Consider the following 230,686-nt stretch of genomic DNA (forward strand, 5'->3'; position numbering starts at 1 on the left):
TCCATATTCTGATGAAAGTCGTCGATAATCAAATTATGGTTCGCTTTATTGATCACGGATGTGGAATCTCGGAAGAGCGATTAACGATGTTAGGTGAGCCTTTCTACACGACCAAAGAGAAAGGGACTGGCCTCGGACTGATGGTATGCCACAAAATCATTGAAGCACATGGAGGGACACTCCATATCGAAAGTCAGGTTGATAGAGGCACAACGGTTGATTTGATCTTGCCCATCGAGGAGATAGGAATTTTGCAAGAGGCTTAGCATTTATGGGCATAGGGAAGATCCGCGATATTCGCGGGTCTTTTTTTTTGTTGTTAATAAGAGGGGAATTGAACAAGGCGGCGAAAATAGAGAACGATGAATTGCGGAGCGGAGGGTATGACTTGAGTAACAGTAAAATTTCTTCACGAGCAATAACCCGGTTTGTTGCGGAATTGGATGAATGGAATCTTCCTGTAAACACGTTTATGTTGCTGCAGCACGGGCAAGTTCTCGCTGAGTTTTATCGTGAGCCTTATCGAAGAGATGTTCCACAAGTATTATTTTCGCTTAGTAAGAGCTTCACCTCGATTGCCGCAGGAATTGCTTGGGATAACGGGTATTTTCAATTATCAGATCGAGTCATTTCCTTCTTCCCGGACAAACTGCCAAGCGTCATTTCATCACATTTAGCCAACATGACGATCCATCATCTTCTCTCGATGAACACGGGGCATCAACATAATATATATAACGCCGTCACCGGGGAGCAGGACTGGATCAGAGCGTTTCTGGCCTTGGATGTCGAATATGAACCAGGCAGCTTGCACAATTACAATACCCCTGCAACCTATATGGTCGCAGCTATTATCGAGAGAACGACGGGCGAGAGTCTGGTCGATTTTCTTATGCCAAGATTGTTTGAACCGCTCAGGCTGGAAAGACCGGATTGGGAGACTTGCCCACTCGGAATCGCTGCTGGAGGAATGGGGCTGAGTTTGCCAACCGAAGGGATTGCAAGGTTTGGTCAGATGCTTCTGAACCACGGTGTATATGGTGACAGGCGCATTGTATCTCAAGACTATTTGGAGATGGCGTTAAACGAACAAAGCGATAATCGATATGGTGAAGAGAAGGTCGACTGGTCGCAAGGGTACGGTTATCAGTTTTTTCTGTGCAGGGATGGCTGTCGAATGGGCAATGGCGCTTTTGGTCAATTATGCTTTATCTCTCCGAGCAAGGGAGCCGTGATCGCTGCAACTTGTAGTTTCGCGAATATGAAGCAGCTGCAGCAATTATTAGATCTGATCTACGTCCATTTGCTTGAAGACGACCCATGGGAACAAGTCACTCATTCGTATCAAGGAAATTACCTATTCGATGACAATGATCATCATATACGGAAGTTAGCCCTTGATTTCAGTAGGAACAAGCTTGATTTCAAGTTGCAGTATGTTGATCATCTAGATTCCTTTACCTTTGACTTCACAGAGGCGCAGCGTGGACGGGCTGACTTCACCAAAGACTTATCTCCTCATTCACAGGAGGTAACCGTTTATGCCAGCTGCCAAGACAATTCTACGTTCATCCTCACCGTTTATTACATCGAAACCCCATACATCGTCACATACCGGTTGGAGCTTATCGATGATCAGCTTGAACTGATTGTCCATCAGAATGTTTCTTTGGCTGGTCGAGCAGATCAAATCGTAAGAGGTAGAAAACTGTAAGCACAATAGGAGGGAACCGCAATGTTAACCATTGATCAGATAAGAAGTTATGCACGATCCTTGCCTGAAACCCATGAAGTCGACCATTGGGGCAAGCCGTCTTTTCGCGTGAATAATAAAATTTACGCCGTTATTCAACCAGATGGCGTATCGTTACTTGTGAAATTAACAGCCGATGATCGAATGGCCTATACGACAATGGATCCCGATGTTTATCGTGTTCCGCCGAAATACCCCACCATGAATTATGTAATCATTCAACTCGAGCTCGTGGATCCGAATGAACTGAAAAGTCTGATCTTCAAGGCGTGGAGTCTGGTTGCTCCGAAACGTGTCGTAAAGTCGTTTAATAGTTAGGCGATGAAATTGGGAGGGATTGGGGATGGCAAATGTTCATATTATGCTTTGGTTCGACACAGAAGACTATATTACGAAAGAATCCGAAGATGCCTTATTAGCTGTAGTACAAATGTTAAACAGCCGTAACACGAGAGGAATATTTAAGATTGTGGGTGAGAAAGCCCGTAAATTGGAGCGAAATAACCGACTGGATATTATAGAGCAGCTGGCACAACATGAAATTGGCTATCATACGGATTGGCATAGTGTTCATCCTACAGTAAGCGAATATATGGAAAGCTTCGGACTTGCTGATGGTGCTGCGGAATTTGACTTGCGAGAAAGAGCGGGACTCGAGGATGTAATGCGAATTACGGGGCAAACAAGCAAGTGTTATGGCCAAGCCGGTTATTCGTGGGCACCGCAAACGTTCCCCGTACTTAGAAAGTGGGGAATTCCGGTTTATTTGGATGTGCATGATCAAATTACACTTGATCATAAGCCGTTCTGGTACGGAGGATTGCTCAATCTTACCGATATGAAGGGCATTATGCGAATGGACTTAAAGGCGGATGGTCTGGAAGAGGGCATGGCGTTATTCGACAAGCTGTATGATGAACTCACTTTCGATGACCAAGAAGGATTCATCAGCATTTATTATCATCCTTGTGAATTTGCATGTACGGGCTTCTGGGACGGTGTGAACTTCAATAAAGGTCACAATACGCCGCGGGATCAATGGCAACCAGCTCCGCTTAGACAGGCAGGAGAAATGGAACGCTTGATCGAGATGCTGGGTGAATTTATTGATTATACCTGTACGAAAGCTAATGTGAACTATATCACTTCGTCGGAAGCTTATGAGATGGAGAAGTCCAATCGGAATCCAGTGCAAGCTTCGGATGTCTGCGCTATCGCAGCAGGACTCTCGAATGAGTTGAACTACACTGTGTATCGTGATTACTCGTTGTCCGCATCAGAATTGCACGCATTATTTTGCCGCTATCTGCTTGGACAAGAATTAGTCCCTGAGCTTATCTATGGCCCGGAAAATGAAGCTCAGAGTGATCCATCCGATGCCGTTCGGGTTGCGGACATCAAGAAAGCGATCGCCGAGGAGTATCCTAGACTATTGGATTACAACCAGCTTCCCGATTATTTCAATGTAGCCGGATACCGCATTAATCCCGTTGACCTTACTTGTACATTGGCTAGCATTATCGCTAATGGTTACCAGGATGAAGATCCGATTACGATCATTTCCGGAGTTTTGAAGTCGAAGGAGCATGCCAGGACAGATGAAAATTGGGGTCCCCAGTGGAGTCCGTTTCCTCCAGACCTACGAGTGCCGAATTTGATTCGCCAATCTCAGCTTCAGACATGGACATTGAAACCGGCATTATTCTCGCACAATTAGGCAATTGTATTAGAAAGGTAGAGATAGCGGCGATTACTGGTTTTACAAAACCTTAACAATTAACGGGGTTAACTTTCTGTAACCTTTTCCAATTCATGCTCGTCTACCTTAACTGAAAGCCAATCTACTTCATGAGGTGAACGAAATGAAAAAAACATTCAAGATGATTACATTAACAGCAGCGGCGACGATGGTATTTACTTTTGCCAGCCAAAGCTTCGCAGCTACTTCGAGTTTCACGGATTTGGGCAACAACGCAGCGAAGAATGAGATCATTTCCTTGCAGCAACGCGGCCTGATCAAAGGAATATCGTCCGATCAATTTGCACCGCACGCTACAATGACGGCAGCTCAAGGCGTTCAGCTCATCGTCAATGCACTGAATTTGAATCTGGATCTCGTTCGATTCTTTAAAGAACCGAAAGCGTCCGATTATTTTGAGAACGCAAACGATAAAGCTTGGTACGCGGTTGCGCTGATTATTGCTGCAGTCAACGGTCTTGACCTGCCGAAAGATCTAAATCCGAACAAACAATTAACCCGTGAAGAATTCACACATGAGCTCATCCACGCGATTGAAGTAACCGGTAAATTGCCAATGATCAAACCGGTTGTCGTAGAGATTGCGGACCAAGACCAAATCAATATCGACTACTCCGGATCAATTACACGTGCAATTCAGTACGGCGTCATTAAACTTGGCGAAGACGGCAAAGTGAATCCGAAGGTCATTCTTACACGTTCGGAAGCAGCTGTTGAAATCTTCAATGCGCTCGCTTATATGAAAGCTCATGCAGCACCAATCGATGCAAACAGCAAAGTATCCATCTCGCAAGGTGTCGAATTGATCGGGGACGCAATCGGCGTAACTCCAACCCTTAGCGAGGATACCGACCTTAGTGCCGCATTTACCCGTGAAGCGTTCATCACGCAGCTCGTCAAAGCGGTCGAAGAAGCAGGCAAGCTGCCAATGATCAATGTTGTGGTTACCGATATTAAGGATGCGGATCAAATCGATGTCGTCAATTCCGGTGCTATTCAGCGCTCACTCAGCTATGGCATCGTGAAACTAAGCAGCGACGGCAGCTTCAATCCGAAAAGCGAAATTACATATGGAGAAGCAACTGAAGCAATCACTAATGCTGTAGCTTACTTGAAAGCTCATTCGGATTCTTTTTCGAACTAACATCCGAATCACAGTGACTGCCGGACGATTGTCCGGTAGTCTTTTTTTGTATTGCTCGATCCATGCATAAGCCATTTGCAACTTTTTCCACTTCGATTCGTACTCAGATGGGCGATCGATCGAAGTCCGGACATGATTGATTCCTTCGCCGCATACGCGAGAAAAGTGGTAGCAATGAATCTGGATTCATGAGGCGTTAAGTCTGAAGTCACTCCTATGGGGGGTGGCTTTTTTTGTGTGGATTGAAGCAGCCGAATTTCCAACATATACATATTCTCGCCCCTCTAACGGCACAATATGTAGAAATTGGACTAGGAGGATCAGCGGTGTCCATCATCAGAAGGCTTCGTAAAATCATTCGCATACCAGCTGGGAAACCATTACAAACCATTCACCATGAAGATCGAGAAGATAAAACGGAAGTTGCTTCTGACATAGATGCTCGTGTCAAAGCCATACAAGAACGGTTCTCCTATAGTTCTGATCTCGTCAATCATATGTTCATAACGCCATCTGGACATAAATGTGCACTTTTATATTTTAAGGGCATGATTGACCTGAAAAATGTAGAAATGCACGTGCTCCAAGTGCTGGCTAACCTCGTTCCGAATACGGATGACCATGAGCTCTCCGCGCTTCTCTTTGATCGTCAGCAGCTGCCTATTGCGAAGCAGAGCGTCCATCACAGGTTGGAAGAAGTAGAGCGAAGCATTCTAGAGAACGAAGCGGTCCTATTAGTGGATGGAGACAGCCGCATGTTGTATCTCTCCGTTTGCTCGCTTAAGCAGCGCTCGATTGAAGAGGCGCCGAACGAATCAGTCATTCGAGGACCGCGCGAAGCATTTATCGAGGTCCTCGAAACGAATCTTAGCCTGCTTAGAAGACGATTAAGAACACCTAACTTTACAGTTGAACTGATGTATTTCGGAACAGAAACCAATACTTGTGTTGCAATTACCTATATGAAGGGCGTTTGCAAGCCAGAGCTATTGAAAGAAATGAAGAAGCGTTTGTCTTCAATTGAGATCAACGCAGTGCTTGGCTCTAGTTATCTGGAGGAATTTATCGAAGATAATCCATTTTCACCCTTCCCGCAAATGGAATATACCGAGCGGCCTGACGTCGTTTGCTCGGCACTTCTGGAGGGAAGAATCGCTCTGATCGTGGACGGTACGCCGATTTCCATCATTGCTCCGGTTACCCTGTTTATGCTCATGCAATCTGCCGAGGATTACTATCAGCGCTATATCTCAGCAACCTGGATTCGTCTCATTCGCTACGTCTTCCTGCTTATTTCGCTTCTGCTGCCGTCCTTCTATATCGCCGTAACGACATTCCATCCCGATATCATTCCGGAGAGGCTGCTAGTAACGGTTGCTGCAGCTCGGGAGAATGTACCTTTCCCTGCACTTCTCGAGTGCTTCATGATGGAACTCGCCTTCGAAGCGTTGAGGGAGGCCTCGCTGCGCATTCCGAAAGCGATCGGTCAAGCCGTCTCGATCATCGGAGCGCTAATAATCGGTACTGCCGCAGTACAGGCAGGGATCGTTTCAGCGGCTATGGTTATCATTGTCTCCATGACGGGCATCGCTTCTTTCATCATCCCGCACTATGATCTTGGTCTCGCTTTTCGTCTCATGCGTTTCCCAATCATGATCTTAGCCGGGTTATTCGGACTGTTCGGTATCGCATGCGGGATGATCTTGCTTTATTTCCATCTAATCGAGCTGCGCTCGTTCGGAGTACCGTATTTGGAACCGTTAACGCCTCGTCATGGAAAAGACTTAAAGGATATTCTCGTCCGTGCGCCTTGGTGGGCGATGAGAACGCAACCCACATTCTCAGGTGCGCACAATAAGCGAGCAAGTAATCGAAACTGGTCAACGATCGAAGATGAGGAGGAGTGAGAGAACGTGGGGACTCCTCGGATCACTCGATTATATGCGATAGGTCTCCTCTTTACATTACTGACCTGGGTTTTATGTGGCTGCTGGTCTAGTGTTGAACTCAACGAAAGAGCGTTTGCACGCGTGATGATGATTGACAAGTCTGAGAAAGGAATTGAGCTTACGCTCGGATTCCCACTTCCCAATCGAATGAGCGGAGGCGGAATTGGCAGTGCAACATCTTCTCCTAATGAACCGCCATTTACGATGGTTACGAAAGTCGGCCACGATCTCGGGGAAGCCTATCGGCTCATGCAAGCTGACTTGTCTCGCAAAATTACGTTCGGGCAGCTTCGAAACATACTGATTGGCAAATCGTTTGCCGAGCAAGGGGTACTTCCCGTTATTGACTTTCTTGCTCGCAATACAGGCATTCACATTAATGCAAATCTATTTGTAACAGAAGGCTCAGCAAAGGAAGTCGAAAGCATTCCATTGACCTTCGAACGGTTTCTTACGGATATCCTGACGGCTTATTCAAAGGAACAGACGACGCTCGGGGTAACTGCTAAGGATGTCATCATGGCCATGATGGTTGGGGGAGACTTTCTGCTGCCAATGCTGGTATTCGGGAAAACCGGGGCCAAAGTTGAAAAAGCTGGTGAAAAATGGATGGGGACCGATGGAGCTGCCTTATTTCGGCAAGGGAAGCTGGTCTCCCGGCTCAACACGAAGGAAACAAGGGCAGCCATGTGGATCACGAACGGATCTAACGATCGTATGATGCGTATTGCTTCCCCCTCAGACGGCAAGCCGATCAGCTTCATATTGATTGGAAAGAAAACAGGTATCAAGCCTGTTTTGCAGGGAGACCGGATTCGATTCGTAATCTCCTGCAAAGGTACGGCAAAGATACTTGCCAGTGAGTCTACACTTGATGTAACGGACATCAAGCAAATCGCCGTCCTTGAGAAGCTTCTAAACCAGTCATTGAAGGAACGGATTCACATGGCGGTAAAGCATACGCAAGCATCAAAAACAGATGTATTTGGATTTGGACAGCGGATCAAATGGCGAGCACCGAAGAAATGGAATCAGCTGAAAAACAATTGGAGAGACATCTACCAGAAACAAGTCGTCGTAGATTCCAAGGTTGATATTAAGATCAAATGGATCGGCGGTTCCCAGGAACCAATATGGAATATCAAATCCGAAACAGGCGGTGAGTGAATGATAACGGTAACGGTCACCTTCGGCTTAATCACCTACTTCGAATGGCGTTATCTGAAGAGTCATAATCGGAGCAAGCGGTCGTTTCGCATCGTCATTAGTTTTGTAACGATTCTGTGGGTCCTTATGGCTGCAGTCATCATGCTGCAGGATCGTTTCTCCGTTGGAGAAGCTATTGCCAACCTGTTTGAGCCGTTGCAAAAGCTGCTGTTTCTAGTTTGATGGAGGAGGAGTAGCGGAGATGCGAATTACACAGCTGCAGCTATATATGATGTTCACTCAGTTTCTATTCTCTACTGCAATCGGCTTCTTCATTGGCCCCATCGTTCAGCAGGCGGGGTTCATGTCTTGGGTCAGCGTCATTCTCGGTTTCGCTCTGGGACTGTTGATTACTTACTTCTCCTATCGACTTGTATTGCGAAGGCCGGATCAGCTTCTCGGTGTATATGGGAAGGACATTATGGGCAGGTGGCTGCACGTTGTAGTCTTCGCGACAGCCATAGTCATCCATTTGTATATTTCTGCCTTCATCCTTCGCGAGTTGACTGATTTCATCGTTCAAATCTATTTGCCGGGAACACCTGACTGGGCTGTTGCAACATTGTTTGGCATCTGCATCGCTCGCGCTGTCCGCTCGGGACCTGTACACTTCTTCCGAAGCGCGCAGGGTCTGTTTCTATTTAGCCTAATTGCAGTTATATTATTCCCGCTTTACTCTTCGAGTCAAATAGATACGGACAAGCTGTTTGCATTAATTACCGATTTCAAACCGGGCGGGATTTGGGAAGGGACGATATTCACAGCAGCACTTTTTGGTGAGATGTCATTTATCATTTATTTTAATCCTTACATAGAAAAGAAAGAGAAAACCTTTCGGACGTTAATGTGGGCAGGAATTACGGCAGTTATAGTGATTATTGTCAACATGGTCGCTATTCTGCTCCTCTTTGGATCTGAATTGACGGCAACGCTGACTTATCCGACGCTGGAAATGATCCGCTACATGAAACCAGGTTCTTTTCTGGAAAATCTAGATCCGATATTAATCGTATTTTGGCTGTTCAGCGTGCTGCTGAAGATCGGTTTATTCTTACTTGCCGGGACGCTTATGACCGCCAATCTGTTCGGGCTGAAGGACCATAAACCTTTCTCCTATGGGATGGCTGCGGCTATGATTACCTTGTCGATATACATTTTCCATTCCACCGCTGATATCCAAGACATTACGAAGCACAGTGAATCAACCATGTTATTGATGAAGGGAAGTTTGCCCGCGTTGTATCTGCTCGTAGATTGGCTGCGTAACAGAAAGGCAGGGCCGGTAACCTCTCTGCCGCCTTCATAGCGTCCATAGTGGAGAAGAAACAGAAAAAGCCTTCTGATTCGCATTACGATGCGGATCGGAGGGCTTGTTGTATGTTCACCCGGATTATGGAATGTAGGTGATGCTATTATTTCTGAACTTCAGACGGTTGATGTGCCATCTCCGAATAGGTTTTATGACAAACCATATTGGATATGCGCGGGATGACCATCGTTTCGCCTACTTTCAATTGGTTCGGATTCTTATGCTGCGGGTTTGCTTCCTCTAAGATCGGCATCGGGATGTTATATTTGTGACCGATAGAAGCGAACGTATCCCCTGCTTGAACTTGGTGCTGTGCGAAAACCATGTCATCCGATTGATCGTCTCTAAAGAAGGGGAAGAAAAATGGTGAAAAGGAGAAGAAAGGAAACAAGAAACGTCCTGGGAAGAACGGATGGGGAAAGGGACGGAAGAATGGGCGACGGCCGAAGCCTCCTCCGAATCCACCTCCAGGGAAAAATCCACGGTTCATTTCGGTAACCTCCATGATGTTGGAATAGTCATTTGACTATATAGAATATCCCTATAGGCTCGGAATCGTTACAGTAAATTTGGGAAAATATTCTTAACATAAGGGCAGGAAACGTTATCCAACTCTAGAATTGTTGACGTATAACGTGAAAATGAGGTGCAAGAATGAAGATTGAAATCGTTCAAACAAGTGCAATTACTTCTTATGTTGGAGTACGGGCGAGCAGTCTTATGACGAATTTAGGTGATGCTGTTAGCCAGGCGATACAAGAGGTAGTTGAGAGAAGCAAAGAAATTGGGAATATCAGAAATCGTGAAGTGACTTATGGAATTACACCTCCGAATTATAAAGGGAACGACGGTCTTCTTGATTTTTACTGCTGCTATGAAGTAGATCCTCTAGCAAATGTACCTCACGGCATGGTTCATCTTCACTTCTTGCCTAGAATGTATTCGGTTACCTACTACCGTGGGGCTGCTAGCAAGCTCGTCACTGCCTATGATTTTACATCCAAATGGCTTGCTGAAAATGGCTATCAGTATGACGATGTATCGTATTATTTTGAAAGATACGACGAGAAGACGATGCGAGAAACAGATGATGAAAGAAATGAAATCACGATTTATTGTCCAATCAAGGAGAAATAATGACATAAGTGTCAGCTTACTGCTATGCATAGAAATCCGCGGAAATCGCAGTTTTTTTTATTTAATTGCGCAATGCCCAGTAATTACAAAGAACGAAATATGGTTCCAACCTACTGAAAGTCGGTTCTCTCTGCGAACTACTATCTGAGGCAAGGCAGGATAGCAAGAGGTTGGGAGACTTATATGAAACCGATTAGTAAAGAGAAATCGACAGTACAAATGTCGTGGAAGAAGATAGGAATAGCAGTAATACTGACAGGTATCTTAGTTATTGCTTTAGGCTGGGCCTTCTTTGGCGCATTGGTTAACAAACAGGATATTACGTTGCTGGCAAAGCCGCTTCCGGCAGCAACGATTATTTATGATCAGGATGACAAAGAAGCAAGTCGAATATCGCTCAATATCATTGAACCTGTAAAATTTGAGCTTTTGCCGAAGCATCTCATTGATGCAGTTGTTGCGGTTGAAGATAAACGCTTCTTTGAGCATGACGGGGCTGACCTATGGGGGATTGGTCGTGCGCTTATGACCAACTTAACGAATGGAAAGACGGTACAAGGAGCGAGCACGATCACACAGCAGCTGGCTAAGAACGTCTTTCTGACTCATGATCGAACGTGGGGAAGGAAATGGAACGAAGTACTCTTATCCAAAAAAATTGAGGGGCAATATGATAAACAACAAATTATAGAGATGTACCTCAACCAAATCTATTTTGGCGAAGGGGCTTGGGGAATTAAACGCGCTGCAGAGACTTACTTTAGCAAGAAAGTTGAGAACCTTACACTTTCAGAGTCAGCGCTGCTGGCAGGCATCATCAGAGCGCCTTCGGCGCTTTCGCCATTTAAGCATCTCGATAAGGCATTAGAACGCCGCAACACTGTACTTCAGCTCATGAAGGATCAGGGGAAGCTAAGTCAAGCTGTGTTTGATAAGACGATCCGTGAATCGATAAAACTCGGGAGCTCCAAGCCTAACCGTGGAGACGCGATAAAGTATCCGTATTACGTGGATCAAATCATTCGAGAAGCGTCGGCCCTGTACGGATTGACCGAGAATGAAATCCTGCATGGAGGACTACGGATACACACAACTTTGGATACGAAAATGCAGCAGGCCGCAGAACATGTTTATTCGAAGGATTCGGTGTTTCCAAATAGCGATGCCGATCAGCTTATTCAAAGTGGTGCGATATTGGTCGATCCGCGTGACGGCGGGATTAAGGCGCTCGTTGGCGGAAGAGGGCAGCAGCCGTTTCGGGGATTTAACCGCGCCGTGCAGCTGAAGCGACAGCCCGGTTCTACGATGAAGCCGATATCTGTGTATACGCCGGCTTTTGAACAAGGCTATCGTCCTGAGGATACGCTGCTTGACGAGCCGGTCGCTTTCGGAGGGTATGAACCGAAGAATGCCGGAGGGGGCTACCACGGAGAAGTATCGATCTACGAAGCGATCGTAAATTCTTACAATATTCCGGCCGTTCGGTTATTGAATGAGATGGGAATTGATGCAGGGATGGAGGCAGCAGAGCGCTTCGGAATCGAGCTCAAGGAAGAGGACAGAACGCTCGGGCTCGCACTAGGCGGTTTACAAGAAGGCGTTTCGCCACTAACTATGGCCGAAGCTTTCGGAGTATTCGCCAATGACGGGACTCGCATGCATGCACACTCCATTATCAGCATCGAATCAGCAGAAGGTGAAGTGCTGGCGGAAGCTGCTGAGGATGCAGGTGTGAAAACAACCGAGTCTTTCGTTGCACGTACGATGACTGCAATGCTTGAAGGAGTCGTACAGGAAGGAACGGGGGAGGCAGCAGCACTGGCAGGTCGACCTGTCGCCGGTAAAACAGGCACAACCGAAATGCCGGGAACCGGGGGAGAAGGGATTAAAGACAACTGGTTTGTCGGCTATACTCCTCAGCTCGTTGGAGCCGTATGGCTTGGATATGATCATACTGATTCGCAACATTATCTGACGACTACATCAAAGGCTGCGGCAGCAGTTTTCCAGGAGCTGATGAGTGAGGCACTTAGTGGCGAACCAATACTCGCTTTTCCGAAAGCGCCTGGCAGCGCTGGGAAGAAACCCGGTAAACCACCGAAAGCTGATGATAGAGACAAGGACCATAAGCCAGGAGATAAGGGAAACAAGGGTCCGGGACATAAAGGAACTGATCATAAAGGACCGGATAAAGGTCCAAAGAAAGACCACGGTAAGAAAGACGAGGGGCCACACCAGAAGGAGCACAAAAAGCATGGTGAGCCGAAAGATTGATTGAGTAGGATCATCTTAATCCAAAGCTCTGGCTGCCGGAGAATAACTCCGGCAGCCTTTGTTACGCTCTTATCCATGCATATCTTGAGCTAATAATTGCTGCGCCACGATATAACCTGATCCGCCGTTAATGCCATGTCCCGGCCAAGTGGCCGCGCCTAACATGTACAGATTGGGAATTGCAGTTCTGTGGCTCGGTTGAGATGGCAGCGGACGGAACAAATAGCTTTGCGCGAAATCATGGGAACCGCCATAAGGGTCGCCAGGTCCGGAATTCGGATTAAAACGAGCGATTGTGTCTGGCGTTACGACGGATTTGCCAATAATGGCGCTTGGAATGTTCGGAATATGTTTGCCAACTACATTGATTACACGTTCCGTGAATCGTTCGGTAAGTTCATGCGTCCATGATCCATCACCAACGTCTATCACTCCGGCTGCATCGCCGCGGGGACGACATGGTACTTCTAGAACTTGGATCCGCATAATGGCTTTGCCAGCCGGCGCTCTGGTCGGATCAAGATTGGTCGAGCAATCGACTGTGAAAGTCGGTTTGGCCGGCAGCAGATCGGCCATCCCTTGTGCGATTGCTTGGGTGAAACCGTCAAGTCCATCGGTTAAGTGAGGCTGTCCAACGCGATCAAATCGCCCATCTGGCCACTTCGGTGCTTCACTGAGTGCTAGATGGATCTGAACGCAGCCTCTTCCATAACGGAATCGATTCGCTTCAGCGCGGATCTCAGGTTTCACTTCTGCATCCGACAAGAGCGATAGGAACAGCTGGTCCGGTCCAGTAGAGGCTACAACGGCGTGTTTCGCGTGGAACTCTTCGCCACCTTCCGTACGTATGCCGACAGCTTTTCCATTCTTAACCATAATCTTCTTGACCATCGCTCCTGTAATGATCGTGCCACCTTGATCCTGTACTAACCGAGTCAAAGCCAGTGCCAGCTTTTCGCTTCCACCCGCGGGTATAGGCATCCCGCCGCCCATTAGCGCCATCGAGGTGAGTGGCACCCAGATCCCGCTGCCGATTTCGTCAGGTGTTCGTCCTAAATGTGTGACCCAGGAAGCCAACATGGCGCGCATGACAGGAGAATGGAATTCGCTTACGACATTACGGGCGGTCGAGAAGAGGGAAGGAGCGAATGTAGTTAGGCTTTTACCTCCAACTCGTTTGTCATAGAGCAGCTTATGAATAATTTCGGTCGCTTGCTGACTGGATAGGTCTAAGTTAAATAACTCGAATACATCACCTGCATAAGGTGTAAATGCTTCGAACATACGGCTGAGCACGGCACCATCACCGGGAGCCAGACGATCGGCTTCGAGAGCAAGCTCTTCGGCAGACCGCGCGAAGACGGCCGTTTCCCCATTTTCCATGGAAACACCGGTGGGCAGATCCGTATTCACGTAATGCAAGCCTCGCGCTTCGAGCTCCTTCTTGAAATCCGCATAAGCAGGTCCGGTTAGGAAAAGAGGGTGCGCAGCGGAGTATACATCATGCTTAAACCCTGGCAATGTCAGTTCTTCCGTACGTAAAAAGCCGCCTGGGCGATCGTTCTTCTCCAGCATTAGGACGCTTCTTCCCGCGCGTGTCAAATAAGCGGCCGCAATCAGCGCGTTATGGCCACTGCCAATCATGATGACATCATACTTGTTCAATGACGATCCCCCCTCCAAGATTAAGTGCCAATTTCAGTTTAACGTAATGGTAGGAGCGAGAATTGACGCATACTGTCGTCTAGTCCAAATTTTTCCTAAAATATTTGTGTGCATATTATAAAGCTAATAATTACGCATCTATTGACCGTTATTTCTTGTCAATTAATTGACTCATCAATCGTTCCTTTATATATTAAATGAGGGGGTGCGTGAATGATGGTCATACGAAGTAGACTTAAAGAGGTTATGGAGAATCATGATCCTAAATTATCGATTCGTAAGCTTGCGAAGGAGGTCAATTATCATTTTGATTCTATTCGCCGCATGTATAAAGATGAGATGGTTCAGTATCCGAGAGATTTGCTGCTGAAACTCTGTTTATACTTTCATGTACAACCAGGTGAGTTGATTGGAATCGAAAAGGCTGCTGATACGGATCAAGTAACGGATCAATCGATTTCATCGCAGGATGATCGCATTGAAGAGCTCAATTGACTAGATTCTATGGTCATGATATAATGTTGATGACAAGAATTTATGGTCAAAGAGAGCGGGAAACAAACAAATGAGTATATTTATTCAATTAAACAAACGTACTGGAGAAACAAAGTCCCATAGGAATCAAGCAAGAAAGCAGGGGCGTATTCCGGCCGTGTTGTATGGTATTGGTAAAGATACTTTGTCTTTAGAAGTGAAAGAATCGGAAATGCTGGAAATTTTGAGAAGCAATCCGCGGGCAATTCTGCAAGCCACTACTGCTGATGAGAAAGTGATGCCGATCAAAGTGCAGAACATTCAACGTGAAGTAATGACAGGCAAACTGCTGCATATTGATTTTCATCATGTGAATATGACGGAAAATATGGATAGTAAAGTGACGATTCACTTTGCAGGCGAAGCGATTGGCGTGAAATCCGGTGGGACATTGACGGTACTTATACATGAAGTTGAAGTTCGTTGTATGCCTGGCGATTTGCCTACTACAATGGAAGTAGACATCAGTAACCTTGACGCCGGCGATCAACTGCTCGTATCCGATTTGATCTTCCAAGCGGGTATCGAAGTATTGACAGATCCGAAAACTGTCATGATTCAGATCAAAAAGGTACATGAGGAAATCGCATAATCGACTTCAATCGTTTACACATATAAAAACTCTCAGCGACTGCTGAGAGTTTTTTTCTGTTTCGCATTGCGATTCAGGAGGGCTTTATTGCTGCTACTAGTCTATTGTAGTTATTGACACAAAGAAAGTTATCGCACTATTCTGGTAGTAACATCACGATACACGAACCAATTTGGCAGGAGGGATCGAATTGATCAAATTAATCGTTAGCGATATCGATGGTACATTAATGGATCGCAGTAAAGTCATTCTGCAGAGTGACATCGACGCCGTTCAAGCTGCCAACAAGTTAGGGGTCCGTTTATGCCTCGCTTCGGGTAGATTGTATGGGGAAATCGAAGCAGTGAGAGAGCAATTGCAGCAATCCTGCTTTGCGATTTGTCAGAATGGGGCTTCCGTTGTATCGGAGAGTGGGCAGCTGTTAGCTGCCAACGTGTACGATACGAATCTTGCCGCGGCCGTACTGGCTAAAGTCGACACGCCCGATCTTGTAGTTGTGGTTTGTACAGCTGAGGGAAATTCGGTTCAGAGAAACGATGAGTTTGCTGCCCACATTTGTACGCGCTTTCTTTCCCCGCCTAATCGGGAGCCACACATACAGGTGGCAGTTCAGGCTGGAATGAGCGTGACCAAATTTTCCGTATATGGCGAAGTGGAGCGTCTTGAAAGTATGCTAATCGAGCTCAAAGCCGCTTTCGGAGCATCCATTACCGCTTCGTTCTCAGATCCGGACGGTATCGATGTCATGCCGGGAGGCGTGGATAAGGGAGCCGGCATTCGCTTACTGATGGAACAGCTTAACCTTGAACCGGATGAGGTAGCTTGCATCGGAGATTCGTTTAATGACCTCGCCATGTTCGATCTGTGCCGCAACAGCTTTGCGATGTCCCATGCCAATGATGCAGTACGCTCAAGGGCAACCTATGTGGTAGACAGCGTCAGTGAAGCAATTGGTCAGATTCTGCCGGAAATCATCAAACCTAGCTAAACGCATGCGTTGAACGCTCGATGAGGGACGTGGGAGAACTGAAAAATAAATGGAAGAATACCGTATTCCTAAGACTCATTCTCATGTTCCTGATTATTATTTCACTTTTATTCGGTATCGGCATTAACATTTATAATTGGGGCGCCCGTTCAATTAAAGAGGAAATCAATAATTCGATGATCGAACAGGTTAAATTCTATTTGAATGGGCTGGATACCGAAATCCAGCGCATGAAGCTGCTGCAATACGAGTTTGTAGCTGATGAAGATCTAAACGAGCTTGCTTATACCAGTAAGTCTATGAACAATTTCGAGAAATCGAAAGCCATGCTAAGAGTGCAGCGCCATTTGAATACAGTCAAGCGAAGCAGTCGCTACATTGACGATGTCAAGGTAAGTATTATCGGTCTGCAGACGACCATATCCGCTACAGAAGGCGTAATCAAAATGAACACGGATCCGACGGTGTTCCTAGATGATCCTTACTTGTCGGCCGATTCGCAGATGACGGTTCAGAATGGTGTTTTTCATCTCTATGTGGCTTACCCCATTTTCAATAAGAATGCCAAGAAAATCTCCTATGTGATTGAAATCAATCTTTTGGAAAGCGCTTTCCAGTTTGATATGAAGCAGTTCAACTCGTATAAAGACAGCTTGACCATGATCACCGACCGAAACGCGCACTATATGCTGGACAGCGGAAACGCCATCCATTCCAGGGAAAGCATGCTTGCTGCATTGGGAAAGGAAATGAAGAAAGCGCAGACCGGCACCTATTACGAACAAGTGAATGGGAAAAAGTACCTCGCCATCTATTCCACCTCCAAATATTTAGGACTCAGCCTCACAAGATACATACCGGAGAGAGCGGTCTTTAGCCAGCTGAACAGCTATCAGATCTGGCTGTGGGTTTTTGCCGTTGTATCCTTTGTCATCGTCGTCTTGTTTTCCATTTCAATCTACAGCTTCATCCACAAACCACTTCATAGATTAATGCGAGCCTTTAAGAAAGTCGAGAGCGGCGACTTGAAAGTCAACATTGAACATCAGCATGATGATGAATTCCGGTATCTGTACCGCAATTTCAACCGAATGGTAGGAAATATTGACACGCTGATCGACCAAGTCTATAAGCAGAAAATATTGATGCAAAACGCGGAGCTTAAGCAGCTGCAAGCCCAAATTAATCCCCATTTTCTGTATAATACGTTCTTTATCCTGTACAGCCTTGCACGGGCGGAAGATTATGAGAACGTCATGAGCTTTCTGAAGCAATTGGGAAGCTACTTCAAATTCATAACTCGTAATGGAGAAGCCGAAGTTCCACTGTTTAAGGAAGTCGAACATGCGCGCACCTATACCAATATCCAAGCGTTACGGTTCTCAAGGCGAATTTCGATCGACTTTGAAGAATTGCCCGCCTCGTACAGTGCTATCCCCGTGCCACGTTTAATTTTTCAACCCATCATAGAAAATTCCTTTAAGTATGGCTTAGAGGACAAGGAAACTGAAGGCGTTCTGCGCATCCAGTTCCGGGAAGTTCATAACTTCTTGCATATCATCATTGCGGATAACGGAAACGGGATGAACAGCACGGATATGATCAATCTGAAACATGCGTTGGCAAACAAAGAGTACGAAGGCGAGGTCACCGGGATCGTCAACATCCATAAACGACTCCAATTGATGTTCGGAGAAAACAGCGGGCTGCGCATAGAGGACAGTGACATCGGCGGATTAAAGGTCACGATCCTATTGGAATTGGGAGGAAATGTTCATGTATAAGCTGCTGGTAGTCGATGATGAACCCATTATCGTGGATGGATTGTATGAACACTTTAAAGAATTGAGGAGCTACCCACTGGACGTGTACAAGGCTTATTCCGGTACCGAAGCTTTGGACTGGCTCGCCAAGAAGAGGATCGATGTGGTTATCACCGACATTAGAATGCCGGGAATCGACGGGCTGCAGCTCATGGAAAGAATTCACCACAGCTGGCCTAGCTGTAAGGTGATCTTCCTGACCGGACATGACGAGTTTGAATATGTGTACAAGGCCATACGTCATGAAGGGGTAAAGTATCTGCTTAAGACTGAAGGTTATGAAAGCATCGTTGAAACCGTAGAGAAATTTCTGGAGCAAATCGGGCAAAACATGAAAAGCGAGGAGCTGCTGCGGCAAGCCCGAGATCAGTTGCTCAAGGCAGGACCTGTTCTGCAGAAGGAATTTCTGCTTGAGATTATGGAGGGGAATAACACGATCATCAGGCAGCAGCAGCTCGATGACCTGCAGATTCCGCTTCGGGCGGACAAGGGTCTTCTCCTGATAGCGGGTACCGTCTGCGAGGTAGAGGGTAAAGCAGATCCAGCCAGCAAAACGGATCTATTCGCCGTTCATTATTTCGTGGAGCAGCATATGTCGAAGGCTGCTGTCATTGCCAGTGTTACGAACAGGAATTACATGCTTTGGCTGCTGCAGGAGATCGACCATACAGAGGCTCATCCGACGTTATCCGGGGAGCACTTGATCTATCATAGTCGAGGGCAATTGGAAGCTGTTCAATCGATTTGCAGGGAGACGTTACAGCTTCCGGTTTCTTTTGCAATTTCCAAACCATCCGTGAAGTGGCACGAAATTTCCGAGGTTTTCATGAATCTGAAGACGATGCTGAATCATTGCAGTCTTGCAGGTATGGAAGCTGTTCTTGCAGCAGGAAGCCCCAGTGACGAAGAGTACGGATTACGCGTTAACATGAACCGGACTACCCACACGATCAAAAGCCAGCTCAAGAAACTGGAATCGATGGAAATCTATATGGAGCAAGGCAGGAAAGAAGAGTTCCTCCACATGTTCCGCGAAATTAGAAAGACGCACACGACGCAACTAAATCCAACCAGCATCGCCTACGAAATTTTCTATTCCTTGTCCTTACTGTATATCTCCTATATGAACCGGTACGGCCTCTATGAGACGGTTGCTGCCGGCGTGGATTGTGAGCGGCTTACCCAATACAACCGATTTCAATCGCTCGATGAAGCGCTTGAATATTTGGAAGCGGTGGCGATGCAACTATTCGAACTGCAAAACCTGGAACAAGAGAAGAGATCCGCCGCTGCCATACACCGAGTTCAGCACTACATTCAGGATCATCCGGATGGCGATTTGTCCTTAAGCACGCTCGCCGATATGGTCTATTTCAACCCCAAATACTTATCCCGGCTCTTCAAGCAAGAGACAGGGATGAACATGTCGGATTACATTTCAGAGGTCAAGTTGGGACTGGCCAAGGAACTCCTGAAGCAAAATGTGATGAAGATTCATGAAATCGCCGAGCGCGTAGGTTATTATTCGCCGCCGTATTTCACTCGTTTCTTTAAGAGAGCGACCCATATGTCGCCGCAGGAGTATCGGGAGGCTAATCAGCAAGTTGATGCCAAATAAACGCGCACGGTGTGACAATGAAGAATGTGATCTTACAGAATAAGGTAGGATCGCATTTTCACTTTGCAACACATGGATAAAAGACAACGAAGTAGAAAATGCATAGGTGCACAGGAGAAAAATAGGCACTTATAATTGGCATTAAGGGCCGGTCACTCTTAATTCGAAATGGTGGGGGAATGAAATGAGTATCGCCATGAAGAAAAAACGTATTTTTGTCGCCATTCTAGCTGCGGCGCTTGTGGTTACATCAGCAGCGTGCAGCAATGATTCGAACAACAATGAGAACAAGTCCTCCTCAGCAAACAACACCACGGATGAAACAACAACGAACGGAAATAAACCAGCTAACGAGACGAAAGCCGAACCTGCAGACCCATTTGGCAAATACGATCCTCCTATCACGATTAATGCCGGAAGAAAGTCGAGGCCGAACATTAAGTTCATCGAAGGCGAAGATTATACGAATAACGCGGTCAGCAGGGAGCTTCAAGATAAATTAGGGATCGACCTCAAGTACGATTGGATTGTCGATGAATCCCAGTATGAGACAAAGGTGAATTTGGCGATCGCCTCCGGTGATATTCCGGAAGCATTCCTCGTCACGGCAGCGCAGGAGCGACAGTTAATCGATGCCGATTTGATTCTGGATCTGACGGATCTGTTCGAGCAATACGCTTCACCGATGATGAGGAAAATCGTAAAAGGCAATCCCGATCTTTACAAAACCGTCCTCGTAGATGGCAAATTATTCGATATTCCAATGATGCCATCGATTGATTTCAATATGAACGTGCTTCATATCCGGAAGGATTGGATGGATAAGCTCGGCCTTACCCCGCCAAAGACAGCGGATGAGCTGTGGAACGTAATGGACGCCTTCGTAAACAAGGACCCTGACGGCAACGGTAAGAAGGATACCATCGGATTAAGCTTAAGCAAGGATTTGAGCAAGTCCAATGGTAAAGGCGATGTCTTCCCACTGTTCGCCATGTACAAAGCCTACCCAGGCATTTGGTCGAAGGATGCCTCTGGCAAGCTTACGTACGGAACCGTTCAGCCAGAAATGAAAGTTGCCTTGCAGAAGATGCAAGATATGTACAAAGCAGGATTAATCGATCCGGAATTTGCCGTTAAGGATCAAGGGAAAGTCGCGCAAGACATCGTAGCCGAGAAATCCGGCATCGAATTCGGTGTCTTCTGGACGCCGGCCTACCCTTGGCAGGATTTGAAGAAGAAGAACCCTAACATGGACATGTACAACTTGGATATTCCATCTGCGGATGGCCAGCCGGTCAATTCTGCAGTTGTCCTGAATCCACTGCAAAAGCTGGTCATCAGCAAAAAAGCCAAACATCCTGAAGCGATCATCAAAATGGTCAACCTGATGGAAGAGCTGTGGTGGGGATCCGGCGATCTGGCTGAATATTGGCAGGGCGTATTGAAGGATCCGAAATATAAAGATGTCGAAGGCGTAAATAACAACATTCCACTCCTCATGATGGAACCTCCGGCATTGAATTATGATCTTCAAGCAGATGTTACCGCTGCTGTCGATGCGAAGGATCCTAAAGTGGCGAAAATCAAGTATGCTCAGCTAGAAGCTTCGAACGCGCTCAAATACTTAAACGACAACGATTTGAATCAATGGGGAATCTGGAAGCTTCGCGTAGGACCGGATTCATCCACACACATCTCCAACATGAGACAGGATAATAAAAACTACATTGTAAGCGAGTTCTACGGATCTCCAGGCCCGGTACAAACCGAGAAATCATCGACCTTAGACAAAATGGAGAAGGAATTTATTACAAAGGTCATCATGGGCGCGGCTCCTGTCTCTGACTTCGACAAGTTTGTAGAGCAGTGGAAAGCTTCCGGTGGAGACGAACTCACGGCAGAAATCAATACCTGGTACGAAAACCAGCCGAAGTAATCGCATTGTCGTAAGCGCATTCAGAAACGTAGATGGGCCGGAGATGAGGCGTGGTTTCAAGCCAAAGCGCCTCATTCCCGTACCATGATGGAGGCTTAGTCATGAGGCATTCAAAATTGAGGCGAGAAATGCCTCTGCATTTGATGATATTACCGGCAATAGTGATCCTTCTCATATTCAGTTATGTGCCCATGATGGGGCTTGTCATCGCGTTCGAGAAATTTTCTCCGGCCAAAGGGATATTCGGCTCCAAATGGATCGGGCTTGATAACTTCACTTATTTAATTGAGCTGCCGGGGATCTTTAAGGTACTGTTTAATACCGTTTACATCGCAATCATGAAAATCATCGCAGAAATAACGGTGCCGCTAACGTTCGCACTTCTACTGAACGAAGTGGTTCTATCGAAATTCAAGAAATCCGTGCAAACGATCATTTATTTGCCTCATTTTCTATCGTGGATTATTCTCACCGGTATACTGATCGATTTCTTATCCCCATCTGATGGCGTCATTAACTCCATCATTAAGTCCTTCGGACTCGATCCCATCTTCTTCTTGGGCAACGAAAAGTGGTTCCCCTACATCATGGTTCTCACGCATACATGGAAAGAGTTCGGCTTTGGTACGATTATTTATCTTGCGGCGCTTACCAGCGTAGATCCGACGCATTATGAAGCTGCTGTTATCGATGGCGCAGGCAGATGGAAGCAGACGTGGTATGTGACGCTGCCGGCTATTATGCCTATCATCGTGCTAATGACAGTCTTGAGCCTCGGGAACGTGCTAAACGCAGGGTTTGACCAGATATTCAACATGTACAGTCCTGCGGTTTATAACACAGGTGACATTATTGATACGTTCATATACAGGCTCGGTATAGAGCAGGCGCAGTTCGGACCTTCCACCGCGGCTGGATTCTTCAAATCGATCGTTGCCCTGATTATGATTACGATATCCTATAGGCTTGCGGACAGGCTTGCAGGCTACAAGGTCTTTTAGGATGGAGGGGACACATCATGAAAAGGTACTATTCAACAAGCCGCAAAGTATTTGTCGTATGTAACTACACGCTTTTAACGATCGTCACATTTATTTGCCTGTTTCCCCTGATAAACGTGCTTGCGGTATCGTTCAGCAGCAGTTGGGCGGCAACGGGGGGATTGGTCAAGTTGTGGCCGGTCGGATTTACGCTTAGCTCGTATGAATATGTCATGCAGAAACCTGAATTTGTCACGTCATTTATCATTGCGACTAAGCGTTTGGGATTAGGTGTGCTGATCAATATGGTGTTGACCATATTAGCGGCTTATCCGTTATCCAAAGACAAGCAGACACTCCGAATTAGGGGGATCTACGCTTGGTTCTTTCTTATCACGATTCTATTCGCCGGCGGATTAATCCCGTGGTATCTGACGATTCGGGCAACGGGTTTGCTTGATACCATATGGGCTTTGGTTCTACCAGGGGCCGTTCCGGTATTCAATGTGATCCTGCTGCTTAACTTCTTCCGCCAGCTGCCCAAAGAAATCGAGGAATCGGCATTCATGGATGGTGCGGGGCACTGGACGAACCTGTGGAAAATATATATCCCTTTATCCATGCCAGCCATCGCTACACTGATCTTATTCTCGGCTGTAGGTCATTGGAACTCATGGTTCGACGGTCTCATTCTGATGAATACGCCTGAGCATTACCCGCTGCAGAGCTACCTTCAAACTGTCGTTAAAGGACTTGATGCGAAGTTCTGGAGCGGTCTCTCTGCTGAGGAAGTACAGAGGCTAAGCGAGATTAACGACAGAACCGCAAAGGCGGCACAGGTATTCCTAGCAGCGCTTCCGATCTTGTGCGTGTATCCTTTCCTGCAGCGATATTTTATGTCAGGTATTGTCCTAGGCAGCGTCAAAGGTTGAATGGATATGAACTTCTGATTAGTAGAGGAGCGGATGAAGAACGATGAAAACGAATCCCGAGCTGCAAACCATGAGAATTCCGATTTTTGCAGGGCAAGGAAAGATTGAATTCGGAGAGAGAGAACTTCCAACACCGGGGGCAGGCCAGCTGTTGCTCCAAGTGAAGGCGAACGCGCTGTGCGGCTCAGACCGAAGTCAATTTTATGACGGCAGCAAGGTAACCCCTGGTCATGAAGCTGCGGGGTTCATTGCCGCGGTTGGTCCGGGTACGAAGACAGCTGTGGGGACGACCGGCGTTGTATTTCTGATGGACTTCTGCGGCGATTGCCGGAGCTGCAAGCTGGGCTACACGAACCAATGTCTGAACAAGCGTGCTGATTACGGTTTTACCCATGATGGGGGTTATGGTCCTTACATGGTCGTGAACGAGAATGTTTTCTTCCCGGTCGATCCATCCATACCGCTTTCGGAAGCGACCATGCTTCTCGATATTATGGGAACAGGCGGGCACTCGATCAAGAGGGCGCTGCTGGTACGTAAGGATATCCAAACCGTGCTGATTGCCGGAGCAGGTCCCATTGGACTAGGCGTATTGGCAATGGCCAAATTACTGCTCGGTGAAGATGTGAAAGTATATATTATGGATTTTATACCCTACCGGTTAGAGCTTGCGAGGAAAATGGGGGCCATTCCGGTGAACCTCAGCAACAGCTCTTTAGACGAAGCTTTACGTGCTGAGGGCGAGGCTGGCGTTGATGCTGCCATTGATACGAGCGGTAAAACGGCAGGTCGTCAGACAGCACTTGATGCACTGAACCAACGCGGCGTGCTTGTATGTGTGGGCCATGGACAGGGATTGAATCTTAATGTTTCCAGCGATATGATCGCGCCTGAGCGTACCGTCATCGGCAGCGAGTATTTTCAATACGCCGAGTTAGAGGAGAATCATCAGCTCATTCTGAGCAACTTACCGTATCTCAGTCAAATCATTACGCATCGCTATGGATTAGATCAGATTCAGGAAGCTTACGAGCTGTTCTGGCAAGGCGACACCGGAAAGGTCATCATCGAACAATGACGCGGGCGGATAAACTTAAAGTAGCGTTGGTCGGAACAGGCGGCGTATCGCGAGTAGGTGAACTTTCCGCTGGATTTACGTCGCCGGGTAGTTGGGGGCTGCAGCATGCGCGCATTTTCTCGGCTCGTCCTGACGTTGATTTCTGCGCGATTGTAGGACGCGACATCGGGCGGACGAGGGAGAAAGCGGAGGAGTTTGGAACAAGAGCTTACGTGAGCGTGGCGGAGATGTTGGAGAAGGAGACGCCTGATCTTGTAAGCATGTGTCTGCCAAACCAAGGTCATTTCGAAGCGACGATGGAAGTCATTCAAGCTGGCTTCCCGCTGCTGGTAGAAAAGCCGCTCGTTTTCGATCTGAAGGAAGCCGACATGCTGCTTAATGAAGCGACAAAGCGCGGCGTATTCTTCGGTATTAATTTCAATCATCGATTCGCGAAGCCCGTCGCACTTGCGCGAGAGGCTATCGAAGCCGGTCGCCTTGGTGAACTGACGTTTGCTACTTGGCGTTTCGGCGGTGAAGGCGCGAGCGATCATCCACACGCGAATTTGATCGAAACCCAATGTCACGGCTTTGACATGCTGGAGTATCTCTGCGGCCCAATCGAATCGGTTATGGCGGAAATGACCGATAAAACGAATGGCGGCTATCGAACGATTGCGCTCGCTCTGCGTTTCACCAACGGGGCCGTTGGCACCTTGATCGGGACTTATGATTCTTCCTATGCTTATCCCGATACGCATCGAATTGAGCTTGACGGAACGCGAGGTAGGGCGGTCATTCACGATACGGTCAAGCGCTATACGTTCCATGCAGCTGGGAGTGAGATCGGAGAGACGTGGGAAGCCGGATACTTTAACGATGAGGGCAGAGATTTCCATCGCACCTTCGACCGTCATGTCGAAGCGCTGCTTCATGCGCTTCGTGCGGGAGAACGACCGCCGATTCCGGCTGAAGCCGGCTATCGTGCGTTGTTAATCGCTGACGCAGCGATTCGATCGTATCAAACCGGAAGTCGCATACGCGTTTAGCTCGATATCAGAAAGGGACGAATACGATGTTCGCTATCGCCGCAAATGCCGACGGCACCTTCGATCTGCTTCGTGGAGGTTGTCCCATTCTCACAGGTTGTCACCCGTTATTGACTATGCATGACGATACGGATTTGGAATTGTCCTTAATCGACGCTGAACGATCGAAGCAGATGATAGACGATGTTTATCAGCTCTCGTACCTCCACTCTGAGTTGTCAGTAAGTCTCACGCTGACCTTCCAATGCTCGAACGAAACCGTAGTCGTACGTGCGTTTGTGCATATTCCTACTTCGTTCAGCAGCAGAATGCTCTATCTACATCCAGAACGCGGCATACGATTTACGGCACAGGACGATCATTCGGCAGAAGGGATGCTGGCGAACTATAACACATATAGATGGTGGACCAGACCTGCGTTCGTCGATTGTTTCTCAGCGATTCCGGTCGGTAGCCAGTCGTTACTTTGGAAATCCAACAACGTGTATATGCAAGCCTTGGCAGGGCTGAGTGATAAGTTCGTTTCCTCCATGCAAGGCTCATCGGAGGCTGGACTTGTTATTCAGGCCTCATCCTTGCAGGGTGGCTGTCGTGAAGGAGAAGCACTGCTGTTTGTACTTGCCGCGCATGATGACCCCTACCAAGTGTTCGAAGTAGCAGCAAGAGAAGGTATCAAAGCAACAGGAGGCGTGCTCTCGACATTAGAGGAACGTACCTATCCGGATATGCTCGACTATCTCGGTTTCTGCAGTTGGGATGCTTTTCAGAAAGAAGTGAGCGCGGACGGGTTGCTGGCCAAGGCAGAAGAATTCCGGAGCAAAAATGTGCCGATCCGCTGGTTCCTGATTGACGAGGGATGGCTGGATACTGACGAGGAGAATCGATTGGTTTCCTTTCAAGCAGACCTTCATAAATTTCCCGATGGTCTTCGGAATGTCGTAAAAAAGCTCAAGTCGGAAAAGGGAGTTACTTGGGTGGGTATTTGGCATGCCATCACGGGTTATTGGAACGGAATAAGCCCCGATAGCCAGCTAGGTCGGGAAATGATGCCTTACTTGCTCCGTACCAGCGGAGAACGTCTTATTCCATATCCGGATGCTGTGCATGGCTTTCCCTATTGGCATGAATGGCATCATCGGTTAAGACAAGAGGGAATCGACTTCATCAAAGTAGACAGCCAAAGTTCGTTAAGCGAATTCGTCAGACATGACATTCCTGTCGGAGTAGCTTCACGAGGAGCCCATGCGGCACTTGAAGCTTCGGCCGGCATTCATTTTGGCATGCGTATGATCAACTGCATGGGGATGCGAACGGAAACGATCTGGAGCCGCCCGAGGTCAGCGGTGTCCCGCAGCAGTGACGACTTCGTTCCGAAGAAAGAGCATTCCTTCAGGGAGCATGCCATGCAGAACGCCTATAATTCGCTCTGCCACGGGCAGCTATACTGGGGAGACTGGGATATGTGGTGGACTGATCATCCTTATGCGCTGCAGAATGCACTTCTTCGGGCTGTGAGCGGCGGTCCCGTTTATGTCAGTGATCCTGTAGGCGCGACAATCGCCGAGGCGCTGCTTCCGCTAGTTCTCGATGACGGCCGCTTGCTGCGCTGCACGGGGCAGGGAATGCCGACCTCCGACATCCTGTTTCGAAGCCCGCTCGATCATCCCATTCCGCTTAAGGTGTGGAATCGATCCGCAGAGGCGGGCATTGTAGGCGTGTGGAACATTAACGATGCGGGAGAACGAGTGAGCGGAACACTTGGTGTATCCGATGTGCCCGGCCTCGAGGGCGAACGCTTTGCCGTCTTATCGCATCGGTCGGGAACGGTTACGTTTCTGGAGCATTCGGACAGCATGTCGATCGCCTTTGACAGCCAGGATTGCGAGCTATATGTCATCATGCCGGTCCGATATGGGATTGCTGTATTCGGTCTGACGAACAAATATATTTCACCCGCAACGATTCGGATACGTTTGGACGATACCAGCAAAACAACGGTTTTACTGCAGGAAGGCGGTATTCTCGGCTTCGCTTCAGCGTGTCCACCCACAAGTGTCCGAGTTGGAGGCGTGGAGAGGGAATGGGAAGAGTCAAACGGCCTTTATACCGTATTCGTTGAAGACGGCAGCAGCCAAGTTGAGATATGGAGGTAGTGCTTCCCGATGACACATCGAAAATGGAAAATAAGCGAGTTCGAAGCGACAACGGCCCGTCATTACGATAATCCTTTCTGGGATGTTCAGGTACGTGCAGAATTTAAGCACGAAGATGGGACGACTGTACAGAAGGTGAATGCCTACTACGACGGATTGAATGAAGACGGACGGCATCGTTGGAAGATCAGATGGACGCCAATAATAGAAGGAACGTGGGGATGCCGAATCATCGCGCTTCCCGCGAATGATGAATTGGAGGAGGAGTTCCGGCTAGTCGCGGAATCTCCGTCGCCTGGAAGCAGAGGGTTTCTCCGGGCAGCTCCGGAGGCCAAATTCGGTTTTGTCTTCGACAACGGCGACCCGATGTTTCTGTTCGGGGATACGCTCTACAATTTGTTCGGAGCTGCCTATTGCGGCGTTGATGTCGATAGCATTCTAAGGAAGCGGCAATCGCAAGGCATCAATTACATTCGGTCGCGGCTGCAGGTGAGTCCGTACCACCCTGAGCAGAGGAATCAGTGGCAGACGAAAGACTGCTGGCCTTGGGGAGGAAGCGCGCAATGGCCCGATTTCATGAGGGTTAATCTGGACTACTTCAAGGCCGTTGATCGGGTTGTTGCCTTGGCTTCGGAGCTGAAGATGGGCTTTGAGATGATCTTGCAAGGCTGGCTGATGGAATTTCCGTTTAACGACAGAAGTAAATTCATTGCAGAATATGAAGCATTCTGGCACGAGTACATCGTCGCGAGATATGCCGCTTTCGATTCGGTGTATATTTGGTGCCCTGCCAATGAGTACGAATATTATCCGCTTGGTCTGCCCGTCCGCTACAACAAAGAATCGAATCGTTGGCTCATGCGGTTGTCTGAACAAATACGCACTTTCGATCCACACGCACATCCGATAGGCGCGCATAATTGGGAACAAAAGCTTTCACTGGATGAGCGGGTGGGTCACTGCGAGACAATCGATGTTTATCTCGTACAGATCGACTGGGTTGCACAGATCTTCGGCGAGAAGAAGCCTGCGTCGCTGTGCATGGGGATCGAGCAGGATTTACGGCATCATGCGGGAAGCGGCTCGAAATCTGTCATTTGCGCAGAATTCGGATACGAGAAGGCAGATGGGCTGCTGACTGCATCGATCCATCTGCAATTGGATCATCACCATACCCGAAGAGGTCAATGGCGTGCAGGCTTCAGCGGTTATCCGATCGTGCATGGCTTCGACAATACGTGGGGACCGCATTTGCGGCTGGATAAGGAGCCGCAGGGTACGAATTATCTGCTTCCCTATTATCAATTCATGACGGAAACCGTCCGATTCGATAGACTGTCGCCTTCTCCTGAAAGTCTCGCTACTGCGACAGGGGCGGAACAAGACGGCACTTTGCCTTTGTGCCTGGCTGACCATGAGTCAGGGGTAACCGTTGTTTATTTTCCGACATTGGGTTCCGTTCAGCTCCGTGCCGAAGATTCGGATATCAAAGCTTCACACCGGTGGTTCAATCCGCGTACGGGACAAATCAGCGAGACGCTACTCTGCTCAGGCATTTCCTATACCACACCTGACGAAGTGGACGATCATGGGGATGAGGGTGATGACTGGGTGCTACTAGTGGAACGTACTGCTGAAAGATGAGTTGGAAGAAACCTTCCGTTTGATCCAGGCATTGGAGGAGAAGCGGAATCATTTGCCGGTGATTGAGGAAGCAAGAACAGGCTGAAAAGCTCGTGCAAGCCACAATCGATCGCTTCGGTACGCCGAAACGAGCAAGAGCATTAGCATTCGTCTTTTTAAATCCGCGTATATGGCGGATTTTTTTTATGGTTTAGCAGCATAACCCAAACAAAAATTGGGAACTGTACTCTAAAAGGGGTGTAGCCGATGAGTCTAGTGATACATGAAGGAAGTCGGCTAATAGCTTGGATTTTTGGAGTTGGAATGACGTCGTTAGGCGGATATCAGATTCGCGAATTTTATTTAGAATTAAGAGCAGCCAGAAGAGAAAAACATCTAAGGATATGGATTATTCTTGAAATATTTTTCGGAATAATAGCTTCAACTACAATTGTATGGATTATTCTATTTGTGATTGGCCTGCTTATTATAGTTGCTTTGACTGTTGATTGGTTACGAACCGTTTTAAACTAACGATAGGAGAACAGTATGTAATCAGATGTAGGGTTTTATAAAAATCCAAAAGACCTATATAAACAGGCCTTTTGGAGCGAAAATCGCAATCATTTAGGCATTAAGCGAGCTATATTAGCCGCGCCATACCCACCAGCCGTTGCTGTTATTCTGCCAACCGTTGCCGCCGCTAGAGCCATTGCTTCCACGTGAACCATTGCTGCCGCGAGAACCTTGAGAACCTTGAGTACCCTGGTTTGGACGTCTACAGTTGCAGTCACGCGAACTACGATCACCACGCGAACCTTGAGTACCTTGAGTACCTTGGTTTGGGCGATTACAGTTACAGTTACGCGAACCTTGGCTGCCTTGAGTGCCTTGCGTACCTTGGTTTGGACGATTACAACCACATGCCATATCTATCAACTCCTTTCTCATAGGATCTTAATAATATATGTGGTGAATCTATCAGATGTTATAGTTGTATGCCCATTTACTAGACAAAGGGTTATTCATTAAAAAAGTTGTTATCTCCATGCAGCGATTCTCCAACGAAGACCGTCTAATAGGGTGGAGGTGGTTATCCAGTGAAGCCGGCCGGCAATCAGAACAAAGAACAATTCTCGAAAGATCCTGGAGAAGCGCTCGAGCAGCTGATGGATCGTTACGGTGCAGTCGTCATGCGTACCGCTTATTTCTATACAGGTGATCGGCATCTTGCAGAGGATTTCAGTCAGGAAGTATTTCTACGCATCTATCGCAAATGGTCATCATTCCGTGGAGAGAGCAGCATCAAGACCTGGTTGACGACAATCACCATTAACGTCTGCAGAGACAAAATGGGGGTTCGAATGTTCACAGAGCAGCCTACCGATCCGAGCCAGATGGAGCGAGGTCGAACCATGAGTGTCGAGGAAGAGGCACTAGAACGACTGAAGAAAAGCGAATTGCTGCAATTTTTGCTTCGCTTACCTTTACCGTATCAAGAAGCGCTTTATTTGTATTATTATCTGGATCTAAGTACGAAGGAGATCGCAGAAGTGACCTCGTCACCGGAAGGTACCGTACGAAACAGACTTCACCGGGCACGTGAAGCGTTAGCTGCGCTGATCAATAAGGAGGAACTAACAAATGACAGACATCGATAATCAGTTACGTCAGCACCTTCGGGAAGAAGCGGATGACATCCTTTTCTCCGAAATGGAATTGAGTAATCGCATGAAACTGAAGATTCGGCAGCAAGCGGCTGCAGAGAAGATAAACCGTAGGTTCTTTTTCCCGAAAGTGTGGAAAATGGGGATTACCGCAGCAATTTTGGTCATTGCAGTATTCGTGATCGTTCAACAACAGAATACGGGTACGAATACGGCCGATCATGTACCGTCAACAAACCAAGGAACCAGTGGTTCGCAGCTGTCTCAATTGATCACAACACCTATAAGCTCTGTAGAAGAAGCAAAAACGTCCTTCGGTCCGAGCCTGCTTGTACCGGACGCCTTGCCGGAAGGTTATTCGATTTCGGAGATCGTAACGGTGGGTATGAAAGGAGAGCCCGTGAGGGATGTGATCTTCACTTATACGTCAGGCGAGAAGACGATGACGTTCACTGTGAGCCGCATGGCAGCTGTATTTCCTGTAGATTTGTTCAAACCGACTGAAGTGAGTGGAAGAGAGGGGTTTGTTTTTGAACAACCTGAACTCGTGGAGTTGTATTGGCTTGTAGACGATATTCAGTACGCCATTACCGGCCCGCTATCTGCGGATGAAGCGATGAAGATTGCTGAATCGATAAAATAACAATCCGGTTCAGGCCAACAGGCCTGAACCGTTTATCTATCCAACGGCTTGCTTAACTCACATTCATCCCTTTGCTTTGAATGTATTCCGTCATGCCGGCAAGAGAGATTTTCAATGTAAGTTTCTCAATATGTTTACGCGACCAACTGTCCATACGATTGTTCTCGCTGCGGGTTTGGTAATATTCGTTCATGTCGCGGTCGTAGGCTTCGATGCGCTCCTGCTGTTCAGTAGCAGCAGCGTAGCGGTTCTCGAAGTAAACGGCCTCAAGGGGCAGACGCGGCTTCAATTCCGGCTGCTGATCCGGAACGCCTACTGCAATTCCGAAGAGAGGGGTCACATATTCCGGAAGCCCAAGCATCTGATCAAGACGTACAATATCTTTCTTCACCGCTCCCATAATCACGGTGCCAAGCCCGAGTGATTCTGCCGCAAGAACGGCGTTCTGAGCAGCAAGCGTGGCGTCAACAATTGCGATTTGGTATGCCATGGAGCTTTCCAGCATGACCTTCATGTCTTGCTTTTCTTGTTCATCTGCCATTACAGTGAGTCGCTGAAGATCCGCGCAGAAAATAAACAGATGACCGTTCTCTTCGACATACGGCGTTCTCGTAATTTCCCGCAGCTCGCGTTTCAAAGCGGGATCCGTAAGTCCAATGATGGAATAAGCCTGCATAAAACTCGAAGATGCAGCCATCTGGGCAGCACGGACAATCGTTTCCACCTGCTCGCTCGTTAACAGTTCATCTTTGAATTTACGTATCGAACGGTGATTCATGATCGTGGATAATACCTCATTCGCCAATTGGTTGGATGCAATGTTATTCATGTTAGTTCCACTCCTCTGAAGTTTTTGTTTCCTGGAAACAATATAACTTACGGTAGGTCTGATGTCAATAATGTTTCCCGGAAACAATTTTACATAGCTCGCTGGGATTTGCTATAATGAGTTTAAACGAAGAAGAAGGCGGCGTTATGGATCATGAAACAGAAGCATGACGAACAGCTTTTACAAGAGGTTTTTGATGCATTCAGACAGTTTGCTATAAAGATACAGCAAGAAGACGACGAGGAGGGAGCATGGTTGCTCTCGCAGTGTCCCGATGTGCATGTACAGGACAAATTGAAAGAAATGACGCCTATGATGCTCCATGTATTGGATGGCATTGGTAAGCTTGGCCGGGCGAATGGCAGCGCTTTGTCCAGCCAATTCGGATTTCCGAAGGGGACTGTCTCGAAGGTCACTAAGCGCCTTGCGACACTTGGGTTGATTGTAATAGAATCGCTACCGGGCAATAAGAAGGAACTTTATTTCCGAATTACGCAGATGGGTGAAACAATTTATGAACTTCACGATCTGCTTGAAGAGCGTATTAAGCTGGGAGCGGCGCGGTTCTCGGCGGACTACACGCCGGAGCAGCTGATGTTTGTTCGAGATTTCATGCATAAATTAAACACAAGTTCATTTGTCCAACTTGAAGAGTAGGACGCGAAATGCATCATATGATCTCCTTTATTAGATGTTGTTATCGAAGATCCTTTAACAAACAGAGGAGGCGAGTACGGTGAATTTATATTTCAGGGATAATTTCTTCAATTCTGGTGTGACGGAAATTCTTAATGATCAGGAAGAGAATGTCGGTCATCTGGATTTGAAGAGCGCTTTCGGCTCTGCGATTGAAGTATTTGGACAGAATGATCAGCTGCTGTGTGCTGGAAGTTTTCCTTTCTTCTCCGGCAAATGGGAGGTTAGCGAAGCGAACGGGGAGCAGTTAGGCGTTCTGAGAAGCAGATTTACTTTCTTCACTAAGAAATTCACGTACGAAACGGAGGGACGAGGCAGCTACGAGATCATTTCTCCGGCATTCTCCAAGGAATATGATATTACCGACGAATCCGGGACGTTGGTTGCCCGTTTTGAGCAAGTAAACGGTTGGTTTTCATCCGGCGCTTTTCTACTTAGCAATCAAAGCGAATATTTGGACTCATACGAGCTTGTAGCGGTAATTATGGGCATGCATGCGATTCAGAAAAAGCAGCGCGCGGCAAGCAATGCTAACATATAAGATTCGAACATAAAATTGCGAACAGGCCGCATTGGATGCTTAATCTGATGCGGCTTTTTGTGTACGGTTTGATATCATGTGTGAGTTAGAAAAGGGCTTTTGGAAGGAATTTCCTATATTTGAATTTTCATAGTTATGCTTAAATAGAGAGATATTGGTCCAGAGGAAATTTCAGCGATGGACGAATGAAATTGCATCTAGAGAATGAGGGACGATCGTGATTCGACTTGCAAGGGGAATTTCTTACGTACTTGTACCTGTAGGAATAAGTTTATTGACGGGCTGCTCGTATTTGAAAAATGAGAATTCAGAGGAACAATTCAAAATAATGGAGGCTAATAATACTGCTGCCCATTTCTTGAATAATGGCAAATATTCGGAAGCGATGGAACCTCTTAATAGAGCTTTGCAGAACATTTATGAGTTACATCCAGACCTAGTTCAATTGGAGAAAGAAACTTTCGCACCATCCTATGCAGATGATACGTTTAACAATTTAAGTATTGCTTATTATGGCATGGGTGATTACGATACTAGCTTAGCTATGGTGAAGAAAGCGATTCTTGCATTGCCAAATACGGATTTGGAGTATGTAAGTCAGGGCAATACTTTAGATGGATTAAACCGTCTTGAAGAGGCGCTGGATAGTTACAATGAAGCGATTAAGCTTGATCGGGATAGTTATTATGCGTACTTTGGCAAAGGATCGATTGAATACCGCCAAGAGAAATACAAGGAAGCACTACAGGATATTGATACTTATTTAAGCTATATGAACAATGACATGGATGCGGCGGAACTCAAGCTGAATACTCTCTTCGCAATGGATGCTATGACGGAGGCAGCTGCATATGCGGAAGAGCTGCTGCAATCTAATCCGGATAATGAGAATGCTATCAGACTACACTCGAAAGTGTTAGAGAAAACCACAGAATAAGAAGTACAAAGACCGAGCTCGAATACGCTCGGTCTTCTTGGCACGACTATAAGTACCAAGCACGGTAGTCATCCAATAATCTTCTTTGGATCACGTGCTCAAGATGTGCAAACTCCTCATTCAACTGTGCGATAAAAGCATCGTCCGGAAGTAACAGTGGGTGTTCGATCAGGTGTCTCTTCAAGTTTTGAATGCGATACATGGTCGGTGGATGGGTGGAATCGAGCTTCACGGCACTAGACTCGCTAATCTTAATAATTCTTTGCTGTTCCTTCTCAGGTACATTGGCTACAAATTTGCGTAATTCTTCGAACAACTCCGTTGAATATCGATGTTGAGCGACCTTTTCCAGTGTCATCATGTAAGTTGGGGAAAAATGGAGTTTACCTAATGCCGATATGGCCGCATCTGTTCCGACAACACGGGCTGCCGAGAGATCAGCGAAATATTCAGCACGTTGGCCTTCTTTCCAAATAGAGAGACCCAGCAGAAAATAACAGTAATATACAATATCCGCTAATCGTCTGCGAACGAAGACAATGATAGAATGGAACGGTCCGAAAAGTTCAGTATAGTCCGAAACAGGGAATAATAAACGATAACAGGAGCCAAGCGTATTCATCGCTTTCCGAACAATGAGCTTCCTTGTCATATCGCGATTCGCGTGATGACCTAATTCATGTGCAAGGATAGATATCTTTTCTTGGATAGTCAATATCGAGAAGAGCGGAACACCAATACCAACTACGGTTGTAGATCGAAAGCGTGATCGGGCTGCATAGGCGTTATATTCGTAATTGGCGGAGACAGAGTTTACTTTGGGAGCATCTAGACAGTCCGAGATTTCATCCACAAGGCGATACAGCGCAGGATATTCGTGTCGCACTACTTTCATTTTTACCCGTTTTTCTCTAGAAGGCAAGAAGAGCAAAATACTGAAGAAGAGCAGGGGCACCCCAATTACCAAATCACCTAACATCTCAGACCAAAATATTTTATACAGCGAAAAAAAGAACATCCAGATTGTTGCAAGGTGCAGGAAAATGGAAAACACATACGCACTGATGGTACCTACCGTGATGGGATGCTTAAATGTTGTGACGTCATCCAAACCGTTGTACAGGTTGTCGGAAGATTGAACCCCGAGGCGAAACTGAAATCGGTCAAATAAAGAAAAGGATTCCGTTCTAACCCATAAGGGGTGGATGTTATAATCACATTGCTCGCACCATGTCACGTATCCGGCGATAACTGGCATTTGATGATTACATTCCGGGCAATGTTCATATGTAGCTTCAGGCATTCTTATTCTCCTAAGGATCTGTAGTGATTAACACAGATCTTATTCGACAAGATGCGACGAAGTCCTTTAAAGACATTCTGGCAAAAATTATTCTTTACTGATCGTTCTCAAAATGATAAGATCACATTGAGCTGTGGCGGCGAGATGATCAAATCTTTTTTACAATTCAAGAATGATCGTTCCCAAACGAATCGAATCAACAACCACACGGGAGGTTATATATATGAGTAAAACAATTACGAGCTATTCGCCGCTCGAACAGCTGTCTGCTGCAACCGAGAAGAAGTCGTTGACCAATGAGAATTTCGTTACGTTCATGCTTGGATTTACAGTCGTATTAGTTATTATGAACACCATGATGTTCAACCTGGCACTACCTAAGGTTGCTGAACAATTTACGCTCGCTACTTCAACTGCGTCATGGATCGTTACAGGATATTCGATCGTATTTGCTATTGCGTCGATAACCTACAGCAGGTTATCCGACATTCTACCGATCCGTGCTTTATTTATTGCGGCGCTGCTGTCCATAGGGGGAGGTTCATTACTTGGCTTGTTTAGCGATGGATTCGGCTTGCTGCTTGTGGCTAGACTCATTCAAGCATCTGGTGCAGGTGCAATTCCATCACTCGGTATCGTGCTTCTAACTCGCTATATTCCTTTGTCCCGACGCGGCAGAGCCATGTCGATTATGCTGGCTTCGACTTCTCTGGGTCTAGGACTTGGCCCTGTTATCGGCGGGTCTGTCGTGCAATATTTGGGCTGGCATTTCCTATTCGTCATTACCGGCATCACACTGCTGCTCATTCCGGTCTTCCTGCGTATGCTGCCTTCTGAGAAAGCTGTAGGTGGTTCCTTTGACGTGCTTGGCGCTTTACTGATCGGGATTGGAACGACATCATTGCTGCTATTCCTAACATCGAAGAGCTTGTTAGCACTCGGCATTGGCATAGTTGCAATCATATTGTTTGCGCTGCGTATCCGAACTGCCAAGAATCCATTCGTAATGCCCGTACTGTTTAGTAATAAATCTTACTTGGTATTAGGAGCAGTAGCCATTGGAGCCTATATGGCTAGCTTCAGCTTCTTGTTCCTGGCACCTCAAATGTTGTCACACATTTACGGATTGACGCCGGGAGCTTCAGGATTAGTATTGTTCCCTGCCGCAATATTGGCTATGCTTGTCTCGAATCGGGTAGGTCGTATTATTGACCGGTACGGCAATGGATCTTTGATTCGATATATGCCTTGGCTGCTTCTATTCTCAATCGTATTGCTGGCGCTGTTCGCAACACATTCTTATATCGCCCTTGGTGCTATCTTTATATTGACGAGCGTCAGTTTCACCGCCATCTCCAGTTCGGTGTCAAACGAGATGTCACGATTGCTTCCGAAAGAATTAATCGGTTCCGGAATGGGACTATTTCAATTAATGCAGTTTATTAGCGGGGGATTCAGTGTGGCACTCTCGGCCAGTGCACTTGCTTGGCAGTATGATTTGCCGCAAGTCCGTGCCTTCGATCATATAATCTGGGGAATGGTATTCGTTGCAGTGCTTTCTATCGTGAGTTCTTCTATATACCGTTGGCTAAAGAAGTATGATTCGACTGAGAAATAAGTTCATTCCCAAAGCAACTGACCTATACCCATAGGTTCAGTTGCTTTTTTGGTGCTGCTTATCTCCTTAACCTTCGGAAGCCTCAGCATATTATTGCCGAATAATGGGAAGATAGATATATCGAATTTTCATTAGGAGGCTCATTCCGTGAAGAGGTTTAGGAAGTGGATACAACGCGAACCCAGGTATCCAACTATACCGGAGGATCACTCCGAAACTGAAGAGTGCGCCAGGTTAACGATGGATTTAGAGCAAAATGAAATGACTTTCAAGCGCATCTTCGACAAAAGCAATGATATCATATTCCGTACTATTCGTTTGACTGATCAGAATCAATGGATTGTCATCTTCCTTGCAAGTCTAGTAGATGAGGAGCTAATCGACAAACATATCTTGCAGCCATTGATCGCCAGAAGGGATCATCAAGAAGGGGTCAAGGTACCTGCAGAGGCTTTGGATGATCTTATGATCACTGCTGCAAGAACGAGCTTATCCTGCATCGTATCGGATATTGTTCACCAGATCGTAGACGGTCATGCGATCGTGCTGACGAGAGGCGACAACAATGCGTTAATGATCAAAGTGAACGGCTGTAATCAGCGCAGCCTTGAAGAGCCTTCCTCCGAGCCTGTCATACGCGGTCCAAGGGATGGGTTCATCGAGAATATCGCAACGAATATTGGTTTAATTCGACTCAGACTGAAAACATCACGGCTCAAAATGGAATCCGTTACGATTGGGGAACTATCTCAAACCACTGTAGTCATTAGTTACATCGTTGGTATTGCTGCTGAATCTATTATTGAAGAGGTGAGGAAGAGGGTATCTCGGATTAAGATCGATGGCGTCCTCGATTCAGCATATATCGAAGAGTTCATCGAGGATTCTCCATATTCTCTATTTCCGCTGGTGCACAGTACAGAACGGCCTGATGTGGTTGCTGCTGAGCTGCTGGAAGGGAAAATTGCCATTCTTGTGGATACAAGCCCATTTGTATTGATCGTTCCCATGACATTCTGGACCGGACTGCAAGCTAGTGAGGATTATTATGTTCGCTGGCCAGTCGCGACCTTCGTGCGTTGGATCCGATTTATATTTATCTTCATCGCCATATTTGCGCCTCCCCTTTATGTTGCCGTAACGACGTTCCATCAGGAAATGATTCCGACGAATCTCGTGCTGAGCATTGCCGCCTCCAGGGAGTCTGTTCCGTTCCCGGCTCTGATTGAAGCCTTGTTGATGGAAGTCATCTTTGAGGCATTGCGAGAGGCGGGGATTCGCTTGCCGAAGCAAATCGGGCAAGCGGTAAGCATAGTAGGTGCATTGGTTATCGGTCAATCTGCCGTGCAGGCAGGGATTATTTCAGCTCCTGTCGTCATCATCGTGTCGATCACGGGTATCGCTGCTTTTACAATCCCGCGGTACAGCTTTGCAAATGGAATCCGGCTACTTCGATTTCCGATTTTGTTCCTGGCCGGTACGCTGGGCCTCTACGGCATTGTACTGGGATTTCTGGGCATTTTATTGCATGTTACAGCGCTTCGTTCGTTTGGCGTTCCCTATTTTGAACCAGTTGCGCCCCTTACCTTCAGCAGTCTGAAGGACGTCATTATCCGAACACCAATTTGGGCGAGAACCCCTCGTCCGCCGTCAACAGGAATGAGCAACCCGGTCCGTCAGGCTGATGATCAGAAACCAAGCCCCTCCCGAGGAGACCGGCCTTCCGAAAGTAACTAGCTGACTCGAAGTGACGGAGAAAGGGACATGAATTTGAAAAGGAAACCTATCCTATGCATCGGTCTGTTATTCACCGTATTGATCACAAGTGGTTGCTGGGACCGAACCGAAATCAATGACCTTGCATTCATATTGGGATCGGCATTTGACATCACGGAAGAAGGGGATGCATTACTTTCCTTGCAGATCGCTATTCCTTCTTCTGGTATGGGGGAAAGCGGCCAGCAAGAAAGGTTTTTTGTTCTATCCGCTACTGGGAGGAATGCAAATGAAGCGTTTCAGAAGCTTCAAAATCAGAGCTCACGAAGATTATTTACATCCCATCGCAGCGTTATCTTCATTAGCGAGGCATATGGCAGACATGGGATTAACGATATTCTGGATGTTTTCACGCACGATCCACGCCAACGTTTGAAAACCTACATGATGGTGGTACGAGGGGGAAAAGGACAGGAAGTACTGCGTACGAAATACCCCTTTGAACATGTGCCAACCGAAGCCGTCAAGGAAATGGAAGGTTTGGGAGGGAATTTATCGGCAACGCTTCGAGACTTCTTTATAGAAGCAACAAGCGAAGGTATCAACCCTGTTATGGGTGCAATAGAGGAGGATATACATTCGACCTCTCTCAAAGGAAGCAAAAACAAATTATTCAGCCTAATGGGTTCAGCCGTCTTTAAGGAATTAAAAGTAGTTGGTTTTCTAGATCAAGATGAAACAAATGGATTGTTGTGGGCTACCAATCGGATGAGAAATGGAAGAGTCACTGCTTATTTACCACAGTACGGTGAATCGGTCGGCGTTATAATTGACCATGCGAAGCGAACAATCACTTCACATGTAAGCGGAGATGAAATCAAAATCAACATTCAGGTGCAAGGACAAGCAAGTTTAGTCGAGAATAATACGCACTTGGATGTAAGCAGGCCGAACAACCTTAAGATTGTCCAGAAGGCGATGGAGAAAGTGATTGAATTGCAAATCCGTAAAGTACTGGCTAAAATCCAAAAGAATTACAAGGTTGACAGTATTGGTTTCGGACAAGAAATCTACCGTAACCATCCGAAAGAGTGGAAAGTGCTCAAAGACCAATGGGATCGCAGATATCCCGAAGTGGAAGTTTCGATTCGTGCTAATCTGAAGATTAACGGGGCTGGGATGGCTGGTGCTCCACTACAATTGAAAGAAAAGGATATCATTAGATGATGGTGCAAATAGCGGGGTATGTACTTCTATTGTCGGTATGGGCCATTGTTAAAATGAATGCCCTGCGAAGTCAGCAAAAAGTTAAAGAAGCAGTAGTTTACGGAAGTATACTGAGCATTTCCGCTATCGTAGGTTCTATCTTAATGGCAAGGATTAATATCCCTAGCTTCACGGAACCGGCTAGAATGATTTTCGAACCTATTGTGAAAATGCTGCTAAAGCAGTGATTGGCGTGCACTTCGTTTGATGGAGTCAATCAGTAGTAATAACAACGGCAAGAAACTTTGGTTGAAGAAGGCCAAGAGCGGGAAAGTGAAGGCGAGATAATTCGTAAGCTCTGACCCGTTCTTGAAGATCCATACAGAGCCCACGAGTGACATCAAGGATACTGGTAAAACGATATCACGATAATTTCGGATTCCGAAGAGATGACTTACGCACAGACATAAGATAAACAAGCAAATGGCGACCTTTACGAAACATCCCATCACCCAAATGGATACAGCGACTGCCTCCAATCGTTCAAATGATCCTGTTATGCCTATATATTGAATGACACTTAAGAAAGAATAGGTCAATTTGCCTGTGAGAGGACCAAGTACCGTAATGGTAAGCAATACAATGGCTACGATGATTACGAAAATGGTGGTAAGAGCGATTAACGATACTTTGCGTGCTTTCTCAGGTTGATTCAAATAAGGGTATAGCCAGCCCAAAATAAAGAATTGATTCATAAATCCGCCAGCCGGACTGACAGCTCCTTGTAGAACGGGGACTATGCCATCTCCCATAATGGGCTTTAATTGATTGAAATCGCCTATGCTGGCAGTCAAGACTAATAGAGGCAGTAAAGAAACCAAGATGATAATACTAATGAGTTCATTGCATCTTGCGATAACTTCAATACCGGTAATTACAGCTATCGCACATAGGACTAAGAATGTTAGACTTCCGACGATATGTGGGCTTTGCGGTAACAACAGCGTACTTACAAAACCTACATGCTGCATGGTTATCGTTGTTATGGATACATACCAATAGTAGATGTAATTGATTCCCAGCAAAGCGCCTAACCATTTGCCGACGATTTTGGAACTATACTGGGTAATCGTTAATCCCGGATAACGTTTCCCGAGTGTAATCATCACCCAAATACTAAGCAATCCAGTCAAGCAGGCTGGGAAGAAGGACATCCATGCATTTTGTTTTCCGAACATGACCATGATTCCGGGGACCGTCAAGATAATCGTAGAAATGACAAATGTAATCAGTAAAAAGCCGAGCTGGGTTCCAGTGACCTGTTCTCTTGTTTGTACTTTCATAAGCTCGAACTCTCCTTACTGACAATGGTTGTTCCAAGTATTTACAACGAAAGAACGAGATATACAAGTTATCGGCTGCATCGGTCGGAAGCATATTTAAATCCCGATTCGAGCACGATAGATAATACCGCCTGAAATTTCCGGGTTGATTTATGATCTACTAAAAGGTAGAATAACCTCATGAACAAAAACACAAACACAGCAGAAGCAATTCTGGATGCCGCTGAGTCCATGGTAATGGAATCCGGATTTAACGGATTTAGCTACGCACACATTGCCGAGAAAGTCGGAATTCGTACTGCAAGTATTCATTACCATTATCCGAGTAAGGAGGATTTGGGAGAAGCGTTAATTAAGCGATACCGTGATAATTTCATTGCCTTCATCACAAAGGTCGATGGAGAATCACAGAACAGTTTAGACAAGTTGGTCAAGTTTATTGAACTGTATCGCACTGGACCTGCAGACAATTATCGAACCTGTCTGGGAGTTATGTTATCGACTGATCTAACTTCGTTATCTGACAAAGCTCGAGAAGGGGTTGCGGGATTCTTTGAAATTAACCTAGAATGGTTAACACAGGTTTTGGAGAACGGTCGCCAAGAAGGAAGCCTTCGATTGGTTGGTCCCGCTGCTACTCAGGCTCATCAGCTATTCGCTGCTGTGCAAGGGGCTCAATTAATAGCAAGGAGCTTTAAGGATATGCAGCGATATGACACGATTGCTGAAGGAATATTATCCGCTTTAAAGTAAAAAATAAAGCGGATCTTTTTTAAACTATTAATCTACCTAGTAATAGGTCAAAGGGAGGAATCATTTCTATGTTATATGAATTGCGTGATTATCATATTATGCCGGGTAAAATGCAGGCTATCCAAGATCGATTCAGAGATCATGTTATTCAGTTATTCAGTAAACATGGCATGAAAATTACGCATTTCTGGGAAGACGCCGATTCAGAGAAAAATCAGCTTTATTATATTGTTGAGCATGAGAATATGGAGCTGCGAAACGTGAATTATGAACGGTTCCGTAATGACCCCGAATGGCTCGAATTGAGACGTGTTACAGAGGCAGACGGTGCATTGGTAGCGAAACAAGAAAGCATTTATATGAAGAGTGTCGGCTATTTCGAGAACAACTAATGCAGTCGAATAGTACCTGAATTTTCCGTTGATTTTCTATCTACTAAAAGGTAGAATAAGCTCATGAACAAAAACAACACGCATAGCTAAATATTAGTTTGGACGAAGAGAAAGAGATTTAATTAACCCAATAAACTACCTATCAATAGGTTGAAGGAGATAAAACAATGAACATGCAAGGTAAAGTAGTCATCATCACAGGTGGAAGCAGCGGAATTGGCAAAGCAACAGCAATGGAATATGTGAAGCGTGGGGCGAATGTCGTTATTAATGGACGCCGCGAAGACACACTTGCTGCGGCCGTGAAGGAAATTGATCCTACAGGTATGCAGATCGCTGCAGTTGCCGGCGATATTTCTGATCCTCAAGTAGCCGATCGTGTTATCTCTACTGCACTGGATAGATTCGGACGTATTGACACGCTGGTTAACAATGCAGGTATCTTCCTTGCAAAACCATTTACAGAATATACGGATGAAGATTTTGCAAATGTAGTTTCGATTAATATGGGTGGCTTCTTCCAAATTACACGACGTGCGGCAGCTGAAATGCTGAAGTCCGGAAGTGGCCATATCGTGAGCATTACTACAAGCCTTGTAGATCAACCGATTGCTGGAGTTCCTTCCATCTTAGCTTCGCTGACTAAAGGCGGCTTAAACTCCGCTACGAAGTCTCTCGCAATTGAATATGCAGATAAGGGAATTCGTGTGAACGCAGTAGCACCAGGCATCATTAAAACGCCAATGCATGCAGCAGAAACACATGATTTCTTGAATAAGCTGCATCCAATGGGCCACATGGGGGAATCGAGCGACATCGTGGATGCAATCCTTTACTTGGATTCGGCACATTTCGTAACAGGAGAAATCCTACACGTAGATGGCGGTCAGAACGCAGGCCGTTAATACAAGTTAAGCAAATAGACAATTATTGTATGTCCTAATCATCAAACAAAACCAATACGAATGGAGATCATAAATATGAAAACACTAGTCATTATTACACATCCAAATATGGAACAATCCCGAGTAAACCGTGCATGGCGTGAAGAATTGCAAAAGCATAGCGAAATCACGATTCACGAATTGTATAAGGTTTACCCAGACGAGAATATCGACGTTGCGAAGGAACAGGCACTAATTGAAGCTCATGACCGGATCATTTTCCAATACCCGCTATTCTGGTACAGCACGCCGACATTGCTGAAAAGATGGTTTGACACCGTCTTGCAATACGGCTGGGCATATGGACCGGATGGCAGTAAAACTGAAGGGAAAGAGATTGGCGTTGCCATCTCGACCTATGGTTCTGAAGCTTCGTACCAACCAGATGGAGCCAATCGCTACACACTGGAAGAAATTTTGCGACCGATCGACGCACTTGCTCATTTTATCAGCGCGACCTATTTACCTCACTTTGCACTAAGTGACGTGTCTAATCTCTCCGATGAACGCTTAGCACAAAGCAAGGTCGATTATATTCGTCATATCAAAACGGTTCAGCCCGTAAAGCAAGCAGTGACTGCCAAATGAATCATGTAATCATTGATGTCTATTTCGATACGATATGTCCATGGTGCCGAATGGGAACAACGAGTCTGCTATCAGCTGTAGAACAAATGCCGGAGGACACGAAGGCCACTGTTCGGTGGCACGCTTACCAACTTAACCCTGATATCCGTCCAGAAGGGGAAGACTATCGCAAAGTTATGATCGGCAGATTAGGCGGAACTGCTCAATTCGAAGCAAGAATGAAACAATATAACACGACTGGCGCTAACTTTGGCCTTCACTATAATATGGATCTCGTCAAATATACACCGAATACTACCAAGTCCCATCAGTTAGTTGCAATTACTCCAGCACATCTGCAGGTGCAATTGATTGAGGCGCTTTACAAGGCTTATTTTGAGGAAGGTATAGATATCGGCAATGTGGATGAGCTTGTTCGCATCGCAATGGCTTCGAAAGTAACAGATGATGCGGATGAATTGAAAAGACGCTTAATCAGTGGCGAGGGAATCGATAAAGTTGAAGCCGGACAACGTAATGCTCAGAGGTTAGGGGTCAGAGGAGTACCTTACTTCATTATTAATGAGAAGGTTAGTCTGTCCGGGCTGCAGTCACCAGATGAATTCATTAATGTGATTAAACAAACCAGCTAATAAGGGGAGAACAGACATGCCAATCGTAACGATCCAAGTGACGAAAGAAGGTACTGCGCCAGATCGTCAGTCTATTACAGCAGAAGAGAAGGCAGCACTCATTAAAGGTGCGAGCGAGCTTATGCTGAGCGTTCTTAACAAGCCTTTCGAAGCGACCTTCGTTGTCATTGAAGAGGTTGACACCGATAATTGGGGCTGGGGTGGACTACCAGCGTTAGAATACCGCCAGCAGCTTGCAGCTAAGAAGAAGTAATCAATACCAATCGTAATGCGAACGCAAACCCAGTGCCGACTAAGCACTGGGTTTGCTGCGTTTACATACTAATGATTCCTCAACCAACAAATGGGTTACCAGCAGAAAGCAAGAATGGAGCGACTCGATTAAGGAGAAAACAAACATGTAGCTTATTTTCATTATGTCATTAAACTTGTGGAGGTTGTGAATCCGTGAAAAAAGCAATCGCTAGTGCAGCTGTGTGTGTAACTTTGTCTGCCATGTTTGCATTTCCAGCCATGGCAAATACTTCGATGAGCAATGTTGATACGAACCGAAGCCATTCAAGTATGTATGGAAACGGTAATTTAAACGGGACACCTGGCGCTACCGGTACACCAGATGTTTATGGAATTCCCGGCACGCCTAGGACGTCTACTGACATGAATTTGAACAATACGAACAGGACAAGAAATTATTATAGCAACAATGCCAATATGAGTCCTTACAGAACAATGACCAACAAAACCATATCCGGTGGTGCGGGTTTGACGAATAACCTGCGTGCCACAGCAGTAGACACCAATGATAACGATTTCGATTGGGGATGGCTGGGCTTGCTTGGTTTGCTCGGTCTTGCCGGATTACGCAGTCGCTCAGGTGAACGCGATCGCGCTTAATAAGCACTAATTTGTAAAAAATGGCTACCGAAAGTCGGTAGCCTTTTTCGAGAAATGAAACTTCTTGTTACAAAGCAGGACTAAGTGCAGGAATAAAATTGAGTTCCGACTGGGTAAAAGCCTGATCTTCGACTAGATTACCGAATTCGTTTATTCCGACAACAGTTAACAAAGCATTAACCAAGGAAAGATTAAGTTGTACTTCATAAGCAACATTGCCTGCAATAAAAAACTCGCGAACATCAAACGAATTTGCAGGTAGAGTATACGAAGTAAGATACGCTGTATAGAATAGACTCGAATCAACGGAAGCGAATATTTCGACCATAACTGTAACCGGATTTACCAAATCCAAATTTCTTGTACTTACGACAATATTAGAAGAAGCTGTACCAAAATCTCTGGTATTTGTTACGATACCCGTAGAAAATGAAGACATGTTCTTTTCACTCCTTTCTTCATAAGACATGCTCTATTCTATGAAAATGAATAAAGCTTGTTACATATAATGGAAAATGAAAATACATATTCTTATTGAGCTTAAATTTGCTTCTCTTAGTTCTCAATTATCGACAAGAGGCATTATTATGAAGCGCGCAAGCAGCCTTAAAGAAATTTACGAGGAAAGACTTCCCTTATACATGAAGTATAGTGGTTTAACATTCGATTGCTCGAATAAAGATATCGAGCAGTGTATAGGTGAAATAATAGCGATTATACAAGATCGTTAATGCTATTAACTATAGCAGCTGCAGTTGGATGAATGACCGCGTAAATCGCGGTTTTTTTATTATTATTTTCTGCTGAAAGGAAATACTAACGCAGCTAGAACGTGTGATGGAGCGATGCGAATGACTCAAAAATATACATGTCCATGTTGTGGGTATCAGACCTTGGACGAACAACCAACAGGTACGTTTGAAATATGTCACATCTGTTTCTGGGAAGATGATGGGGTCCAGTTTCATGATCCCGATTATGAAGGCGGAGCGAACGAGGTTTCTTTAAAACAAGGACAACAAAATTACCTTGAATTTGGAGCATGTGAAGCACGGTATAAACAATTTGTCATTAAACCCACACCACATGATGTCTCTGATCCCAACTGGAAACCTTATTAACTGTGTCCCGGATTGACAAGGTTAAACACACTCATGTCATTGGTCTAACAATTTATGAAGCGACGCTGAATAAATTGTCTGGATAAGGTCTGAGTGGGGGGCTGCATAGGTGGCTGCTAATAAAAGAACAAAGAAGCGACGTAATCTGCGTATTGCAAAACCAGTTAATAAAAGAAAACGCAAGCATAAGCTTCAGAGGAAGAAGAAACGACCACATCGAAAACATAAAACGAGAAGACATCGGATAATCCTGGAGCAAAAGCCGCCAAAATATATTGGTTATGTCATTCCGAGCTGCGATATTTCAGGCGGTGTTGCCGTTATCTGTCAGCATGTGAACAGACTTCAAGCCAGAGGACTAAATATGGTACTGATTAGTATGGATCAAACGAGGAACACCATTGATTGGTTCCCTCAGCAGCAGGTGCCGGTTATTACACTTGAAGCCGCTTCTCAGCAGCATTTTGATGTCGTAGTTGCGACGCACTGGTCTACAGCGCACCAGGCACTGCAGCTATCTGCAGATCGCAAAGTGTATTTCGTCCAATCCATTGAAAGTCGATTTTATCCCGAAGGCAGTGCCGAGTACGAAGCCGCGAAGCAAACGTATATGCTACCCTTTATTTATATGACAGAAGCACGCTGGATTCAGAATTGGTTAATGCAAAACAACGGGCACACCTCGATATACGTCCCGAACGGCATAGATGAAACACTATTCCATCCTACGGAGCCTATTGAACCGAAGAGAGGTAAAGTCAGAGTACTTCTGGAAGGTCCCATACTTAATCCGCTTAAGGGAATGTCAGAAGCGTTTCGGGTAGTCCGGGAGTTAGATTGTGAAGTATGGTGTGTTTCAAGTAACGGAGAACTTGAACCCGATTATCGTTGTGACCGGTTTTTCTCCCATGTACCGATGGAACATATGAAACATATCTATTCAAGCTGCGATATTTTACTGAAATTAAGTCATATTGAAGGATTCTTCGGACCTCCGATGGAGATGATGGCCTGCGGAGGTACTGCGGTCGTAGGAAATTGTACGGGGCATGAGGAGTATATTATTGACGGTTACAATGCATTGGTTGTTCCGCTTGGGAATGAGGACGCCGCGAAAGCCAGTCTGAATCGATTAATTCATGACCCTGAATTACGCCGTCAGCTTACACAGAATGGCATGGCTACTGTACAGAATTGGCGTTGGGATCCTACGATTGACACCTTATATCGACTATTTAGCTAATTAAAGTCTCCGGAAACGGGGGCTTTTTCATTTCTCCGGCCGAACGATATCCAGTCAGTGACATGTTGACAGATTAATATCCTAATATTATAATAAATTGTGTTAGGATAAATAATTGTAGGGTAACTTGTTTATGATATCGAACAAGAGCGCACTATAAGAAAGGAGCAATTCATGTGAACATTCAAGTATTGGGCCCGGCATTTCAAGGGAAAGAAGAATTTGACGGCGGCAAGATATTTGCCCAGAAACCGCTAGGTTTTTCAGGCCAAGGTGCTGTTACCGTCAGACTTGGTCCGCTTTTCTATTGGGCATGGGGGCAGGCAGAGTCTGCCGGAGGCATCGGGTTCCATCCTCACCAGGGGTTTGAGATCCTTTCCTATGGCATTAGAGGCAGAGGTCTTCATAGAGACACACTCGGTACTGAAAGCTACTTGGAAGCCGGCGATATCCAGGTTATGCAAGCTGGTTCAGGTCTTCAGCATGCCGAAAGCGTCGATGCCGGCTTTGAGAGCTTTCAAATCTGGCTTGAACCATATCTGAATGATGCGGTAAGACGTGAGCCAACCTATTCGCTGTATAAACATGAACAGTTTCCGCAGTCGAATCAAGATGGAATAAATATAAAGACGATACTAGGTGAAGGTTCGCCGATCCACCAGTTGGTAGCAGATGCGAGGATGTTTGACGTCGAGGTAGAGCCGGGGGCATCCTATATCCACCATATCGTGCCGAACCGGACGCTTGCTGCATTGTCGATTAGAGGTGCCGGCGGATCCATTTTGTCATCTGGACAAGATCCCATATCATTCAACAATAAAGACTTTGTCATTGTACAAAGTGAACAAGAGGGAGAAGTCAGCATTCGACCTGAAGGAGAGAAACTTCGCATTTTTATGATTGAAGTTCCGACAGAAGTCGAATATCCTTTGTATAAGAAAGCAAGATAAGGTGGTTAAGACATGATTGAACCTGATGCTGAAGGTACGGCTCTAGATTTAAGGCTAATACGAGTCATGAGAAACATGGTGAATACGCTGTTTGGGAGTTTAGAGAACGACATCACCAGCTATGGTCTCAATAAAGAAACCTTCCAAATTCTCGAGTTTCTATACAATAAAGGACCACATCCCATCCAGAAAATAAGCGACACCTTCTCCATTCCAAGCGGGAGCATCACGTACGTTGTCGATAAATTGGAGAAGAAGGGGTATGTGGAGCGGCTTCCGATTCCAGGTGACCGACGTAAAACGAATGCAGCATTGACTGCGGAAGGAAGAAGCTATTTTGATACGATCTTCCCTAAGCACGTCCAGACGATTTCTGACAATTTGTCCTTTGTAACAGATGAGGAGAAGCAGCAGCTTATCGTACTGCTCAAGAAAATTGGGTATGGTATTCAAGATCGACAAGAGAACGATTCGAACAATAAAATATAACACTTTTGGAGGTAATTATGATGTTGAAAATCGCGATTATTCTTGGAAGCACACGTCCTGGCCGCAATGGTGAAGCTGTAGCACGCTGGGTAACTGAAATAGCCAACAAACGTACCGACGCTTCTTACGAGCTCGTTGATCTTGCGGATTTCAACTTGCCATTGCTCGACGAGCCGATTCCGGCGTCCATGGGACAATACAGCAAACCACATACAATCGCTTGGTCAGAGAAAATTTCTTCCTTTGACGGCTATGTATTCGTAACACCTGAGTATAACCACGCTACTTCCGGCGCACTCAAGAATGCCATTGATTTTCTCTTCCACGAGTGGAAGGATAAAGCAGCCGGCTTCGTAGGTTATGGCGGCAATGGCGGATCACGAGCTATCGAGAATCTCAGATTGATCGTCGGCGAGCTTCATATCGCTGATGTTCGCGCTCAGGTTGGTCTATCTCTCATTACTGACTTTGAGAACTATAGTGTTTTCAAACCGGGTGCTCATCAAGAGCCAGCGGTTAACACGATGCTTGACCAAGTTATCGCTTGGAGCGGCGCTTTGAAAACATTGCGTTAATACGAATCCTATTGAATCAAGCCGTGTCAGATATATCTGATACGGCTTTTTATTGTTTACCCGGCAGGATTACTTAGGAAGACAGAGAAATAGTAGCGAATGCTCAATCAAACTATTAGGTAAAGGATTGTGATCACTACATGCATCAGGTTGGCGCTATTATTAAACAAGGTCCCCAGCCTTGGGCGATTATTCAACAGGAGAATGGGGTAGGCAGCATATCGTTATCTGGGGTCTGGGCTGCACCGGAAGATGTTACATTCCGTACTGCACAAGTACTTGCCAGGGTTGTCAGCGAGGATGATGCTAGAGAGGTTGTGACTTGGCAGCCGGCTGTCATGTCAGCAGGTCAAGCATGGGAAATCACCATGAACGCCATCGCTCAGGGGGGACTTTATCGCATAGAAACCAGTTTGCAGCTTGACGATAATCCTGCCTTAGAATGGGCGACTCGTGGAGATATGATCCATCATATTGGTGTAGGTGATCTCTGGGTAATAGCGGGACAGAGCAACGCGGCGGGCTACGGGAAAGGTCCATTCCAAGACGCACCACAGCTTGGGATCCATTTGCTCCGCAATAATGGACAATGGGATTTGGCTTCGCATCCGTTTAATGAATCGACAGCATCCATCCATTTCGAGAATCGAGAAGGGGCTAATCCAGGTCATTCACCGTTTCTTGCGTTTGGCAAACTTCTGCAGAAAGAGCTTCGCATCCCCATTGGCTTGCTGCAAACCGCATTAGGCGGCTCACCGCTCAAAGCTTGGAATCCAGACGAGGATGGCGTTCTCCATCGCAATATGATGAATATTATTCAAGCCGCCGGCGGCAAGGTACGCGGTATTCTCTGGTATCAAGGCTGCTCCGATTGCTCACCTGCGGACTCGGTTACATACTTGGAACGTTTTGAAAATACGATATCACATTGGCGACGTGAATTAAATGATGCCAACCTACCGATTTTGACGGTTCAGCTTAATCGCTGCACGGATTCCGGATCGGAAGAAGGCGACCGTTCGTGGGGGCGTGTGCGTGAAGCTCAGCGTCAGGCAGCTTTGAATATTCCCCATGTTTATGTCATTCCGGCTTTGGATTGTCCCTTATCCGACGGCATTCATAACAGTCCTGCCGGGAATATGATCATTGGAGAGCGAATGGGCAAGCAGGCGTTGGCTCTTGTTTATGAGTGTGCTGCCTTACATGCGAAAGCGCCGTGCCTCGCTTCAGCAACCTTTATCGAGAAGCATGATGCACCTAGCATTCGCTTGCAATTTGCCAACGTAGCTGGTTACTTGCTTGCTATTGGACCTGTCTCGCAGGTATTTACTGTAGAGGATGCGAATGGCGAAATCAACGTCAGCAGCTGGCAAATAACCGCTCGCGATGAAATCACGTTGAATCTTGACAGAGCAGCAGAAGGTCAAACCGTCGTACATGCGTCGTATGAAATGAATCCATCGAGCTTCCTGCCGCTCGATTCCGGAACGTATATGCCGATTCTTGCTTGTTATGGCCAGAAGGTAACTGAATAGAATGAGTTCGACATTCGACGACAAGAGGCCGGTATCTTTGGGGATACCGGCCTTTTTATTGTTACCCTCACTCAAACATTTCTCTCATCCCGATGATCATGTGGATTTAATGCAGGACTCGCTCGATGATGAAGGCGATGGCATCATTCAAATCTAACGGATGATTCAGAACGATACTGAGCCATAAAACGGCTCCGATCGTAGTGATTGAGAGGAAAACTGCAGTCTCTTTGCCATTATACGTGCCGAATTTTCGCATTGCATAACCGATTCCGATGGTTAGGGCATAGACGGCGGCCAGAATACTCATGCCGAGCCGTCCTTCTTCATCAGTCGACCGTTATTTCTCCATTTGCCTGCTACGATGAAGAGTGCGGGAAACGCTACGGCGAATATGGAGTAGTATTCAAACATATAGTTTTTGATCCAATCGAGATTTTCAACGATATTCATAAAGAACATCGAATACGCAGAAATGACCCACACCATCGGATAAATGACGATATTTTGCCTCTCAATTTTGAACAGCTGGCAGATGCCTAATACAGCGCAATAGAATAGTACACACAGCTTAATACATACTACCAGCACGATATTGACTGCCAGAATCGCTTCCAAATGCTCGATGAAGCCGGTAAATCTCATTTCGCGGAATATCGAGAAGATGGGATAAACCAAATTCTGGCCGCGATACACGCCCAGGACCCCAATCGAAATAAAAACGCAAGCAGTCAACATTGCGCCGGAGAATGCGATTCCCGTAATAAACGCGATATTCACTTTCCTCTGCACGAACGGAATAAACATCAAGAACGCCACTGTCTCCATAAAAGGGAACGCCAACACATATCGGGTTTGAATAACGACTTCGCTCAGATGGAAAGGGTAGGTGACGTGAAAATAACGCCAATTCCACTCCCGCAGCATGATGACTGTCGGAACCCAGAACGCTAAATAGAGGTAAGGCACCAGAAGTTCGTTCACCAAGGCGATTGATTCGATACCCTTCGACACGGCGTAAGCACTGACGAGCAAGATCATGATATGGAATAAAGAAATAGGTGTGCGTGGCATGAGGTTAATATGCATGAAGTCGCCAAGGTTGCGGGTTACCCATGATGCAATTTGGATGAAAAAGACGATATACAGTAACGAAACGAAGCCGCCGGCCCACTTGCCAAATGCCTGCAAAGCGATCTCGACAAGAGACTTACCCGGATACAGCTTGGCAAGGTACAAGTAGCCGAAGGCAAGCAACAGCCCATACAAGGTCGCCCAAATGACGACAACCCAACCATATTGTTTCGCGCTCGAGATGATGGGGCCGGGGAGCAACATAAACGCGGTTCCGATGACGTAGACTTGCGTCAACAAGTGAAACTGCCACGCGCTTAGCCGGACGGATTCCATATGCTCTTCATCCTTCCTTGCCTTCAATGGTGTAGGGATCACTCTTGTTGCCGGTCGTCGTAACGTCAGAAGTGACCGAGAAATTCACCGACGTCTGCCGCCATGTATCCGCGGTAGCCCCATCATCCTGCAAGCCCAACAGATCCCAGTTATTTCGTTTTCCCAAAGCAACCATCTTCTCCGATTTGTCTGCTACGACACGATTAAACGCCTCTTCGATCAACTGAATGTTTTGCAACGTTAACTTGGTATTCTGCGTGTTGTTCAATATGCGGAGATCAGCATGAATGATGATGTTGAGACGGTTGGCGGATCGATTCCACTTCCGTTTCACTTGGACGTTATTCGTTTCGACGTCGACGTAACTTCCGCCTACTTTAACCGTTTCTGTGAATTTCCGATATCTGGTGTTAAGGATGTGATAATAGTATTTATTATCACTGTCCAAGTGTCCCACCATGCGTCCTTTGAAGAACACCGCGCTGTCCGCAAAAAAGGAGGGTGCCTGTTCGCTGACGTCAATCTGCTCCATTCTCTCCGTAGTATCCGCCGGTTTGCCGCGGTAGTGAATCATCGGTATGAGTGTCGGCAGTTGAAATTCCATTCCTGTCACGATGTCTTTGACACGGATCGGTTCTACGCCTCCCGTAAAGGACCCCCGCGATAAAATGCGAACAAGCGAGGTGGCATGGCGTCCGGGCACCTTTTCGAGTGTCGTAAAGCTGTTCATAACGTCCTTTAGAGGGGAATCCGTTACAAACAGATAAACATTCATGCGCCATTCGGGTGTCGTTTCCAAGTAGTTAAGGATATCAATGATTCCTTGACGGGCTACCTCTTCGGATAATATATAGCACTGCAAATGTGAAGTGAAAAGCAAACGCGGCATCATCGTGGACGTTTTCTGCATGAACCGGCCCAAGCTATATTCCTTGAAACGATAGGTGTAAACCGATGCCTTGGATCCGCCACCTTGCCTGGAGGAGAGAGCCGGCGGGTTGATTACTTGGTAATAAGCCGTATACATGCCAGTCGATGGTTCCCGGTCGATGCCGAATGTGGTGACGATTGCCAGTTCGTTGATTTCCTTCTTGTCCCAGCAGCCTGAACAGAGAAGTAAGGCGACTAGTAAGATCAAGAGCCATAATTTTCGCAATGTTCGGCCCCCTATTTTTTTCTAGAGAACATCTGAGGTGATCGTTTCATCCAGAACCGAGGAACGCGCAGGATCGTGTCTTTGAAGTCTGACAGAATCAAAGGCGCGATGGGAGACATGTACTTCACTCCGAAGGAACGCAAAGAGACTAGATGGATCAAGACAAACAACGTCCCGCACAGAATACCGTATAACCCCATAAAGCCGGCCAGGAGCATGAACACGAACTGGAGGATCCGCTGCGCAACGCCAAAGCCATAAATAGGCGACACGAAATTGGAGATGGCCGTGATCGATACGACAATAACCATGGCCGCGGAGACAAGTCCCGCTTCGACCGTCGTCATGCCGAGTACGAGCGCGCCTACGATGGAAATAGATTGACCGGCAATCCGAGGCATTCGCAAACCGGCTTCACGCAAAATCTCGAACGTGACCATCATGATCATGGCTTCCAGAAACGCCGGGAAAGGCACAGCTTCCCGCTGCGCGGCCAAGTTGATCAAGAGCGAAGTCGGTAGCAGCTCCTGGTGGAAGGTGACCACTGCAATGTATAAAGGAGGGATGAAGACCGAGAGCATGAAAGCGAACATTCGCAACCATCGCGAAAGTGTGGCGATATCCGGCCTCTGGTAATAATCTTCCGGTGAAGAGAAGAGTTGAAAAAAAGTCACTGGACCGATCAAGGCAATCGGAGTGCCGTCAGTGAGAAGCGCTACTTGCCCGTCCAACAGTTTGCCCGTAACCGCGTCCGGCCGTTCTGTCCCGATGAGTTGCGGGAACGGTGACCACGTCTTGTCTTGGATCCAATCTTCCAGATAAGAGCTTTCCAGAATGCTGTCAGTTTGGATAGCCTGCAGCCTGCGACGAAATTCTTCTACGACCCCAGTTGGTGCTACGTCAGGTAAATAGGTCAAATACACTTTGGTCATCGTCTTAGTCCCGATGGTCATCTGTTCAAAAACCAAATTTTCACTTTTGAGTCGTTTACGAATGAGAGCCACGTTCCGACCGATGTCTTCGACGAAACCTTCCCGTGGTCCGCGTACTGTGGCTTCCGTCTGAGGCTCGGTTACACTGCGATAGTCATTGCGTTTGACGTCAAAGCTTAGGAAACGGTTTAAGTGCGTTGGAATGAGGAGGCACTGGCCCTCCAGCAGCAGGCGGATGCCCTCATCGGCATCTGTCCATTCCTTGTTTTGGACGAAGGGGATGTGACGATGAAACCAGCCTAGGTCGTCCATATCTAATTCCGTTTCCTCTTCAAGAGGAACGACGGCAAGCATGGGTTTGATGACAAATTCATCTACGAGAGCCGATTCCACAATCGAGGAAAGATAGAGGCAGGTGAAAGCCGAAGATCCACGGAGAGCGAATGGCCGAATGACGAAGTCAGGGGCCGCCTTCATACGATTTCGGATTTGATCCTGCATCGGTTCGGTAACGGAAAGTTTAGGCACTGTTGAACCCTCCATCACTAGTTATTGTGTAATACCCTTCTAACCAGCAACGGCATGGTTAGGGAAATCTAGGCATAATTGACCCTTCAATCAATAGTTATTTTGTACAGCCATTAGATAAATATACCTCTGAAGCCAGCCCAGATCGTGTTCCTCAAGCTGCTCAATGATGAGATCGGGTGCCGCCGAGCGTCTTCATGTTCTTTCATAAAATGGAAGATCTTTGAGCAGACTATATCAAAATGTTGTCTAAGCTTACAGCGGAGGAATTTCCCCTATGTCGAAGATTTATCAGGAAAAAGAGAAGTTAACCGACTCGACAAGCAGCATGCTGACAGCCGCATTGGAAGCAAATGAAGCCCGGCTAAGGGACACATTTCAAGGCTGCTCGGACGTGGTTTTTCGCTCTTTTCGAATCCGCGGTCAGAAGGATGCACTGCTTACCTATATAGATGGATTAATTGAAGAAGGACAGTTAGACGAGTCGCTGCTTAAGCCGCTCATGCGTGTCAACCCATCCGAGACGCTAGATGAGAAGGAGGACATTTTATCTTTTCTCCAAAATCAATGTATTGCCATCAGCCAAGTGAAAAGAGAATCGAATATTGCAATCATTATTCAACAGATATTGAAAGGCTCTACAGTCATTATCATTGAAGGCGAAACGGAAGCGCTCGTACTCAATATTCCAGGCGGGAAAACAAGAGCTGTTGAACAGACGTCTTCGGAGAATACGATTCGAGGTCCACGCGATTCGTTCACTGAAGGCATTCGGACCAATGCAAGTCTAATTCGAAGAAGAATACGTTCCTCTAAGCTGAAATTCGAAATGCTAACCATTGGGGAGTATTCCCAAACGGATGTGGCAATCGCCTATCTGGAAGATATCGCTAATGATGCCGTCGTTCAAGAGGTCAAAACCAGAATTCAGAGCATACAAATCGATGGTGTACTGGAATCGGGGTATATCGAACAATTTATCGAAGAGCGCGCGTTTTCTCCATTTCCTCAATTTCTCGTAACGGAACGGCCGGATTATATTGTAGCCGCATTATTGGAAGGACGAGTTGCGATCTTGACTGACGGCTCCCCGTTCATCATTAGCGGTCCCATGTCATTTTGGGGATTTCTGCAGGCTGGGGAGGATTACTACGACCGAGTTCTGTTTGCCAATTTGGTACGTTTCATTCGACTCATCTTAGCCTTGGTAGCTCTTTTATTGCCATCTGTATATGTTGCTTTAACAACGTTCCATCAGCAAATGATTCCGACCAATTTATTATTGAGCATAGCGGCAGCCAGGGAAGGTGTGCCTTTTCCTGCAATAGTCGAGGCGCTAATAATGGAAAGCACATTCGAGGCTTTACGTGAAGCCGGTGTCCGCCTGCCTAAGCAAATCGGACAAGCAGTCAGTATCGTAGGCGGCCTAGTCGTCGGACAAGCAGCCGTGCAAGCAGGCATCGTTTCGACCCCGATGGTTATTGTAGTGTCATTAACGGGAATCGCATCATTTGCCATCCCACGATATAATTTTTCGTTCGCATTTCGAATTCTGAGGTTCCCGATGATCCTGCTTGCCGGCATGTTTGGACTTTACGGAGTAACGGTAGGACTCCTTTGCATCATCATCCATCTTGCCAGCCTTAGGTCGCTCGGTGTTCCGTATTTATTCCCGATGGCCCCGGTTAGTTTTCAAGGACTTAAGGATACGTTCTTCCGGGCACCGTTATGGACGATGTATTATCGCCCGCAGCTGGACGGGAAGGGCAGAGCTCAAACCCGAATACCGAGAGGACAGAAATCGTAATGTGCAGAGGAGGAATCGGGTTTTGATCAAGAAAGCGACGTTGGGGCTCCTATTGCTTCTATTTGTTCCGCTTTTGAGCGGTTGTTGGGACCGGGTGGAAATGAATGATGTAGCCTTCTTCATGGCATCTTCGCTGGATATGACCAAAGATGGCCGTTTACTTGTTTCGATTCAGATTCCTCTCCCCGCTGCAAAGGGGACTCCGTCAGGTAATCTTGGCAAAACGTTTTTCGTACTGTCTGCCGTGGGTACCAATATTTATGATGCGGAGCGAAAGTGCCAGCAGCTGCTCTCGCGAAAATTTTTTAAAGGACATCGCAGGGTTGTTTTCATCGGAGAGTCATTCGCCCAAAAAGGAATCAAAGATATTATGGATTACTACACTAGAGATCCCGGAACCCGGCTGCGTACTTACCTCGTTGTTGCCAAAGGTAAGCAGGCTATAGAACTGATCAAGATGGATCATCCTTTCGAACGTATACCGTCCGAGGAAGTTCGAGAATTGGAGTATAAACAAGTAGGTACGGCGGTTACGTTCCGGGACTTTCTGATCAACCAGGGTAGAGATGGTATTGTTCCAGTGCTGGGGGCTGTGGAAATACAGAAACTCCCACAGAATGTGGAGCAGCAACAAGGAGATAAGCCAAAGCAAAGCGTATTTCATCTTTCGTCGACAGCCGTAATGAAAGATTACAAATTGGTTGGCTATTTGGATGACATCGAAACGAGAAGCCTGAGGTGGATTAAAGGCGAATTAAAGCATGAATATTTGGCCGAGCAAATTCCGAAGGCCGGAGGGAGTGTCGGCGTTATTATGAATAATCCGAGGAAGAAGATAAAAGTGGTGGTCAAAGATGGCAAAGCAACGATTCATGTTGAGCTGAGCGGTGAAGGGCTGCTTCAAGAATCGACTGTCAAACTGGATCTCCATCGCCCGGAACATGTAGCCCAAATCGAACAAGGTCTTAATAAACTGATTTCGGAGCAAGCGCTTCGCACCATCGGGAAGGCGCAAACGAAGTGGAATTCGGACATTTTCGGATTTGGATTGCTGCTGCATCAATATCACTATGGGACATGGAAAAAGGTGAGATCGGATTGGGATATGATATTCGCAAAAGCCGACGTTACCGTAGATACCAAAATTCATCTGCGAAGAGCTGGAATGATTAGTTCTTCCATCCATATCGAATGAAAAATATAATCTTATACACGTTGTCCGTAACCATGCTCTACTGGGTACAATTCAAGCTAATGAAAAAGACGGCGCGTACTTGGGATTATGTTGCAGTGTGGATCATTTTAATCCTAACGACTGTTGTTGGCTTATGTTTGGCAATGGGAATTCAGATGATGAGCCCCACTATGGTTCTGGAGAAATGGATCTTAGCTGTATGGAAATGATGGAGCTGAGAAAGGGAATCACAAATGAAAAGTTATGGACTGAACAACATGATCTCAAATACAGAGCTGTGGGCTCTTATGTTCGTATTTATGGTTGCAAGCTCCATGTCACTGCCCATCGGTTACACCAGCGAACATGATTCATGGATTTCTGCCATCATTGGCAGTATAGCCGGGCTGTGTATGGCTTGGGTTTATGTGACACTTTGCGGAAAATTCCCACAAAAGTCCATTATCCATATCGCGCAAACCTTGTTTGGGACCTGGATGGGAACAGTGATCGGGATATTGTATTCAGGTTACGGTTTTCAGCTCGGGGCTTACGTTCTGCGGAACTTTGAAGATCTCACCGTAACGGTGTTACTGCCTCGAACCCCTAGCTTTGTCGTTGGATTAATTATGATCTCCATTTCGGCATGGGCCGCATATCAAGGGATCGAGGTAATTTGTAGATGCGCAATTATCTTAATGCTCGTCGTCGTTGTGCAAATCGTCTCATTCACCCTATTATTGATACCAGAAATGAATCCAACCTTACTATTACCTGTATTAGAATCGGATTGGGCTTCCTTGTTCGACGGTGCCGCGCAAATCTCAAGCACCCCTCTGGGAGAAACGATATTATTTGTGATGATTATCCCTTTCATTAACCGTCCCGAAAAAGTGAAAAAGACGGTCCTCACGGTTATCGGAATAGCCGGAATCGTCTTTATCTCAACTCATATATTCAATGTATTGGTCATGGGGGAGCTCTCAAGTACACAAATTTTCCCCTCTTATACAACCGCGATGTACATTTCGGTAGGGGACTTCTTCGAACGAATTGAGCCGCTCGCGTTTATCGTCTGGGTATTTGGTGAATTCACGAAGTTAAGCGTTTGTCTCTATGCTGCCGCCCTAGCTTTATCGCAGACGCTAAAGAGTCCAAATTATCGGATATTCATTGTACCTCTAGGGCTGGCGCTGTTAGAGCTGTCGTTGTTTCTTCACCCGAATCAACTGGACGTGATTGAGTTTCAGAAGCATATTTGGCCATGGGTATCTGTACCGTTTCAGTTTGCCATTCCTCTGTTGTTGCTGCTTTTCTCTCTCATCAAACAAAGAAGGTCCAATTAGTTTCAGACTCTGGGTTTGGTCGGATCGCAAGCTGGGCGAGGCACGCCTGCAGCGGCTTGAGATAGTTTGGTCAAATAATAGCACTCTTCCCGGTACATATGATCGGGAATCAGCGGCGATAACGTGCTCAGCAGCTCTTTGCCCTCCGTGAGTTCCTCAATCTCGGACAGAAATTTCATGAAGATGAGCATCACGCTATTCGCGTCCCGATTGAATGCCCGCAGGGCAGGGAAATCCGTCAAGGTAGTTCGCATATACCCCGCAAGCTCGATCGCTTTGAGATAGTAGGCTTCGAAGTCGCGTTCGAATGCATGACTCCTGTTCTTCCAAGCCTTCTCAACCAGATCTAATTGCCCTGATACGATGCTGGCATGACCGATTGCGTCTTGAAGCCATAATAAATGCTGATGAATCGCGGGTCCCGGAGGAGGCAATTGGCCGCGTGTTAAGAAGGCAAAAACGCGAATCGCTTCATCAAGCTCATTGACATTATGATTCAAGAACGTTGGAGCTAGTGAAATCACGATCGTTCCCATCAGAGACCGTTGAAGCAAATGCAGCTTATACGCACGTAATTGGGCGTTCAACGGATTCGCAGCCTGAAGCAATGCGGCGATGCCCGCGGCATCCAGGTTCTGCCGCGCCTTACTCAGCAAGTTATCGTAAGCTTGAATGAAGTGGCGCGCACGGGCTATTTCCTCAACCTCTCCAGGGGCCAACGCATCATGAATAAACCTCGCATGATCCCCTAATACTTGCAGCCAAAATCGGAGTTCAAAGAGCGCACCTTCCTCAAAGCTCATATTCACAACTCCTTATAAGATGACATTCCTTCTTTTATCACCCTATGTAAGCTTACCTAGTCCGATACCTATCAGTAAGAAGCATAACTAGAATGTTAGTTTTGATGATACAATGAGGAAGGTAATGTAATAGAAGTGGTGGGGGTTGAGAGATGAAGTCCGTTGATCGGAAGTCTTTTTCTTCGGAGTTAGAATCAGTATTGAAAGCGGTTGCGGACCGTATGGTTCCGGCAGATGCATGGCCATCTGCAACTCAGGCTGGTGTACTTACATACTTGGAGCGACACTTGAACGAGGACGCTGATACTTGGCTGAAACTCATAGAACCGGGACTACTGGCTTTAGATGATAAAGCCTTAACTTGTTATGGTCGGTCTTTTGCGGAACTGTCGGCGGAAGAGAGTGACCTTCTGTTGACAGACGTCCAGTTGGGAAACGTTCAGGGTTGGACTGTTTCATCGAAGAGATTCTGGGATACATTATTGACCTTAGTCATTGAAGGCTACTATGGAAGTCCCGAAGCAGGCGGGAATCGCGAGGGTAAGTCGTGGGACATGATTGGATTTCGTCCAGGTCCGGTCTCGGGAAACCAAACACCTGCCCAGGAAACTGATCTGCCACAGCGTTCCTTTGACCAACTGAGAGATCAGTATGATGTCGTCGTGGTTGGAGCCGGTGCCGGAGGATCGGTAGCAGCGGCAGTTCTCGCCGAATCTGGACTTCACGTGCTCGTCGTTGAGCGAGGCAGCTGGCTTCGTTATGATCAAGTTGGCCGCGACCATCTGCGAAATCATCGTATGAGCAAATACGGTCATAACACCGGTCCTGCTCCGGCGGGCAACCCGCGGACGATACTGCTGCCTAATGGACAAGAGAGAATAACCGTACCGTTTGAAGGCGAATATCACAATAATGCCATGACTGTTGGCGGTGGAACAAGAGTTTACGGGGCACAGGCTTGGCGGTTTCACCCGGAAGACTTCCGCATGGCGACGCGATATGGCATTCCAGACGGAAGCTCGCTTAGCGATTGGCCGATTAGCTATCAGGACTTAGAACCTTATTACGAGCGGGCCGAATGGGAAGTAGGCGTTTCCGGAGATGGAAATGCGCATCTTGGAAGAGGCAAACGGGCGCGATCATATCCAATGCCGGCTATACAAAGGACAATAGAAGGCGAACGTTTAGCTCAAGCGGCCGCGAAACTGGGTTGGGATGCGGGTCCGGTGCCGCTGCTCATCAACTCTGTCGAACGAGATGGCCGGCCGGCTTGCGGACAATGCGGTCAGTGTGTAGGTTTCGCATGCCCAACGAACAGCAAGAATGGCGGACATAATACGATGATGGTGAGGGCTCTCGCGGCGGGCGACAAATGTGACCTCATTTGCGATACAATCGTGGAACGCATTGAGACAGAAGGGGGAAAACGAGCCACTGGCGTTCATCTTATCCATGAAACTATAGATGGCTCATTCCAGCGCCGGCAAATTCGAGCAGGTCATGTTGTAGTCGCCGCCGGTGCTATCGAGAGCGCTAGACTTCTGCTTCAATCAGTAAGTGAGTCAGAGCCAAGCGGGATCGGCAATCGGTTCGGCCAAGTGGGCAGGCATCTTCAAGGCCATGTTTATGCCGGCGCTTATGGCGTCTTTGATGAACAAATACAGGACGGGCTTGGACCTGGGGTTAGCATAGCTAGCTTCCGATTCGAACATAGCAACGAAGCCGGTGTTATCGGGGGAGGATTGTTAGCCAACGAATTCATTCGGCTGCCGCTCATTCACTGGAATCGTGCACTTGCTCCGGATGCAGCCCGCTGGGGAAGTGCAGGCAAGGAAACGATGCGCGAGACGTTTCTGCGCACAAGCCAGATTCAAGGACCGATCCAAGAAATTCCGACTGCCGAATCTAGAGTTCGATTATCACCTACGGTCAAAGATCGCTTCGGATTTCCCGTTGTTCAGCTCTCCGGAGGTGTTCATCCGGAGTCGCTTCGAGCATCGGCTATGCTGGCGGAGCAAGCAGAGAAGTGGCTTTGGACTGCTGGTGCGCGCCAAGTATGGCGGACTCGGGCCGGCAACGGGCTAAGTGGCGGACAACATCAGTCGGGCACGCTGCGGATGGGGAATGACCCTTCGACATCCGTTACCGATCCAATGGGCAGAGTACACGGGTATGACAATCTCTGGGTGAGCGACGGATCCGTGCATGTCACCAACGGCGGCGTGAACCCCGTATTGACCATACTTGCTCTGGCATTCCGCACAGCGGAAAATGTGGTGAAGCAAGGGTAGTGATCAAGCCAGCCTAATAAATTAATTAGCAAAACAAACCCCGATGAATTCATTATTCATCGGGGTTTGTTTTCATTAGTCTCTGAAATGGAGCCCCCGCAATATACGGGTAACATCGACGCTTTAGTATGAAGATTGAATTTTTTGGAGTTGACAATCCAAAATCAGTTTGTTAGTATGAGCTTCGAGAAGGAAATTGGAGTGAAAACTCCATAAATTGAGAGGAGATTAGATAATATGAATACGAATCAAACTATAGCACTTATTACAGGTGGAACAAGCGGCATTGGTCGGGCCGTTGCGAATCAGCTCGCGGCACAAGGCATTCACGTCGTGGTTGCGGGGCGCAATGAGGACCGTGGCGAACAGACAGTTGCGGCAATCCGCGCAGCGGGAGGAAAGGCAGATTTCTTGCAGACTGATCTTCGCGACGTGTCGAGCGCAAGAAGCCTGGCGAAGCGCGCAGTCGAACTGGGTAACGGCCGAGTCGACATTCTAGTCAACAATGCGGGAATCTTCCCGTTCGGACCGACGCATGAAACGACGGAGGATGAATTTGAACGCGTGTATGCCCTGAACGTCAAAGTGCCTTATTTTCTAGTCGCCGAACTGGCACCACTGATGGCAGAGAACGGCAAGGGGGCAATCGTCAACATATCGACAATGCTCGCCGATTACGGAATGTCTGGTATGAGTCTTTACGGTTCGAGCAAAGCGGCCATCAACTTGCTTACCAAAGCGTGGGCGGCCGAATACGGTCCAAGCGGAGTCCGTGTCAACACCGTCAGCCCTGGACCTACGCGCACGGAAGGAACTGAGGCAATGGGCGAAGGTCTTGATCAACTTGCTGCCCAAGCACCTGCAGGCCGTCCTGCTTCAGCGAATGAGATTGCCGAGGCCGTCGTCTTCCTCGCGACGGATCGAGCCAGCTTCATTCACGGCACAAACCTTGCCGTCGACGGTGGACAAACCGCAGTTTAAAGTTTGGATTGTAAAGTCCATTTTTGTTATACTACATGCATGGAAAATATAATGGATAATAAAACACAAGAGCAGCGGCTGACGAAAAAGGGAAAAGAGACACGTGCACGTATCGTCGCAGCCGCTGCCAAATTGATGTTTGATCGCGGGGTTGCTGGTACAAGCGTGGAAGACGTGCAGCGGGAGGCCAAGGTCAGCTCCTCCCAGCTGTACCACTATTTCAAGGAGAAGCGCGATCTCGTATTGGCGGTAATTGTGTATCAGACCGAACAGGTGCTGGATGCCCAGGAGCCTCTATTGAGCCATTTGGACAGCATGGAGGCGCTTCGAGCGTGGCGCGATGCGATTGTGAAACTTCAGATTGAACGGCAATTCCAAGGAGGCTGTTCGATTGGCTCGCTTGCCAGTGCGCTGGCGGATACAGATCCGGCAGCTCGAAGCGAGCTCGTAGCCGGATTTATGCAGTGGGAGCTCGCTATTCGCAAAGGAATTCGCGCTATGTATGACCGGGGAGAGTTAAGAGCCGATGCGGACCCGAACAATCTCGCGCTTGCGCTACTGACTGCGCTTCAGGGAGGCTTTCTTCTTACTCAGGTTCGAAAAGAGACGAGTCCACTCGAAGCGGTATTGGACGCTATGCTTGCGCATATCCGTACGTTCATCGTCGAGTAAGATACGGTCAACTGAAAACAAGTCGCCACATCGTGGCGGCTTGTTTTGTTTATTGAGAAAAAGGGCATAACTATTTCGGTTTTGAAGGAACCTAATGATTAGGTTGACCCTAAACCTATCTGAAAGGAGCGTTACAGCATATGGATTTGAACAGAAGCAAGTTCTGGTTTCGTTTGACTATACTTGTGGCGTTATCCCTGGAATTAACGACGTTCTGCGCGATAACCAGAACGGTTAATGCGAGTTCGAATTCATATGGAACTAGGCAAGAACCCGAGTTAGATTCAACGGCCATTCGACCGTTTCAGGTGCATATTCCGGAGGCGGAGCTTACCGATTTGCGTAGGCGCATACTTGCGACAAGATGGCCGGACAAAGAAACGGTGTCGGATCAATCGCAAGGCACGCAGCTTGCAACGATGAAGAACCTGGCCCATTATTGGGCGAACGATTACGACTGGCGCAAATTCGAGGCTAAGTTGAACGCTCTGCCGATGTTCGTCACGAATATCGATGGGGAGGATATTCACTTCATTCACGTGCGATCGAAGCATGAAGACGCGATGCCAGTCCTCCTTATGCACGGATGGCCCGGCTCTATTGTCGAGAAGCTGAAGGTAATCGACCCACTGACCAATCCCACGGCCTATGGCGGGAAGGCATCGGACGCGTTCGATGTCGTCATTCCGTCGATGCCTGGTTATGGGTTTTCGGGCAAACCGACCACAACCGGTTGGGGTCCTGACCGCATTGCTCGTGCTTATGGAGAGCTGATGAATCGTCTTGGTTACAAGAAATATGTGGCGCAGGGCGGCGACTGGGGCTCCATTATAGCGGAAGTAATGGGTGTCCAACAGCCTAGTGGACTGATCGGTATTCATACCAACTTGCCCTTTGTCGTTCCGTCCGATCTCGAGATGGCGATTCAAGCTGGCAAGGGCTGCCCGCCTGAACTGACAGGCGAAGAAAAACGAGCATGCGAGCAGCTGGACTTCTTTTACAAGCATGCTGGATACGCCCTGATGATGGGGACGCGCCCGCAGACACTTATGGGACTCGCGGATTCGCCCGTAGGTATGGCTGCCTTTATGCTGGATCATGATGCGAAGAGCCTGGAATTAATTACGAAGGCTTTCAACGGACAACCAGAGGGCCTATCCCGAGACGATGTCCTAGACAACATCACGCTCTATTGGTTGACGAATACGCCGATTTCTGCCGCTCGCCTCTACTGGGAGAATAAATATCCGTTCTTTGGCACCTATGGTGTCAAACTTCCCGTTGCTGTGAGCGTTTTTCCTGACGAGGTCTATGAAGCGCCGAAGAGCTGGACACAAAAGGCGTATCCGAATCTCATCTATTACAATAAGGTTAATAAAGGCGGACACTTCGCGGCGTGGGAGCAGCCAGAACTCTTTGTAAATGAGCTGCGTAATGCTTTCAGATTGCTGCGATAGTTAATAAGAACCGCCTGAACTATCTTCCGACCTGTAACAGTTGTGACAGTGGTTATATAGCCTAAAAAGCCCATTTCTATTTGCTAACGGTTGCCACTGAGCTTATTGGGTCATCTTCCGAGAGATATCCACCATTATGCAGTGAATAACGATGCTGACAACCGTTAGAATTCTAATAGTAATGTATTTCATGGAATAGACACGCTGACAACCGTTAAAAATCAATAGGCAGACAAACCGACAACGAAGAACCCGACGCTATACAAACGTTAGGTTCCTCTACAATCTGTGTTGGCTGCCAGTCTGCCCGAGACTATCTCGGGCAGACTGAAGAACCGCCTAAGCAGCGGTTCTTTTGGTTTTTTCATTATCGGAATGACCTGAACCCCGCACGAACCTCTTCGGAAAACAGCAGCGGCACTTCCCAAGCGGCGAAATGTCCACCTCTGTCTACCTTATTGAAGTAAATAAGATTGGGGTAGGCCTGCTTGGTCCAGTTCAGCGGAGCTTCATAAAGTTCGTATGGAAAGACGGTCACGGCAGCAGGGATCTGGACTCCCTTCACGGCGAAGAATGAAAACATGTTTTCCCAATAGAGCCGAGCTGATGAAATGGCTGTTTTCGTAAGCCAGTAGAGCGTAGCATTATCGAGGATGTTATCTCGTGTCAGGCCTTCCGGATGTCCATCGAATGCCTTGATGATCAGTTCCAGACTGCAGGCATCATGGTCCATCAAAAAAGCGGCTAAACCTATAGGCGAATCGACTAGTCCGGTCAGCGTCTGTGGGCGTGTCCCCATCATCGTTGCATAGCCAAGATGTCTATAAACGAAAGCCAACTGTTCGCAAGCACGCATCTCCTCAGGCGTAAGATTGGAGGAGAGAGGATTCCCTTTCATGAGTGCTGTATCAATGTGAGGCGGAACTGTTCCTGGCATGTTGGAGTGAATGCCGAGCAGTCCCGGTGGTTTCATGACGCCCATGAAATCCGTTATAACCGCTCCCCAGTCGCCGCCCTGCGCCACATATTTCGAATAGCCAAGTCGCTTCATGAGTTCGATCCATGCACTTGCAATGCGAACGGGGCCCCAGCCGGTCGTAGTCGGTTTACCCGAGAATCCATAACCGGGCAGTGACGGAACGACCAGATGGAAAGCATCCGATGCCTTCGCGCCATATGCGGTGGGATTGGTTAGGGGGTCAATAATCTTCAGCAGCTCAATGATCGAGCCCGACCATCCATGCGTGATGATCATTGGCAAAGCATCTTCATGTTTGGAACGAATATGCATGAAGTGAATGTCCAGGCCATCAATCTCGGTTAAGAACTGCGGGATACTGTTCAGCGTCGCCTCGCATTTACGCCAATCATAATCGGTTGCCCAATAACGTGCGGTTTGCTGCATGGTTGCAAGCGGGACGCCTTGCGATTCATTAGGTACGGTTTCCTTCTCCGGCCATCTCGTTGCGATGATACGATTGTGCAACTCGTTAAGCTCCGCTTCCGGAAAATGGATAGAAAACGGACCCCTTATGGCTTTCTTGTCAGCAGGTTGCTCCATACTTTGTTGATTGAGGCGTTCTTGTGTCATTATATGATCTCCTTTAGATAAAGGCTGAATAGAACTCGTTAGGTGAAATGACATGATGAATGATCCGTATAACATATTCAGGCTGCAGCCCATCTGGACCAAACGCAAACAAAGAATATCGGACTGCGATCATGGAAAATATAACGAAATATGCATGGTATTAAATGTCCACATGTCCGAATGTTCATTGGGGGAAGCCAGTTTGGAAGTGTTTATTGTCGTACTCGTGTTACTTGTGCTAATTGGCGTGTCGAATGTCATCTATCGGTTCGTCCCATTCGTACCGGTACCGCTCATACAGATTGTGCTCGGCGGCTTCATTACCGTGCTCCCGATTGGTATTCATCTTGAATTGGAGCCGGAGTTGTTCTTTATCTTGTTCATCGCACCGCTGCTGTACAATGATGGAAGACATACGCCACGCGAAGAGCTATGGCGGCTGCGCGCTCCAATTCTGCTGCTATCCGTTGGACTCGTGTTCGTTACCGTATTCGTTGTCGGCTATACAATCCACTGGATGATTCCCACTATTCCGCTGGTTGCCGCTTTCGGGCTGGCAGCTATACTTTCGCCGACTGATGCGATCGCGGTGAGCTCGCTTGCCGGGCGAATCCACCTCCCCAAGAGCCTTATGCGACTCCTCGAGGGCGAAGCTTTAATGAACGACGCCTCCGGTTTAGTTGCGTTCAAATTTGCTATCGCGGCTGCAGTGACCGGTATTTTCTCGCTGCAGAAAGCAGCCTTCAGCTTTCTTCTTATTTCAATCGGCGGCCTTCTTGTGGGGGCTTTACTCGCAGTGATCATTGGCGGTATACGACAATTGCTGCGCCGTACAGGACTGGATGACGAAACGATGCACATGCTGCTGCAGCTGTTAACCCCGTTTCTCCTTTATTTATGTGCCGAAGAGGTCGGCGTATCCGGCATTCTGGCTGCGGTCGCAGGCGGGATTGTGCATGCCATTGAGAAAGATCGAGTGGAGTGCGATATAGGAAAGCTGAAATCCGTGTCCACCAGCACGTGGACCGTCTATTTGTTTATCTTGAACGGCCTTGTCTTTGTCATTCTGGGGACGCAAATTCCTGATGTGACCTCAGTCATCTTCAAAGATCCCGGCTTTAACAATGTTGTCGTCATCGGCTATGCTGTTGCAATCTTTACGCTATTACTCGTGTTGCGTTTTGTTTGGACGCTGCTCTTCACGCAGGGCTGGCGGATATTCGGCAACTACAGCAAAGAAGCTTCAAGCTTTAAAGCACTCATCTTGACGACGATCTCTGGCGTACGCGGTGCCGTTACGTTAGCAGGTGCTTTCTCCATTCCGCTATTTCTGCACAACGGGGAGCTGTTCCCTGAACGAAACCTCATCATTTTTCTAGCCGCTTGCGTCATTCTGCTGTCTCTGTTAACTGCCAGCATCTTGCTGCCGCTAATTGCGAAGAAGCGTGTCGTTTCGGACGAAACAGCACTGGCATTAGAAGAGAACGAGTGGCATATCCACATTATGCAAGCCGCTGTTCGTCAATTGCAGCAGGAGAGCAACGAAGGCAATGAAGAAGCGGTGGAAGCCGTAGTTGATGAGTACAACCAAATGATTCAGCAGCTTGGCCTGAAAGACAATTCATTCAAACGAGTATCTCGTTTGAATCAAGACGAAATCGCACTGCGAATCGAGGCTTTAGACATCGAGCGGAACTACATCCAAGAACGGCTCGAGAAGGGCACGATTACGAAGAATCATGCTGATTTCTATAACAAAATGCTCGATCAGGTCGAAATCATATTAGCCAATCGACTGCACTTATGGTTGTTGGTGTTCAAAAGGCTGTTTGGAAGACTAATTGAGCTGCTGACCGGCGAATCGCAATCAAGGCGAGGCGCAATTACAGAGAAGGATCTTGAAGCACTGAGGGGACTGCGCATCGAGTGCGGACAAGTGGTAATCAAACAAATGGGACCGCTTTGCGCGCCGGAGAGTGCCAATGATCCGACGGAATGCGTCGTTGCTTATTACAAGCAGCTCGTAAATCGGCTTAGATCGTTTGAGCTTCACAACAAACGCAAAAAGCAAGTATTCGATGAAACACGGAAGGAGCTTCACTGGATTGCGGTTCAGGCGGAGAGGTATGAGGTTCAAAATTTATACGAACAAGGGAAAATCGACCGTGGTTTGGTATCCGAACTGCGCCGCATCATACGCGATCGCGAGGCATCCATGTATGAACAGATCGAGCTTGGCTAACACCTTGATTTGGAGGGAATCTGCTAGAAATTTATGCTAAACTACTAGTAGAAACTTTTCTACATAATGAGGGATTAACATGTATAGCATAATGCTGGTTGAAGATGATGAGAAAATTAGGCGGATTGTCGCGGATACGTTGATCAAGTGGCAATATGAAGTGGTGGAAGTAACTCAATTTGAGCAGGTGTTATTGGAATTTAAGAGGACGGAACCGCACCTTGTATTGTTAGATATAAATTTGCCCGTATTGGATGGGTACCACTGGTGTCAGCAAATACGCTCGGTCTCCAAAGTGCCGATCATTTTTCTTTCTTCCCGAAATCAGAATATGGATATCTTGATGGCCATAAACATGGGCGGGGATGATTTTATCCAGAAGCCATTCGAGCTCGATATCCTTGTCGCTAAGATCGGTGCGCTTATCCGGAGAAAATATACCTATCAAGAAGATGAGAACCTCAGATTCATCCACCGGGGATTGAAATTAAATGTGACCAATTCAACGATTGAATATAAAGGCCAAAGCACCGAACTAAGCCGGAATGAATTTATCTTATTACAATTAATGATGCGAAATAGCGGGAAAATTGTTTCACGCGAAGACTTGATGCAAGCATTATGGAATGAAGAACAATTCGTCGATGATAATACATTGACTGTTAACGTGAACAGGCTGCGTAAGAAAATCGCGGAGCTGGATTTGGAGTCGTTCATCGTCACCCGCAAAGGAATGGGGTACGTAATCGAATGACCTTCCTGCGTTTTCTGACCTACGAGAAGCCGTATATTTATCTTTATTTCGTGGGTTTCATGATCTCGGCCGCGGTTTTTTTTACCGATAGCACGGAGAGTCCCGCATGGGGGACCTTCTTCTATGCGTTCACCTTAACTTCGCTTGTTTTACTCGGATTTTTAATCGTTCGGTACCAGCAGAATTTGCGAGTGATTCGTCAACTAGAAAGAGGCGATGTTGACAGTTTGTCACTGGAAGGTGAATTCACCCAGCAGTATTTGGAGGAACTGAAAGTACAACATATCCGTGACATGAATCGGGTTCGAGACAGTCAAAATGAGCATTATGATTTTATCGTCTCCTGGTTCCATGAGATTAAAACGCCGATAGCGGTTCTTCGCTTACTGCAGCAAACGGAGATGGATGCCAATAGCTTAAGAGAAGAAATTGCGAAGATTGAGAATTACATTGATCAAGCGCTCTATTACGCCAAGCTCGACAGCTTTAATCAAGATTACGATATCCAGAAATGTGACATGATACAGATTTCCAAAGAGACGGTGAAGGCGCATTCGAGAACCTTCTTTTCAAAAAAAATCCGTATCGACATACAGTCAGATTCACTGGAGGTACAAAGTGATTCCAAATGGCTGCAGTTTATCGTCAATCAGATCCTGACGAACAGTTTAAAGTACACGGAGCCTGGCGGGACGATTACGATTACTTCGGTCGAAACCTCGCAAGAAAAGCAGCTGATCATTCGAGATAGCGGGATTGGCATTCCTTCACAAGACCTGCCGCGAATTTTCAATCGTGGATTTACGGGAGAAACCGGGCGTAAATTCACCAAATCTACCGGGATGGGTTTATATTTAGCCCAGCAATTATCGAATAAGCTCGGTCATTATATTACCTGTACTTCAGAGGTCGGCGCATGGTCCCAATTTATCATTCATTTTCCGAAGAATGAGGATCCTTATTTATACATTCAGCAATAAACGCAATGAAACCCAGGCCGCCTGAGTCATCACGACTAAGCAGCCTGGGTTTGATTAATTCATTGCGTTTTTTGGGTTCACAATTTTATAGTAAACACTGGCAGAAGATAAGTAAAACAGCGTATAGATGGCAACATACAAGATCAGGACTCCGGCAATAATCGATGTGATTTGCGGGTAATTCTTTACTTCCTCCATCGTTGGATAAATGAGAAGGAACCAGCTGTGCAACAAACCAAGAAGAATTGGAGGCAGGAACACAAACAGCAGCTGTTTACGAATCACTATTTTCATTTCGCTGTCATCGACTCCGAGCTTTCGCAAGATTGAATATTGCCGTAATTCTTCCGTCGCTTCACGCAATTGCTTGAAGTAGATGATGCTTCCGAGCGCAAATAATGCGATTACCGCAAGGAATGCAGCTGAGAAGAGCAGCAACGATGAGGTTTCAATATCAATCGAATACAGATCGACAAAAGCAGCGTAATACGTTCCCGGTGTTTCGGTAACCAAATCATGAACGTGATGGGATAAAGCATTAGAATGCCTTGCATCTTCGATTTGATAGATGTCAAACGAGGAGAGTGCTTCCCCTTGCTGAAGTCCTTCAAATGCTTCATCGGAAATAATCAAGATGGAGGGCAGTGATCCTACGTCGCCGGTTGAGTCAGTAGCCTTGCTAAGTAACGTATAGTTCTTTTTCTGAGTAAGCTTGAAAGTCGTATCTTCCTTCAGCTTGACCGTAAATGAAGGCTGATTGCCTTCAGAAAACGTAATTGGAGTAGCTCCTATATGCAAGAGAACAACCGCTTCCTGACCCTTCAAATTCACTTGTTCACTATCCCCGCGCATGTTGACGATGTCATTATATTGCGATTCAGAGAACAGAAGGATTCCATCTTTGTTAGTTGCATCTGAGCCTCCAAAGGCGACTGCCCTGTCTGTAACCGGATCAGCAGCTAATCCTTCGATCCTTTCATGGTGTGTAATCGAATGACTTTGCTCAATCAGCTGTTCAATTTTCTTCTGCTTCTTCTCGTCTTGCGATGCAAATGAAATATGGTTCGGAAATTCTTTCCCGGCCGAGTAGAACTGAACCGAATAGTTAATCGAAACGAAGCCAACTAAAAAAATAATCAATGCGCTGAATAATGAAATGAAGGTGAGCATCATGGCATTTCCGCGAATCGAGAACCGCAGCGAAGAGATCCAAAGCATCTTGTTGCCTTGAAAATAGGTACTTCCCTGGCTAATCTTCCCCAATATCCAACCTAGCAATTGACGGAAAAATAAATACGTTCCACCAATGATTCCAACGGTTACGGCAATCATGCTGGGCATGATGTACGTTTGCCAAACAACCGAATCTCCATCTCGACTAATCAGAAAGAAGGCTGTTCCTAACAAAAGGATGGAGCCTATCGCAAGCCATGCTGAGAATCGAAGCGGCTTGTCCATTTTTGCTTTCGCGTGAAATAACTCCACCAATTGGACTCGGCGCACAGTCAGATAGCTCTGCACACAAATAATAATGATGATGACGGCGAATAGAAGAATCGTCGATCTTATCGCCTCTATCGGGAAAGCAAACGATATCACATCATCATATTGCATCAAATTCATCAGCAACATGCCAAAGAACTTGGACAGCAATCCACCGACCAATATCCCGCTGACGAGTGAAATCGCACTGAGAAATATAGTCTCGAGAAAAACCATCCAGACAATTTGCCGCTCACTCATGCCGTAAAGCAAATACATGCCAAATTCCTTCTTACGCTGCTTCATAAAAAACGAGTTCGCATAAAGAATGAAGAAAATAATAAATAGGAATACCACGATAGATGCGATGGATACGCCGAGTTGGAAGTTTCGTTTATTTGTAATGGCTGTCAGTATATCGTCATTGAACATGAGGGATGAGAACGTAAAATAAATGATGACCCCGATGAGCATGGAAATAAAGTAGATCGAATACAGCCGAAAACTTCGTTTCATATTGCGCCAAGACAAATCAAGCAAACTCATCGCCGATCGCCTCCAATGGCACTTTGAATCGTTAGAATGCGGTCGAAGAATTGTTTCTCGGATTGTTCGCCTTTAAAGAGTTCATTGACGATCTTCCCATCACGGATAAAGATGACTCGCTGGCAATAGCTGGCCGCATACGAATCGTGGGTTATCAATAGAACCGTTGTCTTAAAGGATTGATTGAGCAGTTGAATTTGTTCCAGCAATTGAGTTGCAGAACGGGAATCAAGTGAGCCTGTCGGCTCGTCCGCGAATACAATCGCCGGATTGGTAATGATCGCCCGCGCCGCTGCCGTGCGCTGCTTCTGGCCGCCGGACAGTTCAGAAGGGTATTGCTGTAAGATCGATTCTATATTTAACGCTGCCACCAATTTCGCTAATCGCTGCTCCATTTCCGCGACAGCTGTTTTTTGCAACGAGAGCGGAAGCAGAATATTTTCTTTCACCGTCAAGGTATCGAGCAGATTGTAATCTTGAAAGATAAAGCCCATTCGTTTCTGACGAAAATCTCGTAACGCTTTCCTCTTCATATCTAACAGCGAGCTTCCCTCAATCCAAACATCCCCGCCATTAAAGGTGTCAATCGTGGAGAGCGTATTCAACAGTGTCGTTTTCCCGGAGCCTGATGGGCCCATGATCGCAGTGAATTCCCCTTGTTCAATCGTCAAATCAATGTTTTTTAAAACTTGTAGATTCCCATAAGATTTCGATAGGTTCTTTGTTTGTATGATGTTTCCCATTGTTTCATCTCCTTCACCACTACACTATATCGACTAAGTTGCCCTTCAACCATCGATTTAACAACATCTAAAGTGACGTTTTTGTCATATAGAGTGGTGATAGTGGACATCCTGCATAGGCGGCCTTCCGTACATTCTGGCGTATTCCCGGCTGAACTGGGAGGGACTCTCGTAACCGACACGGAACGCGGCATCCGCAGCTTGCATAGATTCTGTTAGCATCAGCCGTCGTGCTTCTTGTAAACGCACCGTTTTCTGATATTGTAAAGGACTCATGGCCGTAATGCGCTTAAAATGTTTATGAAACGCCGACGTGCTCATGTTCACGGACTTCGCAAGCTGCTCGACTATAATGATGTGATCAAATTGCCTGTTTATGATCTGGATCGCCCGAGCGATATTGTTCGCATGACTGCCGATGATTGCGAATTGGTAGAGGAACGCGCCTTGCTCGCCTTGAAGCACGCGATACAAGATTTCACGGATGGCGAGTGGGGCCAGAATCGGTATATCCTCAGGCTCGCTAAGCAGCTCCATAAGGCGCACGATGGATTCGAGTAATGCAGGGGATGTTCGATTTACAGTTATTCCTCGACTGAGTTCCGCGGGAATTTCCATGGGCCGATTCATCTCTTTCACGATTTCCAGGATCATATCGGTGTCGAAGCTTAGTTTCAGGCTTAAGTAGGGGATATCGGGCGAAGCTTCGATAATTCTCCCAACGATCGGCAATTCAACAGAAGTAATCAGGTAATTCGAAGGATCGTACCGGTAGATCTCGTCGCCTAATGTGCTTGTTTTCGCCCCCTGCGCCACGACGCAAATGGATGGTTTATAGACAGATTCCAACGGTTCAGACAAGTTTACAGCATGCATGAGCTGCAAAGAAGGCACTGCTGTCTGATGCGTGCCGTTTAGCGGAGCATGTTGGTTAATCAAGTGTGCTAATCGCTGCAAGGCATGCACCATGCGCAGGGATTCAATCTTTGTGTCCATGCCTACGTTTCCTTTCCGATAACGATGTTATTTACTCCATATCATAGCGAACCCGAAGAGAAATAGGCAAGAATCGTACAGGTATGTTATAACGGCTTCCTAGAAACCATGACTATAATAAGCTTACAAGCCGAACAATGCAGTTAAACGATCGATTGGCCGATTCCAAGTTATAAGGGGAGAACAGATATGAATTTGAATGGCAAAGTAGCAATCGTCACTGGGGCGTCGCGGGGCATTGGACGTCAATTGGCTATCCAACTGGCACAGTCCGGTGCGAAGGTAATCGTCAATTATTCCTCGAATCAAGGGAAAGCGGACGAAGTTGTCACCACGATTGAACAATCCGGCGGTGAAGCTTCTGCAATCCGTGCCGATGTAAGCAAAGTAAGTGAAGTAGAAGCGTTATTCTCGGAGTCAATTGCACGTTTCGGGCGCTTGGATATTCTGGTCAATAATGCCGGGATCATGGAATGCACGGCTATCACAGAGGTGACGGAGGAGATGTTTGATCGTCAATTCGCAATTAATGTAAAAGGGACCTACTTCGCCTGTCAACAAGCCATGAAGCATATGGCCGAAGGCGGGACGATCATCAACTTCTCCACCTCCGTAATCGGCGCTATGCTTCCGACTTACAGCGTCTACGCTGCCACGAAAGGTGCGGTTGAACAAATCACGCGCCAATTGGCAAAGGAATTCGCACCTAAGGACATCGTTATTAATTGTATCGCGCCAGGTCAAATTTCGACCGAATTGTTCTTGAACGGCAAATCGCAGGAGCTGATTGATTCGTTCAGCCGCATGATCGCGTTTGGCCGGCTTGGCGAACCTGAAGACATCGCGAATGCAATCGATTTGCTCGTGAGCGACAAAGCTCGGTGGATTACGGGACAGACGATACGCGTGAACGGCGGGTTTAATTGAATATGAAACGAAGCACTTCTTAATCCGTTATATAGTATAAATGAAGATACGGAGGTGTTTCAGATGGATTTACTTAAAGGGTTCGGGAAACTGGCAGGCGATCTGACAGGCAGAGTGCTTGGAGGCACAGTCCGTGTTGCGGGGGAACTCGTTCACAGCGATTACATGAAAGAAATCGGCAATGATGTAGAAAGAGTAACGTCCAGAACGGGTGAAATTGCGGGTCAGGCAGCAAGCGGCGTATGGGATATAGGCGCAGGCTTGGTAACTGCCGATAAACAGAAAGCGACAACAGGACTTGGCGATCTTGGAGATGCGGCAACGACAACGGTGAGAGGTGCAGGACAAGGCATCCAATACGTAGTTGAAAGCGGGATTGAAGTGGTGGCCGGCATTAAAGAAAACGACAAGGAATTAATCAAAGAAGGCGTCAAGAAGTTGGGGAAAGCAGCAGCGATCACTGTGCTTGCCGTCGGTGTCGTAGATCTTGTCGATGGGCCGGATGGAACGGGTACGTCTGGTACAGTTTAAGGCAAGCGAAGTACGGTAACCATAATATTGATAAGCTCCGCGGCAATCGCGGGCTTTTTTTGTTATAATGGCAAATATCCTTGCATTCAAAATAATAAAAAAGTTGGTGCTAATTTTCAATGACTCAATCACAACAAGAGAAGATCTCTTTTTCCAGTTTCATGCTGGACCCAAAGTTCGCTGAATTTAACAATATCGAACATGAGAAGCAGCCTCAAATGAATGCGATTATCGCAGCTTGGGACAACAAAACATTAGTCACCAATATAACGAAACTAAATCGCGAATTACTTCGTCGCGATGCTCATGGCGTACAAGAGACCCCCTTTGCAGAGACGAATGAAGAACTGCATTTGATGCTGTATTCGTTAACCATGTATCTCAAAGATCGCATGGAATAGATCGGCCGATTCATGCATTTGGCCCTCACCATTAGAATGGTGGGGGCTTTTTGTCGTTGAACTTCGTGTGATTGTTCAAGATAGTACATGATTTCGAAAAATGTATAAGTGCTCATTTCGTCAAGAGGGGTCATTTTCAGCAATTGTACACTATCCACCTTTTTGATCCGTGATGTAGCATCTTAGATGGATATATTGGAATTCACTACCACATTTTCGGTCAAAGGAGGGTTACCTGTTCATCTATCCATCATGTTGAATCCCTGCAGCTGAAGTCACTGTAAATCCACCTTTGAAGGAGAGAAATGAAGAATGAAAGTGAAGCCATCCAAGAAAACTGCAATTCGCGTGTTCTTGTCTGCCATCATAGTAATGTCTGCAATCCCTTTGAACGAGGCCGCAGCAGCGCCTGTCGTATCAACGACTTTATCCGCCGTCGATTTCGGGGCAAACGGGGCAGATGACCTAGACGACAAAGCCGCGATTCAAGCGGCAATCGACGCAGCATCGCCGGGGGATACGGTACTCCTCCCGAATGGAACGTATTATTTGGCCGGCACTGTAAAAGGCAAATCAGGCGTCGCTATACGTGGGGAGAACCGCAGCAGTACGATCGTGAAATACAAGGACAACCCGGAGACGTACATGTTTTATTTTCTCAATGTATCCGGCGCATCGATCAGAAATATGACGCTCGACGGCAACAACAGCACAGTGGCGATGTCAGCTGCCGTATCCGAAGGGGGTGGCGGAAACGAGATGAGCGGGCTGATCGTCAAGGATTTCTCCGCCGTAGAAGGTTTCGGTCCCCATGCGCTTTACGTCATCGGCTCGCAGAATGTCCGGATCACAAACAATAACATCTCGAACATCGGAGTAGGCTCGATCTGGGGTGCCGCCGTTCGCGCAGGCTGGGATTCCAAGAATGTGTCCGTCGAGAATAACGTCATCGCGAATACCGGACGTGGAGGAATTCTCATTAATGACGGAAGCTCCGGCGCGATCGTAAGATCTAATAAAATTACGGGATCGGGCTTGAAGGAACACGGCCTGGCCATTGAGCTTCACACGAATTCGGACAACTCCATCATCGAAGATAACAATGTAGACTTCTGGATCAGCGCCGTGCGCTCTAAGAATATAGCCGTACGCCGGAATATCGTGCATCCGACTGATGGTAGAGTGGGTTCGATTGGGCTGGAAATCATGGCTGAAAACGCCGTCACGACAGATAATCTGGTCGATGGCGGCCAGCAAGTTGGCATTCAACAATCTCCTGGAACAGGACATCAATTGTGGAGCTACAATGTGGTGAAGAACATGGTCATGTGGGGCATGCAGCTCCAAGGCGCAGGTTCGAGCGAGACCGAACAGTTCCAATATTTCTATAAGAACAGCTTTATTAACACGCAGCTTGGGAATCCGAAAGCCGCCTATCCAGGTTATGAGGGAAATGGCATACGCATCCACGGAAACGCGCAGAACCTTTCGTTCGACAGCAACCTGATCGCAAACAACGGTCGTAAGGCGATTGAAATTACCGGAGCAGCGGGAGTCGACCGACTTAGCTTCACCAACAATCTCATCTCCGGCAACAAGGATGTAACGATGGATCCTTATCCTACAGCCGCGCAGCACCTGGAATGGTCAGGCAATCTTGTCTTTCATAACGGTACTAATGCTCAGCCAACTTCGCGCGGGTTTACCAATGCGAAGCCTGTGGCTAACTTTACGAATCCGATCCTGGTTCGTGCAGGAGCACCGGTTACTTTCGTCAGCACTTCGACGGATAATGGGTCGATTGCAAACTATCTATGGGATTTCGGTGCCGGACTGCCTAGTGCTTCTGCTAAGCCGACTTACGTCTATGATAAACCAGGCATTTACCGAGTAACACTTGTCGTATGGGACAATGAAGGACGTTCGAATGTGAAGGAAACGGTCATTCTGGTCAGTCCTGGCCTGCCTGATACGAAGAAGCCGAACGTTCCTACGAATCTAGTTTCTCCATCGCAGACGGATGAGACCATTGAATTGACGTGGAGCTCGGCATCCGACAATGTAGGCGTCGTCGGTTACGATGTTTATAGAGATGGGGCTCTCGCAGGCAGCACTGCACCCGGTGAATTAGCTATCACGCTTACGGGGCTATCGCCAATCACGACATACAGTATAACGTTGCGCGCGCGTGATGCTGCCGGCAATGTCTCAGATGCCAGCGCTGCGCTTAGTGTGACGACAGAACTTCCGGATTCGCAGCCGCCAACTGCGCCAGCAGGTTTAACCGCTGCATCCGTAACCGGCACCAGTGCAACGCTTACTTGGACAGCGTCAGCCGATAATAAGGCTGTTACTGGTTACGAGGTTTACAGGAACGGCAACCTGGTCGGTTCGACTTCAGGTGCATCCGCAACATCGTTCACGGCATCCGGCCTCATACCCGGCACCGCCAGTGCTTTTACCGTAAAAGCGAAAGACGCAGCGGGCAACAGTTCCGATGCTAGTAACGAAATTACAGCCGTACTGGCACCGCCTTCTTCGCCGACAGTGTATCTCAGCGACTATTCATGGGATTACGGTGTTGCAGGATGGGGTAACATCCAACGGGATAAATCGTCAGATGGCAGACCAATCACACTGAACAATGTCGTCTATGCAAAAGGCTTAGGTACCCACGCCGAATCAACGATCGTGTACACGCTAGGAGGCGAATATGCCAGATTCCAAGCGAGCGTTGGTGTCGACGACGAGACATATGGCAATGGTGGCGTTAACTTCCAGGTTTGGCTTGATGGTGTACTGACAATCGACAGTGGTTTCATGGACGCCGCAGCAGCGACGCAAGCTATTGATCTTGACATCGCCGGCGTCAACGAGCTGAAGCTCGTCGTTACCAATGGCAGCAACGGCGGCGATTGGGATCACGCGGACTGGGGAGACGCACGTATCCTCTATCCAACAGGAGAATAAGGTGTGCGAATTCGGAGGCCGATCTATGATCGGCCTCCGGCTGTTGACAACGCCTTCGTCCGTTCTTTATTACTCATTCCTTGCTAACAAGTCTAGTGCGCACGGACTGTTTGTTTCGACCCTGTGCGTTCCTGCAACATGATAGCGTCGATGCTCTAACGAACCGTACGGCGCTTATTGCCCGAAAATAGCGCCGAATAAATTCTAACGAACGGTGGAGGTCTTATTTGAATGTTTTTGCGCGTTTGGGAGCCGATTAACCCACGATAAGACCTGTACGGTTCGTTAGATTCTCAAAAGCCCGAAACTCGGCCAAATAACGCCCTCACGGTTCGTTAGAATTTCACCCAATGCAAGATGAGGAGTGCGAGATGAGATTGTACGATGAAACAGTCCAAATAACGTAGGAAAGTCCATTGGTTTGCATGCATCAGCTGTCTATACTTTTATTCAATTCCCTTAAGAAGGGGATAAGGATTTCTATTCATAGCAATAGGGGGAGTAGCTGCGATGTCAGATGTGAAAATAACGCATGTCGAAACGATTTTGTTATCCAGAATGCATGAACCTGACAGGCAATGGATGACGTCGACTTTCCGGACAATCAAAGCAGAAGCCGCGATCGTTGTCATTCGGACCGACGCTGGCATTACAGGAATCGGCGAAGCTTGCGCCTATGGTGTACCCGGTAAGATCAGCGATATGGTAAGGAGAGTCAGCCCATTGCTGGTCGGCCGCGACCCGAGGGATCCATCCATTGTGCTGCATCCGAATGGGCAATCGTGGGCCTATGATTGCGCGATATCAGGCATCGATTGTGCACTTTGGGATATTCGTGGAAAATTAGCCGGCAAACCTGTAGCCCAGCTGCTATCGCCCAATCCGATTAACAAAGTACAGCTTTATGCATCCGGTGGCTGCAGCTACGATTGGAGAGCGCGGCCGGAGCAGCTCATTGAAGAAGCCTTATCGTATGTTGCCGAAGGCTACAAGGTTTTCAAGTTCAGAGTAGGCACGCACTGGGCTTGGGATAGCGTAACCGTGGATCGTATGCTCGGTCTGATTCAGGAGTTGTCGCAGGCAGTGAAAGGCCGGATGGAGCTTGCCATTGACGGTAATCAGCGCCTGACAGAAGAGATTGCGCTCGCACTCGGCAAAGGTCTTGATCGCATTGGCGGATTCCGATGGTTCGAGGAACCGATCCCGCAGAAGGACGTTGACGGCTATGCGAGGCTGAACGCTGCCTTGAATGTTCCGGTTACCGGAGGAGAACAATACACGACGGTAGAACAGTTCATTCCTTATATGGAGCGACAAGCGTATTCGATTATTCAGCAGGATGCAGGGATTTGCGGGATTACCGCAGCTATGTCGATTGCACAGTTTGGCATGCAATACGGTGTTCCGACGATTCCCCATAACTGGCATAACGGTGTCATGACGATGGCAAACGCGCATTTCGTTGCTGCACTTCCAGATCCAATCCTAGTGGAATTGTGCCGCATTCAAGGACCGTTGCAATGGGGACTGGTGAAGGAAAGCCCCGTCATTCAAGGTGGATGGCTTGAGCTTCCGGACAAACCGGGACTCGGCGTGGAATTGGCTGAAGATGCGCTGGAACGGTTTCCATTTGTTGAAGGGAATTATTACGTATCCGTTGAGAGATGATTGAAGGACGAAATGTAATCCAAATCGATTCTAGCGGCTTGCCGGCGCCTTTCGTTCAAGAGAGGACGTCAGCAAGCTGTTTGTTATTAACATGGTTAAATATGTGGACTTCGCCGATTACGATAAGCTTAAGAGAGCGATTGCCAAGGCTGAATAGGCTTAACTTATCCTGCTATTTTCATTATAATAAGCTATGAAGATGTTTCAGCAGCCTGTTGAACGATTACACAAATAAGGACGTGCTATTCGATGAACTTGGAAACAGTCATGCAGGAGCTTGAAGGAATCGGCAAAGAACGCAGCAAGAAAATGTACATGTCCAATGGGGCGCAGGAACCGTTGTTTGGAGCGACCACAGGCGAGATGAAGCCGATCGCGAAGAAAATAAAAATCAATCAGCCTTTAGCCGAGGAGCTGTACGCCACGGGAAATTACGATGCGATGTACTTCGCCGGCGTAATTGCGGACCCCAAAGCAATGACTGCGGCAGATTTTGATCGGTGGATGGATTCGGCTTATTTCTTTATGCTGTCCGATTATGTCGTGTCCGTAACGTTGGCGGAGTCCGATATTGCGCAAGAGGTTGCCGATAAATGGATTGCAAGCGGGGAAGAGCTGCGAATGTCAGGCGGCTGGAGTTGTTACTGCTGGCTGCTCGGCAATCGAAAGGACAGCGAATTTTCCGAAACTAAACTTGCCAATATGCTTGATCAAGCAGCAGCCACGATCCACGATTCACCCGAACGAACGAAGTATGCGATGAATAATTTCATTTACACCGTAGCCGTATCTTATACGCCACTCCATGATAAAGCTGTCGAGATTGCAAAAGCAGTTGGCCCTGTAGAAGTCAAAAAGGAGAAGGCCAAAAGCAAGCTTATATCCGCTATCGATAATATCCAGAAGGCTATAGATAAAGGGCAGATTGGTTTCAAACGAAAACATGTAAGGTGTTAAGTTTGTGCAAATGACATAGCAAGCGGCAGCGATCATTTAGATTGGCTGCCGTTTGTTGTTGGTGTAAACGGAGGGAGTGAATAGTTTGGAAGTAAAATATCGTATCGAAGATCGTGTGCTGGCAACGATCCTTGATAAAGAATACGGGATACATATTGAAAGCATTCACTTCATTCCTGTTGGGGACTCAGCTTACTCGTACTGGGTGGAATGCATAAATGGAGAGCGGTATTATCTGAAATTATTTGATCATACCAATGACAGACAACGAATGAGTATGGATCGATTTCAATATTACTTGCCATTAACTTGGAACATGTCTCATCAAAAGCTTTTTCAGAAGATTACCTATCCAATTAGGAATCAGGATGGCGGTTTTTCAACAACATTCCAAGAGATTACGGTCGTATTATTTAACTATATTCATGGGGAATCGTTGGCTGATGCATACCCGTTCTCAGAAGAGATCCTTGAATCTATTGCTGAATCAATGGCTGCAATTCATTTGATTACCCCTTTCATAGAGAAGGATACAATCTTGACAGAAACATTTGATATTTCCTTTGAGCTTGAACTTGAGAAATGTATTTCGCTGCTTGAAAGCACCATGACATTTGACAATCCCACTAAACAAGCCTTACGAGAGCATGTTTTGCCAAAGAAAGAGCAAATCTTTGTCCTATTAAAACTCGTTCGTAAACTTTGCCTTGCAGCAATAACCGACACGAATGAGAACGTATTGTGCCACGGTGATATTTGGGGTGGGAATTTAATCCTTCACGACAACGAGTTATATGTTATTGATTGGGAATCAGCGGTAATTGCGCCTCCAGAATTTGATTTGATCGGCTATATAGGTGAGGAGTTCGATGTGTTCTTTTCCGCTTACGAGAAGCATTTAGGCAAAACTGTGGTGATTAATCTTGATTTATTACGGTTTTACGCCTACCGCCACCACCTTCGGAATCTGACCAATTGGCTAATGAATATTCTTTATCGCAACACCGAAGAAGCACAGAATGAAAACGATTTGGACATGATTCTTTATCACTGCATGAACCGTTGGGATCGTATTGAACCCATGGTTAAGTCAGTTGAAGCTGCCCTTCAGGCGAGGAGCGTTTAATCACTATGCAAAGTTAATAGGAGGAAAATGGAAGAGGTTAATGGAATATGTTCCAGTGAGTAGCCATTATCGTAACCATAGGAGGGATACCGTATGAATATTAGCATTTGTTCGTTCAGTTTTCACAGAATGCTGGCGGCGGGGAAACAGGATATTTTCCAATATATTCAGGATTGCAAGGAACTCGGATGTACACAGCTTGATCCTTGGAATGCACACCTGGCCGAGTTGAATCATGGTGAGGAGGCGCTGCATGCCGGTGCCAACCCAGACCAGTCTCAGCATCTGACGGCCATGGACGATGAATTTCTGGAACGCGTGAAGCTTGCGGCCGAAGAAGCCGGTTTGCCATTCGGCTGTATCGCCGTTGACGGGGCTCATATCTATGAAGAGTCCGAGGAAGCACGAATTAGCAATCGGCAGCGGGCTTATCGCTGGATCGAAATTGCCGAGAAACTCGGCGCATCCTCGATCCGTATCGACTCCGGCGGACCACAGCAATGGACGGAAGAAGTGTTTGACATTGTTGTTGAAGGATATCAGGATCTCATTGACCGTGCGCAGCGTGCCGGAATCCAGGTCATCGTGGAAAATCACTGGGGGCCAACCGTAGATCCGGACAATACGGTTAAACTTTTGGAAGCGGTTCCCGGGCTGGGATTGTTGCTGGATTCATGGAATTGGGCACACGGAAAGCAGGCTGAAGGCTGGTTGAAGTGCGCGAAGTACGCAACTGTCACTCATATCAAAACTTTCCATTTCACAGAGGATGGACAAGAACTGACCCAGAATGTTCCCGCCTTCTGTAAATTGCTGCAAGATAATGGATTCCAAGGAACCTGGGGTGTCGAAAGCGTGCCGGCCGACGGCAATGAGATCGAAGGCGCTCGCAAGACGATTCAATTGATCCAACGGTCTGTTCGATAACCATTTCTCGAAGGTTAATTATTGGTTGCCAATAGGAGATTGTGAGAGGAGAGGTCGTTATGCAGAATACGATAGCAGTTGAGTTAATTGAAGTAGCTCCATTCAAGGCTTTGGCTGTCCGGACGGGGATGACGGAAGACAAGAGTGGAACCCGGAAAGCATGGAGTACGCTAACTGAGCAGATCCCGCTGAATGATGCACGACTTTCTATAGAAACTAATGCGTATGTATTCATTCCGCAAGAGCAGTGGAACAAGCAAGTGGACACGCTCTGGGTGGGACTGGTAGTCAATGCGTTCGGTGATGTTCCTGATGGTATTGAGACTTTAGAAGTTCGTGGAGGCCTCTGCGCCAGTGCCCATGTATTCGGGGATGAGGCACATATGTGGCGCGTTTATGATGCGATATTTGCTTGGCTAGAACAGTCACCAGACTATGAACTCGATTCAAGTGAAGGAGTACTCGGAATGGAGACGGTTCCTTTTAAACCGTTGAATGCTCTTACTGTACCTTACACTGAAATTGAAACATTCAATTTTACAATGCTATATCCTGTGCGGAGAAAGACGAATACTTAATCACGTTAGTTATCAAAGACGGTTTCCCTTAACCAAGTGGAATCCGTCTTTTGGTTTGTATCAAAGCTAGATATGCAGATTCCATTTAGAATGGAGAATGAGATAGATGCCCAATAGTGAGCGAAGACCTAACATCATTATTTTCAATCCGGATCAGTGGCGGGGCAAGGACGTGGGTTGTTTAGGCAATCCGGTCGTTCGAACACCGCATACGGATGCGCTTGCACAAGAGGGGGTGGCATTCTCCAGATGTTTTGTCCAGAACACGGTTTGCACGCCGAGCCGTTGTTCATTCATGACCGGCTGGTATCCCCACGTAAGGGGGCACCGAACCATGCATCACATGCTGTCTCCGGAGGAGCCATTTTTGCTACAAGAGCTCAAAGATGCTGGGTATACCGTGTGGTGGGGCGGCAAAAATGATGTCGTTCGTGTGGAGCATCAATCGGAGGTTTGCGATATTCGTGTAACGCCAGAGGATGCGAATTATGAACGTTTTGCTCCGGCACCTATGGAACAAGATGATCCGTTGTTTTATACACATTATCGGGGCAAAGTTGCAGAACACGAGATTGTCAGCAATGATGATGCGCTCGTTCAGGCAGCGATCGAGTTTATGCAGAATGGCCCTCAGGAACCTTACTGCATATGTCTTACTTTGCATGATCCTCATGTCCCTTTTCAAGTGGAGGAACCTTATTATTCGATGTATGATCGCGAGCAGTTGCCGCCGCTGATTCCGATACCGGAAAGAGGAACGAAGACGAGACATCTCGATGAAATTCGAGCTCGCATGAAATTAGATGACTTGCATGAAGAAGACTTCAAGGAAATCCTTGCCGTATATTACGGCATGATAACGAAAACGGACGCTGCACTTGGCAGGCTGACACATGCTCTTAAGGAATCGGATAATTGGGAGGAGACGGCTGTCTTTGTCTTCAGCGATCATGGAGAATACGCAGGGGATTACCGAATGGTTGAAAAAACGCAAGTGACGTTCGAGGATGACTTGACCCGCGTTCCGCTCGTCATCAAGTTTCCTGCTTCGGTGCCAGTTCCGAGTAGAGCAGAGCCAGTGAATGCCCTCGTGGAACTAATCGACTTTTATGCAACTGTGTCGGAACTCGCCAAGATTCCCCAGAGGCATACTCATTTCGGAAAATCACTGATTCCAATTAGCACAGGCGCAACTGCTGAGCACCGGGAGCATGTCTTTTGTGAAGGAGGCGCATTGATCGAGGAGCCACACACCCATGAGCCTGGGCCTGCATCATCGCATGTTTATTGGCCAAGGGTGAGTGTGCAGTCCGAGTTTCTAGAGCAGCACGGTAAAGCAGTTATGATTCGCTCCAGCGATTGGAAGCTTGTCCGCCGGTTATATGAGAGAGATGAGCTCTACGATTTATCGGCTGATCCTGATGAGCTTAACAACATTATAGACGACGAAAGATTCATGAACGTTCGGCTGCAATTGACGGAACGAATCGCGGATTGGTACTTGGCGACAGGTGATGTGGTGCCCTATAAACTGAATCCACGTTCGAAAACGGAGATTGTGCCAGAATATTAATGACTTTAATTAATGACATGAATTAACGACTCCAAACCATTTGGAACCTGGGACAAGCAACCATTTCCACTTTGCCATCGTCTTAGTATGTAATCAAGGATCGATATTCTCAGCGATCTACTATGACGATAAGGAGTGTGTGACGAATGAGACATAAAATTGCAGCTGCGGTAGTCGCGACATCCGTTATGGCCGGTGCTTTCTTCGTATTACCTGGCTCAAGGCAGGCACATGCGAATGCCGCCTCTACAGCCATTCGAATTGAAGTGATGGGAAAGGCGACATCGTCGGATAACGCTCCAATCATTGATCACGGACGGGTGCTCGTGCCGCTGCGCGCAGTCAGTGAAGCTTTCGGCGCAAACGTAGATTGGAATGCCAAGACGAATACGGCAGTCGTTCGCAAGTGGGGCGTTACGGTTCGATTCACTGCCTTTAGCAGCGTTGCTGTGGCCCTGCGTGATCAGCCTGGCGGTACAAGCAAAGCAACTGAGCGGATTGACTCGCCTATGAAACTGCACGGGAATCGTGCCTATGTACCGCTTCGCTACCTGGCTGCTCAATTCGGCTATGCCGCCGATTGGCATGATCGGACTGTGTTCATCGCATCCTACCTCGGCAAGAAGAAGCAAGAGACGCTATATAATGGCGACCTCGCTGAGGCTCGCGAAATTGCGGTTGGTCTCAGCTATAATCCGCAGTATGCGATCAAGCCGTTAATCGCAGGTAATGTCGGGGAGGCAGACGGCACGACAATGTTGTTCCTCGAAGGTGAAGCTCTTCGTTATATCCGTATTGATGGGAATCTTGCGCAGCAGATTGCAATCATCGACGACCAGGCAGTTGTTACTTGGGCCGGGAGATTATCTGGGCCAATAGAGGATCAACTCCGTATTTTCATGAAGCGGAATTGGACGGACAGCGTAGGCGACGCACCAAAACCGAGTGGCGATTACATTTATTATAATAGCGGCATATTCGGTGAGACCGGATGGAGCGAATACGGCGTTGTAAATGCCGAAGGAGCGTTTACGCAGACGGGCTATCGGCACTATGGGTTCGGAGAGGTGGATACTGAGACCGGAACGATGGAAATCGCCAAGAAGGGCGAGAAGCGTACCGATGCTGCAGGTGCATCTACTAATTGAAGCCACGACATCACTAGGCAGCAGATCGCTTCGATCTGCTGCTTTTTTATATTCATGGCTGGTGATGTATGATAGAAAAGCGAGTTTGAGATGAAATAAGCGGTAGCTATAATTCGCAGGCATGTTGTTGACATGACACCAAATTGAGTCCTATAATAAATATGTCACCAAATGGTGTCCAATTCGAGAGTCAACAAAATTAGGAGAGGGTGTTGTGAGCGAGAACAACCAGTTGCGGGATACGTTTGATGCGATTGCTGATCCAACCAGACGCCAATTGATTCGTCTGCTAGCAGAGGCAGAGGAATTGCCGCTGCACGAGTTAACGGCACAGTTTCAAATGGGGCGCACAGCGGTATCTAAGCATTTGACAATCCTTAAAGAAGCCGGGCTCGTCCTTGACCGAAAGGTCGGCAGAGAAACGCGCTTTCGCTTAAACGCCGAACCACTTCGAGAAATTCAACATTGGGTTTCTTTCTACAGTAAATTTTGGAACACGAATCTGATTCGTTTGCAACACTTATTAGAGGAGGAAGAAGAATGAGTTTTACTTTAAATTTGGATTATCAATATACAGCAACAGTTGAGAAGGTATGGAGCGCAATAACCGATCCAACTAAGCTTGCTAAATGGGTCATGGAAAATGATTTTCAGCCCGTTGTTGGACACCGATTCCAGTTCCGCCAGAAACCAACTGAATATTGGGATGGTATCGTTGAAGGCGAAGTGCTTATAGTAGACGAGCCGAGCACGTTGTCCTACACTTGGGGGACCGGCGAGGAGAAGCATACGGTTACCTGGACTGTGCAGGATCTTGGGGACGGTAAGGTTAATCTCCATCTTGAACAAACCGGAATCTCCAACGAACAAGCACTCAATGGCGCTAAATATGGCTGGGGTGCAATGCTCGGTCAGCTGGTAAAGCTGTTTGAATAGTACAGAGTCACCTTGATTAACCCGAAACGAAATAAACCGGCTGCATGTTGAATGCAGCCGGTTTATGTCTGCTTCGGACAATGAACATGATCGGGAGGAGAATTAGCATGAGCGAATCCAATCAAGAATATATCGTCATCTCAGGTGCGAGAGAGAACAATCTTAAGAACGTATCCTTGCGCATTCCGAAGCGGAAGATCTCGATTTTCACGGGGGTATCCGGATCGGGTAAATCATCGATCGTCTTTGATACGATTGCCGCAGAATCGACGCGATTGCTTAACGAGAATTTCAGCATGTTCGTGCGTACATTCCTGCCCAAGGTTCCGCAACCTGAAGCGGATGCCATCGAGAACCTAAGCATGGCTGTTATCGTGGATCAGAAGCGCCTTGGCGGCGGTTCCCACTCTACGATGGGTACGATAACCGATATTTCTCCCATTCTCCGTCTTCTTTTATCGCGGGCTGGTCAGCCTTACGTTGGTCCTGCGAACATGTTCTCGTTTAACGATCCGCAAGGCATGTGTCCCGAGTGCAACGGCATCGGCCGCAGTATGATCGTGAACCTGGGCAAAGCAATAGACATGTCAAAGTCGCTCAATGAAGGGGCAATTATGCTTCCGGATTACAAAGTCGGCGGCTGGGAAATAAACATGATCCTGCAGTCGGGCTCCTTCGATGTCGACAAGAAGCTGAGCGAGTACTCGGAAGAGGAATTGGAGCAGCTCTTGTACGCGAAGGCGCGTAAAGTCGAGATGGATTTCGCCGGGAAAGCGATGAATATTACGGTGGAAGGCGTCATCGAGAAGTTTACCAACAAGTACATCAAGCGAGACGTAAAAACGATGTCCGATCGGACGCAGCAAACCGTTGCTCCGTTCATCATTGAGGGTTCCTGCTCCAGCTGCCACGGCGCAAGACTCAGTCAAGCGGCACTTCGCTGCAGAATCAACGGCTATAATATCGCGGATTTGTCCGCCATGGAAGTCGGTCAGCTTATCCGGGTCGTTCGGGAGATCGAGAATCCTGTCGCCGCTCCAGTTATTAAGTCGCTGACGGATCGGCTTCAACACCTTGTCGATATCGGCCTTGATTACTTGACGCTGGATCGCGAGACGGACACATTGTCCGGAGGTGAGTCGCAGCGCGTCAAAATGGTCAAACATCTGAGCGGCAGCCTTGTCGATGTCACCTATATCTTCGATGAGCCTAGCGTTGGGCTGCACCCACGCGACGTTCATCGGTTAAATGAATTGCTTCAGAAGCTGCGCGACAAAGGCAATACGGTCATTGTCGTCGAGCATGATCCTGATGTCATCAAGGTGGCGGATCATATTGTCGACGTCGGGCCTAACGCCGGCAGCCGCGGCGGCAACATCGTGTTTGAGGGAAGCTACGACGGCTTGCTGGAATCAGGTACGCTGACGGGCAACCATATGAAACGGCCGCTCCAACTGAAGCAGGAATGCAGAAACCCATCCGGCAAGCTGCCCGTCAAGAATGCCACACTGCATAACCTGCAGAACGTAAGCGTAGATATTCCAACCGGCATCCTAACGGTTGTTACAGGCGTCGCTGGCTCCGGCAAGAGTACGCTGATTAACGACGTCTTCCTAAGTCAGCATTCCGATGCGATCGTCATCGACCAATCGGCGATTGGCATCTCTTCACGTTCGAATCCAGCGACGTATACCGGCATCATGGATGATGTACGCAAGGCTTTTGCCTCGGCGAATAAGGTTAATCAGGGCTTGTTCAGCTTTAACTCCAAAGGCGCTTGTGAGAACTGCCAGGGGCAAGGCGTCGTGTCAATCGACCTTTCATTCCTAGACAGCGTGGATCTGCCATGCGAAGTATGCGGAGGCAGACGGTTCAAGGAGGAGGTGCTTGAATATAAGTTTAACGGCAAATCGATCGCAGATGTACTGGAGATGACCGTGGAACAGGCGTTGGAGTTCTTCGAGCTCAAGGAGGTCGTTCGCAAGCTTCAGGCGATGAGTGACGTCGGGCTGACTTATATTACACTAGGCCAACCGATGAGCACGCTCTCGGGCGGGGAATGCCAACGCATCAAGCTCGCAAGCGAACTGCATAAGAAGGGCAGCATCTACGTCATGGATGAGCCGACGACCGGTCTGCATATGTCGGATATCGGTCATCTTCTGGCGATCATGAACCGCCTCGTGGATGCCGGCAATACGGTGATCGTGATCGAGCACAATCTCGAAGTGATCAGCCAAGCGGATTGGATCATCGATATGGGACCGGATGGAGGCAGCAGGGGCGGTCAACTGGTATTCGAGGGAACACCTGCACAGATTATCCATGCGGAGCAGTCGATCACGGGCAAATACTTGCAGTAAACACGCCATCCACAAGAGATTGCAGCCCAATTCGCACGAAAAAACAACTATACCCGTTCTTTCACTTGTCTGCACGCATCTGAATATGCGTTAATATAGATGTCGGGCCCGACAAAATCTTCATGAAAGGAGCTGATTCAGTTGAACAAGCACACGGAGGTGGCTTTCGCCTAGAGCGAAGGTCACTATAAAGAGGGAGGCCTTCCGGCCTCTCTTTTCTTACAATAGGAAGACGGAATGAACCGTTTTCACTTATAATGAGTATTGAAGCACGATTTTAAAGAATGATCGTGTTTTTTCCATATTAATGAGAGGGGGAAGGAAACGTGAACAAATCGCATTCAGATGGCGTTGCAATGGCCGATACGATTAAGGAGGTTTACGTTGAACTACAAGAACGGAAGAGATGTGCTTCCCCCTAGACTATTGGAGGAGCTCCAGCGCTATATTCAGGGCGAGCTGATCTATGTCCCGAAGCAGCAGAGCGAACGCGCCGGTTGGGGCGAGAAGAGTGGATCACGCGTCATCATCGGACAGCGTAACGAAGAGATCTACCAGCGTTACGCAAACGGAAGTACCGTACAAGAACTTGAGCGACAGTATCATCTGTCCGGAGATAGCATTCGCAAAATCATCATCAAGCTGCGCAGCACTTCAGCGTTCCCTTTAACGGAGGGAGACGGCCTTGAAGTGCCAGCTGCGCATGAAGCGGTTCAGGCAGGCAAACATTGAAGGAACAAAACAAGCTGACGTCGGTTGAACACGACGTCAGCTTGTTTGCTTTACAAAGGGATAGGATTAGTAAACTTCCAACTCGAACAGTGAGTAACCGTATTGCGTATTGCGCTCAGTGCCATGAACTTTGACGAAACGAGCATCGACAGGAGTAATGAAGATGTTATCGATTCCGCCGTCTCCTTTACTCGTCGAATAAACGGTTGTCCAGCTCTCACCATCTTGTGACACTTCGATGGAGTAAGCCTTCGCGGAGGCATTCTCCCAATTCAAGAGCACGCGGCTGATGGTATTCGTTGTGCCAAGATCGACACTGATCCACTGCGGGTCGCTGAATGCCGATTCCCAGCGCGTGCTTTTGCTTCCATCGACAGCGAACTGACCGCCTTTAAGTGCACCTTCAGAGGTAGCGGTGTTCTTGTTGTGTGTAAGGTTGATCCCCGCTGTAATTGGCTGTACCACAGAATCCGATTCGTATCCCAGTGATTGAACCGTTACCACATAAGGAGTGGATTCTGTGAACAATTCCGCATGAAGCGTGATTTGACCAGCAGTTACGGTGTATTGATCCGCATGAAGAGCAACGCCGTTCAGCTCAATTGCACGGACTGCATTTCTCCATGCGATGTCATCCGTGAACGTGATGTCGATTGGTTTGCCAAGCATGTTATCTGTAGTGTCTGCCGTCAAAGCAGGTCCCGCAAGAGGAGCCTTATCACCGGCATAAACCTCGAATTCCCATAGCGAGAAGCCATATGGGGAACCACGCTTGATTCCGTTCATCTTCACGTATTGGGCTTGGACAGGAGCGAATGAGAGTTCATCGATGCCGCCGTTGCCATTGTCCGTGGCGTATACAGTCGACCATGTTTGCCCATCTAAGGAGACATCAATGGTGTACGCTTTGCCGAAAGCATTTTCCCAGTTCAGAACAACACGGTTTATCGTTTTCACTGATCCAAGGTTGATGCTCATCCATTGATTGTCTGCAAATGCAGACTCCCAGCGGCGATCCAACCGACCGTCAACTGCATCAGCGCTGGAGCGGTGATACTCCGGCGAAGAAGAAGTCTCTTTACCGAACGCGAGGTTCAGCGGGTTGGGATTCGAACCAGGATCCGGAGTTGGGTTGGGATCTGGATTACCAGGTTGATCTTTGACAGCGACAGTTTGTTGAACGGACGCTTCTGTGTACGCTTTCGCTTGAACCGAGATCACATACGACTTCGCTTGCTTAAACAAGTAAGCGTTAAATGTGATTTTTCCGGCAATCAATCGATAGTCAGAAGTGTTGATCGTTGTGCCGTCGATTTGGATCGTTTCGATCGCGTTTCTCCAGGCCGCATCGTCGTTAAAGGTCACTTCGATCGGCTGCCCTACAGTTGTGTTCGTCGTATCGGCTGATAATTCCGGAGCGTTCGGTAGGCCGGAACCGTTACCGTACACTTCAAGTTCCCACAGCGAGTAGCCGTAGTTAGTTGTCCGTTCTGTGCCGTTTACTTTGACGTAACGCGCAGAGATAGGGGAGAAGCCGATATCGTTGACACCGGGCTTACCTGTTGTTGTGTCATAGACTGTTTTCCAAGCTTTGTTATCTGTGGAAACTTCAACGGTGTAGCTCTTACCGGCTGCATTCTCCCAATTCAAAAGAACACGGCTGATGATTTCTTCTGCCCCGAGATCCACCGTAATGGTCTGCAGGTCGCTGAAGCCGGATTCCCATCTTGTCGCTTTGTTTCCGTCAACAGCAAAGCTGCTCGATTGATTAGGTGCGGATGATGTGAACGTCGGTTTACGCAGGGCAAGATTGACGTTCGAGTTCGTTACGATCGGCTGCTGGATGCTTGATGCAACGAATCCATTCGCTTCAATCGTAATGTCGTAGTTGCCGGCAGCAGGGAATAGGGAGCCGTCCAGCATGATTTTGCCTGGTGCAACTTCGTATTTCTCAGTGGATACAAGCGTACCGTTCACTTTCACCGTCTCGATCGCAGATCTCCAATCCGCGAAATCTTCGAAACCGACTTCTATCGGCTGTCCTGCACGATTCATCGTCGAATCTGCAATCAAATCCGGTGCGTCCAGGCTGCCTGCAGGGGTGCCGAACACTTCCAACTCCCATAATGAATAACCGTAGTTCGTCGTACGTTCTGTTGCTTCTACTTTGACATACCTCGCATTTACGGCCGGGAATGTGATGTCCTCGATGCCTTCATGACCACGGGTAGTCGAATATACGGCTGTCCACTTTTGACCATCTGTGGACACAAGTACCTTGTAGCTCTTACCGGCAGCATTTTCCCAGTTCAAACGAACATGGCTGATTCGGTATTCGGACTTCAGATTAACGGCAACAAACTGCGGGTCGCTGAAAGCAGATTCCCAGCGCGTATCCGGTTTACCGTCTACGGCATAAGAGCCCGGATTATTCGGTTTATCCGAAGTGATAGTGGGCTTGTTCAAAGCCAGGTTGACCGTCGAATTCGTGATGACTACTTGCTGTACGCCGGTGTTTGGATAATCGATAGACTTCACCGTGATCTTGTAGCTGCCTTCCACCGGGAACAAAGCGCCGTCCAGCGTGATTTTGCCTGCTTGTACGATATAGTCCGATGAGGCTAGCGCTGTTCCATTTACTTCGACTGTGTTGATGGACGCACGCCATTTCAGATGATCGGCAAAAGTCAGCTCGATCGGCTGCTTAATCACATTACTTGTCTTGTCTGTTGAAAGCACAGGAGCAACGTTCGCGTCCAAATCTGTCACTTTCGTCGGATCGACTTTAACAAGCGATTTGGGGCCAACTATCGCAGAACCCGTTACACCTGCAGCATTATGGAACGTTAGCGTAATGGCTTCGTTCGTAGGGTTCCATACCTCAGCAGAGTAAGCGGAACCTTTCTTGTACACGGATGCACCGGACCAACCGCTCGCCCAAATGTCCTCCGTGCGCGTGCCGAGCATTGCCATATTGTGTACGAACCAATACGTGTTGAAAATTTCGTTCTTCTGTGTGTTATCCACCGTGAATTTATCGAGTACGGCTTGCGGATTGCTCAGCGATTCGATCGGCCATACGATATGCTGCCATGCATCCTCAGGGCCTTCGTTATCCTTCACCATCCCGTTGTACAAATCTGCTGCTTTGGCTGGATCAAAGCCGTAGCTAGTTAAATATTCGCCTGTTGGCAGCCAGTGGATACCATAAATATTGACAGGATCTCCGCTGAAGAAAGTACCGAAGTTATACGCGCTTCCGTAAACTTGGCCAACTGATTTGTGAGCGAACTCCGGCAGCCAGTTGTCGTTATCATAGTTGAACCAGTATTGTTCGACAGCCTTCAGCTCTGTTGTGAAGCCGTAGATGGAAATATCGCGGGTAGCTTTGTCTCCCGACAACAAGCTCCACATATATTCGCCAACCCAGCCGAATAGAGATTCGCCGGCAGCTTCCTGATTGTTCCCGTTGTTGTTGTCACCATAACCGCCAGCCCATGAATGGCCTTCGTAAGGATCAAAGTTGCGGAGGAACGGATAGAGCGGATCTTGCTTGGACGGATTGGCGTAGTCACGAATAAGATGCTCGACCATGCCGCCATAATTGTCCTTAAAGTCTTGATCGTAGGTTGCGAGTACGGCAGAAGCGAAGACGAAGTAACCATAGGTGAAATGGTGGTCCGTCAGGCCAGTGTTTGCGCCGAACTCGCTATTTTTGTAATACATCGTGCCCCAAGTTGGATCATAGTACATAAAGTAATCCGGTTCGCCTTTGGAATATGTGTACCAGTCCGTTAAGATCGTTCTCAGTCGTGCAAGAAACACTTCTTTGTACGCTTGGTCTCCGATTTGATCGGCGATTAATACGCCCATTGCCAGCGGATGCAGCACTTTTCCTTGCCAATAGGCATCACCGGACATGATGTTCTTGGAAGTTGACTCATCTAAGTAGCTTAATTGCTCAAGCAGCGCTTCGCGGGAATAAGAGGAATCTCCCGGCTCCGTGAATTGAGGAACGATCCCGTTAAACTGATCCTTTGTTGTGAACGAATTGCCTTCATGCAGCTTCAGCGTTCCGCGAATGGAGGGATAAGTAAGAGGAGTCAGAGACGAAGCGGATTGCTTCCATTGGTGCGGGAGCAATGCCATCAAGGTCGTTGGTTCCATATCTAAACGCTTCTGATCGATTTCCACATTGAAGGTCGTTACCACTTCAGAGGTTGTCTCGTCGAAGCTCGGCGTTACGATCGTATTCGTAACGAATGCGTATCCGTGCTTGTAGAAGTAATTCAAGTCGCTTGCCGCAGGCATCGATGCGACGGATAAGTAGTTTTGTCCGCTGCCTAAGCGGATTTTTACTTTGTTGCCGACTTTCATGAAGACAGAACCTTCCGGCGCGAATACACCGTAATTGCGAGTCACTTTATTCGCTTGCGGGGAACCGTCTACGTTCGTCACGGCGAAACCGATATGATCTGCTGTCAAAGCAGCACCATCGGAAGCGAGAACCGGATTACCATTGTCATCATAGAAACGGGTGGACACCGGGAAGTACAGCTCCGATGTCGTCGGGTCGCTGAATTCCGAATACAAATACGGCGAGCCTTTGACGAATGTCGTTTTCATCTTCGCGCTGTCGTTGTCGCTCAGCGTTATGGTCGCAGACCAGTCACCATAACCTGTAATTTTGTTCTTCACATTGGTTGTGCTGAGATTGCCGGCATGCATGTAAAAATCCGGTCCGCCATCAGCCGCTTGCGAGTTGCCGGTATCATTTACCCAGCCTGCGCCTGGGTTCAGAATACCGAGACCGAGCGTGGAGTATTTGGATTTGAGCGGAAGCGTGATCAAGCTGTCACTGAAATTCTTGATCAAGACCGATTGCCACCAGTCATTCGATGGAATAGGTGCTTGCAGGTCATCCGATTTGTTCATCGGTGGCCGTGGCTGCGGCATATTGATATCGCTTGTTAAATAGCTGCCTTTTCCGACATCAACCGTCGAAGCGGTAGGGAGAGTGGGAATCGTGTATGCCGGCTTCGGATCACCATTCACATAATCATAGACACTGAAATTGAACAAGGAATAGCCATAGCTTGTTGTGCGGCTAATACCCTTCATTCTTACATAACGGCCGCTAGCAAAGACCGCTGTGTCGATCCAGCCATCTTGACCATTCAATTCACGGTAGATGGTTGTCCAATTGACTGCATCATCAGACACTTGCAGATCGTAGATGCGGCCAGCTGCATTTTCCCAGTTCAGGCGGATGCGGCCAATGTCATGCACGTTGCCAAGGTCGACATAAATCCACTCACTGCTTGTATGCGCAGAGGACCATCTTGTCGTCGCATCACCATCATTCGCGTTCTCTGGCGGCATAGCAGGTTTATCTTTGTCTGCTTTCTCATAAGTGGAAGCTACGATAGGCTTATTCTTGGCGACATCTTCACCGAGCACGATAGGAATCGGATTCGTTCCGCCTGTACCATAGACCTCGAATTCATAAACGGATACACCATATCCGCCGCTGCGCTCCAGAGACAACATTCGAACATAACGTCCTTGACCGGATAGGCTGATCGTATCCAAGCCGCCGTCGCCTTTGGTGTCCGTGTAGATGTCCTTCCAATTCGTTTCGTCATCGGACACTTGGATCTTATACGACTTGGAGTAGGCATTCTCCCAACGGATGACGGCTTTGTCAATCGTTGCATGAGCACCAAGGTCTACGTAGATCCATTGTTGATCCGCGCTGAACGCACTGCCCCAACGGGATTCCAGACTGCCATCAACTGCTTTCTCAGGCGTCAACCCGCCTTCCGTTGATGAAGCATATGCCGCTCCTCCATACGTAAGAAGATGTGAAACCTCAGCTCCCTTAGCACTGGCCGCCGAAACGACTGAACCGCTCCAGGAACCGAGAAGCAAGGAGAGGGTGAGCGCTGACTTGGTTGTCAGGGGCAGCTTTCTACGAACTTTTCTGGCAAAAGAACTCATTCCACCAATTCCTCCTCGTTTTTTGCGCCTCAAGGGCATTTTGAACGACATTTCTCGACTTGAAAGAAATATCAAATCCCAGAATTAGGATGGGATTTTTTTCAGCGCAATTATATCCCGTGTCGAAATTGGATAACAATGAGTGTTACTGCCTACTCCTTAAGCGCGAATAGGGCTATTTACTCATGCTCGTGAATCGTACTGCCTACCGTTGAAAAGGTGGTAAATGTAAATATATAGAAAACCAATATATGGTAATGTTAGCTTTATGAGTAGAAGATGTGCATCGTTTCAATTCGATATCGTTTTTGTTGTAGCCTTGAAATGCCATAGGTCTTCAGTACTTAATGCTTAATTACCTATGCAATAGGCCTTCGCAAACAAATTTAACAAAACTTAATATTAATTCCTGACCAGAATTAGGTAAAACATCCTGTATTGGTGAATTCAAGAGACATTTGTAATAGGGTGAATTTCATAGGGTCGGTTCATGTTCTGCTCATAATATCCTATTGCGTCCATATATTATTATTTGGCAATGAAAGCGTTGTCACAAATAACGATATGAGGTGAATTTACGAGGATGAACAAGGGAGATCGTGTCAGATTGATTTGGCTAATCATTGTCGCAATGGTGGTTACGTTAACCGTGACTATCGTTCCGGCAGAAAGGAGTTACGCAGCCACGCAAGCCACGTATTACGTCAATCCGACGGGTGGCAGCGACAGCAATAACGGTTTGACGACTGGAACGGCGTTCGCAACCATCACGAAGGCAAGGGATGTTATTCGGACGATTAACAGCAGTATGACCGGAGATATTTACGTCTATTTAATGAACGGGACCTATCCAATGAGTGCGACGTTAACGTTCGGGACATCCGATTCCGGGAACAACGGCTACAAAATCATTTACAAAAACTATACCGGCTCTGTACCGATTATCAGTGGCGGTGTCGATCTCACCAGCGGATGGACGCTTCATGATGCAGGTCAAAATATTTACAAGCGAACAGGGGTCAATTGGAATTTCAGGCAGCTTTATGTGAATGACTCACGCGGCGTAAAGGCTCGCAAGCCGAATCTAACGGACGAAGTAACGGGAGGACCTTACTTAAACGCTACGAATAGTTCTTATCCTTATACGGTAAACACCGCAGATATCGGTACGTGGGCGAACGGCGGTACGGCCGAAATGGTTATTGTGGGCCATTGGAGTCAACATCGCGGAAGAATTGCGAGTTATTCGGGCAACACGGTTACGTTCAAATCTCCGGAGAGCGGCTTTGCCTATAATCATCACAACCAAGGTTCGTCGCCCTATTTCTTCGAAAACGCCTATGAACTGCTCGACGCGGCAGGGGAGTGGTTCTTGGATACGGCCAACTCGACGCTCTACTATAAGCCTCGCAGCGGCGAGACAATGAATACTACAACGGTCATTGCCCCTAAGATAGAGACGCTTATTCAATTTCAAGGCAGCAGCGGTACAAATAAAGTCCACGATATTCAATTTGTCGGCATTACATTCAAGCACAGTAATTGGCTGGCACCCAGTACCTACGGATACGTGGATACGCAAGCAGGCTTCCGTTATCAAACGACCGGCGGAGGTTCCAATTCAGAAATTCGAAACACAGCGAGATATGCTTCGGCTCTTGGTATGGTTCAGCTGAAATATGCGAGCTCGATTACGCTGGAATCCAACACCTTTCAATTCGCCGGCGGATGGGGCATCATGGGGAACGAGGGAACGGATCATAACTTGATTAAGAGCAATAGGTTCTATAAGAACGCCGGTGGAGGCGTGGCGCTTGGCGTCGCAGGCGACCAGTGGGATGAACAGTCCGCAATGGACGGACAGAGCAGCTACGATTCCATTATGGATAACACCGTTGATTCTGTAGGTCTGGATTATGCCGATATGGTCGGCATTGGCGCGATGCTGCCGGCTAACATGACGATCGGCCGGAACGAAGTCAAGAATCTGCCTTATACGGGGATTACGATCGGATGGAACTGGCAGGACTATGAGCATGGGATGACGGACAATATCGTGTTTGGTAATCACATCCACCACGTAATCAAACTACTCGATGATGGCGGCGGTATTTACACACTGGGTAAAATGGTCGGGTTCACAAGATTCGATGCCAACTACATTCACGATCTTGCCGGTTCAGCCTATAACGGCGGATATCCGATCTCGGCCATCTATTTCGACAACGGCAGCGCGTACAAAACAGCAGAGAAAAACGTCGTCAATAATGTGCCTCAAACACTATTTGCCAGTAATCCACCTAACCATGACAATGTGTTCCAGAACAATTACAGCAACTCGCCATGGGGAAACTGGAGCGGCAGCAACGTGTTCCAAAGCAATACGACAGTCAGTAATCAAAGTTGGCCCCAAGGTGCAATCGACATCATGAACGCGGTTGGCCCAGGAGGATCGGCCCAGAAACCGACGCCTCCAACAGCACCGCCGCCGGGTCCGACCGTATTCAGCGATAACTTTAACGACAATACGATCGGAACGTCATGGACCACATACGGCGGAACATGGAGTGAAACCTCTCAGACACTAAAACAGACCTCTTCGGGGAGCGGCGATCCGCGTAAAGCTATCGTGAGCAACGCCGGTCTCGGCACATCTACCGATTACACGATTACCGCTAAGGTTCGCGTCGATAATTGGACGGACGGCGATTTCGCCCGCGCTGGTGTGGGTCTATTCACCGGAACTTCTGGCGGCGCAGGTTATAATCTTGTCTTTCACCAGAACCACAGCACGGTCCAATGGCTGAATGATGGAATCGTGTGGGGCACGAGCTACCCATTCAATTGGAGCAACAATACCTGGTATTGGTTTAAAATGAGCTCCTCAAACGGGACCCTATACGGGAAAGTATGGCAAGATGGTACGAGTGAGCCCGTTTCCTGGATGTATTCACAAACTTGGAGTGGAAGAACGGGATATCCTTCACTAAACGGAGGCAGTACGGGTACCGGAAGCTCCACGGCTTCCTTCGATGATGTGACTGTAGAAGGACCTGCGGGCACAAATAAAGCATTGAACAAAACAGTCAACGCCTATTACATTGACGGAAGTACAGCATCTCTTCAACCGGGCGATTCGGTCGTATATGCGACTGACGGTAATACGTCTACAAAGACGCAAGCTACCAATCAATGGCGGTGGATGCTGCGAGTAGATCTAGGTACGTCCACGAGCATCAGTCGCATCAAGGTCATTATGCCTACAACCGCTTATGCAACTGCATTTGATATTCAGACTTCGACGGATGGAACCTCGTATACGACAGTCAAATCCGTAACGGGTTTCGGTGGTGGAACGAGCGACAACACGATCACAGCCACAACCGCAAGGTATGTTCGCGTTGTTGCGATCACACCGGATGGACCGGGGCAAACAGGTGGTCAAATGGCGATCTCCGAGGTTGAAGTTTATTAATGATCATGCCGCGAAAGTCTCGATGAGACTCTTGCGGCATTTCTTTATGTAGGTGCACGAAAACATTGACATAAAATGTTGTCTAACATATAGTTGTCTAAACAACTATAATGATTGAGGAGACATGATGCATGTCAACCGAATACCGCAAGCAGCCTATCGGTTTCTTAATGGGTGTTACACACCGGAAGCTATCGGCGCTGTTTCAGCAGCGGCTAAGCGCTCATGGTATTACGCCTGAGCAATGGTCTGCACTGAACCAAATTGATTGTGCGCAAGGCCTCATCCAACGAGAGATTGCACAGCGGATCGGCAAGGACAAACCTTCGACGACGCGGATATTGGATCATTTGGAGAAGAAGGGACTTATCTATAAAAAGGCGGGCGATCGGGATCGTCGGTCGTTTCTCGTATACAGCACAGAGCTTGGACAAGAGATTATCCGCGTTACGACGCCTATCGAAGACAGTATAACGGCAGAAGTCAGAGCATGCATTTCGCAAGAAGAGCATGACCTCATGATTGGACTGCTGCAGCGCATTAAACTGCACATCGAAGAGAAGCTCGGAAATACGGACTGCTAGAATCGATTTATATCGTTATGAATTTGAACGGAGATGAAGCTAACGTGCAGCTAGAGCAAGTACAACCGCAAAAAACGCCATTATGGACAAGACCATTCATCGCTTTAACATTATGCTTTTTCCTGTTATTCCTAAGTTTGCAGATGCTGCTATCGTCTTTTCCAGCCTACGTAAAAGATGAATTTCACGCCGGTAACATCCAGACCAGCCTTGTGACTTCCGTATTTGCGCTGGCGGCTATCGTATCCCGTTTCGCTACAGCATCGCTCATGCAGCGCATTTCGCGGATGAAGTTGCTGCTTATTGGCCTTAGTATTGCTGCAGCAACTACGGCGTTATATTCAGTCGCGGGCTCATTTGCTTCATTATTGTCGCTGCGGATCGGATATGGTATCGGCTTTGGCATGGCGAGCACGATACTGCCGACGCTTGTTTCCCGCATCATTCCACTTCGCCGAATGGGTGAGGGCATCGGTTATTTCGGGTTATCGACGAGTTTAGCCATGTCAATCGGCCCATCGATCGGATTGAATGTCATGAAACAATCCGGGTTCTCGCAATTGATGGTGATTGGACTCGTAACTTCCATCGTTATTTTCCCGGTCTTATGGTTGTCGCGATCGAATCGGGAACAAGCTCCAATAGAGCATTCGGAGCCAATTCAGAAAGATGCTCTGCCGAAAGTCGCGGGTAAACCTAAATTCAATCGGAAATTGTTATTTCCCGCAATGTTGAACGTTTTTCTCGCGGTCACGTACAGTGGTTTACTAAGTTTTCTCGCCTTGTTCGGTGATTATGTACATATCGAACAAGTAGGACTGTTCTTCATGTTTAACGCCATCACGATTATTCTCGTTCGCCCCTTCTCGGGGCGTATCTTCGACCGATTCGGACATACATCCGTGCTTATTCCTGCGGGAATGTTCGTTACGGCAAGCATGGCGGTTCTGGCAAATACACACTCTATGTCGATGCTAATCGTGTCCGCGCTGCTCTATGGCGTCGGGTTCGGCGCCATTCAGCCTACCATCCAAGCCTGGATGCTGCGTTCCTCAAAGCCGGAGCAGTATGGCATGGCGAACAGCATGTTTTACAATTCAACGGATTTCGGCGTCGCGTTCGGTTCGATTCTGCTTGGCGCCATTTCGTCGGTAAGCAACTACTCGGTGATGTACGGATACTCCGCAGTTGTTATGGCCATGTTCGTCGTTCTCGGGGCGCTGCAGCATGTCATGGCAACTAGACGCCGCAGTGAAAGCAAGCGTGTCGTGGTCGGTTCTTGATCGAGTGCAAAGCAATATTTCAGTTGAAGACTAGGCTGCCGCGTGGCAGTCTTTTTTATTGTCCAGTAGAACGTGCCTATTAGGCTTCTTCCCACCAAATGTTCTACCTCTCAGTTTCTAACGAACCCTAGAGGCCTTATTTCGCCCAAATGATGGGTTTAGAAATTCTAACGAACCGTAGGGGTCTTATTTCTTGTCAAAGTGCCACTTTCCGCATCATTTTCCATCAATAAGACCTACACGGTTCGTTAGAATAAATTCTCAGCTAATTTCGCGTTAATAAGGCCCGTAGGGTTCGTTAGAATGAAATAACTCCACCTAACAAGGCATCAAGATAGCTGTCTCTGCCACGATTTGCTATGATTGAACAAGGTTAATCCAAATTCATGTTGGAGGAATGGACATGTCTCAAAACAACGCAACGGACAAAATCGCAACGCATGTAGGTGATCGTGAGATCGTGATTATCCGCCTATTGAACGCTTCGCCCGAGATTGTGTTTGATGTTTGGACGAATGAGGATAAGCTGTCGAAGTGGTGGGGGCCTCAAGGATTTACGATTACGACTCAGAAGTTTGATCTTCAACCTGGCGGTACATGGGAGTTTATTATGCATGGTCCGGATGGCGTTGATTATCCCAACACCAACATCTTTGTAGAAATCAATAAACCCGAGCGAATCGTCATCAAGCACGCGGTTTTTCCGAATTTTCAGGCGACAGCAGCCTTTGAGGAATTGGACGGAAAGACGAAACTCACTTACAGCTCCGTATTTGAAGAAAACGCCGATGTCTTCAACAAGGTGAAAGTATATGCCGTACCAGGCGCCGAACAAACGATGGATCGTCTTGAAGAACTACTCGCAAACCTAGCTTGATACTTATAATACGCTCTAACAAATAAACCAGCGGCTAGTTACTGTCGCTGGTTTTCTCATTGTTCGGGTCGTATAATCATCGGTTTCTTCTGCGAGAAGAAGCTGCGAATCAAATACAGGATAAATAGCAGCGGAACATAGGCGTAAATAAAATAAAACCCGAGTTCAACAACATGTTTTCCTAACCATTCAATCCTAACGCGATCGTTGAATGGAAGAGCCGCGAAGAAAATGGCGATTAGGATAACGTATAATGACCACGTTGGTTTAACATTCGTCACTCGCTTGATAATTCGTGTACAGCACCAAACAGAGAGACTAAGCATCGGGATAAGCAACATCAGCCAGATACATATAAATATAAACTCCACCCTGGCAATCAGTGAAAATTCAATCACTTTAACCATGACTAAGGTTGGCCAGTAAGTATGCTTCAATAACCCTTGACTGAAATACATGAGGGTTACAAACATAAGTATGGAGTACTTGATGGTGCAAAATAACAAACCGAGATGAGCCCATTTCACGTTTTTCTCGGGAGCTTTAATAAATGGAAAGTAAAGCAGAACCGTTTCAAAGCCCATAAACATAACGCCTGAGAATTGAGAAGATGTGATCAGCTCTTTTACGGAATGATTAAACATAGGCAATACATTATACAAATGCCCGTATTTGATATTGAAGTACAATAACAGAGGCAGCAGCGAGGAGAAGAACACCCCAAAGAAGCAATAGCCGACAATTACTCGAAACCCTCCGGAAACGGCATAATAGATCGCACAGACGAGGATGAATGCCAGAATCCAGGTTTGAAGATCAGGGAACATCCAAATATGAATGATTTCGATATAGCCGCGAAAGACAATTAATGCCATTAGAAAATAGTAGCCGACCATCACTAAGGAAACGGCATTCCCTAGAATTTTGCCAAAAAGGAAACGATGCAGATCGATGAGATCTTTAGCAGGGCTGCCAAGCATCTTAAATATCATCCATATGATGATATGCAAAGATAGCCCCATGATTAGTATCGAGATCCAAGCATCGTTTCCCGTTGCATTAACAATTAAATGTTGAAACCCTAAGACACCAGCCCCGAGCAAAGAAGCATGGAAAAGGAAAAATAAAAAAAAACCGGAAACCGTGTCGTTTTCCTTTACCAAGTGCTGCACTAATGTCCAACTCCCAAAGACAATATTTTAACTTCAGTCTGTACATCAAATGTGAGGTTCGGATAAATTTGGGCCGCGAATGCATGCTCATTCCAATTTCTTTGGCGAGATCGTTGAAGATTGCCTATCCCAACGGGATCAACAAGATTCTTTTGAAAATGTTCTAGCAAGGCTTTCAATTCGGCAGATAAGTGACGTTCGATTTGTTTCTTTAGCGCATTCATATCGTTACTGTTCTCAAATACGTTCAAAGATACCGGATAATCCCCAAGGTCAATATCGAGCTTAAGTGAAATGGAAGCTTTTTTATTGGTTACGATTATTTTGTGTGTGGCGTTCATGATTTTAAAAGTAATTTGCTTGTCTTGATCATTTTTAAAATCATATGTACTTGATTGGAGGGTGAATATATCGTCTTTGAGGAGCTTAATGAACAAGCCAGCTTTAGTTGGCAGTAAAAGCTTTAATTTATCTCCCTGAAAGACACCTACTCCAGTCATTTGCAGAATACCTTTTGGGCCTTTAACCACAATAGGCAGGAAAACATCTTGTCCTTCTCCAAAGTATTGGTCCAGAAAGATATGACCATTTGTGAATGGTGTATTCCCGGTATCCATATTTTGCTTGAGCAGATTGGATAAATAGACAGGCGGAAATCGTAATGTTTCATCTAAGATCTCGCTTGCTTGATTTGTTGTTATAACAAGTGTACATCGATTACTGATATGGGGATCTCGCACAATGGTGTTGGCAAGCTCCGTAATGCCTCTTCTTGCTATTCCTTCACTAATTACAATGGTCCGCAATTGACCGATTGCAATAGGGTGATCCGATTGCGATGTGAACGATGTGAGTACCTCATTTAAGGAATGAACTTCCCCTTCGAGCAGGAATAATTTCACTTTCTTATCATATGCGCAATACGTACCGCTAATTTTATAGATCTCTCCTTGTACGTCGTAACCGATACTTTCGATGAGCTTGATCCGATCGATTATCTGGGCTTTTGCGCATCCGGTAAGTACGAAGCACAGGACAAAGAGAAGAACATATTTTCTCATGGATGCTATTTTCCTTACTTAGATATTTATTCGTTATCGTAGTGATCGCGTTTAGGTTTAGGCGTATTCACCTTAAATCTTTGGCGCTTGAGAGGACGCAAGTAACTAGGTCGATTCTTAATAACGCTTAACGAAGAACGAATGAAACTGTCTGCATAATCTCGATATCGAAAAGGGAACGCAGGAGCTAAGTATGGCATGCCCAAAGATTTTAATCGCAGCAAGTGACCTAAAAGAAAGACGATCCCAATCGCAATGCCAAACCCACCCCAAGCCGCTGCCAGGAACATCAATGGAAACCGCAAGAATCGGATTGCGTTCGCCATTTTGAATATCGGAGTTGCAAATGAAGGGAGTGCGGAAAGAGATACAATTATGATTAAGATGTTGCTGGTGAGCGCGGCTTGCACGGCTGCTGTACCAAGTACAATACCGCCAACAATGCCGAGCGTTTGACCGACTTTGGTAGGCAGTCTTACCCCGGCTTCACGCAGCATATCGACCGTAAATTCCAATAGCAGCACCTCAATAATCGGCGCAAAGGGGACGTTCGTTCTAGATTCAATTATGGGACCTAGAAGAGATTGCGGGATAACAGAATAATGAAAGGTTAACAAGGCAACGTAGAGAGGGGAGGCTAGAATAGAGAAGGCAACTCCCAAATACCTTAAGCACCGGAAGAAAGAAGCCAATATCCATGGCAGATAATAATCTTCAGGTGAAGCAAAAAAATCAAACACCGTGCTTGGACCGGATATGACATAGGGAGATCCACTGCTTAATATGGCCACTTGGCCGAGAAGCACATTAAATTTGGCCCTGTCGACACGTTCTGTAGACATGAATAGCGGGAAGGGTGAATTGGGGTTATCGGATATGATTTGGTCAAGAATCGAACTATCAAATAACACGTCAACATCAAGTGCTTTAATTCTTTGTCTAACGGTATTCACATACTGAGGATTGCAGATTCCTTCTAAATAAACAATCGTTACTCGTGTTTGTGAAACAGAGCCTAAAATCAGTTCCTCAAATCGTAACTTCTCTGAAATAAGCTCTTTCCGAAGTAGATTGAGGTTTGTGTCGATATCTTCAACAAAGCCGACTTTCGGTCCAATTACGCTGTATTCGTTATCAGCTTCGTTATTACCCCGGTATCCGCGTTTTTGATCTAGGATATTTATTAAGAGCCCTTGATTAAGGTCAGGTGCAAGCTGAACGAATATATAGCCTTTAATCAAATGTTGGGTGATCTCGTCTATACTTGAGGATAACTTGATATTTTCCAGAGGAATCGCATGCTGCAATGCATCAAGATCAAGAATGGAAGTTTCCGACACTTGAATCCGGTGCAAGATTTCATGGTTAATAAGCTCTTGGTCTACAATGGCCTGTAAGTAGGAAAAATGAAACTGTTTATCATGGACCCTATGCACCGACTGCACATAATCATTCGATTTGAAGGTGTTTTTCAAAAGCTCATATACACTATCTGGGATATATAATCACACCTTTCGGAAAGATTCTCCCTTTATTATGAGCGTGGGTATGGATTGCTATTCCCATTGAATGACAGGTGGAACAACAAATAAAGCCCAAGGCGTTAAGCAGCCTTGGGTTTTATTTAGGAGTAAACCTGGTTCTTTTCAAATAAATGTTTGACCTGATCGGCCATAAATTGTGTGGAATGCGGCATTTGCTGACGTATCCACCACTCCACAATGCCAATGAAAGCTGAGGCAAGGAATTGGGCTTTTAACTCCTTGTCGACAGCGGTCATTTGATCCGGCTGTTCCAGTTTATCCATTAGATTGACTGCGATAAAACGCAGCAACCGGTCACGGAATAGAAAAACTCTTTGATTGGAAAACATAGCTGAGAAAAAAGGGAAGTGGTTTCGCAAATAATCAAAAACCGGTTTAGGCTCATGCACCATTCCTTGGCTAGGCATAGTAACCTCCCGATTCTTGCATAGTGAGATTAACTCGTTGATATGATCTTCAATGCATTGGTCCAGCAGGTCATATTTATCACTGTAATGCAGATAAATAGTACCGCGATTTACATTGGCACGGTCCGCGATCTCGTTAATGGTGATTTGTTCAAATTCTTTCTCTGCAAAAAGCTCCAGAAACGCCTTTGTTATCGTTTGCTTGGTTCGGAGAATGCGGCGGTCGGTTTTCACTACGGTATCCACTACTTCCGTTACCTCCTTGAGATAATCAACATTGCAAAGGATGGTGTTGCATATGAAACAAATGCGAATCAATCAACCATTGAGTAATCAGGGCATCTATCTATAATAGTAATCAACGGCCGTTAAATATTCAACACGCGTTCAATAACAAACATTCAAAGGAGAAATGATCCATGGAAAATATACAGAATAAAGTGGTCATCATCACGGGAGCTTCCAGCGGAATAGGAGAAGCTGCAGCAAAGCTGTTAGCGCAAAATGGCGCAAAGGTCGTACTGGCTGCCAGACGAGAGGAGCGTCTTCGTACTATCGTTAATGACATTAAACAAAGTGGAGGCGAAGCTGTTTCCGTTCGAGCGGATGTCGTTTCTGCAGAAGATATGCAGAAGTTGGCCCAATTCACCTTAAAAGAATATGGCCGCATAGATGTGTTGGTGAACAATGCAGGAGTAATGCCGAGCTCCAGGCTTAATGAATTAAGAGTAGCCGAGTGGGATCAAATGATCGATGTGAACATCAAAGGTGTTTTGTATGGAATCGCTGCGGTTTTGCCTGCCATGCGCGAACAACAAGGCGGTCATATTATCAACCTATCTTCAACATCCGGTTATCAGGTGTCCCCGACATCAGCCGTATATGCAGCCACAAAGTTCGCGGTTAGAGCCATTTCGGAAGGACTGCGCCTGGAAGAGTCAGCGACTTCGCGTATTCGGTCCACCGTCATTGCTCCAGGCCTGACGAAGACCGAACTTTTTGACACCATTACTAGCCCGGAAGTGCAAATGATAGCGAATCAAATAAGCGATAAAGGGATCTCTCCTACCAGTATTGCCAGAGCGATCGCGTTTGCCATTAACGAGCCGGATGACACATTAATCAGCGAAATTATGGTGAGGCCGACTGCTTTGTAAGGAAATGAAACCTTGGGATCAAGTTCTGTCATTTAGCGGTGACAGTTTCTTGGTCCTTTTTCGATTAATCATATTGCCATGACATCGGACATCTGCTAAGATGACTAAACATATTAAATCGATTTAATAAGTAGGTTCAACTTTGTAGATGAGGGGCTTTGATCAAGCATGACGAATATGTTTAAGACGCCAAGCGAAATAAAAGAACCAATCATTTATCGTATTCGGGCGGGACTCATTATGATGGGAAGCGCAACGAAAGCGGAGCTCAGTCAGCGACTAGGGATCAGTTTTCCGACAATCAGCAAATTTCTCTCCCAAATGGAGCAGGATGGAGAGATTCTCTTCACAGGAAATGATGACTCCAGCGGAGGCAGAAGGGCAAAGCGGTACACCTATGATCCGGAATATATGCTCGGTCTTGCCATCTTTATTGAGAAGAACGAGACGAATTATTCAATATTCAACTGTATTGGGGAGATCAAGGAACAAGGTATTAAGCCAAGCGTATTGCAACAAGATGCCCTGCAGCTTGGTGATCTTATTGAAGCGCTAATTGAGAAATATCCAAGACTTCGTTCCATCGCAATCGGAGTACCCGGGGCCGTTAACAACCTGGGAAAAATCATCTTTATCCCGCCATATCAGCATTTCCTTGACTATGATCTGAAAGAAGAATTCGAATCCCGCTTCCAAATCCCGGTCGTCGTGGAGAACGATATGAATGCATCGGTGCTTGGGTATGCGTCGACCTTCGAGATCGAGAACGAATCGCTGGTCTATCTCTATTTCGGTCAGTATGGGCCAGGTTCCGGCATTATGATTAATGGTGATGTTGTTCGTGGCAGCACGTTCTTCTCAGGCGAGATCTCGTTCGTTCCTCAATATGATCGTCAATCATTCGTGCAGGCGCTGAAGCTCGATGAGAGTAATGGCGAGGTTGTCTTGGTTGCAGACAAACAGATTGATGCGATTGCACGATTGATCGCTACTTTCACAGCCATTCTGAACCCTCGGGCTGTCATATTTTGCAATGATGAGGTAGACGAAGCATTTCTGGCTAAGGTTGCTGACCGCAGCTCGACCTATATTCCACAGAAACATTTGCCAACGCTAGTGATAAGCGATCGAAATCAGGATTATTTAGCAGGTTTACAGCAATTAGCGCTTAATGTGATGATTACGGATTGCTGCTAGGAAGGAATACATGATGGCTTCCATGTTTATATTGATTATCTATCTGGCGTTTATTAGTTTGGGCATTCCAGATTCTCTGCTTGGATCTGCGTGGCCTGTGATTCGTCCCGATATGGGGGCTTCATTTGGCTTCGCAGGGATCTTGTCCATGATTGTGGCTGGAGGCACCATCGTATCCAGTCTAGCTAGCGGGAGTTTGGTTCAGCGAGTAGGAACGGGGAGAATTACGCTGATCAGCTGCTGTCTGACAGCAGGAGCGCTTCTTGGCTATGCTATGGCGCCTTCGTTAATCTGGCTTGTCTTATTAGCCATTCCGCTTGGCCTTGGCGGCGGTGCCATCGATGCGGCGCTAAATCATTATGTAGCTGAGAATTATAAGGCTCATCACATGAACTGGCTACACTGTTTCTGGGGTCTAGGCGCAACTATGGGACCTATTATTATGTCTTATTATATTGCTGAGCACGACTCCTGGAGAGATGGCTATACAGCAGTATCTGTGATTCAGTTCTCACTCGCACTAGTATTGTTCGTTACACTCCCTCTATGGAAACGTGTCGCCGTGCTTAGAGATGGTGAGGCTCGAACCAGTACGATTCAAGAGGATCAAGTCGGAGCTGCGTTCGTTCAAGTGGATGTTAGCTCGAAGTCTAATGTCTTGCGCATTAAAGGTGTGAAACAGACACTCCTTGCTTTTCTGTTCTACTGCGGGGTTGAATCCACCATTGGATTATGGGGAGCCAGCTACCTGGTAGGTGCCAGAGATATGTCAGCCGAAACAGCAGCCGGATGGATTTCGTTATACTATGGCGGCATAACTTTAGGAAGGCTGTTTACCGGGTTTATTACGTTGAAGGTTAACAATACGGTGTTAATCCGGTGCGGTCAGATTATGGCCATTGTTGGCGGACTATTATTGTTACTTCCGCAGCTCCAACTTTTCTTAGTCGGACTTATTCTTATTGGACTTGGCCTAGCTCCTATTTATCCTGGATTGCTTCATGAAACGCCGGCGCGCTTCGGACGAGAGAATGCAGCGAAGCTAATCGGCTATCAGATGGCAGTCGCATATACGGGAACCACACTTCTCCCGCCGCTCTTTGGCGTACTTGCTGCACAGACGAGCATAGTATTACTTCCGTTTATTGCGCTGGCTTTTCTAGTTGTTATGTTGATTGGTGTTGAAAGAGTAAACAAGCTGTTGATACAGCCAGAGCACACATCATTGTAGTCATGAAAAGATACCGTGAGCCATTAGACGGAGAATGGGGCACTGTTGGTTCATGCAACCTGCATCAATATTCGTTATTCGGCAATTGCGAAATGAACGCGGCTTTCTGGGATCGAATGAGCATGTTCGTTTCATAACCAATTCATGGGCAGCTGATCTTCGTGATTAGCTGTCTATTTTGGTTTAATAGGCAGCGTTGATCCCAGCTTCTTTTTACTCCCTCTGTTGAATAAATTACATTATCTGAATAGGGAGGTTTAATAGAGATGATCATCACAGCTGTAAAAACCAAGCTTGTTTCCGTTCCCTTCAAGACCCCCATTCGCGTATCAACATTTTTCATTACGAAGAGAACTGCACTCATTGTTGAAATAGAGACTGATGAAGGGATTACCGGGATGGGGTATTTGCCGATCCTGGGGCAAGGCGGCGAAACAATCAAAACATGCATGGATCGAGACATTGCCGATTTACTAATCGGCGAGAACCCGCTGTATCGGAATAAAATATGGGAGAAGCTCTGGTGGGCACTTAATATGATCGGACGCAAAGGCGTTGTCCTTTACGGAATTTCCGCAGTGGATATCGCACTCTGGGATTTGGCCGGTAAGCTTCAGAACTCATCGATTCATGCCATGCTCGGACCTTATACAGATCAAGTGAAAGCCTATGGAAGCGCGGGATTCATGTCACTATCTGAGGATGAGCTCGTCAAGGAAGCAGAAAGTTATGCTTCTCGCGGATTTAAAGCATTCAAAATGAAGGCAGGGTTCCCTGATTTAAAAATCGATCTAAGACGAGTGGAAGCCGTTAGAAAAACGTTGGGTTCAGATATAGACATTATGGTAGATGTAAATCAAGGCCTTGATGTGGCAACGGCGATTCAGTTCGGAAGAGAGCTCGAAAAGCTCGGCGTATACTGGTTCGAAGAACCCGTTCCCGCGGACGATATTATTGGCCATGCAGAGGTCGCCAAGGCGCTGGACATCCGGATAACGACAGGCGAGACCGAGTATTCCAGATATGGATTTCGTGAGCTGATCGACAGGAAAGCCGGAGATATCCTGATGATTAACCTAAGAGCAGGCGGAATTACGGAAGCAGTTCGCATCGCCAATCTGGCAAGCGCTAATCGTCTGCCTGTCACGCCGCATCTGGCGTGGGAGCTTCAAATCCAAGTTTTTGCCGCTATTCCCAATGGTGTCTACATAGAGTATATGAATTGGTATGACGATTTGTTCGAAGATGTCCCGCAAATAAAGGACGGGTTGGTTACCGTTTGGAACCGTCCCGGACATGGACTGAAATTTCGTGATGAAGTGATCCAGAAGTATGTTGTCATGTAATTGGCGGTTGGCACAGTTCGAAAGCAAAAGGAGAGGCCGGCGGCCTCTCCTTTTGTCATCCCTTAGAACACTTGAATACCATTCGTTGGATTCCACGTCATGTATCCGCCTTGGAAGTTTTGTCTCGTACCACCGCCATATGCGAATTCATCACTCGTCGGAAATTGGAGGTAGGTATGATTCGTCCCCTGCAGGTAGGTTTGCCAGAAGCCGTTGCGGACTTGGAACGTCCCGCTGCCGGATGTCATAATGGCGCTTGCCCCGATGCTGCCACCGTCAAAATCCTGCACGTAGCCGTAATCCCAATAGTGGACATACGCGCTGCCGCCATTATCATAAGGGGACCCGTTCGTTGCCATTCCGCCATGGCTATTGAAATAATTGAGGATGTTCGTATTCGTTGTTCCGCCAGAGAGCTTGCCTTCATAGGCTGTAGCATTGCGGAAATTGGACCATCCGGTTTTCTTGTCTGATGAGCCTAAACCGCTGGACTTGAAAATACCATAGCTGAGCGACGGCTCATCTTGGAGATAAAACCATACGCCGCTCTGTATATACGGAGAGGCTTTCATCACATTGTAAGCTGATGTTATATTGGAGGCTTGAACCGCCTCGCTGACGGCATCTGTCGTCCAGCCGATCTCTGTCATGAAGATTTTCTTAGGCGTACTCGAACCTTCATAGGCTGCGTATGCACTGTGTATATAGTTGATGTAATTGTTCAGCTGTGTGGTGGATACAGTACCGCCTTGATCGATATAGATATGCTGTCCGATATGATCGAGTGGGTAGGTCCCTGCATTCGAATGAATCCAGTTCCAGCTCCCGACCGTTGTGCCTTCATAGTACGTGTCGCTTAGGTAATCGGCACCTGATCCGCCGGAGGAGTAGCCTGCAATATCATGACCAAATACGCCGCCGCTGATCACTTCGACATCGTAGTTGTTATAGTATTTCATCTGCGTATAAACATGGCCCAGCATAGCTGCGAAGTTGGATGGATAAATGAACGAGCATCCGGTGTATACCCCAGGTGACGGATTCGAGCCCCAGCAATTCGGTTCATTCCATATTTCCCAATACTTAATGACGCCATCGAAGTGGCCAGCCATCCGTCCGGCCAAGTATCCGAATTGATCGATAAAGTTGTTGTAGCCGTCCCCTCCAGGCGTATTCTCCGCATTGTTAGCGGTCCAATTCGACTGCGTGCCAGGCCATGATTCGTTCGATATCAGTCCGATAACTTGAAGACCTTTGCTGCGCAATGTGTTCACGATCGTGTCGTATGTGTTGTAAAATGCCGCTGTATCCGAGGTGTACGGTCCGAGGCGGAAGTTAAGCCGTACAAATCCCGCTCCGCTGTCGGCAAGTGCTTGCGCAACTTGATTGGTAATGAGGATGTTGCCGGAATCGTCGATGGGACGGCCGAATTGGATGCCTTGCGGACCGGCAGCTGCTGCTTCGCGAACGCCAATAAAGCTAAATGCTGTTAATACCAGGGCCGCTATCATAAAAGCAGCTGCCCATTGTGATACTCGTTTCATCACGATACCTCCTTAGAAGTTGAAATCGCTTACACCTCTAATTGTATGCGGACTGATATGAGGTTCGTCCTTTACAATCCGGACCTCATTCGAGTGGATAATAATGGGTTGCATGTCATGTGTAAAACGCGATGATGTTGAAACAAGAGCTTGAACTTCGTTGTTAACTCGATGGATTGCTTATAATTTTGGGACGAAATATGGAGTTAGGCATGTGAGTTTGCATTCGAGCGCTGTTCACTTGGTGGGCGGCCGTAGACACGGCGAAAGAGCTGACTTAAGTAGCTCCCATTCGCGAACCCAATCTCTTGCGCGATGCGATCTAAGGAGTAATCGGACTGCCGAAGCAGATGCATGGCGCGGTTTAAGCGGATTTCGGTGAGGTAGCGATTCATCGTTTTGCCAGTGACGAGCTTGAACATCCGTCCGAGATGCCGCGGGCTGAAGTGTACATGATCGGCAATCTGTTCGAGCGTTATTGGGTGCTGATAATTATCCTCCAGAAACAGAATGGTTTCGAGGATGACTTCATAGCCTTGCCGTTTGACTGGTACGGCATAATTTGCCTGCGTGTTGTCACCTGCAAGCATTCGGGCAGTTGCTAGAATAACACCGGCAAGGAGACTCTGAACTGCCGAGTAGTAGCCGACGAATTGGCGGTTCGCTTCATCGGCACAAGACAAGAAGAGTGGAATGGCGCCAAGAACGTCATGGAGGCCGCTGTAAACGGGAGTGTTAAAAATACTAAGAAGCTGTTTGGCTTCTTGAACGGTGTAGTGGTCCGCGTTTTCTTGGATGGTAAATTGACATTGGAGACAGAGCTCAGCCATCGGTTCATGCTGATCTGAGATTTGAGTATGAACGATTTCCGGGCCGGTCAAATAAAACATGTTCGGCTCAACATGGAAGGGGATCTGTTCCATTCGGACAAAGCCTTTACCCGAGGTGATGAAATGGAACTCATAGGAGGAGTGCTTATGCTCGGGGACGTGCCAACCAGGACCTGGAGGGACGTAGTTGATTTTGATGACATCGACCTGCAAGGCACCGATCGAAAGATGAATAGGCATCCGTTCCAAGTTGCGAACATGTCGTTTAATGGGGTCAAGATCAAGCAAGATGATCCACCTGCTTTCTTAATCGTACTAGTACTAGCTTATTCGAGTTTTTCGGTTGACTTGCCGCTTAACTTGTTGTACCTTTAGAATCACATTAAATTGAACGACCGTGATCAAGGATATGCATTCTTGTCATTCTGTGCCCAGAGAGGAAGCCCACCGGCTGAAAGGCTTCCCGCAGATCCAAGAACTGCCCTGCCTTGTAGTCGCTGCAAGGAACCCTGCTTTCCGTATTTGCAGCCGGGATCGCCCCGTTATCCGTACAAGAGAGCCGCCATGATATGCGGCTGAATTTTGGGTGGTACCACGAGCACGCACTCGTCCCTTAACCAGGGATGGGTGCGTGTTTTTCGTATTTTCATGTAAAGGGAAAGGGTGTTTACGATGAGACAAAAGACAGTATTCCTACCAACGTTGAGGGAAGTACCTGCAGATGCAGAAGCCGTAAGTCACAAGTGGTTGGTCAAAGCCGGATTTATTCGTCAGCTCTCCGCCGGTGTCTATTCATTCCTGCCTTTAGGGCGACGCGTGCTGCGCAAGGTAGAAGCAATTGTTCGCTATGAAATGGAGCAAACCGGAGCACAGGAAGTGCTGCTGCCTGCTTTTCAACCTGCTGATCTATGGCAGCAATCAGGGAGGTACGACGTCTATGGACCGGAATTGGTGCGGCTGCAGGATCGTAACGGTCGTGAATTCGTGCTCGGTCCTACGCATGAAGAAGTGATTACCCAGCTTGTCGGTCAGGAGATATCGACTTATCGTAAGCTTCCGGTCACGCTATTCCAGCTGCAGACCAAGTTTCGCGATGAACGCAGACCACGCTTTGGTTTGCTTCGGTGCAGAGAGTTTGTCATGAAGGATGCCTATTCTTTTGACAGTGATTGGGAGGGGCTGGATCGGACGTATCAGGCGATGTACGAGGCTTATCATCGTATATTCGAGCGCTGTGGGCTGGAGTTCCGCGCGGTTCAAGCTGATGCGGGCGCCATCGGCGGCGAAGGCGGGACCCATGAATTTATGGCAATTGCCGAATCCGGTGAGGATGATGTGGTAACTTGCAGGATCTGCGATTATGCAGCGAATATGGAGAAAGCACAAAGTCTTGAAGCTGCACGGGTAGAAGCAGACATGAACCGTTTGGCTAGAGATCACGCTGCAGATGGCTTGCAAGCGGCTGCGGAGCAATTTCACACGCCTGGAATGAGAACGATCGACGAGTTGGCTATAGGGCTCGGCATCCGTCATGATGAACTAATCAAGACGCTTATCTATTTGGCAGATGGTAAACCCGTCGCTGTTCTTGTGCGCGGTGACCACAGCATTAACGAAACGAAAGTTCTCAATGCGCTTAAAGCCGTTACGCTTACACTTGCCGATACCGAAACGGTCAGAAATGTTACTGGCGCTGGTACCGGTTTCGCAGGCCCTATCGGACTTGCGATCCCATTGCTGGTCGATCTGGAGATTGGTCAGATGCCAGCTGGTATTGCTGGAGCTAACGTAACGGACTATCATGTTCGTCATGTTGTTCCTGGGAGAGATTTCTCTCTTGAGCGAGTCGGAGATTTCCGTAATGTAGAGGCAGGCGACCGTTGCCCAAGCTGTGAGCAAGGTGAGCTGAGGACGATTCGCGGCATAGAAATTGGTCATGTGTTCAAGCTTGGCACCAAGTATAGTGAGAAGCTAGGTGCGCAGTTCGTTGATTCCACTGGTGAAACGAACCCGATCATTATGGGCTGTTATGGGATTGGCATTTCGCGGCTGCTCTCAGCCATTATTGAGCAGCATCATGACGAGAACGGTATGATGTGGCCAAACGCTGTTGCGCCATTTGACGTTCACCTCATTCCGGTTTCTACGCAGGATAACTTGCAGATGGAAGCAGCTGAAGGGCTGTATGCGCAATTGCAGGCAGCAGGTATCGACGTTCTACTGGATGACCGTGACGAGCGGCTTGGCGTGAAACTCAAAGACAGCGATCTGATTGGAATCCCAATTCGGATTGTGGTCGGGAAAAGTGTTGCAGAAGGTCAAGTTGAGTGGAAACTCCGCCGTGTGAGTGCTGCAGCAGAACGAGTAGCGATTGCGGATGTGCTTGCGGCTGTTCAGCGTACGATGAGCAGTACGATTTGATCCTTCGGCGAGGAACCCGCTAAACCCAAAATCCCCATACCGATCAATCGGTATGGGGATTTTATTATGCTTCCTTAGGTCGGTCGATTGCTTCAGCCATCGTTTTGTCCGTCAGATGGGCGTAAATTTGCGTCGTTTCCGGTGAGGCGTGACCGAGCTGCTCCTGTGTCTTGTACAGATCATTACGCAGGTAGTAATCGGTCGCAAAGGAATGGCGCAGTTTATGAACCGAGAGAAACGGCTTGCCGAAACGTTTGGCATATTTGATGACCATTTCTTGAATGGCCCGTTTCGTCATGCGGGATCCTTCCTTCTTGCCATTGGGAATAGCGAGGAAGAGCGCTTTTTCCCTCTTCGATGCTTTGTACTGCGAATCACGCTGTGCGATATACAGCTGGAGATCACGCATCGCTTCTTGGCGGAAATAAACCGGCGTCTTAAACGTGTCGTCATTCTTACCTTTCCGGTACACATACAGCAGCCGCTTCTTCATGTCGATGTCATCGACGTTCATATTGAACACCTCTGATACACGCAGCCCGGAGTTGAGGATGAGGCTCACAATCGACGTATCGCGCGTCCGATTATTCGTATACGAATAGAGCGCTTGCTTATTTGTGGCGATCTCCATGCCATAATCCTCATTAATGTAGCGGATAAACTCATCAATCTCCTGCTCCTGCAGCAGCTTGCCTTCAAGCTTGGCAGCCGTGTCCTTCGGCTTCGACGTTCGTTTGATGGATACCTTCGCCATCACGTTTCGTTTCAATAAGGGATAAAACTGCTCGTCCTCGGCAATTTGGCTCAAATAATGAAAGAGAGAGCGGAGTGAGGAGAGTTTACGGGAAATGGTGGTTCTGCTGTTGGCTTGCTGCTGGCGGGTAGCTAGGAACATTTTGAAATGATCGATGCTGTCCATATGCAGTCGCTCAAGCTCTATTAGCTCTACATCGCGAAGTGTAGGACCGGCAGCCAAACCTTCCGCAAGCAGCCAGGAAAGAAACGTATCGTAATCCCGCACATATTCAAGCAGCGAAGAAGGCGAGAGGTCGGGAAGCTTAAAGTTAATGAATTTCTCGATATACCAGGGCATTGACGGCGTTCTGCGGTCAAGCTCCTGTCGATCTTTGATTTTGATAATATTCATTCGCAGCCACCTCCATTATTTCTCATTTTAAAGCAGTGGCAGGGCAAAGTAAACCGAGCATTGGAACGAATGTTCGCACTAGGCAGCAGCGGAAATCGAAAAAGAGCTCTTGACGAAACAGTTCATTGCTTATATAGTTAGTTACATGAGTAAATAACCGATGTGGTGGTGTAGCGATGGGAATCAAGATCGATGACAGCCGTCCCATATTCGTCCAAATTGCCGAACGAATTGAGGATGACATTATTGGAGGCGGCATGCCGGAGGAGACACAAGTTCCTTCGACGAATCAGTTTGCTGCCTTCTACGGCATCAATCCGGCCACAGCAGCTAAAGGCGTGAATCTGCTTGTCGATGAAGAGATTCTATATAAGAAACGGGGAATTGGCATGTTTGTCGCAACCGGCGCTAAAGCGAAGCTGATGGAGAAACGGAAAGAGCAATTTTTCGAGCAGTATGTCGTAACGATGATTCAAGAAGCAGAGAAGCTTGGCATTACGATTGAACAATTAACGGATATGATCCGCAGGAGAGGATGATTCTGACTTATGAAGACTGTAATTGAAGCGAAGCGGTTAACGAAGGTGTTCGGGGACTATAAAGCAATCGACGATATCAGCTTCCAAATCGAAGAGAACAAGATCTACGGGCTGCTTGGACGCAATGGTGCTGGTAAAACAACCATTATGCATATGATAACCGCTCAACTATTTAAAACCAGCGGGGAGCTTAAGGTGTTCGGCGAAGAGCCGTATGAGAATAATCGTGTGCTTCGCCAAATTTGTTTTATTAAAGAAAGCCAGAAATACCCGGATAACTTTAAAGTGGTGGATGTATTAGAGACGGCTGCTTTATTTTTCCCCCAATGGGATGGTGCATATGCGCGTGAGCTGGTTGCGGATTTCAAGCTCCCATTGAAGCGCAGAGTGAAGAAATTATCCCGTGGCATGCTGTCTGCCGTCGGTATTATTGTAGGCTTAGCCAGCCGCGCGCCAATCACGATATTCGATGAGCCATACTTGGGATTGGATGCTGTGGCACGGACGATTTTCTACGATCGGTTAATGGAGGATTACGCGTTGTACCCTCGTACGATTGTTCTGTCTACCCATCTTATTGATGAAGTCAGCCGATTGCTGGAACATATCATTGTCATTAATGAAGGGAAGCTGCTGCTCAATGAGGAAGCAGATTCGCTGCGTGGCCGCGCTTATACCGTAACAGGTCCAACGGCCAAAATCGAAACCTACACCACAAATAAGAAAGTCATTCACAGTGAGGGGATGGGCGGTTATCGCTCAGCGACGGTTTATGGCAGCTTGGTTGCCAGTGATCAGAAAGCAGCTGAAGCATTGGGCTTGGACATAACGACGGTCACCATTCAACAGTTGATTGTCTATCTGACGACCGATCAATCGCGTAAAGAGGTGAAGTTAGGATGAATATGGTACAAAGTGTAGTAAAAATGTACGCAAGAGACAAATTGGGCTGGTTTATCCTGCCTTGGGTTATTCTACTTTCCAGCTTTCTTGTAAATTTGGTTATTGCAGCCTTCCTTCCGGTGGATGATAAGATTGTTACCGGAGGGCTGATGTCGATCTTTATCTATATGATGGTGGCCGGAATCGTTTCGTTGTCACAAACATTCCCTTTTGCACTGGGGCTAAGTGTCAGAAGGCGTGATTTCTTCTTAGGCTCCATGCTTATGATTTCATTGCTTAGCGCAGGGATTTCCATCATCTTGTGTTTGCTCTCCTATATTGAAGGCAATGTGATCGATGGTTGGGGAGTAAGATTATCTTTCTTTCATTTGCCTTTCATTTCGGACGGTAATATTCTTACAGAGTTCGTGATCTACTTCTCGTGCATGATCTCCCTCTATATGACGGGGTTCGTATGTGCCAGCGTTCATCGTCGTTTCGGACGCAATGGGATGTATGTGTTTTCCATCGCTGCTGTTCTTGTGGTGACCGTTATTCTTTATGTGGTTAAATATTTGGAATGGTGGTCCGCAATCTTCAATTTCTTCGTTGACCATTCCGCTGTTCAGCTTGCCTTAATTCTCTTACCTATAACAGTTTGCCTGTCATTCGCAGCCTACTTGCTGCTGCGTAGAGCAACAGTGTGAATGTGCCAAGAGTAGCTATTTGAACAGTATGAGAGATTTTTAAGTTCATTAGAAAATCCCCTTAATCCATATGACAGGTACTGATTCGTGTTACAATCAGCCTCATACCAAAAGATATGGAGGGGTTTCTACACCATGGTAAGACACAACAGAATCGCGGCAGCGCTAGTATTCTTCGTGCTACTATCGGGAGGCTCGTTATACAGCACCGAAGCACATGCTGCAGCAGCGCCAACACTCAAAGCAGGAAGTCAGGGCGGAGATGTATCGGATCTACAGTTCCGATTGCAATCACTCGGCTACTACAAAGATAAAATTACGACCACATATGGCATGTCGACACGTAATGCTGTTGCAAACTTTCAACGTGCCAATGGGATTACCAGTGATGGTATCGCCGGACCTAAGACATGGGCGAAGCTGAAGAAACTTTCGGTTAACAAACCTGAACTGTCAAAGCTTGCGCGAATCATCTACTCGGAATCACGAGGTGAGGTGTATAAAGGTCAGGTCGCTGTAGGCGCAGTCGTGATGAATCGCTTGAAATCACCGTTATTCCCGAAGAACTTGACCGACGTCATTATGCAGCCTTATGCTTTCACAGCTGTAGCGGATGGTCAGTATTGGCTGCTCCCGAACAACACCGCATTCCTGGCAGCGAAGGACGCTGTTCGCGGATGGGATCCGACAAAAGAAGCGCTGTACTATTACAATCCAGTCACTGCCAAATCGGAATGGATTCGCACTCGTAAAATAACAACGAAGATTGGAAGCCATGTTTTTGCTATATAACGTACGTAAAACCGCCCTTGAAGTTGAAGGGCGGTTTTTTTTATATCTCTAGTCAACTGCAACTAATTTGACGAATAAACCGTTTGAAGTGTAGATGAAAACGACGGTTTCGCAATTGCGCCAATTCCATACAGTTAACGACAGTAAATGAAATTTATTCCTAAACGGCCCCCGTAAACATACCCCTGGCGACGAAATGTATCTGTAGTGAGCGTTTTCACTAATTTATGGTGTAGGGAGAGAGGTTCATGAAGAAGTGGACAGTATTATTGCTTGTCCTTTCCATGTTTCTACTTGGCAGCAGCACCGCACTCGCACATGGGAATAGCCACAATGGTGGCAACGATAGTCGCCAGCAGCAATTGCAGTCTTGTAAAGACGCTGTCAGTCGCTTAAATGCAGTACTGATTAAAGTGAAGAATGAACGGACACGAGCGATCCTCAAGCGAATGATTGCCAGTTTCAAAGCGGAATGTGAGTCCGGCACTAACGGCGACAGTACGTATCAGAAAGACTTAGCGAAAGTGAATGCCGACAAGAATGCACTGGCCATTCAGTTCCTGGGGAATGACAATGCTAAATCCGTCACGCTGCCTGTCATTCTAAGCTCCAAAGGTAAGAACGGTTCTGCCATTACTTGGACTTCCAGCAATAATTCCATTCTAGCGAGTAATGGGTTACTTATTAATCGCCCATCGAATAACGATGCTACGATCGATTTGACGGCAACTATTCGTTCCGGCAACGCTGTAACAACCAAGACATTTCGTATTATCGTAAAATCCACGGCACCGGTAATGTCCGATATCGATCGGGTGAAGAAAGATTATGCGGCATTATCCATCGTATTCGGCGGCTCTGACACGATCGATAGCGTCACGCAACCGTTTAAAGAGCTTCCTAGCAAAGGCGTGAACGGCTCGACAGTGACTTGGGCATCAACGATGCCTTCCGTTATTTCCAATGATGGTAAGAAAGTAGTCAGACCATCGAGTGGTTCTGGCAGCACGACTGTTGTTTTCACAGCAGAGGTCAAATCCGGCAGTTATAGAGAGACAAAGGTCTTTATTGTGAAAGTTAAAGAACAGCTGCCGGATGTCCAACGAGTCGCAGCAGATAAGGCTGCACTTCAGATCGATTTTGGCGGATCTGACTCCGCAGGTCGCGTCACTCGTCCGTTTGATGTATTGCCTGCATACGGTGTGAATGGCTCCTCGATCAAATGGATGTCCAGTACACCTGCTGTACTGTCCGATGATGGTAAATCGCTTCACCGTCCGGCTGCCGGTACGGGAGATACGTTCGTAGTCTTGACAGCTGTTATCACTGGAGGAGCAGCAGTAGATGTGAAGCAGTTCACATTGACCATAAAGGCTGAATTCACTAGCATAGAGAAAGTCGCCGCTGATAAAGCAGATCTTGCGATTATCTTTAAAGATACAGACAACGCTGGATATGTAACGAAACCGCTTGGGCTGCCTTCTAAAGGCTACTACGGCAGTACAATTGTCTGGTATTCGAGCAACACCACTGTGTTGTCGGACAACGGAACCGTGCTGCATCGTCCCGCTCACGGTCATGGTGATGTATCTGTGAATTTGACCGCTTTTATAAGCAATAACGGTGTTGGCGATGTGAAAGTGTTCACGGTAACTGTGAAGCAGCAATAACTTGTTTCGACTTTCGAATTGGACCTATAGACCCTATTGAACATTAGGCCGGCTGGCGCTATGATTAACGAAGCTGAATGAAGAGACGAACGTTTCTCGGCAGCTCTAATTATGGCAATTCTATATCGGACAATTCGGGAGAATTCATCTATGGGAATTAATTTCTGTTTATCATGTGGGGCTCCGCTGGAAGTTAGAGATGTGGATGGTACGCCACGGAAAGCCTGCACGGCTGATGGCTGCAATTTCGTTCATTGGGGAAATTACAGCGTCGGTGTTGGCGCATTAGTTGTTCGGAGCGAGAAGGTTCTTCTCGTTCGCCGGGCTCAGGAGCCGGGTAAGGGGTATTGGACGAATCCGGGCGGCTATATTGAACAACACGAGCTCATTCATGAAACGATAAGGCGTGAGGTTATGGAAGAAGCCGGCGTGGAAGCTGAGGTTCGGAACATTGTTGCCGTTCGCGATCATCCAAGAAACATTCACAACGTCTATATCGCATTCGCAATGGATTATGTTTCCGGAGAGCCGGAACCAGACGGTGTTGAAGTTGATGCTGCAGGCTTCTACAGTTTGCAAGAGATGGAAACGATGAATGTTGCCGGGTTCACGAAGTGGCTGGTCGATGTAGCGCTGCATGGTCAAGGCGAAGGTTTGAAGGAAGACAAAGAACCGATTGTGCAATTCGACGGGTACGGATTGTTCCGCGTGTAGGTCTAACTTATGACGAAAGAGCCTGATAAGAGGAGATGCGGACTGTATCCGTATGCCATCTTAACAGGCTCTTTGCTTGATTAACTGAGGACGCGTCTTGCCGTAACGAAAGAATTTCTCCAATAGCCCGAAGACATATCAGAGATCTTCACACTTTTGCCAGCACTATGCAAAATCTTATTATCTCCGGCGTAGATCGCAACATGGCTGATCCCGATTCCATTGGTATTGAAGAAAACCAGGTCTCCTACACTTAAGTAACCTTTAGCGATTTTCTTGCCTTTGGCTGATTGATCGGAAGACGAACGGGGAAGTGAAATATCGAAATTATCATATACATATTGTGTAAAAGATGAGCAGTCGAACGCATTTGTCATATATGGAACTGCACCGTATAGATAGGGGGTACCTATGTACTTCTCTCCGTAAGTGATCAATTCATTCGATTTCTCGGTTGCAGCGCTGACTTGCGTTGCTGTACTTAGTGATACTGCCGTAAATCCAATCGTGGCGCAAAGGCTCACACTTAGGATGCTCTTGAGTAAACGTTTGTTAGTTGCTATCATCTGTTTATTCCCTCCAGCTCTTCAAGGTGCCATTTGTCTTTACACACTATAACACACTCCCAAAACACCCTTTTTGCACCATTAGGAGTCAACTACGAGTGTTCTATAGCGATATCAGCCTTTATGAGAATTACGTGAGAAATTTCTCATGATTAGCAGCGAATAAATGAGAATGGCGTCGTTTGGAATGAAGGCCCAGCTTTGATATGATAGAAACAGTGCAAAATCGACAAGATGAAAGGGGATTCTTGACCATGACAGATCAAGTGAGTAGTACGCAAAACAAGTCTCAAGGCAAAGTGGAACAAGCAACCTTCGCTGGGGGCTGTTTCTGGTGTATGGTAACTCCTTTTGAGGAGCAACCCGGAATTATCAGTGTGATTTCAGGATATATGGGCGGTCACACGGAGAATCCGACCTATGAAGAAGTGTGTTCAGAAACGACAGGACATGCAGAAGTGGTTCAAATTACATTCGATTCTTCGATTTTCCCTTATGACAAATTACTCGATGTCTATTGGAGACAAATCGACCCGACGGATGCCGGCGGACAATTCCATGACCGCGGCAGTTCTTACCGGACTGCAATCTTCTACCATAGTGAAGAGCAGCGTGTGATAGCCGAGCGAACGAAGGTTGAATTAGCACAAAGTGGTCGATTCGATAAGCCGATCGCAACGGAAATCGTTGCAGCGACACCATTTTATCCGGCTGAGGAGTACCATCAAGGCTACCACCACAAAAATCCACTTCGTTATCGCATGTACCGTCAAGGAACCGGCCGTGATTCGTATATCCAGAAACACTGGAATACGGAGGCAGATCGTGAAGCAAGACGTGAGAAGCTAACACCGCTTCAATTCGAAGTGACCCAGAATAACGCGACTGAAGCCCCATTCGAGAATGAATATTGGGATTTTAACGGTGAAGGTATTTACGTAGATATCGTATCCGGTGAGCCGCTGTTCAGTTCAGCCGATAAATTCGACGCACACTGCGGATGGCCTAGCTTCACCAAACCGCTCGTAGGCGGCAATGTGAAAGAAAAGCAGGATCTGAGCCACCGCATGATTCGCACAGAAGTACGAAGTGTGAATGCGGATTCGCATCTAGGTCATGTGTTTAATGACGGTCCGGGACCAACGAAGCTTCGATACTGCATCAATTCTGCGTCGCTGCGGTTTATTCCGAAGGAAGACATGGAGCAAGAAGGTTACGGATATTTGTTGGATTCGATCAAGTAAGTAGGAATAATTGATTTTGAGTAAACCAGGCAGATGAAAAACTCTCATTCGAAGCGAACATGCGCTTTGGAATGAGAGTTTTTTTTGATTGTATTGTGAAATTAAGATATGCCGAGAAAATCCAATGATTAATAGTACAAGCGAAATTTGAATACATAACATTAATTATGTAAACCATATTAATGAAGTCAGACCAACACTTAGTGTAAATCGATTGCATCAAACTCGAATACGCATATTTAACTTGGTGGCGTTACATTCAAAAATTACATATTGAATAACTATACAAAATCAAAAACATCTGAAAGAAAAAAGAGTCTGTACAGAAAGACCAAAAAATATTAAAAGCGCAACTATAAGAAAAGCAGGAGCGCAAGATAAGCGCGTTAAAGCCGAGCTGGCGTGCAGTAGCGCAGTAGCAGTAGCGCCGCGCCACTACTTATTATATTACTACTTCACAAAACCCGTATTTTATACAGATGTCATATATCTTCGTCTTCGTGTCCGACTAATGATTTTGCGTGGAACCCTTCCAACAGACCTACTCATTTTTTCAACAACAGTCAATAATGAAATTTTTATTACTAGTTCTCCGCCACCATTAATAATTAAACCATTAACTGCAACAGCTTTTGATTACAACGTCCCATTTCCTGAATCTGGACTACTTATTTATACCGCTTGGCTTACAGTGGTTGATGTGACTCCTCCAGCTTTTGTTGGGGAAAGATACGGACCAGAATCATTCCAAGCAATCGCTTATTGTAACTAATAATCTCACCGCTCGTAAACTTGATGAAACAAGAAAGTCCAAGACTGCTGAACGGTGCTGCTCACTTGAGAAAATGAAGTCCCCAATCTGATCTTCACATATAAAAAACTAATTTTGCATTATGCAAAATCGAGTTTCCAGTTCCTCTATTTTAGGCGGATATGCGCATTACAAGCACTCAATCATGGACAAAGACTAATGTTGGATTCATCATGCGTTGGGGAGGAAAGTGTAATGGCCAGTGCGAAAAACTACAGCTTTACTTTTATCAACCGGCAAGGCTTTACGATAGAATTTGCATTTCGAACTCTCATCAGTGTAAAACGAGGTTCAAGAGTCAAGACATTAATCATTGTGATAGACAGTTTCGAAGATGCCCCATCTGGTAAGCTACCGTAAGCTACTAAGGCTGCCACGCTCAAACTTATGTTTTTTTTGGAAAAACATTGGGTTTGGAAAGAGGTTTTCCGCACATGGGTTGGCATGTGTCATAATAGATCGCTCCCATTTCATTCTTATAATTCGTCAGTTGCAACCGTTCACATTATGCTAAACTGCCCGTTATTGGAACAGGCTGTCGAATATCGGCTGCATGGATTTCCATTCCTTTGTTTATCTGCCCTTCTAACAAAACGCCTTGAATGATAAAAGCATTATCTGTCAAGAGCCAATTGTTGTGAAGAAGTGGACTATCAAGGTTGTCCTGGTTTTTCGAAGAAAATAAATACCGCATAATAAACCAGCGCATTCATGCAGCCGAACGATAGGATAAACCAATCCCACGACGAGAATATCAACAGCGCCAACGTTATCCCGGCAAGACCGTGCAGAATCGCTTTCGCGATCATTCGAACCCACCGCACGGCTATGCGTTTGCACATGAAGTCGATTCCGATAGACGCCGGCGTACCTAACACCGCCACGATAATGAGACTGACCATCCAAATGACAGCCAGCAGACTGCTGATATGCAGAATACCGCCCAATACAATCGTACTGATCGTCACGGAAATAATAGCAACAAGAAGCTTCACGAGGATATATCGTTTAATGCGGAATTTCTGATCGTGCGCTTCAACCGGCGAATTGCTGTTTCTGACCGCTAGACTGCACACGAAGCAGAGCCCTGAAAACTCCGCGTCGCAGCAGGCTTCGCATAGATACTTACTGCAGTCTGTGCAGGCAAGCGCGGCTTCACGGTCGGGATGAAAATAACAATCTATACGAGCGTTCATATCGTTCAATCATTAACCCCCCATACGATTTTTTTCGCAAATAGATTGTATGTGTAATACGCTGAAGAATAATTGGAAACATATTACTCCCCTATTAATAAGGAGTCAACAAGAAAGTTTGAACTTTTCTGCCCGTAAGCATAATAAAGGCTGCCGAATCATTAGTTCCGCAGCCTTCAACTTGTTTATTGAACTATCGTTCCCCGTTAGCGTAACCGATTAACGATTTCTTCGTAATGCTCCAGGTCGTTTTCATCTATCCATTCCGCATCGATCCAGAGGGGAAGACCTAATAACTCTTCAATCCCCTCGACCTGCTTCTGTATATTTTGACTGAATAAAGCTGATCGTACCTCTTCTGGGGTTACCTGTATATCGAGTGTCTGAATAAACGACCAAATGTCCAATTCTTTGTCGTCTATTTCATAATCTCCATAAGATCTAGTATGCTGTGTGACCAGCGCACCTTTTAAGAATACTCCTATGGATAGAATATCGTCATCGAAATACGATACTGCCATCACTGGATCTTTCAGATCCTGCGATAACGAAACTGCATACTCCTCCACCGAACCCCAGGTAAACTCGGAGTGCAATAAGCTAACCCAGCCATTAAACTCCCCGACATACACTTTGGACTTTAACCTGTATGTATCCAAGGCGGCTTTACCACGACTTACGTATAGATCAATTATGTCAACTTCCGATTCATAATAAGCCTTATCATCGGTCGTTTGTACAAAGCGTTGTTCGAGCATCTCCATCATTGCCGCAGGGTAATCCGTTCGAACATGCAGATTCGCAAATTTCGTTCCCATCGTTTTTATCTCTCCCATTTATCAGTCAATCTTCGTCTATCTAATTTATCTTACATGAAACATTACCTTGGAAAACCAAGTAAATTGTTCCACTAACCTGCCCGTTAGTTTAGCAAAGGCTGCCGTTCATGCCAGCAGCCTCGTCCTTAGTGTTTATTCAGCTATCGCGTCCTGTTAGCGTAACTCAGATTTTCAATTTCCTGGAATCATTGATAACAGCAAGCTATCGGGAATCGGTGAGTGAATTACATTCTATCGATTCGAAGATTTCCGATCGTTTGTTTAAAAATCGATCAAGAATAGCATAATAAAGGAAAACTTAGCGCGTTGATTCAGGGGATGAAAAATGACAGCAATCTCTTTAGAAGCTTTAACGCAGCGCCTCGCCCAAATGGAGGACGCGGAGATAATTGATCGAGAGACTACCGACGGACTTCGCTTGACATTTATTTATCTTGGTACCTTAATCGATCAGGAGCGTCTTAACGAATCGATTCTTGAGCCCCTCGTTCGATCATTCCAAGGTTCGGTGGAAAAGAGCCTGACCACCGCCAAAATTGCACGTTTATCCAATTTGGCGCAAGCCCTCCAGTATCTCATGAAGGGCTCAGTGCTAGTTCACGACTCATCCCGTGGGCGATGGTACGCTATTATGCTCCCCAACTCGCTCAGCCGGTCTATCGAAACCTCAGAGACGGAAACAATAATGTTCGGCCCAAAAGACAGTTTCAGCGAGCAGCTGGAGCAAAACATTTTGCTGATTAGAAGAAGACTTCCTTTAACAGCGCTCAAAACAGAGAGATACTCCGTCGGCTCCTTAACCCAAACAACCGTAGTCCTTATGTACATCGACGGGCTAATCAATCCAGAATTTGTAGCGGTCGCGAAAAAAAAGCTTTCCAGCATCGACTTCGATATGTTTTTGGACTCTTCACATGTTGCAGCGTTTATGGAAGACCATTATCACAGCATCTTTCCTCAATATCTCCAGACCGATCGACCGGATTCCTGCGCGTATTCACTAGGCATCGGAAAATTGGTTATTTTAGTAAATAACACTCCTTTCGCCTTAGTCGCTCCGATTACGCTGTTTCACTTGTTCCAGTCGCCGGAGGATTATATTAACCGCTGGTTGGTAGCCAGCTTCTTGAGGCCGTTACGCTATCTCAGTTTCCTTCTTTCCATTACTCTAATTCCAATTTACGTGGCATTAACGACTCATCATTATCAAATGCTTCCCCTGCAAATTTTATATGTAATCATCGAGTCTCGCAGCAAACTGCCACTATCCCCCTTCTGGGAAGCGTTTATTATTCTTATTACGCTAGAAATTATCAAGGAAGCCAGCCTAAGAATGCCGACCAAAACGAGCCAAAACTTGGGGGTAATTGGAGGAATCGTTATTGGACAAGCTGCGGTAGAAGCCGGATTCGCAAGCAAAGTGCTAATCGTATTGGCAGGCATTTCGGCGATTTCCACTTTTCTCGTTCCAAACTATCTGGTCACCAAATCCAGTTTACTGCTTCAATTCATATTCTTGATTCTCGCGTCCTATTTGGGCGTTCCCGGCATTTTGCTAGGACTCTTCGGCATGCTTGCCCATCTGAACGGGCTTACGTCCTTGAACCAGCCCTACTTGGCGCCGGTATCTCCGTTTTATTGGAGAGATTGGGTCGATTTTTTCGTCCGAGGGCCGTTACACGCTATGCGCATTCGTCCTGAAGCATTGCGTCCTTTGAACAAGTATCGTATTAACCGAAGGAGTAAATGAACCCATGCAAGCTATATCGCTGTTTCGAAAAACCTCACATCAAGAAAGCGGTTTTTACGCGCTCTTCCTCACTAATAGGATTCAAATGCTGTATTACATGATTGTCATGCCCTCAGCCCTCGTTCAACCGTATATGTTGTTGGCGATTGTAGCAATGGGCATAGCCTCCCAATTTTGCCTATATATGCTGTCCAAGTGGTTCGCAACCCCCTACTCTGCCCAAGGGTACCGGGGTTTTGAAAGATTATTCGGAAAAACAGGCATCAAAATTTTAGCTTTGGCAAGCTTGCCGCTGCTTTTGCTCAAGATCTCTTTCATTTCAGTCAGTTATGCCGATATCATGCACCAATTTGTTTTTCCTTCTATGGACCGAGAATGGCACATTGTGTTTCCTTTTATCGTTAGCTGCTATTTGGCGCTGTTTGGAATGGAAAACATGGTACGGTTCGTAACGGTCGTGTTCATTGGAACGATTTGGATCTTCTTTTTGTATATTCCGTTTTTTTTGGTGCAATCAAATTCGATTCACGATCTATACCCTCTCATTCCTATTGGACCAGAGCCGTTTGCATGGAAATCCCTACTGCTCGTTTTTTCGTCGTTCTCCGGACCTGAATTATTAATCGCTATTTCATACTGGCTGAATCCGCAACGGAAAATGCTAAAATATTTGACGATCGCTAACGCCATCTCGGTCGGCGAGTATCTCTTTATATCCATTGCGTCCTTGCTCTTCTACGGCTCCAAATACTTGCCAACCATCAAATACCCGAACGTGGAGATGGGGCGCTACCTGCAATCTCCTGTATTCGAAAGGGTCGATATTATCCTGATCTCGGCATATATGTTCAGCTTCCTTTACTCGATCGCATTGTTCGTGTTAATGATATATGGCGCATCTCGTTTTCTAGGCAAGACGAAGACAAGCACTACGCGTATTGGGCTGATCGTTAGCGGCTGTGCGGCGATGGCCGTCACTCTTCCGATCAGTAAATGGTTTTGGGAGCCAGGGATCGAGCAAGCATTTTGGCTTGAACTGCAGATGTGGGCAGGATCTGCCTCTTACCTGTTAGTGCCTCTTCTCGTCTGGATCGCGATCAAGCGCAAAGCCAGGACAACGTCATGAAACGCTTCGTACGAGCAACGCTTGTGTTGCTATCGTTTTCATTGTTGACATTCGCATGCGGTTGCGTCCCCGTACCTGAAAACAATATGATCGAAGAAATCACGCCGATCATTTTCTGGTCCATACAGGGTGGAGGAGAAGAAGACGGAAAGATAACAATCAGTACGCTCGTCCCTCCTCTTATCAAGGAGAAGAAGCGAATTCTTACCCTTAAGGTCTCTCTATTGAATGAAGGCAATAAGGGGTTTAATTTGACCTATTATAACGAACTGAAAGCCGGTCAAATCCGCTTGCTGTTCGTGGACGAAGCTTACGCGAAACGGGGACTGACCCGTCTTATCAATACCGTCCTGACCGATCCGAACATTTCGCAACGGTTGTACTTAGTCATCACGAAAGGCAACTTTAATGAATTCCTCGCCAAACACTTGGATGAAACAGACAATATCGATTATTACCTTTATCGCATGTTCAAACATTACGAGAAGAAAAAACAAGGCGAAATTACCGTCGTCAATTTGCACCAATTTATGAAAATGCTGTACTCTCAGGTTTCCGATCCCCAGCTACCAGTATTTCGCGCGGAAGGCGAACAGTTCCTGTACGAAGGTACAGCATTTTTCGACCGGGACAGTATGGTTGCGGAGATACGTAGAAAGGACGATCAAATCAATCAATTGTTGTATAGGGACAGATTCGTACGATATTTAGTCCTTCCTGACCTCTCGGTTACGCTAGGGAATATTCGCGCGCATACCCGTAAGAAACTAACCCCGGATTTATCATCCCTGTCCATCAAAATCGACGTGAAGGGAAGAATTGATGAATTGGATTCGCTCGCAAGAATCGAAGATAACTTCCAATATGCTGCTCTCACACAAAAAATCGAACGGTACTTGGAGGAGAATGTCATCCGCTTGCTATCCCAAATGCAAAAATTACAGATTGACCCCCTTCAAATCGGGGGGTTGACTGCTAAACCTTTCTCCGAACCAATAACCAGAGATACATGGGATCGGCATTGGTCTACTATGAAGATTAATGTAAAAGTGCGGCTACATTTAGAGCCTCTGACGAAGGTGAAATAGTAATAGTTTCAACTTCTAGTCGCTTTTGAGGAATGACGAGTAGATGGGTAAAATCACATCAACAATGGTTCCTTCGTTGACCGTGCTTTCGATGTGAATACCCCCTCCGTGTTCGTGGACAATCTTGTTGCTGACCATTAGGCCTAATCCCGTCCCCTTTTCTTTGGAACTATAAAAGGGTTCTCCAATGGATTTAATTCGTTCCGATGAAATGCCACTTCCTTGGTCTATAAATCGAAATTTGATAAACTCTGAATCGTGGCATAGAATCTGTGTTTTGATGATTCCACCGTGTGGCATAGCGTCAACCGCATTCTGGAGAATGTTAATAAATACTTGCTTGATTTGATTCTCATCGCAGTAGATACGTGGTACTTCCGAGTCGTGTTCTTCAATAATTTCAATGTTGTTTAATATGGATTGTGTATTGAATAACAACACCACCTGTTGTAAAACAACCGCCGCATCAACTTCCTGCATTTTCGGAGTTTGGGGTTTGGCAAGCGTTACAAATCCCCATAATATAGCTTCCAATCTCCCAACCTCAGATAGAATCAATTCAATATACTCGGGTTTTTCGTTACCTTGTTGTAACAGCTGGGCGAATCCCTTGATCGAGGTTAGAGGATTTCTAAACTCATGTGCAACCCCTGCCGCCATTTGACCTACTATTGAAAGCTTTTCAGTTCGTAGAAGGAGTTCTTCTGCCTTCTTTCGTTCTGAAATATCACGAGACCCGTACACGCATTGCACTACTTTGCGATTTTCATCAAATATAGGAGTGCCCCTGGTCTCGATATATACCCAACTGCCATCTGCTTTTTTACACCTCCACTCAAAATCGAACGTTGATTCTAATGTAACCATGTCATCGAATTGCCTCTTAACGTACGCAAGATCGTTAGGATGAACAAAATAAAAAGCAGAATTTCCTTCAAACTCGCTGGACGGAAACCCCAAGACCAATTCATGGGACGGCGAGGCATATAGAACTATGCCTTCCATATCCACGACACCGACTAAATCCTGGGTATTTTCGGCAACAAAACGATACTTTTCAGTCGTTTGTGGCGGGGTCCAATCGGGATGTTTCATTGGGTCAAATAATAGTTTGGTCACACCTTACTCCTCCTCCATACTCCTCCTATAGAACATTGCATTTAAACAGTGAGTAGATCTGGATCGAAGAGATTCGTCCAAGTACCAGGATCCTCGTGTATGTGACACTCCAAATATGTAAGTACACCAGCTTTTGTCGCTGACGGCCACGCATCTTCCGGAACCATACGATCGGAAACCGCTTCCAAAACTGCTCTTAACTCTAATGAAAAAGACTACTGCCAGCGCTTCATCTATCTACGCTCTATTGTATCATCAAATCCATTGAGGAGCGTGAAAGGTTGCGCTAACCTGCCCGTTAACGTAATGAAGCTGCCGATAACCGGCAGCTTCCTCATAAGTGAGTATTCAACTATCGTCCCCGGCGGTAATAACGTTCTCATTGATATCCATGTTATTACTCCTCTACTAGCTTCTTTATTACATCTTTCTTGGAGTCTCCATTAATTTATCGTGCCTAGTTTGTTTAAACCAAAATTATTCATCATAGTTTTTCCTAATAATTAAATGGGACACAGAATTCGCTCTTTCATTTAGAAAATTCAATATGCCTTCTGGATATAACGGTTTTTGATTCAATTGCTCGAAGGTGCGCCACGTTAATATTATTTCTTCTCGTTCATTATGATTCAAGGATTCCTGAATGTGAGCTTCATTAATTGAGCCCCAATGTAAGATGGTGCAGTCATGTCTCTTGTTTCCGTCAAATTCAACAATGCTTTCATTTAAGCACGCAATGGAGCCAATGTCAGATTGTAAATCAAACTCTTCAATTAATTCCCTTTTAATAGCTTCTGAAGCAGTTTCTCCGAATTCGACACCTCCACCAGGGAAGCGATAAAATGATTCTTCTTTATCACATTGAACTAATACGGCTAAACCATCTTGACGCATTATAATAACTTCCGCTCTTAATTGAGGTCTGATCAAGTTAATCCCCCCTTTAAATAATCTTCTTTGATACAAGATATTCCGTGTTTCATTCCGTTATCCTGCCCTTTAACGTAATGAAGCCACCGATCATGCCGGCAGCTTCGACTTAGGTGTGAATATGCTATCGTCTCCCGATAGTTCAATAAACCACTTACTGCTTAAAGTAGTGAGCAATCGAATCTGGCAGTTTGCTCTCAATATGGGCAAGACCAAACTGTCCATCCTTTTCCAGAATCCGATAATTATGACCTAAGACATTGTCTCCTATAAACAACACGGTGTATTGAGGTTCCCTATCTAATTGAAATTCATTGTAAGGCCCCTGCTGTTCGAATAAGTCGACAAATGAATCCGCCTCTTGGCCATCAAGTTCTCGAAGTACTTCAGTTCCTTGATAAATTATGATCTTTCTCACCGATTGATCTTCAAAGACAGGGTAGTAAGACTTCCCATCTCCCCCATTGCGAACATAGACAAGGAAACCGGTAACGTTGGATACCAAACCGGTACGATTACTATTGGCTTTTACTACAACCACATCCTGATCTGGGTAGCTCGGAATGGAATATACCGGTGTGCCCTCAGCAATTACAGTTCCGCTGTCGACTTTCCCAATCTCTTTGATTTCCGTTACGTCCAACAAAGCCAGCTCCCAAGCGTTGACATAATCCCTATCCCCTAAACTAATGATATCTGCATAAGAAGATTCGGACATAGAATTGCTGGAATCGGATTGTGAACACCCCGTCATTAATATCAATAAAAGGCATAAAAAGACTTTCATTAGATCACCTCAAATACTCGTTGGCATGGCTCGCAGCCGTGAAGCCTACAATCCTCAAAAAACGATGCCACTACAGCTAGCTGCTTAAGCACATCCAACCGTTTCGTCGTACGAGGGAGTTCAATGTGATTTCATCCTTGAATGAGTTAAATATTAATTTACTCTCGAAGTTTTTCGATCCTTATTAAGTTTCATCTTTATCATAATATGTTCTGGTGTTTGAAAATCAGTCTTCTTTTCAACTTCAATTCCGTTTATATAGACATCTAAGCAATCCCAATAAACAATTAATTGGTCTCTTTCCTCTAAATACAAAAAGTTCATCCAACCATCGCTAAATAATTCATAGACTTACCTTCAATGCAACTATTTGACCAATCAAATCTAAGTTCTTCATCAAATTCATGATAAAAATTCAAATCTATAAGCAATTGTCGTTCAACTTCTGCTTTTAGTTTAGGACCCATGGTTATTGCAAGTCCCATCTCATGACCAAATGGTTTTTTCAAATGATTATTCATCCTTTTAATTTAACGTAATTTCCATGCTTTAAGTCCTCTCATACAAAATTCGCAAATATTCGTACACCTAAAGGTATTCGTGAAGTGATTACGCTATCCTCCCGTGGTCAACTTCTCTACACGACGAATAGTTTCGCTGCTCAGCGACACTTATTTCTCAAAAGCTGAAGATTTTAAAACTCAAAAACTGCGTCAAATCAACAACTCCAGTCTAATACTTTATTTTGTTCGAACAAATCCACTGGAAATTCTGACCAACAAAGAAGCATTTCGTCTAAGCTAAGCAAGAAACACTAGCCTTCTGAGGAAAACTTTCCCATCCTATTGATCCAATAGGGTTTTAAGGTTTTTTGCAACGCTAGTGCTCTAACAGAAAACAAAAAAATCCGCCGCTCATCAAACGTCGGATATGCACGTAATATTCCGCTAATTAACTGCTGGATCTATAATGAGAGAACCGGGGAGTAGAAATGAGACGTTAGCATCCGCTTGGCATGTGGCTGTAAGAATGCCATAGTTTTTGACTAAGACTTGAACAGTCGAGGTTATAGAAAAGGGAAAATTGTTAATAAGAGTCGTATTGATAAACCGCAGTACGTTAGGCGGAGCTGGACTGTCAATGATAACCGTTGATGTGAGGGGACCAAAGGTTCGATATAAACCTGTGAACGTATAATCCGCAGAGTTACCAATAGGCAGGTTGTTTATGTTAATAGCTTCCACATCAGACTCTACCTCATCCGCATATAATTGAACCCTGCCGGTACTGGAGGTTCGCAGCCCGTGGTTAGAAGAGCGAATGAAATCGATATCTGCGATAAAATTGGCATCATTGATAAGGAGAATACCGAGTCCGGTTAGAAGTCCCGTTTGATTCTCAATCCTGCTTCCCTTTACCTGCAACGTACCGGTGGACATAGCAATGGCTGCAGTGTCAGTGATCGTCGCAACGCCAGCAATTGTAAGCCTGTCGAAGAAAAAGTTAGAAGCAGCTGTAGAGTTATATTGAAAGCAAGTACCGCCTACGATGATTTCATTGATATGCGCCTCAAGAAATGCGGTATCCGAAACGACAATACCTGTATAATCCGTGCCCCCTTGAAGAAAGCTGCCAACGATTCGTGCGGAAACATTCCCGCTGAGCGCAACAATAATTTGTTCCGTGTTTGGTTGAAACACGTTAATCTCAACGAATGCGAGGGTTACATTGCCTGAGCTCGCTTCCAGTGCACGGGTACCGATGTGGATTCTGTTGATATTGCCGTCAAAAATTCCCCCGGAAACCACAATACCTATAGAAGAGGGTGAGAAGTTGAATAGGCTATCTCCTTCTATGGTAAGGTTCCCACCTACGACTCGAATCATCTGTGCGGAAAAGAAGGCATCCATTCGATTGAAGCGAATGTTGGCGACGCCTGTTTCATGAAGAATTACGCTAGTTCCCGCAAAAATAGGGTCTGTATTCACTGAGCTGAACAACTCATCCACATAACAACGAAGAGTGGGATTGCCTTGTCCGGATGCTAGGTGGATACAGCTTCCAAATGCTGAGATTACATTTACGTTCGCATCGACTAGGCCGTCCAACATAAGCAAGGCTGTTTTAAGGCCGCTGCCGCTATCATTGGTGGTGATACGATCTCCGAGCATATTCAAATTGCCGCCGCTCTCCACTGTAATAAGTCCGTTTACAGAACCGAAAATTTCCTGGAAGTTGAGGAATAAGATGCTATTATTGGCCACGCGTACTGCCGGAACCGTCAGTCCATTGGTCGACATCTGCATGACAGTCAGCTTGTGACTGCCTCCAGTTACTTGAATACAGCCTGACTCGCCTGAAATAAGATCTGCTTGCAATCTCATTTGACCGCCTTGAAGATCGATGACTGAGGACACTGTCTGGAAGGAGTTCATTATTTTGGTGTGGATAACTGCCTCCCCATTTTGCATGAGGATACATCGATCTTGACTAAATATTCGATTGAAATCACCTAAGAAGAGAGTTGACCCTCCAAGAACGAGTGCTGGTGAAGCTAAATTTATGACTTCCAAAATAAAAGAATTCAAAGTAACCAAGCCACCTAGAACAGATACCCCTTGAGTAACGCCTACCAAAGCTATGGAGTAGCTGATCATGCTTCCGGAAAATACAGAGGCGACATCTAGGATAAGTCCGGAATTGGTCTGGATGGTTCGGGTGCGCATGGTGATGAGCGATGTTTGATTCGGGGCGCTGTTGTTCACCAATATAGCCCTGCCCCCGCTAGTGATCATCGTGGCTTCGAGATTCACACTAATCGGTACTGCCCCCGTAAACAGAATGAGATCATCTGTACCGCTCGTATCATTCGTAATTTCAAAAGCATTCATAAACAATGTTCCGCTTGAAATCACAAGCGCAGAACCTCCGATGAAGCTGTTCGTGATACTCTCCTGGACGTTGATGGTGTAATTGCCGCCTCCGGTGAGATTGATCGTATTGCCTACCGTATCAAGCATAGATTCACATTCAAAGTGGATCGTGCTGGCACCAGTGCTTTGAAGAATGGAACTGCCCGCAATCGTTGCTCCATTGGTCAGAAACTGACCCTCACCAAGCACATCAAAATCAATCGCGATCCCCAGATCATCAAAAAGATTTTCAACTGCTGTGACTACGGCCCCCTTCTCGAATACCCAACTGATCCCATCTTTGGCCAAATTCGTCTCCGTATAGGATCCAGGACGTACTATGATTGTTGTGCCCGATGGAGCAGCAGCCACAGCCGCAGCAGCCGTTTGCCATGGTTTGGTCATGTCATCAAGCATGGCTGTTGCGTTGTTACCATACAGAGAATCAACAAATGCCGTCTGATTCACAAGTAACTGAGAAGGACCTGTGTCTCCCGTGGCTCCTGTTGCTCCGGTTTCACCCGTTGATCCCGTTGCCCCTGTGGCCCCCGTCGCTCCTATCGTTCCCGCTACTCCCATTGCACCAGTTGCTCCAGTAGGTCCAGTAGATCCTTGAGGTCCGGTGCCTGATCCCAAAAGTTCATCTGATACAAGACGATGAGCTGTTACTAACTGTCCGGATAAATCTTTTCCCCAAAAAGAAATTTCAGTACTGTCTGCTGCTGGACCACTTGTTGTAAAAACGAATTGGAATGTGTCAAAATTTGCTGAATAGTTTTTTGTAACAACTGCATTAGGTTGGATGGAGAACAATTCCTGTACATACAACGACCGGGTCCCGTTTAAAACATAACCCTCTAGTAGAATGATAGAATAATTAACAAGATCGCGGTTATCCATTTTAATCGTGACTTGTTGAGTTGGTCTCATCCCATCTACAGGTTCGTTTATAATTGGACCGGTTGATAATAATGCCATTTATTCATCCCTTCTTAACGTTAGACTTGATGAAACTGCATTTTCCTTTCTGGAAGTTAATAATAGTATCATATGTTTTTTTCATACTATAGCTTGGACACAATGCCACCAAAAAAAGGATTATAAAGGACTTTATATAAAAACAAAACATTGAATAATAGTCGTAAAATGGAGTCCTTTAAAAGGATGCGTTTGGCCATGGATCCTGCCCGTTAGCTCAACAGGCCACCGATTTTAGAAACGTCCGCTGTCGGGCAATCCATTCGCTTGAACATCCCAGATCCTTGGACTTAAATAAGCTATAATAAGAACAAAGAACTTGTAAACAAGGAGAACTTATGAATCGTCACAATTTTCTACCCATTATACTTGGCAGCGATGAGAACGCCTACGGTAATGTCAGACTTATCCACGAAACCTACGAGGTTAAACCGCTACTGCTCTGTACGCGGCTGTTGATTCCAACCATGCATAGCACTTTGTTCGAACTCGTCCAAATTGACCGCTTCGACCAAGAAGACATATTCCCTAACGCATTGTTGTCTATCTTGGAGAAATATGCCGAACCAAATCGGAAATTGATCGTCATTCCTTGTTCAGATTATTATGCAGGGATGTTATCGCGCCATTATGACAAATTCAAAGGGCTGGTAGCAAATCACTTCCTATCGGACAAGCTGCTGGAAACGCTCGATACAAAAGATAAGTTTTATGCCTTGTGCGAACGATTCGGCTTAGACTACCCAAAGACAGTCGTTTGTGAACCGTACGAACGTGAATCCGCGTTAGATCGCATGGATTTTCAATTTCCGATTGTAGTAAAGCCCGAGAATAGCAATGCGTTTGAATACCTTCATTGTCACTTTGAAGGTAAGAAAAAGGTGTTCTTCTTTGACAAGCGAGAAGATTATTTAGCGATGATCCGCAATATGAATACGTCCGATTATAAAGGGAAATTGATCATCCAAGAATTTATTCCGGGCGGCGACAGTGCCATGCGCGTAATCAACAGCTACTCCGATGACCATGGTAATGTTAAAATGATGTGTCTCGGCCAGCCCGTACTCGAAGAGTACGCACCGAATACGCTCGGAAATTACGCCGCCATCATAAGCCGCTTCGATATGGACATTTATGCTAAGGTCAAGGCATTCTTGGAAAACATCGGTTATGTCGGATTTTCCAATATTGACATGAAGTTCGACAGCAGGACGGGTAAATATATGATGTTTGAAATTAATCCGCGATTAGGTAGAAGTAGTTTGTTTGTCCGTGCAGCGGGTTTGAACATGATTGAAGCGCTCATAAACCAAGTCGTTTACGGCAAAGAAAACGATTGCGTGTACGGGCAATCTCTTGCGCTATGGACGAATGTGCCGAGGATGGTATTGAGGCGCTACATCTCCGACCCGGCATTGTTGGCTGAGATTGATCAACATTATAGACAGAAGAATGTAATCCGTTCGATCTGGTACAACAAGGATCTGAATGTAAAGCGATTAATCAGCATCACGCGTTACTTTTTCGGTCACGTTAGCAACTATCGACGTTATTATTTCGATAAAGAACATGCCTCGTTCGTAAATTTGCAGAGCTAAGCAGTTGAATTGAATAAAGGCAGCCGATCATATTGCACTGCACCCTATTGCTAGTTGTCTCCTGCCCATTACTTCAACGAACAAGGAGCAGCTGCCTCTGGCAAACTGCTCCTTGTTCGTTAAGCTATCGTCCCCCCTTAGCTTAACGCTTTCCATTTCCTAGGATACATTTGTTCAGCTGTTTGACTAGTTGAATATTTGCTTTAAAATACAAAAAGCCGCTTGTCGGCGGCTTTTGGCGGTTTACTGCGTTGAGGGGCTCCAATTTCAAGCTTCTCCCATTTACCATGATTATAAGTGAGATTGTAATACTGCGTCTGATGTGTAAACCGTAGGCAGCTTAAGCCGCCACGTCTCTTCGCGTGAACATAAGCCAGGAAATCAGATTAAATGCAAGAAAGTAGACCGCAAGCACTCCGATGGAGAACGAAAGCGTCATACCATCCTGAAAAGGTCTCCCACTCAGATACTGAGTGAGATCTGTATTCGCAAACAACAGGTACTTGCTCCAATCGAACCGCTGCAGTGCCTCCAGAAGAATATTGCCCGCAAACATGCTAACGATGGAAAACGCAATAGCCATGATGCTGCTTCGGAAAGCGGACGAGATCATAAAGGCCATGGTGACATACAGGATCGTGGATACCCCGTTAAGCAGATACGTTTTCCACAGGTTGAGGACCATATTCTTCTCGACAACATACCCATCATGCGTCACTTCGATCAAAGGCAGATTCAGATCCCCAAAGCCGTATAAGATACCATTCACCGTGACGGATACGACAAAAAGCGTAAGCAACAAAAGCATGCCGAACATCAATGATGCGATATATTTGGCTATTAGGATCATAAGGCGATTAGCCGGCCGGATGAGCAGCAGCTTGATCGTGCCGGACGAGAATTCGCCTGCCAGGATGTCTCCCGCGATGATGATTGTGATCACGGTAATCACGAGCACCATTGAGGCCGAACCGTTTATGCCATCCCACATCGTGCCTTCAGTCGTGGGTATACTTTGCTCCAGGTGATAATCGATGAGGGCAATCCGCTGTAGGTTATACGTGCGGCTTTCTTCAGCCAGCTCGGGCTTTGACAAAAGCTCGTTTCGGTGCTCTTTCTCCTGCTGAAGCTCCGCCCGCCAGCCTTCGCCTTGCGATTGTTTTCCATCAGAATGCCATTCCAAAATATTGGCAAAAAGCACCAATGCTGTCATAAATCCGACCAGAATCCACGTTCTCGTCCGTCGATAGATCTTCATATTTTCATTGCGCACAAGATTAATCAATCTGCTTCCTCCCTGTGTGTGCTGCCCGTTCGTATTCAACTATCGTGCCCGTTACTTCAATAAAGAAGGATGAGAGGCGAATGTCCAGAAGCGTGAATAGGGTATTAGTGGACGTTTCCGCATCTATGTTTCTGCTCAAACACTTATTATTTAACATTAGTTTTTAAATAATCGATAGTCATTTCATAGAATGATTTATTTCCATTCATAAATCCACCAGAATCCCTTTCATTTATTCGATTTTCACTGATTCTTTGAGCAGTTAAATAATCATTCATTAAGACAGCAGTCATTACTTGTTCTTTAAAAATATTCAATTTACTCAAAGGGTATTCTATTAATTGTTCTTTATAAAGTTCTTCGATATATTCAAGATTCTTTTCAACATTATTTATTTTTCTTGAAACTTCCAGAGAAATTTCATTAGCTTCATTCAAAATTCTTGAAAGTAAGTGATCTAATTCTTGAGTGTCATTCCAATCACGGATCTCAAATATTTCATTATTTATTTGCATTGTTGGTGCAGTCCAGGCACCTTGTGCATGAAAACTCAGTGGAAAATCGTTGTTTTCCTTAAGGTCTACTAAATCCCAAAAAATTTTATCAAAATCAAATAGTTTATAATTTAAGCTATAGGAAATCTTATGATTCCTTGCATTCGGATTTATAAGTACAACAAAAAATAATGATTCCCTATGTATAAACGCAAATCCCGAACTAAATTTCCAATTCAATTTCTTTGCTTGAACTTTTATTTGATTGTTCACCAATTTATTTACATCAGCTTGTTTCATGTAAACCACCTTTGATTTAAACTTGCAATGATGTGCGAACTTCGTAAATTCGCCATACCTAAGGTATTCGCTAAGTGACTACGCTATCCTGCCAATTAACGTAATGAAGCCGCCGAACGTGTCGGCAGCTTTTTAGGCTTCGTCTTTCCCTCTCATGCCTCCAAGAAAAATGCTGTACCCATCCGGGTCCATAATTCGCGCGTTGATAGAGTCCCATTCATCTCCGTGAAATTCAATCGGTTCCGTTCCGATTGTACCCCCTTTGGCTCTCACTTCTTCAACGATAAGCCTCACATCATCCCACGGCACATGAACAAAAGTATCCCACGGGTGATCAGGGCCTTCCCACAAACCTTCAACGCCTCTAACTTTAGCGGACGTCGCATTCGGATGCACATCCTGTGGGGATACAGCCTGCTGTAAAATCACTTCCATTACAGGATACGGCACGTCTGGATCTCCCCGTCTGGCGTACCCGGAGTCATTCACCTCGTCGCATCCCAGCACGTTCTTGTACCAGTCTAGCGACTTCTTCAAATCGGAAACAAGGCGTACTTGAATCGTCTTAATAAACTTATCTTCTGACTGGTACGAAGTCGGTTCATCCGTCTGCGACCGGTTGGCGCTCAAAACGATGTTATATCCGTCATAATCGGCAATTTTTGCTTTCTTATGAAGCCGGCCTTCGTGCGCGTATTCATAAGGCTCTACCGTAATTTTGCCGCCTCTGCTGCGTACTTCCTCGACGATGTAAGCCAGGTTATCCCACGCGACCTCAACCAAGGAATCACAGCCATACTCCGAGCTTGCCGCTTCCGCCGGTTCATCCTTGTGCTTCTGTGCGACTGCGTTCGGGCGAATATGGTCCGGTGAAGCGGCTGTGATGACAATAAGTCCCATGCCTCCCCCGTCTCCCCGAGTTGCATGTCCATAGCCGCTGATGTCGTGACATTGCAGCACATTGCGATACCATTCCTGAGACTTTCTAACATCGGATACTAGACGTACAGGGAACGTTAATCCAAATTCGCCTCTTCTGATCGATTCGTTTGAAGTCAAAATGACAGCTCCTTTTTATACTCTGTTTTTTAGTTCACTCTAGTAGATGCTGAGTTAATTAAAAATTAGTTGGATATCCATTATTTGGTTTCACCCTCATAATAGCGCACATACGTTCCCGTGTAAACCATTTATTACTAGCCGGCTGATTGTCGGCAATCGGATCATGTTCTTATCACGAATCGGGAATCGGACAATGTTCTTGTCATCGACAATAATATTCCTCGCATATCCAGTTCCCCTATGCAGATTTTTGCATATAACTGCTCGAAGCACGGCTTTTTTTCATCTCGCTTACTGTAACGAAAAAGCAGCCGATCATTCTGGCCGGCTGCTGCTTCAGAGTTTTGATTTATCGGTCCTCGTTAGCTTAACGATGTATTTCCGTTGAGAACTGTCCAAACCGGGTGAGAAGGGCGGGTCATAGTAAGGACGGAAGCCGCGTTGTCCGCGCAAGCTTCCGTCCCGATCTTCCGAACGATTATCTCAAGTAACGATTTCGGATGACCCCCATGTGATGAAGTTCGTGTCCTGCAATGCCGTACGCGAGGGCGCGCGCCGTAATGCTTACGTCGTTGGCTGTGCCCTTACGGGACCACGCCTCCGCCGGTAACCCGCGCAACAGCGTGATCGTCGATTGCCTTACCGCCCGATAGTCTTCGGCCGATTGCGCAATTGTCCAGCTTCCGAAAGGAGGCATTAATAATTCCTGGTCGAATCCGGGCAGTGGCGTCTGGTCCCCTCTTGCGAACCGGAGCAGGCGGTAGGTCATGACGCGTTCCCCGTCCGCGATGTGGCCCACGACTTCCTTAAGCGTCCATTTCCCTTCCGCATACCGATACGCACCTTGGCTTTCGGACAAAGAGGCCAGCAGCACGGTCATTTGCTTTTCCTGGGCAAGCAGAATGTCGATGATGTTGCCTTCCGGCACCAACCGGATATACTCGCCGGAGTCCCCGGCGTATTCTTCTTCTGACGGTCTTTGGTTCATGTGTAGTCACCTCTCTACGGAGATAGAAATTATAGCTCTTCATAACTTTAGAAACATATTGTTGCCATGCCTAAATTAATGCATTAGTTTGAAGTGTTTTGGCAGCCGTTCAAGTATCGTTCACCTTTAGCTTAATAGTAGCTCATCACAAGTTGGTAAACCTCTCCAGCCGATTTCTTTGATATGGAGTAAGTGGTATTTGTATGATTTACGTTCTCAATTGTTCCAGCCTCTTCAGTTATCCAAAGAAAATAGGTTTCTTTGCCCAACTCAACTTTATATTGTGGGTCTGCCATATCGGCTATGCCTGGGTTCTTTGTTGCATGCTTAAATGCTCTGCTGAAAACGGAGATATCATCTGTATCCGTAATTACTTTTAATGAATTCTGCTCCATCTCTTGAAAGCTTTTCATTTTATAAATATTAATTTGATCGATTTTTTCGTTTGCGCAGCCTGTTACAACGAACACAAAAGCAAAGAGTAAAACAAACATTCGAAATTCCATTAAATATTCCCCTATTTTCTTTGATGCTTCATAGACGTTCTGTTTGTAAATTATGTTACGTTCGCCTAATTGGAACACTTAAACCAACTAGAATAAGCAATATTACTGAAATCAAAGAGCTTTTTTCGCAGAGTCAAACTTATTTTTCATCAAAGATATTACCCTCCACTTTAGTGTGATGTGACAGCTTACATAGCCGTCCAATGTTGAGTAACATCAACAATACCATTTTTTCGTGCTTATGGAATGGTACTCCATTACTGTATTCTGCCCGTTAACGGAATTAAGCCGCCGATTCTGCCGGCAGCTTCATCAAAGTTTTCTTTATTTTTCGGTCCAAGCCTATTACAATTTTCATAATTAACGCTTTGAATTCCTTTATTTTTACATTAATCCTTAATAAATTTTTCAAATGTAACTATTATTATGTCGTTTGTTAACTTCAATCGTAATGAACTCCGGTAAATAGCTGGGAGTACATCCTTTTGCTACGATTTCATCTTTGTAAAGACCCGTTTTCTCACCAAGTTTAATACAACGTGCACGATTCTTTTCATCATAAACGCCTATCCAGCCTGCGGTGAAATTCATAGCCCATTGAACTTCCGGTTCTTCCTGCGTAATATAAGCTTCTAATGTAGATAGTAAGTCTGCGGTGTTATCAGGCGGTGTTTGTCCAGTCCATCTCAATCGCGCTTGATAATACCAGAAAGCTCGCCTTTGAAGAGCAGAAGGGCTATTTCCCCATGACTCCATCCATGCAATTGTCTTCTTGTCTTTGGTGAGCTGATTAGCCATTAACCAATCCATTAAGTTATTTCGCTCATCAAAAGTGTGAGTCTGCATATCCTTATCAAGCTTATTTAGCACTTCTTGTGAAAGAAGTTTTTTATCCATAATTAAGATTGCTAATAGTCTGGGCAAAAACTCTTCGGTTGACCAAAGTTCCATAGCTAGTTCGTGATCTTTTCTAATGTCCTTTGCGATTATTCGTAAGTCGCCTAGCTTAGTTTTACTATTGATCTGAGGTAGAATGTTTTCTGCTTTTGAAGAACGTTTTATTTCTGTACCTTTATTTTCATTCATTTTATACAACTCCTTTATTAAAGAACTGTTTTCCTTTTAATTGGATACGAAATGAGCATTTCTTTAAAGGAACTTAGGTCTATGACCTGTTGAGACATGGGAGCGAGAATCGCTAGGCTAAAGTGGAGACGTGCAACTGGCTGGCTACCTTCATTATACGATTCCCTGCCTATCCTCGGAAATGAGATAATGTTCTTGTCACCCGACAGATTCTTCTCTTTTCTCTCATTAGATAATAAAAAACCGCTGGCTTGTAACTAAGCGGCGGTTCTCGAGTCACCTTTACCTGAATCTATAAGCATCACATAGAAATTTAAAGGGGTCTTTTAATTTTCTAACATAGTTCTCAATGTATTGTTTATCGTCATAATAATTGTACCTTGGCTCTAAAACCTCATCGAGCTGCGGCCGAAACTATTTCGGTTATACAGAATCGGAGTTTTGTTGCTGCCGCTCGCTTTCTTTTGTACCACCTCGTGCAGCCGTTTCGTCAGCTCCGCGAACCATTCTTCGTCACGCGTGGCCAGCGCCAGCTCGATAAAGTCTAGGATCGGCTCCTCGTAGTCCAGCACCTGCACCTCCGGCTGCTTCTTGATCCAGCTGCTCAACACAGCGACCGTAGTGCCGACCGCCGCATCGTGATCGGATAGTACGATATAAACGCTTGCAGTGTTTTGTTTTTCGTTCATCGACGTAACAAATCCTTGAATAAGTTCCCCGTCCTTCGTTCTGCCTTGTACCCAATCACTGATCGCAAAGCTCATCGTCTGCACCACCTGTCTTTAGAATGGACAACCAAACTGTATGTATTTTAGTTACAGTTTGGTTAAGAAAAGAGGACGTTGCATAAGCAGTTTGCCCGGTTAGCCGTCCTTCTTAATACTGTAATTATATTAGTTACAGTTTAAAGTGTCAAGGAGTCCACTATCGACATTCTAGCTTCATTAATGTTTATTGTAATATTCATTATTTTTCCAAACCAATGTCCCTTCCTTTTCTAGTGCCATGTATTCGATATCCTTGTCTGAGGGGTATAATCGCAAACGTTCTAAATTGATTTTACTTTCATCCATACCTGCAATGCGATAAACTACGACTTCATTATTTTCAATTTTCAATATCAAATCATCCGCTCTAGATACCGTTCTGTCAGGCATTTCTTCAATATGATGCTCGGTAAAACTCTTGATATCGAGCCACGAAATAACAGAGCGATGGATGCCTGATCCCCATGAATAGGCATATACAATGTCCAAAATCCCGTCTTTATTGACATCGTATGGTACAGCGCTTGTTAGGCCGAACCCGCCAAACCCGTTACCTATATGAACAGCTTTTTGATTCACCACGATAAACGTTTCCGAGTTCTTATAATTATCTACAATTTTAAAAAGCTGACACTTTGTTTGATCCCAAATAGTAGAGGGAGTAATTTCCATTAGTTCAATATCCGTTTTTCTCGATTGAGATATATCCGGAGTTGCTAATATCAGTTTTTTGGCTTTTTCAATCGAAATCTTTTCTTTCGTTACTTCAAATGATGTATTATTGGAATCACAAGACGAAAAAAGAAAGCAAAAAGTTAACTGAGTAACAAGTGTCATTAGCAGCTTGCTTTTCATTTGAATTTCCCCTCCAAAAAACCCACAAAGTAGCAATGATCGCCTGTATAAACAAACGGCTAACAAATGAAACCAAACTTTCCAACTCAGCACTGGAGGGTTATTTGGCATGCTCAGTTTTTAGTATAGCATCATTTTCTCGATCTTCTATTGAGAATTCTTGAACCGCCGATCGTCTTCCATCTGTGCCATCGTTGCTTCGTATGAGCGCCGCATTCTCGATAGCTTCCCGCTAATTCCTTAATCACCATCCATGTCCAAATTAGGAATCGACAAAAAAGGCCGCTGCTTGAGCGGCCCTCATCGAGGCTACTTGACCATATGAACCGGATAATAGGGAGGGATTGGTTTCGTATAGTTCTCTTTTGCATATTTCACTTGATTAGGCGTCCATTGCGAATAAAACAGCCGGGTATCTTGATCATCGCTTAGCGCAAGCACTTCAGGTACCGTCGCCCAGTTCGTCAGCGGGTAGCTTGTCGCCCGAGAATGATAGTTATGCATCGTCCGCCGCCCGTGCGTACAATCCGCGCTCCCGCCTTTTCGCGTATGATACGTCGTAATATTGTAAAGCACGGCGGTACCGGCTTTGCCCCGGATCGGGATCTCCCGGTAAGCTTCCCCCTGCTTTGCCTTCGCTTCATCAAGCGTTCCATACATATGGCTGTTCGGTACTAAACAGAACGCTGGGCAGCACTCATGAACATCCGACAAATAATAGATGACACATGTATACGTACTGATATACGGATTTTCCGGATCAAAGATTTTCCCGCCTATCGTGCCGTAATAGCTGATATCCCGGTGGAAATTCATCTCGCTGGCGCTCGCCCGTTCCGCGGAAACATCCCGAAAATCAAATTGAGCAAAACGCGCCTCTCCAAGCAGCACTTCCTGAATAAGCGGAAAGATTTTGGGATGACGAATGAATCGATCCATCTCAAGCGGATGCTTCGCGAGGAAGCTGCCCGTGCCGACCGCGCCTTCAATCGGCTTATGCCATTGCTCCGGCGATTCTTTCAAGGATGCCTCTACCATGGTGTTCAAGTAGTCCAGTTCCTCCTGCGACAACGCATTCGGAATGACGGCGAAGCCATTTTCCTTGTAGTGCGCCAGAATCTCCTCTTTCGTCGTTTGGACGGCGTTCGTACTCATAAAACCATCAACCTCTCTTTCATAGCCATGAATAGTTGATTAACCTTTGACGGAGCCTAGAAAAGCCCGGAGTAGAAGTCGTTCCAATGACCGACTACATAGAACTAGCCGGACAGTTGCAATAACCGGTTTGGACAACGGCAGAATAATACTCCATAGCACGCGCATATCCGAAGCCCCATCGATACGGGCCGACTCCTCCAAACTCTCCGGGTTGCTCCAGAAGAAGTTCCGCATCGGGATAATGACGATCCATAACAAAAACCGATGGCCCGGAATATGAGTCTTCGATAAACCATATGCACCTGTTGCCGTAAATATAAGATTTAAGAAGGTACCCACCAAGGTGACGAATACTGTAATCCCGAATGATTCGAGCGTGAACGATTTGGGCCAGAGCATCATGGGGTTCTTGTAAATCTCATGCGCTTCGCTGAACGAAATGGCCCACACGTTCACCATTGGCAGCAGCGTAATTAAGCCCGCGACGATAAGCACCAAGTAGATAAGACCTGCGCCCACCACGGATTGGCATCCTAATAAGATAACTATCTTCACTATTTTCACCTGAAAGTAAGACGGAAACTATCATTTCACATTCCTACAGGTCGAATCTCTCGTTACCTTCTTGTAACTGTTTCTTTACCGTTCTGACATTCCTTTCGAGGCTGGTCTGGGTATTATGAGGTTGTAAGCCAAGCCAACCGTCCCTTGTCTCCAATAATAATAAGAGGTGAAATTCTAAATGTTGTACAAATCGAAACACTCGTATAAATTAGCCGCCAAGCTGGCCTTGACCGGATTGATCGCGGTAAGCTCCATGACGGCAATCTCACATTCGAATGTCCACGCGGCAGCAGCCAGCGCTAGTGCTAGCACGAACGCACAGAATGACTATATTAAGAGCATTTACAAGCTTGCGAGCGAAGGAAAAATCCCAGGCTTAAACGCCATCGCGGGCAAAACGCCGATCTCCGCCGTTCATTACAAATGGGGCGAACCGGATGTAGGCGGTGACCTGAAAGGCAACCATTACGAAGCGTACAATTTGGGCATGGGAAAAGGCGAATACAGCTTCGGCGTCAATAAATCCGGCGTCATCTATGATTTGCGAAATTTTGGGACGTCCATTGATCGGACGGGAGGCATCAAATCGCTGACCTTCGCGTCCGTCATCAAAACGCTTGGCATGCCTAAGGAAGTCCGCTTCACCGGCACGGACAAAATCTATGTTTACCATCCATCCAAAGCATACGAACTGAAATTCGTCGGCCCAAGTAAAGTCGCCAAAGGCAAAATCGCGCATATTGACCACATCAATGTCTATACGGGCAAAGCGAATACGTGACTCGCGGCACCACGGAAAAAAACCGTCCCGGCACAGCACTCGCTGAGCGTGGACGGTTTCTTTTTTGTGTACGCTCAGCCTGAATCACAACAAAACGTACTCTTCATTCCTTCCCTACATGAGGAGATCGACTATTTTACTGATTTTTCATTTTATCAAGCGTCTCCAGGTACAGCACTTGAAGAAATTTCTTGATATTGACTTTGCGCTTCTCCTGCGGGAATTTCTCGTCGATTTCCCGCATCTTGAGACGCACGTCCTCGAAGTCGAAATAAAGCGGTGCGTAATGCTCGAACTTCGGGTGGCTGTAATCCGTGAGCCCGATGCTCGCCAAGTTGGATAAAGCTGCGATGACGGTCCGACGAACGCGCTGCTCGACCGCCTTCCCTTCCTTCTCGATTTCGCCGCCTTCCGGTTTGCTCACTCGGGCTCCCACCTCGTACAACGCTTTCAGCGGCGGGAGGCCCCTGCCCTGATGTCGTTGAATCAGCCATAACATCATCTCGATGATGTCATGGCTTCCGCTCTCCCCGATGATGCCCATGTCCACTAAGATTACCCGCATGATTTCTTTGGCATCTTGCTTCTTCCGAGCGCTCACGGGCTCCGAATTCAGGTCATCCAACTTCGCGATCGACTGTTTGATTTCCTTCAGATAACGGCCTAATCGCCATTGCTCGCATACTTTCCCGAGCACGGCTTTGACTTCTACCCGGTTAATCGGCTTCTGGATATAAAATTCAATGCCCGCTTGATATGCTTTGCTGATCATATCTTTGTTCTCAATCTGGGAGATCATGACATACTTGCCCTCGTACCCTTCCCGTTTCAGCTTCGCGATCGTTTCTATTCCGTCCTGGTCCGGCATCAATAGATCGATGAGGACGACATCGGGGTTCTCTTCCATTACAAGCCGCTTCCCTTCAACCCCGCCCGCCGCCATTCCGACCACCTCACCAACGCCGCCTTTCTCGATAATCGTCTGGAGCATCCGCCTGCTTACCGCATCGTCGTCGACAATACAGAACGATAGCATTGCACCTACACTCCCTTCTTCAACTTAAAGGTAGGAAAAGCAGCGGCGAACGTGGTTTCAGCGTCCCGCCTCGGTTCCGTCAGGAGAAGTCTGCCCGTGAACGAGCCGACGATATCGCGAACATGCGAGAGGCCGATGCCGGTCGCCGCGACGCCTTCCTGATTGAATTTGGTCGTAAACCCGGGCTCGAATACCATATCCTTATCCTGTTCGGCGATCCCCGTCCCCGTATCGCTGACGATAAACAACGTATCTCCTTCGCGTTCGCGTACGTGGATGCGTATCGTTCCATGACGCTCGATCGCTTCGACCGAGTTGGCCGTCAAATTGTTTAGAACGGTGATTAGCGGGATGTAGTGGGCGGTCAGGTAATCGATACCGACATCCTTCTCAATCCGCACTTCTTTCTTAAGCATACGGCTGTATTCGCCATTCGACTTTCTCACTAGCTCGACGATCTCCGTCAAGGTCATTTCCGGGGCGCTCTCCAGGTCGACCAGTTTCGTCAATCCCGCCAGGATGCGCTGAGAATCCTTCTTCACCTCGTGAATCTGCTGGGTGATCCCGAGAACGGTCCGACCAAAGTCGTACAACCCCTCCTTGTTCAGTAAACCGTACAGATCGTGGCTCTTCGCGGTAATCTGTTCGATTACATCCATCGATTTGCGCAAATAGAAGACCTCGCCATAGAGCCCGCTGCCGACATTGATCATTTGTTCGATCCGTTTCTGCTGTTCGGCGTGAACGCTTCGCATTTGGTGCACGGCGATGCTGCTGTAGATGCCCGTCGTAAAATAGCTGCGCACCACGGCGATGACCGAAATCAGTATCCACTGATTCATCTGAAAATACGGTAGTCCGAAAGCCGCGCTACGCATCAGCAGCTCCGCTTCATTGGAGACCACGTCGATCAGCGACACGCACGCGCCGAGAATAAGCGGATTCATTTGATGCATGCTGCGTTGAATGAGGGCCATGCCGGCCCCGAAGACCACATAAAAGAGCATGGCGGAGAAGTGCGTCTTCACGCTGCCCAGAAGATAGAATGTCCCAGCTGTGGCGGCTGCGTCGAACGATACCCGAAATAGCAGCACCGTCACGCCTGCTGCGATCCCCGTACGCCAATAAGGCAGATGGCTCATCAACAGCAGTAAGAACAGAAAGGAGCTGCAGCCAAGACCGATGCGAAAGACCTCGCCGATGAACGGGTTGATCTTGAATTCCCCGGCAACCGCTACGACGATAGCGACGATGGTAATTTGCATGCTTTCGGATTTAGACCAATTTTGTATGGCTATAGGAATGACTCCCATCAGGATTCTAAAATCCTTGGATGCTTAGCCCCATTTGTTTTCCAGGCTCCTAGCTGCAAGCGATAGCGCGTAGTTGACCGCAAAATACAAGACGGCCACAAGCGCCAGAATCGGAATGGTATAATCGAAATTTTGCGCGATGACGATCTTGGAATGATGCATCAGCTCAGGCAGCGAGATAACGATGGCAAGCGACGTGTCCTTGAGCAGGGAGATGAACTGGCTCACGATCGGCGGCACCATGCGCCTCAGTCCCTGCGGGAGCACGATATGCCAAACCGTCTGCGAGTAAGTGAGACCCGACGAACGGGCGGCTTCGACCTGGCCTTTCGGGATGGAGCTTAGTCCGCTGCGCACGATTTCCGAGATCATGGCGGCTTCGAATACCGCCAGACCGACGATGGCCGAGCTCATGACCCCCAATTTGATGCCGACGTCCGGCAACGCGAAATAGGTGAAAAATAAGATCAGCAGCAGAGGCAAATTCCGGATAAGCTCGACAAGCACGCCAAGGATGCGGGCTAGGACCGGAATTCTCATATAACGCAGCGTTCCAGTGATGCTGCCCAGCACGAAGCTCAGCACGATCGCGACGAAAGCAACCCAGAGCGTGATGCCGAAACCTTTCATGACGAAGATGAGATTATGGTAAGAGAAAGCGCCAGCAATGTCCATCCGCCGATCCTCCTAAAAGTTATTCTCGAATTTTGCGTTTCGCGGCATTTCTATCCGTTTTTGGCTAACTTTCGTTCGAGCTGCAACGCCGCGAAGCTTAATGGAAGGGTCAGAACGAGATACAACGCTGCGACGAAGATATAGGTGTCGAAGGTCGCATACGTCTTGCTTGCCACCTGATCGCCATAATACATCAGATCGAATCCGGCGAAGACGCCGAGAATCGACGAATTTTTCACGAGGTTAATGAATTGGTTGCTGAGCGGCGGAATGACGATTTTAATCGCCTGCGGAAGCACGACATGCCGCATCGTTTGCATGTACGTCAATCCCGACGCTCTGGCTGCCTCCGTCTGTCCGGACGGAACGCTCATGATGCCCGCCCGGATTGCTTCCGCAACGAAGGAGGCGGTATATACCATTAATCCGACCGTGCCGCAGACGAATCCGCTTAACGTCACGCCGATCGAAGGCAAGCCCAAGTAAAACATAAAAACGACCAGCAGCAGCGGTATATTCCGAACGAACTCGACGTAAGCCGTCCCGATCCACCGCAGCGGCTTAACGGACGAAATACGGAATACGGCGATGATCGTTCCAAGTGCGAAGCTGCCAAGCAAAGCAATGACGCTCGCCCAAATCGTGTTGCCAAACCCTTTCATATAGATTCCGAAATGGTCCGTAAAAATCGATATGTCCGGCATGCTATCCCCTCCCGCTATTCCCCATATGCAGAAAATGGGTGGCGCTTGGCCACCCATCCTGTTGTACGCAGTCCTCTATTCCACGGACGGGGCTTTGCCGATCCATTTCTCGTACATCTTGTCGTATTCGCCGCTGTCGTGCAGCTTCTTCAATGCTTCGTTGACGCTGTTCAGAAGATCGGTTGCGCCTTTCTTGATCGCGATGCCGTACGGCTCGTCGGTGAACGGCTCACCGACAACCTCGTAGTTCGGATCCTGAACGGCCATGCCGTACAAAATCGCGTTGTCGGTCGTCAGTGTATCGCCCTGACCGGCTTTGAGCGCGCTGAACGCGTCCTGGTAGTTGTCAAACTCCAGAATGGTCGCGTCCGGGACCTTCGCTTTGATGTTGTCGACCGAGGTCGAGCCTTTCACGGCCATTATTTTCGTGCCTTTCTTAATGTCGTCGATGCTCTTGATCGGACTCCCTTTCTTCACCAGAAGGGACTGGCCCGCCTTGAAATACACGTCGGAGAAATCGACTTCTTTCCTGCGCTCCTCCGTAATCGTCATCGTGGCGACGATCATATCGATATCGTTGTTGTTTAACATCGGAATACGCGTTTTGGAAGTGACTTCCTTAAGCTCGATCTTGGTCTCGTCGCCGAGAATCTCCTTGGCGAGCGCTTTGGCGACGTCGACGTCGAAGCCTTCGACGTTGCCGCTAGCCGGATCTTTCAGGCCAAACAGCTTCGTGTCGTACTTGACGCCGACGACGAGTTTCCCTCGATTCTTGATGTCGCCCAGCGTCGACGCCGTCTCGGACGGCGAATCTCCGTTCGCTCCGTTGTTGTTCCCTCCTTCTTTGCTGCCGCATCCGGTCAATAAGACCGTTGAAAGAAACGTCAGTACGATGCCAAGCGTCATCCAACTTCTTTTCTTCATCGCTTAAAACCCCTCTCCATGATGGGAGTGTATAGTACGGTTACATGGTTCGATCGTGCGCAAGCCGTTAATGGCGCAGAACGCGATTGAGAAACAAACGTGCCCTTTCTTCCCGAGGCTGCTCGAAAAATTCCTCCGGCGGAGAGATTTCGACGATTTGCCCTTTGTCCATAAAGACGACGCGGTCCGCCACTTCCCGCGCGAAACCCATCTCGTGGGTAACGACGACCATCGTCATCCCTTCGTGCGCCAAGGTCTTCATGACGTCCAGCACTTCGCCGACCATTTCCGGGTCGAGCGCGGAGGTCGGCTCGTCGAAGAGCATGATCTTCGGCTTCATGGCCAGCGCCCTAGCGATTGCCACGCGCTGTTGTTGTCCGCCGGACAGCTGCGAAGGAAACGCGTCCGCCTTGTCAGCGATGCCGACTTTCTCCAAAAACATTTTGGCTGTATCCGCCGCTTGCTGCTTCGGGACGCTGAGTGCCTTCATTGGAGCGAGCGTTATATTGTCGATCACTTTCAGATGGGGATAGAGATTGAAGTGCTGGAACACCATGCCTATTTCCCTCCGCAGCTTGTTGATGTCGGCCTTCTTATCGGTGACGTCGACTCCGCCCACGGTCAGACCACCGCTCGTAATCGCCTCCAGCCGGTTGATGCAGCGAAGGAGGGTGCTCTTCCCCGAGCCGGAAGGCCCGACCACAACGACGACTTCTCCCTGCTCAATTCGCAGATCGATGCCTTTAAGCACATGAAAGTCGCCATAATGTTTCTCCACTTGCTTAAATTCAATCACTGCAATCCTCCCTTATCGTTGCCTTTCACCTCTCTGATGGACAAGATATGTTAGGTTAGATCGAATACTGTGTAGACAACTATAACGAAAACCTACGCAATCCTAACGAATCCGACATGAAACTTATAATTTTTTTTACAAACGAGTGCGTGTCTTCCATATTGACAAATAATCATTAGATATTGATAAACTATTAGCTGGAACTTCGATATAAAAAATAAAAAAGCCGCAGTTTATGCGACTTCCGTTGTATAGATGTTCTTGTCGTCCGTCAATTATTGTTCCAAACAAAGGAAAGATCGCCGATAACCGGATTGCTTATCTGTCGCAGATGCAGGGCAGCAGCAGCGCATTCCCTCATCTAAATTAAGATTAAAGCCGCTTGCCGGGTTTTCGTCCAGTAAGCGGCTTTTGCTTCCTTTACTTTATTGCTAATTTATAGCTTTACTTTCGGCAGATAAAAATCAGGTCTTTGTGGTCTGCGTTAGCTGGTTCGTCGCTGAAATCTCCAAATATCTGTAGGTCGCTGAAGCCTGCGCGCTCAAGCATCAGCACCAACTCGTTCTTCGTAAAGTCTTCCGCCCTTTGCGTGTGAACTTCCTCCTTGATTAGATCTCCTTCGTGCCACAGCCGGACTCGCATCTGACGGGTGGCGACGTTCTCCAAGGGATCTGTCTCAAGTGTCCGGGCAGCTACTTCCAGCTCCGTGCCATCGGCCAGGATCTGGCGCTCACTGGATGCAGGCCATCCCTCGGGTTCAGCCCGCCTGTACTCAGGCAACCTCGCCAGCCAAGCGGGCGGATCGTTCCATCGCACCGCATAGTTGAATGCGAACGTGCCGCCTGGACGTAGATGCTCATGACATCGCTGCATTGCTTGCATAGTCAGACGATGCTCTCCACCGAGACCAATCACCCCGCATGCAAATATCGTCCTGTATCGCTGGGGCAGATCCAACTCGTGAATTGCCTGCGCATAGAGTCGAGGTGAAAGGCCTTGCTTTGCTGCTCGCTCCTGGCAGACTGCAAGCATATCCTCCGAGTAGTCGCAGCCATCCACATCCAGACCAGCTTGCAAAAAGAGGAGCAACAAGCGTCCACTACCGCAGCCCAGATCAAGCGCCGGTTGTCCGGACGTCTCGATCAGCTTCTTGTAGTACGCCGCTTCCGGACCAGCTTCCGTCCACAATTCGGCATGCGCCCGCGCGACAAGGCCATAGTGCCATATTTGGGGTCGTTGCATATATTGATGACCTCCCTGATATTGGGTGAAAATCATTAGTGTTAACTGACCGTTAGTCATTACATTGATACCGTTGCGAAATTCACCAAAACAATTGGCTGCCTTCATAAAAAATTAGGGTTGTTGTAGTCACATCGACCACTACCTTTCACAGGAATGGTTTTACCATACCATGGTTTCATGCTTCTTCCCAGCCATGTGTCAGGTTATAAATGATTGTAATCATTCTTTACAGGACGTTTCTCGTAATGCCGAATTTTGGGACATTAAGATGTATTTTATAATGTAAAAGCGAGCATCATCCCGTATAGTTTAGCCACTACGGCTAAGGAATCTTCTTTGTGTCCGTTATTGGAGAACAATACAACTTCTTGTCTATTGGAAAGGACAAGAAGTTGTATCCATAAAATAAAAAAGCCGCGTGAACCGCGGCCAGAATGTCGAGAGCCGTTAAGCCTCCTTCGACCTCCTTTCTAGATGGAGGGCGATCTTCTTCATGTTTTGTACTGCTACGGTCATAAGAGCTATTTTAATATGCTTTATGAACAAAATTTTTAACGGTTGTCAGCGTGGCTATTTGATGAAAATAAGCCTTATTGAAAGGCTAACGGTTGTGACAGACGTTATTTGCAGCAAATGGGTCGATTCCTAGTGGAAAATATTCAAATAAGCTCGCTGGCAACCGTTACAATATGAAAAGGGTCTATTTATGCCAAATAACCACTTTCACAACCGTTAGAGTTGGAATACGACAAAGCATGCGCTCATCGCGGGTGTACAATTATATCAAACGTGGGTTTCTCGACACACTGGAAGCGAGAAACGCGGCATCTAAAGGATATATGTTCTTGTCCTCTACAGATAGAACTTTTCACCAGAAGCTGCTGGACTTGTTGTAGAAACATTGAAAAGCGATCAAGTATTAAGTTGCTTAATCTAAGTTAAGGGATCTAATTGGAATATAAAAGTGAATTCAGGTGTTGAATACCGTTGGTTAGTTACGAGATTCCCAAATTCGTCAATCCCGAAAACAGATATAACACCTTGATTACTTAATAGCATGAGATCATATTGTACTTCATAGGCAACATTACCAGCAATAAAATACGTCATAACTTGACTGGTATTTGGAGCTAATATAAATGATTGTGCATAAACGGGAACAAAACTAGAGGAATCAACCGAACCAAGTACTTGCACAATGATTGTTGCTGAATCAACTTGATCAGCATTTTTCATATTTATTACAATGTTTGTTGCAGCTGTTCCAAAATCACGTGTATTGGTGACCCATCCTGTTGTGAATGGCATAAAATTCACTCCTTTCTATTATGTTTATGTTAATCTATGAAACTGAACCAAAGTTGAACTATGTGTTTATCTTCAATGTAGTAAAATATTTCCAATTGCGGGAGTAGCCCGTTACTTCGACAAAACAAGGAGCAGCTGCCGCCGGCAAACTGCTCCTTGTTTTGTTCAACTAACGTTCTCTTTAGCTTAATTTCTATTTCTTTCTATTTCTTGCTTTTTCTCACATGATAGATAATTGATGCAACAAATAACATCAATATCAGGGAAAAGACCAGAATCCTATCCATATTTAGCTGGATATCCATGCGAACCCTCCTGATTTTCCAATTATCTCCCGAGTAGCAATCTCCTAAGCTTTCGTTATTTATTAGCTTAATCAGAATGTTGATCGTCGATGATTGCATCCTGTTCCAAATACGGGAAATTCAGAGACAAAGAAAAAACCTCACGTGAAATCATATCAAACTATAAAGTTATTCCATATTGTCACTCCACTATCCTGCGCCTTTTACCGAATCTGACCCGTTACAACATCAGTTAATGGAGGGAAGTCACCCGTAACAAATGTCAAGTCTCTGTGGCCTGGGCCGGCAGATAATTCAATATTTAAAGAGAAGATGAGTATTCCCGTACCGATTTCACCAGGATAAAAAGAACGTTAGTTTAATCTAATAGGTTTCAATAGCCACATAGAAGCGAGCGCTTTTGATGACTTCTTCTACCGTTTCTGAGGGTTGTTTAAGAGTAGTGTCATAACTATATTTGTTAGTTGAAGGTGAGCTCTCCATTTTGTTCAATAAAAACAAAGAACGTTCTAAGGAATCTATATCCCCTCGATTTTTTAACCTTTCGATTATTTTTTCTTTATTAGCTTTAAGTACAACATATTTCAAACTTACATCTTCTAAGTCGGATAAATGTTTACAAAACCAATCAAGTTCCTCCTCAACAACAAAGTCAATAATGACATTTAAATCATGCTGCAAGGAATTCCTCGTCAAAGCCAGTATATTTTTCCATGTGAGTCGTAAGCGCTCTTCCCACGAAAGTGATAATTCGTCATTTAACAGATCAAGGAGAACATCTCCCTCAATAAGAACGCATTGCTCAACATTTCGTGCAAGTTCTTTCGTAGTCGTTGATTTACCAACCCCGAGAGGACCCGATATCAGGTAAACTATGTTTTTATTTTGTTTGTTCAATTCCAATCCCCCATAACCATAGTCTAAGTACACTTCGCACACCTCTACTAACTTCTTCATGACGTCTATCATCGACTTTTCAAGGCGCCTATTAAAAGTATACATTTATTTTTTTTAGTTTATTGTCCCAAGACAATGTTGCTCCAATAATTTCTGCAACCTGTTGTGCAGGAATAAAAGTGATGCCATCATAATGTTCCATTACGGTATCCATAAAGCTTTCTCTCTCACCGATAACTACGGTGTCGAACCCAACCGCATATGTATACTCCAACTCTTTATATTTCACTGTTACTTTGTCGTCACTTAAGACATATTCAATTCCAAACCTATTCATCAATCCTTCGGTTAAAGGGAACATAACCCGGTTATCTTTATTTACATAGAAAATATCGTTCGGTCCAGCTATAGCTACATCCTCTCCATTAATGGAGACTGATGCATCAGATCGTTTTCGGAAGTTGTCTAAAAGTAATTCACCTTCGATTTTTTCGTTTTCGCTTATTTTCTCAGGGGGGAATAAACGTCTAGTGGTAGTAACAGAGACTTGATTTGGAGAAGTTGAAATTCTCTTATTGAACATTGTTATCACGTAATACATTTCCCCAGCCTTGAAATCAACACCACAGGCGAAATCTGAATAGGGTGTCCATACTTTGATTAATGCTTTTACGTTACCTTTCTCCACCTTTAACACTTCAAAATAAACGTCTTTTCCACCAGTGCTATCATTATATCGAACTTCAAGCACCTTACCGACAAACACATTCGATTCCGCTCGGGGCTCGATAATATAGCCTGGAGAATAATCGCATGCCGATACTCTCGTACTATTCATTATGAAACCACTTAACATGACTACTGCTGCAATGAATACGATGATATAATTTCTGAATGTGACTTTTCCCCATATTCTGAGCACGTATAACCATCTCCTAACTGGCACATTTTTACCAATCCTTTCCGATACATAATTCATACCACATTTTTACTTTTATTACGCTAATCTGCTCGTTAGCATTCCGTTAATTTCGTCTTTAAAAATAGAAAAGCGCCCTCGGGAGCGATGGGCGCACGCAACGGGTCATAGCCCTTAAAATCCCATCATCCTGGAGGACGCTCTACTATGGAAATTCAATCGCAGGAGAAACAAATCAAATAGCGCGTCTCCACCACTTCGAGCCTCGGGTTTTTGGTGCGAATGCCGTCCTTGATCTTGTAAATAACGTTCAGTGCGCTCTTCTATTATCGCTCTCCCTTTGCCTCGTTGTTTTGTCTGTCAACCAGGTACCAGGCGCTAACCGCACTTGAATCCGACTCGGTCCAGGAACGCCTCTCTGTAATGGTCGACAAGCCTCATATATCTTTCCGCCGCGTGCGCGATGCATCAACTTCCGGCGAATGGTCCGATACATTCGACATATACGATTCATCCCGTCCCGCGGTGGAATAGCGACTTCGAGAGCGGATGCGTTAGGCACGATCGGATCAGCCGCGATCGAGCGTTACGACGATCGTTCTCTCGCCGGCAGCGACCGGCTGCCGTTCCTCCAGAACGATGCGATACATGCAGTCGCCCCAGTTTCTTTTCAGTCGGCTTTCCATGTAATCGATCTTCTCGCTTCGCGCACGAAGATGCTCGGCGTCGTAGCGGATGACCGCCTGTTTGCCAGGAGCGTAAGTCAGCAGGATCTCGCCGCTGCCCTCGCCCCCGATAATAGGCTCGCAAGGTGTAATCAAAGAATGGAACATTTCCGCAGGAGCACCATCCTTCATGGTAAATACGTCACCCACCGTCACAGAGGGGTTGCCGTCCCGATCCAACCGAACCGTACGCTCCCAAGCCGCGATGCCGGCTTCCTCCGGATATGCATCGGCGATGTCCATTCTCAGCTCGGAGCGGGCCCCTTGCTGCGAATATTCCGCATAGCGCGCCTTGTACCGCCTGCCGCAATGCTGCAGCACCCCGCGCACCGTCGGCAGGTTATGGTACTGCGATTGCAAATACCAAAGCTCATAACGCCGCGTGCTGAACGTCTGCGCCTTGTATTCCTCAGTGCCTAGATCTATGAGCAGCGGATAACCGTCGGCGAACACGAGGAAGCTGCCGACGTCGTTATGGTTATGCGCCTCTTCGTTGCTGCCGCCTTTGGCCGCGACGTACAAGCCATGCTGGGTGCCTTCCTGCTCCCTTGCAGTCATCACTTGGGTAACGCCGAACCAGGCGTCCCGCATATAAGGCGCCTTCCCTTCTTGCGCAAGCCTCTCCTTCTCGACGAACAAATCCCGCGCATAACCGTATAGGTTAAACCAAATTCGCGTGCTCGGATCGCCGCTTGGCGGCAAGCTGGCGCCGAGACGGACGAGCGACTCATCCCCCGCGCTAACACCGTAGCGATATATGCCCCCGCCTGCCGGACTCGCCTTTGCATCGCAATCGGCGAAAGCGACGTAATAATCGCCATGAATGTGTACTTTGGGCATATAAGCGCCAATATCCTTAACGATCTGCTCCCCGAAAATGTCGAAACGTCCTTGTGACGCCAGCGACAGCATCTCCAGACATTCATATAAGCCGCCCGCCGCCGCGCTCCAATAAGACGGTCCTTCGTCGCAGCAGCCGTCTGCCGGATAAGTCGCGATGAACGCGTCGAGGCTTCTCATCACCTTGGCGATTCCCGCGCTTCTGACCTCCGGATCTTCCTCGATGAGCAGGAATCCCGCCAGCACCGGGCCGTTGCACCACGGATTCCAGTTGTTGATCCGTTCGCCGGGAGTGAAGCCTTGCCACCAGTAATCATCGTGCTCAAGGTATGGCGTCAGTACCCGCCCCTTCGCCTCCCGGACGATACGCTCGTTAATTCTTGGGCTGATCGCTTCGAACTTGCTTCCAAGCAAATAGCGGGTCCACAGGAGAAGCCGCGCCGTTTCCACAGATGACAGCTCGACTCCGTATTCCGTATTACTAGGGATGCTCTCTTGCTTATCGAATTCCTTCCAGTGGCTGCGATGGCCCGGGGGCACCCAGGTCGTCTCCTCACAGATGGCGAAAATCCCGTTTAAAATTTGATCTACAAATTGGCCTTCGCCTTCCATGCATTCGGCGATGACGAGAATGCCGAGCACGCTTCTCCGTTCGAAGTAGGCGAGACTGAGGCGCGACAAGTCACCGCTCGTCCAATAGGCGCGATAGTCCGACACCTTAATTGCCGGCCACCCATAATCCGCATAACGGTCCGCAAGCCGCAGCCAACTCTCTCTTTTCTCAGATGAGATCGATCCCCAGGTTTCGCGGTCTTCCGCCTTCGGGAACGGCGCGTATGGGCCCTCTCCAAAGCCAAGCTCTTCAAGTCGCGACGTGCCGTAACGTTCAAATAACATCGTTCGATCTCCTCCCCGTCTCAAATAAAACCGCCCTGCTCCGAAGAAAAGGACGGCTTACCTTGCAACACCTTACTCCTTGACGCTTCCAAGCGTCATGCCGCTCATGAAATACCGCTGCAGGAACGGATAGACGCATAGCACCGGCACCATGCCGAGGAAAATTTGGGCAGCGCGCACCGAGCGATCGTTCAACTGCGATAACAATAGAATCATCGCAGGGTCGGATATGGTAGACATATCCATCCGGACGACAATGGTCTGCAAGTAGCTGGCAAGCGGATAGTGGATAGGATCGTTCATATAGATGAGCCCGTGGAACCATTCGTTCCAATGCGTGACGATCGCGAACAGCGTTACCGTTGCGATTGACGGCATCGAGAGCGGCACGATAATGCGCCAGAGCGTCTGCCAATGTCCGGCGCCGTCGATGAACGCCGACTCCGACAGCTCCTTCGGCAAGCCCCTGAAGAAGTTGAGCATCAGAATGACATTGAATACCGGCAGCGCCCCTGGAAGGACAAGCGCCCATATGCTGTCTATCAAATGCAATTCCCGTACGACCATATAGGATGGAATTAATCCGCCGTAGAACAACATCGTGAAGACGAAAATCCAGGCATATCCCGTCCGGAACTTCAAGTTCGCCGCTTCCTTGGACAGCGGATAGGCCGTGAGAATCGTTAACAGCATGTTAATGGCGACGCCAAGCGCCACGCGCTGCGCCGATATGCCCATCGAGATCAGAAACTCATCCTTCCTCGCGACGAATTCGTAAGCCTTCATCGTGAAGTCGACCGGCCATAAGGTCACTTTGCCCGCTTCGATCGCGGCGGCCGAACTTAAGGAAACGGAGAAGACGTTAACCAAAGGCAGTAGACAGATAAGAGACAAGACCACAAGCACCGTATAGTTGAAACCTACGAACAGCTTGCGACTCCATGTGTAGGATTGAATCATGACTAACCTCCTTGCCGCTTATCAGAAGATGCGATAATTCGCGAAACGGTAAGCCGCGATATAAGACAACGAGATGAGGATGAGCGAGATCACCGACTTGAACAGTCCAACGGCGGTCGCCACTCCATATTGGGCACTGGCCAGTCCGATCCGATATACGTAAGTGTCGAGAATGTCGCCGGTTGAATAGACGGCCGGACTGTACAGGTTGTAGACTTGGTCGAAGCCGGCGTTCAGAACGTTGCCGAGCGCGAGCGTTGTTAGCAAAATCGTGACCGGAAAGATCGCGGGAATCGTTACGTGAAGCGTTTGTTTCCATCGGTCAGCCCCATCCAGGACAGCGGCTTCATACAGCGAAGGATTGACCGCGGTGATGGCGGCCAGGTAAACGACCGTTCCGAACCCGAATTCCTTCAATACGTCTGTTCCCGCCAGCACGTAAGGGAACCACTTATCGTTGCCAAGGAAGAACACTTTATCAAACCCCAGCCACGCGAGAAATTGATTCATGATCCCGGACGTCGGAGAGAGCACATCCAGCAAGATACCGGCCATAATGACCCAAGATAGAAAGTGCGGCATATAAATGATCGTTTGGACGGAGCGCTTGAAGTACTTGATTCGGATCTCGTTCAGTAGAAGCGCGGTTATGAGCGGCGCGAACAGTCCGCCGACGATTTTCATGAATCCGATGAATACCGTATTCCTTAGAACATCCCTTGTTTCGGACAAGTGGTAGATATACTTGAAATGTTCGAATCCGACCCACTCGGAGTGAAAGATCCCTTTAACCGGAATAAAATTCTCGAATGCGATAACGATGCCGACCATCGGGCCGTAGCTGAATATCAACGCAGCCATCAGACCCGGAACGAGCATCAGATGCAGCGGCCATTCCAATCTCCAATTTCTGCGGCTCAATCGATTCCCCTCCTGCCATGATACAAAGAAAGGGTAGCGGCTAGCGGTTAGCCCCTCCCCCCCTCATACGTCTTATCGAATCTGACCGCTTGCGTTGACTTCGTCGAGAATCTCCTGACCGCCGGATTTCAGCCAGTTTGCCGCCCACTCGTCGAAGTAATCGAGCGGCTTGGAGCCCATGATGATTGAGGTGATCATCTTGACTTCTTCGTCGCGAAGCGAAGGACCTTTGGCGATCATCGTCGTCGTCGGATTGCCTACGTATGCCGATTGGAAGACCTGGTTGTTGTCGCTGTACTGGCCAAGGAGGCTGAATACCCCGTCAGCAGACCAAAGTTTGTTCGCAGCCCACATGGTTTTGTCGCCGGCTTCGAATTTGGCCACCTGATCGTAATATTGCTTCTGTTCGTCGTTCAGCGTGGATGTGTCGCCGGCTTGCTTAGCTGCTTGAACCGCGGCAGCCGCTTTCGGGTTGTTGCCCGGCATGCCTCCGCGTACCGGGGAAAGACCGAAGACGCCGAAGTCCTTGCCGTCTACCGTAACCGTGTGGTAATTTTTGTCGAAGTTTCCGTAGAGCTTTTCAATATACGTGTTCAACATCAAGATAGGAGCTTCCGGATGTTCGGCCTTCTTGCTTACGACATAGAAGTGCGAAGGCAATCCGGTCATGCTTTGCGAGAGCGCCGGTTGATCATCGGATGATACGAGCGGATAGATGCCCCAATCCGAGCCGGGAACGTCATTGTACATATTATTGATTGGCCAAGTCGGCACCCAGAACGCGCCGAACGTCATGCCGACTTTGCCGGATGTGACGAGCTCTGCGGACTTCATGCCGTCGATGACGCTGAATTCCGGATAGATCGCGCCTTGCTTGAACAGGTCAGCCAGCTTGCCGAGAGCGGTCTTCACTTCCGGCTGCGTGTCGGCCCACTGTGCCTTGCCGTCCGCATCTTTAATAAAGTTCAGACTCGTGGCCGAGCCCTTGGTCGGATTAAACGGATAGGCGTGGTAGCCGTTGAAGAAGCCGTCAAGTCCGGACCAGCCATTGAATAGACTCAAGTCGAGGCTTAATCCGTACGTATCGTTCTTGCCGTTCTTGTCCGGATCCTTCTTCGTGAACGCCAAGGCGATATTAACGACATCCTCCATCGTCTTCGGCGCTTCAAGCCCCACATTGGCAAGCCAGTCTTTGCGAATATAGATGAGCTGAGTATCGGTGATATCTCCGCCGTCTGACGGAATACCCATGAGTTTGCCGTCCGCCGTTGTTGCCGCTTTGAGCCTCACGCCGTTGTTGGCTTCCATCGAGCCCTTCGTCATATCGGAAGCGTACGTGTTATAGGCATCGGTCAAATCGGCGATCGTCCCGGCTTCTACGAGGATCTGGAACTGCTGAGCATCGACTTCCATAAAGTCCGGCATATCGCCGGATGCCATCGTTACGGCAACCTTGTTCTGATACTGCTCGGCGTTTACTTTCCATGCGTTCTTCAAATGAATGCCAAGATCTTCTTGGAACGTCTTGACCCAAATGTTGGAGTCGTAGTCGTCACCGGGCGGCAGCTCCGCGGCTGAACTGACAGCGCGCACCGTCGTGACTTCGATCGGCGGATCGTATTTGCCGGTCGGGCCGTCGGGAGTGGTTGCTGCCGGGCTTGCGTTTGCATTTTCGCTCGTGCTTGCATTATCGCTTGTATTGGCGCTTGAGCTTGCGTTTGGCGTACTGTTCGCGTTAGAAGATTTGTTGCCGTTGTTGTTGTCGCTACATGCTGTGACAGTAATCATGATAAGCAGTAATGAAAGTATGGCCGAGCCTTTCACTTTCGATTTTGCTTTCGCTTTCGTATTTGTCGACATCAGCTGCTTTCCCCCCTAAATTCTGCATCAAAATGTGCTACGCTTTCATTATGCAGTCAGAAAGACGCCAAGAATATAATAAAGGAATTACATTCCTTATCCTTTTATATCTATTTCAGCGAATCACGGTATTCCTGAGGGGTCAACAAGGTTGCTTTTTTGAATAAACGGGTGAAATAGGACGGCGAATCGTATCCGATCCGCATGCCTACTTCATGAATTTTAAGCGCGCTCTCGCCGAGCAGCCGCTTCGCTCTATCGACTCTCGTCCTCGTGATATAGTCGCTGATGTTATGCCCCGTCTTCTGTTTATACAATCTGGAGAGGTAAAAAGGCGTCAAGTAGACATGCTCGGCCAGACGGTTCAGCGTCAGATCCCCGTCGATGTTCTTCTCCACGTACCGATGAATCTGTTCCACGACTTCGCTCGTCTCTTGCTCGTTTCCGCCATCCATGCGTTCGAACAACAAATCCGCCAGCTCGCGGAAAAAGTCGGAAGCTTCCCTCCACGAACGATGCTCCCGGATCGAGAACAGCTTTCCCGAGATGGCATGTCCGTCGGCTGCGCCCAGCGCCTCGAACCGATTCAAATGCGGGATGAAGATCGCGGCAAGCTCGTAGTATACCTCGAGCGGCAAGCCCGCCTCCAGCGTCGCCGACTCGCCTACGGCTTCCGAAATCCCATCAAACAGCTGCTCGAATTTCGCCCGTTCCTTCTGCATCAAGTATTGGTCGAGCAGCCGGATGCGCTTGACCTTGCTTCGCGCTTCCTCGTCTCCGCTTGACTTCGCCCGGTCGTCCGACAGCAGCATTTGGCTGCCGAGTCCAAGCCCGCGGCCGAACAACTGCGACAGCCGCTCGTATTTAGGCGCGAGCATGTCCCATTCGAACGGCTCGCCGGAGACGACGAAGGAACACGTGAGCTTCAAGTAATGGCTGCAGGCAGTCTGCACGGATTCGAGCATCCCAAGCAAGTAAGCGTGCAGGGCAGCTTCAGGATTGGGATCCGAGGCGGAAGCCGCGTGCAGCTGCGGTTTACCGGCGATCGCGTGACGATGCCCAGATTCTGCCTTCGGCTGCAACAGCCAGATCAGCCGTTCGTGATCGCCTCTGAAATGCGTCAATTCGAATTCATGCGCGAAAAATTCTTCGAAGATGTTATTGATCGAATAGGCGAACAGCACTTTATCGCCTCCCGTCGCATCCTCGCGCCACCGATCGATCCGTCCAACGGCCATGACGACCGGCAATTCGGGATCGAGCGGCACTTCGAACTGGGCGAACCGCTCTTTCCGGACGGCGAACGAAGAAGCTTCCCCTTCCAGCAGACCGGTCAAATACTCCTTGCGCAGCGCCGGCAGGGCCAGCTTAAGCGACGAGCGAGCACTCTCGATTAGCCCTTCGTAGGTCACTTCCTCGTCAATGACGCGGATGGCCTTCTCGACCGAGGAGATGATCGGATCGTCTCCTTCCGTCTTCAGGACGTAATCGATCGCTCCCCCGCGAATCGACGACTGGATATAATCGAACTCGTTATAACCGGTTAGAAAAATCGACTTGCAGCGCGGCCATAGACGCAGCACCTCCCTCTGCAGCTCTATACCGTTCATCTCCGGCATCTCGATATCCGTCAGCAGAATGTCGATGCGCAGCTTCCTCGCGATCGCAAATGCTTCCATGCCATCAAACGCCTGATAGACCTCCAATGGATATTCAGACTGCAAGAATAGCTCGCTTAAACCTTCGACGATAATCGGCTCGTCGTCCACGATCAACAGACGGTACATGCTGTCACTCTCCTCTCGCGTCATTGGTATTTAAGGGTTCAGCAGCTTTGCTCAGGGACTGGGGCATCGGCAGCTTCAGCGTCGCTTTCATGCCGCCCATTTCGCCGCGGGCGACGGAAACGCCGAACTCGCTGCCAAACCGAATGATCAAGCGGCGGTGAACGTTCAGCATACCGGTGTACTCCATATCGGCTCTCTGATTCACTAGATTCGCTTCGATCGACTGTAAGTCGGCGTTCGTCAGCTTCTCTCCGTTATCCTCGACCGACATGAGCAATTTGCCATCCTGCTCGATCATCGTCACGCCTATTCTGCCGTCCCTGCGCTTGGTCTCGAGCCCGTATTGGTACGCGTTCTCGATGAACGGCTGCAGGATGAGCCGCGGAACGCGCATGTCGCCGCAGCCTGCGGGCAGTTCGCCGAACTCCACGGTAATGCGGCTCTTGGCGAAGCGGATATTCTGAATTTCCACATAGGTGCGGGAGTGTTTAATCTCCGCTTCGAGCGGCACATCATCGGAGCCGTTGCGAGTAATATATTGAAAGTATTCGCCGAGGTGCTGGCTGAACTGGATGACGCTGTCATTATCGTTCATCTTCGCCAAGCGGTATAGAATAAAATAAGTGTTGTACAAGAAGTGCGGATTGATCTGCGACTGCAGCTGCTTCAGCTCCGATGTCTGGGCGCGCAGCTTCTGCTCGTACACTTCATGAATCAGCACCTTCAGATTGTCCGTCATCATATTGAACCGTTGGAACAAGTAGAGGAACTCATCGCGCGTCTTCGGCAGCGGGATCGGCTCCATCATCCCCGCCTCCACCTTGCGGAATCCGGTGATCATCCGATGCAGAGGCTTCCGAATGAGCTGATATAGCCAGTAAGAGTAAGCGACGATAAAGATGAGCGAGACGAACGACAACAGCCATAGCAGCATTCGGTATTTGTCGATCGGCCCGAGCATTTCGGCCGCAGGCACGTAGGCGATCAAATAGTAGCCGAACGTAGGCGAGCGCTTATAGGCGACAAAATAGGAGCTGTTTCCCGCCGAGATTTGCTTATAATCTTCGTCGGCGCTTCCCTCGGGACGGTTTTTCAAGTAATTCGAAAGTTCTTTCGTGAGTTCTTCGTCCGATTGGTTGCCCAAGATCCAGCCGTTCTTCGGATCGACCAGCATTGCCCCCGAATTCTTGTAGTCGGAGAAGTTATGCAGCGACTGCTTCATCATCTCCTGGTTGATCTCGATCGAGAGCGCGAAGGTTTCCTTCATATTCGGCAGATCGGAGCCCGGATAGGCGATCGCCATGAACAGCCGGTCTTTCCAGAAGTAATGGCCGACGCCCCGAAGTTTGGATACGGTAGCGACTGCCTCATAGTCGGGATTAATCGTGTCGCTGATCGTTTCGTCGCTCGATATCGTTCGCTTCAGCGTCAGAATATGAGCGTTTACGGTCTTGATGTAGAGGCTCGAGTTCTTGATCAGCTGCAGCTTTTCCTGAATGCGCTGCACCGTTTCCGTCCATACGCCGATCGTCATCGTATTGCTGATAAATGTGGCATGCTGGATATCTTTGTCAAGCGCGTATTGCTGCAGCAGCCCCATCATCCGCTCATTTTCGACCTCGAGCGAGTTGAGGTAGAAATCGACCTTCGACTTGAGCGATTTCGACAATTCCTCGCGGACGCTCTTCTCGCCCAGCTGGTTCATCCCGAGACCGATACCGTAGATCGGAGCGACCACAAGCAGGAACGCAATGATCAGCTTCGGAAATATCGTCATTTTCCACTGTGGTTTCCGAAAAATTTTCATTTCGAGCAGTTTCTCCTCTCCGATGTCGAACAATCGTATTATAGTAAATCAGTCTCATCACCTAATTATAAAGCGCTTTCGACAGGAATACGACCATATATCTCCAATTCCAAGCGTTCGACTCTTCCGGAAAACACATGGCAAAGGGGCTGCCGCATGGCCAGCCCCTTTCGATTAATATATTTATTTTCGTATTAACAGAACGCCGACGATCTCATTCAGGTCCATCTCGCTCATGCATAAAGTCACTTTTCCGCTATCATCGGAAGTCGAAACCTTTGTCGTTTCGCCCTCATCGGTATGACGGAATTCAATAACGGCTTCGAACGCTCCCTCAATGGTAAGAGTGCCAGGCGCAAACGGGATACAGGCCAGCTCGGAGCAATGTAAGATATCCTTATCGTCTTGAGCGATAAGCGCCCAGTCCCCCGTGAATCGGATACCGGACACTTGCTGAAAAGCCTTTTCGTCGCCTGACGCATGTCGTAATGCAAGGGCGGTTATCCTGTCTGGGCCCGCATGCGATTCCACCCGCCCCCATGATCGGATGACCGGCTCGCGGCTCACATCTCCGAAATCGGCGTCTAGCCATAATGGAATCCATCCGCTTCCGCGCCTGCGCCACTTGTCGAGCGCAAGCCAGCGGAGCCGCTGCGAGGCGGTCATCGCCTTGCCGGTACGATCGGTAGCTCCGAGCGTCAAGCCGTTGGTGCCGACAACGGCCGTGTTGAGCAAAATCTGCTCCAACGTGTCCCAATAATAGCCTGTCGACGTATTGATCAACATGCCGCGGCGCGCGGCGAGTGCCGACCACATGCAGCGCTGATTGTGCCCAAGAGCCTCGTACTCCGCGCTGTCTCCAGCGTCGCCTAGATCATCGATATTGATTACGTCGAAATAGTCGTGAAGCAGCGGATGCAGGCCATAATAAATAATCGTGATATCCGGCTTTGCTTCCTTAGCCGCACACGTAATGATCTTGAGCAGTTCCGAGCAAAGCCGTTCTCCCCGGAATTCCGGACGACGCGGCACGCTTACGTCCGGACCGGGCAAGCCATAGCCGAAATCCAACTTCAGCGCTACGGGATTCAACCGGTTGACGATGGACCTGGTCCGTTCCGTTAGAAACGACCTGGTCCGCTCCGTTAGAAACGACCTGGTCCGCTCCGAGCTGGGATCCAAGCAGAAATGATAGGACTGGCTGTATATCGGATCGCCCGACCAACGCCAGAGCCTCGGCTTCCCGTCCGCTCCGCAGAGCAGATCCCTATCGGTCAGACCGAACGCCTCAGGCTGATCAATCCAGCCGATAGACTGCCATACTGCAATTTCGAAGCCTTCTGCCTGCATGTGCGCAATATCTCGGTCAAACTCCGGAAACCGGTTATAGTCCGGAATTCCGCTGCTGTCGCAAGTCTCCCAATATTCGTCGAGTACGATCATATCGGCTGGAGCCGATCGAGTAATCCGTTCTGTAATAGCCCTCAGATTAAACTGCCCTTCCTTAAAATCGCCCCATGTACATACAAACGATTTCGCATGAATGGACGATTTAGGACCGTTTACCGGAAAGGTTTGATACAGCCGGTCGTAGGCATCGAATCCATTCACCCCCCAGGCAAGTCTGAGCGGTTCGCTCCATCTTCGATTGAGCAGGTCAGGTGCTTCCCACAAATCCTCCCTGTATAAATACTGCATACAAGCGGTGGCGGACTTTAACTGCAACGATAGCGCCGCATCCGGGATCTCTCCGGGTCCGAACGACATCCATCCGTCACGGCCTCCCATCGCCGCGGCATACAGCGGCCTCGGGTAAGCAGCCGCATAAGACGTCCCCATCGCATCGCCAAAGCTGCCGAGAGGCAGCAGGGCATCGCCCATATCAAAAAAACGCCAAAAGCTGCGCGTCGGATTCGTGCCTGCGCACGGCAGGCAGTACCCTTCCGCCTTCCAGTTCGGCCAGAAAGGCTTGGTCAGCGATGGCGCGGCCCTGCGTTGCATGTCCGTCATTCGCTTCGTTCCGAAATAGAGTGCTAAGATAGAGACCGGCTGATGCCATACCACTTCCAGATCGGCAAATCGGATTCCCCATGCTTCGGCAATCACCTGAATGGAGCCTCTGCCAAACTCGCCGAATTCAAGCGCGATCTCATAGCGAGAATCCGAAAGCGCCGACACATTCGAGGCAATCGCATCCGTATAAGAAGTCAGTCCGTTTTCATCCGCCAGCTCAAAAGAAGGAAGCAGACTTCCTTGCCACACGATGCGACCGTCCCGTTCAAGTACGGCCTGGTCCTTATCGGTTTTCCAACAAAACAACATCTGCTCCGCAGCGATTTGAACGTCCGGTAATTGTTTCACCTTATCCTCCCATTTCATATCGCGTATGTATATCCATCCTTCTATATTGTATGGTGGCTCAGGACATGGATATAGTCTATAAATGACTTATCTTGCATTTTTATATCCGATTTCCGGCCAAAACTTGAGAGGACAAGATAGAGCCCTATTCGTTCATTGCCTTCACTTCCACATACGGAACCGTCATTCCGGACGATGAGCATTATCGCCTTTTGCAAGCGGCTCTTATGTACAGTGATAAACGGTCCTAGGAAGAAGCTCTTCTATGAACGGAAGCCGCGGATAAAGCCTTATACTCCTCTACAGAAATAGCAGAAATAGTCAAGATAAACATATATTAATTTACTATTATTAGTTTAAGTTGAGAAGTATCATAAGGAGGGTTCCAGTGTGGAGTTTAATGAGATACTAAAGGAATCGTTTGTTTTAGTTGGTTATAGCGCGGCAGGAAAATGGAGTGATGATGTTGTCTATCCAATTCCAGCGTTATGGGAGAAATCTAAAAAATTTATTACTGAAAAAAATGCTGATAAAATTGTTGGAATCTGCCTTCCACCTAGAAGTAACCATTACTTTTATACGTGTGGAATTGAGTTAGAAGCGGTTAATTATGACTCAATCGATAAAAGCATGACTATACATACCTTTCCTAAGCAGAAATATACAGTATTTATACATGTTGGTCCCTCAAACGAAATCCCGAATACCTATGGGGCGATTTGGAAAGTATTTGACGAGAAAGGTTATAAATTAGTAGAAGGAATGCCTGAAATTGAAATTGTAAATGCTCATATGTTCGGAAAAGAAGAAACTACTGAATATGAGATGGAAATTTGGTTACCAGTTCAATAAGAACTAACGAGCCTTTCGATAAACTCCAGCGAAATGTTAGTTTAAATCACCGCCGAATAAATTGGCGGTGATACTGAGATTGAGGCGCATATGAGATGGTAGACTCTATTCGTCTATTTGTCATGTTCCAATGACTCCTTCACGTGGTCTCTCAAGCCTACTCCCGATACGTCAAGAAGCGATCTGCGCCTTCCGCCAGCCAGATGTCCCCCGTCTGCCGGCTCGCTCCCGTATCGCGGATAAGATTATCCTTCAGTTCATTGTCGATGGACCCGGCATTCACGATGAATCCGAATCCGTCGTTGTCCTCGATCACGTTGCGGAGCCACTTGTTGCGGTTCGCCCCATTGGACGCGTTCTCCGGGCGAAAATAGACGCCGCCATTCCCGTTGCCGCGTATGACGTTGTCGGCGAACCGGTTGTCGGAGTCCTTATGTCCGATAGAGATGCCCGACACGGCATTATGTTCCAGCACGTTGCGCTCGAACTCGCCGAACTGGACGCGCCAGCAGATGAACAGCCCCGCTGTGCCGTTGTTGATGCAAGTATTATCCTTGACACGCGAGGAATGCGAGCCTGCACCGGGATGCAGCCCCGATCCTGTGCAGCCGCGTACGTCGCAGTGCAGCACCGAGATATTCTCGGTAATCTGCCAACTAATGCCATCGCCATTGAAGTCGCGCACGAAGACGCGCTCGATCATGCAGTCGCGCGCCTTCTTCAGATAGATCCCGCCTGCTCGGCAGCCTCCGATCGGCTCGTTGACCGCCTTGTTGCCGTCGATCGCTAGGTCGCGCACGCGGACCTGTTCGACGTCCACCGCCTCTATGATCGGGCAGGCGTTTGTTGCCATGCCGCCGTCGTCCGCGCGGTAATCGCGCTCAAGATGCCGGTCGAAGCGCAGCACATTGCCATCCACCGCTTTAATGATTGCCGTGCTTTCGTCCCAGCCCCATTTTTGCGATTCATCGAATATTTGTAGTCCCATTCCGACGCGGAAGCCGCTGGCGTCCGCCACCTCCACGCGCAACTCCCCGTAGTCGGCGTCGATTGTGAACGGGCTTTTGAAGCCGTCCGTCTTACGCAAAACCGTCTCTGGTCCGGCGCCGGCCAGTGTGACCCGATCCGTCAGCCGAATCGGTCCGTACACGTCATAAACGCCTTGATCCAACCGCACGATGCCTCCGCCGTGGCTAGTCGCTTCATCTACCGCCAACTGAATGGCCATCGACGTAAAGCCCGGATAGTCGCTTTGCGAACCTCCCGCAGTCACTTCGATCGAGCGATTGCGCAGCATCGAATCTCTCAGTCCCATCTCTCTCATCCTCTCTATTTCCTCGTTGTACAATCTCAGATATCGTCGCTACCAGAATAGCTCCTTGCGTCCCCGCAGCTTCGCGAGCGCTTCTACGAAGAAATAATCGCCATAGATCAGTGATTCATCGACATACACACCGCGCGAGTAGTAACCGGTTGCATGTCTCAGTAGGCCTTCATGCTCGTCGCCCCATTCCGCATAGCGGTCGCACAGCGACTGGACGATCCCCTCGGCCGATGTCCGGCACCAAGCGGCATTTTCGACTCCATCTCCTCCGCCATCTTCCAGCAGCTCGGCCAGCTCCAGCAGACCGGACGCCGCGATCGCCGCCGCGGACGAATCTCTCGGCATCGATTCCTGGTCGTCTTCCGGCAGGAAGAAGTCCCAGTACGGAACGGCGTCTTCCGGCAACCGCGAGACGAAGAACCGAGCAACCCGCAGCGCGGCTTCGCGATAACGGACCTCGCCCGTGTACCGATAGCTGAGCACGAAGCCGTACATCGCCCAGGAAGCTCCGCGCGCCCAAGCGGAATCCGCCGCGTAGCCTTGACCGGCCAGCGACTCGATCGGCGCCCCGGTGTCCGGATCGTAGCGAACGATATGGCAGACCGAGTCGTCTGGACGAAGAAAATCGCGCAGGACGGAATCGGCGTGCCGGATCGCGATGTGCTTGTACCGCGGATCCTTGATCTCCCGTCCGGCCCAATGCAGCAGCGGCAAATTCATCAGACAGTCAATGATCGCCCAGCCGGTATGATCCTCTTCGTCCCAATTCGGCCAAGCGCGGATGAACTCACCCTGCGGATTGTATCGTCCGGCAAGGAGGTTGGCCGCGATGAGCGCATGCCGCTTGGCGTCCCCGTCTCCCCCTTCAGCCAAGCGATGCTGGGCAACGCTGCTCAAGCTGAACATGAAGCCGACGTCGTGATGCAGCAGGTCGTAGGTCTGCAGCGTCTCCGCGAGCTGCCGCTCGCACGCTTCGGCGACGCGTCGCAGTTCCTCATCGCCGTTCTCGCGATACGCAAGCCACAGCAGCCCCGGCCAAAAGCCGGCGACCCAATCGTGCGCCGGCCCCTTGACGTATCGTCCGTTTTTCGTCCCATTCGGAAATGCGACTCCAATCGTCCTAGCGCTCCGGCCGATTTTTGCTTCCGCTCGGCTCCAAGCCTCATCAGCCCAGCCCAAATCCCGTTCCAAATCATGGTGCAACTTGTGCTCCATCATGCTTCTGCTTCCACCTCTCCCTTAGCTCCACTGCCTCCCAGCGAGAAGCGTAGCTTCAATTCTCCTTCCGCCATCGGAGACACTAGCTTCAGCACGATCCGATGAACTTCCGGTCCCCAATTTGACCGCAGCGCTTGATCCCCCGCAGTTAATTGTTCATATTGTTTCAATAGCATGACGTTCCAGCCTTCCTTCCCTGACTGTGAATGATTGTCCTCATATCTCTGGCTTTGCCGTATGTATTTATTATAAAATCACTGAACTGCCGAACCTTATAGTAATATTTATTGAATCGCTGTCTTTTCATAACCTTTTGACGGGTATTAGATGGCTCGACATCGCGAAACCATGTGCCGCAGAGACGATCATCTCCGCGGCGTCCTCTTTGAGGCTTTGAAACATAACACGGGCTTGCGTAATCGCGGAGACCCCCCCCCGATGATCGCAAGCCCGCGTTATTTTTTCAGGTGAATCTTAACCTTTACGGCCTAACCTGACTTGAAGATCCCATATACTTGTTTGCTCGGGCTCTAGCCTTGGTAGAAGACGATGTTGTCAAAGTACCCTTTGCCGCCGGCGGCAGTCGCGCCGACCTTTAACATCAGCTGTACACTTCCGGTAACAGTCGCATCGCAAGGGCCGGCAGCCACAGAGACGTTGTCCAGATAAAGCGTAAAGTTCCAATTCGTGCCGTTGTGGGTAAACTCCACTTTGAAATGATGCCACGCATCTTTGGCATAATACGCATTGCCCCAAGTGTTCCACGAACGCAGATTCAAATCACTGCCCTGCGCCGGGCCGTCGCTGTCATAAAACCTCGCGCTCCAGCCGAGATAGAGAGCGTTGCCATCTACCACCTATTATTCAAGCATGTTCTTGTCGCTACACATGTAGTTGGTGTCATGACAATCCCGCAACCAGAGAGTCTGATTGCGGGATTGTTGTGTAACGTAATTTAGTTGTATCGGCACTCTCTGAAGACGAAAGTTGCACCATCGCTCATAATAGTGTTTATCAAACTCACGTTCCTCGATAGTTTTATACAGGATCTGGTTCTCGAAACCGATTATTATTTTTCTTTCATGATGAAACTCGAAAACAATCTTTCTTCCAACTCTTCGATCTTGTTGTAAAGCGTCGTATTATCGATATGGAAAATTAGTTAATTTTTCCCAAACAAGATTAAAGTTCGACAGCTTTTTAATTCCAGATAGGTTAAGATCATATCGAATTAATCTTACATAGCGCTTAACGGGAGCGATGAGAACACGATGAAGTTGGTTCGTCAGATGCTGAACGATTTAGAGCAACAAAGGTTTGTCGGCCGTGAAAGAGAACTCGGCGTCATGCGGCAGGAACTGAGCGACAGCAATGACGACTGGTGTCTCATTCATATTTGCGGCCCTGGAGGTATCGGCAAAAGCGCTTTGCTGCGTGCCTTCCAATGGACGGCAAGAGAAGGTCTCGTCTTCTATATCGACGGCCGTTCTTTTGCACATCCGGCACATTTCACGGAAGCCATTCGATTAAAGCTCGCGAAAGCCGGATTCCCTATGGGCGAAACGACGGACGGACCGCCAGGGGAAGAGGAAGCCGAGCTAATCAACCAGATCGCGCAGCGTTGCGGCGGAGTCGTCTTGCTCCTCGATAGCATGGAACGCTGGGGAGCCGCCCGGGAGTGGCTATGTGAGAAGTGGCTGCCTCTGCTAACCGTGGGAGTCAAGGTATGCTCGGCAGGAAGGCATCCGCTCGATGAAGGGACGCTGTCCGCAGCCGAATGGAGCGGCATGTATCGAAACATGAGATTATCGCCGTTAAACCGCAAAGAAATGGAATGTTATTTGATTGCTTACGGCATCACCGACCCTGAGCTTCGCTATGCGATCGAACAGTTCTCGGGCGGAATTCCACTGGCGCTCACACTGGCATGCGGAACGGTGCTGAAGCACGGAGCTGCTTGGTTTCTGGGCGGGGGACAAACCCAAGCCATTATCGCTTCGATGGATCGCGCCTTGTTCCGGGACGAAGATCCTCTGCAGTTCAAGAAGCTGCTAGCTGCCGCCTCGATTCCATGGCGGTTTGACCAAGACATGCTGCAATGGATACTTGGCGAGGATATTACGCAAGAACAGTTCAACGACTTTTGCAATATGCCTTACATTAAGCTGTTTTTGCAAGGCGGCTACTGTGTTCTGGATGCCGTGCGCAAATGGATGAATGCCGAGCTGGAGCACCGCGCTCCCGAGACGCATGCCGTTTATAAGCAACGAGCTCTGGCTGCGATCGATAGGCGATGGATGAATACTAGCACTGGAGATGAAGAACGCAAGAAGCTGCTTCGACTTGAGAAGGCATTTTTAATGTCCGACGAATTCATGAGAAGCTTTTATTTTGCCAGTGATAGGTCGGGGTTCAAAATTCATGCCGCAACCAAAGAACACATCCCTCTTCTCCATGAATGGGTTCAGCATTTCTTTCACGCATTCCCTCCGTTTTTAGGCGATGACACCATGCAGCATACATTCCTTGACGCTGTTTGGGAAGCGGAGCCATCCTCTTTCCGAGTCGTTTTCCATGAAAAACATGTAGCAGGTATTTACACCTTTGTGCCGCTAAACGAGAAAACGCGCCTTATATTTGCTAATAACCCGGTCTACGTCTCATTCATTGAGGGAACGCCGCTGCAAGATAACGATTATCTGATCTGGATGCTCGGCGTAAGACGCGAATATGAGCCGGAGCTAAGCTCGGTCATTGTTCAGGAGCATTTCTCTCATGGCATTGCGGGCAAACGGGCATCCATACTCATTCCGATCGAAGGACCTCTCGAATCGCTTTGCCGACTTGGGTTCGAACGGATCGCGTGGGCTGATTACGTGTCTGCAGGAGGACTGCACTGGAAAGCGGCGCGCATCGACCTTAGAAACGAAGATTTCTTCCACCTGATTCCGGTTGTCGGCATCGTGAAGCCGCTCCCCCTTTCGAAGGACGCTCATTTTCAACTGGTTAAGCAAGCGCTTGAACGCTTCCACTCACTGGGTCGGGAATCGTCACTTCTGGATGCAATCGGCATCCTGTTCCCCGGAGCTCTTCACAAGAACCGGAACGATTCATCGCCCGCAGCCTGTATTGCGCAGCATATCACGGATATACTGGAACGGTTAGCCGGCGGCAAAAATCAGGAGCGCATGCAGGCGAGAATTTTGCAACTATTTTACATCGAAGAAATCGGATCCCACGAGACAGTCGCCACAAGACTCGGGCTTGCGATGACGACCTATTATCGCTATTTGAAAAAAGGAATCGCTCTGCTTTCCGACGATCTTCTCGGCTAGTCTGGATCCACAATCACGGTCGCTTGCATCGTCGGATGCACCGAGCAGTAGTACGAATAAGTGCCCGCTTCCTTGAACGTGAAACTCCAAGCGCCGGAGGCGGGAATACTTTTGCTGTCGAAGCGGTTATCCAAGTCGGTGACCGTGTGCGCTTGTTTGTCTCCATTGACCCAAGTCACGGTCGTCCCGGGCTTGACATGAAGCTCTTTCTCCGAAAATCCGGACGCGCTAATCGTGATGGTGATTCCATTCTCGCTATGCGACATATGATCGCCAGCCGAAATTGTCGGTGCCGCAGTAGATTGCGTTTCCGCAGTAGATTGCGTTTCCGGTATAGTGCCCGATACAGTAGGTGCTGCAACCGGCATCGTCGAAGGAGACGGCGGTAATTGCGGCAGCATCAGATGCCATTCTCCAGCCCCTGAAGATTTGAGATTCGCTCCCATGTACTTCACCGCTATGCTGAGTGGAATGAATGTCGTTCCTTGTAATAGCACGACTGGGGCGGTTAGTGCTACCTCTTTTCCGTTGTAGATGGCCTTCTTACTTCCGGCAGTAAGCTTCAATTCGTTTGCCCTCAGCGTCAGCACGTACTCTCCCGATCCCGCTTTCAAGCCTCTTTGCATGCCGAAACGAACCTCTTCTTGCAGCAGCCTCAGCGGCATGTAAAGCTCTTTGCCCTGAAGGAATGGTGCCGCAGCGAGCGGCATACTCTTGCCATCGATAAGAGCAGCCTTCTTCCCGCTTGTCAGCGTAACGGAAATGTGCGGCAAAGACGGGGAAACCATCATCATCGTATGCATACCGCCCGGGTATTCGCCATCATTCGTGTTATCTTTAATGTTATGGCTATGGATCGGAAAATGGCCGCTCTGGGACAGCTTAACGAGAATGTCGTACCGCTCCCCCGGACCAATCTCAACCGTATCTTTCGTTAGCGGAGCCGGAATAGGCCTGCCGTCTGAAGCGATAACTTGAAAGTGTTCACCATGCATATGGATGGAATGCGTATCGTAACCAGAATTAATGAGTCGGATCAGAATGGTATCCCCTACGCGCCCTTCGACCATAGTCGTTGGGTCTCTTTCCGTGTTGGGATATGATTTGCCGTTGATCGTCCAATACCGCGGGTGGTAATCGGTTCGATCGTACGGCTCCCCCTTCTCGACCGCTTCATGCCACTTCGGGTCGATTTCGTTCAGCAGGAACACATACTCCTTATCATAGAGAGGACCACCTGTCCAAGCTTCCGGAGCACTTCCTTTCGCCCGGACGATGAAGGCTCCGTGCATCCCCATTTGCAAGTGTTCAATCGTATCTACGTGGCAATGGTAAAAATAAGTGCCCGCATGCGTCGCCGTGAATCGATACGTGAAGCTTTCGCCGTACAATATCGCCTGAGACGTGTGCGGGACGCCGTCGTTCGCTTGGTCGGTGTCGAGCCCGTGAAAATGGATCGTATGCGCTAGCTTCTTGATGTGTGCGTTGGAAGGACCGATGTTTGTTAATGTCACTTCGACTTTGTCGCCCTCGTTCACCGTGAGCGTAGGCGAAGGCAGTGTCGCCGTTCCGGGTTCGTTCTTCAAACTATATCCCCAAATGTACAGCTTCTTGCCGTCCGCCAGCTCGATTTCGCCGTCGGTCGCAAAGAGATGGAACCGTTTAACCTGCGCGGCCTCGGGTGCTCCCTCGGCAGAGCGCGGCAGCATGAGCCACATGAAACAAGCGCTAAGGAGCAGCGCTGCTGATAACAACAGCGCTTGCTCCCAAACGTTCAATGGCTTGAAGGACATTTTCATTTCGTGCGGATGGACAGCAGCTTTGCCGTCGAATCCCAAGTATATGTTTTGCCTAGCAGCTGCACCAAGGAGTCGACGGCAATGTAGGTAACGCCTTTTGACACATATGGAGCCGTATCGGATGTAGCAACAAGTTTCTTGCCGCCGACCAAGATCGATTTACCGGAAACTTGATACGAGGCTCCCAGCGCTTTCGCAACGCTGGAAAGCGGAGCGAAGACGTGTCCGTTCTTCACTAGTGCCGTCGTGACGAGCGCTTTGTCATTCACTGTTAATTTCACAGCGCCTTTAGGAGCGACCACGATTTTGCCGGAATAGCCCCATAATACATCGGTCACCGTGTACGTTCCGGGCTTCGTGAAGGTGAGCTTAAAGCTCGCTTGACCGAAACCAGGAGCATTCGGCATCAATACGCCGGCAGATGCGAAGCCGGTGCCGTCATATATCGGGTTATGCGGTGTAACAACATCAGGATTAACGCCTTTCTCCGTAAATACCTGCATCCCCTTAGGCGCATTCACAACAGCCGTATGTGCTTCACCAGGTGCCCCGGCCAAGAATTCGATCGTATCCCCCGTACTAATGTACACTTCGCCTGGTAAGAAAGCGTTGACCATCACTTGCGAATTGCCTTTGCCTGCGAACACTTTGTACGTCAACGTCCCATCCTTGTTCTTGTCATAATTCACCTTGCCATGCAAGGCCTTCCAGTCTAAGGCAACATTCGATTGATCGTCAAGCAGCGCCTTGTTCACCGCAGCCTGTTCCGCCTTGCTCGGAATGAGGCTGCCCTTCGGAACGACGACGACCGTCCCTTTCATCACGGGGTGAATCACGCAATAATAGGCATAGGCGCCAGCTTTCGTAAACGTGATGGAATACGATTCCATCGGTTGGAATTCCTGCGAGAATAACATGGTGTCTCCCGCCCAAGCGGAACCGCTGGCAGGCGTGAATTTCGTAATGTCGACTGTTTCATCCGGAGGAGGGTTCCCGATTAAGAATCCGAGGAGATGAGGCGCGGCCATGTCGTGATTCGTGAATTTCACGGTATCCCCTTCATGAATGTAAATAACGCCTGGCTGCATCGAAAACATTTCCGTATCCGTTGACATCATTTGTCCTACGGATACGTCCCAAGTTTGCGACCCCGTCGCTCCCTCAGCGAAAGCACTTGTCGCCCCCGTCAGCGCCAGCATGGCGACGAGCAGCATAATACGAATGAATTTCATCCTCGTTCCTCCCCAATCATAAGTTCGATCCTTTCGCATCTTAGCTGTTAATCGCTTCCATGTTCACTACCACTTCACTGCCAAAAACAATTAAATTCATCGAATGGACGTAACGACAATCGTTCAACACAAAAACACGCCAATATCTGGCGTGTCTTAGACTCAAACTTAGCGGACTTCATTCTTCCAATGATTCCTATTGCGTTACTACACTGCTATAACTTGTACTAATCCCGTTATCGTTGATTAGGAAGCTTTTGAATGATATCAGAATAAACATTGATTTTTGTTTTTAACTCTACCCTTTTGCCGTTTTCATCGTTGTAAATAGCTGTCGCTGTCACGTCTCTATTTTCCATAAACAGGACGTTACTATTGTGATAGGCCTCAAAGAGGGGATCCGTATCAAAAATAAAATGGGGAGGAATATCACCAGCTGTTTGGGATCGATCACCATCCGCAAATTGACCGATAGCCGTTGCTTTACCATTTTTAATGTTAACAAGAGTCGTGAACCGACCATCCAGTAACATGTATACATCTGCTCTTCCTACAGGAAAAGAATACTCATGGTTGACCCCTGAGAAACCAAGTGGTTTAAAGTCATACATGATAGGTAAAGAAATTGCTGCTTTACGTGCAGCTTGTAAGTCCTCTTGATTAATCTGCTTCATATCAAATTTATAACCATCGGAGTTCACAAAAACCATATTGCGACTGGATTCAAAGTCTACATGATAGCCTAAGGCTTCACTCACAAAACGAATAGGAACGAGCACGCGTCCATCCTGATTTATTGCGGACTGAACCATTTGTATCTGTTGACTACCCTTATAGGCGACCTTACTGCCTACAGTAATCTTCAAGTATTCTCCGTCTGTATTCTGTAAAGTCACTACCTTTGAAGAAGGATTCCAGCTGTAATGAATCCCTATAGAAGCTAAGGATCGGATCGGGATAAACAAGCGGTTGTTATCCATAATCGGGTGTACATCCATGGAGATGAATGTACCATTTACATTGACCTCGACTGGCCTCTCCTCATAACTTTTTGAAGCTGCTTGGGAAACATGAGGACAGCTCACTAAAATCAAACTTAGTACCATAATAAAGGCTACAACCATTTTCTTCATTATTCATTGCTCCTCTTTATACCTAAATCCCAGTCTTCCGGAACGATGAGATCGATCGGATCTTTCAATGATTCTATATTTTGATAACGAGTAGTTCCCTAACCCCTTCAAGCCTCGAAATTAACGGTCCGGCATTCGGACCTAACACCGTGTGCTTTATAATTGAATATTGGCACATGTCCCGGACTGCGGCGGGCAATCCTACTAGATCATCTAGCTGCTCGCATGATTCGTTTTCATTGATCATTCCGTATCATCCCCCACTTCGTTCTCAATCTCTTCACAGTATAGTAAACACCTATTCCAAGTAGCATCAAAACAGAGACTTCTATCGTTCGCCACAATTGGTTATTTATATGTCCAAATGCAACTCTATGTTTTAAATAGTCAACGGACTTATACTTCTCGACAATGTCTGGAACATTGTTCATTGTAAGATATATCCCGTGAATAATCTGAAAAGCAAAATAAACAAATACAAATATTAGTCCTACAATAAGTGCTTGAAAAAATGGCTTTTTCATAATTACCTCCTTGTTTAAAATCACTTATGTAAGTCAGAATACAGTGACGTGATTCAAATCGCAACTGATTACGCAGATATTCGGTATAACGTGAGAATCAAATGTTGCCCGTTATCCCAAATCTTATTGCCGCTTCAAGTACATCAATGTTTATATCTTTTAGCGTTTTAAACTTAATGCAATATCCACTCACACTCGCCTTGCCGAGGTTTTTTCCATATGTCTGGGTTAAGTATTTCTTATCTTTAATACCAAGGATATAGACAGAGATTCCGGTTTTGTTTGCACTGATACCAACTTGATAAAACTCTCTGGTTTTTCCATCAGCATATTTTATGGTGTGAGATCCATAACCTATATTAGGATTAGAAACAGTGATATTTTCATTGTTTTTACCATCCAAGAACCATAATTTACATACTGGCATTAATTGCAGAATGATGCGGTGCAACGCTTGCATATCACTACGTTTTGGTTCAGGTTGGCTGGTAATATACGTTTCGATTTGTTCTTGTACGTTCATATAAATGATGCCCCCCTTTTAAATTATTTCTTACTACAACATATTTGTTACTTCATTACATTATCCTCCCCGTTAACGAAACAAAGGAGCAGCTGCCGCTGGCAGTCCGCTCCTTATGATGGTGCCTACTAGTTGAAAGCTTATGGCAGCGTTATTACGTTCGTTATTATACTTAATATGAAGATTAATAACGTGTAAACAATTCTGAATCTCTCCTTTAAAGGGACTCTCATCGATATAAGTTCCATATTCGTTTTCAGTTTTAACGAATGTCACAGCTTCTTTCTTATTGTTCCCGCAGCCTGTAAGAAGAAAAAGCAATGTTATTATTAAGAATCGATTCATCAGAAATCATAGGCTCTGGATCAAAGGAAAGGTTGTCGAGATATACCTTTTCTGCGCTTACTTCATCCTGGACAATCTTCATTCCAGGCGCATCCGATGCACAGGTCCGCCCGGTGTGTTGGCGACGCCGATGATGACGAACCCCGTCGATTCGTAAAACGCCTTCGCCGCGTGATTCGCGGAATTTTCAATACGCAAACCGCGACTCGCAATATCGGCTATCAGCGCTCTGGCAACACCTTGTCGCATCCAGTCCGGATCCGTGAACAGATCCTCGAGTTCGAGGAAGTCGTCGACCGGACGAGCCGATGCGAATCCGACGACTCGACCGTGGGCAACAGCAACATGCGCAAACGGCAGCATCGCAACGTCCCACACCAGCCACTCGGGATGGGTAGCGATTAGGTCGTGGTCGGCTTCGTTATTCAGCGAAGCTCGGCGATAGACATCACGTATCATGTCGACATCGTCCGTGACTGCGCTTCGAATAACGAGGTCAGTCGAAGTAGGTCGAGACAAAGTTGCTTGAGATAACGGCAGCCCTTCGTCGAATAGATGCATCCATTTCACTTCCCGCTTGAGGTTCTCGATTCTGTCTCGGATCAGCTCGGCGAACTGACTCTCACCTTCTCCATCAACTAAAGTTTTCTCTAATGCTTTTATCTCGATTGAAATGATAAATCGCTTTAGCTCCGCCATATTCATATTGCTTTCACGCTCCTCATCCGGTTAGACCGTACTTATAGTTTCTAAATATTTCAATTAATTACACAAATAGATTTATAATTCATGAATAATATACAGCAACAAATCGACTCTATGAGGCGTATAACTAGAGGTTCTTTATTTCGATGGGGGTTTATCATGTACAAGCACAACTTTAATTTACTAAGGCCGATCTTACTCATTCTTGCTTTTTTCGTTCTATTATTGCCAGTTGTTGAGGTGAGTGCATCAGAATCTAGCATAGAGGTCAGTGCGGATGATGTGCGCTATTTAGTGGCTACGCAAATCGAGGCTGGAGCTGAATCAGCATATGCGATTGACAAAGAAGGTACAGTATGGGGATGGGGCGGAGGTTATGGGGCTCTAGGACATGGGGCAACTACGCCAGCCTTTCTACCCGTGCGTATCCATATTGATCACGTTCGAGAAATCTCAAGTGGTTATCGGCACACACTCTTTTTGAAAGAGGATGGAACGGTGTGGGCAGTCGGTGGCAATGAACATGGGCAGCTCGGCAATGGTCAGATAAACAAAGGAGAAAAGCTATTTACAGAACCGACGCAAGTACCAGGGCTGACGGACGTCATTCAAGTGGCAGCTGGAGATAATCACAGTCTCGCAGTCAGAAGTGACGGTACGGTTTGGGCATGGGGAGGAAATGAGCACGGCCAGTTGGGAAACGATACTCGGGAGAATGGGTTGAAACCAAGACTGGTTGGTGGCTTGCCAAAGGTGCAAAGTGTCGCTGCTGGTCAATATACTTCAATAGCACTCGGTGAAGAAGGCGACGTTTGGGTGTGGGGCTTACAGGCTTACAACAAGAATGATATCCAGCATGGATTTATTCGCAAACCGACCCCCATTTCTGGCGACAATAAGTATCATGCAATAAGTGCTGACTCTACACTGGGAGCAGCCTTGGATAGCTATGGAAATGTATGGGTTTGGGAAAACTACAGCGCTAACTCATCGAATGTGAAAACAAATCTTCAGCCACAGCGAATACCAAATATTAGCAATATCGTTTCATTTACGGTTCGTTCAGCGGTAGATTCGAAAGGCTCTGCTTGGAAGTGGAAACTTGTTATTGGAAAATATCTAGAGCTTAGTGAACTTCCGGTACCAGTTAACCAAGCAAAAGCGATCACTGAGGGTAGTCGCAATATTTATGTACTGATGAACGACGGCAGTATTTATTCAAAAAGGGTTTAATCAATTCGGGCAATTAGGACACGGTACACTCGACGTGGCAGTTGGTAATTTTAAGTCGATTCGGAAAGCTGCCTCAATCATTTTGAACGGAAACAGGATTGAACCAACCGTTCCGCCGCTTATATTAAACGGCGTAACCTACATCCCATTGCGAGGCGTTCTTGAGGCAATGGGCGTGAATATCCGTTGGGATATCTCTAGCAGGTCCGTCATTGCTATGAAGGTTAATAATCGTATCGTCTTTAATACGGTAAGCGGCCAAACAACTGTCAATGGGCAGAACGTTCAACTGAAAGAAAAGCCTGTCTATGCACATGATAGCTTGCTCGTCCCGCTTCGATTTGTTTCCGAAATTGTCGGCGCTAAAGTTGTATGGAATGCTGCAGATTATAAGGTGGAAATATTGTCGGCGGCAACGATCTACTCTACGAAATTTGATTTACCATGAGCCACTAACATATTCCCGCTAGGGTCATAAAAATCGAAATCCATTCCGAGGATCTCTGTTTCTCCGGATTCGGTTCTAATAGCCCCTCTTTCTTTTCTTACCTCGCCAAGTTGTACCTCTTTACTCTTTAGGTCGGATAGCAACTTTACGATATCCGCTGCTTCAAAACCGATAACTAACGACATTGTTCCCTGGTGCAATTCCTTTTCGCACAGAAAGATCGATGGACCCGAAGGGAGAGCAACGATTGCCATTTTATTATCCGGTCGTTTAAAATGCAGCTCGAATCCTAGTATACTTATGTACCACTCTATAGATTCCTCAAGATTTTTAACTGGAACTTGAAGAAATGAGACACTGTTAATAATTGTTTCTGCCATATTAAATAGCCTCCTTTAAAATTATTGCATGGATTCTATACTTTCCATGAACTCATTTACTTAAAAAAGATTAATTGTATTAAATTTGCTTTGCGTGTTGTACTAGTGTAACATTTAATAATAAAAGCACCTTTTGAAAAGAGGATAACCTGATTATGGCAAAAGAAAAACCGCTATTTGCTGCCAAACAAGAATTAAAGACAGACCAAGATTTCGAATTAGCGATGATGCATAAAGAACCAATTGAAGCCTACCAAGATCGAATGCGTATGAGACCTATTTCGACAATTAAATCTTACAATGATCACACCGTACGTATTGTCGATGGAACAACCATCGTCCGTGGCTCAAGTAGATTTTACACATTAAGTGAAGAGGATAGACTGAAATACTTTTCAAGTTAATAATACTGTGGAAGGAGAGGTGCATTGCGCCTCTCCTTTTCTTTTTAGTTTTACAAACTAAACTCGGCATCCTACACCATGTAAATATCACGCGCCAACATAATACTGCGCCTGTGCATTCCACAGTTCTGCGTATTTCCCGCCCCTTTCAGTTATAAGTTCGTCATGGGAGCCTCGTTGAATTAGACGCCCCTCGTGAAACACGGCGATATCGTGACAGAACTTACAGGACGAGAGCCTGTGGGAGACGAAGATTGCTGTTTTGTTGCTAATTAACTCGTTAAATCGGGAATAGATCTCGAACTCCGCAATGGGGTCCAGTGCCGCCGTTGGCTCGTCAAGTATCACAAAAGGCGCATTTTTATACAGCGCCCTAGCCAGTGCGACCTTCTGCGCTTCACCTCCTGAAATCTCAACACCGTGGTCAGAAAAATCCTTATGCAAGAAGGTAGAAAGACCACCCGGCATATTGTTTAACTTCGAGCCAAACCCAGCCAAAATGAGTGATTCCTCCGCCAATTCTGCGTCATAGCTCTCGGAAGCAGCAACGTTATGGCCGAGTGAGAAGGAATAGAGCTTAAAATCTTGAAACACGACACTGAAAACGCCCATATATGCCGAATAGTCGTACTCCCTAATGTCAATGCCGTTTAAAGTGATTACCCCCTCTGTAGGTTCATAAAGCCGGCAAAGGAGCTTAATCATAGTTGTCTTGCCGCTGCCATTCAACCCCACAACAGCAAGCCGCTGGCCGATATTAAACTTCATACTAAGGTGCTTAATGGCATAGTTGTCGGCGCCGGGATACATAAACGACACGTCTTGGAACTCAAACTCCAAATCCGCTTGTGGGAGTTGTCTGTTTCCATTGTTCTCTCGCATGTTGTCCGGCAGATCAAGATAATCGAAGATTCGGCCGAGATACTGATTGTTTGTAATAAAGTTGCCCAGAACCGAGACAAGCTTGGCCAGTGCTCCAACCGCGCCGGAAACCGCGCCGATATACTGAACCACGTTGCCTAAAGGATACATACCATATAACGCACGCAGACCGATAAAGAGATAGACGCAGCCGCCTAGCACGGCGTTCACAGCCGCTGCCAAAGCGTTGTTCCTACCGATTAAGTCGAAAATTCTGTACCAGAACTCCGCTCCCACTGATTTATTGTAGTGTTCCTCGATCGCTGACGCCTGTTTATATAGGCGAATATCCTTGGCGGCATTCTTTGACTGCATATATTCGTTAAAGAAATGTACATAGGTGTTTGACTTCGGGTTTTCCTCAAACACCGTCTTCTGGATTCTCTCCTCCCTCTTCTTGAGTACATAGGTAAAGGGAAGGATTAGCAGGATGAGAATGATCAGCAAAACAGTGGCAAACGGAGATGTTATGAACGTCTTCTCGTAGGAAGAAGCAGCTGTAAACATGCCGATGAACAGTACGATAGACAACATTAGTTCAAAAAGGGGCTGCAATAGTTCCGGCAAACTGTAGTGCAGGCGAAGAATGCCAAGTCCGTTGCCGTTTGTCTTCGCTTCAATATCCGCTAACATTTCATTATTCATCGTATCTTCCACTTGATCGTAATTAAGCTGCATGTACCGATTGCCCAGGAAGAAGTAGAAACGTGCCCACAAGGTACTGTTTAAAGTCGTAATCCGGCGAGAGACCGCGGCATTTGCAGCTGACAATACAAAAGCAATCCCTACTGCAAACGCGGCGTACAGTATAATGCGACTTGTGTCGCGCGCGCCGGCCAACTCGTTAATGATCTGAGCAGACAGGAAAAGAACCATTAACGGCTGCACAGCTTGAATAAAAGAGGAAACGAAAGTAAGTGGAATATAGGATGGCGTAAGACGATTTACAATCCCGTATCCGCGACGTAGGTTATGCCAGATGGAGCGCGTCTTCATTCTCGGAAACCTCCCCATCCTTATAGTAGTGGGATTGGACGTTAAACATCTCGGCATATTTCCCTCGATAACTCATAAGCTCGTGGTGCGTGCCGCACTCGGCGATGCCTCCGCCGTCAATGAACAGAATCCTGTCGCAAAACCGCGTGCTTGCGAGTCTGTGGGAGATGTAAATGGAAGTTTTACCGGCAGTTAGTTCGGCGTAACGCTGATAAATTTCGCTCTCAGCGATAGGATCAAGCGCAGCAGTCGGCTCATCCAGTATAATAACCGGCGCGTCTTTATACAGCGCGCGCGCCAGCGCCAGCTTCTGCTGCTCGCCGCCTGAAAGTTCTATTGCATCGTTGTGAACACGCCGCACAAGAAGCGTCGACTCTCCATTCTCAAGCCCGTTTACCTTATCCAAAAGTCCGGACATTTCTAGGCATTTCTTTACCTTCGCGTAGTCTGTCTTATCGGGCGATTGTTGAGATATATTTCCGGCAATATCACAACAAAACAGATGAATATCTTGAAACACCGTCGAAAAGAGTGAAAAGAATTCATCTCTGTTATAACGCGTTATGTCGACACCTCCGAGCGTAATCTCCCCGGTTGTCGGCTTATATAGCCCGCTTAAAAGCTTTATAAATGTCGTCTTGCCTGCCCCGTTCGCCCCGACAATGGCAATGCGCTCTCCCGGCTTAATATCAAGATCTATGCCGGTAAGTATCGGTTCGTTTGCCTCCGGATACGTATATCCGACGTTTCTAAGTGTGATCGCGGGAGGCAGCATTTCTCCGGACGGCAGCTCATGGCCAGTGCCGGTGTTAGAAATATCAGCGACTTCAAGATAAACGCGGATATCCGACAACTCGCTTGAAGCACGCATAAGCTCGCTTGAACTTCTCAAAATTCCCGACAACCAGCCCGCGAACGCGCCAATGGCGGCAAATACGAGCACGAAATTGCCCAAGGTTATCTTGTCGTTCATCAGCAAATAAATAAGAAATGCGTATGCTGCACCGTCACGCAGGAGGCTGAGCGCTGCATCCGACAGCTGAGCCTTCATATCGCCTGTCGCTACCTCTCGTTCTTTCTCGGTGCTAGTAGCGAGTACGTTTTGAAAAATGCCGTTGATTAAGCTGCCTAAGTCATATAAGCGTATGTCCTTCCCACCGGACGGTTCTTTCGATACTCGCTGGATATACCATAGTTTACCCTGCAGCTTTGACCGCTCCTCACGCGTGTCCTTCTCAATCTTGCGGGCGTGCGAGAGCGCCAGCCAATTGATTCCGGCTGAAACAGCTAGAAAGAGAATAATTAGAGGATGTACCGTTACAATAACCATCCCGTATGTAAGAAAACCTAATACGTTCATAAAAAGATGTGACATGTTGCGTGGTACGTTAGAAGCGGGAGAGTGGTTACTTTGCATGGCGCGCCATGCTTTTTCCCCCAGCTTGGCGTATCCGGGGCTCTCAAGCACCTCGAAGTCCATATTAAGATGCTTATGCATCGTAGTTTGAAGGTGTTTCAATATGCTGATTGTACCGACAGACTCATTGGTGATGAGGTCGGCATAGCTCTTCGAACTGCTCAGCAAGGCCAGAAGAAGTGCCATAGCGCCAACTGACAATATAAACTTGCCTGGCGTGACACCTGATGTAATATTGTCGATGACAATTTTGGGCATTAGGATACTTACAAATGGCAGACCGACACCAACTAGCACCGAGATGATACAACAAATCAGCGTAAGTGGCCTTGCCCGCCAGTGCAACCGCATGGCATAAATGATGTTTGACCAAGCGGAGTGCGCCGCTCTTTTCTCAGTTGACACTCTAAATCCCCCTTATGGTAGTTATAATTACTATTGCAACATCGTGAAGTGCAAGGTCGGAATCAGCATAGCACACCCGCGAATGACAACCTATCAAGCAATAGTTGAAATTGCAGGCTTTGGGAGATTCAATTAACGGTAGAATTGTCCACTGTTTGAAATTGATTCCACTAATTTCTTCAAAATAACCCCGTTTTCCTGCCCGTTAACGTAAAGAAGCCGCCGTTTATGCCGGCAGCTACTTCTAAGTGTGTATTGAGCTATCGTTCCCCGTTAGCCATTCATGCATCTCTTTGCTGCACCACAGAGCATGAAAGTTAATCCGTTCTTTCATGGTAGTTGAATGTAAGGCAGCAGTTCATTTTTGGCTGCCGTTATCGTGATTACGATCCTTTTTGCCCATCACAGCAAACATTGAAGGTAAATTGTCTACTGCATTAGTGTCCCTTTCCAATTCATCGACTCGAGTTATTATGAATCCTGAAGTAAGAAAATCATTTAAGTATTGTGAAAGCGGTCGATGAAAAGCACCTAAAGTAGAGCGAATTGTACCCACGCCTTCCGACTTCCAAAACTGCGAGTCATATCGAATAATCTTTCTAGAACCGTCACCTAGCGGATAACTAAATGGTGATTGAAAACAAGGGTGCATTATTACCCATATCATCATCCCATTTGGTTTTAAGACTCGATATACAGCATCAAACACCTTCTTATGGTCCTGAACATCCATCAGCATTACGCTAGATATTACATAATCAAAAGCACTATCTTCCAATTTATGTAGCGACATAGCATCATCTTGCACCCAAGTAACCTGATTTGTATGATTTTCTGCGTACTCCAGTAGCTTTTCACTTAAATCGACACCAGTTACCTTTACTCCAAGCAGAGACAGTTGATAAGCTAATTCACCTTGGCCACAACCGATATCACATACATTTAGACCGGCAAGATCAGATTTATCTTTTAAGTGCTGCAAAATATATCTGTAGGAGACATTAGGTCCCCTACCAAACAAGATATTCCACAAATTCTAGATTTATCCTGCCCGTTAGCGCAAAGAAGGCTGCCGGATTCATTTGCTGGCAGCCACGTTGATATTTTTTGAGCTATAGTACCCATTAGCTTAGTCTTCGAATGATACTTCTTTGTCCAAAATGGTCTCTTGAGGCTGTATTGATTCCATTGGATGAGCATATGGAATCAATCTAAAGTTTAATTCACCTATACTATCTGGAAGTCGTGGAACAACCATAAAACTTAGTTGGCTATGTCCGCTGCCGCCACTAGCACTATTTTTATGAGCGTTGTATTCTTGCACTCCAATTATATCTAGAAGTAATTTGGGACGAATTCGCCGAGTATCTTCATTCTCAATTGATTGATTAATTTCTAAAAAAACAATGCTTCCATTCTCATGTTGCATTGAATGAGTGATTTCATATTCATAACCATCAATTACAGCTCGTTTCATAATAGGGAGAACATTAATTAACTTTCCAGGCCCATTGGATATCTTGGGATTATTATTCAATGTTAGACTGTGAATGAGCCCATTGATTTGGGCAACATCCATGTTGAACTCATTTGCCCAGGCACTCACAATTTCATTAGGTGGAAAGAATCTTTTACCTCTCGTGATATCTCTTCGCTCTATAATTAGTCCGATAATTTTTTCATCAATAGCCTTAATAGCGTTATTGTATTCGTTAGGAAACACTTTAAACTCGCTCCAAGCCATATTGTCCTCCTTGATAAATTAATCTTAGTTCCATTATAACCCATCACCAAATAATCAACATTTGATTAAATTATCCTGCCCATTACTTCAATGGACAACGGCAGCCGATCGTTTGACCGGCTGCCGTTGCGCCTTCATTCAACTATGGTTCCCTGTTAGTGTAACGAAGGCTCCAGATTAGCAGCCCCCATCATGTTGAACTATCGTACCTGTTAGCTTTGAAGTTCTGCTAAATTAGCTAATTCCTTTTGACTTTTATTCCAATCATATGTTACCTTCCAATCGTTATCGATTTTGGACATACTCAATATGCCATTTATTTTAAGTTTTTTTGAAGTACCTTGGTCATTGGTTAATACCAAGATCATGTCATACTTAAGCCACTTACTTGTTTCATTTTTTATATCTTGTTTTGAATATGGATAGAAGTGAATCTTTTCCGTTTTAATACTCACTTTCTCCGTCCGGGCAACTTGCAAAGGTAAGTCAATGATCTGATTAAACGTTGGAACAATTAACTTGTTTGCTTCCGAAAGTGGACCTTGCTCTGTTAGAAATGGACTTAATTTTTCAGCTTTGGATTTACTACTTTCAGGTAGACTAACCTTTTGGTAGTCTTCCACGTTATACTGAATTTCTGCGTAATCAGTAGCGATTTGAATCACTTCACTATACTCTTTGTTATCGGTTGTCTCTGGCTATCTTCAATATGCGATGTGATTCCTTGCCTTTCGTCGGGAATGAGATCAAGTTCTTGTCATTTGGTTTTGACAAGAACTTGATCCCATAAATAAAAAAGCCGCGATTTTAGCGGCCTTTAATGAGCTAATGTTCTTGTCACCCGACAATTAATAATTAAATGTCGCGTGCTTCGATTGATCTCAGCTTAGTCTATTCTTTGACGAAGTTGATTTTAATTGTTCGAACAACTACCGGGGAACGTTTGTTCAATTAAACAGCAGCAGTCTTAGACTTTGTTTCTCGTCCAAGGCCTGCTGTTGTTTTTGGGTCCAGTCTATTACTTATTTGCTCAAAATAATGACGGAACGCAGCTCCGGCTTAGTTTAAAAAATGGCTTCCCTTATTTCCGCTCACTTCAGTTCAACAAACCAGAAGTCGGAGCAAATACCTCAAACCTCCATAACGAGTACCCGTAAGCCGAACCCCGCTTCAGACCCAGCATCCGTACATATCTTGCGCTCTTGGCTGAGAACGAGATATCGTCGATCCCCCCGTCCCCGGAAGTGGTCGCGAATACATCCGTCCAGGTCTTGGCATCATTCGATACTTGGATCTTGTAGGCTTTCGCATAGGCTGCCTCCCAGCTCAGATATACCCGGTTCACCGTCTTGACCGCGCCGAGATCGGCATAGATCCACTCGTTGTCGGTATAGTTCGAGCCCCAGCGCGTCGCCCCGTCGCCGTCGACCGCTTTAGCTGGCGCAAGCGTTGCAACATGGGTCGAGCTGGCCGCGACTGCAGCACCGGCGGCGAGGTTAATGCCGTACAGATGGATGTTTTCCAATCCCGCGTGAGCCATCTTCATAATGCTGACCATATCCGTGTATGGCTGATCCTGCTGATTGACGAGTCCGATATTGTAGCTTTCTCCGTCCACGCGTCCGGTGACGGCCTGATCGAAATAGGCATACCAGCCTGAGCCGACGAACAGCGGATTCTGTGCCTGGCTTTCCGCGAATGCTCGGTAGGCTACTCCCCGCTCAACGGTACTGGTCGTCTTCGTAGGGGCGCTGATATATGACAAACCGCGGTCGGACGAGCCGAAGGAATGCTCGAGATTGAGAAGCGGCTTCCCGAAAGCCTCGTATTCGTCCATCCAACTGCCATCCCTAGTATAACTGTCCACAGAGAAGGCATCGACATACGGCATCGCCCCCCGATCCCAATCCAAGCTCGTTCGCCAAGTAGGGACGATAGTGGAGCCGAGAAACAAATGATTCGGGTCATTCCGCTTCAGGATGTCGCGGATCATAGCGTAATACGTCTCGGATGCCAAGGTTATAAAGCCGGATACGTCCGCAGCGGATACCTTGGTGATTGCGATCGGAGTGTCCTTGAGCGCGTTAAACGAAACGGCGTTCATGCCGAGCAGCATATTTACGTTAGCGAGACTGCCGTGCCGCGTGGCATAATAATCGACGAAGGCGCCCTTCGCCGGAGAATCCGCCCCGTACATCAGAAGCTCTTTGACGATATCGGTTGTCCAGCCGGCTTCGTTATCGTAGGTGTAGCCGATTAACCACTTGCTGGTGCGCGCGTTTTGCAGCTGCGCCTTCAGCGTACTCTCGATGATCGGCGCGGTCTGAGGATCGAACACGTCGTACGACCATAGGATTCTTCGCAAGTTAGCAGGGTCCTGCAGCACCTGAACGTACGGAAAAGCGACGCCCTTCGGCTTGGTCCACTTGCTGAAGGCGTTGAACCCCCACTGTATCAGGCGTTTGCGCGTGATATCCCCCCATTTCGCCTCGTAATCGCTGCCGTACTTCTTCATTACATTCGAGACAATGAAGTTGACGTACTCGCCGTTCTCGTCCTTGGTATAAGCCGGCGCGTAGAGCGTCCGGTCGGGCAGCTGCTCGAAAATTTGCCTTGGCGTGCCGTCCGGCTTCTGCGTCGGCGTCTTGTAGCCGGCTTCCCATAAACTTGCGGCATCCACTCCTTTCAATAAGAAAGGATACCCGTCCGGCGTAATGAACCACCATTTGCCGTTGATCTGGTGCAGCCTGAAATAGCCGGTACTCTCGTATTTCCCAATACGCATGATGCCGCCGTAAGGATCGTAGATTACCGGGTCATATGCGACGTTCGCCAAAGCGGCGGCTTCGTCCGTATAGTTCTGACTCAGCTGCGCGTCGGAGGTGATTTTACCCGGCCAAGCATCGTTCATCCATTGGCCGTAACGGTCCACCAGCAAGGCGTCCTTGTTCAGCTCGGCCATTAGCTGCTCCGAGGTGAACGAGGGCTTCGGATTTTGCCCCGGCGTGCCGCTGCCTTGCGTGATTTCAACTTCCGTCAGAGGGATATGCTGAAAGGCTTGCGTGCGTGTGATGTCCAGCACGATGAACCTGGCCGTCACGCCAGCCATCGGCACGTTGACCGTATAGTTCAGCTCGGTGCCTTGTCTGATATGCCTGGTTGCGATGTAATAACCCGTCGCCGCTTCCGGACGGTATTTGACGGTCAAATCTTTGAAGCCCCAGTATTTGTTCGGTGAGTTCATCACCACACGCAATTGATCAAGGGGATAGTCCCTGAGCAAGTCGATCACCACATGCACCGTCATCGGCGATTTCGCTTTCCCCATCCAGCCTGCATAGGCGGTTGTGCCGTCATACAATACGCCTTTCGCCGCCGCCATCAGACCGGTCGATAGCAGATCCGGTGAATTGCCTCCATCCGGAGAGACACTATAGACATAATTGCCCGTTTTGAGCATCGTTCCTTCACCTCGAGCATGACCGATTGGAATAAATGCCGCCAAGGCGGTCATTGCCATTAGGAACGCCAACACAATTCTTGTATACATCATTACCCCGTTCTTCATTCGTTCCAACCTCCTTTCTTCCTGTATCGTCCACTGCAACGGATATGCTTAGAATTATTTCACATAATTTACCTTAAAACAGAAAAGGGTACCCCGGACCCAACGTTGCTTGAGTCCGAGGTACCCCAATGACTAGGAAGGCATGCGGGACGCGAAACCTTCCTTACCTATTTTGCGAATCGGACAGAACCACCCAGTCCGGTCGCTCACGAAGTGTTAGGTTGTCTGCTGATTCCGCCAAGCCGTCTGTCCCATCAGATCCCGCATGGCGGCCAGATAGCGGTCTTCCGATGCCGACCAGCGCAGCTTCGCCATCTCTTCCACATCCGATCCGGCCAGATATCGCAGCCGGACGGACTCGTCGACCGCGGCGACCTGATCGGCTACCTGCTCCTCGTCGGCGTCGTCGAACGGATAATCCATTATAGCCTGCATCATCCGATCGACGTATTGCCTGTATTCGGCCGGAACAGGAGCGTCTTCGGATGCGGACAAGGTGGTCGACGTGAAGCTCGTGGTCCGAATGGCCAAACCCCAAAAATAAAACAGCAGCAGCCATGGACTGAGAAAATAACGTCCTAGACTGCTGCTGTTTTATTGAACTAACGTACCCGTTAGCCATTCATGCATCTCTTTCTTCTGCACCACAGAGCATGAAAGATAATTCGTTCTTTCACGGTAGTTTAATGACCTCTTCAAAGGAAAAACATATTTTTTTGAGTTTGTTGTCCCAAGTTAGTTGTGCACCGATCATGTCTGCAACCTGTCTAGCGGGAATAAATGTAATTCCATCAAATCGTTGAATAACGGTATCCATAAAGTTGAAATCATTCTCACCGATTCGCACGGTATTAAGCCCAATCTGGTAAGTATACGCTTTCCCCATATAATTCAAAGTTACGCTGTCGTCATCCTCATTTATTTGAGTGACCTCTATTCCAAACCTACTCATAAATGCTTCGTTCAAAGGGACCATAACTCTGTTATCTTTATTAGAATAGAAGTAATCATAAGGTCTATTCATAACCAAATCCTCTCCATTAATGGAGACGGATACATCTGTTCGCTTTTGGAAATTTTCAAGGAGAGATTGCCCCTCAATCTGTTCCTTTTCGCTTTTTTCCTCAGCCAGTAATGGTCTGACTGTATTAATCATGACCACTTTCTTTGAAGGGAATATTGGAGTATCTATTGTGATCACGTAATACATTCCCCCAACCTTAAAGTCAAAACCGCCACAGGAAGAACCAGTGGGTGGTGTCCATACTTTGGCTAGCGCTTTTACGGTACCTTGTTCGACTTTGTAAACTTCAAAAAAAACATCTTTTCCGTTCCGATCTCCTCGAATCTCAAGTGCTTTACCGACGAACACATTCGAATCCGTATGTGGCTCGATGATATTACTGCCAAAATCGCATGCTGATACTTTCTTACCGTTAGTTACTAGACCACTCATCACTACAACTGCCATAATAAATAAAATGATAAGCTTCCTAACTGCTACATTGTTCCATAATCCGCGCATAAAGCCCCCCCAATACATTCTCATCTCATTTAATTACCATATATTCCTTCATTAACCAATACGCAAATCATGATGATTTTGTTGTGCTAAACTGCCCGGTAGTTTAATAAAACAAAAGAGCAGTTGCCACGGCAATCTGCTCCTTCTCGTTGAACTATCGTTCTCCGTTAGTTGAATCATTGTTCTTTTCTAATAAATGTATAACCCCAACAATAACTAAACAGGTAATCACGAATGCAATTCCATAAAAAATCGCACCGAAAACTTGGGCTATACCGTCATTGGCAAATGAAAACCACCAAATTATACAAGCGATACTATACAGCAGAACCGATAAGATGAATGATTGAAGAAAAGACCGCCCAAAAGAGTTTGTTCTTCTAATTCTAATTACAGCAAAGATAATAACTATACAAAACACTAAGCCCATCGTACCGAAATATAATAAATCCTCTACTCTCATTTTAACCCCCACCAATTTAGAACAATTAAGTTCCTACAACAAATATTACAGAATATCGGTTTATTAAAATAGTACTATTTCTTTCTAGTACCTCTGCTTAAAATTGCACTAAACTGCCCGTTACTTCAACAAATCAGAACATGAGGTTTGTCTAGATGGACCGAACAATCCTGCCGTGGATCTTTGATCCTGAGACTATTCGGTTCATATCCTTACGCACTTCTAAAGTCCATCTCATTGAGAAGCATTTTTAACCACGGGTAACAATGCATGTTCTTGTCCTAAGTCGGCTAACGATATATGTTCTTGTCACTGGCTTTTGACAAGAAGATATATCGTTAATTGAAAAAAGCCGCAGTTAGCGGCTTCTTAAGCATATATGTTCTTGTCATCCAACAGTTTCTGCCGGATGACAAGAACAATATTTCTGTCGTTCTTCAATCATGCAAAAGCATCCCTCCTCATACCTTTCTATATACCCAAAGGAGGTAGAGGGATGAACGAGAATAATGACCATCGCCCGGGTAACAGGCCGGGCCAGACTTCGCCTGCCCAGCACTCGCAAACGGTCGGCGAACGAGGCCCCGTCCTCGAACAGGACAGCCTGCTGCATGAAACGCTGGAGACATTCGTGCATTCGACCTTGCTGGAAAGACCCGTGCACGTCAAAGGCTGCGGCGCGTTCGGCTACTTTCAGACGACGCATGCCATGTCGGCGCACACGAAGCTTTGTTTTCTGCAACAGCCGGGACAGCAAGTCCCTGTCACGGTGAGATTTTCGCTGGCCGTCAGCAACAAAGGTACGCCGGATACGTCCCGAAACATACGTGGCTTCGCCACAAAGTTCTATACGGATCATGGCGTGTTCGATCTGGTCTTCAATCATATCCCCGTGTTCCTAGTCAGGGACGCCGTCCGTTTCCCGGAAGCGGTTAAAGCGCTCTCGCCGTCGCCCGTCAACAACCTCATTAACCCGGAAATTTTCTGGAACTTCATCGCCCGGGCGCCGGAAGCGACCCATCTTATCCTCTGGCTCTTCTCCGACGCGGGCACGGCCAAGAGTCTGCGCCATATTCCGGGCCACAGCGTTAATACATACGTCTGGGTCAACGCGCAAGGTTTCCGAAGCTACGTCAAATATCATTGGCTGCCTCTCGCCGGCACGCAGTATATTGACAGCAGTGAAGCGGCCCGGCTCGCAGGTGAGAATCCGGATTATGCCGCGCAAGACTTGTATGACACGCTGCACGCCGGCAAGATGATTGAATACGGGCTCTACGTGCAGCTGATGAACCCCCAAGACGAGGTCGCCCTCCCTTATGATCCGCTAGACGATACGAAGCTGTGGGATGAACGGCAGTACCCGCTGCTCCCGGTCGGGAAGCTGGTCTTGAACCGCAATCCGAGCAATTATAAGGAGCAAGTGGAGAAACTCGCATTCTCCCCATCCAACCTGCTGGAAGGCGCTGAACTATCCGACGATAAAATGCTGCAAGGCCGGGCCAATATTTACACGGATTCGCAGCGGCGGCGGCTTGGACCGGATTTCCGTAGCATTCCGATTAATCATCAGTTGAACTGGACGCCTGACTCGCAGATCACCAGCGGCAACGGGAGATTTGTTGAAGGACGCCTGACGCGATCCGATATCCCGAAGCAGGATGATTTTACGCAGGCTGGTCAGTATTATAGGGCGCTTCCGCCAATTCAGCAGGAGCATCTCGTCGATAACCTGGGTGCCAATCTGGCTGCTGTCTCTCCCGGCACGCAAACGTTCGTACTCGGCTACCTCACCCAAGCAGATGCCGGGCTCGGTCAGCGGGTCGCCCGCAAGATTCAGGCACAGCCTAAAGGCTAGGCTACGTTACGAGGATTTCGGAAATGGGATCAAGTTCTTGTCACCCGACAATTTTGAAATAAAAATCCCTATTCGGTCATTTCGTCGGGAATCGGTAAATGTTCATGTCATCGCCAATTGACAAGAACATTGTCCAATAACAAAAAAAGTCCGCTACTGATCCGAATTTTCGCTACTTATTTTCCTACAGTAGCAGTTCCACAAAAAAATTGGAGGGAAACTGCCTTATGTTTCCCTCCAACTTTTTTTTATTTGTGTGACGTATTCGACAGTCCCTTATTCCCTATCGATTTTTCTTTTGGGTGGATTTGATATCTATAGCCCTCACTTGATCCATTGAAATTCCAAGTAATCCACATATACGTTGTTTCATTTGATAATTAGTGTCAAACATATAAAAATGATCAATCACCAACAAACCTAAAAGGCTTCTTGCTAAAACATTCCCTTCTGTAGCATCCTTTAAATCACGTACATCATTATAAGATAGTGACCTCGATTGATCTAATTTAATTGACATTTCAATTAATTTTACAGACATAAAAGGATTTTTATATGACACATCTTCAAAAGTGTCATATAAATTTTCCGAACCAACTGAATCAGAAACTTTTTTAATTAATGTATAGGAAATAGCACAACTTAGACTAAACAGAAGCTTTCCAACCTTATCTAATATCTCGTCTCTGTTGGCCGTATTCCCTTGCTGTTCAATGTGTCTTTGAATCTTTTCGTTCAAACCATCAACATTTACAGTTACGAAGGTAATGAAGGTATTTAAAGTCCTTAAACCAAGCTTATATGCTTCTTCTGCAAGAAAATATTTCTCGGTTGCCTTAATTGAACCGTAATAATTTTTTAAAATTTGCCCAAGAATCTCAACCGTTTTATAAGCAACGTTCAATTTTGACATTAATTCCATGGTTTCTGCGGGAAGAGTTTTTCTCTTTCTCTCTTCCTCTATTGCCGTTTCTCTATCGGCTGACGCTTCTTTCTGAGAATGCTCCATCTCATCCATCGCAATTAGCTTATCTTCACGATGTTTTTTTACTTCCATATCTTTATAAACTAGTCTTGGCATTTCAATAGCAAGTTTATTTAACGATTCGATATCGTTTTCGAGCTTTGCAGGTTCGAATTCTTTGAAAATCTCTCCTGCTTGATTTAGTATTTCAAACAAGATAAACGCATCTTTCGAAAGATGGGTTAAAAACATCAAAATATTCGAATATTCCTCAACATGGACTCTTTTGCACATTTCAGATATTCTCGATTTTATGTTTTCGTCGGAGATATTTCTTGAGAAATATCTAGCGACAAAATAGTAGTAAATATAATTATATTTAAACACAAAAGCATCGTGCTTTTTATCGATTATATTCGAATCAAGCATCTTCTCAACGTTTTTTTTAAACTCATCTCTAATCGCATATTCTTCACGATACCAGGTGTCGAATTTCTTCTCAAATTCCGATTCAGAAATCTCGAATATGTCATTTTTAAAAAAGTAAAAGGCCAATTCAGTCGCATAATTATAAAACGCATCAATTTCATTATGCTTTAAATTGTTTTTCATAAATGATTGCGTAATTAATAATTCATAATAATATCCATAAGAAGAATGCTGATTGTTATGAGGGATATCACTTTCCGCAGATTGCATTAAAATTAAAATGAAAAAGGGATATGATGGCACAACATTATTACCAATGACCGTATTGATATCTCGAGTTAACACGTCATTCTTTTCCATCAACTCTTTGTCAGTTATCGTATGAGCTTGTCCAAGAGTATTCCAACGATTAATCATTTGCGATCTTTTGTAATGACCTAAAGATGAAATATCATATTTATCATATTTTTCTAGCGGATCACCTGATTCCTCATCTGACAACCAATCAGAAAACTTCATTATTTCATTACCAATAATTATAACATTCACATAAGCCTCTGTAATAACCCTTAGCAAAGCTTCAATAGTACCCCTGTTAACCTTCGCCTTTTCAAGATCATCGATTATCACGACTTTTTTTCGGTTGTCTAGCTGTTTAAAATTATCTAGCATATTTGATGAATATTGTTGCACGAATGACCTATTCAAAACTTTATTAAATTCGACGATGCCGTTTTCCCTTATAGCTTGTCCATTTATAACAACCGGAACAAAGCCATTACTATAATAACTTTTTGTCACCATTTTTGCATAAGCTGATTTTCCAGATTTTTCGGCTCCAACTAAAAAAATATGGAAACCATCATGAATATATAACAGCTTCTCCAAAGATATTTTCTCGTCTGATTTTTCAACTTTTCCCTTTAAGTTAACAACTTTAGCATCTGGATATATGTATATATCATCCAAAGTTACGTTCGCCTTTCGGGGATGATTCACACTAATGCCGGGATCGTCCAAATATTTCTGAAATTCTAAAGAAAAAACAAATTCATTTTTACTTTTCTGAATGCCACGCTGCAATATTGCATCACTTTGACTTACGATAGCTGAATAGATATTGTTTCGCCAATCATAATTAAAATAAGAGTATTTTTTTTGATCAAGATCAATGATAAAGAAATTAAAATTACTAACTTTATTGTTTTTATTCTCCTGTAAGGCTCCGCCTTCAAAACTATAAACAATATTGCCCCGCATATCTTCTTTTTTGGTTCCTGTTGGAACATGTTCGTGACCAGTTAAAATAAAATCCGAATGGTTTTCGAACGATTTCCATATTTCTCGATTATTGTTGGGAAAAAACCAATTGTAAGGATGATGAATCAAGGAAAGCGTAAAATCACCTTTATATTTCGATAATTCATCCTCATATTCTTGAATTGGAAAGTAAATTTCACTAGGATTTTCGTGAATTTGAGAAAACCATGGGGAGTTGAAGCAATTGAAGCAAAATGTATACTCATTATGTTGAAATTCGTACCTTCTAAATAATTGATCTTTATAAATTATGGAATCATTATATTCTTCCTCGATGCAGTCTCGAAAGATATCATAGAATTTTTGAGGCTTGCAAAGTTCGTTGTACACAGTTCTTAGCTTTGGAACTTTCTGCTCCTTCACGCTCTGTATTAACAAATCTCTAATGGCGGTGTCATTAAAATCGCAATCATGGTTTCCGGGAATAACAACGAAACGTGGCTTGATTTTTTTCAATTCGACAATTTGATTTTCGATATGTTTCAACATTTTTATGACCTTTACGTATTCACCTTCAATTCCCGAGTAAGCACTATCACCAGAAATAATCACATATACTGCATCCACTTCAAACAAATGCTCTTGTATAGCCGGTATAATATTTGTGTACTTTGATATAACACTATTATCTCCTAAGGTCATGTGAATATCGCTCAAATGCAATAAACCTATTCTCATTTGAATGCCCCCTTCTTATACTTCGCATGAAATCTTAAAAGTGCTTGTGACAAAATACTCCCTATGTGGATACCAGGTTTGGTACTTTTGTATTGGGAAAAAATGACTAAATCCAGTGTATCAAATACTTCATTTTTTTAATAGAATATATTTGTTTTAATGAATGAAAGAACGTTGTTTTAATTCTAAAAAAGCTGCGATTATCGAAGCTTTTAATGTAATCATTTTTCTGACCCTCTTCTAACGAAGTGGGGCCGGTCATATCTTGCTTGCTTCCTTCCTTCGATCATTAATGCGATTTCCAAGCTTTCGCGGGAATGAGATCAAGTTCTTCCCATCCGACAATCATTCGCTTTAGAAACATCTGTTTTGATTAAAAATGCTCGCCGCCACTGTTAATATTCGAATTAAAGGCTTCTTCCCAGTTGGTAAAAATTTGTTTAATACAAAAAAATACGCCTTTCACAGGCGTATTTTTTAAATATTGTTATTTCAACTTCATTTGTATCTAATATCAGCCGTATCTTCTTGTTTATTCAACTGTTTATTCAACTACCTGTTCTTCTTCGTTGTGCTATCGTGCCCGTTAGCTTAATGATTTTTCTTTGCTAATTCTATAACCGATTGAATGAATGGTGCTTTCATTTGGGTATATGCCGCCCTATCTTCTGGATATATGGATGCAAGATGCTTTTTAAGTTCGGCATATTCTAATACTTTCTCGGGATGGACTCTGAGGTAATCACGGAATAAAAGATTATTTTCCCATTCAGCACTGGTTAATTCATATACATGAAGATGATGTGTTCCTTTTCGCCATTCTCCTTTACGAAAAAAACGACGATTGCTTTTATCCGGTTCTAAGATCTGACCTGCAACTTGCAGCACTTCCCTTTCCTTAATTCTGACGTATCCAGATGTAGGGGCACTCATCGCAAGTTGCTTCCGGCCTACTTCGGTCAGATTAATCAATTATGTAGGTGGATTTAGGGCCCTAGACATGTTTTATTTGCTGAAGATCAATTGATCCCGTCTCGGCCCAATCCATTTAACATAACTGGAAAAAAGCACGTTCAGAGCCTCCCGAATAAAGACCGGCAGCATTGCTGACTTGGAGACAGAAGAAGTCAATCTCATGTACACGCAGCCATTCGTGCTGCCTTTAATTTTTACACATTTCATTAAATATCCCTATCAATCGTCATCTTCGATTCGTTCCGAACTACTTGAACCCTCTTCCATCTGTGCCATCGTCGATTCGTATGAGCGCCGCATTCTCGATTTGTTTTGGGCAGCCCAAATGTCCAGGTTCACATTCGATTCGACAGGAAGAACTTTGTACCTGTAGGTGGAAAGTTCTGTATCCTCTTCCCGGTAAACCCAAGTAGGTACATATTCGACTTGCTCGACCTTAGTCAACCCCGTCCCCTGATTTTTGCTGAAATGGAATTGCAGGATGACGCCATCTTCGGTATATGGGTTATCGAGCGTCTCTGTTCGCTGATTCGAGATGAAGTTTCCCATCGAGTACACGACAAAAGTCCCCTGCTCACGACCTGACTCAATCCACTCGGTTGGCTGGATTACATGAGGATGGCTGCCCAGAATGATGTCAACTCCAGCGGCCGCCATCCATGATGCAAGCTCGCGCTGAACGGATGAAGGCTCTCGTTGATATTCGACACCCCAATGCATAAACGCGATGATCGCATCCGCCTGCTGAGACTGGGCGTAAGCGATATCTTGCTTGATCTTGTCTTTATTAACCACATTAATCATTGAATCAAGTTCTTCGAGTGAAAGACTCGACCCCAGGCCATTCGTGCTCTCTGTGTAAGAAAGGAACGCAAGTTTGATGCCTTTCACGTTCTTCATGAGTACTCTTGTCTCGGGTTTATTCGCATAAGTGCCGATCGTATCGAGACCGCGTTTCTGTATTTGTTCAAGCGTCCGGATGATCCCATTCCGCCCTGTATCAAGGCTATGGTTGTTGGCGGTGGAAAGGAGATCAAAGCCGGCATACTTCAAGGCATCGATCGTCTCGTCGGGCGAATTGAACCTTGGGTATCCCATGTAAGCATAATCGTCCGTCCCCCCCGTCGTCGTCTCGAAGTTGGCGACCGCGAGATCGGCTGCTTGGAGAATCGGTCTCACGTCTTCGAAAACGGGCTTGAAGTTATATGAGCTTGATGCCTCGTCATAACCGCTCTTCAGCTGGGTATCGTGGAACATAATGTCGCCGACGGCAGCGAGTGTAATCGTAGTGTCTGGGTCGTGTGGATTTTCCGAACCGATCGACTTTGCCGGCGAGGATTCAACAGGTGACGGACTCACGTTTGGTGACGTGCAGCCTGCGCAAGCAGAAAACACAGCCATAATGAGGACAGCGGTAAGACTTCTCTTGCAATTTCGAAGTTGTTTAATCATCGGCTGCCATCCTCGTCTGATTCAAGATAAGCTTCATAGGTCAAGCCGCTCTCGAGAACTTTTGTCGCAAGCTTCACGCCAAGGTAACGGATATGCCAGGGTTCATACATATAGCCTGTTATCGCTTCTTGGTCTTTGGGATACCGGATGATGAAGCCGTACTCGTGCGCATGCGCGCTAACCCAGATGCCTTCGTCGGTTTTGCCGAAGTCTTCCGACAAACCGAGAGAGACGCTCTCGCTCGTGATATCCATCGCAAGGCCAGTCTGATGCTCACTCTGTCCAGCCTTAGCACTGAATCGGTTTGCCTCATCTTCGCCGTGTTTGGCGGAGTAGCCGGCATAAAGCGCTTCTTGCGTCCGGTAAGAGCGGTAGCCGGATCGGGCATAGAGCTTGATACCCGCCTCTGTTGCTGCGGCAAACATGGATGCAAGCGCTTCGGCCGACTCCTCGCGAAGCTGGTTCACTTCGGGGTTATCGAGGACGGTTGGCACTGAAATCTTAACCAAATCGTCCGGAGCATTGGTGGCGGACAGCGCATACCGTTTGTTCACGAGGACGGAAACGGAATCATCTTCAGAGACCGAGTCCGCATGAATTACTTCAACTTCGCCAATTAAGGCTCCAGCGACTTCCTTTGAATCGGCGCTTGAAACCAACGGGCTTACTTTTGGCGCATTGGCAGCGAGAATATGTGAGCAGCCTGTCAACGCCAATGATAGTGTCGTGAGGACGGCCAAGTGATGATGCCAATAAGTTCTAGACAATGATGAGGCTCCTTTTATTTCAAAGTTGATATTCATGATGCTTTCATTGGCTTATTGTAATCGTAACGTGTAAAGAAGAAATCGAACCGATATAAAGATGAGATGAAGATCTATGTACAGCACAAAAAAACATGTCAAGAAGGCGAAGTCACCTTCATAACATGCGATTAAGAAGCCTACTCGTAAGAGAAATAAAACTATATTTCAGCTTAATCTTATCTTATCTTCATCTTTATATGTACTCATTATATTGGACGGAGAAGTAAGTGAGCACATTTAAAAGGGGCTTGGGATGTGACGAAAAATACAAAAGTTATTTATTTTATTGTACTAATAGGTTCTTTGTTTATGTTTACGTCTTATGTTTCGAAGGATACAGTACACGAAGAACAAGGTATGGTGGGGTTAAAAGAAGCGGCTCGATATTTGAATATGGATAGCAATGCGCTTAAACAAATGATTGAGGATGATAAGTTAGTTAAAGATGAGTTAATCGGTCTACCTTCGTATAACGAACTGTATTTCATTCCTTCGTTCCGTTATGAAGGTAAGTATTATTTCAGTAAAAAAGAATTGGATAAGTGGATTGAATTTAATATGCATCATAGCTTCCCGCTAATTCCGTAATAAATAACTTTTGGCCGTATGATACATTTGCCATGCTAGTAAACTAAACTGCCCGTTCAAAGAAACAAGGAGCAGTTGCCCCCGGAAATCTGCTTAATATGGCTTTATGAGAATCGATACGTCCAGAATCGTTCCGTTCCGAAGCGCGCCTGGATTTCCGCATCAGATAATTTCTTGTTGCCTAACAATTCGGCGGCTTGGAACTGGGACTTATGTGCTTGAATAGACGCCATCTTCTGTTTCAGGAAACCCTTAACGTCATTAATGATATCAGGCTTACCGATTTCTTGTTCGTGATTGTTGGCGAATGCCAAGCAATGCACAGTCGGCCTACGGTCGGCAGGCATTCTGCCAATCGTTCGGATTACCGCCGCCCCGCATGCGTTGTGATCGGGATGAACGCTCAGTGTCGGGTGGAAAGTAATGACCAATGAAGGATTCAGCTCTTTCATGAGCGCTTCAATGCTTCCGTCTAACTTCGCTGTATCCTCGAATTCGATCATTTTATCGTGAAAACCAAGCATTCTGATATCTTGGATGCCAATGGCACGACAAGAAGCTTCCAGTTCTAGCTTGCGTATGTCGGGTAAAGTGACCCGGTTGGCGAAAGGTGGTATTCCCATGTTGCGGCCCATTTCTCCTAAAGTCAAACAAGCGTAAGTGACTTTCGATGCTCCTTGCTCGAGATGCATGGCAAGCGTTCCTGACACGCTGAATGCTTCGTCGTCCGGATGCGGAAGCACAACTAGGATGTTTTGTTCCATATTTGTTTAAATCTCCCTTTACCTTAGAATGGTACCCGGCTCAATTGCAACGCCACGACGAGTTTTCCCGCAGTATCGTGACCCGCAAGGATGAGCCTTTCGGAATCCGTCTCTTCATAGTGGGTAAGCCCCTCGGAATAAACCCAACCTTGCTCCGTTTTCAAGCCGACGCGATAAGGGCCGTCCCCGGAAATCGAGCCGTGGGAATAACGAATAACGGCGTTTGAAATAAAGGTTGCCGCCGGATGTTTCGTACGATCCAGATGCGCGGCGTAAGCTCCCGTTGTCATCTCGAGATGGATATATAAATCCCTATCGATAAGGATATCTATAAATTGCTGAACTTTCGTTTTGTCGATGAGCTGCATTTCTTTCCTCCAAACGCCTATGGCATTTCCCTTTTTAATCTATTGTTGCTAATCCCTTTAATTATTATTTTATCAAAAACGATTCTTATTGTAGTGACTTATCCGCTAAAGCATCCGGTACTGAGAATTTATTACCTTTTGCATGCGAATTTCACTATCGTACTCCCTCCAACCAAGTTTTTCATTAACCCTTGCCATAGAGCAATTAGTTGTTCTGTTTGAAGGATAAATAATTCCGATTTCATTCATCTTGGCAAATGTGATTCCCTTTACCTTGAGAATGCGTTATTTGGATCCATGTTTCCCATCATAGCGTGTATCATAAATGTTTTCATCGTATCCCCCTATCATGCGCTGCTTTATCTTTGAGGTATTCGAGAAGTTCATTCAACTATCCTCCGTCTTCAATAAATCATAACATCAGCTTTGCCTGGCTAAAATGAAAAAAGCCGCAATTAGCGGCTTCTCAAGCATCTATGTTTTTGTCACCCAATCATTGAAACTTAATGTTCCAGAAGCTCTAACGCATTCAACAGACCTTGCATATACCCCACGGCATGCGCACGCGCGCGATGGCCCCATGCAGAATCATTAATAACGCTGGGCACGTGATCGTCCATTAAGAAACCAGTAAATCCCGATCGCTTCAGTTCCCGCAATACTTCTGCAGGATGATAGTTTCCTTCTCCTAGGAAGCACTCTTGAAACTTCGGCATCGTGCCCTGAACATCTCGAAAATGTACATAACATATTTTATTTCTCGGCCCGAAATATCGTATCATTTCCATGACATTAGCGGCTCCGTAGACCATCTCCGAACAGCAGCCAAGGCACAGATTCAATCCCCACGCATCGCTATTGGCTAAAGCCTCTGCTTTCTTGAAATTCTCCACTTTATAAAAAATTCTAGCCGTTCCGTCAAGCATTGCAACCGGCGGGTCATCAGGATGCAGCGCAAGCCGCACACCTGATTGTTCAGCTACAGGAATCACCGCTTTTAAGAAATAAGCATAGTTGTCCCACATGACCGCTTCGTCAGGTATTCTCACTTCTCGGTTTGACGCATACTTAACCTGGTTGACGCCGTTCGCCGCAACCTCAAGATCGAAAGCAGTACACAAGGCTCCACCCCGCCCAGGCTCTGAAGATGTCCTCCAAACAAAGTTCGGCATAAAATGGTGACCGAGTATCGGGATCCCAACACTCCCTAAATGACGGATTATGGTGCAATAGTTCTCGATTTGCTCGTCTCTGCCGGGCAATCCGAGCATGATTTTATCGTAGAAGCGAATGGGGACATTTTCAATGGATTCCAAGAACAATCCATTGTCGTCGCAAGTTTTCTTTAAAGCATATAAATCTTCGTAAGCAAAGCAGTATTCTCCGGGTAGATTTGGGGTGTTGAGTTGAACACTCGTAACGCCTAATTGCTTGGCAAAAGTCATTGTTTCATGAGTCAGCTCTTGCATTTGACCTAAGGCTATCCGCATGTTTTGCTTCACACTTCATCACCGTCCGATCCCAATTTTGAATGCTTGATTAACGTGACTGCAGGCGTTGTGTAACTAACCTCCGCTTTCCTTCGATTTCGATCCGATCAAATAACCGATAATCGTCGATTCGACTGGAAGCACCACAAGTGTCCACATTTCCTTCAAGCCGAAGTCGGGCGAACGATATTGGTCGGGGATCAGCGTGTAAACCAGCGCGATGAGAAGAATGCCGAGCGTAATCGTGCCGACAATATACAGGCGCACATTCTCTCCCGAGCCGAAGAATTTGCCGAGGAAGCCAAGCTCCGCTTTGCGCTTATTATTCTCCGCGTCCGCCGCTATGATCTTGCTGGCTACCCGTGGATCCTGAATTTCGATTTTGTTCATGTCGGCCCGACCCCCTCGCCTGAGAAGAACGTGAAGGCCAGTGCCCAGGAAGTCGCATCGTAATTGATGGTCACTTCGTAACGCAAAGATAGTTTGCGGTTATTCAATACGCCGAGTTGGATCATATCTTGATTGCTGATTGGCTTGCCTCGCGGAAAATTGACACAGGCGATGCGGACTTCATTGTAACGGACCAACCGGATATCCGTCATGAAGTCGTCTCGTTCCGATTCATGTTCAATGCAGAACACGAACGTCAGCGGATCGTTCTCTTCCGATAACACAATTTCGATCGGATTCATATCGTAGGCGAGTATTCGGCCGTGATAGACGGCTTCGAACCCGCCGGACGTTATTTTCATCATTATCCCTCCACGACAGTTTGTCATCGTACAAGCTCATTACTACAGTGTACGAGCGGGTGCGAGAGTTCATGTCTATCAATCCATGACACAATAAATGACCATTTAGTCAGAGCTGTGAACACTTAACAACAATAATATATTCATATTTAATAATTATTTATTGTAAATCAATATTAATTGTACTAAAATCAAATCAACAATAATCAGCGAGGTGCTCTTATGAAACTTGATTCGTATTCATGTTGGTTGCCCAGTTCGCCAGTAGAGTTGCTGAAGCGCATCCACAAGGAGAACTCTCATGAGCAATGAACCTATTATCAGCTTGCGTCAAGTGACAAAACGAATCGGCCGTTCCACGATCATTGATAATCTCACGTTCGATGTTCCGCAGGGAGAAATTTTCGGATTTTTGGGGCCTAACGGGGCAGGCAAGACGACCACCATTCGCATGATGGTAGGCTTAATGTCCATTACCGAGGGCGATATCCTCATTAAGGGGAAAAATATTAAAAGCGAGTTCGAGCAAGCGATCCGCCATGTTGGAGCCATCGTAGAAAATCCGGAAATGTACAAGTATTTGAGCGGCTATCACAATCTCGTTCATTATGCGAGGATGGTGCCAGGCGTGACCAAGGAACGCATCGATGAAGTGGTCAGCCTCGTTAAGCTGGACAATCGGATTCGTGAAAAGGTGAAGAAGTATTCTCTTGGTATGCGTCAGCGATTAGGCATAGCGCAAGCGCTGTTGCATCGTCCGTCGCTGCTCATTCTGGACGAGCCGACCAATGGGCTCGATCCGGCTGGCATTCGCGAGCTTCGCGATTATTTGCGCCTCTTGACCCGTACGGAAGGAATTACAGTCATTGTCTCCAGCCATTTATTGTCTGAGATGGAGCTGATGTGCGACCGAGTTGCTATCCTCCAACAGGGCAAGCTGGTTGATGTAAAGCCGATACAAGAGTTTATTCAATCAGAGAACCAGGCGCAAACCTACACCATTGAAGCGAAGCCGGTCGATCGCGCACTTGAAGCAATGAAGGCGATTGAACATGTGAAGGATGTGAAGCCTGTTCCGGAAGGGCTGGAGATTGTGACTGAGAAGGAACGAATACCGGATATCCTGATGGATCTGATGAGTCAAGGTGTCAGAGTCTACGGAGTACAAGTGCAGCGTCAATCCTTGGAGGATCGATTCTTGGAGATGACCGGAGGTGGACAAATTGGGTAGTCTGTTACTGAACGAAAATATGAAGTTGTACCGCCGAACCCGAACATGGATTATGATCGGAGTAATGATCCTTATTCTTGGCTTTGTGAACTTCGCGGCGTGGAATGACTACAGCAATGATCCGAAGAACGGCACTTGGCAGGAACGTGTTGCCGAGGAGAAACAAGCCCAACTGAAAGCTCTGCAGAAGCCGAACCTGAACGAGGAAAATCGAAGCATCATTGAAGAGAGGGTCGCCATCTACGAGTATCAACTTAAACACGATATCCGGCCGGTCGATGGCACGATGTGGACAGGGATAAATATATCGACGAACTTTGTCATTTTGGTTACGCTATTTACCGTTATTGTGGCAGGAGACAGCATGGCAGGCGAGTTCTCCTCCGGCACGATTAAGCTGCTTATGATTCGACCAAACAGCCGACTAAAAATTCTTCTGTCTAAATATGTGTCCATGATTCTATTCGGGATCACGCTCCTGATCATACTGTTTATCGTATCTGTCTTGATCAACGGGATGCTATATGGATTTAGGCATATCGACTTGCCCTTGATAAAGGTAAAGGCTGATGGAACTGTTGCGGAGTGGAACATGGTCGCCAACCTCATGCAAATGTACTTGCTTAAGGGGGTATCGACGATTATGTTTGTTACCATCGCCTTCATGATTTCGGCTGCGTTTCGCAGCAGCGCGATGGCCATAGGTTTCTCTATCTTTTCTATGTTTGCCGGTACAATTGCTACGGAATTTTCCCGACCCTATGCCTGGAGCAAGTACATTTTGTTTGCGAATATCGATCTGACTCCGTATCTATCCGGCTCCCCTTTTCAAGAAGGGATGACCGTTTCTTTTTCCATCGTTGTATTGAGTGTGTACTTCATCGTGTTTAATCTGGTTTCTTGGCTCGTATTCACGAAGAGGGATATTGCTGCGTGACCGGCTTCCTTCCTATTATTGTTTCATCAATCCAACTGCCACTCCAACCGCGCAATTGAAACCGCTCCTTCATGCGGGATCCCTTTGCCCGGCCAGCCGCACGTTGTGATATACCAAGAGTCCGTATCCGCGTCGAACACAACCTCAGAGGCATGTCCAAACAACTTAGCAACGATGAGTGGATTGTCAGGTTCACCGTTGAAATCCCCGAAATCATAAGGGTTCGGGGAACGAAGCACAAGGGTTTGGTTGTAAGTGTCATCACTGCAATTGGTATATGTAATAAACAAATAATAGTAATCATGATATCGCACAACGCACGGAGACTCTGTCGCCCCCCACCCCGGCTTTAATGCTCCAGCACCGGAGGTTGTCAATGCATACTGCACAAATCTCCAGCTGATCAGATCATTAGATACCAATACCGAGATGCAGCCGAAGCCCTCTTCGTCTATTCCGGTGACATACATAGCCCAAGTATAATCGTTAATCTGGATGACCATATGGTCGCGATGGCAAGAGTCAATCGGATTCCCGATCAGCTGAACCTCGTGATTCATCCAATGATCAAGATCCGGTGAGACTGCCATCTTGGTTGGAGCAGGGCCGTAATACATATAATATCGATTCTTATAGGCGATCGCGCCAGGCGCCCATGCCCGGGTTCCATGGTCGATCGTCTTCTTTTCGGAAGTAAAAGGTTGGTCCAACCTGTTGCCCCAACCATGCGTAAAATATCGTTCATGTTCTGGATTGATCTGGGATGTCGGTGCCGTTATTCCAATCACGTGCCACGCACCATGTCGAGCTCGAATCAGGGTATGATCATTCACATAACAACCCGTTTTTTCCGGCTTGAATAAGACTTTCCATTCACTCGCAATGACTGGTTTATATAGCTGCTGCTCCATTCATATCACTCCTACTTTTTTGTGGTCATGTCAAACATAGTTTTTGTAATCAGCCTCTTTAACCATACCACACTTAATCATCATTTTTTCTGAGCCCACCTCTCCTAGCAAGACTCTAGTTTTAGTTTTTTTATTATTTTGGCTCAATCAAATCTCTTACTTCCAGAATAAAATAAAAACATCATAGATTACTAGGAGTTTATAGTATGGGTGTTAGATTTCCGTGCATACAGGTGATTATGAATGCAGTGAATAATAGAGTTCTGAGTTCGGATGAACTTGGACTCGCGCCGGGAGAAACTATCCTCTTTATCCGTAGTGTTACGCGCCCTGTCATCAAAGAAATGAGAATTTTAGAGAATGGCAGAAGACTTCTTATAGTAAAAGTTCAAACTACTTCTCACCCATCCGACTCATATTCCCCCTAAGATAAAAAAAACAGGCTGCCGGCAGCCTGTTTTTTTATCTTAGCTTCATCCGCATCTAAATGTATGTCTAGGTCTCCGTTATTTTCCTTCAACAATAAATTGTTGAATTCGAGCTTGAATAGAATCGCGAACTTCGCGGAACTTCGCTATAATTTCTTCTTCGGTACCCGTTGCTTTTGCAGGATCGTCAAAGCCCCAATGCCATCTTTCTGCTTTATCATTGTTTACTACTGGACAGTTATCGTTTGCGTGACCACATAGCGTAATTATATAATCCGCTTGCTTCAAGATTTCAGGGTCAATAACATCTGAAGTGTGATTCGAAATATCAATGCCGGACTCCTTCATAATTTGAACAGCGCGAGGATTAAGTCCATGGGCTTCCAGGCCAGCGCTCTTCACTTCGTATTTATCGCTGCCAAGTGCTCTTAGGAACCCATCAGCAATCTGGCTTCTACATGAATTCCCCGTGCATAGAAAGTAAACGAGAGGTTTGTTATTGTTCATTATTGCTGGTCTCCCCTATCTTGAATTTGTTTGATACTTACTAATTCATTGTGCTCTTTACGAAACTTTGAACCTAATCCTGCTTTAACGAGCATCAATATAGCGATTAAAATTACTGCAATTACAATGATTAATAACCAGACATTTATGCTTGTGGAATTGATCAAGTAAAGCCACAAATATAATCCCGTCAACGTGATAAATAGCGTCGGAATAGTCAGTATGATGCCCATTTTAAAATAGCTGCCCCACGTAATCTTTACATCTTTACGCGATAACACGTGCAACCACAGGAGGGTAGCCAAGGATCCGATTGGCGTGATTTTTGGACCGAGATCACTCCCGATTACATTGGCATACACCAGAGATTCTCGGATAATTCCTTGCGTGGCCGTTCCCTTAATGGCAAGCGCGTCGATCATGACCGTAGGCATGTTGTTCATGATGGATGACAAAAGCGCAGCCAAAAACCCTGTGCCGATTGTAGATACGAATAATCCCTGGTCTGCAATGGCTTGAATAACATTTCCAAGGGTATCCGTCAGTCCTACGTTTCGAAGACCATACACGACTACATACATTCCAATGGAGAAGATCACGACGGCCCAAGGCGCACCTTTAACTAGCTTCCAGGTATGAATCGCCGGGCTCCGCCGTGCGGCACAAATGAACCATATTGCGACAACTCCTGCAATGACGGAAACAGGAACATGAATAAACTGACTTACAAGGTACGCAATAAGCAGAACGGCTAAGATCACCCATGAAAGGTTAAACAGCTTCTTGTCTTTAATGGCATCAACTGGTTTTTTGAGCTGATTAGGATCGTAATGGCTTGGAATGCTGCTGCGGAAGAATAAGAACAAGACTAAAAGACTTGCCAAAAGTGCAAACATATTCGGGACAATCATGCGGCTTGCATATTCAACAAAACCGATACCAAAGTAATCAGCGGACACGATGTTAACGAGATTGCTGACCACAAGCGGCAATGAAGTCGTATCTGCTATAAACCCGCTGGCCATGATGAATGGCACAATCATTCTCTGATCGAATTTGAGAGCCCTCACCATGGCAAGTACAATTGGTGTCAAAATGAGCGCAGCACCGTCATTAGCAAAGAATGCAGCTACAGCCGCACCAAGAAGGATGACGTATACAAACATCAACTTACCGTTGCCTCTAGCCAAACGTGCCATATGCAGTGCTGCCCATTCAAAGAATCCAATCTCATCTAACAGGAGAGAGATCAGAATAATGGCGACAAATGCAAGCGTCGCATTCCATACTATGCCGGTAACCGTACCGATATCTGCTAAATCAACTACTCCACAAATCAATGCAACAATTGCGCCACCGCTTGCTGACCAGCCGATATTAAGCCCTCTTGGCTGCCAAATGACAAACGTTAATGTGATAATAAAAATCAGAAATGCTACAAATGCCATTAGACCCTCCAGTTTACAAGCAGCAATTATTATTAGTTTCAACCGAACTCGGTTCGGCACAACAAGAATCGACTTTATCAAGAGTCCTTACCGGTTGTTGTGCAGGCTCAGTACAACAACCACTTGGCATGTTGGCGTGCTCCTCTGCAGCTTCGAATTCGCTGTCCTCTTTGGTATAGAATACTTCCCAAGGATTACCTTCCGGATCGGTTATCCAAATTTTGTCTTGAACGGCATAACAACAAGTAGTATTCATCTCATCAATCGAGACGATCCCGGATTCTTGTAGTCGAGTTTTAACAGCAAGTACTTCCGCTGTGTTTTGAACTTGTAAGCCAAAGTGGTTAATGACTCCCTTACTATCATAGGGCCTAACATTAAGCGAGAAGTGCAAGGCTGGGCTATCTAGTTCAAATTTTGCATAGTTTTCTTTCGTTTTTGTGGGATCTGCATTAAATAATTTTTGGTAGAACCCTATAGATTGCTCGAGATTTCTTACATTAATGGCGACATGCATTTTCATTGTAACCTCTCCCTTTTAAATCAATTATTTTTGATTTATAATTCAAAAAAAAATTTAGCAGCAATCCGAATTATTATCCGCCGGTCTAAAAATACAGCATAACTGCTCGGAAAGAAGCGCATTTATTTCGCTCGGATTGAGCTCGTAATAGCTCCACGTACCTCTTGTCTCTTTTGTAATCAGGCCGGCATCCAACAGTATTTTCAGATGATACGATAACTTGGATTGCGGCATCTCCACCACTTCAGTTAAATCGCAGACACAGGTATTGCCGCGCTGGCACAACTCATATAGGATCTGGAGTCTCTTTTGATCAGCCAGTGCTTTAAATTTTTGTTCGTACTTTTCAAACGATAAAGGTGCAGCTGTTCGTTCATTGACTGGGATTGGTTTTTTCATCACGATCACCTTCGCTTATGCATCGATTTACATCAAATTTTCTTGATTAATTTGCTTGAGTAGAATTTACCACACATTCTTCCTCAGATCAACCTTTAAATCAAAAATTGTTGATTTATTAATTGTCCCTAGACACGCTTTATTCTTAATCATATTTAACGACTCCTCGGTAAGCTTCTGGGACATAGGTAATATATTTCATGACGTCTAAAAACAGTGGCCGAATATCACCTTGTTTCGATAGAAGATACTTGAACTCAACGATTGCTGCCGAATCGTTATGCTCCAGAATGAAATAGTCATATTGAGTTTTTGTATCGAGAATCATGATTGTCCTTGTACCATCACCCGAATATTCCGATAGCTGAAGAAGGCTTTGTTTTTTTGATGTTTTCTCAGAGACATTAGTTTCCTTGCTGTTCGCAGCTTGATGTAGATTGTTGCTGTTCGACGCATGGTTCTCATTCTGGCAGGCGCTAATCTGGGAAGCTATCAGAAAACAACAAGCACCTAGGATGATCTGTCTCTTCATTGATTCCCCCACTTTCAATATTTGGTAATGATTAGACTCTAATTAGAGCAAAAGGTTTCAAACATTCGAATAAATTAAAAAGCCCGCGTATTCCGCGGACTTCATTCGGTTTGCATGCCGGCTGCCTATACATCGTATTTATTGAAGTATCCCGTTCGTATTTTGAACCTCAAGCATCTTTTGATATAGGGAAACTTACGTTAGTCCGCTTTGTTTTCTTAGTAATATGGTCTCTTAATTTTAAGAACGGAACTTCATAATATCGATGCATGACGAACGTAAACCCGATCAAAATACTGAAGGCAAAGATTAGCAAATACAAGCTATGACCAACACTCGCTGTCGTATTCTCCCTGCTGAACCAGATGAACAGGTTCCAATGAAACAGGTAATATCCGTAGCTTTGGACGCTGATGAAACCGACGAACGCACGCAATTTCGGAAGCCGTTCCATCCTTGGGACATTCACTTCCACTACCGCAATAAGCAAGGCGATAAATAATGATACCAGGCTAAACAGAATCGTCCGGGCAAACCAGGAATGATCCATCGTTTGCGCCTGAATTCCATTGTAAACATAAAAGCCGCTAAAGCCGACCAATCCGGCAACCGCGAAGAGCAAGGAAACCTTACCTGCTAGGTACTTTCGATAAATCGAGGCATGATAGTATTTGATACCGGATAAAATGACGCCGAACACAAGACTGTCCAGACGCAGCGGAATTTGCTTGCGAATTCCGTAATCCCAAACTGGCTGACTTGCGTGCACTTCCATCATTCGAAGGATGGGAAATACAAGGATCAGCCCAGCGGAAATGCAGAAGAAGGCAGCTGATTTGTTGCGAAATTTCCCGGCCAGAAGCAGCGGAAACGGAATCAGCAGATAGAACCATTCCTCAATCGATAAACTCCATGAAATGGGTAGAAAGGCTAAATGCTGTTCATTGAAGTTCTGCAGAAAAACAAGGTTTGTGAGATCGATGTGGTCCGTAAACAACAGGTACGTTGTGGCTACTGCAAAGAAGTAGAGCGGCAGCGTTCGAAACCAACGTCGAAGATAAAAGATTCTGAGCCCGGAAAAAGCCCCCTTCTCTACGACCTCTTGAAGCAATATCCGCCCGATTAGAAAACCACTTAGCACAAAAAACAATTCAACGCCTAAGTAGCCGGTCACATAATTAATGGGGTTAAAATCATAATACGGCATAAAGAAGAACCCCAGCCCATGGCAGAACAATACAAGCAAAATCGCGGTGCTACGGATCATATCCAGTCCGGCATTGCGTTCCATGACTCCGCACTCCCTTATTCCTTAAGCTGAATAACATCAATCGAACGCCGCCGAAGCTGATTCAAATCTTCGGCAGATGTTGCCGCATCCGTAATGAGACGATCGATCCGGTCCCAGCTCGTTATCGTCATAAATGCTTGCGTATTGAACTTGCTGTAGTCCGCCAATAAATAAACTTGCTCCGCCATTCCGATCATTTTCCGTTTCACACGGGCTTGCAGTTCATTGGATTCCGAAATCCCGCGTTCCATATGCGCCCCTTTGCAGGAAATGAACGCTTTATCGACATAATACTCTTCCAACGATTGCTCAGCTAAAGGTCCGACGAATGAGAGTGAATTCGGCACTAGCATCCCGCCGGTACTGATCACAACCACATTTTTCTTTTCGCTAAGGACATAGGCTACCTTCAACGAATTCGTCAAGACCGTGAGCGGAATGTCGGGCAATTGCGCAGCGAGGTGCCAAGCCGTTGTACTGGCATCCAGCACAATCCGGTCATTGGACTCGACAAACTTTGCAGCTTCCATCGCGATATGTTGTTTCTCCGCAACATGAACCGCTTCTCGAAGCAAGTACGGTGTTTCATGCGTCTGTGGGCCGATGCGCATTGCACCGCCATAGCTGCGCTGCAGTCTCCCTGCCCCTTCCAGGCGATCCAAGTCGCGGCGAATCGTTTCCTCTGTTACTTTGCACAATTGGCTGAGCTCGGCAACACGAACGCTTCCTTTCTCGTTCACGATCCGAAGGATGTGTTGATGCCTTTCCGCGACAATCATAACTGTCCCCCCTTACCAGGCTGCATCAACCGTTTATCGGTCTGAGGCTTTTGTACCTCTTTTGCCTAGCCAAATAGAGCCTATTGTAAGAACCAATGCGCCGAGCCCCTCGGAGGCAAGGAGTAACCATTCTTCCTTAGGCGGATTGTCAATTCCCAGCACTACGTAGGGAAGTCCGCAGCCGAACAGCAGCCAACCTTGTACGGCAAGAAACCTCGTAAAAGACTTCCAAACGCGCCCGGCCAAAGCCTGTTTTTTAAAATGAAATTGACTGTAATAGACATAAGCCAGCCAGCCAATGCCAAGTGAAATGAACATGATGTAATCAATGGCCTGCCATGAGAAGGGATTGACATTATAGTAACCCAGCAAAGAAATGACAAGCCCCCGCAGCGCCAGCCAATTTATTATGCCGATGAACGAGGTGACAGCCGTCAATGCAACGGATAGATAACCAGCAGCGGTTACTTTCTTATGCTCTTGCAGTAAAGGATCCATGCTGTGCTTCATCACTCCACTCTCTAATGACGTTCTGAAGCTCTAGCAGCATTTGCTTTCGCGTCTCTTCGTTGTCCACAAGATTGGTCTTCTTGACATAAACGGTTAACCGGCGAAGCCTCTTCAAGTAGCTGCGAGCAGCTGCTTTCTGTATGCTGCGAACCCCTTCCTCATTTCCCTTTTCATGGAGCTGGATCATTTTCATCGTAAATTTGCGCGACCAAGTCTCCGGAATCATGCCTGAGGATGAAATCACTTCCAAATCGTGATGCTTCTCCCCGAAGATCTTTGCCATCATAAACCGCATATACCATATCGAAGCAAGCATGATAAGAGATAAACAAACTAAGAAAACGAGCAAAATCAAAACGATGGCGGTCATAGCGATGCAGCCCCCTGCAGCTGCAGCTCTCCGGCAAAGTGGCATGCCGAATAATGTCCTTCGCCGACCTGTTTCCATTCAGGAGCCTGAGATTTACAGATGTCCTCCGCATATGGACAGCGCGGATGGAAGTAGCACCCAGATGGCGGTTTGGCCGGATTGGCGACTTCACCCGACAGAATGATCCGATTTGATTTTTTTCGTGGGTCAGGCACGGGCTTGGCAGATAACAGCGCTTCTGTGTACGGATGCTGCGGTTTCTGGAATAAGGTCTCGGTCGAAGCCGTCTCTACCATTTTGCCGACATACATCACGCCGACCCGGTTAGAAATGTGTTGGATGACACCTAGGTCATGCGATATAAACAGGTAGCTTAAATTCAGTTTATCCTGCAAGTCCTGCAGAAGATTGATAATTTGCGCTTGTACAGAAACGTCAAGCGCTGACACGGCTTCATCGCACACGATAAACTTCGGATTCGTTGCTAATGCTCTGGCAATTCCGATCCGCTGACGCTGTCCGCCACTGAAAGCATGCGGGTACCGCTCCAGATGCCGACTGTCTAAGCCCACCATTTCCATGAGCTCCCTGACACGGTCCTTGAGCTTCTCGCCGCGAGCCATTCCGTTACAAATAAGCGGTTCCGCGATAATATTGAGCACTGTCATCCGTGGGTTGAGCGAGGAATAGGGGTCTTGAAAGATGAGCTGCATGTCTCTGCGGATTGCCCTCAGCTCTTGATTGTTCAGTTTCATGACATCTTTGACTTGTCCTTGTCTGTCACGAAATAACGTGGAACCCGAGGTTGGCTCGATTGCCCTCAAGACGCATCGTCCGAGCGTCGTCTTGCCGCAGCCGGATTCCCCTACGAGTCCAAGCGTTTCACCAGGCCGAATTTGAATATGGATATCATCGACTGCTTTGACGAAGCCGACCGTTTTCTTAAGGAATCCTTCTTTAACGGGAAAATATTTCTTCATCGAACGGACATCTAATACAAACTCCTCTTGCGTCATGGCTCAACCTCCGCTTCAGTTATTGACCTCATCCACAAGCAAGCAGCGTACCGAATGTCCCTCTGTCACTTCAACCAGAGGCACATCTTCCACATTGCACACGCCATCCTTTGCCATCTTGCATCGTGTATAGAAGCCGCAGCCCTTCGGTAAGTTCATCGGAAACGGCACTGTACCTTCAATCGACTCCAGCCGTTTGTTTGTCCGTATTAATGAAGGAATGGAATTAAGCAGCGCTTTGGTATAAGGGTGCTGCGGATTATGAAACAACGTATCCACGTCGGTATATTCGACAACCTTCCCCAGATACATAACCGCTACATCGTCCGACATCTCCGCAATAACACCGAGATCATGTGTAATAAAAATGACGGAAGTATCATGACTTGATTTCAGGTCATTAATCAATTGGAGCACCTGCGCCTGTACCGTAACGTCCAGCGCTGTCGTTGGCTCATCGGCAATCAGGATTGCCGGATTACAGGAAAGGGCCATCGCAATCATAGCCCGTTGGCGCATGCCGCCGGACAACTGGTGTGGATATTCGCTCATCCGCTGCTCAGGATTGGACATGCCTACCTTTTTCAATATCTCTACACCAAGCCGATAGGCTTCATCCTTATTGTCAGTTGCATGCAGAAGTATGGCCTCCATGATTTGGTTGCCTACGGTATGAATCGGCGAGAATGCCTTCATCGGTTCTTGAAAAATCATGGCGATTTCACCGCCGCGAATATTTCGGATTTCCGTGCCGCGGGGATCGAGCTTGGCAAGATCGACAACATCGTAGGTGCCATCCGGCTTCTTGCGAGACAACCGAATTTCGCCTTGCACTTCTCCCGGCTTAGGAACGATGCGCAGCAGCGCCTGTGAGGTAACGCTTTTTCCACAGCCGCTTTCGCCAACAATGCCTAATGTCTTGCCGCGTTTAATTCGCAGATCGACTCCGTCTACTGCTTTCAGAAGTCCTTCATCCAATCGAAACTGCACCTTGACGTCCTTCATTTCCAATATGACATTCTCTTGCTGTGACATAGGTCCACCTCCTATTTATAAGGATCTGCAGCATCCCGAAGCCCGTCTCCGAGAAAGTTAAACATGAGCACGGTTAACATGATGAAGGCGGCAGGCCATAGCAGCCAAGCATGATGTGCCAAGGTTTCTAGGTTCTGAGCATCCTGCAGCAATACGCCCCAAGATACAGCGGGAGCTTGCAGCCCAATACCAAGAAAGCTCAATGAGGTTTCCCCTAGAATCTGGGCGGGAATCGCAAGCGTTACGTTTACGATAATGTAACTGGCAAAGGACGGGAGCAAGTGCTTCCGAATGATCCGCAAATCACTGGCGCCTGCAAGCCGAGCCGCCATCGTGAAGTCCTCTTCTCGCAACGATAGAATTTTACCGCGCACGACACGAGCGAGACCTGTCCATCCGATAACAGAGAAGATGATGATGAGACCGAAATACATTTTGGTAGTCGACCAGTCTCGCGGCACTGCAGCAGAAAGTGCCATCCAGAGTGGAATCGTCGGAATACAAATGAGAAAATCGATGATTCGCTGGATGATCGTATCCGACACACCGCCCAAGTAGCCGGATATTCCGCCGAGCAGCAGTCCGATAATCAAAGTTAGGATAATACCGACAAGACCAAACGATAAGGAAATGCGTGCCCCATAAATAATACGTGAAAACAGATCATGGCCGAGTTGATCCGTTCCCATCAGAATGAGCGCACCATCCTTATTACCTAAGCCGAACAAATGAATGCTTGAAGAGATAAATCCCCACATTTCATAAGGTTCGCCTTTGACGAAGAAGTACACCGGGTACTTTTTCGTTGTATCTTCACTGAAGGTCCGCAAGAAGGTTTCCTGATCGACTTTTTCTTTCAAACCATAGACAAACGGCCGTAACTGAAACCCCGTCTCCTTATCGACAAAATGAATCTTCTGCGGAGGGGCATTCTTATAAGCCGTATAACGTGTACCGGATAGATTAGGAGCTACAAACTCGCAAAATATGGCGATAGTAAACATCAGAATCAATAAAATCGCTGAAATCATCGCCAACTTATGCTTCTTGAACTTCCACCACATCAGCTGCCATTGCGAGGCAACTTCAACGTTCAGTGTATCGGCCGACTTGTTCCGCCGTGTTCTCGGTTGACGAAGTTGATTGATAACCGTCGAAAGCCCGCTCATTCCGAAACACCTCCAAAGCGGATACGCGGATCAATTGCCGCAAGCAAAATATCCGAGAGAAGTGTTCCTAATACCGTAATGAAGCTGGTTACCAGAATAAAGCTGCCACACAAGTACATATCCTGCGTCATGAGCGCCTTGAGCAGCATCGGCCCCGTTGTCTGAAGGTTGAGGACGATGGACACGATGACCTCTCCGGAAATTAGCGCCGGCAGCGTCCATCCGATTGTACTGATAAGCGGGTTGATGGCCATACGAACCGGATATTTGAAGAGCAATTTACCTTCCGATACGCCTTTCGCTCTGGCAGTAATGACGTACTGCTTCGATAATTCATCGAGCAGCATGCCCCGTGTGACTCGAATCAGCGATGCGGCAGATGCCATTCCGATTACGATTACAGGCAATATCATCCTCGGCAGCATATCCAGCACCTTCGCCATGCTCCATGGCGCATCGATATACGGCTGTGAGAACAGCCCTGTTATCGATACGCCGGTTTCAATGAATATGAAATAGACGAGTACGAGGGCAATCAGAAAGCCGGGAACCGCGACTCCGATAAATCCGATGAATGTAAACACATAATCTAGAATGGAATATTGATGCGTGGCCGAATAGATGCCGATCGGGATCGAGATGAGCCATACGAACACGAGCGAAATTAATGAAATGGTAATCGTTAAACCGAGCCGAGGCCAGATAACATCAGCAACCGGCATGTTGAATTGGAAGGAACGACCCATATTTCCATGCAGCACGATATCTTTGATCCAGACGACATACTGCACGATGAGTGACTTATCCAGTCCGTATTCCTGCTTCAAATTAATGATGGCACTCTCCGAAACATCATTGCCCGACAGCTTCAATTGCTGAATATAGTTGGTTAAGAAATCACCGGGAGGAAGCTGGATAATGACAAATACGATGATACTTATGGCGATCAACAGCGGAATGAGCTGTAATAATCGATAGCTAATAAAATTTATCATGCGGTTCCCTCCATTCAATGTAAGCCGCAGATCCATACTCGAACCCGGGAGCCCAGCCTCCTCTCATGAGGTCTGGGCTCCTTTAGGTTCGGACGACTATGTCTTATTTGCCGAAGAAGAATTGCTCGCCTGAGAAGTCGGTTCCAATTGCAAAGCTGCTGTCACCAGGAATGTTCTTCAGCTTGTCATTCACAATAATTGGCTGCTTCACATCGCTGAGCGGTACGAAGTAGTACACATTGTTTTTCATTTGTTGCTTCACTTCTTCGATCTTGCGTTTGGCATTTTCCGGATCCGTAGCGAGTGCCTCATCAATCATCGTGTACAGCTTCTTCACATCTTCTGGCGGCTCTTTACCGTTCTTGCCTGAACTTGAGTGCCACTGATCCCATAACGGAGCCCACATGCCTTGGCCCCAATCACCCATATACCAGAGCGGTGTGTGCGTCCAGATGACAGTCGCTTGAAGATCATTCGCAGTATTACGCTGCGACCAAAGCGTCTGATCGATCGTTTTCATCGTGACGTTAAGACCAAGCGCCTTCCACATTTCGACGATAAGCTGCGTATAAGGAACGATGTCCGGTGCTTGGGCTCCAACTTCGATTGGAATGGTAAATACTTTGCCGTCCGGACCTAAACGTTTACCGTTTGCGTCTTTCTTCATGCCCATGTCATCCAGCAATTTGTTAGCGTTATCCAAATCAAATGTCGGATCTTCGATGCTGCCCGGTTTGGCAAAACCATAGTAGATCGTATCAATAAGTTCTTGGCGGTCGATGGCCATGTTCAATGCTTGGCGGAAACGGACATCTTGGACAACTTTCCCCCAGTTTGGATCTTTTTCATAGGTCAAGTTAAGGAAAATGTCGGTCGGAGTCACATGCATATTATTCAGCATGGCTTTATAACCGTTCTTCTCGTTTTCCTTGTACAACGGCATCTTGACGAGCGATGCCGATTCACGTGAGAAATCAACCTCGCCGGCAATCGTCTTCAAACTTACCATTTCGATATCGTTTACAAGGGTGCTTTCGATTTTGTCGATATATGGCAGCTGATTTCCTGCCTTATCGACTTTGAAATAATAAGGATTGCGTTCATACGTCGTCATACTCTGCGTCGCTTTTGTAATGATCCACGGATAAAGGACTGGGAAACCGACCGCTTCGGAATGGTTCAATTTCCAGTTCGTAATATCTTTATAGTTGAACAGGTTGACCCACTCGCCTTGTTTAAACCCGGCTTCCTTAATCGCCGACTCCAACTGATCAAGTTTTATATATTTGGTATGGAACTGCTTCAGGAAGTGAGCAGGCTTGAGCAGCTCTGTGTATCCACGCCAGCCTTGAATCGCTAAGCGAATCAAGAGTCCGCCGTATGGACGATCGAAGGATAGCTTAAAGTTATAATCGTCAATGATTTCCAACTTAAGCGGAGCACCTTCAGCTACACCACCGGAACGGAGATAGAGCGGGAAGATCGGGGTCAGCTCCTGGTTCATCAGTACATCCTCGACTGTGAACCGGATATCCTCCGTCGTTACAGGCTCGCCGTCAGACCATTTCAAGCCTCTGCGCATTTGGAACGAGATTGATTTCTGATCATCACTGAGCAAATAATCCTTCAGAACGTTGCCTGTAAGTTCTTCTCCGAGAATACTCGGCGTGTTAAGCAGTGGTTCATTATCCATGACGAAAACGTCTGCATCCCAGTTCGGTACCGATGTAACCGTTCTCAAAGTACCACCGAAAGATCCGATTTCATACTTCAATTGCCCCTCTGCCACTTCGTTGGTGATTTTGTAATCTGCAGGTAAGCGGTCTTTCACATCCGGAAGGTTCTTGCCGTCCAAATACGATGATTGATGGAACTCCGTAATCGTTCCATCCCCGGTTGCTTCCGATGAAGCATTCGTATTGTTTGATGTGTTGTCTGACTTGTTGTTCGATACCGTCTCATTGGTGTTACTCGAGCTTTCTGCATTTGTCTTGTTCGCCGAGTTCGATGAATTCGAATTGTTCTTCGAATTGTCAAAGCACCCGGTTAAAGCCGTAGAGAAAATGAGAGCGGTTACAAGAGCAGTCGCCAATAGTCTTACCTTCATTTACAACCCTCCGATACTTCTGTTTATTTTTGAGTTTGTGGACTCACCACAATTATTAGGTGATAAACCCACATATTTCAATAAATGTTTTTGGTTTTTTCCGAATTTTCGGAAAGAAGTAAAGATTGTCTACTCCCTGACAACATTCGATAATTCACGGCCATAAATGACAAAAAAGCCCCATTCGGGACTTTTTTCATAGTGTCATCATTCAAGTTTTCAACGCTTTTTCTCGAAGCTGCTGAGGCGTTATGCCAAAATATTGTTTGAATAACCGGTAAAATTGAGCTTTATCCGAATAACCGACCAATTTCCCGATAGCTCCGACACATTCATCCGATTCGAGCAGCATGCGTTTCGCTTCGCGAAGACGCACTTCCTGTAAATATTCGCTAAACGTGTAGCCGCAGCATAATTTAAATGTCTTGCTTATGTAATGCGGCGAATAATAGCTTTCTTTGGCTAAATCCCGCAGCGTAATAGGTGAAGCGTAGTGGAGCTCGATATAGGACAGCAGTTTCGGCAAAATGTCTTGGATGTCTGCCGTCGATTGCGTCTGCAGGTTGTCCTGCATTCTGCGAAACGACGATGCCAGCAGCAGCATCGTATAGCCGCACAACATCGCACGATAGCCGTTCTTCTTAGATAGGTATTCTCCGAACATCGCTTCAAGCAACTCCTCCAGCTCCAGTATGGATTTGCCCTGAAAACGAATATGATGGAAGGATCCTTGCAGCGACTGCTGAAACTCCTGAAACAGCCTATGATGTAATAAGCTCCTGTCTGGCTCAAATGTAGTCAACTGCTCATTTAAAAAATCAGCTTGAATCAAAATGTTCATGTACTGCATGTCTTGTTCGGCAAAGAATGAATGGCTGTCACCTACATTCATCCATAGTAAATCACCTCTGCGAACATTAAAGCTTTGATCATTAACCTGATGATTGCCTGTGCCGTGCAGGATATAAACCAGCTCGACAAAATTGTGTGTGTGTTCGGGCTCATGTGTGTGATTGGCTATTTTAAAAAGAGCTATCCCCTCATCTTGATGAATAAAATCAACTGCTTTGTAAATATGCATCACAT

Annotated in this window: 205 protein-coding genes (1 of these 205 cut by a window edge); 101 read left to right on the plus strand and 104 right to left on the minus strand. The window is 46.8% G+C overall.

Annotation, left to right across the window (positions count from 1 at the left end; translation table 11 throughout):
- The 9 genes from AC506A_RS05055 to AC506A_RS05095 all read left to right on the plus strand — a co-directional run.
- Nucleotides 1–266: the 3' portion of a PAS domain-containing sensor histidine kinase gene (locus AC506A_RS05055; RefSeq protein ID WP_495459874.1), read on the plus strand. It extends 1,381 nt beyond the left edge of the window; only the last 266 of its 1,647 coding nucleotides appear in the window; the start codon falls outside the window, past its left edge; it ends in the stop codon at nucleotides 264–266.
- A 122-nt stretch (nucleotides 267–388) separates the two neighbouring features.
- Nucleotides 389–1,714, plus strand: a complete 1,326-nt coding sequence (locus tag AC506A_RS05060) for a serine hydrolase domain-containing protein (protein WP_495459875.1) — start codon at nucleotides 389–391, stop codon at nucleotides 1,712–1,714.
- 21 nt (nucleotides 1,715–1,735) lie between these two features.
- Nucleotides 1,736–2,071 carry an MmcQ/YjbR family DNA-binding protein gene (locus tag AC506A_RS05065; RefSeq protein WP_495459876.1) on the plus strand — a complete coding sequence of 112 codons (336 nt, stop codon included), beginning with the start codon at nucleotides 1,736–1,738 and terminating at the stop codon, nucleotides 2,069–2,071.
- Between the two features lie 25 nt (nucleotides 2,072–2,096).
- Nucleotides 2,097–3,470, plus strand: a complete 1,374-nt coding sequence (locus AC506A_RS05070; RefSeq protein WP_495459877.1) for a hypothetical protein — start codon at nucleotides 2,097–2,099, stop codon at nucleotides 3,468–3,470.
- 145 nt (nucleotides 3,471–3,615) lie between these two features.
- Complete coding sequence (locus tag AC506A_RS05075) at nucleotides 3,616–4,656, plus strand: S-layer homology domain-containing protein (RefSeq protein WP_495459878.1); 1,041 nt, start codon at nucleotides 3,616–3,618, stop codon at nucleotides 4,654–4,656.
- 326 nt (nucleotides 4,657–4,982) lie between these two features.
- Nucleotides 4,983–6,563 carry a spore germination protein gene (locus tag AC506A_RS05080; RefSeq protein ID WP_495459879.1) on the plus strand — a complete coding sequence of 527 codons (1,581 nt, stop codon included), beginning with the start codon at nucleotides 4,983–4,985 and terminating at the stop codon, nucleotides 6,561–6,563.
- A gap of 6 nt (nucleotides 6,564–6,569) precedes the next feature.
- Nucleotides 6,570–7,772, plus strand: coding sequence for a Ger(x)C family spore germination protein (locus AC506A_RS05085; RefSeq protein WP_495459880.1), 1,203 nt, complete (start codon nucleotides 6,570–6,572; stop codon nucleotides 7,770–7,772).
- Nucleotides 7,773–7,994, plus strand: coding sequence for a hypothetical protein (locus AC506A_RS05090; RefSeq protein WP_495459881.1), 222 nt, complete (start codon nucleotides 7,773–7,775; stop codon nucleotides 7,992–7,994).
- 19 nt (nucleotides 7,995–8,013) lie between these two features.
- On the plus strand, nucleotides 8,014–9,117 hold the full coding sequence (locus AC506A_RS05095) for a GerAB/ArcD/ProY family transporter (RefSeq protein WP_495459882.1): 1,104 nt from the start codon (nucleotides 8,014–8,016) through the stop codon (nucleotides 9,115–9,117).
- Nucleotides 9,118–9,223: 106 nt separating this feature from the next.
- Here AC506A_RS05095 and AC506A_RS05100 read toward each other — a convergent pair whose 3' ends face one another.
- On the minus strand, nucleotides 9,224–9,610 hold the full coding sequence (locus AC506A_RS05100) for a LysM peptidoglycan-binding domain-containing protein (RefSeq protein WP_495459883.1): 387 nt from the start codon (nucleotides 9,608–9,610) through the stop codon (nucleotides 9,224–9,226).
- A 164-nt stretch (nucleotides 9,611–9,774) separates the two neighbouring features.
- On the opposite strand from AC506A_RS05100, the gene AC506A_RS05105 reads away from it, so the two are divergent.
- Both AC506A_RS05105 and AC506A_RS05110 read left to right on the plus strand, forming a co-directional pair.
- Complete coding sequence (locus AC506A_RS05105) at nucleotides 9,775–10,257, plus strand: GyrI-like domain-containing protein (RefSeq protein ID WP_495459884.1); 483 nt, start codon at nucleotides 9,775–9,777, stop codon at nucleotides 10,255–10,257.
- Between the two features lie 183 nt (nucleotides 10,258–10,440).
- A complete protein-coding gene (locus AC506A_RS05110; RefSeq protein ID WP_495459885.1) occupies nucleotides 10,441–12,531 on the plus strand; it encodes a transglycosylase domain-containing protein in 2,091 nt (696 codons plus the stop codon).
- 69 nt (nucleotides 12,532–12,600) lie between these two features.
- Here AC506A_RS05110 and AC506A_RS05115 read toward each other — a convergent pair whose 3' ends face one another.
- The gene (locus tag AC506A_RS05115; RefSeq protein WP_495459886.1) at nucleotides 12,601–14,196 is read right to left on the minus strand and encodes a phytoene desaturase family protein; all 1,596 of its coding nucleotides are present in this window, start codon (nucleotides 14,194–14,196) and stop codon (nucleotides 12,601–12,603) included.
- Nucleotides 14,197–14,409: 213 nt separating this feature from the next.
- On the opposite strand from AC506A_RS05115, the gene AC506A_RS05120 reads away from it, so the two are divergent.
- From AC506A_RS05120 to AC506A_RS05180, 13 genes are all read left to right on the plus strand, one after another.
- On the plus strand, nucleotides 14,410–14,691 hold the full coding sequence (locus AC506A_RS05120) for a helix-turn-helix domain-containing protein (protein ID WP_495459887.1): 282 nt from the start codon (nucleotides 14,410–14,412) through the stop codon (nucleotides 14,689–14,691).
- A 70-nt stretch (nucleotides 14,692–14,761) separates the two neighbouring features.
- Nucleotides 14,762–15,322: a 50S ribosomal protein L25 gene (locus AC506A_RS05125; RefSeq protein ID WP_495459888.1), complete on the plus strand. Its 561-nt coding sequence runs from the start codon at nucleotides 14,762–14,764 to the stop codon at nucleotides 15,320–15,322.
- 190 nt (nucleotides 15,323–15,512) lie between these two features.
- Nucleotides 15,513–16,310: an HAD family hydrolase gene (locus AC506A_RS05130; protein WP_495459889.1), complete on the plus strand. Its 798-nt coding sequence runs from the start codon at nucleotides 15,513–15,515 to the stop codon at nucleotides 16,308–16,310.
- A 29-nt stretch (nucleotides 16,311–16,339) separates the two neighbouring features.
- Nucleotides 16,340–18,094 (plus strand): cache domain-containing sensor histidine kinase, encoded by a 1,755-nt coding sequence (locus AC506A_RS05135; protein WP_495459890.1) that lies wholly within the window; start codon nucleotides 16,340–16,342, stop codon nucleotides 18,092–18,094.
- Nucleotides 18,087–19,751: a response regulator transcription factor gene (locus tag AC506A_RS05140; protein ID WP_495459891.1), complete on the plus strand. Its 1,665-nt coding sequence runs from the start codon at nucleotides 18,087–18,089 to the stop codon at nucleotides 19,749–19,751. Before AC506A_RS05135 ends, AC506A_RS05140 begins: the two co-directional genes overlap by 8 nt.
- 184 nt (nucleotides 19,752–19,935) lie before the next feature.
- Nucleotides 19,936–21,687: an extracellular solute-binding protein gene (locus AC506A_RS05145; RefSeq protein ID WP_495459892.1), complete on the plus strand. Its 1,752-nt coding sequence runs from the start codon at nucleotides 19,936–19,938 to the stop codon at nucleotides 21,685–21,687.
- Nucleotides 21,688–21,788: 101 nt separating this feature from the next.
- The gene (locus AC506A_RS05150; RefSeq protein WP_495459893.1) at nucleotides 21,789–22,688 is read left to right on the plus strand and encodes an ABC transporter permease; all 900 of its coding nucleotides are present in this window, start codon (nucleotides 21,789–21,791) and stop codon (nucleotides 22,686–22,688) included.
- A 17-nt stretch (nucleotides 22,689–22,705) separates the two neighbouring features.
- On the plus strand, nucleotides 22,706–23,599 hold the full coding sequence (locus AC506A_RS05155; protein ID WP_495459894.1) for a carbohydrate ABC transporter permease: 894 nt from the start codon (nucleotides 22,706–22,708) through the stop codon (nucleotides 23,597–23,599).
- A gap of 43 nt (nucleotides 23,600–23,642) precedes the next feature.
- On the plus strand, nucleotides 23,643–24,677 hold the full coding sequence (locus AC506A_RS05160) for a zinc-dependent alcohol dehydrogenase family protein (RefSeq protein ID WP_495459895.1): 1,035 nt from the start codon (nucleotides 23,643–23,645) through the stop codon (nucleotides 24,675–24,677).
- Nucleotides 24,674–25,705, plus strand: a complete 1,032-nt coding sequence (locus tag AC506A_RS05165; protein ID WP_495459896.1) for a Gfo/Idh/MocA family protein — start codon at nucleotides 24,674–24,676, stop codon at nucleotides 25,703–25,705. The genes AC506A_RS05160 and AC506A_RS05165 overlap by 4 nt, the downstream gene beginning before the upstream one ends.
- A gap of 26 nt (nucleotides 25,706–25,731) precedes the next feature.
- Complete coding sequence (locus tag AC506A_RS05170) at nucleotides 25,732–27,858, plus strand: Sip1-related alpha-galactosidase (RefSeq protein ID WP_495459897.1); 2,127 nt, start codon at nucleotides 25,732–25,734, stop codon at nucleotides 27,856–27,858.
- Nucleotides 27,859–27,867: 9 nt separating this feature from the next.
- Nucleotides 27,868–29,502, plus strand: coding sequence for a glycoside hydrolase family 140 protein (locus tag AC506A_RS05175; RefSeq protein ID WP_495459898.1), 1,635 nt, complete (start codon nucleotides 27,868–27,870; stop codon nucleotides 29,500–29,502).
- A 246-nt stretch (nucleotides 29,503–29,748) separates the two neighbouring features.
- Nucleotides 29,749–30,015 carry a hypothetical protein gene (locus AC506A_RS05180; RefSeq protein ID WP_495459899.1) on the plus strand — a complete coding sequence of 89 codons (267 nt, stop codon included), beginning with the start codon at nucleotides 29,749–29,751 and terminating at the stop codon, nucleotides 30,013–30,015.
- An 89-nt stretch (nucleotides 30,016–30,104) separates the two neighbouring features.
- Here AC506A_RS05180 and AC506A_RS05185 read toward each other — a convergent pair whose 3' ends face one another.
- Nucleotides 30,105–30,404, minus strand: a complete 300-nt coding sequence (locus AC506A_RS05185) for a hypothetical protein (RefSeq protein ID WP_495459900.1) — start codon at nucleotides 30,402–30,404, stop codon at nucleotides 30,105–30,107.
- 177 nt (nucleotides 30,405–30,581) lie between these two features.
- On the opposite strand from AC506A_RS05185, the gene AC506A_RS05190 reads away from it, so the two are divergent.
- Both AC506A_RS05190 and AC506A_RS05195 read left to right on the plus strand, forming a co-directional pair.
- Nucleotides 30,582–31,142: an RNA polymerase sigma factor gene (locus AC506A_RS05190; protein ID WP_495459901.1), complete on the plus strand. Its 561-nt coding sequence runs from the start codon at nucleotides 30,582–30,584 to the stop codon at nucleotides 31,140–31,142.
- Nucleotides 31,126–31,791 carry a DUF4367 domain-containing protein gene (locus AC506A_RS05195; RefSeq protein WP_495459902.1) on the plus strand — a complete coding sequence of 222 codons (666 nt, stop codon included), beginning with the start codon at nucleotides 31,126–31,128 and terminating at the stop codon, nucleotides 31,789–31,791. Before AC506A_RS05190 ends, AC506A_RS05195 begins: the two co-directional genes overlap by 17 nt.
- A gap of 52 nt (nucleotides 31,792–31,843) precedes the next feature.
- Here AC506A_RS05195 and nfsA read toward each other — a convergent pair whose 3' ends face one another.
- Nucleotides 31,844–32,620 (minus strand): oxygen-insensitive NADPH nitroreductase, encoded by a 777-nt coding sequence (gene nfsA / locus AC506A_RS05200; protein ID WP_495459903.1) that lies wholly within the window; start codon nucleotides 32,618–32,620, stop codon nucleotides 31,844–31,846.
- A 153-nt stretch (nucleotides 32,621–32,773) separates the two neighbouring features.
- Between nfsA and AC506A_RS05205 the strand changes: the two genes are divergently transcribed.
- From AC506A_RS05205 to AC506A_RS05215, 3 genes are all read left to right on the plus strand, one after another.
- The gene (locus AC506A_RS05205; protein WP_495459904.1) at nucleotides 32,774–33,277 is read left to right on the plus strand and encodes a MarR family transcriptional regulator; all 504 of its coding nucleotides are present in this window, start codon (nucleotides 32,774–32,776) and stop codon (nucleotides 33,275–33,277) included.
- A gap of 79 nt (nucleotides 33,278–33,356) precedes the next feature.
- Entirely contained in the window at nucleotides 33,357–33,857 is a 501-nt protein-coding gene (locus AC506A_RS05210; RefSeq protein ID WP_495459905.1) for an LURP-one-related/scramblase family protein, read from the plus strand.
- Between the two features lie 217 nt (nucleotides 33,858–34,074).
- Nucleotides 34,075–34,794: a tetratricopeptide repeat protein gene (locus tag AC506A_RS05215; RefSeq protein WP_495459906.1), complete on the plus strand. Its 720-nt coding sequence runs from the start codon at nucleotides 34,075–34,077 to the stop codon at nucleotides 34,792–34,794.
- Nucleotides 34,795–34,840: 46 nt separating this feature from the next.
- Here the strand turns inward: AC506A_RS05215 and AC506A_RS05220 are convergent, their stop codons facing one another.
- Nucleotides 34,841–36,097 (minus strand): M48 family metallopeptidase, encoded by a 1,257-nt coding sequence (locus AC506A_RS05220; RefSeq protein WP_495459907.1) that lies wholly within the window; start codon nucleotides 36,095–36,097, stop codon nucleotides 34,841–34,843.
- A gap of 223 nt (nucleotides 36,098–36,320) precedes the next feature.
- On the opposite strand from AC506A_RS05220, the gene AC506A_RS05225 reads away from it, so the two are divergent.
- From AC506A_RS05225 to AC506A_RS05235, 3 genes are all read left to right on the plus strand, one after another.
- Entirely contained in the window at nucleotides 36,321–37,715 is a 1,395-nt protein-coding gene (locus AC506A_RS05225) for an MFS transporter (protein WP_495459908.1), read from the plus strand.
- A 147-nt stretch (nucleotides 37,716–37,862) separates the two neighbouring features.
- Nucleotides 37,863–39,452 carry a spore germination protein gene (locus AC506A_RS05230; protein WP_495459909.1) on the plus strand — a complete coding sequence of 530 codons (1,590 nt, stop codon included), beginning with the start codon at nucleotides 37,863–37,865 and terminating at the stop codon, nucleotides 39,450–39,452.
- Between the two features lie 27 nt (nucleotides 39,453–39,479).
- Nucleotides 39,480–40,658: a Ger(x)C family spore germination protein gene (locus AC506A_RS05235; protein WP_495459910.1), complete on the plus strand. Its 1,179-nt coding sequence runs from the start codon at nucleotides 39,480–39,482 to the stop codon at nucleotides 40,656–40,658.
- 215 nt (nucleotides 40,659–40,873) lie between these two features.
- On the opposite strand, the gene AC506A_RS05240 is transcribed toward AC506A_RS05235, so the two are convergent.
- The gene (locus tag AC506A_RS05240) at nucleotides 40,874–41,980 is read right to left on the minus strand and encodes a GerAB/ArcD/ProY family transporter (RefSeq protein WP_495459911.1); all 1,107 of its coding nucleotides are present in this window, start codon (nucleotides 41,978–41,980) and stop codon (nucleotides 40,874–40,876) included.
- Nucleotides 41,981–42,160: 180 nt separating this feature from the next.
- Here AC506A_RS05240 and AC506A_RS05245 point away from each other — a divergent pair, with 180 nt between their 5' ends.
- The 7 genes from AC506A_RS05245 to AC506A_RS05275 all read left to right on the plus strand — a co-directional run bounded on the left by AC506A_RS05245 (nucleotide 42,161) and on the right by AC506A_RS05275 (nucleotide 46,183).
- Nucleotides 42,161–42,733: a TetR/AcrR family transcriptional regulator gene (locus tag AC506A_RS05245; RefSeq protein WP_495459912.1), complete on the plus strand. Its 573-nt coding sequence runs from the start codon at nucleotides 42,161–42,163 to the stop codon at nucleotides 42,731–42,733.
- Between the two features lie 68 nt (nucleotides 42,734–42,801).
- Nucleotides 42,802–43,125: an NIPSNAP family protein gene (locus AC506A_RS05250; protein ID WP_495459913.1), complete on the plus strand. Its 324-nt coding sequence runs from the start codon at nucleotides 42,802–42,804 to the stop codon at nucleotides 43,123–43,125.
- A gap of 167 nt (nucleotides 43,126–43,292) precedes the next feature.
- Nucleotides 43,293–44,030 (plus strand): SDR family NAD(P)-dependent oxidoreductase, encoded by a 738-nt coding sequence (locus AC506A_RS05255; RefSeq protein ID WP_495459914.1) that lies wholly within the window; start codon nucleotides 43,293–43,295, stop codon nucleotides 44,028–44,030.
- Between the two features lie 75 nt (nucleotides 44,031–44,105).
- On the plus strand, nucleotides 44,106–44,657 hold the full coding sequence (locus tag AC506A_RS05260) for an NAD(P)H-dependent oxidoreductase (RefSeq protein ID WP_495459915.1): 552 nt from the start codon (nucleotides 44,106–44,108) through the stop codon (nucleotides 44,655–44,657).
- Nucleotides 44,654–45,289, plus strand: coding sequence for a DsbA family oxidoreductase (locus AC506A_RS05265; RefSeq protein WP_495459916.1), 636 nt, complete (start codon nucleotides 44,654–44,656; stop codon nucleotides 45,287–45,289). Before AC506A_RS05260 ends, AC506A_RS05265 begins: the two co-directional genes overlap by 4 nt.
- Nucleotides 45,290–45,305: 16 nt before the next feature.
- Nucleotides 45,306–45,542 (plus strand): tautomerase family protein, encoded by a 237-nt coding sequence (locus AC506A_RS05270; protein WP_495459917.1) that lies wholly within the window; start codon nucleotides 45,306–45,308, stop codon nucleotides 45,540–45,542.
- Between the two features lie 194 nt (nucleotides 45,543–45,736).
- Nucleotides 45,737–46,183 carry a WGxxGxxG family protein gene (locus AC506A_RS05275; protein ID WP_495459918.1) on the plus strand — a complete coding sequence of 149 codons (447 nt, stop codon included), beginning with the start codon at nucleotides 45,737–45,739 and terminating at the stop codon, nucleotides 46,181–46,183.
- 67 nt (nucleotides 46,184–46,250) lie between these two features.
- On the opposite strand, the gene AC506A_RS05280 is transcribed toward AC506A_RS05275, so the two are convergent.
- Nucleotides 46,251–46,622: a hypothetical protein gene (locus AC506A_RS05280; protein WP_495459919.1), complete on the minus strand. Its 372-nt coding sequence runs from the start codon at nucleotides 46,620–46,622 to the stop codon at nucleotides 46,251–46,253.
- A 412-nt stretch (nucleotides 46,623–47,034) separates the two neighbouring features.
- On the opposite strand from AC506A_RS05280, the gene AC506A_RS05285 reads away from it, so the two are divergent.
- The 6 genes from AC506A_RS05285 to AC506A_RS05310 all read left to right on the plus strand — a co-directional run bounded on the left by AC506A_RS05285 (nucleotide 47,035) and on the right by AC506A_RS05310 (nucleotide 52,096).
- On the plus strand, nucleotides 47,035–47,304 hold the full coding sequence (locus AC506A_RS05285) for a CPCC family cysteine-rich protein (protein WP_495459920.1): 270 nt from the start codon (nucleotides 47,035–47,037) through the stop codon (nucleotides 47,302–47,304).
- A 109-nt stretch (nucleotides 47,305–47,413) separates the two neighbouring features.
- Nucleotides 47,414–48,547 (plus strand): glycosyltransferase family 4 protein, encoded by a 1,134-nt coding sequence (locus tag AC506A_RS05290; protein WP_495459921.1) that lies wholly within the window; start codon nucleotides 47,414–47,416, stop codon nucleotides 48,545–48,547.
- A 176-nt stretch (nucleotides 48,548–48,723) separates the two neighbouring features.
- Nucleotides 48,724–49,497, plus strand: a complete 774-nt coding sequence (locus tag AC506A_RS05295) for a pirin family protein (RefSeq protein ID WP_495459922.1) — start codon at nucleotides 48,724–48,726, stop codon at nucleotides 49,495–49,497.
- Nucleotides 49,498–49,509: 12 nt separating this feature from the next.
- Nucleotides 49,510–49,986 (plus strand): MarR family winged helix-turn-helix transcriptional regulator, encoded by a 477-nt coding sequence (locus AC506A_RS05300; RefSeq protein WP_495459923.1) that lies wholly within the window; start codon nucleotides 49,510–49,512, stop codon nucleotides 49,984–49,986.
- Between the two features lie 20 nt (nucleotides 49,987–50,006).
- Nucleotides 50,007–50,561: an NADPH-dependent FMN reductase gene (locus tag AC506A_RS05305; RefSeq protein ID WP_495460974.1), complete on the plus strand. Its 555-nt coding sequence runs from the start codon at nucleotides 50,007–50,009 to the stop codon at nucleotides 50,559–50,561.
- 140 nt (nucleotides 50,562–50,701) lie between these two features.
- Nucleotides 50,702–52,096: a sialate O-acetylesterase gene (locus AC506A_RS05310; protein WP_495459924.1), complete on the plus strand. Its 1,395-nt coding sequence runs from the start codon at nucleotides 50,702–50,704 to the stop codon at nucleotides 52,094–52,096.
- Nucleotides 52,097–52,202: 106 nt separating this feature from the next.
- Here the strand turns inward: AC506A_RS05310 and AC506A_RS05315 are convergent, their stop codons facing one another.
- The 4 genes from AC506A_RS05315 to AC506A_RS05330 are packed head-to-tail and all read right to left on the minus strand — an operon-like array spanning nucleotide 52,203 to nucleotide 56,122.
- Nucleotides 52,203–52,406, minus strand: coding sequence for a hypothetical protein (locus tag AC506A_RS05315; RefSeq protein WP_495459925.1), 204 nt, complete (start codon nucleotides 52,404–52,406; stop codon nucleotides 52,203–52,205).
- Nucleotides 52,403–53,506, minus strand: a complete 1,104-nt coding sequence (locus tag AC506A_RS05320; RefSeq protein ID WP_495459926.1) for a GerAB/ArcD/ProY family transporter — start codon at nucleotides 53,504–53,506, stop codon at nucleotides 52,403–52,405. The genes AC506A_RS05315 and AC506A_RS05320 overlap by 4 nt, the downstream gene beginning before the upstream one ends.
- 7 nt (nucleotides 53,507–53,513) lie before the next feature.
- Nucleotides 53,514–54,662, minus strand: a complete 1,149-nt coding sequence (locus tag AC506A_RS05325) for a Ger(x)C family spore germination protein (RefSeq protein WP_495459927.1) — start codon at nucleotides 54,660–54,662, stop codon at nucleotides 53,514–53,516.
- 11 nt (nucleotides 54,663–54,673) lie between these two features.
- A complete protein-coding gene (locus AC506A_RS05330; protein WP_495459928.1) occupies nucleotides 54,674–56,122 on the minus strand; it encodes a spore germination protein in 1,449 nt (482 codons plus the stop codon).
- Between the two features lie 277 nt (nucleotides 56,123–56,399).
- Here AC506A_RS05330 and AC506A_RS05335 point away from each other — a divergent pair, with 277 nt between their 5' ends.
- From AC506A_RS05335 to AC506A_RS05345, 3 genes are all read left to right on the plus strand, one after another.
- Complete coding sequence (locus AC506A_RS05335) at nucleotides 56,400–57,929, plus strand: spore germination protein (protein ID WP_495459929.1); 1,530 nt, start codon at nucleotides 56,400–56,402, stop codon at nucleotides 57,927–57,929.
- A 22-nt stretch (nucleotides 57,930–57,951) separates the two neighbouring features.
- Nucleotides 57,952–59,124, plus strand: a complete 1,173-nt coding sequence (locus tag AC506A_RS05340; RefSeq protein WP_495459930.1) for a Ger(x)C family spore germination protein — start codon at nucleotides 57,952–57,954, stop codon at nucleotides 59,122–59,124.
- 233 nt (nucleotides 59,125–59,357) lie between these two features.
- Nucleotides 59,358–60,449, plus strand: coding sequence for a GerAB/ArcD/ProY family transporter (locus AC506A_RS05345; protein ID WP_495459931.1), 1,092 nt, complete (start codon nucleotides 59,358–59,360; stop codon nucleotides 60,447–60,449).
- A 2-nt stretch (nucleotides 60,450–60,451) separates the two neighbouring features.
- Here AC506A_RS05345 and AC506A_RS05350 read toward each other — a convergent pair whose 3' ends face one another.
- Nucleotides 60,452–61,252, minus strand: coding sequence for a DUF2935 domain-containing protein (locus AC506A_RS05350; RefSeq protein WP_495459932.1), 801 nt, complete (start codon nucleotides 61,250–61,252; stop codon nucleotides 60,452–60,454).
- Nucleotides 61,253–61,404: 152 nt separating this feature from the next.
- On the opposite strand from AC506A_RS05350, the gene AC506A_RS05355 reads away from it, so the two are divergent.
- The 4 genes from AC506A_RS05355 to AC506A_RS05370 all read left to right on the plus strand — a co-directional run bounded on the left by AC506A_RS05355 (nucleotide 61,405) and on the right by AC506A_RS05370 (nucleotide 66,653).
- The gene (locus tag AC506A_RS05355; protein WP_495459933.1) at nucleotides 61,405–63,543 is read left to right on the plus strand and encodes a GMC family oxidoreductase; all 2,139 of its coding nucleotides are present in this window, start codon (nucleotides 61,405–61,407) and stop codon (nucleotides 63,541–63,543) included.
- A gap of 237 nt (nucleotides 63,544–63,780) precedes the next feature.
- Nucleotides 63,781–64,524, plus strand: a complete 744-nt coding sequence (locus AC506A_RS05360; RefSeq protein WP_495459934.1) for an SDR family NAD(P)-dependent oxidoreductase — start codon at nucleotides 63,781–63,783, stop codon at nucleotides 64,522–64,524.
- Between the two features lie 51 nt (nucleotides 64,525–64,575).
- A complete protein-coding gene (locus tag AC506A_RS05365) occupies nucleotides 64,576–65,196 on the plus strand; it encodes a TetR/AcrR family transcriptional regulator (RefSeq protein WP_495459935.1) in 621 nt (206 codons plus the stop codon).
- A 140-nt stretch (nucleotides 65,197–65,336) separates the two neighbouring features.
- Nucleotides 65,337–66,653, plus strand: a complete 1,317-nt coding sequence (locus tag AC506A_RS05370; RefSeq protein WP_495459936.1) for an epoxide hydrolase family protein — start codon at nucleotides 65,337–65,339, stop codon at nucleotides 66,651–66,653.
- 367 nt (nucleotides 66,654–67,020) lie between these two features.
- On the opposite strand, the gene AC506A_RS05375 is transcribed toward AC506A_RS05370, so the two are convergent.
- Nucleotides 67,021–68,244, minus strand: coding sequence for an epoxide hydrolase family protein (locus tag AC506A_RS05375; protein WP_495459937.1), 1,224 nt, complete (start codon nucleotides 68,242–68,244; stop codon nucleotides 67,021–67,023).
- 208 nt (nucleotides 68,245–68,452) lie between these two features.
- Between AC506A_RS05375 and AC506A_RS05380 the strand changes: the two genes are divergently transcribed.
- The 3 genes from AC506A_RS05380 to AC506A_RS05390 all read left to right on the plus strand — a co-directional run bounded on the left by AC506A_RS05380 (nucleotide 68,453) and on the right by AC506A_RS05390 (nucleotide 72,220).
- A complete protein-coding gene (locus AC506A_RS05380; RefSeq protein WP_495460975.1) occupies nucleotides 68,453–70,486 on the plus strand; it encodes a Na+/H+ antiporter in 2,034 nt (677 codons plus the stop codon).
- A 79-nt stretch (nucleotides 70,487–70,565) separates the two neighbouring features.
- Complete coding sequence (locus AC506A_RS05385) at nucleotides 70,566–71,240, plus strand: response regulator transcription factor (protein ID WP_495459938.1); 675 nt, start codon at nucleotides 70,566–70,568, stop codon at nucleotides 71,238–71,240.
- Nucleotides 71,237–72,220: a sensor histidine kinase gene (locus tag AC506A_RS05390; RefSeq protein ID WP_495459939.1), complete on the plus strand. Its 984-nt coding sequence runs from the start codon at nucleotides 71,237–71,239 to the stop codon at nucleotides 72,218–72,220. The genes AC506A_RS05385 and AC506A_RS05390 overlap by 4 nt, the downstream gene beginning before the upstream one ends.
- 54 nt (nucleotides 72,221–72,274) lie before the next feature.
- On the opposite strand, the gene AC506A_RS05395 is transcribed toward AC506A_RS05390, so the two are convergent.
- The 3 genes from AC506A_RS05395 to AC506A_RS05405 all read right to left on the minus strand — a co-directional run bounded on the left by AC506A_RS05395 (nucleotide 72,275) and on the right by AC506A_RS05405 (nucleotide 75,987).
- Complete coding sequence (locus AC506A_RS05395) at nucleotides 72,275–74,248, minus strand: ABC transporter permease (protein ID WP_495459940.1); 1,974 nt, start codon at nucleotides 74,246–74,248, stop codon at nucleotides 72,275–72,277.
- Nucleotides 74,245–74,991, minus strand: coding sequence for an ABC transporter ATP-binding protein (locus AC506A_RS05400; RefSeq protein WP_495459941.1), 747 nt, complete (start codon nucleotides 74,989–74,991; stop codon nucleotides 74,245–74,247). The genes AC506A_RS05395 and AC506A_RS05400 overlap by 4 nt, the downstream gene beginning before the upstream one ends.
- 84 nt (nucleotides 74,992–75,075) lie before the next feature.
- A complete protein-coding gene (locus AC506A_RS05405; protein ID WP_495459942.1) occupies nucleotides 75,076–75,987 on the minus strand; it encodes an AraC family transcriptional regulator in 912 nt (303 codons plus the stop codon).
- A gap of 189 nt (nucleotides 75,988–76,176) precedes the next feature.
- Between AC506A_RS05405 and AC506A_RS05410 the strand changes: the two genes are divergently transcribed.
- The 15 genes from AC506A_RS05410 (at nucleotide 76,177) to AC506A_RS05480 (ending at nucleotide 92,824) form a co-directional block, all read left to right on the plus strand.
- Complete coding sequence (locus AC506A_RS05410; RefSeq protein ID WP_495459943.1) at nucleotides 76,177–76,914, plus strand: SDR family oxidoreductase; 738 nt, start codon at nucleotides 76,177–76,179, stop codon at nucleotides 76,912–76,914.
- A gap of 63 nt (nucleotides 76,915–76,977) precedes the next feature.
- Nucleotides 76,978–77,445: a hypothetical protein gene (locus AC506A_RS05415; protein WP_495459944.1), complete on the plus strand. Its 468-nt coding sequence runs from the start codon at nucleotides 76,978–76,980 to the stop codon at nucleotides 77,443–77,445.
- 119 nt (nucleotides 77,446–77,564) lie between these two features.
- A complete protein-coding gene (locus tag AC506A_RS05420) occupies nucleotides 77,565–77,846 on the plus strand; it encodes a hypothetical protein (RefSeq protein ID WP_495459945.1) in 282 nt (93 codons plus the stop codon).
- 312 nt (nucleotides 77,847–78,158) lie between these two features.
- Nucleotides 78,159–80,816, plus strand: a complete 2,658-nt coding sequence (locus tag AC506A_RS05425; RefSeq protein WP_495459946.1) for an NPCBM/NEW2 domain-containing protein — start codon at nucleotides 78,159–78,161, stop codon at nucleotides 80,814–80,816.
- A 510-nt stretch (nucleotides 80,817–81,326) separates the two neighbouring features.
- Nucleotides 81,327–82,484: a mandelate racemase/muconate lactonizing enzyme family protein gene (locus tag AC506A_RS05430; RefSeq protein ID WP_495459947.1), complete on the plus strand. Its 1,158-nt coding sequence runs from the start codon at nucleotides 81,327–81,329 to the stop codon at nucleotides 82,482–82,484.
- Nucleotides 82,485–82,733: 249 nt separating this feature from the next.
- Nucleotides 82,734–83,441, plus strand: coding sequence for a DNA alkylation repair protein (locus AC506A_RS05435; RefSeq protein WP_495459948.1), 708 nt, complete (start codon nucleotides 82,734–82,736; stop codon nucleotides 83,439–83,441).
- An 85-nt stretch (nucleotides 83,442–83,526) separates the two neighbouring features.
- Entirely contained in the window at nucleotides 83,527–84,567 is a 1,041-nt protein-coding gene (locus tag AC506A_RS05440) for a phosphotransferase family protein (RefSeq protein WP_495459949.1), read from the plus strand.
- Nucleotides 84,568–84,660: 93 nt separating this feature from the next.
- Entirely contained in the window at nucleotides 84,661–85,494 is an 834-nt protein-coding gene (locus tag AC506A_RS05445; RefSeq protein ID WP_495459950.1) for a sugar phosphate isomerase/epimerase family protein, read from the plus strand.
- A gap of 59 nt (nucleotides 85,495–85,553) precedes the next feature.
- Entirely contained in the window at nucleotides 85,554–86,072 is a 519-nt protein-coding gene (locus tag AC506A_RS05450) for a GyrI-like domain-containing protein (protein WP_495459951.1), read from the plus strand.
- Nucleotides 86,073–86,178: 106 nt separating this feature from the next.
- Nucleotides 86,179–87,645 carry a sulfatase family protein gene (locus AC506A_RS05455; protein ID WP_495459952.1) on the plus strand — a complete coding sequence of 489 codons (1,467 nt, stop codon included), beginning with the start codon at nucleotides 86,179–86,181 and terminating at the stop codon, nucleotides 87,643–87,645.
- A gap of 146 nt (nucleotides 87,646–87,791) precedes the next feature.
- Nucleotides 87,792–88,793 (plus strand): stalk domain-containing protein, encoded by a 1,002-nt coding sequence (locus tag AC506A_RS05460; RefSeq protein ID WP_495459953.1) that lies wholly within the window; start codon nucleotides 87,792–87,794, stop codon nucleotides 88,791–88,793.
- A gap of 214 nt (nucleotides 88,794–89,007) precedes the next feature.
- The gene (locus tag AC506A_RS05465) at nucleotides 89,008–89,337 is read left to right on the plus strand and encodes an ArsR/SmtB family transcription factor (protein ID WP_495459954.1); all 330 of its coding nucleotides are present in this window, start codon (nucleotides 89,008–89,010) and stop codon (nucleotides 89,335–89,337) included.
- Nucleotides 89,334–89,729 carry an SRPBCC family protein gene (locus AC506A_RS05470; RefSeq protein ID WP_495459955.1) on the plus strand — a complete coding sequence of 132 codons (396 nt, stop codon included), beginning with the start codon at nucleotides 89,334–89,336 and terminating at the stop codon, nucleotides 89,727–89,729. The genes AC506A_RS05465 and AC506A_RS05470 overlap by 4 nt, the downstream gene beginning before the upstream one ends.
- A gap of 107 nt (nucleotides 89,730–89,836) precedes the next feature.
- Entirely contained in the window at nucleotides 89,837–92,092 is a 2,256-nt protein-coding gene (locus tag AC506A_RS05475; protein WP_495459956.1) for an ATP-binding cassette domain-containing protein, read from the plus strand.
- A 384-nt stretch (nucleotides 92,093–92,476) separates the two neighbouring features.
- Nucleotides 92,477–92,824 (plus strand): CD3324 family protein, encoded by a 348-nt coding sequence (locus tag AC506A_RS05480; RefSeq protein WP_495459957.1) that lies wholly within the window; start codon nucleotides 92,477–92,479, stop codon nucleotides 92,822–92,824.
- A 66-nt stretch (nucleotides 92,825–92,890) separates the two neighbouring features.
- Here the strand turns inward: AC506A_RS05480 and AC506A_RS05485 are convergent, their stop codons facing one another.
- Nucleotides 92,891–98,824: a discoidin domain-containing protein gene (locus AC506A_RS05485; protein WP_495459958.1), complete on the minus strand. Its 5,934-nt coding sequence runs from the start codon at nucleotides 98,822–98,824 to the stop codon at nucleotides 92,891–92,893.
- Nucleotides 98,825–99,407: 583 nt separating this feature from the next.
- Here AC506A_RS05485 and AC506A_RS05490 point away from each other — a divergent pair.
- The 4 genes from AC506A_RS05490 to AC506A_RS05505 all read left to right on the plus strand — a co-directional run bounded on the left by AC506A_RS05490 (nucleotide 99,408) and on the right by AC506A_RS05505 (nucleotide 105,043).
- Nucleotides 99,408–102,299 (plus strand): discoidin domain-containing protein, encoded by a 2,892-nt coding sequence (locus AC506A_RS05490; protein ID WP_495459959.1) that lies wholly within the window; start codon nucleotides 99,408–99,410, stop codon nucleotides 102,297–102,299.
- A 131-nt stretch (nucleotides 102,300–102,430) separates the two neighbouring features.
- Nucleotides 102,431–102,883 carry a MarR family winged helix-turn-helix transcriptional regulator gene (locus AC506A_RS05495; protein ID WP_495459960.1) on the plus strand — a complete coding sequence of 151 codons (453 nt, stop codon included), beginning with the start codon at nucleotides 102,431–102,433 and terminating at the stop codon, nucleotides 102,881–102,883.
- Between the two features lie 44 nt (nucleotides 102,884–102,927).
- Nucleotides 102,928–104,166 (plus strand): MFS transporter, encoded by a 1,239-nt coding sequence (locus tag AC506A_RS05500; RefSeq protein WP_495459961.1) that lies wholly within the window; start codon nucleotides 102,928–102,930, stop codon nucleotides 104,164–104,166.
- 403 nt (nucleotides 104,167–104,569) lie between these two features.
- Nucleotides 104,570–105,043, plus strand: a complete 474-nt coding sequence (locus AC506A_RS05505; protein WP_495459962.1) for an SRPBCC family protein — start codon at nucleotides 104,570–104,572, stop codon at nucleotides 105,041–105,043.
- 56 nt (nucleotides 105,044–105,099) lie between these two features.
- Here AC506A_RS05505 and AC506A_RS05510 read toward each other — a convergent pair whose 3' ends face one another.
- The 4 genes from AC506A_RS05510 to AC506A_RS05525 form a co-directional block, all read right to left on the minus strand.
- Nucleotides 105,100–106,215: a GerAB/ArcD/ProY family transporter gene (locus tag AC506A_RS05510; RefSeq protein ID WP_495459963.1), complete on the minus strand. Its 1,116-nt coding sequence runs from the start codon at nucleotides 106,213–106,215 to the stop codon at nucleotides 105,100–105,102.
- Entirely contained in the window at nucleotides 106,215–107,276 is a 1,062-nt protein-coding gene (locus AC506A_RS05515; protein WP_495459964.1) for a Ger(x)C family spore germination protein, read from the minus strand. The genes AC506A_RS05510 and AC506A_RS05515 overlap by 1 nt, the downstream gene beginning before the upstream one ends.
- 26 nt (nucleotides 107,277–107,302) lie before the next feature.
- Complete coding sequence (locus AC506A_RS05520; protein WP_495459965.1) at nucleotides 107,303–108,751, minus strand: spore germination protein; 1,449 nt, start codon at nucleotides 108,749–108,751, stop codon at nucleotides 107,303–107,305.
- A gap of 149 nt (nucleotides 108,752–108,900) precedes the next feature.
- Complete coding sequence (locus AC506A_RS05525; RefSeq protein WP_495459966.1) at nucleotides 108,901–109,473, minus strand: TetR/AcrR family transcriptional regulator; 573 nt, start codon at nucleotides 109,471–109,473, stop codon at nucleotides 108,901–108,903.
- 173 nt (nucleotides 109,474–109,646) lie between these two features.
- Here AC506A_RS05525 and AC506A_RS05530 point away from each other — a divergent pair, with 173 nt between their 5' ends.
- The 4 genes from AC506A_RS05530 (at nucleotide 109,647) to AC506A_RS05545 (ending at nucleotide 114,158) form a co-directional block, all read left to right on the plus strand.
- On the plus strand, nucleotides 109,647–110,384 hold the full coding sequence (locus AC506A_RS05530; RefSeq protein WP_495459967.1) for an SDR family oxidoreductase: 738 nt from the start codon (nucleotides 109,647–109,649) through the stop codon (nucleotides 110,382–110,384).
- 168 nt (nucleotides 110,385–110,552) lie between these two features.
- A complete protein-coding gene (locus tag AC506A_RS05535; RefSeq protein ID WP_495459968.1) occupies nucleotides 110,553–111,581 on the plus strand; it encodes an ROK family transcriptional regulator in 1,029 nt (342 codons plus the stop codon).
- 10 nt (nucleotides 111,582–111,591) lie between these two features.
- A complete protein-coding gene (locus AC506A_RS05540) occupies nucleotides 111,592–112,812 on the plus strand; it encodes an MFS transporter (protein WP_495459969.1) in 1,221 nt (406 codons plus the stop codon).
- 266 nt (nucleotides 112,813–113,078) lie between these two features.
- Entirely contained in the window at nucleotides 113,079–114,158 is a 1,080-nt protein-coding gene (locus AC506A_RS05545; RefSeq protein ID WP_495459970.1) for a mandelate racemase/muconate lactonizing enzyme family protein, read from the plus strand.
- Nucleotides 114,159–114,220: 62 nt separating this feature from the next.
- On the opposite strand, the gene AC506A_RS05550 is transcribed toward AC506A_RS05545, so the two are convergent.
- Together AC506A_RS05550 and AC506A_RS05555 are read right to left on the minus strand one after the other, a co-directional pair.
- A complete protein-coding gene (locus AC506A_RS05550; RefSeq protein WP_495459971.1) occupies nucleotides 114,221–115,702 on the minus strand; it encodes a hypothetical protein in 1,482 nt (493 codons plus the stop codon).
- A 206-nt stretch (nucleotides 115,703–115,908) separates the two neighbouring features.
- On the minus strand, nucleotides 115,909–116,820 hold the full coding sequence (locus tag AC506A_RS05555; protein WP_495459972.1) for a helix-turn-helix domain-containing protein: 912 nt from the start codon (nucleotides 116,818–116,820) through the stop codon (nucleotides 115,909–115,911).
- A gap of 384 nt (nucleotides 116,821–117,204) precedes the next feature.
- On the opposite strand from AC506A_RS05555, the gene AC506A_RS05560 reads away from it, so the two are divergent.
- The gene (locus tag AC506A_RS05560; protein ID WP_495459973.1) at nucleotides 117,205–118,953 is read left to right on the plus strand and encodes a proline--tRNA ligase; all 1,749 of its coding nucleotides are present in this window, start codon (nucleotides 117,205–117,207) and stop codon (nucleotides 118,951–118,953) included.
- Nucleotides 118,954–119,017: 64 nt separating this feature from the next.
- Here AC506A_RS05560 and xerS read toward each other — a convergent pair whose 3' ends face one another.
- Nucleotides 119,018–120,100: a tyrosine recombinase XerS gene (gene xerS, locus AC506A_RS05565; RefSeq protein ID WP_495459974.1), complete on the minus strand. Its 1,083-nt coding sequence runs from the start codon at nucleotides 120,098–120,100 to the stop codon at nucleotides 119,018–119,020.
- 176 nt (nucleotides 120,101–120,276) lie between these two features.
- On the opposite strand from xerS, the gene AC506A_RS05570 reads away from it, so the two are divergent.
- The 6 genes from AC506A_RS05570 to AC506A_RS05595 all read left to right on the plus strand — a co-directional run bounded on the left by AC506A_RS05570 (nucleotide 120,277) and on the right by AC506A_RS05595 (nucleotide 125,404).
- Nucleotides 120,277–120,639, plus strand: a complete 363-nt coding sequence (locus tag AC506A_RS05570; protein ID WP_495459975.1) for a GntR family transcriptional regulator — start codon at nucleotides 120,277–120,279, stop codon at nucleotides 120,637–120,639.
- A gap of 9 nt (nucleotides 120,640–120,648) precedes the next feature.
- On the plus strand, nucleotides 120,649–121,542 hold the full coding sequence (locus tag AC506A_RS05575; RefSeq protein ID WP_495459976.1) for an ABC transporter ATP-binding protein: 894 nt from the start codon (nucleotides 120,649–120,651) through the stop codon (nucleotides 121,540–121,542).
- Nucleotides 121,539–122,228, plus strand: a complete 690-nt coding sequence (locus tag AC506A_RS05580) for a hypothetical protein (RefSeq protein ID WP_495459977.1) — start codon at nucleotides 121,539–121,541, stop codon at nucleotides 122,226–122,228. Before AC506A_RS05575 ends, AC506A_RS05580 begins: the two co-directional genes overlap by 4 nt.
- A gap of 135 nt (nucleotides 122,229–122,363) precedes the next feature.
- On the plus strand, nucleotides 122,364–123,020 hold the full coding sequence (locus AC506A_RS05585) for a cell wall hydrolase (protein ID WP_495459978.1): 657 nt from the start codon (nucleotides 122,364–122,366) through the stop codon (nucleotides 123,018–123,020).
- Nucleotides 123,021–123,268: 248 nt separating this feature from the next.
- Nucleotides 123,269–124,690: an immunoglobulin-like domain-containing protein gene (locus AC506A_RS05590; protein WP_495459979.1), complete on the plus strand. Its 1,422-nt coding sequence runs from the start codon at nucleotides 123,269–123,271 to the stop codon at nucleotides 124,688–124,690.
- A 150-nt stretch (nucleotides 124,691–124,840) separates the two neighbouring features.
- On the plus strand, nucleotides 124,841–125,404 hold the full coding sequence (locus AC506A_RS05595) for an NUDIX domain-containing protein (protein ID WP_495459980.1): 564 nt from the start codon (nucleotides 124,841–124,843) through the stop codon (nucleotides 125,402–125,404).
- An 80-nt stretch (nucleotides 125,405–125,484) separates the two neighbouring features.
- Here AC506A_RS05595 and AC506A_RS05600 read toward each other — a convergent pair whose 3' ends face one another.
- Nucleotides 125,485–125,970: a C40 family peptidase gene (locus AC506A_RS05600; protein ID WP_495459981.1), complete on the minus strand. Its 486-nt coding sequence runs from the start codon at nucleotides 125,968–125,970 to the stop codon at nucleotides 125,485–125,487.
- Nucleotides 125,971–126,224: 254 nt separating this feature from the next.
- On the opposite strand from AC506A_RS05600, the gene msrA reads away from it, so the two are divergent.
- Together msrA and AC506A_RS05610 are read left to right on the plus strand one after the other, a co-directional pair.
- On the plus strand, nucleotides 126,225–127,214 hold the full coding sequence (gene msrA, locus AC506A_RS05605) for a peptide-methionine (S)-S-oxide reductase MsrA (protein ID WP_495459982.1): 990 nt from the start codon (nucleotides 126,225–126,227) through the stop codon (nucleotides 127,212–127,214).
- A 1,006-nt stretch (nucleotides 127,215–128,220) separates the two neighbouring features.
- The gene (locus AC506A_RS05610; protein ID WP_495459983.1) at nucleotides 128,221–128,385 is read left to right on the plus strand and encodes a hypothetical protein; all 165 of its coding nucleotides are present in this window, start codon (nucleotides 128,221–128,223) and stop codon (nucleotides 128,383–128,385) included.
- Nucleotides 128,386–128,678: 293 nt separating this feature from the next.
- Here AC506A_RS05610 and AC506A_RS05615 read toward each other — a convergent pair whose 3' ends face one another.
- Both AC506A_RS05615 and AC506A_RS05620 read right to left on the minus strand, forming a co-directional pair.
- Entirely contained in the window at nucleotides 128,679–129,230 is a 552-nt protein-coding gene (locus AC506A_RS05615; protein WP_495459984.1) for a B-box zinc finger protein, read from the minus strand.
- A gap of 197 nt (nucleotides 129,231–129,427) precedes the next feature.
- Nucleotides 129,428–130,039 carry a hypothetical protein gene (locus AC506A_RS05620; protein ID WP_495459985.1) on the minus strand — a complete coding sequence of 204 codons (612 nt, stop codon included), beginning with the start codon at nucleotides 130,037–130,039 and terminating at the stop codon, nucleotides 129,428–129,430.
- Between the two features lie 346 nt (nucleotides 130,040–130,385).
- Here AC506A_RS05620 and AC506A_RS05625 point away from each other — a divergent pair, with 346 nt between their 5' ends.
- The 3 genes from AC506A_RS05625 (at nucleotide 130,386) to AC506A_RS05635 (ending at nucleotide 134,024) form a co-directional block, all read left to right on the plus strand.
- Complete coding sequence (locus AC506A_RS05625) at nucleotides 130,386–131,810, plus strand: spore germination protein (RefSeq protein ID WP_495459986.1); 1,425 nt, start codon at nucleotides 130,386–130,388, stop codon at nucleotides 131,808–131,810.
- A gap of 154 nt (nucleotides 131,811–131,964) precedes the next feature.
- Nucleotides 131,965–132,936, plus strand: a complete 972-nt coding sequence (locus AC506A_RS05630) for a GerAB/ArcD/ProY family transporter (RefSeq protein WP_495460976.1) — start codon at nucleotides 131,965–131,967, stop codon at nucleotides 132,934–132,936.
- Complete coding sequence (locus tag AC506A_RS05635) at nucleotides 132,933–134,024, plus strand: Ger(x)C family spore germination protein (protein WP_495459987.1); 1,092 nt, start codon at nucleotides 132,933–132,935, stop codon at nucleotides 134,022–134,024. Before AC506A_RS05630 ends, AC506A_RS05635 begins: the two co-directional genes overlap by 4 nt.
- A gap of 15 nt (nucleotides 134,025–134,039) precedes the next feature.
- Here the strand turns inward: AC506A_RS05635 and AC506A_RS05640 are convergent, their stop codons facing one another.
- From AC506A_RS05640 to AC506A_RS05660, 5 genes are all read right to left on the minus strand, one after another.
- Nucleotides 134,040–135,143, minus strand: coding sequence for an ATP-binding protein (locus tag AC506A_RS05640; protein WP_495459988.1), 1,104 nt, complete (start codon nucleotides 135,141–135,143; stop codon nucleotides 134,040–134,042).
- Nucleotides 135,144–135,620: 477 nt separating this feature from the next.
- Entirely contained in the window at nucleotides 135,621–136,073 is a 453-nt protein-coding gene (locus tag AC506A_RS05645) for an NUDIX domain-containing protein (protein WP_495459989.1), read from the minus strand.
- 154 nt (nucleotides 136,074–136,227) lie between these two features.
- Nucleotides 136,228–136,860, minus strand: coding sequence for a hypothetical protein (locus tag AC506A_RS05650; protein WP_495459990.1), 633 nt, complete (start codon nucleotides 136,858–136,860; stop codon nucleotides 136,228–136,230).
- A gap of 320 nt (nucleotides 136,861–137,180) precedes the next feature.
- Nucleotides 137,181–137,369 carry a hypothetical protein gene (locus AC506A_RS05655; protein ID WP_495459991.1) on the minus strand — a complete coding sequence of 63 codons (189 nt, stop codon included), beginning with the start codon at nucleotides 137,367–137,369 and terminating at the stop codon, nucleotides 137,181–137,183.
- A 438-nt stretch (nucleotides 137,370–137,807) separates the two neighbouring features.
- Nucleotides 137,808–140,750 carry a hypothetical protein gene (locus AC506A_RS05660; RefSeq protein WP_495459992.1) on the minus strand — a complete coding sequence of 981 codons (2,943 nt, stop codon included), beginning with the start codon at nucleotides 140,748–140,750 and terminating at the stop codon, nucleotides 137,808–137,810.
- Nucleotides 140,751–141,088: 338 nt separating this feature from the next.
- Here AC506A_RS05660 and AC506A_RS05665 point away from each other — a divergent pair, with 338 nt between their 5' ends.
- A complete protein-coding gene (locus tag AC506A_RS05665; protein WP_495459993.1) occupies nucleotides 141,089–142,348 on the plus strand; it encodes a carboxylate--amine ligase in 1,260 nt (419 codons plus the stop codon).
- Between the two features lie 340 nt (nucleotides 142,349–142,688).
- Here AC506A_RS05665 and AC506A_RS05670 read toward each other — a convergent pair whose 3' ends face one another.
- The 10 genes from AC506A_RS05670 to AC506A_RS05715 form a co-directional block, all read right to left on the minus strand.
- Nucleotides 142,689–143,633: an ABC transporter permease gene (locus AC506A_RS05670; RefSeq protein ID WP_495459994.1), complete on the minus strand. Its 945-nt coding sequence runs from the start codon at nucleotides 143,631–143,633 to the stop codon at nucleotides 142,689–142,691.
- Between the two features lie 146 nt (nucleotides 143,634–143,779).
- Nucleotides 143,780–144,427: a hypothetical protein gene (locus AC506A_RS05675; protein WP_495459995.1), complete on the minus strand. Its 648-nt coding sequence runs from the start codon at nucleotides 144,425–144,427 to the stop codon at nucleotides 143,780–143,782.
- A gap of 132 nt (nucleotides 144,428–144,559) precedes the next feature.
- The gene (locus AC506A_RS05680; protein ID WP_495459996.1) at nucleotides 144,560–145,486 is read right to left on the minus strand and encodes a VOC family protein; all 927 of its coding nucleotides are present in this window, start codon (nucleotides 145,484–145,486) and stop codon (nucleotides 144,560–144,562) included.
- A 481-nt stretch (nucleotides 145,487–145,967) separates the two neighbouring features.
- Nucleotides 145,968–146,477, minus strand: coding sequence for a DinB family protein (locus AC506A_RS05685; protein WP_495459997.1), 510 nt, complete (start codon nucleotides 146,475–146,477; stop codon nucleotides 145,968–145,970).
- A gap of 131 nt (nucleotides 146,478–146,608) precedes the next feature.
- Entirely contained in the window at nucleotides 146,609–146,983 is a 375-nt protein-coding gene (locus AC506A_RS05690; RefSeq protein ID WP_495459998.1) for a YhfM domain-containing protein, read from the minus strand.
- Nucleotides 146,984–147,391: 408 nt separating this feature from the next.
- Complete coding sequence (locus tag AC506A_RS05695) at nucleotides 147,392–148,069, minus strand: DNA alkylation repair protein (RefSeq protein ID WP_495459999.1); 678 nt, start codon at nucleotides 148,067–148,069, stop codon at nucleotides 147,392–147,394.
- Nucleotides 148,070–148,455: 386 nt separating this feature from the next.
- A complete protein-coding gene (locus tag AC506A_RS05700; RefSeq protein ID WP_495460000.1) occupies nucleotides 148,456–148,833 on the minus strand; it encodes a hypothetical protein in 378 nt (125 codons plus the stop codon).
- 180 nt (nucleotides 148,834–149,013) lie between these two features.
- Nucleotides 149,014–149,691, minus strand: coding sequence for a hypothetical protein (locus AC506A_RS05705; RefSeq protein WP_495460001.1), 678 nt, complete (start codon nucleotides 149,689–149,691; stop codon nucleotides 149,014–149,016).
- Nucleotides 149,692–150,000: 309 nt separating this feature from the next.
- Nucleotides 150,001–150,846: a phytanoyl-CoA dioxygenase family protein gene (locus AC506A_RS05710; RefSeq protein ID WP_495460002.1), complete on the minus strand. Its 846-nt coding sequence runs from the start codon at nucleotides 150,844–150,846 to the stop codon at nucleotides 150,001–150,003.
- 39 nt (nucleotides 150,847–150,885) lie between these two features.
- Nucleotides 150,886–151,371 (minus strand): ABC transporter permease subunit, encoded by a 486-nt coding sequence (locus AC506A_RS05715; protein WP_495460003.1) that lies wholly within the window; start codon nucleotides 151,369–151,371, stop codon nucleotides 150,886–150,888.
- Nucleotides 151,372–151,591: 220 nt separating this feature from the next.
- Between AC506A_RS05715 and AC506A_RS05720 the strand changes: the two genes are divergently transcribed.
- Nucleotides 151,592–152,194, plus strand: coding sequence for a YjgB family protein (locus AC506A_RS05720; RefSeq protein WP_495460004.1), 603 nt, complete (start codon nucleotides 151,592–151,594; stop codon nucleotides 152,192–152,194).
- Between the two features lie 136 nt (nucleotides 152,195–152,330).
- Here AC506A_RS05720 and AC506A_RS05725 read toward each other — a convergent pair whose 3' ends face one another.
- The 17 genes from AC506A_RS05725 to AC506A_RS05805 all read right to left on the minus strand — a co-directional run bounded on the left by AC506A_RS05725 (nucleotide 152,331) and on the right by AC506A_RS05805 (nucleotide 174,474).
- Nucleotides 152,331–153,230, minus strand: a complete 900-nt coding sequence (locus tag AC506A_RS05725) for a response regulator (protein ID WP_495460005.1) — start codon at nucleotides 153,228–153,230, stop codon at nucleotides 152,331–152,333.
- Between the two features lie 5 nt (nucleotides 153,231–153,235).
- Nucleotides 153,236–154,543: an ATP-binding protein gene (locus AC506A_RS05730; RefSeq protein WP_495460006.1), complete on the minus strand. Its 1,308-nt coding sequence runs from the start codon at nucleotides 154,541–154,543 to the stop codon at nucleotides 153,236–153,238.
- 24 nt (nucleotides 154,544–154,567) lie between these two features.
- Nucleotides 154,568–155,218, minus strand: coding sequence for an amino acid ABC transporter permease (locus AC506A_RS05735; RefSeq protein WP_495460007.1), 651 nt, complete (start codon nucleotides 155,216–155,218; stop codon nucleotides 154,568–154,570).
- 50 nt (nucleotides 155,219–155,268) lie between these two features.
- The gene (locus AC506A_RS05740) at nucleotides 155,269–155,922 is read right to left on the minus strand and encodes an amino acid ABC transporter permease (protein WP_495460008.1); all 654 of its coding nucleotides are present in this window, start codon (nucleotides 155,920–155,922) and stop codon (nucleotides 155,269–155,271) included.
- A gap of 75 nt (nucleotides 155,923–155,997) precedes the next feature.
- A complete protein-coding gene (locus tag AC506A_RS05745) occupies nucleotides 155,998–156,846 on the minus strand; it encodes a glutamate ABC transporter substrate-binding protein (RefSeq protein WP_495460009.1) in 849 nt (282 codons plus the stop codon).
- Between the two features lie 67 nt (nucleotides 156,847–156,913).
- Nucleotides 156,914–157,642, minus strand: coding sequence for an amino acid ABC transporter ATP-binding protein (locus tag AC506A_RS05750; protein ID WP_495460010.1), 729 nt, complete (start codon nucleotides 157,640–157,642; stop codon nucleotides 156,914–156,916).
- Between the two features lie 444 nt (nucleotides 157,643–158,086).
- On the minus strand, nucleotides 158,087–158,884 hold the full coding sequence (locus tag AC506A_RS05755; protein ID WP_495460011.1) for a class I SAM-dependent DNA methyltransferase: 798 nt from the start codon (nucleotides 158,882–158,884) through the stop codon (nucleotides 158,087–158,089).
- Nucleotides 158,885–159,820: 936 nt separating this feature from the next.
- The gene (locus AC506A_RS05760) at nucleotides 159,821–160,195 is read right to left on the minus strand and encodes a hypothetical protein (RefSeq protein WP_495460012.1); all 375 of its coding nucleotides are present in this window, start codon (nucleotides 160,193–160,195) and stop codon (nucleotides 159,821–159,823) included.
- A 668-nt stretch (nucleotides 160,196–160,863) separates the two neighbouring features.
- Nucleotides 160,864–161,397 (minus strand): P-loop nucleotide/nucleoside kinase family protein, encoded by a 534-nt coding sequence (locus tag AC506A_RS05765; RefSeq protein WP_495460013.1) that lies wholly within the window; start codon nucleotides 161,395–161,397, stop codon nucleotides 160,864–160,866.
- Between the two features lie 91 nt (nucleotides 161,398–161,488).
- Nucleotides 161,489–162,235, minus strand: coding sequence for a stalk domain-containing protein (locus AC506A_RS05770; RefSeq protein ID WP_495460014.1), 747 nt, complete (start codon nucleotides 162,233–162,235; stop codon nucleotides 161,489–161,491).
- Nucleotides 162,236–162,885: 650 nt separating this feature from the next.
- The gene (locus tag AC506A_RS05775) at nucleotides 162,886–164,778 is read right to left on the minus strand and encodes a heparinase II/III domain-containing protein (protein WP_495460015.1); all 1,893 of its coding nucleotides are present in this window, start codon (nucleotides 164,776–164,778) and stop codon (nucleotides 162,886–162,888) included.
- Between the two features lie 72 nt (nucleotides 164,779–164,850).
- Complete coding sequence (locus tag AC506A_RS05780; protein WP_495460016.1) at nucleotides 164,851–165,738, minus strand: carbohydrate ABC transporter permease; 888 nt, start codon at nucleotides 165,736–165,738, stop codon at nucleotides 164,851–164,853.
- Nucleotides 165,739–165,759: 21 nt separating this feature from the next.
- The gene (locus AC506A_RS05785) at nucleotides 165,760–166,659 is read right to left on the minus strand and encodes an ABC transporter permease (protein WP_256256450.1); all 900 of its coding nucleotides are present in this window, start codon (nucleotides 166,657–166,659) and stop codon (nucleotides 165,760–165,762) included.
- A 72-nt stretch (nucleotides 166,660–166,731) separates the two neighbouring features.
- Nucleotides 166,732–168,519 carry a type 2 periplasmic-binding domain-containing protein gene (locus AC506A_RS05790; protein ID WP_495460017.1) on the minus strand — a complete coding sequence of 596 codons (1,788 nt, stop codon included), beginning with the start codon at nucleotides 168,517–168,519 and terminating at the stop codon, nucleotides 166,732–166,734.
- Between the two features lie 110 nt (nucleotides 168,520–168,629).
- On the minus strand, nucleotides 168,630–170,306 hold the full coding sequence (locus AC506A_RS05795) for a response regulator (RefSeq protein ID WP_495460018.1): 1,677 nt from the start codon (nucleotides 170,304–170,306) through the stop codon (nucleotides 168,630–168,632).
- Between the two features lie 4 nt (nucleotides 170,307–170,310).
- Nucleotides 170,311–172,113, minus strand: coding sequence for a sensor histidine kinase (locus AC506A_RS05800; RefSeq protein ID WP_495460019.1), 1,803 nt, complete (start codon nucleotides 172,111–172,113; stop codon nucleotides 170,311–170,313).
- Nucleotides 172,114–172,296: 183 nt separating this feature from the next.
- Nucleotides 172,297–174,474, minus strand: coding sequence for a hypothetical protein (locus tag AC506A_RS05805; RefSeq protein ID WP_495460020.1), 2,178 nt, complete (start codon nucleotides 174,472–174,474; stop codon nucleotides 172,297–172,299).
- 390 nt (nucleotides 174,475–174,864) lie between these two features.
- On the opposite strand from AC506A_RS05805, the gene AC506A_RS05810 reads away from it, so the two are divergent.
- Nucleotides 174,865–175,326, plus strand: a complete 462-nt coding sequence (locus AC506A_RS05810) for a GyrI-like domain-containing protein (RefSeq protein ID WP_495460021.1) — start codon at nucleotides 174,865–174,867, stop codon at nucleotides 175,324–175,326.
- A 157-nt stretch (nucleotides 175,327–175,483) separates the two neighbouring features.
- Here AC506A_RS05810 and AC506A_RS05815 read toward each other — a convergent pair whose 3' ends face one another.
- The 4 genes from AC506A_RS05815 to AC506A_RS05830 all read right to left on the minus strand — a co-directional run bounded on the left by AC506A_RS05815 (nucleotide 175,484) and on the right by AC506A_RS05830 (nucleotide 178,725).
- Nucleotides 175,484–176,641, minus strand: coding sequence for a right-handed parallel beta-helix repeat-containing protein (locus AC506A_RS05815; RefSeq protein ID WP_495460022.1), 1,158 nt, complete (start codon nucleotides 176,639–176,641; stop codon nucleotides 175,484–175,486).
- A gap of 48 nt (nucleotides 176,642–176,689) precedes the next feature.
- Nucleotides 176,690–177,868, minus strand: a complete 1,179-nt coding sequence (locus tag AC506A_RS05820; RefSeq protein WP_495460023.1) for a glycoside hydrolase family 88 protein — start codon at nucleotides 177,866–177,868, stop codon at nucleotides 176,690–176,692.
- On the minus strand, nucleotides 177,865–178,044 hold the full coding sequence (locus tag AC506A_RS05825) for a hypothetical protein (protein WP_495460024.1): 180 nt from the start codon (nucleotides 178,042–178,044) through the stop codon (nucleotides 177,865–177,867). Before AC506A_RS05825 ends, AC506A_RS05820 begins: the two co-directional genes overlap by 4 nt.
- Nucleotides 178,045–178,398: 354 nt before the next feature.
- A complete protein-coding gene (locus AC506A_RS05830) occupies nucleotides 178,399–178,725 on the minus strand; it encodes a hypothetical protein (RefSeq protein WP_495460025.1) in 327 nt (108 codons plus the stop codon).
- A gap of 414 nt (nucleotides 178,726–179,139) precedes the next feature.
- Here AC506A_RS05830 and AC506A_RS05835 point away from each other — a divergent pair, with 414 nt between their 5' ends.
- Nucleotides 179,140–181,203, plus strand: coding sequence for a hypothetical protein (locus AC506A_RS05835; protein WP_495460026.1), 2,064 nt, complete (start codon nucleotides 179,140–179,142; stop codon nucleotides 181,201–181,203).
- On the opposite strand, the gene AC506A_RS05840 is transcribed toward AC506A_RS05835, so the two are convergent.
- The 6 genes from AC506A_RS05840 to AC506A_RS05865 all read right to left on the minus strand — a co-directional run bounded on the left by AC506A_RS05840 (nucleotide 181,200) and on the right by AC506A_RS05865 (nucleotide 187,458).
- Nucleotides 181,200–182,957, minus strand: coding sequence for a multicopper oxidase domain-containing protein (locus AC506A_RS05840; protein ID WP_495460027.1), 1,758 nt, complete (start codon nucleotides 182,955–182,957; stop codon nucleotides 181,200–181,202). The two genes, AC506A_RS05835 and AC506A_RS05840, sit on opposite strands and share 4 nt — an antisense overlap.
- 41 nt (nucleotides 182,958–182,998) lie before the next feature.
- Nucleotides 182,999–184,234: a plastocyanin/azurin family copper-binding protein gene (locus AC506A_RS05845; protein ID WP_495460028.1), complete on the minus strand. Its 1,236-nt coding sequence runs from the start codon at nucleotides 184,232–184,234 to the stop codon at nucleotides 182,999–183,001.
- A 236-nt stretch (nucleotides 184,235–184,470) separates the two neighbouring features.
- Complete coding sequence (locus AC506A_RS05850; RefSeq protein WP_495460029.1) at nucleotides 184,471–185,367, minus strand: copper amine oxidase N-terminal domain-containing protein; 897 nt, start codon at nucleotides 185,365–185,367, stop codon at nucleotides 184,471–184,473.
- 236 nt (nucleotides 185,368–185,603) lie between these two features.
- Entirely contained in the window at nucleotides 185,604–185,891 is a 288-nt protein-coding gene (locus tag AC506A_RS05855) for a hypothetical protein (protein ID WP_495460030.1), read from the minus strand.
- A gap of 97 nt (nucleotides 185,892–185,988) precedes the next feature.
- Entirely contained in the window at nucleotides 185,989–186,414 is a 426-nt protein-coding gene (locus tag AC506A_RS05860; protein WP_495460031.1) for a DUF1801 domain-containing protein, read from the minus strand.
- A gap of 423 nt (nucleotides 186,415–186,837) precedes the next feature.
- The gene (locus AC506A_RS05865; protein ID WP_495460032.1) at nucleotides 186,838–187,458 is read right to left on the minus strand and encodes a GNAT family N-acetyltransferase; all 621 of its coding nucleotides are present in this window, start codon (nucleotides 187,456–187,458) and stop codon (nucleotides 186,838–186,840) included.
- A gap of 165 nt (nucleotides 187,459–187,623) precedes the next feature.
- Here AC506A_RS05865 and AC506A_RS05870 point away from each other — a divergent pair, with 165 nt between their 5' ends.
- Both AC506A_RS05870 and AC506A_RS05875 read left to right on the plus strand, forming a co-directional pair.
- Nucleotides 187,624–188,697 (plus strand): RCC1 domain-containing protein, encoded by a 1,074-nt coding sequence (locus AC506A_RS05870; protein ID WP_495460033.1) that lies wholly within the window; start codon nucleotides 187,624–187,626, stop codon nucleotides 188,695–188,697.
- Nucleotides 188,698–188,779: 82 nt separating this feature from the next.
- Nucleotides 188,780–189,145, plus strand: a complete 366-nt coding sequence (locus AC506A_RS05875; protein WP_495460034.1) for a copper amine oxidase N-terminal domain-containing protein — start codon at nucleotides 188,780–188,782, stop codon at nucleotides 189,143–189,145.
- On the opposite strand, the gene AC506A_RS05880 is transcribed toward AC506A_RS05875, so the two are convergent.
- On the minus strand, nucleotides 189,118–189,525 hold the full coding sequence (locus AC506A_RS05880) for a VOC family protein (RefSeq protein WP_495460035.1): 408 nt from the start codon (nucleotides 189,523–189,525) through the stop codon (nucleotides 189,118–189,120). The two genes, AC506A_RS05875 and AC506A_RS05880, sit on opposite strands and share 28 nt — an antisense overlap.
- Nucleotides 189,526–189,680: 155 nt before the next feature.
- Between AC506A_RS05880 and AC506A_RS05885 the strand changes: the two genes are divergently transcribed.
- Nucleotides 189,681–189,929, plus strand: coding sequence for a hypothetical protein (locus tag AC506A_RS05885; RefSeq protein ID WP_495460036.1), 249 nt, complete (start codon nucleotides 189,681–189,683; stop codon nucleotides 189,927–189,929).
- Between the two features lie 87 nt (nucleotides 189,930–190,016).
- On the opposite strand, the gene AC506A_RS05890 is transcribed toward AC506A_RS05885, so the two are convergent.
- The 9 genes from AC506A_RS05890 to AC506A_RS05930 form a co-directional block, all read right to left on the minus strand.
- The gene (locus AC506A_RS05890; RefSeq protein ID WP_495460037.1) at nucleotides 190,017–191,846 is read right to left on the minus strand and encodes an ABC transporter ATP-binding protein; all 1,830 of its coding nucleotides are present in this window, start codon (nucleotides 191,844–191,846) and stop codon (nucleotides 190,017–190,019) included.
- Nucleotides 191,821–193,668: an ABC transporter ATP-binding protein gene (locus AC506A_RS05895; protein WP_495460038.1), complete on the minus strand. Its 1,848-nt coding sequence runs from the start codon at nucleotides 193,666–193,668 to the stop codon at nucleotides 191,821–191,823. The genes AC506A_RS05890 and AC506A_RS05895 overlap by 26 nt, the downstream gene beginning before the upstream one ends.
- Nucleotides 193,669–194,026: 358 nt before the next feature.
- Nucleotides 194,027–194,701, minus strand: coding sequence for a class I SAM-dependent methyltransferase (locus tag AC506A_RS05900; protein WP_495460039.1), 675 nt, complete (start codon nucleotides 194,699–194,701; stop codon nucleotides 194,027–194,029).
- A gap of 96 nt (nucleotides 194,702–194,797) precedes the next feature.
- On the minus strand, nucleotides 194,798–195,412 hold the full coding sequence (locus tag AC506A_RS05905; RefSeq protein ID WP_495460040.1) for a hypothetical protein: 615 nt from the start codon (nucleotides 195,410–195,412) through the stop codon (nucleotides 194,798–194,800).
- Nucleotides 195,413–195,624: 212 nt separating this feature from the next.
- A complete protein-coding gene (locus AC506A_RS05910; protein WP_495460041.1) occupies nucleotides 195,625–196,077 on the minus strand; it encodes a hypothetical protein in 453 nt (150 codons plus the stop codon).
- 431 nt (nucleotides 196,078–196,508) lie between these two features.
- Nucleotides 196,509–198,980 carry a discoidin domain-containing protein gene (locus AC506A_RS05915; RefSeq protein WP_495460042.1) on the minus strand — a complete coding sequence of 824 codons (2,472 nt, stop codon included), beginning with the start codon at nucleotides 198,978–198,980 and terminating at the stop codon, nucleotides 196,509–196,511.
- A 216-nt stretch (nucleotides 198,981–199,196) separates the two neighbouring features.
- The gene (locus AC506A_RS05920; protein ID WP_495460043.1) at nucleotides 199,197–199,403 is read right to left on the minus strand and encodes a hypothetical protein; all 207 of its coding nucleotides are present in this window, start codon (nucleotides 199,401–199,403) and stop codon (nucleotides 199,197–199,199) included.
- Nucleotides 199,404–199,653: 250 nt separating this feature from the next.
- Nucleotides 199,654–200,505 (minus strand): stalk domain-containing protein, encoded by an 852-nt coding sequence (locus AC506A_RS05925; RefSeq protein ID WP_495460044.1) that lies wholly within the window; start codon nucleotides 200,503–200,505, stop codon nucleotides 199,654–199,656.
- Between the two features lie 154 nt (nucleotides 200,506–200,659).
- Entirely contained in the window at nucleotides 200,660–200,968 is a 309-nt protein-coding gene (locus AC506A_RS05930; protein ID WP_495460045.1) for a hypothetical protein, read from the minus strand.
- A 496-nt stretch (nucleotides 200,969–201,464) separates the two neighbouring features.
- Here AC506A_RS05930 and AC506A_RS05935 point away from each other — a divergent pair, with 496 nt between their 5' ends.
- Entirely contained in the window at nucleotides 201,465–202,826 is a 1,362-nt protein-coding gene (locus AC506A_RS05935) for a catalase (RefSeq protein WP_495460046.1), read from the plus strand.
- A gap of 283 nt (nucleotides 202,827–203,109) precedes the next feature.
- On the opposite strand, the gene AC506A_RS05940 is transcribed toward AC506A_RS05935, so the two are convergent.
- The 4 genes from AC506A_RS05940 to AC506A_RS05955 form a co-directional block, all read right to left on the minus strand.
- The gene (locus AC506A_RS05940) at nucleotides 203,110–206,217 is read right to left on the minus strand and encodes an anti-phage protein (RefSeq protein ID WP_495460047.1); all 3,108 of its coding nucleotides are present in this window, start codon (nucleotides 206,215–206,217) and stop codon (nucleotides 203,110–203,112) included.
- Between the two features lie 591 nt (nucleotides 206,218–206,808).
- On the minus strand, nucleotides 206,809–207,150 hold the full coding sequence (locus tag AC506A_RS05945) for a GrpB family protein (RefSeq protein ID WP_495460048.1): 342 nt from the start codon (nucleotides 207,148–207,150) through the stop codon (nucleotides 206,809–206,811).
- 261 nt (nucleotides 207,151–207,411) lie between these two features.
- Nucleotides 207,412–208,644 (minus strand): CapA family protein, encoded by a 1,233-nt coding sequence (locus tag AC506A_RS05950; protein ID WP_495460049.1) that lies wholly within the window; start codon nucleotides 208,642–208,644, stop codon nucleotides 207,412–207,414.
- Nucleotides 208,641–209,411, minus strand: coding sequence for a M15 family metallopeptidase (locus tag AC506A_RS05955; RefSeq protein ID WP_495460050.1), 771 nt, complete (start codon nucleotides 209,409–209,411; stop codon nucleotides 208,641–208,643). Before AC506A_RS05955 ends, AC506A_RS05950 begins: the two co-directional genes overlap by 4 nt.
- A gap of 294 nt (nucleotides 209,412–209,705) precedes the next feature.
- Between AC506A_RS05955 and AC506A_RS05960 the strand changes: the two genes are divergently transcribed.
- Complete coding sequence (locus tag AC506A_RS05960) at nucleotides 209,706–210,038, plus strand: helix-turn-helix domain-containing protein (protein WP_495460051.1); 333 nt, start codon at nucleotides 209,706–209,708, stop codon at nucleotides 210,036–210,038.
- Between the two features lie 104 nt (nucleotides 210,039–210,142).
- Here the strand turns inward: AC506A_RS05960 and bshB2 are convergent, their stop codons facing one another.
- The 5 genes from bshB2 to AC506A_RS05985 all read right to left on the minus strand — a co-directional run bounded on the left by bshB2 (nucleotide 210,143) and on the right by AC506A_RS05985 (nucleotide 213,415).
- Nucleotides 210,143–210,802 (minus strand): bacillithiol biosynthesis deacetylase BshB2, encoded by a 660-nt coding sequence (gene bshB2, locus AC506A_RS05965; protein WP_495460052.1) that lies wholly within the window; start codon nucleotides 210,800–210,802, stop codon nucleotides 210,143–210,145.
- 23 nt (nucleotides 210,803–210,825) lie between these two features.
- Entirely contained in the window at nucleotides 210,826–211,170 is a 345-nt protein-coding gene (locus tag AC506A_RS05970) for a YojF family protein (protein WP_495460053.1), read from the minus strand.
- Between the two features lie 503 nt (nucleotides 211,171–211,673).
- A complete protein-coding gene (locus AC506A_RS05975; RefSeq protein ID WP_495460054.1) occupies nucleotides 211,674–212,672 on the minus strand; it encodes a mannonate dehydratase in 999 nt (332 codons plus the stop codon).
- 63 nt (nucleotides 212,673–212,735) lie between these two features.
- Nucleotides 212,736–213,050: a hypothetical protein gene (locus AC506A_RS05980; RefSeq protein ID WP_495460055.1), complete on the minus strand. Its 315-nt coding sequence runs from the start codon at nucleotides 213,048–213,050 to the stop codon at nucleotides 212,736–212,738.
- Nucleotides 213,047–213,415: a DUF6864 domain-containing function gene (locus AC506A_RS05985; RefSeq protein ID WP_495460056.1), complete on the minus strand. Its 369-nt coding sequence runs from the start codon at nucleotides 213,413–213,415 to the stop codon at nucleotides 213,047–213,049. The genes AC506A_RS05980 and AC506A_RS05985 overlap by 4 nt, the downstream gene beginning before the upstream one ends.
- A gap of 298 nt (nucleotides 213,416–213,713) precedes the next feature.
- On the opposite strand from AC506A_RS05985, the gene AC506A_RS05990 reads away from it, so the two are divergent.
- Both AC506A_RS05990 and AC506A_RS05995 read left to right on the plus strand, forming a co-directional pair.
- Complete coding sequence (locus AC506A_RS05990) at nucleotides 213,714–214,643, plus strand: ABC transporter ATP-binding protein (protein ID WP_495460057.1); 930 nt, start codon at nucleotides 213,714–213,716, stop codon at nucleotides 214,641–214,643.
- Nucleotides 214,636–215,580, plus strand: coding sequence for an ABC transporter permease (locus AC506A_RS05995; protein ID WP_495460058.1), 945 nt, complete (start codon nucleotides 214,636–214,638; stop codon nucleotides 215,578–215,580). The genes AC506A_RS05990 and AC506A_RS05995 overlap by 8 nt, the downstream gene beginning before the upstream one ends.
- A 26-nt stretch (nucleotides 215,581–215,606) precedes the next feature.
- On the opposite strand, the gene AC506A_RS06000 is transcribed toward AC506A_RS05995, so the two are convergent.
- The 16 genes from AC506A_RS06000 to AC506A_RS06075 form a co-directional block, all read right to left on the minus strand.
- The gene (locus tag AC506A_RS06000; RefSeq protein ID WP_495460059.1) at nucleotides 215,607–216,491 is read right to left on the minus strand and encodes a hypothetical protein; all 885 of its coding nucleotides are present in this window, start codon (nucleotides 216,489–216,491) and stop codon (nucleotides 215,607–215,609) included.
- 506 nt (nucleotides 216,492–216,997) lie between these two features.
- The gene (arsC, locus tag AC506A_RS06005) at nucleotides 216,998–217,426 is read right to left on the minus strand and encodes an arsenate reductase (thioredoxin) (protein ID WP_495460060.1); all 429 of its coding nucleotides are present in this window, start codon (nucleotides 217,424–217,426) and stop codon (nucleotides 216,998–217,000) included.
- On the minus strand, nucleotides 217,426–218,874 hold the full coding sequence (locus AC506A_RS06010; RefSeq protein ID WP_495460061.1) for an arsenic transporter: 1,449 nt from the start codon (nucleotides 218,872–218,874) through the stop codon (nucleotides 217,426–217,428). The genes arsC and AC506A_RS06010 overlap by 1 nt, the downstream gene beginning before the upstream one ends.
- Nucleotides 218,875–218,887: 13 nt before the next feature.
- The gene (locus AC506A_RS06015; protein ID WP_495460062.1) at nucleotides 218,888–219,397 is read right to left on the minus strand and encodes an ArsI/CadI family heavy metal resistance metalloenzyme; all 510 of its coding nucleotides are present in this window, start codon (nucleotides 219,395–219,397) and stop codon (nucleotides 218,888–218,890) included.
- A gap of 54 nt (nucleotides 219,398–219,451) precedes the next feature.
- Entirely contained in the window at nucleotides 219,452–219,796 is a 345-nt protein-coding gene (locus tag AC506A_RS06020; protein ID WP_495460063.1) for an ArsR/SmtB family transcription factor, read from the minus strand.
- A 145-nt stretch (nucleotides 219,797–219,941) separates the two neighbouring features.
- Entirely contained in the window at nucleotides 219,942–220,328 is a 387-nt protein-coding gene (locus tag AC506A_RS06025) for a hypothetical protein (RefSeq protein WP_495460064.1), read from the minus strand.
- A gap of 169 nt (nucleotides 220,329–220,497) precedes the next feature.
- Nucleotides 220,498–221,619 (minus strand): acyltransferase family protein, encoded by a 1,122-nt coding sequence (locus AC506A_RS06030; protein WP_495460065.1) that lies wholly within the window; start codon nucleotides 221,617–221,619, stop codon nucleotides 220,498–220,500.
- A 14-nt stretch (nucleotides 221,620–221,633) separates the two neighbouring features.
- Entirely contained in the window at nucleotides 221,634–222,398 is a 765-nt protein-coding gene (locus tag AC506A_RS06035; protein WP_495460066.1) for a DeoR/GlpR family DNA-binding transcription regulator, read from the minus strand.
- Between the two features lie 33 nt (nucleotides 222,399–222,431).
- The gene (locus tag AC506A_RS06040) at nucleotides 222,432–222,896 is read right to left on the minus strand and encodes a hypothetical protein (RefSeq protein ID WP_495460067.1); all 465 of its coding nucleotides are present in this window, start codon (nucleotides 222,894–222,896) and stop codon (nucleotides 222,432–222,434) included.
- A complete protein-coding gene (locus AC506A_RS06045) occupies nucleotides 222,871–223,278 on the minus strand; it encodes a hypothetical protein (RefSeq protein ID WP_495460068.1) in 408 nt (135 codons plus the stop codon). The genes AC506A_RS06040 and AC506A_RS06045 overlap by 26 nt, the downstream gene beginning before the upstream one ends.
- Nucleotides 223,275–224,294, minus strand: coding sequence for an ABC transporter ATP-binding protein (locus tag AC506A_RS06050; protein ID WP_495460069.1), 1,020 nt, complete (start codon nucleotides 224,292–224,294; stop codon nucleotides 223,275–223,277). The genes AC506A_RS06045 and AC506A_RS06050 overlap by 4 nt, the downstream gene beginning before the upstream one ends.
- Before the next feature lie 15 nt (nucleotides 224,295–224,309).
- A complete protein-coding gene (locus tag AC506A_RS06055) occupies nucleotides 224,310–225,329 on the minus strand; it encodes an ABC transporter ATP-binding protein (RefSeq protein WP_495460070.1) in 1,020 nt (339 codons plus the stop codon).
- Nucleotides 225,330–225,340: 11 nt separating this feature from the next.
- Nucleotides 225,341–226,498: an ABC transporter permease gene (locus AC506A_RS06060; RefSeq protein WP_495460071.1), complete on the minus strand. Its 1,158-nt coding sequence runs from the start codon at nucleotides 226,496–226,498 to the stop codon at nucleotides 225,341–225,343.
- Nucleotides 226,495–227,493, minus strand: a complete 999-nt coding sequence (locus AC506A_RS06065) for an ABC transporter permease (protein WP_475782349.1) — start codon at nucleotides 227,491–227,493, stop codon at nucleotides 226,495–226,497. The genes AC506A_RS06060 and AC506A_RS06065 overlap by 4 nt, the downstream gene beginning before the upstream one ends.
- 103 nt (nucleotides 227,494–227,596) lie before the next feature.
- Nucleotides 227,597–229,600, minus strand: coding sequence for an ABC transporter substrate-binding protein (locus AC506A_RS06070; protein ID WP_495460072.1), 2,004 nt, complete (start codon nucleotides 229,598–229,600; stop codon nucleotides 227,597–227,599).
- 211 nt (nucleotides 229,601–229,811) lie between these two features.
- The gene (locus AC506A_RS06075) at nucleotides 229,812–230,681 is read right to left on the minus strand and encodes an AraC family transcriptional regulator (RefSeq protein WP_495460073.1); all 870 of its coding nucleotides are present in this window, start codon (nucleotides 230,679–230,681) and stop codon (nucleotides 229,812–229,814) included.
- Nucleotides 230,682–230,686 lie beyond the last annotated feature (5 nt).

The organism is Paenibacillus sp. N22P23 (assembly GCF_059383735.1).

Coding starts and splice junctions, on each gene's coding strand:
- AC506A_RS06040 (WP_495460067.1), bottom strand. CDS start 222,896: ATGGATCCTTTACTGCAAGAGCATAAGAAAGTAACCGCTGCTGGTTAT.
- AC506A_RS05075 (WP_495459878.1), top strand. CDS start 3,616: ATGAAAAAAACATTCAAGATGATTACATTAACAGCAGCGGCGACGATG.
- AC506A_RS05125 (WP_495459888.1), top strand. CDS start 14,762: ATGAGTATATTTATTCAATTAAACAAACGTACTGGAGAAACAAAGTCC.
- AC506A_RS05355 (WP_495459933.1), top strand. CDS start 61,405: ATGAAGTCCGTTGATCGGAAGTCTTTTTCTTCGGAGTTAGAATCAGTA.
- AC506A_RS06010 (WP_495460061.1), bottom strand. CDS start 218,874: ATGGCATTTGTAGCATTTCTGATTTTTATTATCACATTAACGTTTGTC.
- AC506A_RS05585 (WP_495459978.1), top strand. CDS start 122,364: ATGGTAAGACACAACAGAATCGCGGCAGCGCTAGTATTCTTCGTGCTA.
- AC506A_RS05490 (WP_495459959.1), top strand. CDS start 99,408: ATGAACAAGGGAGATCGTGTCAGATTGATTTGGCTAATCATTGTCGCA.
- AC506A_RS05265 (WP_495459916.1), top strand. CDS start 44,654: ATGAATCATGTAATCATTGATGTCTATTTCGATACGATATGTCCATGG.
- AC506A_RS05635 (WP_495459987.1), top strand. CDS start 132,933: ATGAAACGCTTCGTACGAGCAACGCTTGTGTTGCTATCGTTTTCATTG.
- AC506A_RS05475 (WP_495459956.1), top strand. CDS start 89,837: ATGAGCGAATCCAATCAAGAATATATCGTCATCTCAGGTGCGAGAGAG.
- AC506A_RS05700 (WP_495460000.1), bottom strand. CDS start 148,833: ATGAGCTTTGCGATCAGTGATTGGGTACAAGGCAGAACGAAGGACGGG.
- AC506A_RS05110 (WP_495459885.1), top strand. CDS start 10,441: ATGAAACCGATTAGTAAAGAGAAATCGACAGTACAAATGTCGTGGAAG.
- AC506A_RS05880 (WP_495460035.1), bottom strand. CDS start 189,525: ATGGCAGAAACAATTATTAACAGTGTCTCATTTCTTCAAGTTCCAGTT.
- AC506A_RS05505 (WP_495459962.1), top strand. CDS start 104,570: ATGTCTCAAAACAACGCAACGGACAAAATCGCAACGCATGTAGGTGAT.
- AC506A_RS05320 (WP_495459926.1), bottom strand. CDS start 53,506: ATGGAATCCGTCCGGCTAAGCGCGTGGCAGTTTCACTTGTTGACGCAA.
- AC506A_RS05835 (WP_495460026.1), top strand. CDS start 179,140: ATGAAGTTGGTTCGTCAGATGCTGAACGATTTAGAGCAACAAAGGTTT.
- AC506A_RS05105 (WP_495459884.1), top strand. CDS start 9,775: ATGAAGATTGAAATCGTTCAAACAAGTGCAATTACTTCTTATGTTGGA.
- AC506A_RS05365 (WP_495459935.1), top strand. CDS start 64,576: ATGGATAATAAAACACAAGAGCAGCGGCTGACGAAAAAGGGAAAAGAG.
- AC506A_RS06050 (WP_495460069.1), bottom strand. CDS start 224,294: ATGACGCAAGAGGAGTTTGTATTAGATGTCCGTTCGATGAAGAAATAT.
- AC506A_RS05675 (WP_495459995.1), bottom strand. CDS start 144,427: ATGAAACAAGCTGATGTAAATAAATTGGTGAACAATCAAATAAAAGTT.
- AC506A_RS05575 (WP_495459976.1), top strand. CDS start 120,649: ATGAAGACTGTAATTGAAGCGAAGCGGTTAACGAAGGTGTTCGGGGAC.
- AC506A_RS05890 (WP_495460037.1), bottom strand. CDS start 191,846: ATGAAGACGCGCTCCATCTGGCATAACCTACGTCGCGGATACGGGATT.
- AC506A_RS05315 (WP_495459925.1), bottom strand. CDS start 52,406: ATGAGTATTCTGGCCGCCGTCTATGCCCTAACCATCGGAATCGGTTAT.
- AC506A_RS05710 (WP_495460002.1), bottom strand. CDS start 150,846: ATGAGTACGAACGCCGTCCAAACGACGAAAGAGGAGATTCTGGCGCAC.
- AC506A_RS05375 (WP_495459937.1), bottom strand. CDS start 68,244: ATGACACAAGAACGCCTCAATCAACAAAGTATGGAGCAACCTGCTGAC.
- AC506A_RS05845 (WP_495460028.1), bottom strand. CDS start 184,234: ATGAAATTCATTCGTATTATGCTGCTCGTCGCCATGCTGGCGCTGACG.
- msrA (WP_495459982.1), top strand. CDS start 126,225: ATGACAGATCAAGTGAGTAGTACGCAAAACAAGTCTCAAGGCAAAGTG.
- AC506A_RS05735 (WP_495460007.1), bottom strand. CDS start 155,218: ATGGACATTGCTGGCGCTTTCTCTTACCATAATCTCATCTTCGTCATG.
- AC506A_RS05570 (WP_495459975.1), top strand. CDS start 120,277: ATGGGAATCAAGATCGATGACAGCCGTCCCATATTCGTCCAAATTGCC.
- AC506A_RS05740 (WP_495460008.1), bottom strand. CDS start 155,922: ATGCCGGACATATCGATTTTTACGGACCATTTCGGAATCTATATGAAA.
- AC506A_RS05920 (WP_495460043.1), bottom strand. CDS start 199,403: ATGGATTATCCGTTCGACGACGCCGACGAGGAGCAGGTAGCCGATCAG.
- AC506A_RS05095 (WP_495459882.1), top strand. CDS start 8,014: ATGCGAATTACACAGCTGCAGCTATATATGATGTTCACTCAGTTTCTA.
- AC506A_RS05985 (WP_495460056.1), bottom strand. CDS start 213,415: ATGATGAAAATAACGTCCGGCGGGTTCGAAGCCGTCTATCACGGCCGA.
- AC506A_RS05255 (WP_495459914.1), top strand. CDS start 43,293: ATGAACATGCAAGGTAAAGTAGTCATCATCACAGGTGGAAGCAGCGGA.
- AC506A_RS05445 (WP_495459950.1), top strand. CDS start 84,661: ATGAATATTAGCATTTGTTCGTTCAGTTTTCACAGAATGCTGGCGGCG.
- AC506A_RS05420 (WP_495459945.1), top strand. CDS start 77,565: ATGACTCAATCACAACAAGAGAAGATCTCTTTTTCCAGTTTCATGCTG.
- AC506A_RS05270 (WP_495459917.1), top strand. CDS start 45,306: ATGCCAATCGTAACGATCCAAGTGACGAAAGAAGGTACTGCGCCAGAT.
- AC506A_RS05760 (WP_495460012.1), bottom strand. CDS start 160,195: ATGCCATTCACAACAGGATGGGTCACCAATACACGTGATTTTGGAACA.
- AC506A_RS05305 (WP_495460974.1), top strand. CDS start 50,007: ATGTTGAAAATCGCGATTATTCTTGGAAGCACACGTCCTGGCCGCAAT.
- arsC (WP_495460060.1), bottom strand. CDS start 217,426: ATGAACAATAACAAACCTCTCGTTTACTTTCTATGCACGGGGAATTCA.
- AC506A_RS05335 (WP_495459929.1), top strand. CDS start 56,400: ATGTCGAAGATTTATCAGGAAAAAGAGAAGTTAACCGACTCGACAAGC.
- AC506A_RS05430 (WP_495459947.1), top strand. CDS start 81,327: ATGTCAGATGTGAAAATAACGCATGTCGAAACGATTTTGTTATCCAGA.
- AC506A_RS05300 (WP_495459923.1), top strand. CDS start 49,510: ATGATTGAACCTGATGCTGAAGGTACGGCTCTAGATTTAAGGCTAATA.
- AC506A_RS05795 (WP_495460018.1), bottom strand. CDS start 170,306: ATGTACCGTCTGTTGATCGTGGACGACGAGCCGATTATCGTCGAAGGT.
- AC506A_RS05925 (WP_495460044.1), bottom strand. CDS start 200,505: ATGCGCGGATTATGGAACAATGTAGCAGTTAGGAAGCTTATCATTTTA.
- AC506A_RS05730 (WP_495460006.1), bottom strand. CDS start 154,543: ATGGGAGTCATTCCTATAGCCATACAAAATTGGTCTAAATCCGAAAGC.
- nfsA (WP_495459903.1), bottom strand. CDS start 32,620: ATGAATAACATTGCATCCAACCAATTGGCGAATGAGGTATTATCCACG.
- AC506A_RS06075 (WP_495460073.1), bottom strand. CDS start 230,681: ATGCATATTTACAAAGCAGTTGATTTTATTCATCAAGATGAGGGGATA.
- AC506A_RS05590 (WP_495459979.1), top strand. CDS start 123,269: ATGAAGAAGTGGACAGTATTATTGCTTGTCCTTTCCATGTTTCTACTT.
- AC506A_RS05240 (WP_495459911.1), bottom strand. CDS start 41,980: ATGAAAGTACAAACAAGAGAACAGGTCACTGGAACCCAGCTCGGCTTT.
- AC506A_RS05450 (WP_495459951.1), top strand. CDS start 85,554: ATGCAGAATACGATAGCAGTTGAGTTAATTGAAGTAGCTCCATTCAAG.
- AC506A_RS05145 (WP_495459892.1), top strand. CDS start 19,936: ATGAGTATCGCCATGAAGAAAAAACGTATTTTTGTCGCCATTCTAGCT.
- AC506A_RS05515 (WP_495459964.1), bottom strand. CDS start 107,276: ATGAGAAAATATGTTCTTCTCTTTGTCCTGTGCTTCGTACTTACCGGA.
- AC506A_RS06020 (WP_495460063.1), bottom strand. CDS start 219,796: ATGAAAAAACCAATCCCAGTCAATGAACGAACAGCTGCACCTTTATCG.
- AC506A_RS05905 (WP_495460040.1), bottom strand. CDS start 195,412: ATGGCTTGGAGCGAGTTTAAAGTGTTTCCTAACGAATACAATAACGCT.
- AC506A_RS05595 (WP_495459980.1), top strand. CDS start 124,841: ATGGGAATTAATTTCTGTTTATCATGTGGGGCTCCGCTGGAAGTTAGA.
- AC506A_RS05790 (WP_495460017.1), bottom strand. CDS start 168,519: ATGTCGACAAATACGAAAGCGAAAGCAAAATCGAAAGTGAAAGGCTCG.
- AC506A_RS05220 (WP_495459907.1), bottom strand. CDS start 36,097: ATGCCTGAAGCTACATATGAACATTGCCCGGAATGTAATCATCAAATG.
- AC506A_RS05065 (WP_495459876.1), top strand. CDS start 1,736: ATGTTAACCATTGATCAGATAAGAAGTTATGCACGATCCTTGCCTGAA.
- AC506A_RS06070 (WP_495460072.1), bottom strand. CDS start 229,600: ATGAAGGTAAGACTATTGGCGACTGCTCTTGTAACCGCTCTCATTTTC.
- AC506A_RS05780 (WP_495460016.1), bottom strand. CDS start 165,738: ATGATTCAATCCTACACATGGAGTCGCAAGCTGTTCGTAGGTTTCAAC.
- AC506A_RS05180 (WP_495459899.1), top strand. CDS start 29,749: ATGAGTCTAGTGATACATGAAGGAAGTCGGCTAATAGCTTGGATTTTT.
- AC506A_RS05945 (WP_495460048.1), bottom strand. CDS start 207,150: ATGAGTGCCCCTACATCTGGATACGTCAGAATTAAGGAAAGGGAAGTG.
- AC506A_RS05545 (WP_495459970.1), top strand. CDS start 113,079: ATGATCATCACAGCTGTAAAAACCAAGCTTGTTTCCGTTCCCTTCAAG.
- AC506A_RS05915 (WP_495460042.1), bottom strand. CDS start 198,980: ATGAAGAACGGGGTAATGATGTATACAAGAATTGTGTTGGCGTTCCTA.
- AC506A_RS05860 (WP_495460031.1), bottom strand. CDS start 186,414: ATGAACGTACAAGAACAAATCGAAACGTATATTACCAGCCAACCTGAA.
- AC506A_RS06030 (WP_495460065.1), bottom strand. CDS start 221,619: ATGGAACGCAATGCCGGACTGGATATGATCCGTAGCACCGCGATTTTG.
- AC506A_RS05195 (WP_495459902.1), top strand. CDS start 31,126: ATGACAGACATCGATAATCAGTTACGTCAGCACCTTCGGGAAGAAGCG.
- AC506A_RS06035 (WP_495460066.1), bottom strand. CDS start 222,398: ATGATTGTCGCGGAAAGGCATCAACACATCCTTCGGATCGTGAACGAG.
- AC506A_RS05705 (WP_495460001.1), bottom strand. CDS start 149,691: ATGAAAAGCAAGCTGCTAATGACACTTGTTACTCAGTTAACTTTTTGC.
- AC506A_RS05250 (WP_495459913.1), top strand. CDS start 42,802: ATGTTATATGAATTGCGTGATTATCATATTATGCCGGGTAAAATGCAG.
- AC506A_RS05650 (WP_495459990.1), bottom strand. CDS start 136,860: ATGAAAGTCTTTTTATGCCTTTTATTGATATTAATGACGGGGTGTTCA.
- AC506A_RS05285 (WP_495459920.1), top strand. CDS start 47,035: ATGACTCAAAAATATACATGTCCATGTTGTGGGTATCAGACCTTGGAC.
- AC506A_RS05970 (WP_495460053.1), bottom strand. CDS start 211,170: ATGCAGCTCATCGACAAAACGAAAGTTCAGCAATTTATAGATATCCTT.
- AC506A_RS05410 (WP_495459943.1), top strand. CDS start 76,177: ATGAATTTGAATGGCAAAGTAGCAATCGTCACTGGGGCGTCGCGGGGC.
- AC506A_RS05100 (WP_495459883.1), bottom strand. CDS start 9,610: ATGAACCGTGGATTTTTCCCTGGAGGTGGATTCGGAGGAGGCTTCGGC.
- xerS (WP_495459974.1), bottom strand. CDS start 120,100: ATGAATATTATCAAAATCAAAGATCGACAGGAGCTTGACCGCAGAACG.
- AC506A_RS05485 (WP_495459958.1), bottom strand. CDS start 98,824: ATGAGTTCTTTTGCCAGAAAAGTTCGTAGAAAGCTGCCCCTGACAACC.
- AC506A_RS05720 (WP_495460004.1), top strand. CDS start 151,592: ATGTTGTACAAATCGAAACACTCGTATAAATTAGCCGCCAAGCTGGCC.
- AC506A_RS05155 (WP_495459894.1), top strand. CDS start 22,706: ATGAAAAGGTACTATTCAACAAGCCGCAAAGTATTTGTCGTATGTAAC.
- AC506A_RS06015 (WP_495460062.1), bottom strand. CDS start 219,397: ATGAAAATGCATGTCGCCATTAATGTAAGAAATCTCGAGCAATCTATA.
- AC506A_RS05405 (WP_495459942.1), bottom strand. CDS start 75,987: ATGGACACAAAGATTGAATCCCTGCGCATGGTGCATGCCTTGCAGCGA.
- AC506A_RS05825 (WP_495460024.1), bottom strand. CDS start 178,044: ATGCTATTGAAACAATATGAACAATTAACTGCGGGGGATCAAGCGCTG.
- AC506A_RS06000 (WP_495460059.1), bottom strand. CDS start 216,491: ATGGAGCAGCAGCTATATAAACCAGTCATTGCGAGTGAATGGAAAGTC.
- AC506A_RS05170 (WP_495459897.1), top strand. CDS start 25,732: ATGTTCGCTATCGCCGCAAATGCCGACGGCACCTTCGATCTGCTTCGT.
- AC506A_RS05665 (WP_495459993.1), top strand. CDS start 141,089: ATGAATCGTCACAATTTTCTACCCATTATACTTGGCAGCGATGAGAAC.
- AC506A_RS05495 (WP_495459960.1), top strand. CDS start 102,431: ATGTCAACCGAATACCGCAAGCAGCCTATCGGTTTCTTAATGGGTGTT.
- AC506A_RS05885 (WP_495460036.1), top strand. CDS start 189,681: ATGGCAAAAGAAAAACCGCTATTTGCTGCCAAACAAGAATTAAAGACA.
- AC506A_RS05370 (WP_495459936.1), top strand. CDS start 65,337: ATGGATTTGAACAGAAGCAAGTTCTGGTTTCGTTTGACTATACTTGTG.
- AC506A_RS05345 (WP_495459931.1), top strand. CDS start 59,358: ATGAAAAGTTATGGACTGAACAACATGATCTCAAATACAGAGCTGTGG.
- AC506A_RS05690 (WP_495459998.1), bottom strand. CDS start 146,983: ATGGAATTTCGAATGTTTGTTTTACTCTTTGCTTTTGTGTTCGTTGTA.
- AC506A_RS05930 (WP_495460045.1), bottom strand. CDS start 200,968: ATGAGAGTAGAGGATTTATTATATTTCGGTACGATGGGCTTAGTGTTT.
- AC506A_RS05150 (WP_495459893.1), top strand. CDS start 21,789: ATGAGGCATTCAAAATTGAGGCGAGAAATGCCTCTGCATTTGATGATA.
- AC506A_RS05770 (WP_495460014.1), bottom strand. CDS start 162,235: ATGAATAGTACGAGAGTATCGGCATGCGATTATTCTCCAGGCTATATT.
- AC506A_RS05745 (WP_495460009.1), bottom strand. CDS start 156,846: ATGAAGAAAAGAAGTTGGATGACGCTTGGCATCGTACTGACGTTTCTT.
- AC506A_RS05425 (WP_495459946.1), top strand. CDS start 78,159: ATGAAAGTGAAGCCATCCAAGAAAACTGCAATTCGCGTGTTCTTGTCT.
- AC506A_RS05865 (WP_495460032.1), bottom strand. CDS start 187,458: ATGGCGGAGCTAAAGCGATTTATCATTTCAATCGAGATAAAAGCATTA.
- AC506A_RS05550 (WP_495459971.1), bottom strand. CDS start 115,702: ATGAAACGAGTATCACAATGGGCAGCTGCTTTTATGATAGCGGCCCTG.
- AC506A_RS05470 (WP_495459955.1), top strand. CDS start 89,334: ATGAGTTTTACTTTAAATTTGGATTATCAATATACAGCAACAGTTGAG.
- AC506A_RS05205 (WP_495459904.1), top strand. CDS start 32,774: ATGAAACAGAAGCATGACGAACAGCTTTTACAAGAGGTTTTTGATGCA.
- AC506A_RS05385 (WP_495459938.1), top strand. CDS start 70,566: ATGTATAGCATAATGCTGGTTGAAGATGATGAGAAAATTAGGCGGATT.
- AC506A_RS05990 (WP_495460057.1), top strand. CDS start 213,714: ATGAGCAATGAACCTATTATCAGCTTGCGTCAAGTGACAAAACGAATC.
- bshB2 (WP_495460052.1), bottom strand. CDS start 210,802: ATGGAACAAAACATCCTAGTTGTGCTTCCGCATCCGGACGACGAAGCA.
- AC506A_RS05855 (WP_495460030.1), bottom strand. CDS start 185,891: ATGAAAAAGCCATTTTTTCAAGCACTTATTGTAGGACTAATATTTGTA.
- AC506A_RS05310 (WP_495459924.1), top strand. CDS start 50,702: ATGCATCAGGTTGGCGCTATTATTAAACAAGGTCCCCAGCCTTGGGCG.
- AC506A_RS05260 (WP_495459915.1), top strand. CDS start 44,106: ATGAAAACACTAGTCATTATTACACATCCAAATATGGAACAATCCCGA.
- AC506A_RS05660 (WP_495459992.1), bottom strand. CDS start 140,750: ATGGCATTATTATCAACCGGTCCAATTATAAACGAACCTGTAGATGGG.
- AC506A_RS05535 (WP_495459968.1), top strand. CDS start 110,553: ATGACGAATATGTTTAAGACGCCAAGCGAAATAAAAGAACCAATCATT.
- AC506A_RS06025 (WP_495460064.1), bottom strand. CDS start 220,328: ATGAAGAGACAGATCATCCTAGGTGCTTGTTGTTTTCTGATAGCTTCC.
- AC506A_RS05815 (WP_495460022.1), bottom strand. CDS start 176,641: ATGGGACTGAGAGATTCGATGCTGCGCAATCGCTCGATCGAAGTGACT.
- AC506A_RS05820 (WP_495460023.1), bottom strand. CDS start 177,868: ATGATGGAGCACAAGTTGCACCATGATTTGGAACGGGATTTGGGCTGG.
- AC506A_RS06045 (WP_495460068.1), bottom strand. CDS start 223,278: ATGACCGCCATCGTTTTGATTTTGCTCGTTTTCTTAGTTTGTTTATCT.
- AC506A_RS05775 (WP_495460015.1), bottom strand. CDS start 164,778: ATGTTATTTGAACGTTACGGCACGTCGCGACTTGAAGAGCTTGGCTTT.
- AC506A_RS05350 (WP_495459932.1), bottom strand. CDS start 61,252: ATGAGCTTTGAGGAAGGTGCGCTCTTTGAACTCCGATTTTGGCTGCAA.
- AC506A_RS05755 (WP_495460011.1), bottom strand. CDS start 158,884: ATGCAACGACCCCAAATATGGCACTATGGCCTTGTCGCGCGGGCGCAT.
- AC506A_RS06065 (WP_475782349.1), bottom strand. CDS start 227,493: ATGATAAATTTTATTAGCTATCGATTATTACAGCTCATTCCGCTGTTG.
- AC506A_RS05090 (WP_495459881.1), top strand. CDS start 7,773: ATGATAACGGTAACGGTCACCTTCGGCTTAATCACCTACTTCGAATGG.
- AC506A_RS05540 (WP_495459969.1), top strand. CDS start 111,592: ATGATGGCTTCCATGTTTATATTGATTATCTATCTGGCGTTTATTAGT.
- AC506A_RS05140 (WP_495459891.1), top strand. CDS start 18,087: ATGTATAAGCTGCTGGTAGTCGATGATGAACCCATTATCGTGGATGGA.
- AC506A_RS05435 (WP_495459948.1), top strand. CDS start 82,734: ATGAACTTGGAAACAGTCATGCAGGAGCTTGAAGGAATCGGCAAAGAA.
- AC506A_RS05245 (WP_495459912.1), top strand. CDS start 42,161: ATGAACAAAAACACAAACACAGCAGAAGCAATTCTGGATGCCGCTGAG.
- AC506A_RS05620 (WP_495459985.1), bottom strand. CDS start 130,039: ATGGGAACGAAATTTGCGAATCTGCATGTTCGAACGGATTACCCTGCG.
- AC506A_RS05630 (WP_495460976.1), top strand. CDS start 131,965: ATGGGCATAGCCTCCCAATTTTGCCTATATATGCTGTCCAAGTGGTTC.
- AC506A_RS05685 (WP_495459997.1), bottom strand. CDS start 146,477: ATGAACCAAAGACCGTCAGAAGAAGAATACGCCGGGGACTCCGGCGAG.
- AC506A_RS05225 (WP_495459908.1), top strand. CDS start 36,321: ATGAGTAAAACAATTACGAGCTATTCGCCGCTCGAACAGCTGTCTGCT.
- AC506A_RS05360 (WP_495459934.1), top strand. CDS start 63,781: ATGAATACGAATCAAACTATAGCACTTATTACAGGTGGAACAAGCGGC.
- AC506A_RS05530 (WP_495459967.1), top strand. CDS start 109,647: ATGGAAAATATACAGAATAAAGTGGTCATCATCACGGGAGCTTCCAGC.
- AC506A_RS05935 (WP_495460046.1), top strand. CDS start 201,465: ATGAACGAGAATAATGACCATCGCCCGGGTAACAGGCCGGGCCAGACT.
- AC506A_RS05160 (WP_495459895.1), top strand. CDS start 23,643: ATGAAAACGAATCCCGAGCTGCAAACCATGAGAATTCCGATTTTTGCA.
- AC506A_RS05395 (WP_495459940.1), bottom strand. CDS start 74,248: ATGAGTTTGCTTGATTTGTCTTGGCGCAATATGAAACGAAGTTTTCGG.
- AC506A_RS05070 (WP_495459877.1), top strand. CDS start 2,097: ATGGCAAATGTTCATATTATGCTTTGGTTCGACACAGAAGACTATATT.
- AC506A_RS05120 (WP_495459887.1), top strand. CDS start 14,410: ATGATGGTCATACGAAGTAGACTTAAAGAGGTTATGGAGAATCATGAT.
- AC506A_RS05235 (WP_495459910.1), top strand. CDS start 39,480: ATGAATTTGAAAAGGAAACCTATCCTATGCATCGGTCTGTTATTCACC.
- AC506A_RS05455 (WP_495459952.1), top strand. CDS start 86,179: ATGCCCAATAGTGAGCGAAGACCTAACATCATTATTTTCAATCCGGAT.
- AC506A_RS05460 (WP_495459953.1), top strand. CDS start 87,792: ATGAGACATAAAATTGCAGCTGCGGTAGTCGCGACATCCGTTATGGCC.
- AC506A_RS05980 (WP_495460055.1), bottom strand. CDS start 213,050: ATGAACAAAATCGAAATTCAGGATCCACGGGTAGCCAGCAAGATCATA.
- AC506A_RS05610 (WP_495459983.1), top strand. CDS start 128,221: ATGGCCAGTGCGAAAAACTACAGCTTTACTTTTATCAACCGGCAAGGC.
- AC506A_RS05850 (WP_495460029.1), bottom strand. CDS start 185,367: ATGAAGAAAATGGTTGTAGCCTTTATTATGGTACTAAGTTTGATTTTA.
- AC506A_RS06055 (WP_495460070.1), bottom strand. CDS start 225,329: ATGTCACAGCAAGAGAATGTCATATTGGAAATGAAGGACGTCAAGGTG.
- AC506A_RS06060 (WP_495460071.1), bottom strand. CDS start 226,498: ATGAGCGGGCTTTCGACGGTTATCAATCAACTTCGTCAACCGAGAACA.
- AC506A_RS05580 (WP_495459977.1), top strand. CDS start 121,539: ATGAATATGGTACAAAGTGTAGTAAAAATGTACGCAAGAGACAAATTG.
- AC506A_RS05940 (WP_495460047.1), bottom strand. CDS start 206,217: ATGAGAATAGGTTTATTGCATTTGAGCGATATTCACATGACCTTAGGA.
- AC506A_RS05390 (WP_495459939.1), top strand. CDS start 71,237: ATGACCTTCCTGCGTTTTCTGACCTACGAGAAGCCGTATATTTATCTT.
- AC506A_RS05400 (WP_495459941.1), bottom strand. CDS start 74,991: ATGGGAAACATCATACAAACAAAGAACCTATCGAAATCTTATGGGAAT.
- AC506A_RS05560 (WP_495459973.1), top strand. CDS start 117,205: ATGAGACAAAAGACAGTATTCCTACCAACGTTGAGGGAAGTACCTGCA.
- AC506A_RS05950 (WP_495460049.1), bottom strand. CDS start 208,644: ATGATTAAACAACTTCGAAATTGCAAGAGAAGTCTTACCGCTGTCCTC.
- AC506A_RS05800 (WP_495460019.1), bottom strand. CDS start 172,113: ATGAAAATTTTTCGGAAACCACAGTGGAAAATGACGATATTTCCGAAG.
- AC506A_RS05600 (WP_495459981.1), bottom strand. CDS start 125,970: ATGATAGCAACTAACAAACGTTTACTCAAGAGCATCCTAAGTGTGAGC.
- AC506A_RS05725 (WP_495460005.1), bottom strand. CDS start 153,230: ATGCTATCGTTCTGTATTGTCGACGACGATGCGGTAAGCAGGCGGATG.
- AC506A_RS05165 (WP_495459896.1), top strand. CDS start 24,674: ATGACGCGGGCGGATAAACTTAAAGTAGCGTTGGTCGGAACAGGCGGC.
- AC506A_RS05415 (WP_495459944.1), top strand. CDS start 76,978: ATGGATTTACTTAAAGGGTTCGGGAAACTGGCAGGCGATCTGACAGGC.
- AC506A_RS05175 (WP_495459898.1), top strand. CDS start 27,868: ATGACACATCGAAAATGGAAAATAAGCGAGTTCGAAGCGACAACGGCC.
- AC506A_RS05870 (WP_495460033.1), top strand. CDS start 187,624: ATGTACAAGCACAACTTTAATTTACTAAGGCCGATCTTACTCATTCTT.
- AC506A_RS05280 (WP_495459919.1), bottom strand. CDS start 46,622: ATGTCTTCATTTTCTACGGGTATCGTAACAAATACCAGAGATTTTGGT.
- AC506A_RS05625 (WP_495459986.1), top strand. CDS start 130,386: ATGACAGCAATCTCTTTAGAAGCTTTAACGCAGCGCCTCGCCCAAATG.
- AC506A_RS05695 (WP_495459999.1), bottom strand. CDS start 148,069: ATGAATGAAAATAAAGGTACAGAAATAAAACGTTCTTCAAAAGCAGAA.